Raw genomic sequence first — 228192 nt, 5'->3', positions numbered from 1 at the left:
GCCTCATCCCAGCTCACCGGCTCGAACTCGCCTTCCTTGGCGTAGACGCCGTTCTGCTTGCGCAGCAGCGGCGTCTTCAACCGGTCCTGGCCGTACATGATCTTCGAAAGGAAGTAGCCCTTGATACAGTTCAGGCCCCGGTTCACTTCGGCCTGCATGTCGCCGTGCGTGGCGACGACCTGGCCCTGCTTGACCCCGACCATGACGCCACAGCCGGTCCCGCAAAACCTGCAGGGCGCTTTCGACCACTTTATCTCGAGCGCATCGATGCCGCCGGGCACCTGCTGCGCGGCGGCCGGAAGCGTTATGCCCGCGGTCGCCGCGGCTATCGCTGCCGCGTGCGCCTTCAGGATGTCACGACGGGTCAATTCACCGGCCATCTACGCCCCCTCCGTTTCGACATGCTCGAAAACCATATTCGCGGAGATCACCCCATCGAACAGCGATATGCGCGACAGGCATTCGCCCATCATGCCTGTGCTTGTCCCTTCGATGACGATGACAATCTTGCCGCCGCCATGACCGTGGACTTCAACGTTTCCCATCATCGCCAGTCGGCCGAGAACGTTCAGCGTTGCGGTCGGCAGCGTCGCGATGACCGCGCTCGATATGTGATAGAGCGATGGTGTTTCAGGCATTGCCACCCTCCAGTCCGTTTGTCCGGGTCGCGATTGCGCCGACCGGACAGACCGGAAGGCAGGCGTCGCATCCGGTGCAGAGCGTCTCGTCGATCTCCGGGAGAAACGGCCCGCCGATCCGCGGCCGGAATCGGATTGCATTCTCGGGACAGCTTTCGTCGCACGACCGGCAGGCAACGCCCCGCCTGGACAGGCAGGCTTCCGTCACCATGGCCGTGTGAGGCAAGGATGTTGAAGCGTCCGGCTCGGATGCCGGGTCGGGACGCCCGAGGAGCAGTTGTCGGCGAGACAGCGCTTTTGTCTGCATGGCGCGCCTCAATGACCGGGAGGACCGGGAGGTCCGAAGACGATTTGCCACATCCAGACGGCGAAGCCGTAGCTGCCGACGACGCCGACGGCGATCACCGGCCAGATGCCGAAGGCAAGGACGAAGAAGGTGACAAGCTCGATCTTCCGCCTGTTCGGCCTCTGCGGGCCCGCGGAGCCGCCTTGGACCGGCTGTAGCATCTCACTTCCTCCCCGCATGTCATCGCCGGCATTTGATGCTGGTCCTGGCGTGCCGAGGATTGCATACCGCCCTGCCTTTGGGCACGTATGTTACGGTAACTAACGGAGCGGATTGCCGATGTGCGGGAGGTTGGGAACCGGGGTTCCGATGGGCAGAGAGTGCGAGCTTGCGACCTGACCGCCGGGAGGCCGACGGATTGTTATGACGCTCTCGAAGGCGGCTGTATCGCTGTCTTCACGGACTCATCGGGCCCAGGCAGAGGGGCCCATGTCTCGGCAAGTTCGGATCACACCCGCCGGGTGCGTCGCGGATTCCTCCACCCCTACTCGCTCTGCCGCAAATTCCTGATCCGGTCGAACAGCACCGCCAGCACGATCGCCCCGCCGATAAACGTTCCCTGCCAGAAGGCATTGATGCCGAGCAGCCCGAGGCTGTTGCGGATCACTTCGATCAGCGCCGCGCCGACCAGGGCGCCGAAGGCGGTGCCGATGCCGCCGGCGAGGTTGGCGCCGCCGATGACGGCGGCGGCGATGACCTGCAGTTCCATGCCGGCGCCGATATTGGTGGTGACGGCGCCGAGCCAGCCGGTCTGGACGATGCCGGCAATGCCGGCCGAGAGCGCCGAGATCATATAGACGGCGACCTTGATGCTGCGCACGGGAACGCCGGTCAGCGTCGCGGCATGTTCATTGCCGCCGATCGCGAAAATATAGCGGCCGAAGCGCGTCCAGCGCAGCACGAAGCCGGTGATGAGCGCCAGGATGACCATGTAGAGAACGGGGTTGGCGATGCCGAAAAACCAGGCGCCGCCGCCGAGCGCGAGCAGCTTGTCATGGTCGGGGCCGAATTGGAAAACGACGGTGTTGTTCGAGGCGACCATCGCTAAGCTTCGCGCAATCGACAGCATGCCGAGCGTCACCACGAAGGGCGGGAAATTGAGATAGGCAATCAGCACGCCGTTGAAGGCGCCGATCACCAGCGCCGTGACGATCGCCGCCGTTATGCCGACTTCGATCGAGTAACCGGCGTTCATGGTCACCGCCAGCACCATGCTGCAGAGGCAGAGCACCGAGCCGACCGAGAGATCGATGCCGCCGGTGATGATAACGAGCGTCATGCCGAGCGCGATGATGGCGACGAAGGTGACGTTGCGGGTGATGTTGTAGAGGTTCTTCGTCGTCGCAAAGGAATCGGTGGCGAAGGACAGGAAGAGGCAGGCGAGAAGCACGGCGATCAGCACCCAGAATGTCTGGCCGCCGACAAACTCCGCAAGCCGGCTACGCTGCTTCTGTGCAATCGTCTGGTCCAGTGTCACTGCCATTTCGACCTCTCACTCCAGATAGGGCATTTCTCCCTCGGGGATATTGACCCCCAGGAAACAAGCAGCGCCGCTCAAACCTGTTCGATGGCGCCTGTTATCAGACCCGTCACTTCTTCAGGCGAACTCGCGGCAATCGCCTTGTCGGCGACTTTCCGGCCGCGGCGCATGACGATCACCCGGTCGGCGACGGTGAAAACATCGGGCATACGATGGCTGATCAGTACGACCGCGATGCCGCGGTCGCGCAGCTCGCGGATCAGATTAAGGACTTCGGCCACCTGGCGGACCGAAATGGCCGCCGTCGGCTCGTCCATCAGCACGATCTTGGCCTCCGACAGCATGGTGCGCCCGATCGCCACCGCCTGCCGCTGGCCGCCCGACATCTGCTTGACAAGATCGCGCGGCCGGGTTTCGGATTTCAATTCCTTGAAAATCTCGCCGGCGCGCCGGTACATCGTCTTGTAATCGAGAACCTTCAGGGGGCCGATGCCGCGCCGGAGCTCGCGGCCGAGGAAGACATTGGCGGCCGCCGTCAGATTGTTGCAGAGCGCCAGATCCTGATGGACGATCTCGATGCCGTGCTGGCGCGCCTCGACCGGGCGATGCATGACGATCTCTTTGCCCTCCAGCCGCATCGTGCCCTCGCTCGGCCGGAAGTTGCCGGCGATCATCTTCACCAGCGTGCTTTTGCCGGCGCCGTTATCGCCCATCAGGCCGACGACCTGACCGGCTTCGAGCGCGAAGGACACGTCGTTGACCGCCTGGATGGCGCCGAAATGTTTGGAAATATTGGTGAGCTCGAGAACCGCGACCAGCCGACTACCCTCCCCGGAACCTACAGGCCTGCCTTCACCGCCAGTTGCCGAATACCGGCTTCCAGTCAAACGCCTGCGATCTCGCTCGGCCGATCTCCTCCCGGAAAAGCGATTGCGCTCATTAATGCAAAAGCGCCAGGAATCGTCAATCAATAGTCCGCTAAATCAGCCCCTCATCACAAAAATCTATTTTGTACGATAAATACAGATTGACGCCGGAAACGCGGGGATATTAGCTGTTACTGGGGAGAGAAGTATGCTGATCCTTGTCACCGGGGCTACGGGCAAGGTCGGGCGGCGCTTCATTACTGGGCTGCTTGACGAGCCGCAATTTTCCAAAGCACGCATTCGCGCGCTTTGTCATAATCGCGTGCTCGAAGAAACCGACCGCATCAGTGTGGTGAAGGGCTCGATCGCCGACAGCGATGTTGTGGCAACGGCAATGGACGGTGTCACCCATGTCGTGCATCTCGCCACCTGCAAGGAAATCCCGGCCGACGTGATGGATATCACCGTCAAGGGTCTGTTCTGGCTGCTTGAGGCGTTCCGCGCCAGCCCCACGGCAAAGCAGTTCATCCTGATCGGCGGCGATGCCGGCATCGGGCATTTCTTCTATCGCCATGACGGGCCGGTGACCGAAAAGACGCCGCATAAGGCCTATCCCGGCTGCTACGCGCTGTCCAAGGTGCTGGAAGAGGTGATGCTCGAGCAGTTCGCCATTCAGTACGGTATCAATACCTGCTGCCTGCGGGCGCCGTGGATCATGGAGAAGGACGATTTCAAGTACACGCTGTCCTTCGGCGACGATGTCTTCGGCGGGCCGGACTGGAAGACGCTGGTGCCGGCGGCAGATGCCGAACGTTACGCGCATGATGGCACCGTGCCGCTGTTGCGCGATGCCGATGGGCGGCCGCTGAAGCGCAATTTCGTGCATGTCGACGATCTCGTCGCGGCGATCCTTGCGGCAATCGACAATCCGCGCGCCAAGGGCGAGCTTTTCAACATCTCGATGGATCGGCCCGTCGATTACGGCGAGGTCGCAGCACACCTTGCCCGCACCCGCGGGCTCGGCTCGGTCGACATCGAAAGCCAGTTTCACTCGAACTGGATGGACAACAGCAAGGCCAGATATCTGCTGGACTGGAAGCCGGTCTACGATCTGGAAAGGCTGATCAATTCGGCTTGGGATTACCAGCGTTCGAAGGAGGAGCCTCGGGTCGTCTGGTATCCAGGTTGATGACGCGGCGGGTGCAGAAGCGCCCGTCTTTTTCAATGGGAGGAAGCTATGAGGAAGGCATTATTGCTTACAGCTGCAGTCCTGGCGCTGACGGCCGGACAGGCGCTCGCCGCCAAGAAGCAGCTGGTCATCGTCGTCAAAGGCCTCGACAACCCGTTCTTCGAGGCGATCAACCAGGGTTGCCAGAAGTGGAACAAGGAAAACGCATCCGCCGAATATGAATGCTTCTACACCGGCCCGGCATCGACCTCCGATGAGGCCGGCGAGGCGCAGATCGTCCAGGATATGCTGGGGAAAGCCGATACTGCGGCCATCGCCATCTCGCCGTCGAACGCCAAGCTGATCGCCCAGACGCTGAAGACGGCCAATCCGAGCGTTCCCGTGATGACGCTCGATGCCGATCTTGCGGCCGATGACGCGGCGCTGCGCAAGACCTATCTCGGCACCGACAACTATCTGATGGGCGCCAAGATCGGCGAATATATCAAGAAGGCCAAGCCGAAGGGCGGCAAGATCTGCACCATCGAAGGCAATCCCGGCGCCGACAACATCCTGCGCCGCGCCCAGGGCATGCGCGATACGTTGAGCGGAAAGAAGGGACTTGCGGCGCTGAAAGGTGAAGGCGGCTGGACTGAAGTGGCCGGCTGCCCTGTGTTCACCAATGACGACGGCGCCAAGGGCGTGCAGGCGATGACCGACATCCTCGCCGCCAACACCGACCTCGATGCCTTCGGCATCATGGGCGGCTGGCCGCTGTTCGGCGCACCGCAGCCCTACCGCGACCTGTTCAAGCCGATGGCGGACAAGATCGGCAAGAACGAATTCGTCATCGGCGCCGCCGACACGATCGGCGACGAAGTGGCGATCGCCAAGGAAGGCCTGGTCACCGCGCTCGTCGGCCAGCGGCCGTTCGAAATGGGGTATAAGGCGCCAACCGTGATGATGGACCTGATCGCTGGGAAGAAGGTCGAGGATCCGGTATTCACCGGGCTGGACGAATGCACCAAGGATACGGTGGATACCTGCATTCAGAAGTGACCGTGGTTGTCGGGTTCGTGCTTGGCAAGATGCCCCTCACCCTAACCCTCTCCCCGTAAAAACGGGGAGAGGGGACGTGCCCTGCGCGAGTTTGGTGGGGACCGAGAGGTTGGAGCTTGCCCCCTTCGCCCCGCAAGCGGGGAGAAGGTGCCGGCAGGCGGATGAGGGGCAGCTCGCGACCTCTGAGCAGGCGCTCCCGACATCACAGCTGCGCCCCGATCCAGTCCGAAAATGCCTGCATCGCCGTCGTGACCGGCCGCGACTGCAGGCGCGTCAGCCAATAGCTGCCGAGCGATATGGCGGCGGCGAAGGGCTGGACGATCGCGCCGGAGGAAAGATGCCTTGTAAACATCGATGGCGGGGCGAGTGCGACGCCGAGCCCCTGCAGGGCGGCCTCCATCATGCCGACGGAGGAATCAAAGACGATGCCGGCATTGACCTGCGCAGCCGGGGGAACGCCTGCCGCCTGAAACCAGCTGCTCCATTCATCCGTCCGGTAACTGCGCAGCAGCACCGCCCCGGCAAGATCTTCAGGCGACTGCAGACGCTCCGCCAGTTTGGGGATGCAGAGCGGCGAGAGCGGCGCTTCGAACAGGCGCTGCGCCTCCGTTCCGTGCCATGAACCGCTGCCGAAGCGGATGGCGAAATCCAGCCCCTCGGCGGCCGGATCGACCCGATTGTTGTTGGTGGAAATGCGGAGATCGATAAAGGGATGCCGGCGCTGGAAATCCGCAAGCCGCGGCAACAGCCAGCCGACGGCAAATGTGCCGACAACGCCGAGAAACAGCAATTCCCGCACCTGCCCGGCTTCGATCCTGTCCAGCGTCGTCGCCATCTGGTCGAAGGAGGCCGTCACCGTCGGCAGCAAAGCTTCGCCTTCCGCGGTGATTTTCAAACCGCGGGGAAGACGCTGGAACAGCGCCACGCCCAATCGCGTCTCCAGGCCTTTGACCTGCTGGCTGACCGCCGCCTGGGTGACGCAGAGCTCGATCGCCGCACGGGTGAAACTCAGATGCCGTGCCGAGGCTTCGAAGGCGCGCAGGCCGTTCAAGGGGAGAAATTGCCGAACCATTCGAGCCCTAGAAATTCTTGTGGCTGCTGCGAGATATCATCATTTGTGATTGCAAAATAGCGCCGTTAAACGTCGTACCCATGCGCTTTTGCGCTTGTTTTGGCTACTCTGTCGATTGGAGGATGACGGTTATGAAAAGCATTCGGATAAGAATATTATCGGCGGTTTTGCTCTCGGCCGGCGCTGCCACCAGCGCTTTTGCCGCCGACGAGACCAAGTTGAAGGCGATCACGGATGCGGCAATCAAGCCGATCATCGAGAAATATGCCATTCCCGGCGTTGCCGTCGCCATCACCGCTGACGGCCAGGACCACATCTTCAACTATGGTGTCGAATCCAAGGACACCGGCAGGCCGGTGGCGCCGACCACGCTCTTCGAACTCGGATCGATCAGCAAGACCTTTACGGTGACGCTGGCATCCTACGCGGAAGCAAGCGGACAGCTCTCGCTGTCGGACAAGGTCGGCAAATTTCTGCCTGGAATGAAGGGCAAGCCGTTCGGCGATATCGCCCTGATGAACCTGGGCACCCACACGGCAGGCGGATTTCCGCTGCAGCTTCCCGATGAGATCAAAACCGAAAAACAGCTGCTCGGATATTTCGAGACCTGGCAGCCCTCCTATGCCGCTGGGGCGCAGAGAAGTTATGCCAACCCCAGCATCGGCATGCTCGGCTATATCGTGGCGAAAGCCATGCATGCGGATTTTGCGGCTTTGATGCAGGGCAAGCTGTTTGCCGGGCTCGGCTTGAAAAGCACTTATATCACTGTGCCGAAAGCGCGGCTGGCGGATTATGCGCAAGGTTATAAGCGCAGCGGCGAGCCCGCCCGGATGACACCTGCCGTTTTCTCATCCGAAGCCTATGGCGTAAAATCCACCGCAGGCGACATGATCCGCTTCGTCGCCGCCAATATGGGCCTGGTCAAGCTCGACGAAAAACTGCAGCAGGCGATCACCAGCACCCATATCGGATATTTCAAAGCAGGGGCGATGACCCAGGATCTCATCTGGGAGCAATATGCCTATCCCGCCGCGTTGAACGACTTGCTGGCGGGCAATTCCCCCGCAATGCTGAAGACCATGCCGGTCTCGGAACTGCGGCCGCCGATGAAGCCGCGCGACGATGTGTGGATCAACAAGACCGGCTCGACCAACGGCTTCGGCGCCTATGTCGCCTTCATCCCCAAACAGCGGCTCGGCATCGTCATCCTCGCCAACAAGAACTATCCCAACGATGATCGCGTCGCCGCAGCCTATCAGATATTGACCGCGCTCTCGGCCGACTGATCGGAAAACAGGCCATCGCCTCCACGGCTAGCGCACGGCATCAATTGAATTTTGTATCGCGCTTCCGAAAATCGAGTCAGACTTTAGCCCGATGCCGAGCCAGCGCCCTCGTGATACAGAAACTCTTGCGATCGACGGGCGCGCCTCGCCCGCAGTCGTTTCGTTGCCGAATGTGGCGGTACTACTTTAAGTAAAACATATGAATAATTAAGATTAATAAGGGAGTATTTTCTAGAATACTTCTAATGAATTGCCACGCCTTAAAGGTGATGCTAATAAACGCTTACCTACTCAACGTCATAAGGCGCAATGCAATGAAAAGCGTATTGATTTCTGGCGGGGCTGGATTTATCGGCTCGCATTTGTGCGACAGGCTTTTACTTAGAACCGACGTCGAAAAGCTGGTTGTTGTTGACAATCTCTGGACGGGACTTTTCGACAATATCGCCCACATCCGGGATCCCCGCTTCCACTTCGTGAAGTCGGACGTCGAGACGCTGCGCAGTTCTGAAAAATTCGATGAAATCTATCATCTTGCCTCACCGGCATCGCCGCCATGGTACATGAAGGAGCCGAAGAGGACGATTTCCGCCAATCTTCTCGGGGCATTCCGGCTGCTGGAGCTTTTGAAGAAGGGTGGACGTTTCGGCTTTACCTCGACCTCCGAAGTCTATGGCGACCCGCTGGTATCGCCGCAGCCGGAATCCTATAAGGGCCAGGTGGACTGCACCGGACCGCGCTCATCCTACGACGAGAGCAAGCGCTGCACGGAATCGCTGCTGTTCGAAATGCAGCGCACCCAGGGGCTCGACCTCAAGGTCGTCCGTCCCTTTAACATTTACGGTCCCCGCACCCGGTCCGATGACGGCCGCGCCGTCTCCAACTTCATCACCCAGGCGCTGGCGGGCCGGCCGATCACCGTGTTCGGCGACGGCAAGCAGTCGCGCAGCTGGGGTTATGTCGATGACGTCGTCGACGGTTTCGCCCGCTATTTCTGGATCAATGAAACCGACTACAAGGGACCTCTGAACGTCGGCAATGATCGCGAGATTTCGGTGCTCGAAGTCGCACAATATGTGTCCAAACTAGTCGGCGGCGTGCCGATTGTCTTCGAGCCGTCACCGCCTCAGGACCCGACCAACAGGCGGCCGGACCTCACCAACGCCAATTACGTCATGCCAGAGTGGTCGTGCAAGATCAGCTACGAGCAGGGCGTGGCCATGACGCTTGACTGGTTCAGGGACCAAATGAAGGCGCACGCTGCAGAATAAACGAGCATATGCTGGTGGTTTTTGGCTCGGCGCATCGCGCATAGGCCCGGTAGGGCGTCTGAACCTGGCGGTCGGCTGCAGCAGCGTCGGCCGCTACGATTTACTCGTATTGTCATAGAGTGCTGAACGCAGTTTCGCCTGCACCCACTGGATGTGCTGTTCGATCATATGCACGTGGAAACTCGGGTTATTGAGAGTATTCAATGTAAAGTCGGACAAATTCGGAGAGGCGCTGATCGGCTGACCCTGCCATTCGGCAAGCGCCACAGGAAGATATCTATGTATTGCCTGGCGGTTTAGCCACGGACGGAAATGCCGTGCGTCCCACGGTTCGGCGCCGATCCGATGACCCATGTCGCCGACGTGTACCGTCCCATTCATGATACGAGCAGCGAGGGGCCGGCGTTCCGCCAGCATAGCTTCGGCTGCCTCAAGGCCTTGGTCCAGGTCGATCTCGAGCACGTCGATTTCGTCATTTGAAGCTGGATCCGTCGGAAGCCGCCAATCCTCGCCCAACACTTCCGCGGCGCCGCGAAGATAATGATATCCACTGCACTGTCGCTCCACCTTCTCATAGAGCCTGCGAAGGCCAGCCTTTTCCAACATTTGCAGGACGCGGGGGCCAGCCTTGACGAGGGGGTCAAGGACAGAACCGGCGCGGGTAGCGATGGTCCTTTGCAGACGCCTCTTCCAGCCTTTTCTTCCGGCGAACCGATGGATCGCGAGCAGCCGTTGTATGTCGGGGTGCTTACGAGCCATCAAGGCATCGGAGCGCCCCTCTTGATGCCTGCGCACCATCTTCCCGGAGAGTGTCGTCGTTTGATGTTCGAGATGATAGCCCAATGCGTCAGGAGCAAAACGAATTGGAACTCCTTTTTTGATCAGGCGCAGACCAAATTCGAAGTCTTCTCGTGCACGGGCGAATTGAGGATCGAGCCCCCCCATTGCGTGAAATAGTTCCGCATCCAGCGAAAGGTTTCCTGTCAGCACATCGGTAAAGGCGAACTGATGTCCAGGGCGGGACACGCGCTCGAAGTGCCTCGTCCACCACGCGCGCGCGCTGAGGCGGAAGCGATCCTTTGCAATGTGCGGAAGTGGCGGGTAGGGGCCCATCACGACGCCCCCAGGGTGGCGCTGATGTTCAACGGCGTGCGCCCGAACGAAGGTTTCCCCAGGCTCAATGTCGTCATCAAGGAAGATCAATAAACGGCCGCTCGCGACCTGCGACCCCGCATTGCGGGCGAGTGCCGGACCGACGCCCGGCAACGTGAGGGTACGAAGCGGAACGCGGGTACGAAGCGACAAGAGCATTGTCGACGTGTCATCCTCACACCCGTCCGCCACAACCAGGACCTCGAACGCTGGGGTCCCCTCTCGCTGAGCATCGAGCTTGCTTAAAAGCGATCTCAGCATGGCAGCACGATTATGCGTTGGTATGATAACGCTGATGTCAACCACGCTTATGCCCTGCCTCCCCTGCTCGCGCCCTCACCCGCGCCCTCAGATATCGAACCGGGCCGCTCACAGCACCTCTGACCTGCGTTAAGGCGTCGTTGTAAGGCAGGCTGAATTGGTGTGTCCGTCGAGGCTGAAACAATCGCCGAAGAAGCCTGCTGTACGAACGAAACATGCGAGGGATCGCACGCGGGTTTCCCTCGAACAGGAGGGCCTTCGTCAAGATGGCGAACGATGCAACCTCGTAGCCATACATCTGCTGCTGCAGTTCCTTGCTTGAGCGACGATGGCGGTGCCAGTTCAGAGCCTCGGGATCGTAGATGATCCGATATCCGGCTTCGAGCACACGCCGGAACATGTCTGTGTCGCCACCAGCCAGACTGAGCGTTCCAGCGTCGAGAGCCTCGTCGAACCACCCCACAGCGTCGACGATCGTTCGGCGCAATGCCATGTTGACACCGGCACCCGCATGCCATCCGGTGAATGGGTCCAGGTTATAGGCATCATAGGCCTGGCGCCTGAAACCACGGCAAAAACCGCCAAAATGCTGAAAGGCGATCTGCGAGTCCGTTTCCAGCTCTGCCGCCATGGTAAGGCCGGTTACAGCCAGCACGAGGGGGTCTTCGAAATTGCGAAGCAAGGTTCTAAGCCATAACGGGTCGGGAACCGCGTCGTCGTCGATGAAGGCGACGACGTCTGCTTCTGTGTTGCGAAGGGCAGTATTGCGCGCGACGTCAAGACCAGGCCGCGGTTCGCGCAGATATCTCACAGTGTCGAAGCGCCCGACCAAATCTCGCGTGGCCTCGTTCGATGGGGCATTGTCGACGACTAGAATATCGGCCTTATCGGGCATAGCCAAAAGCCCGGTGAGGCAGCGTTCCAGATCTTCGGTACGATCGCGCGTGCAGATCACCACGGACGCTTTCGGCAGCTGACTTGGAGCAGGCGACGGATCAGGGAGGGCCAGCCGATGCCTCAGCCAGGCTTCGAAGACCGACGAACTGGCCGCAGACAGAATCCGGTCCTTGATTGGTATCTTGCCGCCATCGGTGTCGAAGGCGATCACAGCCTGGCCGCACGGACGACCGGCGACCCGGATCAGCACAAGTGCACCCTGATAGTCATCGGTCGGTTCAAAATCTGGCGGAAGGTCAAGAATGTCGATGTCTCGAACCGCAAGGCGCATCAGGAGTTCCGATCCGAGCTGTGCTGACCCAATGAGCCGTGGCCCGGCGAGGTCGCGGTGGGGCGCGACTGCACCTGCTGCCACTGTGTCGGAGGATTCAGCATACCCTTTCTTGGGCCGGGGCCGGTCACGGCGAGAGGATAGACTTCGGCATGGTAATCGTAAACCTGCTGCCAGTCCGCCGAAAAAAGGCCCACCGTAACGCGATAGTCACCCGGCGCCAGGTCGACACGATTGAGTGTTGTTTCGACGCGCACCGTGTCCGTGTCTACGACGGGGGCGAATTCGGCCAACTTGCTGTCGGTCTCGAAGCAGCACGTATCGTCCGCAGCGTAGATGCCGATGACGATAACGGCGTTGCGATCTCTGGTGGCGCCAACATAGGTCAGTGAAATCGACAGCCGGTCGCCCGCAACGATGGTACTTGTCGGCGTGCTTTGCTCGTTCAGCAACGCTAGGGCTGTGATCTGGAGTTCGCCGTTGCCGAACCGGCTGACCTGCGGCACAAGTTCGACGGGCAGTTTCGTAACGGCGAACGGTTCGTGCTGGACGCTGGCGACCTTCGCCTCGACAGCCGAGGTATAAAGCGGGAGCATTTCGTCGATTGGTCCGTAGCCCACGACGCGACCGCCTCTCAGGAACAGCACGTGATCGCAGATTTCTCTTACCTGCGAGACGTCGTGTGACACGAAGAAGATAGTGGCGCCGCCGTTCAGTATCTCCTTCACTCTTGCAATGCACTTCTGCTGGAAGGCTTGGTCGCCTACGGCGAGGGCCTCATCGATAAGCAAGATGTCCGGGCGCACATGGACTGCCACGGCGAATGCCAGGCGCATGCGCATCCCGGTGCTATAACTGCGAACCGGGTTCTCAACGGCCGCCTCCAGCTCTGCGAAGGTTACAATCTCGTCAAACCGCTCGGCAACCTCGGTCCGCCGCATTCCTGCGATAACACCCAGCAGGAAGATGTTCTCGCGCCCCGTCAAATCGTCGGTCAGGCCCGCCCCGATGTCGAGCAAGGCGCCAATTCGCCCCCTCACCTTGATCTGCCCTTCGTCGGGACGACCAACGCCGCCGATCAGACGCAGCAAAGTGGACTTCCCGGCCCCGTTTAGCCCGACCACGCCGACAGCTTGCCCAGGCGCAACCGCAAAGCTGATGTGGCGCAGGCCCCAAAAGCTTTTCGACTTTACCACGGACCGTCCGGACAAAAGGTAACCCTTCAAGGTGGTGGAACGTGCACCCCCTTGCGGACGGTAGCGCTTGCCGACGTCATGGACGGTAATGGCGCCTTGTCTCATAGTTCGTCCACGAGGCGTGCGCTGCCACGCTCGACCAGACAGATGCCGGCAATGAGCATCGGCAAAGAAACCAGCGCAGTCTTCCAATAGATATCAACGGGAGGCCACGCGTGTTCGACGAAAATGGCGCGGTAGCCCTCGAGAATCCAGGCCATCGGGTTCCAGGTGTGAATTAACGCCATCGGCTCGCTTGCCTTAAGTGGACTGTAGAACACGGGTGTCAGGTAAAAACCCAGCATCAAAATTACGCCTACCAAATGTTGAGTATCCCGGAAGTGGACATGCGCAACCGCAACAAGATAGGACAGGCCCATCATGAACAGCGCCTGCGCAAGGAAGACGAGTGGAAGTGCGAGGACGCTTAAAGTCGGGCCGCCGGTCTCGATAAACGAGATGACGAAGAGGAGTGGCAGAGCGAGCAGAAGGTGCACTGCCTGTGTGATGACCGCGACAACAGGAAGTATCCCGATCGGAAAGCCCGGCCGGCGCACCAGTTCGCTGCTGCCGGTTATGGAAGTCGTCGCTGCGGGTACCGCAGTGCTGAGCCAACCCCAGGCCAACACGCCGGAAAAGACGAAAGTGGTGTAGTGGGGAATATCTAGGGGCAGGACGTGACGAAAGATCAGCGAAAAAACCAGCAGCTGGCTCAATGGCCGCATTAAGGACCAGCCGAGGCCAATCGCGGACCGTTGATATCTCATCTTCAGATCGCGTGTCAGAAGTTCTAACAGCAAATCGTTCCATTGCAGACAGACGTGGATCAAGGGCTTCCACTGATCACGACGCCAGTATTGGTCCCGTCGTTTCGCGCGATCCAGCGCATCATCCTTGAGATGTTCAGGCATTTAGGCTCACTCTTGCCACCGGTTAAATACACCTTGCCTCAAAGTAGTAAAGATCATCATACTCGCGAACTGACACGGTACACTAGCGTGATCGTTATCGTAGGAAGCAACAATTATGCCGATGGTTTCCATCATTACACCGGCGCATGAAGCGGAAACAACGATTTCTTCGACCTTGGAGAGCCTGATAGCGCAAAGTCATGCCGACTGGGAATGTGTCATCATTGATGATGGTTCAACCGATCGGACTGCTGAGATCGCGGACCGTTTTGCGGCCCGGGATACGCGCTTCCGTGTGCTGCGGCAGGAGCAGAGCGGCGTTTCAGCTGCTCGCAATGCGGGACTGGCACAGGCGAAAGGCGACTGGGTCGTCTTTCTCGACTCTGACGACGCGCTGGCACCCTTTCACCTCGAAACCATGTTGAATCACACACGAGCTTTGCCGCAGGCCGACATTCTGCATTGCGGTTGGCGCCGCCTGAAAGATGGTGCTCCCTGGTGGCAGTCTCACCCCGCGGTGAAAATGGACAATCCGTTTGCCGAAACAGCGCGCTATTGCCCCTTCGCGATCCACGCCGCCTTGCTTCGCCGGTCCCGGCTTGCAGAAATCGGCGGCTTCGATCCAGAGATGACAATGTGCGAGGACTGGGACCTGTGGCAGCGCCTCGCTCGAGCTGGCGCCGAGTTTGCGCCGGTTGAAGGCCTGATGGCTGACGTTAGCGTAGAGGCCGGTTCGCTGTCGTCAAACAGGGTTAAGCATCTCGATTTTGGTCTTAAGGTGATCCGGCGCGGCCACCATTCCGATCCGCGCATTGCCTATCCAGTGCCGGCCCTCGCCCAGGGAATAACACAAGCCGCGTTGGGAACAGCGTGCTGGTATCTCGCGACCTGGCTCGTCGGCGCCACAATAGGTCAGGGCGACAATCCTGGCGAACTGCTTGACCGGGTGGCAGAGCCTATCCCACCTGACGCCGACGCCTACGCGCTCAGCGCAATCATGATGGACGGGATTGTGGTCGGCGCCTTCCCGGGCGAGCCGATTTGGCCCGGACTCTGGTCGAAGATCCAGGACAAGCTTCCCGACCTGGAGGCTTGGTTTAATCGGCATAGTCCCCAAGAAGCTTTTGGTTCGCTGCTGGTTCGTGCACTGGAACGAAAGATCGCCGACCAACTGCCGACCGACGTGCCCGCCACGATCGGAACAACGAGGATACAGCCAATCGATTTGGATCGACCTATCGTCGACCTTATCTTGCCCGGCATTGAGCGGCTGCGCTGTTGCATCTGGCGAGGCCCGACGCTGCTAGGGCAACTGGAGTTTGTTGTCTTCGGAGCAATCGAAGCCGATGCCATACGAAATCGACTTAGGATGATGTTCGGCCTGGAGTTCGACGATCCGACGGACCCAACGGCGGTGGCAGAGGACGGCTTCGTCAATCTTCCTGATCAGGATGACGGGCGCGTCGCCGCCGCCAGCATGGCAGCGCCCAGCCACCGGGGGGTAGCTCAACGGGTGCTGAAGCTCATGGCGAAAATATCATATTGGGCAGAAGCTAAGACAGTCGCGGGTTGGGGCAGCAAGGAGGAGCCGGCACCAACACCTGTCGACTCAATATTGGGCGTCGCGCATGCCGGGCGCGCCGAATTCGATCGAATCGTTGAAGAGGAAAGTCAGCGGGCAGTTGCAGCCTCGGCGCAGATGTTAAAGGAGACGCCGTCGAAAAAAACCGGCCCGGCGGGCGATGAGGTGCCGAGGTACGATACGGAGGCGTACTGGGAGGAACTGTTTTCCCAGGTCGATCCTTGGGACTACCGAAACAACTATGAGACTGTGAAATACCTTCAAACACTCTCGGTGTTGGACGATCGGCGCTTTTCAAACGGCCTTGAGCTGGCCTGCGCGGAAGGAACCTTTACACGGATGTTGGCCTCCCGCGTCGACAACCTGCTGGCGACCGACATTTCGGCGTCGGCAGTCGCTCGAGCGGCCTCGCTCCAGGACGATGATTCTGCGGTAGCCTATCGGCAGTTGGATCTTTTGCGCGACGAGCTGGAAGGGCCTTACGATCTCATCGTCTGCAGTGAAGTTCTGTACTATTTCGAGAACAGAGAAAAACTTCGGCAGATTGTCGATAAGATTGCAGGCAGCCTTCGCCCTGGTGGTTGGTTCGTGACCGCCCACGCCAACCTCCTGGTTGATATGCCGAATGAGACGGGATTTGGGTGGCCGCATGAATTCGGTGCGGTCGGCATAGGTGAGATGTTTGACCAGCATCCGGATTTAACTCTCTCGGTTGAAGCCAGGAGTCCGCTCTATAGAATCCAAAGGTTCGAGAAGGTGGAGCACGGGGGCTTCCTTGAGCCGACACGCGTGGAAGTAAACACAGCGCAGCCTTTGCCTCTTCAGGTCGCCAGCCAGGTACGCTGGAGAGGGGGGCAAGTTGTGGAAGCCGCCGCCGACTGGAACGATGTCCCGATCCTGATGTACCATCAGGTTTCGGACGACGGTGCTGAACAGCTGGCTCGATACCGCCAGTCTCCGGAGGCTTTCGAAGCTCAACTGGCCTTCCTGCGCGACGCCGGATGGCGCGGCATGACTTTGGATCGGCTGCTTGCTTGTTTCGATGAAGGTGCCAAACCGCCCGAAAAGACATTGGTTCTGACCTTCGACGACGCTACACGCGATTTCATGACGCATGCCCTCCCACTGCTACATCGATACGGCTTCCCATCCTCACTCTTCGTCCCAACCGGCAGGGTCGGCGGCTCTGCAATATGGGATTCGGCCTATGGATCGCCAGCTCCACTGCTGACGTGGGAGGAACTTGCGGCAGTCGCGAAAAGCGACGTGACGCTCGGCGCCCACGGTGTCCGGCACGTGCGTCTATCTGCCCTGGCACCGGAGAGCCTGTTGCGAGAGCTTGCCGGCTCCAAAGCCATGCTTGAAAAATGCCTGGGTCGGGAAGTGCTGGCGATCGCATATCCGTACGGCGACTTCGACCCCGCTATCCGGGACATAGCCGAACAGTGTGGTTACCGGATCGGGTTAAGCTGCGTCGGCGGCGCAGTGCGGGCGGATGCAGATAAGCTCGCATTGAAAAGACAGGAGGTTTTTCGCGGGATCACCCAGTCAGAGTTCGCAAATCTGCTAGTTAGCTGAGACAAGAATGGGGTGGTCCACCGTCCAACCCGCATCGTACTTTGTTCCTAGAGCAAAGCGATGATTGGGATTTGGAGAGAAATTGGGTTCCTGCCTCAGCCATGATCGAGCCTTTTTTTTGAGGTTCGCCATTGCCTTTGCTCTCGCGTCGACCACAAGCATCTCCGCGGCAATGGGCTTGTCATATCCCGACATGGTAGCCACAAGTCCGATGAGCGCGCGGTATTGGCCTTGTTCAACCGCCCTCTGGGCGAGCCACCGGCCACAGCGGCTTAGGCCTGCCCGGATTGCAAGAACCTTTTCCGGGTGCCTCTTTAGCATTTCATCCGCGACCAGAATCCAGGACCGAAGCATTCGCGCCAAATTGGCTGACATGTTGTCGGGGGTTTGGCGATAGCCGACTAGATGATCCGGCACTACTGCAAAATGCGAGAGTTCAGCGGCTAGGCAGTAGAAGAGATAATCTTCACATCCCTGCGCCTTGCGCTGCTGGAGCGAGGAGTCAAATCCTCCCGTCGCTTCGAGGACAGTCCGCCGTACAAGTGGCGAGCTTCCATTTCCAATGAAGTTTTGAGCAAGTACGTCGTCGAGCACATCTCCCTCGACGGAAACCTCATTGCTCCGGTAAATGACGTAATTGTTGTGGTCGATCATCGCATACCAAGTGTAGACCAGCCCGACTTGTGGCCCCCCTGACTCCAATGCCACCAACTGTCGCTCAATTTTATCGGGTGACCAGAGGTCATCAGCATCTAGGAACGCCACCAGGTCGGCAGAGGTAGAGCGCCAACCCGCATTTCGAGCAGCAGCGACCCCTGAATTTCTTTGCTTCAATACTCGCACGCGCGGATCGATTTCAACGATTTCTTGCGCAATCGCCAGGGTATCGTCCTTAGAACCGTCGTCCACAACGACGATATCGAGCGCGCGATGCGTTTGATTGCGAACGCTGCTGATTGTTTCAGCCAGAGTTCCTTCCGCGTTGTAGGCTGGGATTACAACAGCAACAGTGACTTCACTTCCTGCCGATTTCTTCAAGCTCTCAACTCCGAAATCCACGCCATCGCAAAGATGGTTACGCCAGATGGACGTTTGAGTTTCCATAAACGGAGTAATGGTTATACGACAAAGATATTTCTAGCCAGCAGCTGTTGGTAGTCGATAGATTGCCGCTACAAAAGCGACGCGGCCGCCAAAAAGACGGTTACCATCTACCTGTGAGGAAGCTGACCTGTATCCATCCCGCCTCGCCGAGACCCCGACGAGGGCAACTCCGTTCCGCATCGCTCAGGCCTCGCATTGGGGTGGACCAAACGGTATGCTCAGTCGCGCGATCGGCGTTCTCACCGGCTGAGGCCGCCCGAAATGCGATCCACAGAACTCTCGTCATCATCAAGTTGATACAGGAGGTTCGTTGCGGATCCGGTCTTGCGTGGCCTACCGCGTGCACAAAGGCAAAGTCGCCGCCTGCTCTTGGAAATGATGGTTGGTTGAGAATGCTCGTCGGAGTGAGCTCTCCATTTGGCAGCCATTGAAGGATACTATTCCCGGAGAAACACAATTAAAGTAATTGTATAATTACCCCAATAAAAATCTTAGACAAGATCGAATTTAGCTGCAATCATACCGACGCACTGTGCAAGCATTTCTACCGGAGGACCCGCCACCCACCCCGGCGGGTTCTCTGCTTTGCTTCCCGGACGCTTGCCGCAAATGCGATTGCTCTTGCCTTTGTATCGGCATACAAAAATATTGCTTTGAATAATGATATCACCTGGCAGAGATCTGCCTGATGAGACAAACTCACATTTTTCCAACTGAAAACTGGAGGCCCGCCGCCCGCGCGGGCGATATCGGAAGCTATATTTCAATGGCGAGCCCGACACCTACCTACGCATCGATGTAATTTTACCAACAACCGATGTCACACAGCCGATATCGGAACATGTTAATCACTAATAAAACCACAAAAACCGCAATACAATACATCGCGTCATTATATACGCATAAAATTTACGTCATCTTTTAATTGATATTTAAATACAACCTCCATCTGAAACTTATTATTTAACCTTTTGATAAAAATTTTCTTGAGCACTCCGATTACTGGTCGCAAGTTATTCTGTCTTTAATTACCACCGACCCCGGTTCCAGTTATTATCAGGAGGGCAAAAAGTCAGCTGAAGCCGCTTCCCACCTCGGGTTTCAGCCGCGCCGCTAACTTCGCGGGTACACCGGATGGGGATCACACCCGATAGCTCGGCAGTCGTGGAGATGACCGCGCGCCGGAGCGTAGCCGGTGCGACTTAGGAGCGTCCCGTGACGGCAGTAGAGATATACGATGGTGCAACATGTCGCTAAATCAGATGGTTAGACCGCAGACACAGCGCAGTTCCGCCGGCAGCAGCGGGTCGGTCCGTCTCAACCGCGGCGCATGGGTTCCGGCATGTCCGGCCGAGATACCGGCGCCAAGCCGCGACGTCAGCCTCGTTCGCGATCTTCCGACACGAAACGACCGGCCTTCTTCGAGCCCGTCCCGTTCAACACGCCGAAGGCGTCTTATGGTGCGCCACACCTGTGTCGAAATGGTCGCACCTCGACAGGGAATTAACCCTTCATAAAGCATTTGCTTGCTCAACTTATAATTTGTGTCATGGTCACTGTAAGTAGTGAGGGAGCCGACCTGATGAGTGATATAGCATCGCATATTCCGGAATTTGGTTACGATGAACGCGTGATGATCTGCCGGAAGCAGATCGAGAAGGCGGTTTATCAATTCATTGCAAATACGAAGGTCGAAGGGTGCGATCCGGCGGAAGTCGCAATGGCCATCGCAGACATTGCCGACGATTACATTTTACTCCTGGCCCAGAAGCGCAATTTGACCCACTGAGATGAGGGATCGGCCGTCGATCGGCCGATCGCGCACAAGCCATGTGAACGCGAAATCGCGCCGCTTCCCTTCCCGGAAGCAACGTCGAAGAGACCGTAACTCTTCGCTTGTAGCCGTCCAGCGGATCGTTTCCGGCAGATCCTGAACAACGCGTCGACCATCCGCAGCCCCCAACAGGCCGAACCTCTCCAAACAGCCGTTGAGATGGATTTGCCCAGGCGTGAGCTTGAGCCCGTTATCTCCCCCCGCGAAGGGATCGAATGATTCCGCGAGCGCACCTCCATAACAGCACAAACATAACCGCGAAGATCGGTGTTGATTTTCGCGGTTATGCGTAAGTTTGAAGGCGTGACGCATCGCGCCGAGCGTTATGTCCTTTGTCCAATGCATATCACCCGGAACGCTGGACACCTCCGGGCGACAGGCATTAGAGCGGTTCAACCGTTATGGAAGCGCAGAACCGCTCCAGTCGTTTGTTTTAGTGACAGCTCACACTCACTTGCGGAACCGGCGAGCTCAATTCGGCCAGTTCCCTGGTGAAGCCTTCCCCCACTTCCTGCTTCACCGCCTCGAGCGCCAGATCGAGGCAATTCGTCGCGAATTGCAGCTTGACATCGTCAGCGACCTGTCGCGCGTAGGCAATCATCCGCGCCAGCGCGATGAGTTCGTTCAGACCATCTTCCGCCCCTTGGTCTGCATTTGCCTTGGCAATCGATGTCACGCCCATGAGCATTTCTCCAACGAATTGAAGCAATGATACGCGCGCAGAGGTGTTTGAGCCCGTGAAAAAAGCGTGACACAACCCCCGGTGAGAATTTCCGCTTTCGATTTACAATGCAGAACGCGTACGGAACGCGGTTGAATGCAGCTTCCAGGGCAGACCGGCGTTCGATCTTATGTCGCGGGCGTCCTGCACGGCTTTCAGCAATTCCAGGGCATCGATGCGTTTTTGATCGATAGAATTCGAAAGAAGCGTCGCCAGCAGCTGCGGACGGTCCGGCTCGGCTATACCGGCGCATTGCTCGACGATCGCCCGCCACGTCCGCCTCTTGAAAAAGATCGCGTTTGCCGCATCTTCGAGCCGCTCGCGCAGTCCAGCTGCCAGCAGTCCGCTATCGTCCATCGCATCGAGCGTGGCGCTGACATTGACGAGGGGTATCGTCAGCGGCTTGCTGCCGAGCGCGCTCGGCGCGTGCATGAGTGCGACGGCGGCATCGTCCACCAGCCGACCGGTGCGATAGTCCTCGAAAATGCGGCCGATCCCGATCATCCCGAACGGATGGCATTCCGCAGCCCGCAAGGCGCCCATGCTTGCTGCCCCGAGAACGGCCACGCCAAGCGAGAGAGCATGGAGAATTTCCTTGTGCCAGACCGGTGCGGCATATTCGAAGCCGCCGTCGATCAGGCCGATGACGTTGGCGCCCTGTTCCACCTGAGCCAGGACATCGCCTTGCATGGCAGGCGGCAGGACGCGGACCGCCGCGCCGGCAAGCGATGCCGCATCGGGAAGGCTGGGACCTGCGAAAATGATCTTCAAAACCCGATCGCCTTGGCCAGAGCCCTTGTTCCAAATCGCCGGGCGCGCTCCCCCTCGGGATTTTCGAGCTCAGGGATAACGATCTTGACGACGCTGAAGGGAAGCGTGTCGTCGCTGAGGCGGACTCGGATGACTGAAGCGATCCCTCGGTTGCGCAGAGCCTCAAGCACTTGTTGCAGCAGCTCCGTCAGATTCCGTGCCCGATAGCCTGCCGCGCCGTCATGGCGGAGGGCGGCAGGCGGTGCGGCAACCGCGTCGAAGGCCCGCCGCATCAGCGGCGGGAGGGGCCTTAAGAAAGTGGCAGGAGAAATATCGTCCCTGGCGCCGCTGATATAGGTCAGCCGGGATTGCACGGCTTCCGTCACCGCCCGAATGGCCGCCCGCACGGGAGACGGGTGCGCCCCGGTGCCGCCGGTCACCTCGACGAGGCGAATGTCCCTGTCAGCGTAAATATGCCTGGAGCCTGGAATGAACTCCCCAGGACCCAGCATGGCGGTGAAACAGGGGATCGCGATGTCGCTGGTGATATCGAACAGCCTGAGCGCCAATCCCGATGCTTCGATCTTGTCGACCAGCCCGTTCAGGGCACCATCCTCAAAGCCGCGAGGATCGACGCAGCCGGCATAGAGATCGGCCTCCCCGCCCACCTGCCACAACACCTGAGCGTCACGCTCGATGCGCTCCAGGACGCCATGAAAAATTGCCTCCTCGACACTGTTTCCCGAAGCCAGGCCATCCGACGACATCCAGTATCGCGCGTCCCGCGTCCGGTCGAGCACCGCCGCTTCGAAGGGGATGTGGATCTCGTCGCCGCTGAGGATATCGATGCCGGCAACCCATTCGGTTTCGTCATCCGGCCCGAGATCGGGTTTATGGACGGCGGTCAGGCAGCTCAACCTGTCGACTTGGTAGCCCATCGCCTGCAGGCGGGAACAGGAACCGTGGACGCGCTTGACGAAGGGTTCGCCGGCAACGGCCCGTTCGAGGGCCTCCATGACAGTGGATACCTTGGCGTCCAGATCCGTCAGGCCCTTTCCCTGAGCAATCACGATCGACCGCGAATTCGGGGCATAGGCGCACCAGACGGGAATTCCGATATCATCCAACCCGGTATGTCGCGCAACCCTGGTAATGCCGAACCTGGCCAAAAAAGGTTCGACGCGGGAAAGAGTCTCCCCTGGCGATATAATCCTGTCGGAATAGTGGGCCGGATGTAGGGCTGAATTCATAGCGCACCGGCATAGATATGGGCCGTCATCAACAGCCCCTTGATCGGACGGCGGAGCAATCACCATTCGTCTCGATCAACCGCAGATCGCCGACTGTCTGCAGGTGATGCACCATCCGTCCTCAGCCGTTTACAACCGGATCCTGCAAATCACCGTCGATCTCCGACAAGCCGGCAACGGCCAGACTCTTGGCCAATGCCACCAGTTTTTGCCTGATATTCGGATCCTCGATGGCGATGAACGCCTTGTTGAGCGCCAGCCCCTCCTTCGAGGACAAGAACTTGTTCAATTCGCTCGTCTCGCCTTCGATCGGTCCGGAGCCACCGTTCTCGAAGAAAAAGCCGATAGGCACGCGAAGAATCTCGGATATGCGCTGAAGGCGGCTGGCGCCTATCCGGTTCGTTCCTTTTTCGTATTTCTGGATCTGCTGGAAGGTAATGCCCAGAAGTTCGGCCAGACCATGCTGGGTCATCCCGAGCGTCTTTCGCCGCACCCTGACGCGGTTGCCAACATAGACGTCGATCGAATTCGGGGATTTAGCCTTCATGTGAATAAGTCTCCCACTTTATCAGCATGCCAGCCGTATAATGGAGAGTTTAAGCAAAAATGCAACTAAAAGTAAATATTTCGTAAGGATTTTTTTCGGCGCTGCTCACAGTATAAACAACCTGCGCTCGCGCACTGCTGTTCGAAATGACGGCCGCTTGGACACCGCCTCTAAAGAGGCTTTCGAGCCACGGCGATCATCGACTTGGCCAAAACAGGAATTCTTCCGACATAACGAAAACGGACCTTATCGAAGCCGGCATCCAGCAGCAGCATGCTCAGTGTGTTTTTCGACCAGAACTTGATATGCCCATGATCCTTCAGCGGCATGAAGTGATCATCCATTTTCCCCATCGCCGCGAGTGCAAGGTTCTTCAGATAACCGTGATAGGGCGTCGACATCACGGCGACGCCGCCCGGCTTGACAAGATCGTACATCGTCGAGGCGAATGCCCTCGGATCGTAGACATGCTCGACAACCTCCAGGCTGATGACGGCGTTGAACGTGCCGTACTCCCGGGAAAGATCGTCATAGGCCGAGCCGACATTCAGCGGCAGTTCGGGATAATTGATATTGGCCTTGGCAATACCATCGCTGGAAGGATCAACGCCAACGACATAATAACCCTTCTCCGCAAGAGCAGCGGCCGCTCCACCCGTACCACATCCCAAATCAAAGACGTCGTTTTTCGCAGAACCGGCGAAATGGCTCTCAAGCGCGTCAAGCACGGCAGGTAAGATGTAGAAATGCGCGGTTGTCGGCTTGGCATGAACATAGGTAGTTGCGTCTAATTCGACGGACATGTCCCCCTCCGCGATTGCGCGGCAGACACTATCGAAGAATGCGTCCAAAATTTGATGAAATCCGCCAAACAGCAAGGATAGAAAAAGATATAATCTGGAGTTTTATTATTAAAAACAAAAGCTATGCGCGAAATACCAAAAATTCGAACACAGAATGCACAAGCTGATGGAGCATCGTAGAAAATACTTTAAATAATTCAATGGATTCATTGAATTCAGAATATGAGTGAAAGCAATATCTCAAAGTTACGAAACACCAGACCAGCAGCGACCGCCTTCATGGAGCTAGCAGTGACATTGCCCGTAGCCGCATGAGCGGTTCCTGATTGAATGGTGCTGCATCTTCACCGAATCTGCCGCGCCCATCCTGGTGGTGAGGCATAAAGGCGCCCAATTGCCGACACGAAGCCAAAGATATTTAACGGATAAATGTATACTGCTGGATTTAGACAGCCCGATCGAAATCCTTCTCGGACCGGAGAAGACAAGCTTGCCCGATAATTCGCCGTCCGCAAATGCGAAACAGCCATTGGGAAAACCGACGATTCCCGTGGTCTTCTGGTTGCTGCTGACGATCTCACTGTCACTGGTCATGGGGACGGTGCTTCTTTCCAACGACATGAAACACTTGAAGACGGTGGGCCATTATTTTGGCTTCGATCTCTTTCCCCCTGACGTTACGCCGCCTCCCCCCAAAGCCCTTCCGCGCCCGGCGCCGCCCGCCACTTTTACGCTTCCCTTGCATCTGATCGACCCGCCGGTGGCGCAGACCGTGTCGACCTTTCTACGCACATGGCGAATATCCGGGCCTGCAATGTGTGCAGCTCTGCGCGATGCCGGTATCGAAACCAGCGATTGGGCGGCGGCGAGCTTCAACGCCGATACGTTCGAATGCTTTTTCGAACATGGCGCCAAGCGGGAAAAGGATCAGCTTCCGAGTTCCATCTTCGTCATCGTTCGCGGCGACGCCGCCGGCGTGATCAGCAATATGCGGGTGAAAATCATCAATCCCGAGACGGATCAAAACGGCCAGCTCGATCCCGCTATCCTGCGAATTTTCGAAACCATGTTGCGGCAACCGCAATGGCTGGATTTTCACGAGACGTTGAACGCAATCAAGAATCTGAAGGACGTCAAGGAAGACGGTTTCGGAGCCAGCATCAACTTCGCCCGTGAGGTGCTCAATCCCGACCGCTATAACTTCACGCTGTCGCTGGATGCGACCTCCGGGCCCCAGAAAAGAACAAGAAGCTATTTTTCCGACAGAACATGGCTTCCATCGCCCGAACCAACGGTCGAGACAGACGTGCCGTCGGCACAGCTATCCACGCCTGCCGATGCCGAGGCACCGGCAAGAAATGCGGACCATCCGCGCTAGTTTTGCGGCAACGACATGCGTAAAAGCAAAGAGCTAAAGTGCAAGGAGCGAATCTGAAAGATCGCGACGCACTTTAGGACCTGCCGAGATTATCCGTCGGTTTGTCACGCCATGTAACTTGCATCGTCGTGATGCCTGGCCAGGATCCTGTAAAGCTCTTTCAAACTTTCCGCGCTCGGCCGTTCGGTGCCGTCTCCGCCCGCCAGGCGCCAGAGACGCTCGACATTGAGGTCCTGCGTGACCTGGGCAAGATCATCGCTCAGAGAGCGAAGGGCGACCGCCGATCGACGCAACCGCAAGGATGTTCTGATCAACGCTGCAAACAGGATGACAATGACGCCGACGACGCCGAAGACAAGGGCTGCGAACTGCCGGCCGTCGAGAAGGAATAGATCGTTTCGGACGGTCGCCATAAAAAAAGCGGCATTTTGAAATGCCATATGAAAACAGCTCATCAGATAGCTAAACCAATATTCCATCGCGAGCGCCCTCCAGAACGGTTTATATCTTGGAGCAAGCTGGAAAGTCTAGCAGATACCGACAATATCCCCTAGTTCGACAGTATATTTGAGGTTGCATTACTCTACTGAATTGAAACACAGACCCCGAGATGGATCGTTGCCGGCGAGCTCGGCCCGTTAAATTCCGCCGCGGACATGAAAAAAGCCAACAGTGAGAGATAGAATGAATAGAAGACGTTTCCTCGCCTCGATTCCGCTTGCTCTGTTGTATGCCAATGCGGGCGACGTCCTCGCACAGGTGCCTCCGGCGAGAGGGTTGCGCGCCGTTGCCGACAGCAAGGCATTCCGATTCGGATCGGCAATCGACCTGCAGAACATCAACGACCCAATCGCCTCCAGGATCTACACCGACAACGTCAATTCGATAACGCCGCGAAACGAGCTGAAATGGAATGCGACAGAAAAGAGACCGGGTGTATTCAGCTTCAAGAATGCCGACCTTATGGTTGCATTCGCACGCAAAAACAACATGAGGGTTTATGGCCATACTTTGATCTGGTATCGCGTCCCGGAGTGGGTGTCTGAGATCACCGACGCCAAGACGATTCAGGCGACGATGAACCGTCATATAAAACAGGTTGTCACTCGCTATAAGAACTCGATCGACGCTTGGGATGTGGTGAACGAGCCGTTGGAATATGATGCGCCGGATCTGCGGGATTGTGTTTTCCGACGCCTCCTTGGCGACGACTATATCCGTATGAGCTTCGACATGGCACATCAGGCCAATCCCGGTGCGACGCTGGTGCTCAACGAAACGCATCTGGAGAAAAAATCCGACGTGTTCGAACAGAAGCGCGCCCGCATACTGAAAATCGTCGAGGACCTCGTCGCCCGGAAAACGCCGATCGGCGCGGTCGGGCTGCAGGCGCATTTCCGGCCCGGCCTCGACCGAATCGATCCGGAAGGAATGGGGCGCTTTTGCGCGGCGCTGAAGGACATGGGGGTCGGCGTTTTCATCACCGAACTCGATGCGTCCTGCCACTTCCTCAACCGCGACAAAGGCTTCACGCCGGCGTCATACGGCGATATTTTCAGTGACGTGATCACCGTGGCGGCCGAGCGTGGCGACTTGAAAGGCGTGACGGTATGGGGCATGTCGGAAAAATACGCCGAGCCCGACGAGAAGGCGGCCGGTCCCGACGCGGCTTGCACGAAGCGCGTTAATCTTTACGACGAAAACAACACGCCGAGAAGTGCGGTTGATGGCATCCGACGGGCAATAGAGGCGATGTGATGCGTAAGAAAACAACGGAGACGTCGACAGATTCATGAGAAAAGCCGTTATTTACGTGGAAAAATTTCTGCCTGCCAGCCAGGCATTTGTTCTCAATCAGGCGGTGGCATTTCGTTCCTTCGAAGCTGAAATTCTTGCCGGTTCGCGAATTTCTTCCGCCCATACCAAAAAATCCACGGTTCCGGTTCATGACATCCGTCGGTCTCCCGTTGCGCGGGCCGGTGAACTGCTTCTGAAAATCCCCCAGATCGGCCTTCCCTTTCTCTTTCCCGCGATCGGCAATGCCGATGTTATCCACGCCCATTTCGGCAAGAACGGTTATGTCATCGGGCCCCTGGCGCGCGCCGCCGGCAAGCCGCTGGTCACGACATTCCACGGCTTCGACGCCACCTATGGCGGCGATCCAAAAAAGCCGGGCGGCTTCAACCAGGTGCGCTTCTTTGCCAAGGGACGCCGGGAGATGGCCGGCTGGAACAGCTGGAATATCGCCGTTTCCGATTTCATCCGCGACCGGCTGCTGGCGCTCGGCTTTCGCGCCGATCGGGTCTTTCGCCACCATATCGGCATCGATCTCGACCTCTTCAAAATGGAACCGCGTCCGCGAAAAAAAGGACTGGTGGTTTCCATTGCCCGTTTCGTCGACTATAAGGGCCACCGCTTCATGATCGACGCGCTGTCGCGCGTGGCGGCGACCGGCACCCCGGTCGAATTCGTCATGGTGGGTCAGGGACCGCTGAAAGAGGAAATCGAGGCGCTGGCGCGTCGTTCCTTGCCAAGCGTCACGATCCATGAAAATCTGTCGCAGACTGAGATAAGGGATCTGCTCGCCAGTGCGGAGCTTTATCTTCATGGCAGCGTGACCCTCGACAATGGTCACGCCGAAGCGTTCGGCCTCGCCAATCTAGAGGCGGAAGCCGTCGGAACTCCGGTCGTCGCATTTCGCTCGGGAGGCGTGGGCGAAGCGATCGAAGAGGGGAAAACTGGTTATCTCGTGGAGGAGCGGGATGTCGCAGGAATGGCCGAAGCCGTCGGAAGGCTGCTCAACGACCAGTCCCTGTGGACAGCCTTCAGCGCGCGGGCACCGCTTCTGGTGGCCGAGCGCTTCGACTTACGTCGTCAGACGGGAATGCTCGAGGACTATTACAGTTCCGTGCTAGACGAATTTTCCAGCCGGGGTCGGACTTGATGGTGCAGACAGGAAAGAAGCCGAAGTGGGGACTGAACGTATTTCGGCCGCTGCGGAACAGCATAGTGACGGCCAAGTGGCTCTATTATACGAAATTCTGGGGTATGGACATCGATCCGACGGCGAGCTTTTCCCTAAGCGTCCGGTTCGACAAGACCAATCCGAAAGGCCTTCATATCGGCGCGGAAACCTATGTCGCCTTTGAGGCGGCGATCCTGACCCATGACCTCACGCGCGGGCTCTACCTTCACACGCGAATCGGCAAACGCTGCTTCATCGGCGCCCGCAGCATCATTCTGCCCGGCGTTGAAATCGGCGACGAATGCGTCATCGGCTCCGGCTCGGTGGTGACCAGAAGCGTGCCGCCGCGCTCGCTCGTGGCGGGCAATCCGGCAAAGATCATCCGCAGCGACATCAAGATCATTTCGCGTTACGGACGCATGGCACGCGAAGACGAAGCGGTCTCGCAGATCGTCACGCACTTGCCGACTGGAGAAGCACGATGAAGATGTTTGCCTATCGCGGGAAACACGAGAATTTTGGCGACGAGCTCAACCATTGGCTCTGGGAGCGGCTGCTGCCCGACTTCTTCGATGATGACGAAGGTCAGCTCTTTCTCGGCATCGGTTCGATCCTCTACGACAATTTCGACCCGAACATGCAGAAGATCGTCTTCGGCTCAGGTTATGGCGGCTACACCAACCCGCCGAAAGTCGACGGCAACTGGACCTTCTATTTCGTGCGTGGAAAGAAGACCGCCGAAGTCCTCGGCATCGATCCGAGCTACGCCATCGGCGATTCGGGCATCCTGACGCGCAGCTGCTGGGATGCAAAAAGCATCGAGAAGCGCTACCCCGTCTCCTTCATGCCGCACTACGAAAGCGCCATGTACGGCAGCTGGGACAAGGTCTGCGATCTCGCCGGCATTCACTATATCGATCCGCGCTGGTCGGTGGAAAAGGTTCTGACCGAAATCAGCGCATCACATAAGGTCGTATCGGAAGCCATGCATGGCTGCATTATTTCGGATGCGCTGCGCGTTCCGTGGCGGGCGATCCGGCCGATCGCGCCGGGGAACAGAGCCAAGTGGTATGACTGGGCGAGTGCGCTCGATCTGGAGATCGATTTCGACCCGATCGGCCCGTCGAACCTCGTCGAGGTCGGAGCGTCGCTCGTGCGGAAAAATACCACCCTGTTGAAGAACATAACGTTCCGTCACCGCCGCATCCGCCAGTTGACTGGAAATTACGTGTTCGGTTCGACAGTCAAGACGTTGCAGCGGGTGGCGGAGAAGCCAGGCCAGCTCAGCACCGACGAGTCGATCGTCAGAGCGCATGAGAGAATGCTGGTCGAGCTGAACCGGCTGAAGCAAGATTTTTCCAAGAAAACGGCAAGCGCCCTTTAAGATCGCAACCGGTTTCGTGACGAGGCAATAAAGCATGATGCTTTTCGACTCCTTCAATACCCTCTGCGCCCGCAAGGGTGAGACGCACCTTGAATGTGCATGTGGTCCGCTCAAATGGTCGATGTGCTCGACCTCGGGAGCCGTTCGCCCATGAGCAGTGTGACCGACCGACTGATTCAAGGCAGCATGTGGCTGAGCCTGTCCCGCGCCATCGTCAACGGGCTTTCGGCACTCAGCACCTTTGTCCTCGCCTGGTATCTCGTACCGGCGGATTTTGGTCTCGTCGCCATTGCAACGACGATCCAGGTCATCTTGAGTTCGGTCACCGAGCTTTCGCTCAATCAGGCGCTCATCCGCCACGAGTCTCCGAGCGAAACGCACTTCAGCGCGGTTTGGACATTGAGCGTGACGAGAAGTGCCATATTGGCGCTGCTGTTTGCCGCCGCGTCCTATCCGATCGCCGAGTTTTACAATGAACCTCGTTTGACGAGCGTGATGCTTGCTCTGAGTTTCAGCCTGCTCCTGAGCGGTCTCGCCAATCCGCGCCGCGTCATGCTCCAGCGCGATCTGATCTTCTGGCAGGAATTCGTCCTGAACGTCTCGCAAAAGCTCGTCGGCTTCATCGTGACGGTGGCAATTGCCGCGATCTACCAGAGCTATTGGGCGCTCGTGATCGGCACGCTTGCCTATCAGGTGACCAATATCATCGTCTCCTACACCGTCTTGCCGTTCTGGCCGCGCATCACCTTCCGCCATGCCCGGGAACTGTTTTCCTTCTCGGTGTGGCTGACGGCCGGACAGATCGTCAATACGCTGAACTGGCGGATCGAGTATCTGCTGATCGGCAAGATGCTCGGCGCCACGCAGCTTGGTCATTATACCGTCGGCAATACGCTTTCGACGCTGCCGACGCGCGAGGCGACGGCGCCGTTGAACCAGACGATTTATCCGGGCTTTTCCAAGGTCCGCAACGATCCGGTCCGGCTTATCGCAGCCTATCAGCGCGCGCAGGCGCTTCTGGCTGCGGTGGCGCTTCCGGCAGGTATCGGCATGGCTGTTGTGGCTGATCCGATGATGCGGCTGGCCTTGGGAGAGAAGTGGGCTCCCGCCATCTTCATCGTCCAGGCACTCGCATCGGTCTTCGCCCTGCAGACGCTCGGTTCGCTCGTCCAGCCGCTCGGCATGGCGAAGGGCCATACCAAGATGCTGTTCATCCGCGACACGCAGATGCTGGTGGTTCGCATTCCCATCATCATCGCCGGCCTGATGATGGCCGGGCTTCCGGGCGTCGTTTATGCGCGTGTGTTCACGGGTCTGATTTCGACCGTGGTCAACATGCTTCTCGTCAAGCGGCTGATCAATCTGCCGTTCTTCCAGCAGCTCGCGGCGAATTTCCGCGCCCTTGCGAGCGTCGCCCTGATGGCCGCCGGCGTCTGGGGATTGTCGCATATCCTGAACACCCCCACCGACAAGCCGGCGCTGGCCCTGCACCTTGCCATCCTCGTCGTCACCGGCGGTATTCTCTATATCGGTTCCAGCTTTGTCCTTTGGCTCGCCATGAAGAAGCCGAATGGACCGGAAACCGAAGTTCAGCGTATCGTCGTCAAGTTCCTGTCAAAAGCCAAGCGTATTGCCGTTCCCAAGTCGGCTTAAAGCTAAAACGAACATTAAAAAGTGAGGCAGAATGACCAGCCTATCCAGATCTGAGCTGATCGCAAAACTCAATGGCATGATCCATGATTGCCTGAAGGACTATGTCTCGCGCGACGAGCCGCTCGCGATCCTAGACTTCCCCGACATCCGCAATTGCGGCGATTCGGCCATCTGGCTGGGTGAGATGGCCTATCTCAACGATCGTTTCGGCAAGCGCCCGGACTATGTTTCCAGGCTATACGACTTCTCCGCTGAAGAGCTGAAACGGCGCGTTCCCACAGGCCCGATCTTCATTCACGGTGGCGGCAACTTCGGCGACATCTGGGTTGCCCATCAGGATTTCCGTGAAGCGATCATGGAACGTTTCCCCGATCGGCAGATCATCCAGTTCCCGCAGTCGATCCACTACAGTTCGGCTGAGCGCATTGAGCAGTCCAAACGGGCAATCGGGCGCCACAAGAATTTCGTGCTGCTCGTGCGCGACGAAGAATCGAAGGAATTTTCCGAGAAACATTTCGACTGCACCGTGCGCCTATGCCCCGATATGGCTTTCGCCATCGGCGCGCTTCCGGAACGGGCGACGCAAATTCCCGTGCTCGCCATGCTGCGGGAGGATGCGGAGCGCGTTGGCGGCACCGATCGCAATATCCCTTCCGACATTCCTGTGGAAGACTGGATCACCGAGTCAAAACGGAAGGTGAATATCGCCAAGAAGCTTGGAGTAGCTTCGGCCTATCTCGCTTTGAAGCCAAGCGAAGTTGCCTTGCGCAGGCTGGACGCGGCTGCGCACAACCGCTTCGAACGCGGCATCAGCCAGATCTCGCGTGCCCGCGCAATCGTCACCGACCGCCTGCACGTCCATATCTGCTCGGTGCTGCTCGGCCGTCCGCATGCCGTGCTGGACAACAGCTACGGAAAGATCCGCCGCTTCATGAATGCATTCTCCGGCGGAACGGATCTTTCCTACAAGGCAACTTCGCTCGAAGACGGGATCGAGTGGGCGCGTCACCAGGCAGCCAATCGGCGTATCGATAACAAAGAAGCTGTGAGCTTGCGGGCTTAAGGGGGTTATTCGATGCCACTTGTCACCTTCATTATCCCGGTCCGACATCAGGACAATGCCCGCGACTGGAGCAAGCTGAAGGCAAACCTCAGCCAGACCGTCGCCTCCATTTCCAACCAGACCAATGGAGACTGGCGCGGGATCATCGTGGCCAACGAAGGCGCCGACCTGCCTGATCTGCCGGAGAAGTTTTCCGCCGTGCGCGTGACTTTTCCGCCGAACGACCTGCATGAACTCGGAAAGGGCAGCAAGGAAGACTTCCTTGACGCCTTCCGCGCTGACAAGGGCCGGCGTGTCCTGAGCGGCATGTTGACTGCCGCCGATAGCCGCTTTTTCATGATCGTCGACGACGATGATTTCGTCAGCTCCCGGATCGTGCAGCACGCATCCGAAAATCGGGATGCCAACGGCTGGACGATCGACCATGGTTATATCTGGGACGACGGCGGCAATTTCCTGTTCGGCCATGATGATTTCAGCCATCTCTGCGGCACGTCGCTGATCATTCGTGCCGATCTCTACGAACTCCCCGGCCGCTTCGAGGATGCTTCGCTCGACTGGATCAAGTCGATGCTGGGCAGCCATGTCCGCATTGCGAACATCCTGTCCCAACGTGGAGCGCCGCTGACGAAACTTCCCTTTCGCGGAGCGGTCTATCGGGTTGCCCACGGCGGATCGCACAGCCAGGCGCCGAGCCTGCTGCGGCAGTATTTCCTGAACCGCGGCGTGCTCACCAAACCGCGGCGCTGGTTGCGCAATCTTCGCAAGCTGAGGGTACTCGGTGAAAGTCACAGGCGCGAGTTTTTCGGCAAAATACGGTCGAACCCCGCGTAAGGCGCCGATCCCGTTCAAACATGGCACAGGCAGTCAAAATATGAGACTTTTCGCTTTCGACTTCACCAAGAGGGTTGGTCACTGATGTCGGATCTATTCGTCAGCGTGCTCTTTGCATCTTATAATGGCGCCAGCCGACGGGTGCGCCATATGTTGGATTCCTTGGTGCGCCAGGAACTTCCCCATGATCGATGGGAACTGATTGCTGTCGACAACAACAGCAATGACGACACGTTCGATCTTTTGAAGTCCTACAGCGACAAGCTTCCGATCACCATCCTGCAGCAGCGCACGCCGGGAAAGTCCGGTGCGTTGAACATGGGCTTGGATCGGGTAAAGGGAGATCTCGTTGTCCTGACCGACGACGACATTCGCGCCGAACCGAATTGGCTGACGGCAATCGTCGACTGCGCCGCTGCCCATCCCAGCTATGGCGTCTTCGGCGGCAGAATCGTCCCCGATTGGGAAAAGGAGCCGAAGGATCGCTTTATCGACTGGATTCCTATGGGATCGACATTTGCGATCGTTGACGAGACACAAAGCGGACCATGCGACCCGACAAAGGTTTGGGGCCCGAACACGATTGTTCGGCGTGAGTTGCTGGGGGCGAGCGTCCGCTATCGGGAAGACATCGGTCCTCTTCCGGGACCGATGTTCGCAATGGGCGAGGATGCTGAAATCATCATCCGCCTCGCAGCCAGCGGCGCCAAATCCTATCGATGCGCCGAAGCCGTGGTTCATCACTGGATTCCTGCATCGAGCGTCACCGAGGACTGGGTGCAGAAACGCGGCGAGCGTCTTGGCTATGGCATGCCGGCGCTGTTTCCCGACGAGGTGCCCGGAGGAGTGAGGTTAAGCGGCGTGCCGCTTCCGACCTGGATCGAAAGCGCGCAATGGGCATTCCGGGCAGGCACGCTTTATCTCCTGCCGCAATCCAAGAAGCGTTTCTGGGCTATCTGGAAATATTACTACATGCGGGGGTATCGCGCGGGAATTCGCCGATATGCGCCTCAGACGCTGGCGCGGTGATCGATGGCCTTAGCAATTCGAAATATTACAGCGTCCTTTGCGCGTCTGAAAAGACGCGCGGCGCTGTAGGAGGCGGTAATTTGAAGCTCTCGGTGCTCATCAATAATTTCAATTATGGTCGCTTTCTCGGCCCATGCATCGATAGCGTGCTGTCGCAGACCTACCCGGACTTCGAAGTGGTGGTGGTCGACGACGGATCGACGGATGATTCCCGCGAAATTCTTGCCTCCTACGGGGATCGGATTCTGCCTGTATTGAAGGAAAACGGTGGTCAGGCCTCGAGCTTCAATGCAGGTTTTGCGGCCGCAAGCGGCGATATCCTCTTTCTCCTTGACGCCGACGATACGTTTTTGGCCGGCAAACTCGCGCGGATCGCCGAGATCTACGATCGCAACGAGATCGACTGGTGTTTCGACCGAGTGACGACCGAGGAAAGCGACCAGCCGTCTGCAGAACTGCAAGTGACGCTGTTCGACAAGCGGGACACGCTTCGCAAGGGCGGCTTTCCCTCGCTTCCGGTTCCGACATCGGGCCTGAGCTTCCGCCGCAGCCTGCTCGCCCAGATATTGCCGATGACCGTCGCGGCAGACGTTGTCCTCAGCGACAATTATATCAAGTTTGCCGCAGCCTATCTCGGTCGTGGCGCCATCGTCGAAACACCGCTGACCTTCCAGCGCATTCATGCGTCGAACCGCTATACCGGCACAAGCCGGGCAAAGACGCTGCGCCCGCGGATCATGATCGCGACAGGCCTGGAACTGGCACGCCGATACGATGGGCTGCAGGCACTCGGCAAGAGCCTGGTGGCCGGCGGCATTGCCGAGACGACATCGCTGCTGAAGCTTAGGAGCGAAGCGCGCAACACGGTGACCGGCGGTCCGTTCGGCGATACTGCCGCAACCGAGGTGGCCCTGATGGCGGCGCGCAAGCGTTTGGCAAATATGCTGCGGAAAGGACAGGCATGAACCAGCAGGAAACCTTCCCGCACTCATCCGTCGGCACCGATCAGGCAGGTGCACCGTTGAAGATCGCCGTCGGGGTACTGACCTATCGGCGTCTGGACGGTATCGCCAAGCTGCTTGACGTCATGACGCGCCAGATCAGGCACCCGGCCCGCCCCTATCATCTCACCATGGTGATCGTGGACAATGATGCGGCCGGCAGCGCCAAGGCAACGGTGGAGGGCTTTGGCCAGACGGGCGCCTACGACCTGATCTACGTCGTCGAGCAAAACCAGGGCATCCCTTTTGCGCGCAACCGCGCGCTGGATTCGGCACCGCCCGGCACCGACCTCTTCTGCTTTCTCGACGATGACGAATGGCCGGTCAACGGCTGGCTGGACGCCATGCTGGAGACCCGTGAGAAAAACCGCGCCGATTGCGTCTACGGCCCCGTCCAGCCGGTCTATCCGGAAAACCCGCCGGAATATTTCATCAAGGCCAGAGTATTCGAGCGCAAGAAGAACATCGACGGCCAGCGCATCGGTTATGCGGCCTCGAACAACGTCATGTTCGACTATCCGCTGATCCGCTCATGGAATCTTCGTTTTGAGGAAAAGATGCGGTTCACCGGCGGCACGGACTATCTTTTCTTCAATCAGGCCATCCGCCGCGGCATGCAGATTTTCTGGGCTGACAAGGCCCTGGTCTATGACATCGTTCCCGCCAACCGGATGACCTGGAAATGGGTGTTGCAAAGACAGTACCGACTGGGCAATACCTTCGCCGTCAGCGAGGTTCTGCATGGCAACCTCAAGCGCCGGATCTATCGCGCCGCCTATGGCGCCACGAGGGTCGTGCTCGGGCTGGTCATGCTGCCGGCGATCCTGATTTCACCCTACTGGGGCATGCGCGCGCTCACCCATGTTCTGCGCGGCGCCGGCATGGTTAACGGGATCCTCGGACATGCCTATCAGGAATACAAGCCCAATGCCGCCCACTGATATTATTTGCAGAAGCGCTCTTGGAGACGTTCTGGCTCTTACTATGTTTCAGCCAAAAGCATCATGTCTAATAACATCGATGAACTTGATGGCTTCAACCAACCGGGCGAAGAATGGTACACTTCTGCTGAACCATCGTGACACAACCGCTGTTCGAACAGAACGGTTTTTCGCTCTTACCGTCGGTCAAACATAGGAGATGCCTGTCTATGACTGAGAAAAAATTGAAGGTCCTCGCTGCCTCGTCAGGCGGCGGTCATTGGGAACAGCTGATGGCCATGCGCGGCGCGTTCGAGGGCTGCGATATCGTCTTTGCTACGACCATTCCCGGGTTGCTTGCCAAATATGATATTCGCGACGGGCTGGTCCTTCCCGATTGCAGCCGCGACTCGATTACCATGTCGATCCGGTGCTTTTTCAGCGCCTTCGCCATCGTTATCAAGCAGAGGCCCGATGTCGTCATTTCCACAGGTGCCGCGCCCGGGCTGTTTTGTCTGCTTGCCGGCAAATTGACGGGCAAGCGGACGATCTGGATCGACAGCGTCGCCAATGTCGAGAAGCTGTCGCTGTCGGGGAAATTGGCCGGCCGTATCGCGACGCTGTGGCTGACGCAATGGCAACATTTGTCGCGGCCTGATGGCCCCCACTACGCAGGAGCTGTGCTTTGATCCTTGTCACCGTCGGAACGCAGCTGCCGTTCGATCGCCTCGTCAAGGCTGTCGACACTTTCGCAAAGGACCTGTCCAGACCGGTTCTGGCGCAGATCGGCAAGGGCACCTACACGCCACAGAATATGAAATGGATCAAGAATATCGAGCCGGCGGACTTCGACCGGGTCTTCTTCGATGCAAGCGTCATCGTCTCTCATGCGGGAATCGGCACGGTGCTGACCGCGAAACGTTTTGGAAAACCGATCATTCTCGTGCCCCGGCAGGCATCCCTCGGCGAGCACCGCAACGATCACCAGCTTGCCACGGTAGGCCAGCTCGCGGGCCGGCCAGGCATCTATGTCGCGCATAGCGACGATGATCTGAAGAACTATCTTCTCGACGATCTGGACAGCCCCTCTCACGAGGATCCGTCCGAGCTTGGACGGGCTTCGCTGGTCAACTACCTTAAAGGCTATCTCGCGACAGTCTGACCCGGCAACGCGTTAGCCGTTGTCCCGGAGCATTCGCCACCTTGCGGGCGGCGCTATCCGCAAGCAGAGATCTTTCATTCCCTGCAATTGCCGCCGGCAATATGTTTGACAAGTTCCGGCACGATGATTTCGGATGCAATGTCAGGCAGGGGATGGGCGCCATCAGGAATTGCCGCGGCCAGATCCCCCGGCGTCAGACGCTGCCAGTTCGGCCGGTGGTCGACAAACTCGAGACCGCGTTTCTCTGCTTCCGCCCGATGGGCCGAGATGTAGCTGCCGACAAAGGGACGGATCAGTCCACGCAGTCCCGAAAACGGATTCATCGCCATGACGATGATCCGCGTTTGCGGCAGGCGCTGCCGAAGCTGATCGAGGATGTCGCCGATATCCTTTCGGCTTTGCGCAAGCGACACGTACCGCTGCAATGCTGCGTCGTTAGCGTAAAGCTCAATCAGAACGATATCCGGCTGCTCGGCAACGACGCGATCAATCTGGGTCAGAGCCCAGAGCGACGTCTCCCCACTCTTTGCAACGCTCTCGATTTTCACCGGTCTCTTCAGGCAGGCTGCAAGCCTTGTCTCGAGAGCGGGCTGCCATCCTCCTCGGGCTGTCAACGATGTTCCGAAAGCGACTATTTTCAACGGCGGGGAATTTTCGGCATAACCGCTTTTCGGGGCCGAGAGCATCACCAGACACGCCAAAAGCAGAAGCCATCCATAAGTCGGTCGTCTCTCGATTGGCAGCGTTCGCCAAAGCCGCAAACTTGTCATGGAGGAATCATATCTCAGCGGAACCGGTAGGTCACGCGTCAGAAATCCGGCTGGAAGGGCAGCCATGCCCTTCTTCAACCAAGCTGCAGCAGCCTTGAGACAATGTCATGACGATGACCGCTCACGCCGCTTGTGACGCGGCACGGCCGCGCCATCATTCCTCACGAAATACGTGCTGCATCTGATCGGTCAGCGGCTTCGTCAGATAGGAGATAACGTTTCTGTCGGCGATCTTGATGAAGACTTCGGCCGGCATGCCGGGATAGAGCTTTATCGACTTCAGCTTGGCGATGCTTTCAGCCTCCGGCTTGACGCGAAGGGGATAATAGCTGATGCCCGTCCGCTCATCCTTGACGACATCGGGTGCAATCGAAGTGATCTCACCGCGCACGTCAGGCGTTGTGCGCTGATCAAAGGCGCTGAACCGAACATCGACGGACTGGCCGACGTGAAGCTGATCGATATCGCGCGTGGCGACTCTCGCCTGAACCGTGAGATCTTCATTTTCGGGAACGACGAGCATCAGGGTCTCACCCGGATTGACGACGCCATTGACCGTGTGAATGGAAAGCTCGTGAATGCGCCCGCTGAGCGGCGCGACAATGTCGAGACGGCGGAGCTGATCGAGCGCGGTTCCGCGGCGCTCTTCATTTTCGGCGATCTTCGCCTCGACGTCGGTCAGTTCCTTGGCGATCTCCGAACGGCGATCCTCGTCCAGCTGGAGCGACTGGCGATCGATCTCGATTGCCTTGCCTTCGGCCTCTGCCTTTGCAGCGATTTCCTGGCCGCTATTGCCTTGAAGGTCGGCGCGGGCGCGTTTGAGTGCATTCAAACGCTGCAGCGTGACCAGCCCCTTCTTGTAGAGCGTATCGACGCCTTCGAGCTCTTGTTCGATCAGGCTGAGTGAATCATTGGTAGCGTTGATCTGAACGACCAATCCCTTGATCTGCTCGGCCAGCTGATCCTTGCGCGACGCCAACTGGCTCTTCATTCCCACGAGCGCCGACCTGCGGCTGTCGAACAATTTCGTCTCGCCGTCGAGCAGATCCCGCGCCGCCGTGCTGGATGTCAGATCGCTGATGTTTTCCTCGACATCGAATGACTCGGCGTCGATCCGTTCGGCCTTCAGACGGGCACGACGCGCATAAAGCTGAGCGAGTGTGCTTTCGACGATCGAAAGCTGTGCTTTTGTCGTCGTGCCATCGAGCTGTATCAGGATCTGTCCGGCCGTCACATGGTCATTTTCGGAGACCAGCAGTTTCGATACGATACCGCCTGTCAGGTGCTGGACCTTCTTGACATCGCCGTTGACGACGACAACGCCTTCGCCGATGACGGCGCTCGACAGCTCAGTCGTTGCTGCCCAACCACCGATGCCGCAAACGAGAGCTATCGACAATACGCCGACAATGGCGACATGGCGATTGAGGGAGCGTTTGGATTCACTGATGACTTTTCTCACAATCTTCCTTCCGGCCTATTCAGCCGCATTCATGCCGTCGACCACGACCTTGAGCTGAGCCACGCGATCGGCAATCGGCGTACGCGCCGCCGGTTCCGGCCGGCTGACCCGTGCCAGAACTTCTTCCTTCGGACCGAATGCGATCATCCGGCCGTCCTGCATCATCAGCACGAAGTCGCAGACCGCCAGAACCCCGGACCGATGCGCGATGACGACGACGATGCCGCCGCGTGCCCGCACGCTCATGATCGCGGCGCTCAGCGCCCGCTCGCCTTCCTCATCGAGGTTGGAGTTCGGTTCGTCGAGCACGACGAGGAAGGGCTCGCCGTAAAGCGCTCTTGCAAGCGCGATACGCTGTCTCTGGCCGGCCGAAAGTGCCGCACCCCCTTCACCGATTTCGGTTTCGTAACCGTTCGGCAGACGAAGAATGAGATCGTGAACACGTGCCGCCCGCGCCGCAGCGACCACCGCCTCAGGCGACATCTCCTTGGCGAAACGGCAGATATTCTGCGCGACGGTTCCTGAGAACAGTTCCACGTCCTGCGGGAGATAACCGATATGCCGGCCAAGGGCATCGCCATCCCACTGGTCGAGTGCTGCGCCATCGAGGCGAATGGATCCCCTGACGGTCGGCCAGATGCCCATCATCGCCCGCGCCAGCGACGACTTGCCCGAAGCGCTGTAACCGATGACCCCGAGGGCGCTTCCTGCTCTCAGCCCGAAGCTGACATCGGAAATAACCAGGCGCTGGCCCGCCGGCGGCCCGCTTGCCAGCCCCTCGACCGTAACCTGCTTGGAAGGCGCCGCGAGCGCGAGCGGTGCCGGGATTTCTGGAATGGTTTTCAGCAGGTTCGCAAGCCGCGCCCAGCTTTGCTGGGCGGAAACGAATCCGCGCCAATTCCCGATCGCCGCTTCCACAGGCGCCAGAGCGCGAGACGTCAGAATAGAGCCCGCGATGATGATGCCTGAAGAGGCCTGGCCTTGAATGACCAGGATCGCACCGGTCGCAAGCGTTCCCGATTGCAGGGCAATACGGAAAATCTTCGACAGGGTCGCATATCCGTTGCCGACATCCGACGCCTGCCGGGTGATGAGCCGGTATTCTTCGTTCTTGCGGTCCCAGATCTCGGCCATGGTGCCCGCCATGCCCATTGCGTGAATGACCTCGGAGTTGCGGATCGAGGTCTGCGCAAAGGCATTGCGCATATTGGCGGCGTCGGATTGCTGTTTTGACAGCGTCCGCGTTCCCTGGTTGGTCAAGAACGTCAGGATGGCAAGAACCAGCGATCCACCGATCGCGATATATCCGATCGCCGGATGAAACAGGAAGCAGATCACGATGTAGAAGGGAAGCCACGGCAGATCGAACATCGCCGTCGGGCCCATGCCGGACAGGAAGGTTCTTATCTGGTCGAAGTCGCGCAACGGCTGAAGCCCGTCCCCGCCGATTTTGACTTTCAGCGGCGCCTTGATGAGCGCCCGGAACACGCGTCCGTTCACCATCTCGTCAAGCGCACCGGCAACGCGCACGAGCATCCTGCTCCGGAGAACCTCGAACGCGCCCTGAAACGCGTAAAGAGCCAATGCAAGTATCGCCAAGGCAGCCAGCGTCGGTATGCTTTTGCTCGGAATGACGCGATCATACACCTCAAGCATGAAGAATGAGCTGGTAAGATAGAGAATATTGATAAGCGCGCTTGCTATGCCGATAAAGACAAGTCCCCCCTTGCACTTCCGCAAGGCTTTGGACGGCTCACTGGCATCGGTCGCTGAACTCTGAAACACGAATTAAATCCCTCTCTACCGCATCGCATACAGACAAATAAGCCTGCGTATATCGCAGCTACAGGCCTATCAAGGCCAGACAATGACATAGCTACTTCGGACGTTCGGCACTGGTGCCGAAACCCGCTGACAAGTCCAAAGCTTATTACATGAACCCCACTGAAAAATGACCGAAAATCCCCATTTATAGCGAATGATTTCAGAGGCCCTAGCTTAACGCTACGCTAAATATATCGGCCTAAGCAAGGGAAAACCGCAAATCGCCCAATAACGGTTCAAAGAGATGAACAGGACGCGCCCATAGACGCGAGATTTACTGGGGGATTAACTATAAATTCAGTCTATAGTTTGTTCTGATTATGACCCGTGGACATATTTTGCCATCGCCATCTCGCGCTTTCGACAGCCTTGCAGCAAGCATCGGCATTGAAGCCGGGAAACGTCAACCGGGCGAACACGACCGATTGACGCTGTCTCAGCGTTGGTGGGCTTCAGACCAACAAGTGCGAGGCTTGGCTGGAATGAAATGCATCGACATTGATGTAAATACCCAGCGAGTCCGTGTCGATGTGCGAAGCACCGTCGGAAATTTTGTACTGGAAGGATTCGCTGACGTTCCCGTGAAGGCCGACGAGTTTCGCTGCGTCCACGGTGTAGGTGTAATCGCCATCACTCTCAATATGGATCACACCGTATTTGCCCGTTACCGTCAGCCCATGTTTATCCACGGCACTGTCGCCAAAGCGACGCAGCAGCACACTGCCATTGGCGGCACTGTCGTTTTCAAGAAGGTTTCCATGATATGCGCTGCCGGTGTCGGCCGAAATCTTCAAGTTGTCGTGGACAGCGACAATTTTTGGGGCGGCGACTGAGGGCGTGGTCGCGACCGGCGTTTCGGTCGCAGCCACTGGAGCGCTTACCTGGGGCTGCGCCGGTATTTCCGCGGGATGCTCGACGACCGGTGCAACAGGCGTCTGCTCGTGGCTCGTTGACGTATCACCATTCGTGCCGCCGGCGGCGCTGTCGAGTTCGGCCTGCGCTTGCTCGAATGTTTTGTTGTCGCCGACAAAGAACGTGTTTTGCGCAGCGATTGTGGCAGGCATCGTCAGCGTCGATACATCGCTGTCGATGATATTGTCATAGAAGGAGCCCGATGCTGGCCGGTCGACCTTAAGCGCCGAGGAGGACAGATCGTCAAAGACGTTGTCATGAACATCGATATTCTCGCGGATATAGACGGGATTGCCGGCGGCGCTGACCAGAACCCCATACACGCCGTCATGGATATAATTCCCGCTAATATCGTAGTTCTTCGCATCGCCCTGATCGCCAAGGCCGATGCCGTAGGACCAGCTGTAGCCGCCATATCCCGAGATGTTGTTGTCGTGAATGGCGATGTTGGTGCCCGCCTGCGCGCTCAACCCGAAGCCGCCGCCAACGAGCGTATTGCCCTCGACCAAAGCATCTTGAGCTCGGACCAGTACCAAGACACCTTTGGCGCTGTTGGTTTGCGTTTGCTCCAGATGATTGTCCTTGACGAGAATATTGCTGCTGTCGTTGAGCTGAATGGCGTCTGCGGCACTTCCCTGGCTGTTGGTGACGGTGTTGTTGATCAGGGTGACGCCCTTGACCTTTTCCATCCAGATCCCGTCGGAATGGACACCGGTCAGTGTGCTGTTTTCGATGGTGATGTTCTGGCTGCTTTGGAAGCTGACGGATCCGGGCTTTCCGGCAAGGCCGGTATTGCTCACCTCGACATTCCGTACGACCCAGTTCGACACGTTTCCTGCATATATCGCGTTCGCCCCAGTATCGGCGATCTTGATATTCTCGATCACGATATTCGAGGCCTTGGAACCATGGATGCCGTCATTGCTGCTGTGAATGACCGGGGCGTCGCCAAGACCGTAGCTGCCAATGGTGATCGGAGCCGCAACGCTGCCGGAGTATTTCAAATCGAATTGTTCATTGAACACGCTTCCGGCAGCAAGCAGCACACTGTCGCCAGGGTTCAGCCTCAGGGATTCGACGGCGGATAATGTCGCGAAAGCCGAATTCTCCGCGGTTCCACTGTTATGATCGGACCCTGTCGCTGAATTCACGTAATAGACGGTCATGCTTCGATCTCCCCAAGGTAATGGAAATCTTCTAAGCGTGGACCTCTCTCCGCCGGCTAAAATGAAACACTAAAATTCTTTCTATCTGCCGATATTCTTCATCGTCAGGCGAGTTTTCTTCGTCTCTGATGTATTTTCCATGGCGTTAAAGTTGCAACGCATGACAAGAATGTATTTTTACTAGAAAGCAGTTCGATGGCAGTCCTTTTTCCGTAACCGGCGGATTGCTGTGATCATGTTGCTACAACTAAGAAGTTTGTTCCTCAGCGTATCCAACAATAGAAATGACAGTGACGACCTTAATAGGATGTAAGAGAGGCTATCGAGATAACACGACAAAATCACCAAAAGAGATTGCTAGCCCAATGTGATTATTTGACAATTTCATCTGCACGGAAGTGACTTCCTGTATTCCTATTGATTGCTTCCGAATAAAACTTCTTACCTTGTGAAGAAATATGTTCAATCGTCCGATATGCCGCGTATTCACTTATTATTAATGCGCCAATCCGCCGGTGTTTCGTCCAATTACTCCGATTGTATGTGTGCCATTATTGCACATCGGCACTCTAATGTTAATATCATGTTAATCTCAGCCTTGACTCTCTGTATTAATATATCCTTAATCGCACCCGTCGCTAAGGTTAAAATTGGCCAGCGAAGATCAATTCAGGAGAGACAACAATGGCTATTCACGCAACCGACGATTCTGCCACATTTCTAGAAACCGACGTCATCTCGGGAAATCTGCTCAGCAACGATTCATCCGACAACGGCCACCTATTCCTTCGCGCATTCGACCAGCAGAGCGTTGGCGCCAAGCAAGGCAACAGCCAGGTTACTGAAATCCAGGGCGACTATGGCACCTTCTTCGTCAAACCGGACGGCAGCTACACCTATGTTCTGAGCGATGCTGCCAAGGTTAACTTCACCAATGGTGAATTGCTCCAGGAAAAGGTCTCATACAAGATCTCCGACGGCAGCGGTCATACCGATGTCGGCCTGTTCACCCTGAACATCCAGGGCGTCACCCAAGTCAAGCCGATCGCTGTCGACGACCACTACAGCTTCAACGAAGGCAGCCCGATCAGCGGTAATGCGCTCGACAACGACATTGCCGGCGACAATGGACATCTCTTCCTCCGTCAGTTCGCTGGCACGAATGTCAACGGCAATCCGAGCGCAACGACCGACGTCGCCGGGACCTATGGCACGTTCCATGTCAAGTCGGACGGTTCATTCACCTACGATCTGGCATCGGATATCGCTCCTGGCGATCACGTCACGGAAACCATCCAATATTATAAGATTTCCGACGGCCAAGGTCACACGGATGCCGGCGTTCTGACGCTCAATATCACGGGCACGGATTTTGTCTCGGGCGCCAGCGTCTAATCGTTCATCAGATAATCAATAGACGACGCCCGCCGCGCAAGCGGCGGGCGCTATTGCCCCTAAAACCCTGGTTGACGGGGGTTCTGACTCTGCAGCTGTTCTCCCTAATGCATGTCGCCCGGAAGTGTGCAGCGGTTCCGGGATAGCGACATGCATCAAAACAAAGAGCTAAAGCGCGTCGCATGAATCAAGTTTGATGCGACGCGCTTTAGAACCGCCGACGATTACTTGCTGCAGCGCTGCCGGAATCGCGCTGTCGCTCCATCCCCAAGCCCTGCCCAGGTTCGATCGAAGATTGGGCGGAGTTGTGGACTGATCTCTTTAATGGTGGCGTTGCCCCTGCAACGGTCGCCAAGTTTCAGCATCGTCACGAGATCGCTATCGAGCGCAGCCTTTGCCGTTGAAAGCGTCGCAGTCGTAAAATCATTCCAGAAGTAAAACCGCGTCAGAATCATCGACTCGTCGTGGGGCGCAAGAGCGACGGACCGCTTCATCATTTCCGCAACCGAAAGCGGATCTTCCGCAATGACGGATTGGACGGCGGCGAGACGAAGCCAAAAATTGCTGTTCGTCGGCATGCACGAAAGCGCATGTTGCATGTAGTGTCGGGCGCTCGATGCCGCGGCAGCCCAGGCATCGTAATTGACGTTGACGTTCTGCCGATCGAGTTGCGCCAGGACAAGTGTCACACCGGCGGCGACAATGTCCGACCGACAATAATGTCCATCGACAATGTCGATGGTCCGCGCCGCATATTTGGCTGCAACATCATCGGTGACGGTCTCGCCGTGCTCGAGCCTTTCAGCGACGATAGAGATACTGGCGGTTCTTATCGAAGCGTACAGCTCTCTGCCGGCCAGCACCGCAAAGACTGCGGTGACGACAAGGAAAACAATCCGTGTGACCGAAACGAACGGACCGCGAGGCATCAGCTTTCAGTGTAGTATCGCGAGTAACGCTTATAATAATACTCACTGGAGCCGAATGTCCGGTAAAGCTTCATCTGCGACGGATCGACCTTGGTCAATATAGCGCCGACGCATTTCGCATAGAGCTCCGGCTCGGAGAGCAGCGTCGACTGCACGACCTTGCGCGATGTCTTTCCCCACTCGATAACGAAAACCACTGCATCGAGCTTCGAGTTTATAGCGCGCGCATCGACGACGGGCGCCAAGGGCGGCAGGTCGACGATAATGTAATCGAAGCTTTGACGCGCAATTTCAAGAAGCTGGTCCATGCCGCGTGACGCGAGCAGCTCCGACGAATGCGGGACACGATACCTTGCAACCGTCGGCAGAAATGCAAGCTTTGTCTTGGGATCGAGAAGGATCAGATCCTTGAGCGGACGGCCATCGACGATCGCCTCGAGCAAGCCGGCCTCGGCATGACGACCGATTGCTCGGGTCGCACCGGGATTGCGCATATCGCCGTCGATCAGCAGGCAGCGGGCGCCTTGCATTGCCAGAAGCTTGGCAAAATTGATGGATGTCGTCGACTTCCCTTCGCCGGGCAAGCTCGACACCACGCCGATGACCTTGCAGCGCTGGTCGGCTGCACTGAGGTCGATCGCAATCTTGGCGCTTCGAAGCGTCTCGGCAAACGCCGAGAGCGGGTGCTCCTCGACATAGGTCGTGGTCTTGCTACCCCTGGCGATGCTTCGCGGGTTGCTGGGATCGACGAGTGTCGGATCATCGATGTTATCGTCAACCAGCGGCATGACGCCAAGAGATTCGACATCGAGCACTTCCTTGACGTCGTCACCGGTACGGAAGAACCGATCCCGGAATTCTCGGAAGGCACCTATGCCGCTTCCGACCGCACATCCGAGGAACATCGCAAAAGCGACGACAAGGGCTCTCTTCGGAGCACTCGGCTTCGTCGGTGTCTCTGCCATGGTGATGATGCGCGCAGCAGTAATCGGGAAGCTCTGCTGCTGGATGGCTTCCTGGTAGCGCGTCAGGAAACTCTGATAAAGATTCTTGTAGGTGTCGCGCGTGCGCTCGAGTTCGCGAACCTGCACCTGCGTTTCACCGGCCGTCGCGGCAACGCCAGTCGCCTTTGTGACACTGTCACGCAGAGAATTCTCCCGTGACTGCGCGACCTGCAGCTCGCTTTGGTAGCTCTCGGCGATGCGGTTCAACTCATCGAACATGAGTCTCTTATATTCTTCCATCTCCGCACGAAGCCGAACCGCCTGGACGTGATCAGGACCGAGCCGCGCCTCGATTTCCGTCTCGAGCTTGGAAGCCTCAAGATATTTTTTGCGCAGGTCGTTGGAAATGGAGCTGTCGAGCACGTCGGTGACGATCGCGTCGGTTTGCTTGGCGTCGATGATCGATTTGACGCGCGCATATTTTGCCTCGGCCTTCGCCGTCTCAGCCTGAGCATTGATCAACTGCGTGTTGATCTCGGAAAGCTGCTGCTCGCTGATCAGCGTACCGGATCCGGCCTCGACGAGCCCGTGCTCGCTGCGGAATTTCTGAACAGCAAGGTCGGTGTCCAGTGCCTGCTGCCGAAGCTCTTCGATACGCTCCTGCAGCCATTCGCCGGCCCGGCGTGTCGCCTCGTATTTCGAATTGAGTTTATCGACCAGATAGACGTCGGCAATGGCCGCGGCGATCTGACGCGCCATATCGGGTGACTGCGAGGTATAACTGACATCGAGAACGTAGGATTTGCCGACACGTTCGACATCGATATTGCCGGCCACAGTTTCCGCAGCGTACCGCCGTTGCATTTCCGGATCGGGCGCTACTGCCGCATCGTCCGCAAACCATGATTTGAAGCTGAACAGAGACTTCAGCGTTGCAACTGAAAACAGCGAATTCCGCTGCGCGTTGAACACCGGATCGTCGACCAGTTTCAACTTATCGACGACGGCATAGGCAATCGTGTCGGACTTCAACAGCTCGACCTGGCTAAGGACAGTTCCTTCGTCATCGTCCATCTGGCCGAAAGCCGCCAGCTGGTTGATGACCTGATTGTCGCTGCGGTCGATCAGCACGCTCGTGTCGGCGGTGTAGACAGGCACCGACGTCAGGACATACACAATCCCGAGAATGGCGAAGGCGAACGCGCACGCCGCAACCATCCGCCACTGTCGGCGGGCAATCGCGATGAGCTTGTCGAAATCGATGAAATCAGCTTCGTTTCCCGTATCGCGGGAGGGGTCGATACGCGGCGTAAGTTTATCTGGCGATAGCAATTTCGATCTCCAACAAATCAAGCGCTAAGATCTAAGGGCAATTCCAGCTATTGTATGACCGCGACGCTCGGGCTCGTCGATTGCGTCGTGTCGGAGGAGGATTGACCGCCTCCACTTGTGCTGACGATCGTCGTGGTCGTCGACGACGAGTCGTCGCTGGCATTCGACACCTTCAGCGTCCCCGCAGTCGTCGCGGCGCCGTCATAAGGCGTGCCATCGTCCGATCCAGGACCTGTCTGCCCAATCGATCCCGTGTTGCCGATACCGGATGCTGCTGCGGCAGCGCCACCCGGGCCGAGCGCTGCGGTCCCACCTTCTGCGAGGACCTTTGCAAAGGCTGCGAGCAGCGGCGCAAGGTTGGGATCGGCACTTGCCGCATCGGCAACGGCCTTTTCGATCGCCAGCTTGAACTGCTGATCCGACACCTGGCAGCTGTTTGCGGCCCGCCCAAGACCAGAGCCGATTGCCGCCATCTGCGCGGCAGTGGCCGCCTTGGCCTGTTCGATCACCGGCGACAGCGCGTCATTGCTGGTCCCGACCAGGGCGCGAACACGCGACGACAAAATCAATGGATCGGACATGTCGAGCAGAACGGCGGGGTTGGCCGTAAAACCGCTGACATCAACGGAAGTGAGATTTGCCGGGCCCAGGCAAGCAGCCGCAAAAGCGTTTGAATTCATGCCGGCAAACATCGCCACGGCAATTCCGCTATATGCAAGCTTACGATAAACACCAATTCTTGCCATAACATAGTCCTTCATCAAATCCGCTATATAGGCCGCCGACATCGATCACTCGCGATCGATGTCGGCTTGCCTATTTCAATCAATTTCCGAGATCCTGGACCGCGTTGCGAGTATCACGCGCGTCGTCGGTCACGCCGGAAACAGTGGACGATACCGAGTTTACGATGTCAAGGAACTTGACCAGTTCAACCGAGTCCGAATTGGAAATATAGATAATATCCTTGTCTTCCATCTTGAATTGCTGAACGGCAAACAAGGTCGCCGGATCGCGCAGATTCGCGCGGACGATCACCGGAACCGTCTCACCCGCAAATCTCGTCGTGTCGACGTTCATCGACTGAACCGTTTTCTTCGGGACCAAGCGATAGAGCAAGACCTGGGCCGGATCGGCGCGGTCATCGCGCAGACCGCCCGCCTTGGCGATTGCTTCTCCGAGAGTCAGGTCGGATTCTTCGAAATCGAAGCGGCCGCTGACGCCAGCGGCGCCGAGCGTGAGATAGGTGCGGCGCTCATGATCGATCGAGACCGTATCATTCGGCGCAACATAGATATTCTCCGCCGGATTCTTCAACAGCGTGTTGTAGGCGACGGTTGCCGTCTTGCCGCGACGCTGCAGCGTAACATTGGTTTCGATATTGTTGGTGGTCAAACCGCCGGCGGCGGAAATGACATCGAGAACACGCTCACCGGCCGGGCTGATCGTGATGCGCTGAGGATTGTTGACGTCACCGAGCACGGCCACCTGGCTGGAGCGGTTGGTTGTCGTCGTGATGACCACCTGCGGTTCGATCGCGCGGCTCGCGAGCCGATCCTCGACATCCTGCTCCACAGTCTCCTTCAGGCGACCGGCGGCCGGAACGCGACCGGCATAAGGGATAGTAATCGTCCCGTTTCTATCGATGGTCTGCTCTGGCAGGGAAATGTAATTGCCCGGTCGGCTGCCGGCATCGGACGGAATGAAGAGACCGCCGGACTGAGCTTCGAAGATGGCAACCTGGACGACGTCGCCATAACCAAGCGGAATTTCAGGCGCCCCGCCGCGACCACCGCCAAATCCCTTGAAGGACGTCGGCTGGGGAGAGGTAAAATAGGGCAGAACGTTCTTGCTGAGATCGATCAGGGCGTAGTCGATGCCGACGCGACGCTCCTTCGTTGTCACTTTCACTGCAGCATCTCGATCAACATCTTTGTGATCGGGACCGGATCTTGGCAACGATGTGCAGCTTGCCAATATAGTGGTTAGCGCTACAACAATGGCGACGCGTGTACTACCGATACGAGAACAACCCATAGAATAACCTGTGTTGACGCCCCTGAAGCTACTGCCCCGCAATCTGACAAAATACAAGACAAACCCCGATCAATAACACTGAAAGCCGATTAACATTCCCCTAACTGTGGCAGGCTGGCAACGCCAAGCCCCTGAGGAAGCGAATAACGACCCAGTTTAACTTTTCTGGCGCCGTAAAAACCCGAGGGCTAGACCCGCTATAAAATTTCTTGCGTTTCAGAGTCAACAGTTCGCACCTGCACAATCGCTATTTTTCAAAAACCTTCATAAACCATCTGTTTAAATTTTAGCGGCTGAGCGGCCGCTCATATGCCACATCCGCTTCTCCGTTGCTGCGCCCAAGGCTTATCGCGACGACCGCACTGAGGAAGGCGGAATAAAACACGGCAAAACCCGGTATTTGCAGCGAAAAATCGACGGCCGCATGAAGAGCGACCAAAACCGTTGCCGCCAGGCCAAGCAGCACAAAATGCCTGAGACGCCGCCTTTGGGCAAACCCCTGCCGGAACACCTTGGCAAGGACCGCGAAGGCAAGGATTGCCGTGACCGGGAACAAGATCCCGAGGCCCAGGAATCCTTCGAGATAGAAATTATGCGCTCGGTCGAAGATCCCGAAAATTCCGCAGGCAGAATCGCGGTAGGCCGGAAATACGGCCCGGAAGGTTCCAAGGCCGGTCCCGGTCAACCAATGATCCGAAATGGCACGCCATATGCCCGGCAGGATGCAGAACCGATCATCATCCTCGAGCCGACGCTCTTGCGCGCGCAAAATCGCCTGGCCTGCAAACACCGACAGCAGCGCGACGATGAAAACCATCGCTGAGAGAAGTTTCAGCATCGAACGCCATTGCGGCGCCGGTTTCAGAGAACGCCGCGAGCCGTTCCAATTCATGGCCAGCCACGGAAAATAAATGAGGGCGGCAATAAAGGTCGCGAATATGCCGGCGCGCGAGCGGCTCAGCATCAGTGCGGTGAAACATGCGCACAAGAGCAGCATGTAGATCCACGATTTCAACAGAAGCGTGTTTCGGCCCGGCTCGCCGGGCGGATGGTTTGAATAGGAACGAGCGATGTCTCTGACCAGGGTCAGCATCAGCAGCGTTCCAAGCCCGAGGAAGGTCGCCGCCGTATTGCGGTTGACGAAGACCGCGGTCAGGCTGTCGAGGTAGGCCTGTTTCTCCACGACGATCAGGATGTTTGGGAACAGTGAAAACTGGATCAGCCCGAACACAGCGATGATACCAGCTGAAAGCCCGAGGACGGTCAGCACTTTTCTTGCGCGCCGATCAGTATCGCATAAGAGAAGCCCCGTCAGGAAGGTGACGAAAGGCAGCGCCACCGCGAGGATCGACGCTAGCGTGTCGGCCGGAGCGACCGAGATTGCCGCGTACTCGACACCTGCCAGATCACGAGCAGCACGCCAGGCCGGGTTTGCCAGCCAGTTGGAAGGCAGCTCGATGGTCTGGATGAACGTCCAGCCCGTCACCACGACGAGCACCAACAAAGCGCTGCTGAAGACCCATCTACTCTGTCTCGGCTCTCCGAACAGCAGTGCCGAAATGGCGCCAAGGGCAAACATGCCGATCGCCGCAAAGGCGAAGGGAAAGGGCGTAACGCTCCCGAACGGAATGAGCGTCAGTATAACGAGGCCGATAAACGCAAGGAGAAGAGCCTCTCGCAAGACCTGCCGATTGATGAGGTTAGATAACATTCGATTTCTTCACCAGCGGGCAGCAATAACGGAATTGCAACCCAAGCGGTCAATATGCACGTACTAACATAAGTTGCATATCAATGGCTTGCGTGTTAAAGTGCAACAGAATTTCACATCGTTTAAAATTGTCGCGAAAGACTTAAGCCAATCGAGACAAGCCCCGGCTATGCTCCGTCAAGCAGCAGGAACGGGACAGACGTTCTGCGGCCAATACTTGGCAGATCACTAAATCGCCATGCCATTGACTGGGACAAAAGGCAAGCCTGATCTCAACCGGTTGCCCTGAACGGGGATTTAACAGATGAAGAAAACATTCGTTACACTTCTGGCACTGGCCTTTACAGCAGGAAATGCCTGCTCGGCATTTGCCGCCGGTCCCGCAGGTTTTGCCCGCGGCCTTAACGGCAATTCTGCGGTCAGTTATATCTCTGAAAAAGGCAAGATCATTCCGCCCTTCGCCCAGGTATTGTTCTGCGCCCAGAACCCGGCCGAATGCCGTGACAACAACGGTGTCTCCATCATCGCGCTCACCGATGAGCAGATGCTGCAGCTGAAAACCGTGAACGGCGCCGTCAATCGTACGATGATCGGCAGGAACGATTCCCGCAGCGAATTGAACGGCGACGTCTGGAAGGTGAATGTCCGCAGCGGCGACTGCGAAGATTTCGCCCTCACCAAGCGCAGCCGGCTGATTGCGATGGGCTGGTCGTCGCGCGCTTTGCGGATTGCGACCGCCTATACGCCCTCCGGTGAAGGACATGCCGTCCTGGTGGTCAGGACTGATAAGGGCGACCTCGTGCTCGACAACAGGCAAAGCAGCATCAAGAACTGGCGGGACACCGATCTGCGCTGGGACAAGATTCAATCGGGAACAGACCCCTATGTCTGGTACCGGCTGTAACAGTGGGCGCAGCAAAATAAACTGAACGCACCTCCTCGAGATCGAAGTCGAGCCGCTCTGATGGGCGGCTCGACTTGTCATATCGCCCACATAAACCTATGCTTTTTGCTATCGGCAGGGCCACCGACACAGAGCTGCGGCGCCCCGAGTTCGATTTCCGGTGTGGGTATCAAGCGATCTTCGATATTGTCTTTTCGCCCAGATTAAGTATGACGGACGCCCATGCTGCGACGCAGCATGATGTCCTACTCTAATGATTTGAGGGAATTATGCGCATCACGATGATTGGATCAGGCTATGTCGGCCTCGTTTCAGGCGTTTGCTTTGCGGATTTCGGCCACGACGTCATCTGCGTAGACAAGGATCTGAGTAAGATCGAAGCCCTTCGCGAAGGCCGCATTCCGATCTACGAGCCGGGTCTGGAACAATTGGTCGCCGAAAATACCAGCACCGGCCGGCTGTCGTTTTCGACGGATGTCGGTGAAAGCGTCCGTAGCGCCGATGTCGTCTTCATCGCGGTCGGCACGCCATCCCGGCGCGGCGACGGCCACGCGGACCTTTCCTATGTCTACGCCGCTGCGCGCGAGATTGCCACTTATGTGGAAGGCTTCACCGTTATCGTCACCAAGTCGACGGTGCCGGTCGGCACCGGCGACGAAGTCGAGCGCATCATGCGCGAAACCAATCCTGCGGCGGATGTCGCCGTCGTTTCCAATCCGGAATTCCTGCGCGAAGGTGCGGCGATCGAAGATTTCAAGCGTCCTGACCGTATCGTTGTCGGGCTGAATGACGACCGGGCGCGCGAAACCATGACCGAGGTCTATCGTCCGCTTTACCTCAACCAGGCGCCGCTGGTCTTCACCACCCGCCGCACCTCGGAACTGATCAAATATGCAGCCAATGCCTTCCTCGCGATGAAGATCACCTTCATCAACGAGATCGCCGATCTCTGCGAACGGGTCGACGCAAACGTCCAGGACGTCTCGCGCGGCATCGGTCTCGACGGCCGTATCGGCGCCAAGTTCCTGCATGCCGGCCCGGGTTACGGCGGCTCGTGCTTCCCCAAGGATACGCTTGCTCTTGCCAAGACGGCGCAGGATTACGACGCGCCGATCCGTCTCATCGAGACGACGATCTCGATCAACGACAACCGCAAGCGGGCCATGGGACGCAAAGTCATCTCGGCCGTCGGCGGAGACATTCGCGGCAAGAAGATCGCCATTCTCGGCCTGACTTTTAAGCCGAACACCGACGACATGCGCGACAGCCCGGCGATTGCCGTCATCCAGACCCTGCAGGACGCCGGCGCCAAGGTGGTCGGCTACGATCCCGAGGGCATGGAGAACGCCCGCAAGGTGATCGAGAACATCGAATATGCGAGCGGTCCCTATGAAGCGGCCGCCGATGCGGATGCGCTTGTCATCGTCACCGAATGGAACCAGTTCCGCGCGCTCGATTTCAATCGCCTGAAGCAGTCGATGCGCGCTCCGGTCCTGGTCGACCTGCGCAATATCTACCGCAGCGACGAGGTCCGCAAATACGGCTTTACCTATACCGGCATCGGCACCAATCTCTATCAGGAATCAAACGCCTGACAGGTTCTGGTGAACCGGTAATCGTCCTGACGCCGCGGAGCAAATCCCGCGGCGTTTTGGTTTTCAATGCATGTCGCCCGGAAGTGTGCAGCGGTTCCGGGATAACGACATGCATCAAAACAAGAGCTAGAGCGGGATGATTTTAGGTGGAATCGCAATTGGGATTCCCTTTTGGACGCAAATCAGATTCATCCTTCTGGCCGGTAAGGAGGCCGGTTTGGATGGCGAGACCTTTTTCGAATGATCTGCGAGAGCGTGTTGTCGGGGCGGTGACGCAGGAGGGGCTGTCGTGCCGGGCTGCGGCCAAACGCTTCGGTATTGGCATCAGCACCGCGATCGATTGGGTACGGCGGTTCCACGCAACGGGCAGTGCAGCACCCGGCCAGATGGGCGGCCACAAGCCGCGGGCGATCTGCGGTGGCCACCGGGAATGGCTTGTCGAACGCTGCGCGCGAGTGCGTTCACGCTGCGCGGGCTGGTCGCGGAATTGGCGGAGCGGGGTCTGGACGTGGATTACCGGTCCGTCTGGGCCTTCGTCCGGGATGAAGGGCTGAGTTATAAAAAAAGACGCTGGTCGCCAGCGAACGGGAGCGACCCGACGTCGCCGCCAGGCGGGCGCGCTGGCTGAAGCATCGCCATCGCATCGATCCGGCCCGTCTTCTCTTCATCGACGAAACCTGGACGAAGACGAACATGGCGCCGCTCAGAGGCTGGGCGCCGCGTGGCGAACGGCTCTTGGGCAAAGCTCCTTTCGGCCATTGGAATACGATGACGTTCATCGCCGCGCTTCGAACCGACCGCGTCAGCGCACCATGGATCATCGATGGCCCCATCAACGCCGAGCGCTTCCTCATCTATGTCGAAAAGGTGCTGGTGCCAGAGCTCAAACCTGGCGACATCGTCGTGATGGACAATCTCGGCTCGCATAAAGCCAAGGCGATCCGGGTCGCCATCCGCAGGGCCGGCGCCCGACTATTCTTTCTGCCGCAATACTCCCCAGATCTCAATCCGATCGAGAAGCTCTTCGCCAAGATCAAACACGGGCTGCGACAGGCACAGGCCAGAACCCGCAACGCCATCGACGACGCACTGGCAGCCATCCTCCAAACCGTCTCGCCAAAAGAGTGCCTAAACTACTTCAAGGAAGCCGGATATGAACGGACGTAAAATCATCCCGCTCTAAAGCGCGTCACATGAATCAAGTTTGATGCGACGCGCTTTAGCGCACTGCGCCAAAAGGCCTGAACGCGCTTTAGTTGAGGAGCCCGACCCGCGTTCCTTTTATCGTCAGCACGGTCAGCCGACCCGTCGCCGAGACCGCGGTGTCGATGCCGATCCGTTGCGGACCGAATGTCGGGGTTCGCGCCGGGGTATGCCCGTGGATCACCAGGACGGGAAGCTGCGGCCCGTCATCCAGGAAGGGTTGGCGGATCCACATCAGGTCGCTGTCCTTCTGCTTTTTAAGGTCGATGCCCGGTTTGACGCCGGCATGGACAAAGACCACCCTGCCCATCCGCAGCATGATCGGCAGCGATTCCAGAAACTGAATATGCCGCTCGGGGATCATGTTGCGAATGACCCGGGCAATCATTTCGTTTCCAGCCGCCGACTGTAGCAGATGCTCGATATCGATGCCGTATGAGTGCAGTGTCTCGGTCCCGGCAAAGCCGAGCCATTCAAGAATGTGCGCCGGTTTACGATAGAGCTTGACCAGTTCCGCGTCGTGATTGCCGCATAGCGCGAAACGCTGAAATCCCGGCGGCGGGCTCTTGCTCAGGAACTCCAGCACCGCGCTCGAATCAGGCCCGCGGTCGACATAATCGCCGAGCATCACGATAAGTTTCGGCCCCGGAATGCGCGCTGCGTCCTCCTCGATGCGGCGATGCGCCTCGACGAGCTCCTTATAACATCCGTGAACATCGCTCATCGCATAGACCGCAGCGAATTCGCCTTCGGCAAACGTCAGCCGAGCGCGTCCTTTGCGGTTGCCGGCCAGTATCCGTATCTGTTGTCGCCACGGCCCGAGATAGTTAAACATGTAACCCATATATGAGGTCCGACAGCCCTCGAGGGTGTCGGAAAAGCTCGATTTCCTGCCCATCCTTGCATGGGTATAAGGCCCAGTGCTCAAAAAGAAATGGGCCCGATCACGGCCTCATCGAAATTGTAACCGGAACCCCGCGTGAAGAGGCTATGGGGCCGTCGCCCGTGAACCGACAGCACTTTTCCCGCGTCGTCGATCGCTGCCGGAACGGTCTCCTCCCCACCGGACACTCAGCCTCGCGTCGAATCACCCAATCCTCACTTGATCCCTTCCGGCTTTCATGCGGATCGGCTTTCGCAGTCACATCGTGCTGCCCTTACGCAACGTCCCCGCGACAGCGAAATTATGATTGCGAGAAACGCAATTTGTATTCGGCCGTTTTAGAAGGACATCACGGTCAATATCGCGCTGTATTTTGGTAGATGAGGGTTAATTCAGCGTTAAGCCATATTATTCGTTCCAGCAGCGGCTGTGTCCGCCGCTAGTTCTCCAAACCAAAGAACTTCCGCCAACCGGATTTCCACAGGCGACACCTCCAAAAAAGCTGCATAAATCAACTATAGCGAGAGCCTGTAGAAAAAAATGAACGCTTAAGCTTATCACGCTTGACGCTACTGCACCGGCGCATGATGATGGCGCATTGCGAGCGTGAATGACATTCTTTACCGGGATTCTCAGATCCAAAACTGCGGGGTGCAAAGTGGAAACTGCGGTTGATTCGAAACTTATCGAGGCGATCAGCTACGACGAAGACAGCCGGCATCTACGGGTCTATCTGACAAACGGTCAGAGGCGGGAATATGAAGGCGTCCCCAAGGGAGTCGTCGTCGGCTTGACGATGGCGGAATCCCCGGGAAATTTTTATATGACGGCAATCAGAGGCAAATATCCTCCCCGCCCCTAATGTGATCTTTAATTTCAGCTAAAATGCGGGACCGGCATCACCGGGCCCGCAAATCAGTGCCACCGACCAGCGGCATATTCCATCAATAGCCGCTGAAGAAATCGCGAACTGCATTGATCTCGAGCGGCGCAATCTCATGGCCGCCGGGATGCCAGACCGTTCTGACATCAGCGCCGCGATCCTTCAGATGCTCAGACAGCGCCTCGGTCACCGGGACGGGAGCGATCGGATCGCGCTGCCCGGCCGTCACCAGCACCTTTCTCCCCGCAAGAGTTGCCTGGGCTTCGGGCTGAAACGGAATGAGCGGGTGCATCAAAACGGCAGCATCGAAGATGCCCTTCTCGATCAGCACATTGGCAAGAATGTTTGCGCCATTCGAAAAACCCAGACCGAGAATTTGGGAAGCCTGATACTTGTCAGCCAATGCCTTGACATAGGCGGCCATCTTCTCCGTCGCCCGTGAAAGATCTGCCATGTCGTAGACCCCCTCCCCGGTGCGCCGGAAGAACCGCGCCGCGCCATGTTCGGAAACGTCGCCGCGCGGCGAGAGGACCGTCGCTTCGGGCAGCAGGCGCCGGCCGAAATCGAAGAACTGGTTCTCGTCGCCACCGGTGCCATGCAGCACCAGCAGAATGGGTCTATCAGGTGCACCGGCATGCAGCCGGTGCACATATCCAGCTTCGGTCATAGCGCTCTCCTTACCCTTCAAGCGGCTGCAGGTGCTGCTCGAGCAGTGCGCGAAGATGAGCGTGCTGCTGGGGCAGCTTCAAGGCTTCGCCGAGATGGGCCGTATCCTCGTCGCGGTCGAAGCCCGGCTCATTGGTCGCAACCTCGAACAGCACACCGCCCGGCGTGCGGAAATAGATCGCCCAGAAATAATCGCGGTCGATCACCGGCGTCACCTGATAGCCGGTATCCATCAGCGCCTTGCGCACTTCGAGCTGCTTTTCGCGGTTTTCGACGGCGAAGGCGACGTGGTGAACGGAGCCGGCGCCTGGAAGCGCGCGGGCAATGTTCGGCATGGTTTCGAGATCGATGAGATGCGCGCCGTTGCCGTCAGGCTTGATCAGCCGCTTGACGCCGTCCCGTTCTTCGGCGACCTCGTAGCCCATGAACCTCAGGAGTTCGGCGGTGGCGCCTTCATCCCTGAGCCGCATCGCCACGGAATGGAAGCCGCGGATGGCGTGGTCTTCGCTGATGCCGCCGTGTGTCCAGGGCCGGCGGGCATCGTCCTTGACCTCGACGAGCGCAAAGCCGTCACCGTCGGGACCGGAAAAATTCAGGCGCTTTTCGCCGAAACTTTCCTCGCCCTTCAGCCCGCCGATATTCAACGCGCTGAAACGATCGCTCCAGAAGCCGAGCGAGCCTTGCGGAACGGAGAAAACCGTCGTGCCGACCTCCCCGGTGCCGGGACGGCCCTGCGCCATCTTCGGGAACGGGAAATAGGTCATGACAGTGCCGGGCGCACCGGTCTCGTCGCCATAATAGAGGTGATAGACATCGGGCGCGTCGAAGTTCACCGTCTTCTTGACGCGGCGCAGCCCAAGCGCATTGGTGAAGAATTGATTGTTGGTCCGGGCGTCCTCCGCCATCGACGTGACGTGGTGCAGACCCTTGATCTGATCGAGCATGTGAGACCCCTTTCTTGCCCGCAATTCGCAGGCTTTCGATGGGGCTAAGATGCGCGCTGAAACTCCGTGGGAACAGACCCCTAGACCAAAACGCATTGTCTTCTTTTAGTGAACGAACACCGGTTTGCGTTCACACCTCGATATCTTTGGGATCGGTCGGCAACTGCCAATCGATCGGGGACCGACCGCGCGACTGTAGGAAATCGTTCGCCTTCGAGAAATGCCCGCAGCCGAAAAATCCGTTATGGGCCGAAAGCGGCGAGGGATGCGGCGCCCTGAGCACCAGATGCCGTGTTGCATCAACAAAGGCGGCCTTGCGCTGGGCATAGGAGCCCCAGAGCATGAAGACGACGGATTCGCACTCGTCGTTGACTTTGCGGATGACGGCGTCGGTAAAGCGCTCCCACCCCTTGCCCTGATGGGCCGCCGCCTGCCCTTCCTCGACAGTCAGCACGCTGTTCAGCAGCAGCACGCCCTGCCTTGCCCAATGTTCGAGAAAACCGTGACGCGCCGGCGCTATGCCAAGATCGGTCTGCATCTCCTTATAGATATTGACGAGCGAGGGCGGAATGCGCACGCCCGGCCGCACGCTGAAACACAGCCCATGGGCCTGCCCCAGCCCGTGATAGGGGTCCTGCCCGAGAATGACGACCTTGACGCTGGAGATCGGTGTCAGGTCGAGGGCGCGGAAATATTCACTGCCCCGGGGGAAAATGCGCTTACCGCCCTGCTTCTGCGCGACAAGAAAGGATTTGAGCTGCTGCATATAGGGGCTTGAGAACTCCCCCGCCAAGGCGGCTTTCCAGCTCTCTTCGAGACTGACTGATGTATCGCTCATCCAGCAAACCCTTCGCATATCACGAAACAACGGACACACGGTTCTAACAAAATCGATCTACGCTGCAATGCCTGTCGGCTCGGCAATGGGTCCAGGGAGATAGAATCGGCGAGAGAAGATTGCGAGGGCTGTCCGAGGCACGGCCGTCCGTGTTTAACTATATGACGGCTTTGGTATTTACGCCGGCTGGCAGCCTGAGTAGAACCTTATGATAAACCGGAGACATGTCTTCAAATGAAATTCGGCACGAGCGGCCTTCGCGGACTTTCAGTGGATCTCAAGGGACGCGCCTCTGCGCTTTATGCGACGGCGTTCGGCAGATATCTGCTGCAGACCGGCAAGGCGCAGCTCGGCGACGCCATTCTGATCGGCCGCGATTTTCGCGATTCGAGCCCCGATATTTCGGGAAATTGTGCCGGCGCACTCGCCGCACTCGGCTTCCGGGTATTGGACTGCGGCAATGTCCCGACACCCGCCCTTGCCCTCTATGGCCTCGAGAGCACCGCTGCATGCCTGATGGTGACGGGCTCGCATATTCCGGCAGACCGCAACGGCATCAAGTTCTATCGCCCGGACGGCGAGATCGACAAATCGGACGAGGCTCATATCACCGCATCGGCGGCCGAGATCGAGCGAACCGGCGAGACCGTTGCAGAGGGCCCGGCTGAGACCGAAGATCATGAGGCGATCTGCCGTCAGCTGTTTTTCCAACGCAACGCCGACCTGCTGCCGCAAGGCGCGCTAGCTGGCCTGAAGATCGGCGTCTACCAGCACAGCACCGTCGCGCGTGATATGCTGGTTGACGTTCTCGCCCATTATGGCGCCGAGATCATTGCTCTTGGACGTTCGGAGAGTTTCATTCCCGTCGACACCGAAGCCGTTTCCGAAGAGACGGTCACGCTGATGAAGCGCTGGGTGTCCGAGCACAAGTTCGATGCGATCGTCTCGACCGATGGCGACGGCGACCGCCCGCTGGTCGCGGACGAAACCGGCATGCCGCTGCGCGGCGACCTTCTCGGCCTTGTCGCAGCCAATTTTCTCGGTGCCGGCACGGTTGTGACACCGGTGACCTCCAATTCCGGCATCGAGGCCGCGGGCGCTTTCGCTGTCAGGCGCACTCGCGTCGGCTCGCCCTTCGTCATCGCAGGCATGGAAGAGGCAGTAGCCGCCGGCCAAGATCATGTCATGGGCTTTGAGGCCAATGGCGGGCTGCTGACCGCAACCCCTTTCGATATCAACGGCAGATCCGTCAGCGCCTTGCCGACGCGCGACTGTTTTCTCCCGATGCTTGCCATCCTGTCGCTCGCCGCCGTTCGCAGGCAGCCGCTTTCGGCCGTTGCCGCCTCTTATCATCTGCCCTTTGCCGCCGCCGATCGCCTGGAGAATTTTCCGTTGGAGACGAGTGCGGCGCTGATGGAGCATCTGCGCGCCTCCGGTGAAAACCTTGCCGCTTTCCTGCAGCCGATCGGCGAGGTGGCGGCGAAATCCGACATCGACGGACTTCGCGTAACGCTGAAAGACGGCAGAATCATTCATTTCCGCCCCTCCGGCAATGCGCCCGAAATGCGCTGCTACGTCGAAGCCGGGAGCGAAACCGCAGCCCTGGATCTGCTGAAGACAGGGCTCACCCGAATAACGGACTGGGCAAACGCCCGCTAAACATGCCACGAACAAGCTTTTTTCAAGGAACCCGCCTATGACGCAGAAAATCGTTCCCGTGATCATGGCCGGCGGCAAAGGCACGCGGCTCTGGCCGCTTTCCCGTGCCACCGCACCGAAGCAGTTCATCCAGTTCGTCGGCAACAAGACGCTGTTTCAGGAGACGCTCGAACGCGTTTCCAACCCGGAGCTCTATGAAGCCCCGATCATCGTCACCAATGAGGAATTTCGCTTCCTGGTCGCTGAGCAGGCCCGCACGCTGGGCGTCCCGCTCGCCGCGGTGCTGCTTGAGCCGGTCGCCCGCAACACCGCCGCCGCGGTGGCCGCCGCCGCTACCCTTGCCGCCGAGCTTTTCGGCAAGAACACCATCATCCAGATGCTCGCCTCGGATCACGAAATCCTCGCCGACAAGAGCTATTTCGATTGCATCCGCATCGCCCGGAATGCTGCAGCCGACGGCAAGCTCGTTACCTTCGGCATCAGCCCAACCGAGCCGGCAACCGGCTACGGCTATATCGAAATCGGCGATGCGCTTGAAAACGGCGCCCACAAGGTCAGCCGTTTTGTGGAAAAACCAGCATTGGAAAAGGCCGAGCAGATGCTTGCCGACGGCGGCTTCTATTGGAACTCCGGTATCTTCATGTTCCCGGTGGAGGAACTCATCGCCGAGCTGCAGGAATATGCGCCCGACGTGCTGAAGGCGGCGAGCAAAGCCGTTTCCAAGGCAAGCCGCGACCTCGACTTTACCCGTCTCGACGCCGACCATTTCGCCAAGAGCCCCGATATCTCGATCGACTACGCGATTATGGAAAAGACCTCCAAGGCCGCCGTCGTCCCCTCCCCGTTCAAATGGTCTGATATGGGAAGCTGGGATGCCGTTTGGAAATCCGGCGTGCGTGACGACAACGGCAATGTCGCCGCCGCAAACACCACCGTCGTCAACACGCGCAACTCGCTGGTCATGACCCACGGCGTGCATCTTGCCGTCCAAGGCATGGAGGATGTGGCCGTCATCGCCAGCGAGGACGCCGTCTATGTCGGACCGCTCAAAGACAGCCAGAATGTCGGGCAATTGGTCAAGATGCTGGCCTCCTCGTCTGCGACGGCGAAATTCACCGAAACCCATCCGACATCCTATCGCCCCTGGGGCGGCTATACCTCGATCTTCAACGGCGATCGCTTCCAGGTGAAGCGTATCTTCGTGACGCCGGGCAAGAAGCTTTCGCTGCAGAAACACCACCATCGCTCCGAACACTGGGTCGTCGTCAAGGGAACGGCCGAGGTGACGGTCGGCGAGACCGTGCGGATGCTGCGCGAAAACGAGAGCGTCTATATTCCGCTCGGCGAAGTCCATCGTCTCGCCAACCCCGGCAAGATCCTCCTCGAACTGATCGAGGTGCAGACGGGCTCCTATCTCGGCGAGGACGACATCATCCGTATCGTCGATGAGTTCGGAAGAACGTGACGTCGCAGCCGAACCGCCGGCTAGAACAGGATGATTTTAGGCCCGCTTGGCCTAAAATCTGAATCCTGTTCTAAATTTAAGAGTTAAAGCATGATGTCATGAGAAAACCGCTTAAACTTTTCAGCATCATGCTTTAGGCCCAAACAATGCCGCCTTTTCCGGCGCGACCGCCATCGCTGTTGAATTCGCTATCGGACTTCTCGTAGAATGGACGCACCGAGAGACATGACCGGAGATATCCCCTGATGCGCATCCTGCCCGCCCTCGCCGGATTTCTTTTAATCATGGCCCCGGCAATGGCGTTTGCCGAAACCGGAAAGATGCGAACCGCAAGCGAAGCGGAAATCCGCGAGCACCTGCCGGGCACGTCGGAGCTGAAAGAAGGCAGCAACGGTTACGAATATCGCCAGGGCAACAGCAATGGCTACAAGATAACCAATGGCCAGGTGTGCGTCCGGTTTGCCAACAAGTCGACCGACTGCGTCAGTGTGAAGACCGACGGCGAGAAATTTCAGATGATCGACAAGAAGGGCGGCAGGACGAAATTTTGACTTTGACCGGCAGCTTATTTTGCCGGTGAAGTCTCACCGCCCCTGTCGAGAACGAATTCGGCGATCAGACCGGAATGGTTCGAGCCAAGATTGTCATCGAGACGTTTCAGCGATGTCAGATAAAGCGGCGCGCGCGCAAATATGTGATCGATGGCGATCCCCAATGAGCCGGCAGCAATCGGCCATGTCGCCGGTTCGGGCACGATCGTCTTCAGTCCCTGTTCGCGCAGGAAAGCCTGGATGCTCGGGGCGATCGACGAAGAATTGAAATCGCCTGACAGCACCACAGGGCCGTCGATCGAGCCAAGCGCTTTGGCGAGATCATCCAATTCAGCCATCTGGAAATCGTCGAAATATGGCTTGGTCAGATGCGCCGATACCAGATTGATGGTTTCGCCGCCGAAGTCGACGCTCGATATAACCAGCCTATTTTTTCGCAGACTGCCCATGCTAACGACCTGCTGATTGACGAACGGGCGTTTGGACAGCACCAGCGTATCGCACGTATCCTTCCCGGTGTCGCAACCGATATGATAGGGATAGGTCTTGAACAATTGCTGCAGATGGAACGTCAGCGGCTTGGCTTCGAGCAAATTGACGACGTCGGCATTCGACGCGATCACCATGTCGGTGATGGCAGTCGAGTTTTTCCAGTTGTCGATCGCGATGTTGAACGACATCAGACGAAAAAGCGGCGGCCTGTCCGTGCCTCTGCCGTCCTCCGAAAACTCCCGCAGCATGATGACGCCGTGAGCGATGAGAAGAAGCGAGACAAACAGAAGAACGAAGCCGTAAATCTGTCGCCTGACAGCCAGAATGACAAGGCTGGCGGCCACAAAGACGACGCCGAAGTGAACCTGAAAGCTGTAGAGAAAGGACAGCAGCCAGAAGTTCGTGACATAGCGTAAGGACACGATCGCGATGGCAACGGTCAGAAACGCGCAGAGAATCCAATAAATTATCTCTCTCATCGATCCTGACCTGCTTGCAGACGACCCGCCGGCCATAACATGCAGGCCGAAATGTTGCAACGCAGCATAATGACCGATGGCGGCGGCCCGCCTTCGGGCGATATCGGCGGCTCTCCGTCATCCGGCAGCGCAGCGCGCAAATATGTCGGCAACCGCAGCAAAGGCGGCGGACACCTTCTCTTTCAAAGATCTATCGACTCGGCCTCTTCTTATCTTGTAAGTGGGGTCACGCGATACGGAATCGGCTTTTGCCGTCGGCAGCGAGCCGAGAGAAGGTTGGAATGCGCTACTTCATTACCGGGACGGCCGGCTTTATCGGTTTTCATCTGGCCAGGCGCCTGCTGCAGGAAGGCCACGAGGTCACCGGCTTCGACGGCCTTACTCCCTATTACAACGTCAAGCTCAAGGAGATGCGCCATGCAGCACTCTCCCAGTTCCCGGCCTTCAAACCGGTCATCGCTATGCTCGAGGATCGCGAAGCGCTTGAGGCGGCGGTTGTCGCGGCCAAGCCGGACATATTGATCCACCTCGCCGCCCAGGCCGGCGTGCGATACAGCCTGGAAAATCCCGAGGCCTATCTTCGATCGAATGTCGAAGGCTCGTGGAACATCATGGAAATCGCCCGGCGCGTCGAAATCCGTCACCTGATGCTGGCCTCGACGTCATCGATCTACGGCGCCAATGCGACCGTTCCCTTTCACGAGACCGATCGCGCCGACGAGCCGCTGACCATCTATGCCGCAACGAAGAAATCGATGGAGCTGATGGCGCATAGTTATGCCCATCTACATAAGATCCCGACGACGGCCTTTCGCTTCTTCACCGTTTACGGCCCTTGGGGCCGGCCCGACATGGCGCTGTTCAAATTCACCAAGAACATGCTTGAGGGACAGCCGATCGAGATCTACGGCGAAGGCAATATGAGCCGTGACTTCACCTATATCGACGATCTCATTGAGGGGATCGTCAGGCTGTCGGCAATCGCCCCTGGTGAGGATAACCGCCTGGACAACGTGGCTGTCGAAACGCTTTCGCGCCAGGCGCCCTTTCGGGTCGTCAATATTGGCGGCGGCCAGCCGGTCAGCCTGATGGATTTCGTCGAAACGGTGGAAAAGGCGCTTGGCCGTCCGGCCATCCGCAAGATGCTGGCGATGCAGAAGGGCGACGTCCCGCGCACCTTCGCAGCACCCGATCTGCTCGTTGCGCTGACGGGTTACAAGCCGGATACGACTTTGGATGTCGGCGTCAAGGCCTTCGTCGACTGGTATCTCGACGTCCGCGGCGAACTCGACGCCTAATTGGGTTATCCCCGGCGCCGACCCGAATTGTCTTTCCTATGACCAGGAATATCAGCGCAGAAACGCCGCCGCTTCAACCGCGTCGACCGCCTTCGAAAACACATAGTCGACGACAACCGTCAGTGTCTGCGAATAGGCCTTGAGCTGATCAGCCTTGCCCTCGATTTCAGCAGGGCCGCGCAGGACGAAAGGAACGCCCGGGCGCACGAAACCGGCGCGTGTCGTCAACGGAATTTCCGGCGAATGGCCGATGGCGGAGGTGTACATCAGGTCGCGGCCGAGGCTGGCGGGACCGATGGCGAACGCCGGCCCGGCGGCGGCCGTGATGGTCAGAGTCAAAGCGATGGCGGCAAGAATTTTGTGCATGTCGAAGTCCCCGTTTGCGGATCGGCGGGCTTCGCTTTGCCCGTCTCCAAACGATCGACGCGTCTGTCCACGCTTCGGTCGCTTTCATGAGGCCACTCTACACATCAGTATTTGCAGGGCTTTTAAGGGGATCAGTCAAATTTTATGAAATTCGGTTTTCTGTCCCGATAGGGCACACGGGAAAACGCTTTCTCCGCCCTGAGGTCACCAGGGCAAGATCGGCGGAATGACGAAGGATGCTGACCGCAATCTAAAACATGTCGCGCAAAAGTGTGCAGCGGTTTTGCGGCAACGACATGCGCAAACACAAAGAGCTAAAGCGCGACGAGCAAATCTGAAAGATCGCGACGCGCTTTAGAGAACGCGATCCAGCTTCTTGTTGATATGCAGGTTGGGCATCAATCCCGCACTTTGCGCGGCATGATAGGATTCGCGCGCCGCGTCGAACGAGATCGACCACATGATGGCGCTCAGGAGCAGCGCAATAATATAAATTTGGATACGCATCTCATCGGCGATACGGAAAGAGCAAGGCAGTTTTGTGTCAAAAAATGACCGCGGAAATAGAAAAAATCGGCGGGGTTTTCCCCGTGCGTTTGGGATCAAACATATCAGTATCGCGTGAATTAGCGATGGTCCGTAGCCACCTTTTGGCAGCCAACCCCGAGCCACCTTGAGAACCCTCAGAGGTCCGTTTGCCACGGGCCTCTTTGCTTTTTCCCCGACACTTGCCGAAGGCGGCCGATATCCCTCGACATATAGAGCTTGACGGAAAATATATCAATCGATTGACTTATTTCATAAGCGGCGTTATAAAACTGTCATGAACCAGGAACATGACACCCAAACCCCGCCAGCATCCGCCCGCGCCGAGGCCGCGCGCCAGAAGATGTTGGCCGCCGCCCTCGACGTCTTCGGCCGCTACGGTTTTGACGGCGCCTCGACACGGCAGCTGACCGAAGCCGCCGGCGTCAACCTGCAGGCGATCCCCTATTATTTCGGCAGCAAGGAAGGCCTCTATATCGCCACCGCCGAGTATCTGATGGCCCGCATCGATACGCATGTCGGCGACATGAGAGCGCACATCGGCACGCGTCTCATGGCGCTCGACGCCGCCGGTGAAACACTCGGCGAAACGCAAGCCCGCCTGTTCCTCACAGAAATTCTCCAGACGATGGTGACGCTTTTCGTCGGCAAGGAATCCGAATCCTGGGCCCGCTTCCTGATCCGCGAGCAGATGGAGCCGACCGAAGCCTTCGCACGGGTTTATCAGGGCATCATGCGGCCGATGATCGAGATGGGCCGGCGGCTGATCGGCGCCATCCTGCGGGAAGATCCCGCCTCGGAACACGTGCGCCTGCGCACCTTCAACCTTATCGGCAGCATCCTTGTGTTTCGCGTCACCCACGCGGCCGTGCTTGCCCAGATGGAATGGGACGCCGTCGGCCCGAAACAGGTGGAAACCTTGCGCGGCCTCGCCGCCGAACTGGTCGATATGCTCGGCCCGTCGACGAAGGGAGGCGCGGCATGAAACGCCTCGTCCCCCTCACCTTCCTTCTCCTCGTTGCGGCAGGCGCCGCCGCCTGGTGGTACGGCCTGCCTGAAAAGCTCGGCTGGTTGCCCGAGACCCGCCGCGAATTCGTCCTTTACGGCAATGTCGATATCCGCCAGGTCTCGCTCGGTTTCCGCGTCAGCGGTCGCCTCTCCGAACTCCGCGTCGACGAAGGCGACGTGGTCAAGAGCGGAACGGTTCTGGCCAAACTCGACGCCGCGCCCTATGAATTCGCCGTCCGCTCGGGCGAGGCCAACGCCGCGGCCCTTCGGGCAACGCTCGACAAGCTGAAGGCTGGCCCCCGCCCGACCGAGATCGCCCAGGCGCGCGCCGCCTATGACGAAAGCCTCGCCGATCTCGAAAATGCCAACCTCGCCTATGACCGAGCCCGCCAGCTTCGTCCGCAGGGCACGATTTCCGAAGCGACGCTCGACCAGGCGACCGCTGCAAGAGCGATGGCCGCCGCCCGCTCCGAGTCCGCCAACGAGGCGCTGAAGCTGCTGCAGGAGGGTTCGCGCATCGAGGATATCGCCGCCGCCGATGCGCAGGTGAAGGCAGCGGAGGCAACGCTCGCCTCGGCCCGCACCTCGCTTGCCGATACCGAGCTGCGCGCACCGAACGACGGCGTCATCCTCTCGCGTGTGCGGGAGAACGGCGCCATCGTCTCGCCGGCCGATACCGTCTTCGTGCTCTCCCTGACCGAGCCCGTCTGGGTGCGCAGCTATGTCGCCGAGCCCGATCTCGGCCGCATCCACCCCGGCATGAAGGTGTCCGTCGCCTCCGATACGGCACCCAACAAGCCCTATGAAGGCACGATCGGTTTCATCTCGCCGGTCGCCGAATTCACCCCGAAATCGGTGGAGACGCCGGAACTGAGGACCGATCTCGTCTATCGCCTGAGGATCGTCATCGACAAACCCGGCGCGGATCTGCGCCAGGGCATGCCGGTCACCGTGCGCCTTCCCCATCCTCAGGCAGACGGACGATGACCGCCGCCGAGACCGCCCCCCAGGCAGAGCGGGACGATAGGCCGCTCGTCCGCATCGACGGCGTCACCAAACGTTTCGGCGATGCGCCTGCAGCCCTCGACGCCGTCTCCGGCATCATCGGCGGCGGTGCCATCACCGGCCTCGTTGGCCCCGACGGCGCCGGCAAAACGACGCTGATCCGCCTGATGACCGGCCTGATGCTGCCGGATGCGGGGACAGTGGAGGTTCTCGGCTTCGACACCAGGAAGAACGCCGCCGGGATCCAGGCGGCAATCGGCTACATGCCGCAGCGTTTCGGCCTCTATGAGGACCTCTCGGTGCAGGAAAATCTCGATCTCTATGCGGATCTGCGCGGCTTGCCGAAGAGCGAGCGCGCGAGCGCCTTCGATGAGCTGCTCACCTTCACCGACCTCAAGCGCTTCACCGGCAGGCTCGCCGGCAAACTCTCCGGCGGCATGAAGCAGAAGCTCGGGCTTGCCTGCGCGCTTCTGAAGAAACCACGCCTGCTGCTGCTCGACGAGCCCGGCGTCGGCGTCGACCCGATCTCGCGCCGCGACCTCTGGAAGATGGTCGAGAACCTGACTATGGAAGGCATCGGCGTGCTCTGGTCGACCGCCTATCTGGACGAGGCGGAAGCCTGCGACCATGTGCTGCTGCTCAACCAGGGAAAGCTGCTCTTCTCCGGAAAACCCGCGGAGATGACCGAGCGCGTCAACGATCGGGTCTTCAGGGTGTCCGATGTCACCGGGCGCCGCCGGCAGGTGCTTGCCGAGCTCTTGCAGGCCGATGGCGTCATCGACGGCGTGATCCAGGGCGAGGCGATCCGCCTGGTGGCGGCCAAGGACAAAAAGCCCGATATCGGCAAGGCCGGCGACGGAGCGACGCTCGCCCCGGCCCCGCCCCGCTTCGAGGATGCCTTTGTCGACATGCTGGGCGGCGGCCCCGGCGGCCGCTCCAGGCTTGCCGAGGCGCAAGAGCCGCTGAAAGCCGAAGGCGACCGGCCGGTGATCGAGGCCAAGGGCCTGACGAAACGCTTCGGCGATTTCACCGCCGCCGAGGATATCAGCTTCGATATCCGCCGCGGCGAGATCTTCGGCCTGCTCGGCCCGAACGGCGCCGGCAAATCCACCACCTTCAAGATGCTTTGCGGCCTGTTGAAACCGACCGGCGGCGAAGGCCGCGTCGCCGGCTTCGACCTTCGCCGCGATGCCGCCGAAGCCCGCAACCAGCTCGGCTACATGGCGCAGAAATTTTCGCTCTATGGCGATCTCACCGTCATGCAGAATCTCGAATTCTTCGCCGGCGTCTATGGCCTGCGTGGGCAGCGCAAGCGCGAACGCATCGCGCTGATGACCGGCATTTTCGATTTCGACCGCCACGCCCATGAGCCCGCCAAGGACCTGCCGCTTGGCCTGAAGCAGCGTCTGGCGCTTGCCTGCGCCGTCATGCACGAACCGCGCGCCCTCTTCCTCGATGAACCGACATCGGGCGTCGATCCGATCACCCGGCGCGAGTTCTGGACGCATATCAACGCGCTTGTGGAAAAAGGCGTCACCGTGCTCGTCACCACGCATTTCATGGACGAGGCGGAATATTGCGACCGCATCTCGCTGATCTACCGCGGCCGCTCGATCGCGCTCGGCTCGCCCGATGAATTGAAGGCCCGGGTGGCAACGAAAGAGCAGCCGGACCCGACGATGGAGGATGCCTTCATCGCCCTGGTGCAGCAATCGGAAGCGGAGGATGCCGCATGAGCGCCTCTTCCGGCCGGCGCCGGCGTCTTTTTGCCCTCGTGCGCAAGGAGAGCTTCCAGGCGATCCGCGATCCGAGCAGTATCCTCATTGCCTTCGTGCTGCCGCTGATCCTGCTCTTTCTCTTCGGCTACGGCGTCTCGCTCGATACCACCCGCACCCGCATCGGCCTCGTCACCGAGGAACTGACGCCGCTGACACAGGACCTGTCGGCCAGCTTCCAGGCCTCACGCTATTTCGATGTCGCAATGAGCCGCGACCGGCGACTGTTCGAAGAAGACCTCGTGCTCGGCAAGGTGCGCGGCATCGTCGTCATCCCGGCCGATTTCACCACGCGTTACACCGCAGGCAACCGTCCCGCCATCCAGGTAATCGTCGATGGTTCCGACCCGAACACCGCCAATTTCGTCCAGAATTACGCCCAGGGCGCCATCGCCAACTGGGAACAGCAGCGGCAGGCCGACGTCGCCTCCCGCAGTCCCGCCATCGCGGTCGAGCAGCGCTTCTGGTTCAATCCGGAACTCACGAGCCGCAATTTTCTCGTGCCCGGCTCGATCGCCATCGTCATGACGCTCGTCGGCACGCTGCTGACCTCGCTCGTCGTCGCCCGCGAATGGGAACGCGGCACCATGGAAGCGATGATGGCGACGCCGGTGACGGCGGTCGAACTGCTCACCGGCAAGATCCTGCCCTATTTCCTGCTCGGCCTCACCTCGATGACGCTCTGCGTACTGCTTGCGGTCTTCCTGTTCGGCGTGCCGTTCCGCGGCTCGGTCGCCGCCCTTTACGCGCTTTCGGCCGCCTTCCTGATCCCGGCGTTGGGGCAAGGCCTGTTGATCTCGACGGCAACGAAAAACCAGTTCCTTGCCTCGCAGCTGGCACTGATCTCCGCCTTTCTGCCGGCCTTCCTGCTCTCGGGCTTCCTGTTCGAGATCAATTCGATGCCCAGGATTATCCAGTGGATCACCTTCATTGTGCCGGCGCGTTACCTGATCCCCAGCCTGCAGACGGTGTTTCTCGCCGGCGACATCTGGCCGATGTTCGGCCGGGCGATCTTCGTCATGCTGGCGATCGGCGCCATCATGTTCGTGCTTGCGGCCCGCAGCACCCGGAAGAGGATCGGCTGAGATGTGGACAAGGCTTTACGCCCTCATCGTCAAGGAACTGCTCGCCGTGCTGCGCGACCCCAAGGGCCGCGCCATCCTGATTGGCCCGCCGATCGTCCAGCTTCTCGTCTTCTCTTACGCCGCGACATTGGAAGTCCGCAATGTCGACGTGATGATCCTCAACCGCGACAGCGGTCACTGGGGCCAGGAGCTGATCGAGCGTATCGACGGCTCGCCGACCTTCCGCCGGATCGAGATGGCGGGAAGCCAGGCAGATATCAGGGTGGCGATCGATAATCAGACGGCCATCGCGGCGATCGAAATCGGCCCGGACTTTTCGCGCAATATCGAGGCGGGAACGCCTGTTGATCTGCAGGTGGTGCTCGACGGCCGCCGCTCCAACGCCTCGCAGATCGTCGCCGGCTACCTCTCGCAGATCGGCGGCGCCCTTGCCGCCGAAACACCGGCCGGCAGACGCGCCGGCGCCGGCATCGTCTCATCGGTGCCGCGCAACTGGTTCAACCCGAACCTCACCTACCAATGGTTCATGGTGCCGAACCTGATCGCCAGCATCGCGCTTTTGATCGGCCTGATCGTCACGGCCTTATCGATCGCCCGCGAGCGCGAGCTCGGCACTTTCGACCAGCTGATGGTCTCGCCGCTGCGCCTGCACGAAATCCTGATCGGCAAGCTGATCCCGCCGATGATGATCGGCCTCTTCCACATCACCGTCTATATTCTGGCCGCCGTCTTCCTGTTCGAGGTGCCGCTGCGCGGCTCGCTCTTCCTGCTTTACGGCAGCGCGGTCTTCTATCTCGGCTCGGTCGCCGGCCTCGGCCTCTTCATCTCGGCGCTGTCGATGACGCAGCAGCAGGCGATCCTCGGCGCCTTCCTGTTCATGGTCCCGGCCATGCTGCTCTCGGGCTTCGCGACGCCGATCGAAAACATGCCGGCATGGCTGCAGCCGGTGACGCTGATCAATCCGCTGCGTTATTTCCTGGTTATCGTCAAAGGTGTTTTCCTCAAGGATATCCCCTTGAGCGAGGTGGTGAACCAGGCAATCCCGCTGGCGCTGATTGCCGCCGTCACACTCAGCGCCGCCGCCTGGCTCTTCCGCCGGCGCCTGGAATAATCCAATACCGCCGCATGCTTCGGTCGCCTCACAGAATGTGAACCGGCCTGCCAAAGCGTGACTCTCTCCTGCCGGAACCTCGGATTGGCGTGGTCGTTACCCAAACGCAACCCCAGCAAAGGAGAAGCAAAATGTACAAGATCCTACTTGTCTCCAGCGCCCTTGCGCTGTCGTCTTTTGCCACCAATGCGTTCGCTGATGGCGCCGTGACCGGTGCAGCCGGCGGCGCCATCACCGGCGCAATCGTCGGTGGTCCCGTGGGTGCTGCCATTGGCGGCGTGGCCGGCGGTGTCGCCGGTGCCGTTGTCGATCCGCCGCCGCGCGAGGTCGTCACCTATGTTGAGCAGCAGCCGGCCCCGACCGCCTCGGTGGTGGTCCAGGAGCCGATCGTCGTCGGCAAGCCGCTTCCGGCTGATGTCGTCGTGACGCCGGTGCCCGACAATCCGAAATATGCCTACACCGTCATCAACGATCGCCACGTGATCGTCGAGCCGCGCACCCACCGCGTGGTGCAGGTGATTGAATAAGCAAGCAACCGAAGCCGCCTGCTGCGGCTCGGCAACTTCCGGCCCCGCCTCGGCGGGGCCTTTTTTCGTGGACTTGCGAAAACGCATTATGCTCGTCGCCGGTTCATGCCTTGTAAGCGATGAGCACGGCACCGCCGGCGATCATGATAACGCCGAGCCAGTTCGGAAGCGTCAGGCGTTCACCCAGGAAGAGCACCGCAAAGACGGCCACGAAGACGACGGAGAGCTTGTCGATCGGGGCAACCCGGGCAGCATCCCCGAGCTTCAGAGCCCGGAAATAGCAAATCCAGGATGCGCCGGTGGCAAGTCCGGAAAGCACCAGGAAGAGCCAGCTCCGGCTCGAAACCGAAGACGGCTCCTGCCAGCTGCCCGTGATATAGACCATCATTGCCGCCGCCAGCAGGATGACGATCGTGCGAATGAAGGTCGCGAAGTCGGAATTGACGTTCTCGACGCCGACCTTGGCGAAAATCGCCGTGAGCGCTGCAAAGCCGGCGGAAAGAAGCGCCCAAAGCGGCCAGCTTGTCAGTAGGCTTTTCATGCCGCTTGTCCTTGCCCCGTTGCGCCTCAATCCCCAGGAAGATCAGACTTTCAGCTCGCGCCGCTCGCGCTCGGTCACCATGGCGAGATCCAGCACCTTCTGCAGGTTGGCGGCGTGGCGGAAGTTCGGGTCCGGCTGGACGCCGGTCGCCACCGCCTCGGCAAAACGCTCGTAGTTGGTCGCCACCGGTTCAACCTCGATCTGCGTCCAGGTGGCGGTTTCGACACCTTCGCCGAGGCAGCCATGCAGCTCGGAACCGTTGGGACGATGGATGACCTCAAGGCTGCCTTTTTCGCCGTAGATGCGCAGCTTCAGCTCGTTCAGATGGCCCGTGGCCCAGCGGCTGGCGTGGATAACGCCGAGCGCGCCGTTGGCGAAATCGACCGACATGGTGAAGCTGTCATTGGCATCCAGCATATATTCGCCGATCTGGCCGCCCGGCGCCTTGTTGAAGGTCTTCAGCCGCGCAAAGACGTGGTCGATGTCGGTCGCTGCGCCATAGGCGGCGAAATCGAGGATATGGATGCCGACGTCGCCAAGCACACCGTTCGAGCCGTGGCCAGTGGAAAGCCGCCACAGCCAGGTCGATTCCGTGCGCCAATCGCCCCAGGCGCGCGACACGAGCCAACTCTGCAGATAGGAGGCTTCCACATGTCTGATCGTGCCAAGCTCGCCTGATAGTACCATCTCGCGGGCCCGCTGCAACGGCGCGACATTGCGGTAGGTCAGGTTCACCATGTTGATGACACCGGCCTTTTCCGCCGCCTCCGTCATCTCCAGCGCCTTCGCATAGTTCTCCGCCAGCGGCTTTTCGCAGAACACATGTTTTCCGGCGGCAATCAGCGCCATGGTCGTCGGGTGATGGATGCGATCGGGCGTGACATTCGTCGCCGCATCGAATTCACCCCAGGCGATCGCCTCTTCCAGGGACAGAAACCGCTTTTCGATGTTGAACTTGTCGGCGAAGGCGGAAAGCCGTTCGGGATCGGTGTCGACGGCGCCGACCACCGTCACGCCATCGATGAGGGAAAAGCGGGCGAGCTGGTTTTTCGCCATCACGCCCGTGCCAAGAACGAGTAGTCGCATGGATGCTCCTCAGCGGTAACCGGCTTCGCCGGCCTGGTGCAGTCTCGGGCCGCGTTCGACGATCGGCTCCAGTGCCTTTTCTACCGGCACATTTGGGGCGTCGGTAATGCCAGTCAACGACCCTTGCGGGTTGTACGCCCATTTGACGCCATTGATCAGCACCTTCTGAACATTGGCGTCGTGATAGGTCGGATAGGTCTCGTGGCCGGGGCGGAAATAGAAGATGTTGCCGGCGCCGCGCCGCCAGGTCAGACCGGAGCGGAACACTTCACCGCCCTGGAACCAGGAGATGAACACCGTTTCGAGCGGCTCCGGCACCGAGAACTGCTCGCCGTACATCTCCTCGTTCTCGAGCTCGAAATGCTCGCCGATGCCGGCGGCGATCGGATGGCGCTGGTTGATCGTCCACAGCCGCTCGCGCTCGCCCGCCTCGCGCCATTTCAGCGCGCAGGGCGTGCCCATCAGCCGCTTGAAGATTTTCGAGAAATGGCCGGAATGCAGCACCAGCAAGCCCATGCCTTCCCAGACGCGCTTGGCGACGCGCTCGACGACGATGTCGGAGACGGCGCCGTGATCCTTATGGCCCCACCAGGTCAACACGTCGGTTTCGGCAAGGCGGGCTTCGCTCAGCCCGTGTTCCGGCTCCTGCAGCGTCGCCGTCGTCGCCGAAATGCCGGGGTCGGTATTCAAAGCATTGGCGATCGTCGTGTGCATGCCCTCGGGGTAGATGCCGCGGACAATCTCATTGGTAGTCTCGTGGATATTCTCTCCCCAGACGACGGTGCGAATGGCCATGATGTGCTCCTGTAGAAACTGGAAGTATCGAGAGGCGGGAAGGCAGAGATTCAAAGCGCTTTGGAAAACAGCGCCGGCTGCGCCTCGTCTCCTCCACGTCTCAGCAACACATAGACCTTTGTCAGGAATTTGACAAAGGGGAAAATTTACCGCCGGGAGATCGAAAATCAGGCAGTAAATATCACAGCAATATCAATGAGAAACCGATTTCGAGAAGAGATTGACGACCACAACGCCTGAAATGATCAGCCCGAGCCCGACGATCGCCGGCAGATCGAGACGCTGCTTGAAGAAGACCAGGCCGACCGAGGAAATCAGGACGATTCCCAAAGCGCTCCAAATTGCATAGGCGATGCCGACAGGGATGCTTTTCAGCGTCAGCGACAGGCAGTAGAAGGCGGCCGCATAACAGGCGACGACGAGCACCGTCGGCCCGATGCGGGTGAACTGCTGCGACAGCTGCAGCGCGGTCGTGCCGATGACCTCGAGCACGATGGCGGCAAACAACAGCCCGTAGACGGCGGCCTGGCTCATGGCGAAATTCCTTCGGATTATTTCCCGGTCAGTTCGACAAGGCGATCGATGAGATCCCGCCTCAGAACGCCGTCGATATCATGGCTTTCCAGCGTATCTGCGAACCACAGCCCGTCGGCGGCAAAACGCACGACCTGTGCGTCGAGGGAGGAATCGGTGCCGACATATTCCTCCGCCCGCGCCTGCACCCATTGGCGCCAGCGAAGACGCAGCCGGGGTTCGGCAAGAAGCGCGATCGTCACCTGCGTCCAGCTCCTGGAATCGTCGGGACGATCCTTGAGACCGGATACGGCCCGCAGATAGGCGCGGGTGAAACGGCCCTGCGGCAGCGGATCGCCGCGCATCAATTCTTCTATATCGGCGTCGAACTTTTGAAGCAGGCTCTCGAACAGGGCATCCAGCAGCGCATTCTTCGTCGGGAAGTGATGCAGCAGCCCGCCCTTGCTGACGCTGGAGGCGGCGGAGACCGCATCGAGCGTGACCGCGGCCATGCCTTCGCTGGCAGCAAGGCGCGCCGCGACATCCAGCAACTGCTGGCGCACGAGGACAGGTTGTTTCTTGCGATGATGAGCGTTCGACATGCAATTAAAAGATACCGTCTGGACGGTTTTGTCAAGGAGAATCGGTCGAAGCCCTTGCTCTACAGGCATTATGCGCAAAATGCCGCGGCAGCTTGATGACAGTTGCGATCATTTTACCCCCGGTGCATGAAGGTGGCAGACGGGGAATGACATCTGGGATGGTTTCGTGACGGAGAAGGTCACCACTCTATATGAAGCGATCGGCGGCGATCCTGCCGTGCGGGCGCTGACGCAGCGTTTCTACGAACTGATGGACAAGCTGCCGGAGGCAAGCAACGTGCGCGCCGTGCATCCGCCGAGCCTTCACGGCAGCGAAGAGAAATTCTACGAATATATGAGCGGCTATCTCGGCGGCCCGCCGCTTTATACCGACAAACGCGGCCATCCGCGCCTGCGCAGCCGCCATTTCGTCGCCGAGATCGGCCCCGTCGAGCGCGACGAGTGGCTGCTCTGCTTCCGCCGCGCCCTCGACGAGACGATATCAAGCCAGGCGCTGCGCGATCTCATCTGGGCGCCGGTGGAGCGGCTCGCACATCATATGCAGAATAAGGAATAACCATGAGCCTGAATGCGCGTCTGGAGCCAGTGCTCTTTCTTTTTGCCGGCCTGTTCGGCGTTGCCGGCGTGGCTCTTGCAGCTCTTGCCGCCCATGGCGGCGGGCAAGCCAACCTGGCGGCATCGGCATCCGCCATGTGCCTCGCGCACGCCCCTGCCCTGCTGGCATTGGCTCTCGGCACCGCCAAGCTCAAAACCGCCTGGCTGGCCGGTTTTCTGATGATTGTCGGAACTCTGCTTTTTGCGGGCGACCTCGTTGCCCTGCGCTTTACCGGTTCCGGTCTCTTCCCCTATGCGGCCCCAACCGGCGGCTGGGCGATGATGCTGGGTTGGCTGGCCGTTGCCGCAGCCGCTATCTTGCGGGTGCGGGCGTAGAGTTTTGACAATCGCCGCCGGTTCCTTGGGCAAACAAGAGTGGCATGAAGGGCGTGCCGTGCAGCCCCCTCATCCGACCCTGCGGGCCACCTTCTCCCCGCTGGGGAGAAGAGGGAGAATGCCACTTCGTCATCGATCTCATTAACCGAAGTGCCGTTGAGCTGGCGGGTTCATTTCGGCAGTTTCGGCGCGCCTTGCTCCCTCTTCTCCCCAGCGGGGGTCCGAAGGACGGGCGAGACCCGCGGCTCGCCCAGGCTGGTGGCCCGAAGGGTCGGATGAGGGGGCTGCTGGCGCCGAGCTAACGTCAGTAGTTATACGCCCTCGACGACGTTGAAGCCTTCGAAAACCGGCGGCCCCTTGTACATGGCCTTGCGGTCGCCCGCGTTTCGGTGCGCCGCGCGAAAATTCTCGGACTTCGTCCAGTTCTGGAAATCCGCTTCGCTCTTCCAGACCGTATGAGAGGAATAGAGCGTATAGCCCTCCTCTTCGCTGGCCTTGCCGCGCAGCAGGCGGAATTCGACGAAACCGGGCACGTCGGCCAGGCTGGAATCGCGATTGCGCCAGACCGTCTCGAAATCACCTTCGTTCCCGGTTGCGACCTTGAAGCGGTTCATTGCGATATACATGCGATCTCCTTACGCCTTCCTCTTGCCGGCCCTTGCCGCATAAGAGGGAAAGGCGACAACATTATTGCCGTTTGCCGCCGCCGGGCCAAGTGGCCTCGTCGTCGCTTCTCCGGGCATACGCGCTTCCCAGGTCGGGAACAGCGCCACATTCTGGTAGATCTCCTGGCGTTCAGTATGCTGCCGGAAAAGTTCGTAGAGCTCGGGCACGAGGCCCTCGCCCGTCTGCGCGGCAAGCTTGTGCAGGCCGATCATGGTGAAGCCGTCGGGACGCTGGTCATTCATCGGGAATTGTCTCGCTCGTTCATCGTCTGCAGCGCACGCTCCAGGCTGGACTTGCTGCCGTTGCGCAGCGGGATGAAGGCCTTGCCGAACTTTTTGCAGCCGGTCTTCACGCGCAGGCAGGCATCGTGGCTGATACAGTCGATCGGGCAGAAGACGCAGTCGACCGACGGCAGCACGGTATCGATGCGGGATACCGCTTCGCGCAGCCCGCCGTCATGATGCAGGAGTTCGGCGCCGAAATTGCTGGCGATCTGGCGAAGATGCGCCACCTGGCAGTCACGCCCGCCGACATAGAGGAAACTGCGGCCATCCAGTTTGGAACGCCCGGCGGATGCCTGAGCAACGCCCTCGCCCGCGACGTCGCGGACCTCCCGGTTCGATCCCTTCTTGCCCTTGCGAGCCATATACCACCCGTTCACTCGTTGATCGTCACACGATTCCTGCGTGTGCGGGTGGACCTTATTAAACTTGATTTTTAGAGTAAAGTATAAAGTTGATTATTTTTATCATATTTTATCGGGCTGTCACCTGGATTGGAAAAGTGTACGAGCGCGAGGATCCGGCCCAGTCATCCGGCATGGCGGGAAGACTGCAGGAAGCGACCCGGGAAATAACCGCACTATCCACATCAGCCAATCCCGAACCTCGGACAAGGCCCGATGCGGTAATGTTTCCGTTGCGGTTGATCGTGATACGAACATTCAAGGACGCGGATTCGCGACGATATCGCGATTCAATCCGGTCGACGCAACGGAATAGTCGCGAGACGAGCTTGCCTTGGTAGTTGGCTTCGGAGGCACCCCCGGTCCCAATCCTTCCGCCCGACGTGCGTGAATTGTTGTCGGAGTTGGCGTCAGCCCGCCCGTCGGCGGCGCCCCTGCGCGCCTCCTGGTTGGCATCCCCCTCGGAGCCCTGCGCCTTCTTTGGAGGCTGTTTTTTTTCCACCGGCTTCTTTTCAGCCGGTTTTTCCAACTTTGGTTTTGGCATCGGCATGACGATCTCTGCTGGCGGCTCAGGCTCAGGAGAAATTGCGGCCGTCTCAACAGGTTTAATCTCTTCCGGCTCTGACTGTATCGCGGCCGCGACGGGAGGCTGCGCGGATGTTATCGGCAGCTCCGGCGATTGCTCAGGCACTATTGTTGACATCGGCTGTGCGACTGAGGTTTCCGCAGGGCTTTCCGATACGAGGACTTCCGGTTCTGCGGCCGTCACCGTCTCCGCGGACTGACGCGTAACCTCCTGCGTGGGCTGAACAGCTTCAACAGGCTCCGCGTCAGTCGGCTGAACAGTTTCCGGTTGAACGGCTTCCGGCTGTACTTCTGCGGTCTCGACTGGCTTGATAGTGTCAGGTTCAACCGCTTCTGGAACGACTTCTTCCTGTATAGTCACCTCGGTCTCGCCGGCTGCGCTCTGATCGGCGTCGGAACTCCCGAGCATGACGACGCTGATCGCTTCGCCTGCCTCCATCAGCATCTCATCCGAGGGCTTAGGCATAACCGCAAGCAAGGTGACGGCCAACGCAGCATGAAAAAAGAACGAACCGACACAAGTCAGCGCCAGCCGTCGCCGCACCGGCTTCTTCTCGTCATCCTGCTTTTCCACCGCCGCATCCATCGGCGGCGCGGTGAGCGGAGCGGCCGGTGCGGTTTCTGGATGGTCGGGAAAGGAGGATATCTGCGCAAAACGTGTGTAGTGGATCACCGTTTCGCCGGCCGGCTGCCGCTGCGCGTTGCGCAATTCGGAAAGCTCGTGGCCGGGATGCACGCCCGGAACATTGTCGTTCAGGCTACCATCGGCGTCCGCCTCCCCGATGAGCACCTGTCTCGATCTGGACTTCGCTGAAATCGCCATTGTGTACGCCTTCGACAGCCTGAAACATGTCCGCCGGGGATCATCCCCGGCGTTATCTTAGCCCTCGAAGGGAACCGAAATCTGCGAGCGGGTGACGAGACCCTTCATGCATTCGCCCGCTGCCGGCCCGTCGCAGACCGGGGTGTCGTTGATGAGGATGCGGGTCACGCTCTCGCATTTGACGTTCGGCATATCGAACTGGCGCACGCGCTTCTTGCCCTGCGGCAGATCGCGGAAATCGAGCACGGTGATGCGGTCGACGGCATTCTTGTCGTTGAAGAAGGCGAGCTCGAAGGAGACCTTGTTGATGGCGGCAGGCAGTTGGTTCAGCGCCACGAAGGTCATCATGCAGCCCTTCTGCGAGGGCACCAGCGCATTGAGTTCGACATCGAGGGAAGCTGCCGGTGCCGCCTCCTGCGCCTGACATACGCTTGAGAACGCCAACGCCATGCCGGCCGCAACAGCCGCAAACCTACCTGTCATAAAACCTTCTCCGTCATCGTCGCGAGCCGCCGGCAGGCAGCGCGTATCAGCAATTTCGAAAACTTGAGCGTAATAGTCTCCTATTGCGTCTTTAAAAAACTATGAGTAAGAAAGTCAAGATAAATGTCATCACAACCGGGGACCTGATCCCCGGCCTCACGGAATTGCCAACCGAAATGATGGTTGAAAAGCCAGATAACTTTAAGCACGTGCCGCTGCCGAGCGAGCCCGCGGCGCAGCACAGGATCGTCGAAAGCGCAGATCTTTTCCGCGGCGCGAACGAGATCATGATCAGACACGAGGGCGTGACCTATCGCCTGAAGATCACCCGTCAGGGCAAGCTCATTCTCAATAAGTAGAGCCAACAGTAGGTAACACATGACTGAACAGACAAGACCGGCGCCAGCCGAAATCCGGGCATTTCGCGCCGAAAATCCGAAGTTGCGCGAGCGCGATATCGCCGCCCAGTTGAAGATTTCCGAGGCAGCCCTCTTCGCCGCCGGAACCGGCATCAGCGTCACCCGCATCGATGGCAGCGCGCTGAAGCTTCTCGAACGCGTGGCGAGCCTCGGCGAAGTGATGGCGCTGTCGCGCAACGAAAGTGCCGTGCACGAAAAGATCGGCGTCTTCGAAAACATCAAAAGCGGCGTGCAGGCCGCAATCGTTCTCGGTGAGAATATCGACCTGCGCATCTTCCCGAGCCGCTGGGAACATGGCTTCGCCGTATCCAAGAAGGATGGCGACCAGCTGCGCCTCAGCCTGCAATATTTCGACAAGGCGGGCAACGCCGTGCACAAGGTGCACCTGCGCCCGAATTCGAATGTCGAGGCCTATCACGCGCTGGTTGCCGAGTTGAAGCTGGAAGACCAGTCGCAGGACTTCGTCGAGGCCGAGACCGCAGATACCGTCGATGAAACCGCCGACGTCAGCCGCGACGAGCTGCGCGACAACTGGAGCAGGCTCACCGATACCCACGAGTTCTTCGGCATGCTCAAGCGCCTGAAGATCGGCCGCCAGGCGGCCGTGCGCCGCGTCGGCGACGACTATGCCTGGAAGCTCGACAGCAGCGCCACGGCGGAGATGATGCATGCCTCGGTGAAATCCGGCCTGCCGATCATGTGCTTCGTCGCCAATGACGGCATCGTCCAGATCCATTCCGGTCCGATCTTCAACGTCCAGGCGATGGGCCCATGGATCAATATCATGGACCCGACCTTCCATCTGCATCTGCGCCAGGATCATATCGCCGAGACCTGGGCGGTGCGCAAGCCGACTAAAGACGGCCACGTCACCTCGCTGGAGGCTTACAATGCGCAAGGCGAGATGATCATCCAGTTCTTCGGCAAGCGGAAGGAAGGGTCCGACGAACGCGTGGAGTGGCGCGAGATCATGGAAAACCTGCCGCGGGCAGCAAGTGTCGCCGCATAAGGATGGCAACGATGACGATGCGTAACAATCTGCGCCGGATTCGCCCCTGGCAACTGGCACTCACGGCGGCCGTCATGGCACTGCCGCTGATCCCGCCGGCACCGGCGCTCAAGGGCCTCACCTTCGTGCGCGCCGCCCACGCCGAGGACAAGAAGCTCGACACCTCGCGCCTGGTTTCGGTCGGCGGCGACATCACTGAGATCGTCTATGCGCTTGGCGAGGAAAGCCGGCTGATCGCCCGCGACACGACGAGCATCTATCCTGAGGCGGCGCTGAAGCTGCCCAACGTCGGTTACATGCGGGCGCTCTCGCCGGAAGGCATCCTTGCCATGAACCCGACGGCGATCATCGCCGTCGAGGGGTCGGGCCCGAAGGAGGCGCTGGCTGTGCTCAAGAATGCCAGCGTGCCCTTCGAGACCGTGCCGAGCCCCTTTACCCGCGATGGCATCATCGCCAAGATCGATCGCGTCGGCGCGCTGCTTAACGTGCCCGAAAAGGCGAGGACGCTTGAAGACAAGGTGGCGGCCGATCTCGATGCGGCGATTGCCGACGCCGAAAAGCGCCCGGAGGCCGAACGCAAGCGCGTTCTCTTCATCCTCAGCGCTCAGAACGGCCGGATCATGGCATCGGGCACCGGCACGGCGGCCGATGGCATCGTCAAGCTCGCCGGCGCCATCAACGCCGTCGGCGTATTCCCGGGTTACAAGCCGCTGACCGACGAGGCGATCATCGAAGCCAAGCCGGACGTCATCCTGATGATGAACCGCGGCGATGGCGCCGGCACCAAGAACGAGGACCTGCTGGCCCAGCCGGCGATCGCGCTGACGCCGGCTGGCGAGAAGAAGGCGATCATCCGGATGGACGGCATCTACCTGCTCGGCTTCGGCCCCCGCACCGCAGCTGCCGCGCGTGAGCTCAACGCGGCGATCTACGGGGGCTGATCATGGCCCTGCCGCAAGCCATGGAACGAAGGCGACCATTCTCGATGGTGGAGATCAGCGTAAACCGGCAGGCGGGCGACAGAACGCGGCTCGCCTTGCTGGTCATCGCGCTGCTCGTCATCAGCTCGGTTTTCTCGATGCTGTTTTCGGTGACGACGGGCGCCTCGGATGCCTCGATCCTCGACGTTGTCGGCAACATGGCCGGTTCCGAGGCGGCGCTGAGCACGCGCGACCGGATCATCATCTTCGACATCCGCCTGCCGAGAGCGATCCTCGGCTTTCTGATCGGCGCCTCGCTGGCCGTTTCCGGCACGGTGATGCAGGGACTGTTCCGCAACCCGCTGGCCGATCCCGGCCTCGTCGGCGTCTCCTCCGGTGCAAGTCTCGGTGCGGTTATCATGATCGTGCTCGGCGGCAGCCTTGCAGCGCCGCTTCAGGCGCTTCTCGGCATCTATGCCCTGCCGGCGGCCGCCTTTGGCGGCGGTCTCGTCACGACGCTGCTGCTCTACAGGATCGCCACCCGTCACGGCCAGACTTCGGTGGCGACGATGCTGCTTGCCGGCATCGCGCTCGGCGCGCTCACGCTCGCCCTGACCGGCCTGCTGATCTACATGGCCAACGACCGGCAGCTGCGCGACCTGACATTCTGGAGCATGGGCTCGCTGGCCGGCGCCACATGGACGAAGATTGCCGCCGCCGCCCCGATCATCCTCCTATCCTTCACCGCCCTGCCCTTCATGGCGCGCGGCCTCAATGCCATCACCCTCGGCGAGGCCGCCGCCTTTCATATGGGCGTGCCGGTGCAGCGGCTGAAGAATGTCGCTGTCGTCGGCGTCGCCGCGGCGACCGGTGCGTCCGTCGCCGCCAGCGGCGGCATCGGTTTCGTCGGCATCGTCGTGCCTCATATCCTGCGTATGGCGATCGGCCCTGACCATCGTTACCTGCTGCCGGCCGCAGCTCTTCTCGGCGGCTCTCTGCTGATTTTCGCCGATGTCCTGGCACGCACCCTGGTCGCCCCGGCCGAACTGCCGATCGGCATCATCACCGCGGCGGTCGGCGGACCGTTCTTCCTGTGGATTCTGCTGAGGCAGCGTTCGCGCCTTGCCCTGTGAGTGCTGTCGTGAGTGACGAGATGATCGAAGTGTCCGGCCTTTCCGTGCGCCTTTCCGGCAAATCAATCATCAGCGATGTCGCCTTCACGGCCAAGGCCGGCGAGCTGACGGCGATTGCCGGGCCGAACGGCTCCGGCAAGACGACGACGATGAAAGCCATCTCCGGCGAGCTTGTCTATGGCGGCTCCGTGCGCATCGGCGGCGGCGAGGTGAAAGAGCTGAAACCTTGGCAGCTTGCCGCCCTTCGCGGCGTGCTGCCGCAGGCAAGCACCATCTCCTTTCCCTTCACCGTCCGCGAGATCGTCCGCATGGGCCTGACATCGGGCATCAACCTCAATCCCGACAAGGCCGAGCAGACGGCGGCCGCCGCACTTGCATCGGTCGACCTGACCGGCTTCGAAGCCCGTTTCTATCAGGAACTCTCCGGCGGCGAGCAGCAGCGCGTTCAGCTTGCCCGCGTGCTCTGCCAGATCGCCGAGCCTGTCGTCGATGGCAAACCCTGCTGGCTGCTGCTCGACGAGCCGGTCTCAAGTCTCGACATCAGCCACCAGCTGACGATCATGACGCTTGCCCGCAATTTCTGCGAACGCGGCGGCGGCGTCATCGCCGTCATGCATGATCTCAACCTGACGGCGCTCTTTGCTGACCGCCTCGTGCTGATGAAATCTGGCCGCCTCGCCGTTGCCGGCGGCATCGGTGACGTATTGACGGACGAGACCATGCTTTCGGTATTCGGCTGCGCGCTGCGGATCAACCAGGTACCGGCCGACGGCACGCCCTTCGTGCTCGCCCATAGCGCCGTTTCCCAGCGCTGACCACCCGCGCGGCGGAACTTTTGACCGCCCGGGGCGTTTTCGGCAGTGATTTGGGTCAATGCCGCGCGATATCTTTCACGCAACGGACGGTGGTGACCCCAGTGCGAAATAGGCGGGCTTGCGCGCGCCCCAGCCAATGGAGACAGCCATGAGCTATTCTATCTTCCAGTCCGGCCGCAGCCGCCGCAACGGCACCTTCCACAATCTGGAATCCGGCATCGAGGAGCAGGTCGAAGCGCTGCGCGACGAACTCGCGGAACTGACGCGCCTCGTCGGCAAGAATTCGCGTCACCAGAGCGAGAAAATCCGCAGCCACGCCGGCGCCGGTTATGAGGAACTGCTCAGCCGCAGCGAGGATCTCTTACGCGAATTGCAGCACGGCTATGAGCGCGGCACGACCGAAATGCGCGACACCGTGCGCAAACATCCGCTTGCAACCCTCGGCGCGGCTGCCGCTTTCGGCCTCGCCATCGCCTTCCTCGCCCGCCGCTGAGGAAGCGCGATGCTGTCGATCCTCAGTCTCGTGACGGGCGCAAGCGTGCACCGAACCGTTGCACGCGCCAAGCGCAATAGCATCTTTATCGCGCTCGCCGCGCTTTTTCTCCTCACCGCCTACGCGCTGGCCGTCACCGCCGGCGCTATCTGGCTCGCCGGCATTTACGGCGCGTTCGGCGCCGTTCTCTTCCTCGCCGCCTGCGCGCTGCTGATCGCCATCATCGCACTGGTGGTGATGGCGGTTATCAATGCCCGAGAAAAACGTCGCGCCCGCGAGCGCCGCGCGGCACTGGAATCCATGGCAGCAGTGGGGATCGGCCTGATCCGCTCTCAACCGCTGCTGACCGCCGGCATACTGGCGGCCATCGTCGCGGCCAATCTGGTGGGGTCGAAGCGGGAGGATTGATGGCTTGGACAAGGCGCCCCACCCTGACCTTTCACCAAAACCAGGGAGAAGACCACTCAATTGGTATGGGATGGATGCTTTAACGGTTCATCCCATCTCTCCAGCCTTCAGTTCCTGATGTCCGGAGCGGCGCGCGAAGTCCACTCATGCTTCGGCCGTTGAGCATCAAGCCGGAGGAGTCTGGGGCAGGCCAGAGCCGGATAGCTGCTCTCGAGACCGATTGCCAGCCCCTCGGGAGAGTTTTATCTCGAGTGGGTATAGGCATGCCACGTTGTCTGCGGTTTAACAGTTAGTGGACAACCGCTCATGAACGCCGTTACTGGCAGCGAGCATCGCAACCTCCTCCTCTTGCGCCAGTGAAAAAATTAGGCAAGGACGGTCGCCCATCCTCCCTCATTCCTGTGCCTGTCACAGGAATCCAGCCACGGCGCGTCCGCGCCGTGAATGAACCGAACCAATGGAAAAGTCTTTCGCGCCCAAGGACTTGGGCACACTGGATTCCTGTGACAGGCACAGGAGTAAGGGTGAAGAGGGGTGCCCTAATGGCGTCGGCCAAGCAGATGCTCGTTCTGCTCGACCAACCGACAACACCAAAAAAGCCAGCGCCCCAACAGGCAACCGGCTTCTCTATCACTTTCTCAGAAAGCAAACGCCTTCGACGTCAGCGGCGCCGAGGTGGCGTCGGGGCCGAAATCGGCTTCGCCTGATATCTGCAGCAATTCCTGCAGCCGCTGGCGGGCGCGGTTGACGCGGCTCTTGATGGTGCCGACGGCACAGCCGCAGATTTCGGCCGCTTCCTCGTAGGAAAAACCCGAGGCGCCGACGAGGATGATCGCCTCGCGCTGATCCGGCGGCAGCTGGTCCAGCGCCTTCTTGAAGTCCTGCAGATCGAGGGCGCCGTATTGCGAGGGGTGCATCGCCATCGATTCCGTGAACAGCCCGTCGCTGTCCTGGATCTCGCGGCCGCTCTTGCGCATCTGGCTATAGAGTTCGTTACGCAGGATCGTGAAGAGCCAGGCCTTCATATTGGTGCCCATCTCGAAATGATCCTGTTTGGCCCAGGCCTTCATGATGGTGTCCTGGACGAGATCATCGGCACGATCATGCCGCCCAATGAGCGAAATTGCGAAGGCGCGGAGACTTGGGAGGGCCGCCAGCAGTTCCCGCTTGAAGCTGGGTTGCGCTTTATCTTCCATGCGCATGATCCTATTCGGCCATCTTGGCAGAGGCCATCATTTCGGCATGGTCAAGCTTTTCGAGAAGGTCGAGAAAACGATCGGGAATCGCCTCCTCCTGCGCGGAGGCATAGAGCGACCGCAGCCTGACGCCGATCTGATTGTTCGGGTCCAGGATATCGCTTGCCCGCAGCTCCAGCTTGCGCTGATCGGCTGCTTCTTTCTTGCGTGTCGTCATCAATTCGTCTTCTCGCCAGTTATCTGTTGGGGCGTGCACGGGGCTGATTGCGATTTCAACCATCGACACCGAGCCTTCGCTTGTCGATGTCGCTGGCATATTTTGCTGGGTGGGTCAAAACGCTACGCCCTTTCTTCGTCGGCTTGATAATGCGGCGCGACAAAAAAAGTTCCTGCCGTTCCGGAACTTTTTTATCAAGGCGACGTTAACCGCTCATTGGAGCCAATGACCGGCCTGCATACGGGAGCACTTAATGACACTTTCCACTCGAATTGCGCCGCACCTTCCTTATCTGCGCCGCTATTCCCGCGCCCTTACCGGCACTCAGACTTCAGGCGACGCGTATGTCGCCGCCGTTCTCGAAGCTATCATCGCCGATCTCACCATTTTCCCGGATACGGCGAATGACCGGGTGGCACTCTACAAACTGTTTACACAATTGTTTGGTTCCACCGCCGTCCAGATTCCAGAGCCGACCTCGCCCTATGCCTGGGAACAGCGCGCCACCCTGAACCTTTCGAAGGTTTCGCCGGGCGCCAGACAAGCCTTCCTGCTCGCCTCCGTAGAGAATTTCCGCGTCGCCGAGATTGGCGAAATCCTGGAACTCGACGAACAGGATGTCATGCGTCTGCTCGACATGGCGTCGCAGGAGATTTCACGTCAGGTCGCCACCGATATCATGATCATCGAGGACGAACCGCTGATCGCCATGGATATCGAGCAAATGGTCGAAAGCCTCGGCCATCGCGTCACCGGCATTGCCCGCACCCATGCTGAGGCCGTGGCGCTCTACAACAAGACCAAGCCGAGCATGGTGCTGGCCGACATTCAGCTGGCCGACGGCAGCTCCGGCATCGACGCCGTCAACGACATTCTCAAGACCTCGAGCGTGCCGGTGATCTTCATTACCGCCTTCCCGGAAAGGCTTCTGACCGGCGAGCGCCCGGAACCGACTTTCCTTGTTACCAAGCCGTTCAACCCAGACATGGTCAAGGCATTGATCAGCCAAGCTCTTTTCTTCAACGAATCGACCAGAGTGGCTGCCTGAGACGCAATTTTCCGGCCTTCGGAACCAAATCGCCAAAGCAGACGTTCCGGTGCTACCGGGACGCTCCGCTGCTTTAACGGTTTTTGCAGCGCTTTGTTCTAAAGTTGACGGGCGGCGTCCCTATGGGCGCTTCCTTCAGCGACGTTCAAGATGTCACAAGGAAAGGCGGCCGAGTGAATACCACTGAACCATTATCCGGCATGCCTTTTACCTTCGAGGGCAAAGCCGCAATGATGGAACGTGCGCTCGGCAGCGCCGGGATTTCAATCCTCTGCCAGGATGACCGGCTGGCAATCTTCTATGCCGAGAATCTGCCGCCGCATTTCGCAGCACTCTTCACGCCGGGCGAAGGCGATGCCGCCCTGTTCGGCGATGCGCACGGCCGGTATCTGACGGCGCTGAAACACAAGGTGCTGGAAACCGGAATGCCAAATAATGCCGAGGTCGAGATCGACGTCGACGGCGAAATGCGCACCTATGAACTGAAGATCCAGCGCACCGGCAAACGCGGCACCCATGGACTTCTCTCGGTCATGGCGGAAGTCACCGAAAGCCGGCATCGTGAAAAAGTGCTGAAATCGCTGTTGCGCGAACTTTCGCACCGCTCCAAGAACCTTCTCGCCATCATCCAGGGCATCGCCACGCAGACGGCACGCAACACGCTCTCCCTCGACACTTTCCTTCTCAAATTCCGCGGAAGGCTGCAATCCCTGTCCAACTCGCAGGATCTGATCACCGATTCAAGCTGGCGCGGCGCCTATCTCTTCGAATTGGCCGAAAAGCAATTCGCTCCCTACTGGCCGGAAACGGCCGGCTCCATGCCGATCTACGGCATCAACGCCCATCTGACGCCGAACGCCGCCGTCCATCTCGGGCTCGCCCTCCACGAACTCATCGTCAACTCCGCCTCCTATGGCGCGATATCCGGTGGCGCCGCCTCGATCACCTTGAATTGCCGCGACGCCATGATCGGCGAGAAGAAGGCGATCGAAGTCACCTGGGCCGAGGTGCTGCAGAACCAGACGGAAGTCCACGAATTCAGCGACAACAGCTTCGGCCGCACCGTGCTCGAGCGTGTTGTACCCTCGTCGGTCAACGGCAAGGCGGAGCTCAACCTCGTTCCCGGCCGTATCGAATATCGGCTGACCATTCCGGAAACCGAATTCGAAATCTTCAAGCGCGTGTGAAAACCTGACACCTGGGAAACGGGACGGCCGAACGGAAAAACAGCCGGTGCGAGGGCGGCGCACCGGCTGTCTTCACTCACCGGGAGGGGACCGTGAGTACGTCCGGATAGTGGGTTGGGGGCGCGCATGTTGGGTCGATGCGATCACCATCCGGATATCGCAATAACGACGACCTCAGACATTGGTTCCCTCCACCCACAAAAAAATTCGACTTTTTTGTATCTTTTTTCGGATGTCCTTCTCCCGCCCCACGCACAACCGTTTCGCCGATGTGCACCTGTATAAATTAAGATGATAAAACAGACACTTGCCTCAACGTGCCGAAGGCAAGTCCGTCAAAATTTTACCGTTTGATAAATTTTTAAACCTGAGTTACGCTTTCCCTTACAGGCCGTTTACCAATAATGAGGGAACTTCAATGGAACGACTGGAAACTGGGATTCATGCCGGCCGGCTTTCGCCCGCCGAGTATGAGGCTAATTTTTCCGATCTTCATCCGCGCCTCGACAATCACGAGGCGCTGGTCGCCGCCGACCGCTGTTATTTCTGTTATGACGCGCCGTGCATGACGGCCTGTCCCACCTCGATCGACATTCCGCTGTTCATCCGCCAGATTTCGACCGGCAATCCGATCGGCTCGGCCAAGACGATCTTCGACCAGAACATCCTCGGCGGCATGTGCGCCCGCGTCTGTCCCACCGAAGAGCTCTGCGAACAGGCCTGCGTGCGCAACACTGCCGAAGAACGCCCTGTCGAGATCGGCCGCCTGCAGCGTTATGCAACCGATACCGCCATGCAGGCCGGCAGGCAGTTCTACGCCAGGGCCGAAGCATCAGGCAAGACGATCGCCGTCGTCGGCGCGGGCCCGGCCGGCCTTGCCGCCGCCCATCGACTGGCCGTGAAGGGCCATTCCGTCGTCATCTATGATGCCAGGGAAAAATCCGGCGGCCTCAACGAATACGGCATCGCCACCTATAAGACGGTCGACGATTTCGCCCAGGCGGAAGTCGACTATGTGCTTTCGATCGGCGGCATCGAGGTTCGCCACGGCACTCTTCTCGGCCGCGATTTTTCGCTTGCCGATCTGCAGGCGCAATATGACGCCGTCTTCATCGGCATCGGCCTTGCCGGCGTCAATGCGCTGCGCATCGACGGCGAGAATCTCGCCGGCGTCGACGACGCCGTCGATTTCATCGCCGCACTGCGCCAGGCCGAAGACAAGAGCCAGATCGCCATCGGCCGCCGTGTCGTCGTCCTCGGCGGCGGCATGACGGCGATCGACGCTGCCGTCCAGGCGAAGCTGCTCGGCGCCGAGGAGGTGACGATCTGTTACCGCCGCGGCAAGGAGCACATGAACGCCTCGGAATATGAGCAGGATCTGGCAAGCTCCAAGGGTGTTATCATCCGCCACTGGCTGGCGCCGAAATCGATCCTGTCGCAGGACGGCAAGGTCGCCGCCATCGAGGTGGAATACACGCGGATCCTCGAAGGCCGCCTGATCGGCACCGGCGAAACCGGCGTAATCGCCGCCGACCAGATCTTCAAGGCGATCGGCCAGAGCTTTGACGCCTCGGGCCTCGGTTCGTTGCGCATGGAATCCGGCCGCATTGCTGTCGATGCCGACGGCCACACCTCGCTCGACGGCGTCTGGGCCGGCGGCGACTGCGTCTTCGGCGGCGACGATCTCACGGTTTCCGCCGTCGCTCACGGCCGCGACGCGGCTGAATCCATCCATCGCACCCTCACCGCAGCCGCCGCTCCGGCTGTCGCGGTTGCTTGAAGGGGAGAATGAATCATGGCTGATCTCCGCAATAATTTCGTCGGCATCAAGTCCCCGAACCCGTTCTGGCTGGCCTCTGCGCCGCCGACCGACAAGGCTTATAACGTCGAGCGCGCCTTCAAGGCCGGCTGGGGCGGCGTAGTCTGGAAGACGCTCGGCGAGGAAGGCCCGCCTGTCGTCAACGTCAACGGTCCGCGCTACGGCGCGATCTTTGGCGCCGACCGCCGCCTGCTCGGCCTCAACAATATCGAGCTCATCACCGACCGCGACCTCTATACCAACCTGCGTGAAATGAAGCAGGTGAAGATGAACTGGCCGGACCGGGCGCTGATCGCCTCGATCATGGTGCCCTGTGAGGAGCAGGCCTGGAAGTCGATCCTGCCGCTCGTCGAAGAGACCGGCGCCGACGGCGTCGAACTCAATTTCGGCTGTCCGCACGGCATGTCGGAGCGAGGGATGGGCTCAGCCGTCGGCCAGGTGCCGGAATATATCGAAATGGTCGTGCGCTGGTGCAAGCAATACACCCGTATGCCCATTATCACCAAGCTGACGCCCAACATCACCGACGTTCGCCGTCCTGCCCGCGCCGCCAAGGCCGGCGGCACCGATGCCGTCTCGCTGATCAACACGATCAACTCGATCGTCTCGGTCGATCTCGACAACTTCGCCCCCAACCCGACGGTCGGCGGCAAGGGCAGCCATGGCGGCTATTGCGGCCCAGCGGTCAAGCCGATCGCCCTCAACATGGTGGCCGAGATCGCCCGCGATCCCGAAACCTACGGCCTGCCGATCTCCGGCATCGGCGGCATCACCACCTGGCGGGACGCCGCCGAATTCCTCGTTCTCGGCGCCGGCAACGTCCAGGTCTGCACAGCGGCGATGACCTACGGCTTCAAGATCGTGCAGGAAATGATTTCCGGCCTTTCTGACTGGATGGACGAAAAAGGCCATCGCAGCCTCGACGATATCACCGGCCGCGCCGTGCCCAACGTCACCGACTGGCAGTATCTGAACCTCAACTACATCGCCAAGGCGAAGATCGACCAGGACGCCTGCATCAAATGCGGCCGCTGCCACATCGCCTGCGAGGACACCTCGCATCAGGCGATCACCAACGTCGTCAACGGCCTGCGCCATTTCGAGGTGATCGAGGAAGAATGCGTCGGCTGCAATCTCTGCGTCAACGTCTGCCCGGTCGAGAACTGCATCACCATGGAGCCGCTTGCCGCCGGCACCCTCGACAAGCGCACCGGCCGCACCGTCGACCCGAACTACGCCAACTGGACGACACACCCGAACAACCCTATGGCCCGCCAGGCGGCGGAGTGATCGGCTTGCCACGCCGCGGAGAAGATCGCTCCGCGGCGTTGCGCTGAGCCGGCAATGGAGTTAGGGGGTTCATGCTGCACGATCGCAGCGTGTAACCGCAGAGGAGGCAGCCATGGCTCGCAAACACCTCACCGACTTCAGCTTTTGAGGTCACGTCGAAACGACGTAAATCCTTCCCGTCCGAAGCCCGGGTCAAGACCGGTTCGCAGATCGTTCATGGCGACGTCGAACTGATCGAAAAACTCGGCCGCAACGATCCCTGCCCCTGCGGTTCCAGGAGGCGGTTTCAAAAACTGCTGCCTGCAATCCGGCCGCTATGACGGCATCGAACGGGATCACTATTTTTAGAGACCGCGATTGAACGTGACGGCGCCCTCCATCGAAGGGCGCCGTCTATTATTGGATCACAGCTTGAAAGCCTTGACCTCATTGCCTCGCTCGATGGTCCGGTTGGCAATGAAGCGTCCGGATTTGACCGCCTCCTGCTTTTCAGCCTCGATTTGATGCAACATCGCTTCGAGACGCCGAAGCGCCAAGGCCTTGTTGCGGTGCTGCGAGCGTTCGTCACGCGCCGTCACCACCAGACCTGTCGGCCGGTGCAGAATACGAACGGCGCTGTCGGTCGTATTCTGATGCTGCCCGCCCGGCCCGCCTGCTCTCAGCGTCTCGAAACGCAGGTCGGCGGGATCGATCGTCACGCCACCGCCCTCCTGGCCGGGCTCGATACGCTGAACCGCAACGTACCAGTTCTGACGTTTGTGACCGGGACGCACCGGGCTCTTGAAGGTGAACCTGATCGAGCCGCAATAGCCGCTGGCAATCCGCTCCGCCTCGAGACCATCGAGGCTGACGATCGCCGACTTCGCACCGTGCCGATCCGGCATCGGACCGAGGCTCTTCTCGAAGCTGCAGCCAAGCCCGACCGCCTCGCGCTCGATGATGTCGAGAAGTGCGAAGAGCGCCATTCGACACTCCACCGGGCCGTTGCCCGACGTCACGAGAAGATCAATAGCGCTCATGGCCGCGTCCTCCTTCCCGGCGATATTCAGGCTTTCGACGACGCTGTTCGACCTCCGCCTCGTCAACCGCCTTCTTGAAGGTGACAAGCGGCCGCAAGCTGGCGAGGCCGACGATGAGCCCCGCCTTTTCGAGATCGTCCACCACCTGTCCGGCATCCTTGTAGGCCGACGCCGCTTCTTCGACGACGAGGGCGCGATCGTCGCAGATGGCGATACCGCCCCATGAATTGCGCAGCAGCTGTTCGCGTTCGGACCGGTTGCGGCCGACCCGCCCATGCATGGTGGCGCGGTCATATTTGCGGCCGGCCCCATGAGAGATGCCGCCGAGCGAATGACCAACGTCGGCACTCGCGACAACCACATGGCTGAGGCTTGCCCGAGATCCCGCAACCGGCGCGAGTTCGCCGGGTGCGACGGCCGCAGAGCCCTTATAATGCACAAACCCGCGATCTGAGCGACGAACGAGGTTGTGCGGTATATCGGTGATGAGGCGCAGATCGGCGCGAAGTGCTGCAGCAGCCCGAGCTGCAATCAGCCGCCGGTTTAGCGATGCCCAGGCAACGCAGCGATCATGGCTCGCAAGCCAGGCAGCGCCTACCTCCGAACCGGGATCGAGGCCGGCGGCAAGTCCCGAATGAGCGGCCAAGGTCTGCGAGAAGACCGTGGCGCCAAGGGCGCGTGAGCCGGAATGAACGAGCAGGTAAAGGCCCTGATCGTCGAGACCGGCAGCCCGCCCGCCCTCGGCAACATTTTCCATCGCCTGCAACTCGCAGAAATGGTTGCCGCCGCCGATCGTGCCCAAGGCATCGGGGGCGAGATCGGCAGGCAGTCCGATTTCGGCGAGCCACTCGCGGCCTTCTCCGATTGCCTGTGTGTCAAGCCGGCGAAGCCGCTCAGCCGCCTTGTCGATCTTCAGCTTGCGCAGCGGCAGATCGAGGCCGAACAGCGACATACCGCAGCCGATATCGTTGCCGATCAGCAGCGGATGCAGCCGAGATGACAGCAGGGCGACGCCGGTCGCACCATATTTGCCGGGATGCAGATCCGGAAAGGCGGCGATCTCCAAAACACCCGGCAGTCGGGACATCTCGTCGAGCTGGTCCAAGGCAGCACCTTCGATCCAGGCAGAACCGGAAAAGAAACGATTGATGACCGCCGGATCCGACGCCGACGTCATCGGGGAGCTTTCGCTCCCGATAGAATTGCCCATGATAATGAACTCTGGATATGAGTGGTCTTTCATCACCGGAAACGGCGATGTTCAACCGGCATACGTCAGCCATTGGCTGAGTTAAGCCGAAACCCTCTCGGGGCGTGCGGAGATAGTCGTCATCGTGGCGCTCCCTTTATCCAGAACAATAGAGAGCGCCCGTTTAGGCGAAGTAAAGCATAAATGCAAGCATAAGATGCCTCAGCCGCCGAACGACTTCCGATAGGCATGCGGGCTCGTTCCCAGCCGCCTGCGGAAATGGTGGCGCATTGTCGCCAGAGTGCCGAAGCCGCTTGATATCGCGATGTCGTCGAGCGATATCGCAAGCTCTTTCTCGAGAAGGTCGCGGGCATGGCGCAGCCGCTCCTTCAGCAGCCATTCGCCGACGCTGAGACCCGTCGTCGCTTCGAAGCGGCGCTGGAAAGTGCGCATGCTCATGCCCGCTCTTTTCGCAAGCAGCCTGATCGGCTGCTCCTGCGAAAGGCTTTCGCGCATCCATTCGATCAATGGGCCGAGACGGATGCCCTCACGCTCTTCCGGAACCGGGGCGCTGATGAACTGCGCCTGCCCTCCTTCGCGGTGCGGCGGCACGACGAGGCGGCGGGCGACGCTGTTTGCGGCCTCCGAGCCGAAATCGCCGCGCACCACATGCAGGCAGAGATCGATGCCGGCGGCACTGCCCGCCGCCGTCAACAGGCTGCCCTCATCGATGTAGAGAACGCCGGCATCGAGCGCGATATCGGGATAACGAGCGGCGATCGAGGCGACATAACGCCAATGCGTCGTCGCCTTGCGGTTGGCAAGCAATCCGGATCCGGCCAGAACCGCAACGCCGGAGCAGAGCGACATGATGCGCGCGCCGCGCTGATGCGCTGCCCGGAGCGCCTCGGCGAGCGGCTCGGGCACCGGTGCGTCGATCGCCCGCCAGCCCGGTACGACGATCAGATCCGCCTCTTCAAGTATTTCTAATCCCTTGTCGACCGCCACCGTCAGCCCGCCGGCGGCGCGAAGCGGCCCCGGCTCGATGCCGCAGACCGAGAAGCGATACCAGCCTTCGCCCATCTCCGGGCGCGGCAGGCCGAAGACCTCGTAGGCGATGCCGAATTCGAAGGTGCAGAGCCCGTCATAGGCAAGGGCTGTGACCAACGGTCCTTTCGTCTGCTGTGGTGATAAGTTTGGCATGATCTTTACGCTGTCGGTCATGATGGCCAATTTCGCAAATCTCTAGCATCGGCGATACCAGGCGGCAACTCCAACATGGAAAGGAAAGACCGATGCCAAGCCCCGTCGCTGAAATCCCTGCAGCCGCGCCTGATCTCGCCGCCGCCCACTATGCCGCCAAGCTCGCCTTCGAAACCGATTGCTCGGATGTCCATGCCGCCTTTGCCGGCGCCAAGGTCGATTTCATCCTCCTCGACGTGCGCACCCCGGCGCTGTTTGCGCAGTCCCACGTGCCCGGCGCGATCAATCTGCCTCACGGCAAGATGACCGCCCACCGCATGTCGGAATGGCCAACGGACACCCTCTTCGTCGTCTATTGCGCCGGTCCCCATTGCAACGGCGCCGACAAGGCCGCTTTCCGCCTCGCCAAGCTCGGCCTCAAGGCCAAGCTGATGATCGGCGGCATGACCGGCTGGGCCGACGAGGGCCTGACCTTCGAAAGTTCGGCCATGGCCGCCGAATAGGAGGTGATGCCCGTTCATCGGGCGGCGAGACAGAAATTGAGGGAAGCCCATGTTTTTCTATGGGTTTCCCTGGAAATACCAGGATGCTGCAATATATCGCTAGTTCATCCTCACAAGAACGGCATCTTATGCCGTATTCCTTAGAACACGGTCCGCATGTCACTTCGCAGCGTGCTTCGCGCACAAACAGCAGATTGCCACGCCGAGGTCGACAAGCTTTTCGGCACGTTCGACCTCTCACATAGACAGCAGTATGGAATTTTTCTGCGCGCCCATGCCCGAGTCGTGCCGGCGACTGAAAATGCCCTTGAGGAAGCCGGCATTGCCCGCCTGCTGCCCGACTGGCCGGAACGACGGCGCACGCAGTTGCTGTTGGCCGATATCCGGAAACTCGGCGATCCATTGCCCCCGCTGCTTCCGCCGCCGGCATTGCACGGCGAGGCAGCGCTCTGGGGCGCCCTCTACGTGCTCGAAGGCTCCAAGCTCGGGGGCGCCCTGCTTGCCAAATCCGTGCCCGATCACCTGCCCGGCAGCTACCTCACACCGCAAGGTCCGAAGGGCGCCACGAGGATCTTCATGGATCGTCTCGATGCCAGCGGTATAGACGATCCCGCCGCCGCCATTTCCGCAGCCCGTGATGTTTTCGGCCTGTTTTTGAAAGCCGGGCAACTCGAACTGGAAGCCGTCCCATGAGCGGCACCTTTGAACCCGTCGATTTGACCAATTGCGACCGCGAGCCGATCCATCAGCTTGGATCGGTTCAACCCTTCGGCTTTCTGCTGGCGATATCCTCGGACTGGATTGTCACACGCGCCTCGGCAAATCTGGCGGAGTTCCTCGCAATTACCCAGGCCGACGCGCTCGGTCGTCCTGTCACCTCGCTGATCACGCCAGAGTCGCTCCACACAATCCGCAACAAGCTGACCACGCTGCGCGGTTCCGACGTCGTCGAACGCATTTTCGGCATTGCCCTGACATCAGCTCAGGACAGGTTCGATATTGCCGTGCACATGAGTGACAGCGGGGTCATCATCGAAGGCGAGCACTGTCAGGAAGACAGGCACGACGCCCCCTCCCTTTCCATGCGCAGCATGATGTCCCGTCTCGACCACACAGAGACGATGGAGGCTTTCTTTCGCGACGGGGCAAGACAGGCGCGCGCCCTGACCGGCTTCGATCGGGTCATGGTCTACCGCTTCGACGACAGCGGCTCCGGCGAAGTCGTGGCCGAAGCGGCCCGGGCCGGCATCGGCTCGTTCCTCGGATTGCACTATCCGGCATCCGACATTCCGGTGCAGGCGCGGGCACTCTATCTGCGCAACCTGTTCCGCATCATTGCCGATGTCGACGCCGCTCCGGTCCCGATCCTCCCGCAGCTCAACGAGAATGGACAGCCGCTCGATCTCTCCATGTCGGTGTTGCGTTCGGTCTCGCCGATCCACATCGAATATTTGAAGAACATGGGCGTCGGCGCCTCGCTCTCCATATCGATCGTCGTCGACGGCAAGCTCTGGGGCCTGTTTGCCTGCCATCATTACGGTCCGCGCCTACCCTCGGCGCAAAGCCGCTCCACCGCCGAACTGTTCGGCCAGATGTTTGCGTCACGCCTTGAAAGCCGCGAACGGCGGCTGGCGCTTGACTATGAGACTAAGGCGCGCCGGATCGCCGACCGGCTTCTCACCTCCGTCGCCGACAATGCCAGCCTGCTCGACGATCCGGCCTGGCTGATCGAAGCGCTCGCCGACGCCATTCCTGCCGACGGCATCGGCGTTTGGATCAACGGCCGGCTGGCGCTTGCCGGCATCGGGCCGAATGAGAGAAGCTTCGCAACCCTTGTCCGCCATCTCAACCGCAATGCCGCCGGCCGCATCTATGCCGTCGACAGGCTCGCCGAGACCTATCCGGATCTCGAACTCGACGAAGCGGTGGCGGGCATGCTCGCCATCCCGATCTCGCGCTCGCCGCGCGACTATGTCGTGCTTTTCCGCCAGGAGCTGGTGCGCACCGTCCGCTGGGGCGGCGACCCGCACAAGCCGGTTGAATACGGCCCCAATGGCCCGCGGCTGACGCCGCGCAAGAGTTTCGACGCCTGGTCGGAACTGGTGCGCGGCCGCTCCCTGCCCTTCACGGAGGCCGAGCGCCGTGTCGCCGAAACGATCCGCATCACGCTGATCGAAGTGGTATTGCGCCTCACCGACGAGGCCAGCATGGCGCGCCAGGCCGCCAACGAGCGCCAGGAACTGCTGATCGCCGAACTGAACCATCGTGTCCGCAACATACTGAGCCTGATTACCGGCATCATTCGGCAATCGCAGGCGACGTCGGTCAGCGTTGGCGACTACATCCGTCAGATCGAGGGCCGCGTTCAGTCGCTGGCCCGCGCGCATGACCAGATCACCCGCGATCATTGGGCGCCGGCGTCGCTGCGGCAATTGCTGCTGGCCGAGACGGCCGCCTATCTCGGCAAAAACGCCCAGCGTATTCAGATGCGCGGAGCGGACGTGTTGCTGGAGCCGCAAGCCTTCTCCACCGCAGCCCTTGTTTTCCATGAGCTGATGACCAACAGCGCCAAATATGGCAGCCTTTCCGGCACCGGCAGCGGCACCGTCCAACTCGGTTGGCACCGCGATGACGAAGGCAATCTGCACATCGACTGGCGCGAAAAGGATGGTCCGCCGGTCGTCGAGCCCAAACGCCACGGCTTCGGTTCGACGATCATCCGCCGCTCGATTCCCTATGACCTCGGCGGCAAGGCGGACGTTCGCTACAACAGAGATGGGGTCGAAGCAGATTTCTCCATTCCGGCCCGATATGTTGTCACAGCGACGAGCGAACGGTCAGATCCGGCTGCGGGTGGCACGGCCGATCATAAGCCGATTGCCGGCGATCATCGGCCGCTCTCCGGCCTGACGGTGCTGCTGGTGGAAAACAACCTGATCATCGCGATGGATGGGGAGGATATTCTGCGCCGCCTCGGCGCCGACGTGGCAACGGCGCCCAGTGTCGCCGAGGCGATGGAAATCCTGGCCGGCCAGTCCTTTGACCTGGCGCTTCTCGACGTCAATCTCGGCGATGAGACGAGTTTCGGAATTGCCGACCGGCTGGCAGCCGAAGGCGTGCCCTTCGCTTTTGCTACAGGCTATGGGGAAGGCATTGCCCAGGCAAACAGCCACTCGGACGCGCCCGTGCTGCAGAAGCCCTATACGATGGACGGTGTGACGGACACCCTCGCTCGCCTGCCCGTTTTGAACAAGCAATAAACGTCAGCTCTCAGAGCGATCCGGGCGCAGCCCGCCGATGAAGAGCTGTTCCAGAAACCGCGCCGCATCCTCGAAGCGCCCCTCGCCGGAATGCTCCTGCCCGAGCACCGCACGCACCTGCACGTCGAAATCCGCGTAATGCTGCGTCGTCGACCAGATGGAGAAGATCAGGTGGTAGGGATCACATTTGGCGATCTTGCCTGATTTCGTCCAGGCGCGGATGACCTCCGCCTTCTCGTCGACCAGTTCCTTCAGCGGCCCCTTCAGCTCGTCCTCGATATGCGGCGCGCCCTGCAGCACCTCATTGGCGAAGAGCCGGCTTTCACGCGGAAAATCGCGGGCCATCTCCAGCTTGCGTCTGATGTAGCTGCGGATTTCCTCTTCCGGATTGCCCTCGGCGTCGAAGGCGCGCAACGGCTCCAGCCAGGTGTAGAGCACCCGGTCGATCAGCGCCCGATGCATCGCTTCCTTGGTGCGGAAATAATAGAGCAGGTTCGGTTTCGACATGCCGGCCACTTCGGCGATCTGGTCGATGGTCGAGCCGCGAAAGCCGCTTGCCGAAAACACGTCGAGCGCCGCCTCCAGGATCTGCTCTTCCTTCTCCTCCTGAATTCGCGTCCGCCTCAGGGTTTTCGCTGCTCTCGGTATGGTCACAGGCTGTCGTTTCCCCTTGAAATTCAACTTCTTCGCTCAAGTTTTGGCAGGAGGCGACCCTGCCGCTTTCTTGAGCAACTGCCCGTATTTTTATCGGCAATTTTCGTGATTTTCGTCTTGAGCCCGGCGGTGGAAGTTGTAATGTTTACCAATCGGTCAAATTATCCGCCAGATGAAAAACAAAGGCAACTGGCGATTTTCCGGCGCTCGACAAAAGCAATAAGAGGCGTTGGAATAGACCACGGGAACAGGCGGGCATGCCACTTCGCATGGCTGCCGCAAACAGGTGAGGGCTTGAAGAATGGTGGCAGCACCAGGCGAAAACATGCGCGTCAATGGCGACCGTCTCTGGGACAGTCTCATGGACATGGCGAAGATCGGCCCCGGCATTGCGGGCGGCAACAATCGCCAGACGCTGACGGATTCGGATGCCGAGGGCCGAAGCCTTTTCAAGACATGGTGCGACGAAGCGGACCTCACCATGGGCATCGACCAGATGGGCACGATGTTCGCCACCCGCCCCGGCACCGATCCCGATGCCCTGCCCGTCTATGTCGGTTCGCATCTCGACACCCAGCCGACCGGCGGCAAATATGACGGCGTGCTCGGCGTGCTGGCGGCCCTCGAAGTCGTGCGCACCATGAACGATCTCGGCATCAAGACCAAACATCCCATTGTCGTCACCAATTGGACGAACGAGGAAGGCGCACGTTTTGCCCCGGCCATGCTGGCCTCAGGCGTCTTCGCCGGCGTGCACAGCCTCGACTTTGCCTATAATCGCAAGGATCCCGAGGGCAATCTCTTCGGTGACGAACTAAAACGCATCGGCTGGCTCGGCGACGAAGAGGTCGGTGCCCGCAAGATGCACGCCTATTTCGAATATCACATCGAGCAGGGCCCGATCCTCGAGGCCGAAGACAAGCAGATCGGCGTCGTCACCCACTGTCAGGGCCTCTGGTGGCTGGAATTCACGCTGACCGGCAAGGAAGCTCATACCGGCTCGACGCCGATGAACATGCGCGTCAATGCCGGCCTTGCCATGGCGCGCATCCTGGAAATGGTTCAAGGTGTCGCGATGGGCGAGCAGCCGGGCGCCGTCGGCGGTGTCGGCCAGGTGTTCTTCTCGCCGAATTCGCGCAACGTGCTGCCCGGCAAAGTCGTCTTCACCGTCGACATCCGCTCGCCCGACAAGGCCAAGCTCGACCGCATGCGGGCAAAGATCGAGGCGGAAGCGCCAAAAATCTGCGATGCGCTGGGTGTCGGCTGTTCCGTCGAGGCAATCGGCCATTTCGCGCCTGTTACCTTCGACGAAAAGCTCGTCACCTCGGTCCGCTCCGCCGCCGAACGCCTCGGCTACAGCCACATGAACCTCATCTCCGGCGCCGGCCACGACGCCTGCTGGGCCGCCAAGGTCGCCCCTGCAACGATGGTCATGTGCCCCTGCTTTGGCGGGTTGTCACACAACGAGGCGGAAGAGATCTCCAAGGAATGGGCGACAGCGGGTGCGGATGTGTTGTTTCATGCGGTGGTGGAGACGGCGGAGATTGTTCCGTGACCATCGATCTGGACGCAGATCTGGACAGGATGAGCCATCCCGACCTGCTATCGGCGGCGCGAGCCATGCGCCACGCAATCCGCAGCCACCGGGACACGTCGGGCCACGAACTCTGTTGGCATCATCCCGATCTGTGGTCGCTCCTGCCGGACACCCCGACGGGCGGACAGATCGTGCCTCATTGGCCTCAATTCATGCGCGGTTGCATCCGCTATCGTCAGTCATTGGATAAACAGCTTGCGCAGGCACCGCGCAGCGACAGGGAGTTCGGAGAATGAGCACGGTCATCAAGAACGGCACCATCGTCACCGCCGACCTGACCTACAAGGCTGACGTCAAGATCGACGGCGGCAAGATTATCGAGATTGGTCCGAACCTCTCGGGCGACGAGACGCTGGACGCCTCCGGCTGTTATGTCATGCCGGGTGGTATCGATCCGCACACCCATCTCGAAATGCCCTTCATGGGCACCTATTCCTCCGACGATTTCGAGAGCGGCACGCGCGCCGCCCTTTCCGGCGGCACCACCATGGTGGTCGATTTTGCCCTCCCTGCCCCCGGCCAGTCGCTGCTCGAAGCGCTGACCATGTGGGATAACAAGTCGACGCGGGCCAATTGCGACTATTCCTTCCACATGGCGGTTACCTGGTGGAGCGAGCAGGTCTTCAAAGAGATGGAGACCATCGTCCGCGACAAGGGCATCAACACCTTCAAGCACTTCATGGCCTATAAGGGTGCGCTGATGGTCGACGACGACGAGATGTTCGCCTCGTTCCAGCGCTGCGCCGAACTCGGCGCGCTGCCGCTGGTGCACGCCGAAAACGGCGATGTCGTCGCCTCGATGTCGGCAAAGCTGCTCGCCGAAGGCAACAACGGTCCCGAGGCGCATGCCTATTCCCGCCCTGCCGAGGTAGAGGGCGAGGCCACCAACCGCGCCATCATGATCGCCGACATGGCCGGCTGCCCGGTCTATATCGTCCATACCTCCTGCGAGCAGGCGCATGAAGCGATCCGCCGGGCCCGTGCCAAGGGCATGCGTGTCTACGGCGAACCGCTGATCCAGCACCTGACGCTCGACGAGAGCGAATATTCCAATCCAGACTGGGACCACGCCGCCCGCCGCGTGATGTCACCGCCGTTCCGCAACAAGCAGCACCAGGACAGTCTCTGGGCCGGGCTTGCCTCCGGCTCGCTGCAGGTGGTCGCTACCGACCATTGCGCCTTCACCACGGCGCAGAAGCGTTTCGGCGTCGGTGATTTCACCAAGATCCCGAACGGCACCGGCGGCCTTGAAGACCGCATGCCGATGCTCTGGACCCGCGGCGTCAACACCGGCCGGCTGACGATGAACGAGTTCGTCGCCGTGACCTCGACCAACATCGCCAAGATCCTCAACATCTATCCGAAGAAAGGCGCGATCCTCGTCGGCGCCGATGCCGATATCGTCGTCTGGGATCCGAAGCGGTCAAAAACCATCTCGTCCAAGAGCCAGCAGTCGGCGATCGACTACAACGTCTTCGAAGGCAAGGAAGTGACCGGCCTGCCGCGCTACACGCTGACGCGCGGCGTCGTCGCTATCGAGGAAAGCACCATCAAGACCCAAGAGGGCCATGGTGAATTCGTCCGGCGCGAACCGGTGACGGCCGTCAGCAGGGCACTCTCCACCTGGAAGGAGATCACCGCCCCGCGCAAGGTGACGCGCAGCGGAATTCCGGCGACCGGCGTGTGACGATGTTCCATGACCAACCGGCCATCAACCGGAGAACGGCGCCTTCATGTCGATGACCTCATGCCGGCACCAGCGCATCCAACTCCGGCAGCAGCACGACGCTTTCCTGCTCGTTGGGATCGGTGCGGGCGATGATCGCCGTGCACGGCGTGCTGCTGAGGTTTGCCGGCATATGCGGCACGCCGGCCGGGATGTAGAAGAGTTCGCCGGCATGGACGACGACGTGCTGCTCGAGCCGGTCTCCGTACCAGGTATGAGCCTCGCCGGAGAGCATGTAGATCGCCGTCTCATGCGCCTCGTGCAGATGCGCCTTGGCGCGCACGCCGGGCGGGATCGTCAGCAGGTGCATGCAGATGCCCTTGGCGCCCACCGTCTCGGCCGCGATCCCTTGAAAATAGCTGAGCCCCTGCTTGCCGTCATAGGCATGGTTGGGCCGAACGATGTGGCAGGTGGGTTTTGATGTCGCGTCCATTCTCTTCCTCCATAAAATGTGCCGCCGGCAGGGCCTGTGGCGATGGTAACATGCAAACCGCCTCCCCGCGGCGAAAACAAGAACGGTCGCATTGATGCAAGCACCCTCCGTCGTATCCGCCAAGGATCTCTGTCTCACCTACCAGGCGAATGACGGCCCGGTGAGGGCTCTGAGCGATGTCAATCTCGATGTCCGCAAGGGCGATTTCGTCTCTTTCATCGGCCCGTCCGGCTGCGGAAAGACCACCTTCCTGCGTGTCATCGCCGATCTCGAAAAGAGCACTTCGGGCGAGATTTCGATCAACGGCATGACGCCGGAAGAAGCCCGCAAGGCCCGCGCCTACGGCTATGTCTTCCAGGCACCGGCGCTCTATCCCTGGCGCACCATCGAAAACAATATTGCCCTGCCGTTGGAGATCATGGGTTATTCCAGCGCCGACCGGACGAGGCGCATCGCCGAGTCGCTCGATCTTGTCAGCCTCACCGGCTTCGAGAAGAAATTTCCCTGGCAGCTCTCCGGCGGCATGCAGCAGCGCGCCTCGATCGCCCGCGCGCTGGCCTTCGATGCCGACCTGCTGCTGATGGATGAGCCCTTCGGCGCGTTGGACGAGATCGTCCGCGACCATCTGAACGAAGAACTGCTGAAACTCTGGGCCCGCACCAACAAGACCATCTGTTTCGTTACCCATTCTATCCCCGAGGCAGTCTACCTCTCGACCAAGATCGTGGTGATGTCGCCGCGCCCCGGCCGCGTCACCGACGTAATCGACTCGCCCCTGCCGGCCGAACGCCCACTCGACATCCGCGACACCCCCGAGTTTCTGGAGATCGCCCACCGAGTCCGCGAGGGGCTGAGGACGGGGCATAGTCATGAGATTTAGGCGGTTGAGTTCGAGGTTTACCCCCCTCTGCCCTGCCGGGCATCTCCCCCACAAGGGGGGAGATCGATATGCCGAACCGGCTTCCCCAAACAACGAAAGATCCCCGATCCAGCATCGGATCAAGTGGGACAGACGCACCATCCTCTTGCCGATCTCCCCCCTTGTGGGGGAGATGCCCGGCAGGGCAGAGGGGGGTAGCTACACACTCAACGCCAATACCTGGGGGCGGTTGCTGTGAAACCCGACACCTTCAAAAACAAGATCGTTCCCGTCACCACCATTCTGCTCGCCCTCATCGCCATCTGGTATGTCGCAGCCGTGCTGATGAACGCGCCGTTCCAGCGCGATATGGACAGCCGCGCCGGCGCCACACCGACGACCATCGAATTCATCGGCAAGACGCTGGCGCAGCCGAAGCCGATCTTGCCGGCGCCGCATCAGGTGGCGCAAAACGTCTATGAGAACACCGTCCTGCGCAGCCTTTCGAGCAATCGCAGCCTAATCTATCACAGCTGGGTGACGCTCTCCTCCACCCTGCTGGGCTTCGGTTTCGGCATGCTGCTCGGCATTCTTCTTGCGGTGCTGATCGTGCATAACCGCGCCATGGACCGCTCGCTGATGCCCTGGCTGGTAGCGAGCCAGACCATCCCGATCCTCGCCATCGCGCCGATGATCGTCATCATCTCCTACAATGTGCTGACCGGCGATAATGCGCTTGCGCATCTGTTAAACCTCGATTCCGACGCCTCCCGCCTCGTCTCCAAGGCGCTGATTTCCACCTACCTTTCCTTCTTTCCCGTCGCCGTCGGCATGGTGAAGGGCTTGCGGTCACCTGAGATCATGCATCTCGACCTGATGCGCACCTATTATGCGAGCCCCATGCAGACCTTCTGGAAGTTGCGGGTTCCGGCCTCGATCCCCTTCCTCTTCACCTCGATGAAGGTCGCAATCGCCGCCAGCCTCGTCGGCGCCATCGTCGGCGAGCTGCCGACTGGTGCGGTTGCCGGTATCGGCTCGAAGCTGCTGGCCGGTTCCTATTACAGCCAGACCATCGATATCTGGGCGGCTCTCGTCGCCGGGTCGCTGCTGGCGGGCATCCTGGTTGCGATCGTCGGCCTTGCGGCGAAGATCGTCGACCGTGCCATGGGCGGGAGGCCGGCATGAGACATCTGACCTTCTCCTGGCAGGGCGTGACCGCCCTCCTCTTCTGCATGGCAGCGCTTGTCACCCTGCCGCTTCTGGCCGAAGGTGCGGCGCAACCCTTCACCGACGGCACGGCAAGCCTCGTCTTCACCATCGTCGTTGCGGCTGCCCTGCTGTCCTTTGCGCCGCAACCGGCGGCCTATCGCGCCACAGTGCTGTTCATCGGCGCGCATGGCGCCGCCTGGATGCTGCTTTCCGCTCTCTCCGGCAATGAGGGCATGGCGACGCGGGCTTATTTCCTGCTGCTGTTTTCCTGCTGGCTGCTTGCCTGGCGATGCGTCACCGAGTTGTCGAAACTGCAGCCCGTCACTGCTTTCGGCAAATCGGCGCTCCAGCTGCTGATCCCGGCGATCTTCGGCGCCTGGATCCTCATCCTCTGGGAAGCCGCGACGCGCGGCGCCGGCATTCCCTTCATCATCCTGCCGCCGCCGAGCGCCATCGGTGCCCGTATCATGGCCTCCCTGCCTATCCTCGGTGCCGATGTCAGGCAGACGATCTTCAAGGCGGTGCTGATCGGTTATATCGTCGGCTGCCTCAGCGGCTTTGCCGTCGCGGTGCTGGCCGACCGCATCACCTTCCTCCGCCGCGGCCTCCTGCCGATCGGCAACATGGTGTCGGCCCTGCCGATCATCGGCGTCGCGCCGGTGATGGTCATGTGGTTCGGCTTCGACTGGCCGTCGAAAGCCGCCGTCGTCATCATCATGACCTTCTTCCCGATGCTGGTGAATACCGTCGCCGGCCTTGCCGCCTCCGGCAGCATGGAGCGCGATCTGATGCGCACCTACGCCTCGAGCGACTGGCAAACACTGCTCAAGCTCAAGCTTCCGGCCGCCATGCCCTTCATTTTCAACGCACTGAAGATCAACTCGACGCTGGCGCTGATTGGTGCCATCGTTGCCGAATTCTTCGGAACGCCGATCGTCGGCATGGGCTTCCGCATCTCCACCGAGATCGGCCGCATGAATGTCGACATGGTTTGGGCGGAAATTGCCATCGCGGCGCTGGCCGGATCGATCTTTTATGGCATCATCGCCCTGACCGAACGGGCGGTGACGTTTTGGCATCCGTCTATCCGTGGTGGCTAGGCGCGCACGGGCTTCGCAAATGGGGTTCGGGCATAACTTCAGAGGGTAAGGATAAGAAAATGAAAAAGTTGATGGTTGCAATGATGGCGAGCGCGATGACGCTTGCCGCTGCCCAGGCGATGGCCGCCGACAAGGTGGTGCTGCAGCTGAAATGGGTCACGCAGAGCCAGTTCGGCGGTTATTACGTCGCCAAGGACAAGGGCTTCTATAAGGAAGAAGGCCTCGACGTCGATATCAAGCCGGGCGGCCCCGATATCGCCCCCGAGCAGGTGATCGCCGGCGGCGGCGCCGATGTCATCGTCGATTGGATGGGCGGTGCCCTGGTTGCCCGCGAAAAGGGCGTTCCGCTCGTCAACATCGCCCAGCCCTACCAGAAATCGGGCCTGGAAATGATTTGCCGCAAGGATGGCCCGGTCAAGACCGAAGCCGACTTCAAGGGCCACACGCTCGGTGTCTGGTTCTTCGGCAACGAATATCCTTTCTTCGCCTGGATGAACAAGCTGGGTCTCTCGACGGAAGGCGGCGCGAACGGCGTCACCGTGCTGAAGCAGAGCTTCGACGTGCAGCCGCTCGTCCAGAAGCAGGCCGACTGTATCTCTGTGATGACCTACAATGAATACTGGCAGGCGATCGATGCCGGTTTCAAGCCGGAGGAACTGACGGTCTTCAACTATACGCAAATGGGCAACGACCTCTTGGAAGACGGCCTCTATGCGATGGAAGACAAGCTGAAGGACCCGGCCTTCAAGGAGAAGATGGTCAAGTTCGTCCGCGCCTCGATGAAGGGCTGGAAATATGCGACCGAAAACCCCGACGAAGCCGCCGAGATCGTGATGGACAACGGTGGCCAGGACGACAACCACCAGAAACGGATGATGGGCGAAGTCGCCAAGCTGGTTGGTGACGGCTCAGGCAAGCTGGACGAAGCGCTCTATGCCCGCACCACAAAGGCGCTGCTCGACCAGAAGATCATCAACAAGGAGCCCTCCGGCGCCTGGACGCACGACATTACTGACGCCGCATCCAAATAATCGTCGCAAACAATGCAAAAACGAAACGCGCGGGAGATCTCCGCGCGTTTCTTTTATCCGCCTGATAAAAAACGCCTTGCAACTGTCGCATTTGTCGGGCGTCAAACGTCATGGGGGAAGAAGCAGGATCAATCATCGTCATGTTCACATAACCCTCCGGTGATTGATTCAGGTTTCGATGGTAATTATTATCGGCTCATGGGGAATTGTTTTCTGCCGGGCTTGCATATCGAGCAAATCGATACCAACTAAAAGCCGATTTGCCGGCGAGGGACGAAGACGGCAATGATGTGCGGATACCCCTGAGAATGCAGGAAAGGCAGTGGCCTGGTCGCGAGCTGAGTGGCAGACGCGCGAGTTCGGCTAAGCTTGTTACAAGATTGGACGAAGACGCATGGCACGCAAGCCGATTGAAATTCTAGGCGCCGCTACCCTTTTTGCAGCAGCTCTCGCTGCATCCACGGCATTTTCGCAGGAAAAGCCGGTCGAAAAACCGCAGCAGAATCTGCCGGCGATCGTCGTCACCAAGGCTGTGAGTCGCACGCTCGTCGACCGTGTCATCGGCACGGGAACGATCAAGCCCGTCGAGGAAGTTTATATTCAGCCGCAGGTCGAAGGCCTGTCGATCCGCACGCTGAAAGCCGATGTCGGCGACAAGGTTCAGGCGGAAAGCACCTTGGCGACGCTCAACGACGACGCGCTGGTGCTGGAGAAGAGCCAGATGATGGCGACGAAAGCCAAGGGTGAGGCAAGCCTCGCCCAGCTGCGCGCCCAGCTCATCGAGGCGCAGGCCAATGCCGAACAGGCAAGGCAGCAGCAGGCCCGCGCCCAGGAAATGGTCAAGAAGGGCACGGTTTCCACCGCCCAGGTCGAGCAGGCCGATGCGACGGCCGCCGCCGCCAATGCCCGCGTCGTCTCCGCCGAACAGGCGATCGAGGTCGCCGAGGCCGATCTCAAAGTCTTCGACAGCCAGATCGCCGATGCGGATCTGAAGCTGGCGCGCACCGATGTGAAGACGCCTGTGGCCGGCACGGTCTCGGCTAAGAACGCCAAGGTCGGCGCCATTGCCGCCGGCAACGGCGATCCGCTGTTCACCCTCATCCGCGATGGTGATGTCGAGCTTGTCGCGGAGGTCGCCGAAAGCGACATCGTCAGGGTCGCGGCCGGCCAGAAGGCGGCGATTTCGCTGTCCGGCAGCCGCGAGAAGCTGTCCGGTGCCGTGCGCCTGGTGTCGCCGACCGTCGATCCCACCACCCGCCTCGGTCTCGTCCACATCTCCATCGACGACGACAGCAAGGCGCGCTCCGGCATGTATGGCAGCGCCGAGATTATCGTTCGCGAGACGGAGGGCGTATCGCTTCCGCTGACCGCCGTGCTCACCGGCAATGAAGGCTCGTCGGCCCGCAAGGTCGAAGATGGCGTGGTGAAATTCGCCAAGGTCGAGACCGGCATCCAGGACGGTGCCTATGTCGAGATCGTCGATGGATTGAAGAGCGGCGACGAGGTCGTGGCCAAGGCGGGCGCTTATGTCCGTGACGGCGACCACATCACGCCGGTGCGTGAACAGCCCCCGGCTTCCAACTAAAGAGACCATCCGATGAATTTTTCAGCCTGGTCCATTCGAAATCCGATCGCGCCGCTGCTGGCCTTCTGCCTGTTGATATTCATCGGCATGCAGTCCTTCAACAAGCTGCCGATCACGCGCTTCCCGAACATCGACGTTCCCCTCGTTTCGATCAGCGTGACGCAGAGCGGCGCGTCGCCGGCCGAACTCGAGATGCAGGTGACAAAGGAGATCGAAGACGCGATCGCATCCATCACCGGCATCGACGAAATCCAGTCGACGGTGACCGACGGCAGCTCGCAGACCAACGTCATGTTCCGCATGGAAGTGCCGACGGAACAGGCCGTGCAGGACGTCAAGGATGCGATCGACCGCATTCGCAGCGACCTGCCGGCGACCGCCGAGGCACCGATCGTCACCAAGGTCGATGTCGAGGGCCAGGCGATCCAGACCTTCGCCGTGTCCTCGCCCGACATGTCACTGGAAGAACTCTCCTGGTTCGTCGACGATACGGTCAAGCGTGCGCTGCAGGGCCAGGCCGGCATCGGCCGCGTCGACCGTTACGGCGGCGCCGAGCGCGAAGTGCGCATCGAACTCACCCCCGGCAAGCTCGATGCCTATGGCATCACCGCAGCCAGCGTGAACGAGCAGCTGCGCGGCACCAACATCGACCTCGGCTCCGGCCGCGGCCAGGTGGCCGGCAGCGAACAGGCGATCCGCGTTCTCGGCGATGCCCGCAACGTCGCCGAGCTCGCCGACACGACGATTGCGCTGCCGAACGGCCGCTTCGTCAAGCTGTCCGATCTCGGTGTCGTCAAGGACACCTATGAAGAGCCGAAATCCTTCTCGCGCTTCAACGATACGCCTGTTGTCACCTTCGGCGTCTTCCGTTCGAAGGGCGCCAGCGAAGTCAGCGTCGCCGAAACCGTCGCACAGAGCCTCGAAAAGGTACGCACCGAAAACCCGAACGTGAAGATCGAACTGATCGACGATTCGGTTTATTTCACCTACGGCAACTACGAAGCCGCCATCCATACGCTGCTCGAAGGCGCGCTGCTCGCCGTCATCGTCGTCCTCCTGTTCCTCAGAAACTGGCGTGCGACTCTGATTTCGGCCATCGCCCTGCCGCTGTCGGCGATCCCGACCTTCTGGGTCATGGACATGATGGGCTTCTCGCTGAACCTCGTCAGCTTCCTCGCTTTGACGCTCGCGACCGGCATCCTGGTGGACGACGCGATCGTCGAAATCGAAAACATCGCCCGCCATATCAAGATGGGCAAGACGCCCTATCGGGCGGCGATCGAGGCGGCGGATGAAATCGGCCTTGCCGTCATCGCCACCACCTTCACCATCATCGCCGTCTTCGTGCCGGTTTCCTTCATGCCGGGCATTCCGGGCCAGTACTTCATCCAGTTCGGCCTGACCGTCGCCTTCTCCGTCTTCTTCTCGCTGATGGTCGCACGCCTCATCACCCCGATGATGGCCGCCTATCTGATGCGTGCAGAAGATGGCGTCGACGACCATCATGACAATGACAGCCTGCTGATGCGTGGATACACCCGACTTATCCGCGGCACGACGGGGCGCTGGTACACGCGTTATGCAACGTTGTTTGTCGCGTTCGGCTTCCTGATTGGCTCGGTTTTGCTGCTGATGCAGGTTCCGGGCAGCTTCCTGCCGCCTGAAGACGCTTCACGCATCGTGCTCTCCGTCGAACTGCCGCCCAATGCGAGGCTCGACGACACCGAGAAGACGACGGATGCGATCTATGACAGGGTCAAGGATATCAACGGCGTCGAAAGCGTCTTCGTCCTCGGCGGCGCATCGCCGAAGGGCGACCTCGAACTGCGCCGTGCGACCATCACGCTGGCGCTCCACAAGCTCGACCAATCGCTGATCAAGAAGATGGTCAACGACGGGCTCGGCCACATCCCCCTCATCGGCCCGATGCTGCCGAAAGTGGAAGTCCACGGCCGCGAGCGTCCGCAATGGAATATTGAAAAGGAAGTCTTCGCCAAACTGCGCGACATTCCCGACGTTCATATCCTGAAGCTTAACGACCGCGGCGAACGCGACCTCTCCTTCAACTTCCTCTCCAAGAACGAGAAGGACCTGAACGACGCCGTCGGCATCCTGGAATCGAAGCTCCGCGCCGATCCGCTGCTTGCCAATGTCAGCGCCGACGGCGCCCTGCCCCGTCCGGAACTGCAGGTCTATCCACGCAAGGACGAAGCCGCACGCCTCGGCATCACGCCGCAGCAGATCTCCGAGACGATCCGTGTCGCCACCATCGGCGATGTCGATGCGGCCCTTGCCAAGATCTCGCTCGACGATCGCCAGATCCCGATCCGGGTCCAGGCGGCAGTCGACATGCGCCGCGATCTCTCGGCCATCCGCGCATTGAAGATCCAGACTGCCAGCGGCGGCACCGTTCCGCTCGCAAGCGTCGCCAATATCGACTACTCGGAAGGCGTAAGCTCGATCAAGCGCAACAACCGCTACCGCGTCGTTGCGATCGGCTCCGACCTGCCTCAGGGCGTGGCGCTCGACACGGCCTCGGCCCGCTTCCGCCAGATCGTCAGCGATGCCAAGATTCCGGCGACGGTGCATCTTGCCGAAAGCGGCGACACCAAGGTGCAGAGCGAGATGCAGCAGAGCTTCGTCAACGCCATGCTGATGGGCTTGCTGCTGGTGCTGACGGTGCTGATCCTGCTCTTCAGGGACGTTATCCAGCCCTTCACCATCCTGCTCTCGCTGCCGCTTGCCATCGGTGGCGTCGCGGCCGCTCTGATCATCACCAGCAATCCGCTGTCGATGCCTGTGATGATCGGCATCCTGATGCTGATGGGTGTCGTCACCAAGAACGCTATCCTGCTCGTCGATTTCGCGATCGAGATGCGCCACCATGGCATGGCCCGCGTCGAGGCCATGGTCGAAGCCGGCCGCAAACGCGCCCGGCCGATCATCATGACCTCGATCGCCATGTCGGCGGGCATGCTGCCCTCCGCGCTCGGCGTCGGCGAAGGCGGCTCGTTCCGCGCGCCGATGGCGATCGCGGTAATCGGCGGCATCATCGTCTCGACGGTGCTCTCGCTCGTCGTCGTGCCTTCCTTCTTCCTGATCATGGACGATCTGTCCCGGCTGCTCGGCTGGATGTTCGGTCGCCTGGTCGGCAGGAAGGACGAGGAGGAACTGCCGCTGTCGCGCGAGGATCTCACCCGCGTCACCCGCGAGAACCGCGACGATATCGACTCGCTGGAGGAGCGGCTGACCGCGATCGAAAAGCCGGAAAGCAAGCGCAAGAACGCCAATGGCAAAGACACCAACGTGCTGCGGCTGCCGCCTTTCGCAGCGGAATGAGCAGAACGCAGAACATGAACGGGCCGGGAGCGATCTCCCGGCCCGTTTCATTTTGCCGTTCTCGCCGCTATCCGCAGCGTCGGTCTGCAGCGGCAAGTCTGCCCGTCAGAGCCCGCCCTGCTCCCTGAGAAAGCTGACAATCGAGCTGACGCCGTCGCCGCGCTTCATGTCGGAGAAGACGAAGGGGCGGCTTGCGCGCATGCGCGTCGCATCCCGGTCCATCACCTCGAGATCGGCGCCCACATAGGGCGCCAGATCCTTCTTGTTGATGACGAGAAGATCCGAGCGGGTGATGCCGGGCCCGCCCTTGCGCGGGATTTCCTCGCCCTGGCAGACCGAGATGACATAGATGGTGATATCGGCAAGATCGGGCGAAAAGGTCGCTGCCAGATTGTCGCCGCCGGACTCGATGAAGACCACGTCGAGATCCGGGATCCGCTGGTTGAGGCCGGCGATCGCCTGAAGATTGATCGTCGCATCCTCGCGAATGGCGGTGTGCGGGCAGCCGCCGGTCTCGACACCGACGATCCGATCCGAAGGCAGTGCCTGCATGCGCACCAGCGCCTCGGCATCCTCGGTCGTGTAGATGTCGTTGGTAACGACGGCGACGGAATAGTCGTCGCGCATCGCCTTGCAGAGCTTTTCGGTCAGTGCCGTCTTGCCCGAGCCGACCGGTCCGCCGATGCCGACCCGCAGAGGTCCGTTTCTTGATTTCATATGCCTTACTCCAATCGAACCCGATGATAGCGACGCCGAGGGCGCACGCCACCGTCAAATGACGCAGATGCTCGGATAATTTACGCCATCACGAACGGAACAGCCGCGTCGCCTGCGTCTCATGGCGCAGGCCGGCAATATCGGCCTGCACCGTAGCCGAGCCGAGATCGTCGAGCGTCGAGGCCGCTGCCCGCCGCGCGACCTCCGTGATGCACTCTTCGAGACCGGCAAGCACGGCAACACCGTCCCTCTGGCCGGTCACGCCGAGGCGGATGCCTGAGGAAACCGCCTGCGAGGCATAGGCATGCAGGAAGACGGCGAGCGCCTTCTCAGGCCCTATGCCGTGCGCGCCGGTGACCGCCCCGACCGCGACGGGATAGGCGGCCTTGTCAGGCAGTCTTTCGAACACGCCATCGGGCCAGGCGCGTGCCGCCGTCAGGAAGGCTTCGCCGAGCAGCATGGTTTCCTGATGGCGCTCGCGCGATCCGGCAAGCGCCTCCGCAAGCGCGGCGATCTCGGCAAGGCGCGCGGGCTCTTCCTGCCACCTGTGGCTTTCGGCCAAAAGCACCGCATCGTTCCAGACCGAACCATGGCCGATCAGCGTGCCGATCCAGGCCGCCAGCGAGGCGGCATCGGTGACCAGCCCGTCCGCCACCGCCCGCTCCAGCCCGCCCGAATAGGCAAAGCTGCCGACCGGAAAGGCCGGCGAGAGCCATGCCGTCAGACGCAGCAATGCCTGCAGCTCACGATCTCCCGTCATCGAGCCTCAGTCGTGTTTATGGTCGTGATGATGTCCGTGGTCATGGTCATGGTCATGGTCGTGATCACATCCCGGCCCATGCACATGGTCGTGGCCGTGATCATGTTTGTGCTCATGCCCATGGTCATGCGCCGCATGACCCTGATCGTGCGAATGCGCGCCATGGGAATGATAGGCGCCGCGCGCCGGCTGGAAGGGTTCGTCGATGTCGAGGACGGTGGCGCCGAGCCCCTGCAGCATGCTGCGAATGACGTGGTCGCGCAGGATGACGATACGGTCTTCCTCGATCTGGGCCGCGAGATGGCGGTTGCCGAGATGCCAGGCCAGCTCGACCAGATGTGTGCGGTCACGGCCGCGAATTTCAAACAGTTTCTCATCGGCCGCGAGAATCTCGATCAGTTCGCCGTCGTCGCGCACCAGCAGGTCGCCATTGGCAAAAAGCACCGGGTCCTTGAGATCGAGCATGACCATCTCGCCATTTTCCAGATGCAGCAGCTTACGGCGCAGATGGCGCAGATCGTGCGGCAGCTTGACCTGGGCGGTCGGATGGGAGGACGGGGTTCCGGCGGGAAGATAAGAGGTAACGCGCTGCATGATATGTCCGTTTTGCTGAGGCGACCATGCAAAATAGCCTTTCCCGATGCAAGCACCAATGGCCTTTGTGCCCGCGTCGGCCTTTTATATTCCGTAAGCCTGCATCACGTTGTCGCTCTCAACGCCCCTGCCCCTGGCCTCGAGGCCATTATCGGCGAGCCCGTGCCAGGCATGATGCAGGCCTTCCCGCTCATGTACGACCCGATTGCGCCCGAGCGCCTTGGCGAGATAGAGCGCCCGGTCTGCCGACGCATAGACCGCCTGCTTGTTACGCCCGGCGGCGAGATCGGCGACACCGCCGGAAACGGTGATGCGGATATCATGCCCCTCGGCTGCGATGGCGCCGCCTGCGATCCGGGCCCGGACACCTTCGATGCGTTCCATCCGCGCCTCCAGCGGCTCGCCGGAGATGATGACGCCGAACTCCTCCCCGCCCAGCCTTGCGACGACGGACATTTCGTCGAAGGCAGATATGAGCATGGCCGAGACCGCGGTGATGACGGCATCGCCGCAGCCATGGCCGAAGCGATCGTTGATCGCCTTGAAGCGGTCGACATCGAAAATAACAAGCGAGGCGTCACCTTCGGTGTTCTCGAGCGCCTCGGTGAAAGCGCGCCGGTTCAACAGTCCCGAAAGCGTGTCCGTTCGGCTGAGCTTTTCGAACTCCGCCCGCGACAGCGTCAGTTCGTGCAGGGCAAAACCGGCGGCCAGCGACAGCATGCCGGAAACCGTGCCGCCGACGAGCCAGGAAAAAATGACGCCGAAGCCGATCGCGTGCGAGAGCGTCACCGGCAGCAGCCCGAGAAAACCGAGCGGCGGTATCGTCACCGCCATGATGACGCCGGAGAGAAGAACCGTCAGAAAGCTCATCTTCAATGCAAAGACATAGACGTTCCCACGATATTGGAAATTGCCGAAATCGGCCTGCAGCGACATCCAGTTTCTCATGAGAATCGACCTTCCTGCCCGGCGTTTCACGGCATTGATAGGAGCCCAATTGCTGCGGGTGTCTTAATCGACTCGCTAAAATTCGAGCGGTTTCGGAGCTTTCGGCGGGCAGATTTTTTCTAGCAGGAGATGCAGCCTTCCAATCCCTAAATCGGACAGCGCGGTGAGACAGTTAGACGATTGATTTAAAACAGCTTTATAAGCCTGGACGGCGGCGCTGTTCCAGAATGGTCTAGCTGAGAAAAATACCGGCTTTTCCACCGATTTTTACAACCGAACGGAGAGCATGATACACAATTCACTTTAACAGCGGATCGCCCAGCGACTGCTTCAATTGTAGACACCGAGAGACAATCGCAATGATTGTGGGAGCGGGTTCCATAAGCCGGTGCGGAGCCCCGCCGAGCGGAGCGCGCCCGCCGTCCAGGTGTTGCAGCCGAAGAGGGCGTTGAAATATCCCTTGGCCTCGAAGAACCGGTCGATCTCGCCGTACCCCGCATCCGGGATCGGCGCCACTTCGCCCGCGTCGCGAATGAAGCTGTCCGAGATGAAATTCCGCAGCCGCGCCATTTGATCGTCGCCGATATCGAACGCCGCAACGGCGGGCTGCGGCTCGGTAATGTGACCGGCAAGGTCGACATGCAGCACCGAACGGTCGATCGTCAGCGCCCCCAGCACGGGCAGTGGCTTCAGCTCCGACCAGCTCGGGGTTTCCAGATAGAAGGCGCGGCCGCCCCAGCCGATGATGAGCCATTCCGCATCCGGATGGCCGAGCGGAAAACCGGTCTCGGCGAGAAAGGAAAAGGCAGCCCGCGTCTCCTCGTCGAGCGGAATAGCAATATCGGTATGGATCGGTCCGGACAGCAGCAGAATCCGATGCGTCGCCGCCGCAGACGACGCCTCGACGGGGGCAATCAGCGGCCGGGGAATGAAGGTTCCGCAGGCGGCCAGAAACACGAGCAGGAATACGGCCCGCAACAGCCAGCGGATGCCTGTTTTCATCAGAGCTGTCCCTCGCATCGAAAACGTGCGCCTAAAACAGGAAATAGCGCTGCGCCATCGGCAGCACCGTCGCCGGCTCGCAGGTCAGCAATTCGCCGTTCGCCCTGACCTCATAGGTCTCCGGATCGACCTCGATCTCCGGTGTCAGGTCGTTGTGGATCATCGAAGCCTTGGAAATGCCGCCGCGGGTATTCTTCACCGCCACCAGCTGCTTGGCGACGCCGAGCCGGCCCTTCAGGCCTGCATCGAGCGAGGCCTGACTGACGAAGGTCACGGAGGAATTGGTGAGGCTCCGGCCGTAGGAGGCGAACATCGGCCGGTAATGCACCGGCTGCGGCGTCGGGATCGAGGCGTTCGGATCGCCCATCGGCGCAGCGGCGATCGAGCCGCCGAGCAGCACCATATCGGGCTTCACCCCGAAGAAGGCCGGGTTCCAGAGCACGAGATCGGCGCGCTTGCCGACTTCGACGGAGCCGATTTCATGGCTGAGGCCATGGGCGATCGCCGGATTGATCGTATATTTGGCGATATAGCGGCGGACGCGGAAATTGTCGTTGTCACCGTTTTCCTGCTTCAGACGACCGCGCTGGCGCTTCATCTTGTCGGCCGTCTGCCAGGTACGGATCGCCACTTCGCCGACGCGGCCCATGGCCTGGCTGTCGGACGAAATGATCGAGAAGGCGCCGATGTCGTGCAATATATCTTCGGCGGCGATCGTCTCCTTGCGGATGCGGCTTTCGGCGAAGGCGATATCCTCGGGGATCGACGGCGACAGGTGATGGCAGACCATCAGCATGTCGAGATGCTCGGCAATGGTATTGACCGTATAGGGCCGGGTCGGATTGGTGGACGACGGTATGACGTTCGGCTGGCCGCAGATCTTGATGATGTCGGGCGCGTGTCCGCCGCCTGCCCCTTCCGTATGAAAGGCATGGATGGTGCGGCCCTTGATGGCGCCGATCGTGTCTTCGACGAAGCCGCTTTCGTTCAGCGTATCGGTGTGGATCATCACCTGCACGTCATATTCGTCGGCGACCGACAGGCAGCAGTCGATGGCGCCAGGCGTCGTGCCCCAATCCTCGTGCAGCTTCAGCGAGGTGGCGCCGGCCAGCACCATTTCGGTCAGTGCCCCCGGCAGCGAGGCATTGCCCTTGCCGGCAAAGGCGAGGTTCATCGGGAAGGCGTCGGCCGCTTCGATCATGCGGGCGAGATGCCAGGGGCCGGGCGTGCAGGTGGTCGCGAGCGTGCCGTGCGCCGGTCCCGTGCCGCCGCCGAGCATGCAGGTCATGCCCGACATCAGCGCTTCCTCGATCTGCTGCGGCGCGATGAAGTGGATATGGCTGTCCATGCCGCCAGCGGTGACGATCTTGCCTTCGGCGGCGATCGCCTCCGTGCCCGGACCGACGATGATATTGACGCCGGGCTGCATATCGGGATTGCCCGCCTTGCCGATCGCAACGATGCGCCCGTCCTTCAGCCCGATATCGGCCTTGTAGATGCCGGAGTGATCGACGATCACCGCATTGGTGATGACGGTATCGACCGCGCCGTCCGCCCGCGTCACCTGGCTCTGGCCCATGCCGTCGCGGATCACCTTGCCGCCGCCGAACTTCACCTCCTCGCCATAGGTGGTGAAATCCTTCTCGATCTCGATGAAGAGCTCCGTATCGGCAAGGCGCACCTTGTCGCCGGTCGTCGGTCCGAACATGCCGGCATAGGCAGCGCGCGAGATCTTATAGGGCATCCGTCAGGCTCCGTGGGAGGAAGAGACTAGTGTGTTTCCGCCAAGCCGCGTGAGGCGGCCGGCGGCAATATAATGATCGACGAGCTGCCGTTCGGCCGCAAACGGGTGCCATTCCCAGCCGACGTGGCCGAAGCCGGCCAGCATTACCTCGGCCCCGGCATATGTGTTCAGCACCTCGGCAATGACGATCAAGCCGCTGCTCGGCACGACATAGGGTGCTGGCGCAAAGGCCGATAGCGCGGCATCGACGGCATCATGGACCGACTTGCCGATGACGATATGTCTCTTGCCGGTCGCCGCGCAGAAGGCAGTGAATTCATCGGTATAATCGTGGCAGAAATCGTCGAGATCAGGATGCGACACGGCAAGCGGCGCCCGCATCGCGGCAAATTTTTCCGGGTCGCGCACGCTCCAGATTTCGCGGGCGGAAACGACGCCGGGATGGGCACGCCATTGCGGCGAACCAAGCATCGCCTTTGCCGGCCGGCCGGTATTGCAGACCGCAACGGCATCCGTCCTGCCGCCGCCGGCCCCATAGGAACGGCAATCGTTGAAGCGGATGACGAAATCAGCGGCATCGATCACGCCAGCTTCCACCTCCGCGACCTCGCCATTGCCGACGATTGCGATTTTCCTGATCACCTTAGTTGCTCATCGTGTCTTCGAGCTCTTTCAGCTCTTTCGTGCGTTTGTCGGTGATGTTGGCGAGACAGCCGGCGACCAGCATCGGCTCCATTGTGCCGCCGCGGGCCTGAAAGCCGAAGGCATCGCACTCGGCGTCGCGATAATCGATCCAGGCGCGCTGCGCCTTGACCAGCGCCTGCTCCGCGCCCTTCATGTCGCCGTCGAGATCCTTGTCGACCGCCGCCAGAGCGGCGCGGGTCTTCTTGTATTGCACATTCAGAGCCTTGTCGGCGGTGTCGTGGCGCGCCGCCTCGCAAGAGGTCATGTCCGATTGTGTCTTGGGGTTCTGGCAATCGACATCCTGAGCGGAAGCGCTACCCGCCGAAAGCAGCATCGCCGCCCCGATGAGGCAGATGTTCAAACGCATGCGTCCCTCCCGTTAAAGCTTGCCCATCACCAGCTGACGGAAGCCGTAGACCTCACGTTTGCCGGAAAGCGGGATCAGCGTCACCGAACGCGTCTGTCCCGGCTCGAAGCGCACCGCCGTTCCTGCCGGAATATCAAGCCGCTTGCCATGCGCCGCCGCGCGGTCGAAGGAGAGCCCGGCATTGGTCTCGGCGAAATGATAGTGGCTGCCGACCTGCACCGGCCGATCACCGGTGTTGGAAACCTCCAGCGTCACGGTCGGCGCGCCGGCATTCAGTTCGATGTCGCCGCTTGCGGCAATGATCTCGCCCGGAATCATCTTATCTCCTTAAGCCGCCTTGGGCGCGCAGCCCTCGGCCTTCAGCACACGTTTCGTCGATGCCGGATTTTTGGCGAGCATCGCCGCCGGCCGGATGGGCCTGGCGACAAGATTGCCGCCGCAATTCGGGCAGACGCCCTTCAGCACTTCGTCGACGCAGTCGGCACAGAAGGTGCATTCATAGGTGCAGATCCGTGCCTCGGTGCTCTCCGGCGGCAGATCCTTGTCGCAGCATTCACAGTTGGGCCTGAGCTCGAGCATATCGGTCTCCCTACCGGATCGGTTCGTGCACGGTGACGAGTTTGGTTCCATCCGGAAACGTCGCCTCGACCTGCACGTCATGGATCATCTCGGCAATCCCCTCCATCACCTGATCGCGGCCGATCACATGGGCGCCGGCCTCCATCAGCTCGGCGACCGGGCGGCCATCTCGGGCGCCTTCGACGACGAAATCGCTGATCAGCGCGATCGCTTCCGGGTAGTTCAGCTTGACGCCGCGCTCCAGCCGTCGCCGGGCCACCATCGCCGCCATGGATATCAGCAGCTTGTCTTTTTCTCTCGGAGTGAGGTTCATCTTCTACCTGCTTATTGAGCTCATAGATTCCAGACTTTCGGCACGGGCGCACCATTGCGCAAGGCGGAAATGACCCGGATCAGGATTTTTCTCAGCGAAAAGCCGTCGGCTGCCGCAAGGCGGACGACGAGCTTGCCGTCCCAGGCGCTCGCCCCCCCCATCGCGCCTTCGACGAGCGGCCGCACCTTTCCGAGATAGGCTTCCGCAAGCGGCCCGGCATAGAGCAGCGTCGCAAAAGCCACCTGCCCGCCGAGCACCGCCTGACGCGCTGCCAACGCCGCCACCCCTTCGGACAGCCTCAGCTCTTCGGCATGGATCAGCCGACCCGAGCGGCGGATGCGCCAGCGGTCGCGGAAAAGCCCGGTCATCACCGTCTCGCCCATGGCCTTGCGGCCGAGCAGTATGGCCTCGACGGCCAGAAATTCGGCGCTCTCGTCGAGATCGACATCCAGGCGGCGAAAAAGTGCGGAACGATCGAACAGGATCGTTTCCTGCGGCAGCCAGTCGACGCGGGCCTGGGCTCCCACCTTGATGCTGGTCGTCACCTCGGCCGTGCCGGCCGATGCCTTATAGATCTTCTCGCAGGCCTGGGTGGTGACGTCGATGCGCGTGCCCGCTCCGGCCTCAACGCTCCAATCCATCCGATCGCCGCCGGTCAGTCCACCCGCGGTGTTGATGATGACGGCTTCCATCGAGGCATCGAACGTATCGGGCAGGCGGATCTTCGCCGCGCCCTCCTGGTAGAGCTCGCGCAGACGCGTACGGCCGTCGAGCAGGTTTGCCGCCAGATGCCCGCGTCCTTCCGCTCTCTGCGGTCGCGTGCCTGCCGCCGCAATCATCATAACGTCCCTTTCGGTCGCGCCACCGGTTCGTTCGATTGCGCGGTTGACGGAAAGCAAGCAATTCCCATGCCGTCCAAGGATACCCGCAACAGACCCGGCAGATTTGAAAGGCGCTGCGCCACCTGCCGAAAAATGCAGCATTTGCCGATCAGACGGTCAGATGGCGGCGGGCCTCCGGCGTATCCAGTGTTTCGGCAAGGCCTTGATGGACGATCTCGCCGCGATCCATGATGTAGACGTAATCGGCAAGCTCCCGGCAGAAGTCGAGATATTGTTCGACGAGCAGGATCGCCATGCCGGTGGAATCGCGTAAGTAACGGATCGCCCGGCCGATATCCTTGATGATCGACGGCTGAATGCCCTCGGTCGGCTCGTCGAGCACGAGAATCCGAGGCCGCGTCACCATGGCGCGACCGATGGCAAGCTGCTGCTGCTGGCCGCCGGAAAGATCGCCGCCGCGGCGCGACAGCATCGACTTCAGCACCGGGAAGAGACTGAAGATGTCGTCGGGGATATTCCGGTCGAGACGGCCGAGTGGGGCAAAGCCGGTTTCGAGATTTTCCTTGACCGTCAGCAGCGGGAAAATTTCCCGCCCCTGCGGCACATAGCCGATGCCCTGCTTGGCGCGGGCAAAGGGCGGCAGGCCGTTCAGCCTGGTATCGTTGAAGGTGACGGTGCCGGCCGACAGCGGATGCTGGCCGGTCACGGCTCGCAGAAGCGAACTCTTACCGACGCCGTTGCGCCCCAGCACGCAGGTGATCTTGCCCATCTCCGCCTTGACGGAGATGCCGCGCAGCGCCTGCGCCGCGCCATAATGCAGATTCGCGTTTTCGACTGTCAGCATCCGTTCACCCATTCCCCATCAGTTCATCAGCGTACGCCTCAGCATCTGCAGGGCGTACTCCTGTTCCTTCGTTTTCTCGCCGCCGGTGACGGCCACGTCCTCGGCAATGCCGATCAATTGCTGACGCTCCTGCATGTCGAGCGCCTTCATCCAGAGGTCCCGGAACCGGCGGATCGGGTCTTCGGGACTCGTGACGTTCTTGGACGCCCAATCGGCGAAAACCAGTACCTCTTCCATATCGCCCGGCCGGATGATGCCCTTCATGCGGCTGCGGACGACATCCTTTGCAGCGTCGAGATACATCGGCTTTTCCTTGGCGAGGCAGAAGAAGAAAGCCACTGCCGCAATCGCCGGATCGGCGATCGAGGCCAGCGGCGCTGCTTCGGCCTGCTTGCGCAACTTTCCGCGCTTATAGGCGCCCCGCATCCGCTCGACGGAATCGATGATCTCGCTTCCCGCCTCACGCACCATCTTAAAACGCCAATACCAGATGACCGCGCCGCTGATCGCCGCGACCAGAATACCGAGAAAAGCCATGATGAAACCCCACAAGAAAACCCGCCCGTTTTAGAGCGTTTTCTTTTGTCAGGTTCAAGCCTCTAAGTTGCATGAATCACCGGCCCAGATAGTTCTCGATCACCTTCGGATCCGAGCTGACGAAATCGATCGATCCCTCGGCCAGCACCGAGCCTTCCGCAAGACACGTCACCTTGACGCCGAGGTCGCGGATGAAGCCCATGTCGTGTTCGACGACGACTACTGACCGGGTCCTTGCGATATCCTTGAGCAGGATCGCGGTCTCAGCCGTTTCGGCATCCGTCATGCCGGCCACCGGTTCATCGACCAGCAGCAGCTTCGGCTCCTGCGCCAGCAGCATGCCGATCTCCAGCCATTGCTTCTGCCCATGCGAGAGGTTGGCGGCGAATTCGTCGCGCCGATGCGTCAGCCGCACCGTTTCGAGGATTTCTTCGATGCGTGCCTTGTCCTCGCCCGAAAGCCGATAGAACAACGTCGAGAACACGCCGCGGCGGCGGTTCAGCGCCAGTTCCAGATTGTCCCACACCGTGTGGCTTTCGAAGACCGTCGGCTTCTGGAATTTGCGGCCGATGCCGAGCTCGGCAATATCGGCCTCGTCCTTCTTGGTGAGATCAACAGTGCCGTTGAAGAACACTTCGCCTTCATCGGGCCGCGTCTTGCCGGTGATGATATCCATCATCGTCGTCTTGCCGGCCCCGTTCGGGCCGATGATGGCCCGAAGTTCGCCCGGCTCGATGACGATCGACAGCGAATTCAGCGCCTTGAAACCATCGAAGGAAACCGAGACGCCGTTGAGATAAAGCACGCTGGTGGGTTTGACGTCGGGAATCACTGTGCTCACTCCGCGGCCTGAATTTTCGGTTCGATGACGTCTTCCTGCGCCACCGGTGGGGCAGCCTTGGAGACGGCTTTCCGCCTGCCGAGATATTGGGCGATCGTGCCGACGACACCTTTCGGCAGAAACAGCGTGACGGCGACGAAGAGACCGCCGAGCGCAAACAGCCAAAACTCCGGGAAGAGGCCGGTGAAGATCGTCTTGCCGCCGTTGACCAGGATCGCACCGATGATCGGCCCGATCAGCGTCGCCCGTCCGCCGACCGCGGTCCAGATGACCACTTCGATCGAGTTTGCAGGAGCGAATTCGCCGGGATTGATGATGCCGACCTGCGGCACATAGAGCGCGCCCGCAATGCCCGCCATCATCGCCGAGACGACGAAGGTGAAGAGCTTGAAGTGCTCGACGCGGTAGCCGAGGAAGCGCGTGCGGCTTTCGGCATCGCGCACGCCGACCAGCACCTTGCCGAACTTCGAGCGCACGATTGCCGAGGCAAGCAGCAGCGACAGCGCCAGCATGACCGCGGTTGCCGCAAAGAGGGCTGCACGCGTGCCGTCAGCCTGGACGTTGAAGCCGATAATATCCTTGAAATCGGTGAGGCCGTTATTGCCGCCGAAGCCCATGTCGTTGCGGAAGAAGGCCAGCAGCAGCGCGTAGGTCATCGCCTGGGTGATGATAGAGAGATAGACGCCGTTGACGCGTGAGCGGAAGGCGAACCAGCCAAAGACAAAGGCGAGCAGACCGGGCACGACGAGCACCATCAGCGCCGCAAACCAGAAGTGGTTGAAGCCGTACCAGAACCACGGCAGATCCTTCCAGTTCAGGAACACCATGAAATCGGGCAGGATTGGGTCGCCGTAGCTGCCGCGGGTGCCGATCTGGCGCATCAGATACATGCCCATCGCATAACCGCCGAGCGCAAAGAAAGCACCGTGGCCGAGCGAGAGAATGCCGCAGAAGCCCCAGACGAGATCGAGCGCCAGCGCCAGCAGCGCATAGGTCAGATACTTGCCGAACAGCGACATGATGTAGGTCGGCACGTGCAGCGGATTGGTCGGCCCGGTCATCAGGTTTAGAACCGGTACGAGAACGGCGACCAGAAGCAGCAGCGCGATGGCAATGACGATCTTGCGATCGAGTGACCGGAGAAGGAAGGCCGTTATCATGCTTCCACCGCCCTTCCTTTGAGTGCGAAGAGCCCGCGCGGACGCTTCTGGATGAAGAGAATGATGAGGACGAGCACCAGGATCTTGCCGAGCACGGCGCCGGCGAAGGGCTCGAGGAACTTGTTGACGACGCCGAGCGAGAGCGCGCCGACCAGCGTTCCCCAGAGATTGCCGACACCGCCGAAGACGACGACCATGAAGCTGTCGATGATGTAGGATTGGCCGAGATTCGGGGAGACGTTGTCGATCTGGCTGAGCGCCACGCCGGCAATACCGGCAATGCCCGAACCGAGCGCGAAGGTGAAGGCATCGACCCAGCCGGTGCGGATGCCCATCGACGACGCCATGCGGCGGTTCTGCGTGACGGCGCGCATCTGCAGGCCGAAGGCTGACCGCTTGAGCAGCAGGAGCAGCGTCACAAAGACGACCATCGAAAAGACGATGATCCACAGTCGGTTCCAGGTGATCGAGAGCCCGCCGAGATCGAAGACGCCGGACATCCAGCTTGGATTGCGGACCTCGCGGTTGGTCGGGCCGAAGATGCTGCGCACCGCCTGCTGCAGGATCAGCGACACGCCCCAGGTGGCGAGCAGCGTTTCCAGCGGCCGGCCGTAGAGATAGCGAATGACGGCGCGCTCGATAACCAGGCCGACGAAGCCGGTAAAGACGAAAGCGGCAGGCACGGCAAAGGCAAGCGAATAATCCGCCACGCCCGGGAAGGCCGAGGTGATGTATTCCTGCACTACATAGGTGGTGTAGGCGCCGATCATCACCATTTCGCCATGCGCCATGTTGATGACGCCCATGACGCCGAAGGTGATGGCAAGGCCGATCGCGGCAAGCAGCAGCACCGAGCCGAGCGACAAGCCGTACCAGACGTTCTGGGCGACATCCCAAAGCGCCAGGCTGCGATTGATGGTGCTGATATCGGCCTGGATCGCCGGCTTCAGATCGTCGGGCGCGGTTTCGAGCGTGGTCGTGAGAATGGTCAGCGCATCGCGATTGCCGCGAGCCGCGATCGTATCGATCGCAGCCTTCTTGTCTTCGACGCTCGCATCGGTCTTCAGCAGCAGCACGGCGCGCGCCGCTTCCATCGTATTCTTGATCTCGGCGTCCTTTTCGGGCGCAAGCGCCGCGTTCAGCAGGTCGAGATTGGCGGGATCGGCGTCTTTCAGCAGACCCTGTGCCGCGGCGAGCCGCGCCGAGCGGTCCGGGCTCATCAGCGTCAGCTGGCTGGTGGCGGCGCTGATCACGCCGCGAAGCGCGTTGTTGATCTTGACCTTGGTCATCATGTCGGGGTCGACATCGGCGGCGGCTTCGCCGGTGATTGGATCGGAATAGGTCGGTTCGTCATCGGTGCCGCCCTGGAGGAGCACCGGGCCGCCGTCGGAATTGACGTAGAGCAGGCCGTCGCTCAACTGCTGCAGGATCTGGCTGACATGCGGGTCCTTGGAGGCGACCAGCGCGTTGATGGCCGCTTCGCGCTCCGGGAAGTCGCCAATGCCGAGCGCATCGATGAGCACGTGGATATCGTCCTCGGCCCGAACTTCGCTCGATGCTGCCAGGCCCGGAAATGCGAGGCCGGAAAGTGTCGGGCCCGAGAATGTCAGGCAGACCGTGATGAGGAAAATCTTTATGGCGCGATACATCGGCTTTCTCGCCCTTGATAGTGTTGGCCTGACGGCGCAATCGCTGGGACGGAGCTTCCGCCCGATGTTGAACCGGACGGAAGTCTTCAGGCAATCATCTGATCGGAGTCGTACTCAGGAGCCCTTGCCGCCGCACTTGCCGGTGGCAACGTTGAAGTTGCCGCAGGACATCGGCTTGCGCCAATCGGAGATCAGGTCCTTGGAGTCGGGCAGATAATCCGACCATTCGTCGCCGACGACGGCGGGCGTCTGCTGGACGATTTCGAACTGGCCGTCCGCCTGGATTTCACCGATCAGCACCGGCTTGGTGATGTGGTGGTTCGGCATGACGGTCGCATAACCGCCGGAGAGGTTCGGAACGCTGACGCCGATGATGGAGTCGAGAACCTTGTCGGTATCGGTCGTGCCGGCAGCCTGGACAGCCTTAACCCATGCGTTGAAGCCGATATAGGCAGCTTCCATCGGGTCGTTCGTCACGCGCTTGTCGTTCTTGGTATAAGCGTGCCAGTCCTTGATGAACTTCTTGTTGGCCGGGCTTTCCACAGACTCGAAATAGTTCCAGGCAGCGAGATGGCCGACAAGCGGCTTGGTGTCGAGGCCGGCAAGTTCTTCTTCGCCGACCGAGAAGGCGACGACGGGAATGTCGGTTGCCTTGATGCCCTTGTTGCCCAGTTCCTTGTAGAACGGAACGTTGGCGTCGCCGTTGATCGTCGAGACGACGGCGGTCTTCTTGCCGGCCGAGCCGAATTCCTTGATCTTGGAAACTTCGGTCTGCCAGTCGGAGAAGCCGAACGGCGTGTAGTTGGTCATGATGTCTTCTTTCGGAATACCCTTCGAAATCAGGTACGCCTCGAGAATCTTGTTGGTCGTGCGCGGATAGACGTAGTCGGTCCCTTCAAGAACGAAGCGCTTGACGCCTTCTTTTTCCATCAGGTAGTCGACGGCCGGAATGGCCTGCTGGTTCGGAGCAGCACCGGTGTAGAAGATGTTGCGCGAGGATTCTTCGCCTTCATACTGCACGGGGTAGAAGAGCAGCGAATTCAGCTCTTCGAATACCGGCAGAACGGACTTGCGCGACGAGGACGTCCAGCAACCGAAGACGGCGGCAACCTTGTCCTTCTGGATCAGCTCGCGGGCCTTTTCGGCAAACAGCGGCCAGTCGGAAGCCGGATCGACGACGACGGCCTCGAGCTTCTTGCCGAGAAGGCCGCCCTTCTTGTTCTGCTCGTCGATGAGCATCAACATCGCGTCTTTCAGCGTGGTTTCGGAAATCGCCATGGTGCCGGAAAGCGAATGCAATACGCCGACCTTGATCGTGTCGTCGGCGGCAAGCGCGCCCTGGAAGGCGGCAGATGCCGCCATGACGGCGCCGAGCGCAGCGCCGGTGATCGTGGATCTGAGATTCATTTGGTTGAGCCCCTCTTCTTGTTCCGCAACAGGCCGGAAACGGAATTTAACTGTTGCCGAGGGGACTATCGGGTGCTGCATCGCAAAAACACATACGCAAAATGACGTAGGTGCAGGGGGCAAACGAACAGGCCGGAAAGCCAAGGGCATCCCCGCAATTGGGAATGCCCGCTTGGTTCGAAATGAAATTTATCCTTCGATCGTCAGGATGACGGAGGTCGGGCCGTAAGAGAGGCTGGCCTTGTGGCCGGAGATGGTGAGCTTGCCGAAGGTGCCGGAAAGGGTGCCTGCCTTCAGGATCTCGATCTTCGTTCCGGCCGCCGGGACAAAACCATCGGCCAGCGTCACGTCGAGATCGCCGGCCAGCGCTGCTTTGCCCTCGACCGCCAGCGTGCCAGCGCCGTTTGCACCGAGCGCCAGCTTCGCCGTCGCATTGGCAGACTGCTGATAGTCCCCGCTTACGGCCAACGGCTTGTCGGCCGCCACAACGAGCGAACCGCCATCGACCGTCAGTCCGCCGGTGCCGAAAGCCAAGGACGATCCGGCCACCAGCGCGCCCTCTTCGAGCACCGTGCCGCCGGCATAGCTGTTGGCGCCGGATAGTCCGAGGATGCCGCTGCCGCGCTTCACCAGCTTGCCCTTGCCGCCGATGTCGTTGCGCCAGCTGTCGATCGCATCGAAGCCGCCTTTTGCCGCATCCATCGTCACGGTCACGTCCTGGTCGAAAGCGCCGTAACCGTCGGCGGCGGCAAACAGGTTGAGGCGGCCATAACCTTCCGCGTCGTCGATGAGCGGATAGCCGGAGGCGATCTCGGTCGTCTTCAGCACCTCACGGCGCTGCCCGCCGTCGAGATAGGGCAGACGCGTTTCGAGAAGCGCTTCGGCGCCCTGCGGCACGCGGGCCGGCTGATCGGTAGGATGGATCGTCGGCAGGCCGTAGCTCAGGCGCTGCAGCACATAGTCGCGATTGGCGTCATGATCGGCAAAACGGTCCGCGGCAATCGGCGCCGCATGCGCAGCGACTTCGAGCGCGCCCGCATCGGCAACGCCGGATTTGGCGATGAGCCAGGACTGCGCCTGGGCATAAGCATCGCTCTTCAGCCCGGCATTGTCGGCCTTGTTCAGATTGTAGACGACCGTCGCGGTGCCGAGCATGCGGCCGCCCATCACGTCGAGAGGAGAATGCATGCCGGCAAGGATGCGATCCTCACCCAGTTCGCTGGCCCGCGTGATCATTTCCTGGAAGCGCTGCGGCACGAGATAGGCCATGGCAAGCGCATCCCGCCAGGCTTCCGCGGTATGTCCGCTCGGGAAGCCGCCGTCCTCGACCGGCTTGCCGCTCTTGGCAGGCTCGAGCGTCGGGACGACCGAAACATCCTGGCTCCAGCGGTAGGGCCGGCCATACTTGAAATAGCGCTTGGCGGGCTCCGTCGAGCCGTCACCGCTGGCGGCGTTGATGAAGTCGATTGCAAGGCCCATGTCCGGATTGGCATCGGTCTTGTTTTCGGTGTCGGGCTTGCTGCCGGCGCCGCGATTGTTGCCCTTGTCGTCATATTTGACCGTCGTCGCATCGGCGGCCACCTCGGTGATCGTGGTGGTCTGCTTGGAGCCGGCTTTCCAGGCAGCCGTCAGCGGGCCAAGGCCGTCGACGATGCTGGCATTCTTGCCGCGCCGGTCGTCGAGATAGGCGGCCACGGCCTGATCGGCCGTCCGCGCCTTGGTCACCTTGACCGCGTAGGCGATGTTCGCATCATGGACGGCCTGGTTGACGATATGGCCGTCGGTCTTGCTGGCGGGAATGCCATCCCAATCCGTCTTGGCGACCGCCGGGCAATTGTCCTTGGCCGGGGCTTCGACACCCGCATCGACGAAAGGCGTGCGCGGCGTCCAGACTTCGAGGAAACCGGAGAGCAGGTGAACGGCGGCATTGGTGTCCACCGTCGAGAAGCAGGCGTCACCGCGCTTGTTGGTATTTCCGGTCTCGGCATAAGGCGCTTTCGCCGCCGTGGCCTGCTCGGCGACGGCAAGCGACGGCACGATCGAAACGAGGCAGACGAGGGCGGTGTTCAGGCGGAAAAAGCTTGAAACAGACATAGGTGATACCTGAAATGGTTGAAGGAACGGCGGGAGAGTTAGAGGCCTAGTGTGACAGACCGGCTTCAAAAATATGGCGGTTCCGTGAATCTGCCAGTGCTCCGCCCTTGCCTTTCTCACCCATCCCGCCAAAACTGTTTCGAGACGATAGGCCAACCGGAATGCCGGAAGGAAGACATGGCAGCGCGCCAACGCATCATTCCGGTAAGACGCGAATATAATCGCTGGGTCGCCAACCAGACGCTGGAAGATTACGCGCTGCGCTTCACCGCAAAAAGCGCCCGCCATTTCTCTTCCCAGCGCATCGCCCAGACGGCGATCGGCGCGATCTCCTTCCTGGCGCTGGAAGCGATCGGCGGCGCCATCACCCTCTCCTACGGCACCACCAACGCCTTCTATGCCATTATCGTCGCTTCGATCGCCATGCTGGCGATCGGCCTGCCGATCAGTCGCTACGCCATCCACCACGGCGTCGACATCGATCTTCTGACCCGCGGCGCCGGCTTCGGCTATATCGGCTCGACCATCACCTCGCTGATCTATGCGAGCTTCACCTTCATGCTGTTTGCGATCGAGGCCTCGATCATGTCCGGGGCGCTGGAACTCACCCTCGGCATCCCGCTCTGGATCGGCTACATCCTCAGCGCCGTCATGGTGATCCCGCTGGTGACGCACGGCGTGCGGCTGATCAGCAAGTTCCAGCTAATGACACAGCCCTTCTGGATCGTGCTGAACATCCTGCCCTTCATCTTCATCGCCTTCATGGACTGGGAGAAATTCGATCTCTGGCGCGCCTTTGCCGGCATCCATCATGCCTCAGGGCCACCCGGCACCGTCGCCGATTTCGATCTGGTGGAGTTCGGCGCCGCCTCCGCCGTCATCCTGGCGCTGATGTCGCAGATCGGCGAACAGGCCGACTTCCTGCGCTTCCTGCCGCCAGAGCCGCGGCGCAAGTGGCGCCATCGCCTCGCTGTCTTTCTCGCCGGCCCCGGCTGGGTCGTCATCGGCGCGCCGAAGCTGCTTGCGGGATCGTTCCTGGTCGTGTTGACCCTGGCCTCGGGCGTGCCGGTCGATCGCGCCGCCGACCCGGCGCAGATGTATCTGACCGCTTTCGGTTACATGGTCCCCTGGCAGAATGCCGCGCTGTTGCTGATGGCAGCCTTCGTCGTCGTCTCGCAGCTGAAGATCAACGTGATGAATGCCTATGCCGGCTCACTCGCCTGGTCGAACTTTTTCTCGCGGCTGACCCACAGCCATCCCGGCCGCGTCATCTGGCTGGTCTTCAACGTCGCCATCGCCCTGCTTCTGATGGAACTTGGCATCTACCGACTGCTGGAGGAGACGCTCGGCATCTTCTCGATCATTGCCATGGCCTGGCTTTGCACAATCTCCGCGGATCTTTTCATCAACAAGCCGCTTGGCCTTGCGCCGCCCGGCATCGAGTTCAAACGCGCCCATCTCTACGACATCAACCCGGTCGGGCTCGGTGCCATGACGCTGTCGGCGACGGTATCGCTGTTTGCCCATTTCGGCGCCTTCGGCGCGACGGCCGCTTCGCTCGCCCCCTATGTCACCCTCGTCATCGCACTCATCGCCTCGCCCGCGCTCGCCTGGGCGACGAAAGGCAAGTTCTACCTGGCCCGCAAGCCGCGCCACAGCTGGAAGAACCTGACGAGCATCACCTGCTCCGTCTGCGAGCATCCCTTCGAGCCGGAGGACATGGCATGGTGCCCGGCCTATGCCGCGCCGATCTGTTCACTCTGCTGCTCGCTCGACAGCCGCTGCCACGACATGTGCAAGCCGGCCGCTCGTCTCAACGCCCAGGTCGGCACCGTCGCCAAGGCGCTGCTGCCGGAAACCGTGCTTGGCAAGCTGACGACGCGCCTCGGCCGCTACGGCATCGCCGTCGTGCTGGCCTTGACCGCCATCGGCGCGATCCTGGCGATGATCGCCCATCAGGTCGCCGCCGCCTCGCCCGAGACGGCCGGGGTCGTCAACCGCACCATCCTGATCGTCTTCTTCGTCTTCTCGGTGATTTCAGGCGTCGTCTGCTGGTTCTATGTGCTCGCCCATGACAGCCGCGTCGTCGCCGAGGAGGAATCGTCGCGCCAAAACACGCTGCTGCTCAAGGAGATCGCCGCCCACAAGAAGACCGACACGGCCCTGCAGAATGCCAAGGAAACGGCCGAGGCTGCCAACCGTGCCAAGAGCCGCTATGTCGTGGGCTTGAGCCACGAGCTGCGCACGCCGTTGAACGCCGTGCTCGGTTATGCCCAGATCCTCGAACGCGACGAAACCATCCCGGCGCCGCGCCAGTCCTCGATCAAGGTCATCCGCCGCAGTGCCGAGCATCTCTCGGGCTTGATCGACGGCCTGCTCGATATTTCCAAGATCGAGGCCGGCCGCCTGCAGGTCTATTCCAATGAGATCAACATCCAGGATTTCCTCGACCAGATCGTCGACATGTTCCGCCCGCAGGCACAGGCAAAAGGGCTTGCCTTCATCCATGAGCGCGCGCCGGCCTTGCCGCAATTTGTCCGCACCGATGAAAAGCGGCTGCGGCAGATCCTCGTCAACCTGCTCTCCAATGCCATCAAATTCACCGACGAGGGCAGCGTCACCTTCGATGTCGCCTATCGCAGCCAGGTTGCGACCTTCACCGTTACCGATACCGGCCGCGGCATCACTGAAAAGGATCTGACGCGCATCTACGAACCCTTCCAGCGCGGCGAGGCCGAAAGCGTGCGGCCGATGCCGGGCCTCGGCCTCGGCCTCACCATCACCCGGCTTCTGACCAACACGCTCGGCGGCGAGATTGCGGTTTCAAGCGTCAAGGACGAGGGTTCGACGTTCCGCGTCCGCCTCATGCTGTCGGCGGTCATGCGCGCCGTGGCCGCCGCGCCCCAGGAAAAACGCATCGCCGGATATGACGGCCCGCGCCGCACGGTGGTTGTCGTCGACGATAACGAGGATCATCGCGAGATGATGCGCGAAATCCTGGCGCCTCTCGATTTCATCGTTCTGACGGCGGCAGGCGGCGCCGAATGCCTGACGCTGATCGAAGGCATCATGCCTGATCTTTTCCTCGTCGATATACTGATGCCCGGCATGAACGGCTGGCAGCTCGTCTCGCGTCTGCGCGAGGCCGGCCAGACGGCGCCGATGCTGATGCTTTCGGCCAATATCGGCGATGCCGCCGTGCTCAGCGACAGCGACGACAGCCACAATGATGCGATCGGCAAGCCGGTCGACATCCGCCAGCTGCGCGACAAGCTGGCTTTGCATCTTGGCCTGAAATGGATCTACGCCGCCGCAGCAGCAGCCGTTCCTGTGAAGACCGAAGCGCCGATGCTGAGCCCGGGTGCCGCCCATGTGCAGGAATTGCTGCGGCTCGGCGAGATCGGCTATATCAGAGGCATCGAGGCCAAGCTTTCGGACCTTGCCAAGGTGGAAGCAAATCAGCCATTCACCGAGAAACTCCACGCCTATGTCGCCGTCTTCGATCTCGCCGGCTTCATGACTTTCCTGCACGACTTCGACGAAAAGGTGGAATCCATTGGCTGAGCCGGCCCTGCCCCGCGACATCGTTCTGCTCGTCGACGACTCGCCCGAAGCGCTCGGCTTCCTGACCGACGCGCTCGAACAATCCGGCTTCTCCGTGCTGATCGCCACATCGGGCGCGGCAGCCCTTGGCATCGTCGAGCGCATCACGCCCGATCTCATCCTGCTCGACGCCGTCATGCCCGCCATGGATGGCTTCGAGACCTGCCGCAGGCTGAAGGCGAATGCGGCGGTGGCGCAGGTGCCCGTCATCTTCATGACCGGCCTGACCGAGACCGAGCATGTCGTGCACGCGCTGGAATCCGGTGGCGTCGACTATCTCGCCAAGCCGATCAATATCGACGAGCTGCGCGCCCGCATCCGTGTCCATCTGCGCAATGCCCGCTCGGCGCAAAGCGCCCGCGTCGCGCTCGACGCCGCCGGCCGCCATCTGCTGGCGGTCAAGGGCGACGGCGCAATCCATTGGTCGACGCCGCAGGCAACACGGCTGGTCAATGCCGCCATGGGCAGCGACGAGGGCATGGAAATTGTCGTCCGCCATATCGCTACCTGGATGCGCGACCGCGCAGCCGCTGTGCGCGACGGCATCATCTCGATCGCCCATGCCGGCCAGGCGGCGCTGCAGCTTGCTTTTCTCGGCGCGATTGGCCCGGACGAATATCTTTTCCGCCTGACCGCCGCCAATCAGCGCAGCGACGACGAGATGCTGCGCCAGCGCTTCTCGCTCACCCAGCGCGAATCCGAAGTGCTGCTCTGGATCGCCAAGGGCAAGGCCAACCGCGACATCGGCGAAATATTGGGACTGTCGGCGCGCACGGTGAACAAGCACCTCGAACAGATCTACGTGAAGCTCGGCGTCGAGAACCGGGCATCGGCCGCCGTCAAGGCCACGCATGTACTGCACGAGATGTGAGGGATATTGGGCGGCATCGCCACCGGGATTGCCGAGGACCTTCGTGAGGGCCGGCAATTGACGGAAATCGTCGGCGCCAGATAAGCGGCACGGAGACGGACGGAAATTCAGTTCCCCACAGAACGAAAGAAGCCCGGCCAAAACCGGGCTTCCATCAGATCATGGTACCAATAAGCAAGCTAAGCTTACTTAGTCTCCTGCGGCACGTAGGTGTACTTGCCGTCTGCGCCCTTCTTCCATTCGTACATGATGTAACCAGGAATCTTCGGGTCACCCTTTTCGTCGAACGAAATGTCGCCGAGAACCGTCGTGAACGGACCCTTTTCCTTCATGGCCGTGGCAACGGCTTCAGGATCGACCGAACCGGCAGCCTTGGCGGCACCGGCGATCGCCTGCATCGCAGCGTAGGAATAGAGCGTGTAGGCTTCCGGGTTGAAACCGGCGGCCTTGAACTTTTCGACGAGTTCCTTGTTGGCCGGGTTCAGCGTCGGATCAGGACCGAAGGTGTTCAGGGTTCCGGCGACGGCGTCGCCAGCGATCGAGGCCAGTTCGTTCGAAACGATACCATCGCCCGAAACCAGCGTTGCCTTCAGGCCCTGATCGGCGGCCTGACGGATGATGAGACCGGCTTCGGTGTGCAGACCGCCCCAATAGATGATCGAGACGCCGGCTTCCTTCATCTTGGCGATGAGGGCCGAGAAGTCCTTGTCGCCGACGTTGATGCCTTCGTACATGACTTCCGTCAGGCCGGCAGCATTCATCGCCTTCTTGGTTTCGTCGGCAAGACCCTGACCGTAAGGTGTCTTGTCGTGAACGACCGCGATCTTGGCGTCCTTGAAGTGATCGGCAAGATACTTGCCGGCGATGGCGCCCTGCTGGTCGTCACGGCCGCAGGTACGGAAGGTGTTCCAGAGACCGCGTTCCGTAAACTTCGGGTTGGTAGCGGCCGGGGTGATTTCGAGGATGCCGTTTTCGGCATAGACTTCCGAAGCCGGGATCGAAACGCCCGAGTTGAAGTGGCCGATGACGAACTTGACGCCGTCGGCAACGAATTTATTGGCGACCGAAATGCCCTGCTTCGGGTCGGAGACGTCGTCGCCGAGCTCGAGCTTGATCTGCTCGCCATTGATGCCGCCAGCGGCGTTGATGTCTGCGGCCGCCTGCTCGGCGCCCTTCTGGAGCTGAGCGCCGAACGCAGCGTTCGGGCCAGTCAGCGGACCAGCGACAGCGATGAGAACGTCGGCCCATGCGTTGCCGCTGAAGGCGACCATCGCCGTCAGAGCCACTGCCGACAGAAGAGACTTCTTCATATTGTTACTCCCAATTTTTGGGCGGGTTCCGGTCCAAGGCCCAGCGCACTACCCACCATTGACTGCGCCAGGAAAGCTGTTCCACTCTGAAGGCAATTCATGCCTAGTTTCAACGGACTGTCAATGTTTGTCCTTCCACGAAAACGCGGAAGTTTTTTCGTACAGCCAGTAATAGTTGTTGACCATCTGATTGGTGCGGCGAAAGCGGAAGCCGGCGGTCGAGAAGACCAGCAGCGTCACGAAATCGATGCCGTAGAAGAGAGCGCTGAGCATCGGCCCATCGAACAGGGCGTGATGCAGGAACTGCATGGCCCAGGCGAGCAGGAAAGTGTAGACAACTGTCAGCGGATAGTCGCTCCAGCCTTCGGCAACCGCCTTGCCGGCGCGCCAGGCCGTCCAGAAGCCGATCAGCACGACGATCGCCCGGATGATCAAGCGGGCACCGGTATCGCTTTCGAAGAAAAGTCCCTGCATGTTAAACTCTCCCTTCGAGCTAGTGTCTTCCGCCTTCGAGATAGGCGGCGCGGACCTCAGGATTGGCGAGCAGTTCCTTGCCGGAGCCGCTCATCGTCACCTTGCCGTTCACCATCACGTAAGCGCGGTGCGAAAGCCTCAGCGCAGCGAACGCGTTCTGCTCGACGAGGAAAACGGTGAGGCCTTCCTGTTCGTTGAGCTTGCGGATCGCCTCGAAGATGCCCTTGACGATCAGGGGCGCAAGGCCGAGCGAGGGTTCGTCGAGCAACAATAGCTTCGGCCGCGCCATCAGCGCACGGCCGATCGACAGCATCTGTTGTTCGCCGCCCGAAAGCGTGCCGCCGCGCTGGGCGTGACGTTCCTTGAGGCGCGGGAAGAGCGTGAAGATCTTCTCGACGTCCTCGGCGAAGTATCTGAGATTGTCGAGGCCGGCACCCATCTGGAGATTTTCCAGAACCGTCATACGCGGGAAGATGCGGCGTCCCTCAGGCGACTGCGCTATGCGCAGGCGGGCGATTTCGTGGGTCGGCATGCGGGTGATGTCGCGGCCCTCGAAGACGACCGAGCCGGTCCGGGCCTGCGGGCTGCCGCAGATCGTCATCATCAGCGTCGACTTGCCGGCGCCGTTGGCGCCGATCAGGCTGACGATCTCGCCCTTGTTGACGTGGACATCGATGCCGGCCAGCGCACGAATATTGCCGTAATAGGTTTCGACGCCATTCACCTGAAGGAGCGCTTGACCCGTCATTACTTCATCGCCCATCAGTTTGCGCCTCCTTCGAGCTGCTCGACGGTTGCGATCACCTCTTCCACTTCTTCATCTTCGACACCGAGATAGGCCGCGATGACCTTCGGATCGTTCTTCACGTGATCCGGCGTGCCATCAGAAATCTTCTGGCCGTATTCGAGCACGACGACATGGTCGGAGATTTCCATGACCACCGACATGTCATGCTCGATGAGCAGGATAGATGTTCCGGTTTCGGCACGAATGCTCTGCAGCAGCGCATTGAGCGTTGCCGATTCCCGCGGGTTCAGGCCGGCGGCCGGTTCGTCCAGGCAAAGCAGCTCGGGGCCGGTGCACATGGCACGGGCGATCTCGAGACGCCGCTGGGCGCCGTAGGGCAGATCGCCTGCCGGATCGTCGGCGCGGTCGATCAGATCGGCTTTCTCCAGCCAATGGCGCGCCAGCTCGATCGATGCGGCCGCCTCCCGTTTGTAGGGACCGACGCCGATGAGGCCGAGGATCGTATAACCTGAGGCTTTCATCAGCTTGTTGTGCTGGGCGACGAGCAGGTTTTCGAGAACCGTCAGGCCGGAGAACAGCCGGATGTTCTGGAAGGTGCGCGCCACCTTGGCTTCTTTGGTGATGCGAAAGTCCGGCAGACGCTCAAGCAGGTACTGCTTGCCGCTCTTCTGGTTAAGCGTGATCATGCCCATCGTCGGCTTGTAGAAGCCGGTGATGCAGTTGAAGACGGTGGTCTTGCCGGCGCCGTTCGGCCCGATCAGCGCGGTGATATCGCCGCGCTTGGCTTCGAAGGAGAAGTCGTTGATGGCCATGAGGCCGCCGAACTTCATCGACAGGTGTTCGACCTTGAGAAGCGTATCGCTCGACATGGTGTTGGTGACGGGGCTCATCAACCATGGCCCTCCTTGATGAAGCTTCCGGAAATTGCCTTGCGCGCCTTGAGGAAGGCGGTCGGTTCACGCGAACCGACGAAACCGCGCGGCTTGAACAGCATGACCACGACCATGGCGAGGCCGAAGATCAGCATGCGGTACAATTCTGGCGTAAAAGTCGGCCCGAAAATCACTTTCAGGAAGTCCATTTCGCGCAGCAGCTCGGTGCCGCCGACCATGACGATTGCGGCGATCGCAATCCCGGTCAGAGAACCCATGCCGCCGAGGACGACGATGGCGAGGATCACAGCCGATTCCAAGAAGACGAAAGATTCCGGCGAAACGAAACCCTGACGGGCAGCAAAAAAGGAGCCGGCGAAACCGGCAAACATCGCTCCCGTCGCAAAGGCCGTGAGCTTGGTCGTCACCGTATTGATGCCGAGCGAGCGACAGGCGATCTCGTCTTCGCGCAGCGCTTCCCAGGCGCGCCCGATCGGCATGCGGCGCAGCTGGATGGTCACGTAGGCGGTCAGCATGCAGAGCGCCAGGATGAGGTAAAAAAGGAAGATCTTGTAGTAAGCCGAGGACATCGACAGGTGAAAGAGCTTGGCGAAGCCACCGGCCGTCGCGTCGAAGGGAATGCCGAACAGCGTCACCTTGGGAATGCTCGAGATACCGAAAGTCCCCTTGGTGACATCCGTCCAGTTGATGATGACGAGGCGGATGATTTCGCCGAATGCGAGCGTGACGATGGCGAGGTAATCGCCACGCAGGCGCAGCACCGGGAAGCCGAGGATGACGCCCCAGAGTGCGGCGAAGATGCCGGAAAGCGGCAGCAGCACCCAGAAGGACAGGCCGAAATAGCTCGAAAGCAGCGCGTAGGAATAGGCGCCGACCGCGTAGAAGGCGACATAACCGAGATCGAGAAGACCGGCGAGGCCGACGACGATGTTCAGCCCCCAGGCAAGCATCACATAGATCAGGATCTGGATGCCGAAATTGTCGACATATGTCAGCGACCCCTGCGGGCCTTTGATCGCCACCACCACCATGGGATAAAGCAGCAGTGCGATCAGCGCGATCTTCAGGAAATGCCGGTGGAAGAAGCTCTTCTCGGTTGAGATGGCGAGTTCGCCTTGTCTTGCCTTTGCCAGCTTGCGGCTGTCGAGATGCGGCCGCAGGAAAACCACCGTGGCGAAGCGGCCGAGCGCGGCGACAGCGACGAAGATCGCAAGCAGCCCCCAGCGCTGAACGATGATCAGCTCGTTGTTGATGTTCTGGTCGGTCTTGAGGCCGACATAGAGAACGAACATGCCGAACGACAGGATGGCGGCGAAGAGGGCTTCGGTAAGGCCTTTGCGGACAAGTCCGGCATCGGGCTTGCCTGCAGAATTTTCAATGTTTGCCATGACGTTATACCTTCTCGACTTCCGGCCGTCCGAGGATACCCGTCGGCTTGAAGATCAGCACGAAAGCGAGGATGGCGAAGGTCGCGACATCCTTGTACGCGATGGTGAAATAGGCCGACCACAGCGATTCGATCAGACCGATCATCAATCCACCAAGAACGGCGCCCGGCAATGAGCCGATGCCGCCGAGAACGGCTGCGGTAAATGCCTTGACACCCGGCGTGAAGCCGTCGGCGAACGAAGCGACGCCATAATACATCAGATACATCGTGCCGGCGACGGCAGCCAGTGCCGCACCCATGACGAAGGTGATGGAAATCGTCTGGTCGACATTGACGCCGAGCAGCGCCGCCATCTTGCGGTCCTGCTCCGTGGCGCGCTGGGCGCGGCCAAGTGCTGTACGATTGACGATATACCAAAAGACGGCGAGCAGCACGACCGTAATCAGGATGATGACGATCTGTTTCAGCGACACCGAGATGTTGCCGAACTGATAGACTGAGCTGATCATCGGCGGGATCGGCTTGTTGCGCGGACCCTGCGTCACTTGGATGAAATTGGACAGCACGATCGACATGCCGATCGCCGTGATCAGCGGCGCCAGGCGGAAAGAACCGCGCAATGGGCGGTATGCGATGCGCTCGATCGTCCAATTCCACAGACTCGTCATCAGCATCGCTACGACAAGCATCGCCAGCAGCAGAACTGCCACGGGGAGACCTGCGAAGATGGATGTGAGGACAAGAAAGACGATAAGAGCGGCGAAACCACCGAGCATGAAGATATCGCCATGGGCGAAATTGATCATGCCGATAATGCCGTAAACCATCGTATAGCCAATAGCCACAAGGCCATAGATGGATCCGAGCGTCAGCCCATTGAAGAGCTGCTGGACGAAATACTCCATATGTCGTTTTCCCCTGGATGCGAACCGCGCGGGCTGCATCTCTTTTTGGTTCTTTGGTTCCCCGTTTCAGAGAACCTCATAGGCCGAATGCATACCGGTTTCGGTGGAAATGTGAAGACAAAAAGGATTTACTCCGACAAATTCTTGTCGGAACAGGCCTAGGTGGCGCATTTTGAACCAAAATCCACAGAAAATCGGCAAAGAAAGGCCTATTTTTGATCAGAAACTGCCACTGAGTTAACGATTCGGAGATTTGGTCGGCGATTTCCCTTGCCCGCCTGGCGCGTAAGCTATTCCATAGAATTGGAAGATGGCGCAAATTCACACCCTAACCCCACCAATTTTGCGAATACCATTTCAGATCAGGATGCCCCTTCTTCGTCTGACAAGGCTAAAAACTTATGGTAGCTTCATGACACTGCGATAGGGGATGCAGAGCGCGATGGGAAACACCATATCGAGGATCTGGTGACAGGGATGGTTTGCGGACGAGCGACAGTGGGGTGCTCGGCCCGCGTGGCGAACGGCAAAAGGACAATGCTGAGGACATTTGAAAGGGCGGCGCTCGAAGCCGGCAAGGCCATTATCACGGTCCTGCGCGAAGGCTTCCCCGTCGCCATGAAAGCGGATGCAAGTCCCGTCACGGTCGCCGACGAGGAGGCCGAACGCATCATCCTCGCGCATCTCGCCAGAGATTATCCCGAAATACCGGTCGTGGCGGAAGAATCGGTTGCCGCCGGAAAAGTGCCCGACATCGCCGGCCGCGGCTTCTTTCTGGTCGATCCTCTCGACGGCACACGCGAATTCGTCGACGGACGACAGGAATTCACCGTCAACATCGCTTATATAGAGAACGGCGCCCCGCTGGCCGGCATCGTCTACGCCCCGGCACTCGGACTTGCCTTCTTGGGCGAACGCGGCCACGCCGAAAGGCTCGTGGTCACCGACGATTTCACCGTCGGCGCACGCAGCGCAATTACCGTGCGCGAACAGCCGGACGACAGGCTGGCGCTTGCCAGCCTCCGTCACAACAGTCCCGAGACCGGAAGCTTCCTCGCTCACCACGCTATCTCCAAATGCACCAATATCGGCTCCTCGCTGAAATTCTGCCTATTGGCCGAAGGCAAGGCCGACGTCTATCCACGCTTCACCCGCACGATGGAATGGGACACGGCGGCCGGTGATGCGGTGCTGCGCGCCGCCGGCGGTTCGACGGTGACGCTCGACGGAGCGCCGCTGACCTACGGCAAGACGGGCGCCGCTGCCGATTTCGACTTCGCCAATCCGAACTTCATCTCCTGGGGCGGCACGAAACGCGCCCTCGAACCGGCGTAGCCATCCGCTGCCTCACCGAACTCGCCGCTATCCACGCGACCGGGCCTTGGCGGCCGGTCTAAGAGTGATTCGCAAACGGCCGGTGATTCTTGGTTTGAACCCCGTTTTTCCATTTTGCCGCGCCGGATCGTTACCCATATCGCCTTGATTTTGTCATATTGTGACACAGTTTGGGAACGATCGAGCATCCCGGCCAGAAAAATTTCGTGCCGGAACTCGTTAACAATACCGCCGGACGATGGTCGGTCGCGTGCCGAAACAACACGTCCGACCACCCCCGGAAGCCCTCGCCAAAGGCCTAAAAACCTTGACGAAATTCCAATTATTAACGAAATATCATGAGGTTGCCTCAACTTAACGCAGATGCGAAAGATTTATTGCGATGCGATATTTCTCTGGACACCATTACACAATTGTCGCATTTTTCCGTTTTAGTAGGGTTACCAAGACCTGAGTGCAGCCCTGGTGACAGGGTAAACCATTGATCGCCTATTGCCGCCGCACCCCTCGAAGACAACAGAGTACGATCCTTGAGCATCACGGAACTAAACAACAGCATTTCGACTGAGTCCTTTAGGCCGAGCCGCCGCCAGCAGCCGAGCCTGAAGATCCAGACCCCCGTTATCCATAGCGATGCGTCCCAGGCGTCGTGGGTGGATCTTGCCCTGAAGCGGGCGTTCGACATCGTTTCGTCGTTGAGCGCCCTCCTCGTCCTTGCGCCTTTCCTTCTGTTCGTTGCATTGCTGATCAAGCTCGACAGCCCGGGACCAGTGCTCTTCAAGCAGACCCGCTGGGGCAAGAACTGCAAGACCATCAAGGTCTACAAGTTCCGCTCGATGCGCACGGATCTCTGCGATGTCTCGGGTGTTGCCCAGACGGTGAAGAACGACCCGCGCATCACCCGCGTCGGTGCCATCCTGCGCCGCACGAATGTCGATGAGCTGCCGCAGCTGCTGAACGTGCTGATGGGCCACATGTCCGTCGTCGGCCCGCGCTGCCATGCGATCGGCATGCGCGCCGGCGGCATGCTGTACGAAGAGCTTGTCCCGGAATACCATCAGCGCCACGCCATGCGCCCCGGCATGACGGGCCTTGCCCAGATGCGCGGCCTGCGCGGCCCGACCGATCGTCCGGCCAAGGCACGTGCCCGCATTGTGAGCGATCTCTACTACGTCGGAAATTTTTCGATCGGGATGGATATTCGCATCATTGCCGGCACCGTCGTGTCCGAGCTGACCCGCGGAAAAGGCTTCTAAGCTTTTTGAGAAAGGGGCCGGCAGCTTAAGAGCAGCCGGCACCCGACCGCTCCGGTGACCGCCTCCGGTGGCTGACCGAATCGAGCTTGCGCATCGCGCACTTCAAATTACCCAACCCCATATGCGACGAAAATTCGAGAATAATTGCAATCTCGTTGCTGCTTTGCCGGCGACCAGCGCAGGCATCCGATTTCGCGCCAGGCGCACCATCGCCTGCGCCCGTGAAACATCCGTCCGAAAGCGACGATGTATTGTTTCAGGTCAGCGTCGTGCGGGCGCGAAGGCGAAGATATTCTTCGGGGCGTACATCTGAAAAAACGGGTTGAAGGTGCTTTTTTGGCACCGCCACCCGCCTCGCTGAAGATCGGCCTCGATCGTCTGCCTTCTTGCGCCCACATCTACTCAAGACAAGAAAATCGCCGGCCCGGTAAAAAACCGATTGGGCTTCCCGGCCAGGCAGCCGGTTTTCCGTGAAAAGCCATGCGACAGCCTGTTGGGAAAGCTGAGAGCAAATAAAATCGAAGCCCGCAAACCCCGCGATCTTGCCGAGCCGCTCCTTGCCGCCGTTCGGCGAGATCGCACCGCGACCTGACTGCGAAGGCAAAAAACCGAGCATGCTCAATGCAATCACCGCGCGCAGGCTCATCTCTTTTTCATCTCCATACCACGTAGGGCTCGCTTCAGTCGGGCCTCGTTGTCGGTAGTAAGAAGGCCCTGTGCCGGGGCATCGGCAGACACGGCTTGTGCCCCCCGCATCCCGAGCTCACCAGGCATCAAAAACGCGCGCTGGGTTGAACCAGCGGGACGATGTCTCACGCTCATCCCTATGCCCGGTACGGCAAAACTTATCGCGGGAAATCAATCATATTTATTCGACAAGCCTCCATTCAGGCCGCCCCAAGTTGACGGGGCGGCAGATGGCCATCCCATATCGCCAGGGGCCTCGGGGCATCTAAATTTGTTATCAAAGTCTTACGATGAGCTTAGGCAATTTTTAAATGTGGCAGGCTAGAGTGGCGTCCGTGGTCTTGCGTTGTGTAGAGAGTCCAATGACCGAAATGATACGTCCCCGAGTAAAATATGTCATCGGCCCCGATGGCAGCCCCCTGACGATCGCGGATCTTCCGCCGCCCAATACGCGGCGCTGGGTGATCCGTCGGAAGGCAGAGGTTGTCGCGGCTGTTCGCGGTGGCCTGTTGAGCTTGGAAGAGGCTTGCGAGCGTTATACGCTCACCGTCGAAGAGTTCCTCTCCTGGCAATCGTCGATCAACAGCCACGGTCTCGCCGGCCTGCGCACCACGCGCATCCAGCAATACCGCCACTGATCGCACGCCATCATCGAGATTTATTTCGGGCCGGACGCATCTCCCATCAGGGAATGAAGAAGGCCCGAAATCATTGACGAGGCCGCGTAGCACCAGAGGCCCGGCTGCGTGGAGGCATCGGCCAACCCCGTTGTCTTCGCCGCCGCAATGACGATCGCGACCAGCAGCACGTCCATCATTGACCACTTGGACAGATGCGGCACGACGCGACGATAAAACAGGCTGCCGGCCCCGCCGCCGGCACCTGCCGCTTCCGCGGAGATCCCGATCATCTTCAAAAGCGGAAGCACGATCGAGACCAATGCGACGATCGCCGCCAGCAGCCTATCCCCGCCCTGCCAGAGCGAGACGACGATTTCGATGAGCGACGGGGTCCGATCGAAGAAATACAGCGTCTCGAAACGGACCAGCGGCAGGATGAGGCCGAGCGCCAGGAGGAATGGCGCGGCGACGAGCAGGACGGGGCGGATCATCGAAAGCGCCCTCATAGGCCCGAACCTCGCGCCGACCCGACATTTTTCATGAACACTCCGTCTCCTCCAGCAATCGCCTTGCCGGCTTGGCATGATCGCGTCGCCGTGTCACCGTCGCCGGCGACAATATCCCCATCCCTCAGCGAGGAAAGATAATGGACATTCGAAACGAGGAATGCGCCTCCGGCGGCCGTTATGCGACCGAGGTCGAAGGGCACGAAGCCGAGATGACCTATTCGCGCACATCGGCGAAACTCGTCATCGTCGATCACACCGCCGTTCCCGATGCGCTGCGCGGCAAGGGCGTCGGCCAGGCATTGGCGCTGCACGCAGTGGAGGCGGCCCGGACCGGCGGCTGGAAGATCATCCCGCTCTGCCCCTTCTTCAAGGCACAGGCGCAACGCCATCCGGAATGGCACGATGTCGTGAACTGATCTTTGCTGCCCAAACGGCTGCGATTTCCGAGTGGGTGATGGAGTGTAAAACGGCGAAACACCAAAAGCCATGTATGACGGACAGCGCGCCCGTCATACATGGCTTCTCAGTGGCGATCCCAGGGCGCCGAAGCCGGCGCCCGCCGTTTTTTACGCCCTTGCGCGGGCGCTGGTGTCACGTTCTTCCAGCGCCGTCGCCCTTGCATATTCCGCCTGCATCTCCTCGAGCGCCATTTCCAGCGACTCTTCCTGCATCTTCAGTTCCTTGATCGAAACCTGCAGGTTGTCGGCCCGCTGACGCGCGGCCTTGGCGAAGGTCGGATACGCAAAGTGATTCGGATCTGAGATTCCGGACTTCTTTTCCTCGACGACGATCTGGCTCTCCAGATCCTTCGTCATCCGTTCGAATTCGGACATCATCATCTGCAACTGCTGCAATTGACGTCGTTTTTCGTTCACCTGAAACTCTTTCAGGCGAACGAGACTCTCTCGCGACTTCATACGCATTACTCCCGTGATGCGAGACCCCGGCTCAACTTGAAACCGCCCTGCGCGCCGCTTTGACACGGTTTGCTAAAAAATTTCCTGCGATATTAACAAATGCCTACCGCTGGTAACCTTTCGTTTACGGGCATCGTTAATGATAGGCCCGATGATTTAAGGGTCGGTAAATGCCGCGGCATTAAGTTCGAACCTTTTCATTGGCGAGTCGGATGAATCACTTAGCGCATTTTCCTAATGTTGAAGATGAAGAGCGCCATTTGAGATTCCTATTGGAAAACAGAGAAATGGAAAAAATATTTAATAAATTCGATACTCCTTGCCAGAGTGAATTAGAATTTGTTAACCATTTCGTGGCAGCTTCCAAATCACGTAGCGTGTTCGGTATCGTGTAGGGGGCCAGACCACCTTTCGGCGGCGGTAAAGGGGATAATTATGCGGGTACTACTCATCGAGGATGATAGCGCGACGGCGCAGAGCATCGAGTTGATGCTGAAATCAGAAAGTTTTAATGTTTATACCACCGATCTCGGTGAAGAAGGCGTCGATCTGGGCAAGCTGTATGATTATGATATCATCCTGCTCGATCTAAACCTGCCCGACATGTCCGGATATGAAGTGCTTCGCACGCTCCGGCTGTCCAAGGTCAAGACACCGATCCTCATTCTGTCGGGCATGGCCGGCATCGAAGACAAGGTTCGCGGCCTCGGCTTCGGCGCCGACGACTACATGACCAAGCCGTTCCACAAGGACGAGCTCGTCGCCCGTATCCACGCCATCGTCCGCCGCTCCAAGGGCCACGCCCAGTCGGTCATCATGACTGGCGAACTGATCGTCAACCTCGACGCCAAGACGGTCGAAGTCGGTGGCCAGCGCGTCCACCTGACGGGCAAGGAATACCAGATGCTGGAGCTGCTTTCGCTCCGCAAGGGCACCACCCTCACCAAGGAAATGTTCCTGAACCACCTTTACGGCGGCATGGACGAGCCGGAACTGAAGATCATCGACGTCTTCATCTGCAAGCTCCGCAAGAAGCTCGCCAACGCTGCCGGCGGCGCCAACTACATCGAGACCGTCTGGGGCCGCGGCTACGTTCTGCGCGAGCCGGATGGCGCCGAATACGCCGAAACCGCCTGATATTTCCGATTCCCCTTGTCGGATAACGAAGATCCCGCCCTTCCGGCGGGATTTTTCGTTTCTGCCTGGCAGTGAGAAGACGCGTTAATAAAAGGATCTGGTTGGACAAGCGGTCGAACCTTCTCCGTTTCAATCAAGAAAACGGAGTACCCGGCGGCCGAACGTGCTTGCGCGTTCGGCGAGGCTGCATGGGAGGGAGGCCTGCTGTCAGGCAGCGATCGCGCGGTTTCCGAAGACGGCGGTCAGGATCTTGCGGTCGAACGGCTTCAGCAGGAAGTCGGTGGCGCCGGCCCGTTTGCCCGCCATCAGCTTCTTCAGATCCGCCTCGACGACGCAGTAATAGATCTTGACCTCTTTGCCACCATCCATGGCGCGGATAGCGGCGATGAGATCGAGGGCCCCTTCCATGCCGGAATCGACGATCAGATATTCCGGCAGCTCCGTCTGGCAGCGCTGCAGCGCCTCGCCGGCGTTGGAGGCCTCGCTGACGAGAAAATCGAGTTCGGAGAGAATGCGCTTGCCGACCTTGCGGACGATATCCGAATTATCGGTGATCATGAACCTTTGCATGGGCGCTCCTTTGCCCCTCGCATTCGTCGCAGCAAGAGGCCTCTTACAACCCTGGAGGATAGGTCCATCAGGCTAACGAATCGTTACCGGACGGGCTAAGACACCCGTCCAATCTCGAAATCAGGCCGCCGCCGCGGCCACTGCCGTGAACACCAGTTCTTCGGCGCTAGCGCTGTGATCAAGCGTCATTCCGCACTCCTGCGCCAGAAGCACAGTGTAATAGGGCTGGATCGAATGCGCGTCGATCGCTTCCTCGATCGTGCCGGTCGAGATCTCGACGAATTTCGGCGGCAGGCGCATCAGCTTGCCTTTGGCCGTGAGCTTGAACCTGGCATCGAACTCGGGATTCTCAAGCGTTACCTCGAGCACGCCGCCGCGCGGAATTGCCGAATAGGCAACGAGAAACAGGTTGAGCAGCAGCTTGACGCGATTCTTGGCGACGATAGCGCGCGGCCCGTTCCAGATCACCTCGGTCTTTTTCTCGGCGACGGCGAAATCCTTGGCTGCACGCTCGGCCTCGCCGGTATCGATCGAAGCACCGACAGACCCCGATGCCCCGAAGGCGAGGCGTGCGAATTTCAGGCGGACCGAAGCGTTGAGCGCGCTGGTGCGGATCAGGTCCATCGCATCGGCGTCGGCACCACCCTCATCCAGGAGTTCCAGCCCATTATTGATCGCACCCACCGGTGAGATGACATCGTGGCAAACGCGGCTGCAAAGAAGCGCGGCCAGATCCGGGCCGGCCAAGGTGAGATTAAGGTTCTTGGACATCATCGTCTCCTGAGGGGCGGCAATTTTATCGCGCCCGCGAATATGCTTCATCAAAATTGCGCGAAGTTTGCGATCGTATTCGGTGCCATAATGACACCATATTTGGTAAACCGATTGTTAAGATCATCGGCGCAAAATGCACCAATCGCCGCGAGCGGTTGCCCGCTCCAGCCAAACGACGAACGGATGACACCATGCGCCCTCGATTTCCGCACCGATTGATCGGCTTCTGCAGGTTGCTTTCGGCCCTCGTCTTTTCCTCGCTGATGGTCGCCGCACCTGCCTCCGCCCAGGATAACGGCCAGTACACGATGCAGGAAATCGTCGATGCCGGCCACTCCTTCTTCGGCTCCGCCAGCGGCGGGCTTGCCAAAGTCGTCGAGAGTGCCTTCCAGAAATACGGCCTGCCGAATGGCTACATTCTCGGACAGGAAGGCGGCGGCGCCTTCATCGCCGGCCTTACCTACGGCGAAGGCCAGCTGAACACCAAGAACGCCGGCGAACATAATCTCTACTGGCAGGGTCCCTCGCTCGGCCTCGATTACGGTGGCCAAGGCTCACGCGTGATGATGCTGGTCTACGACCTGCCCTCGGTCAACGGCATCTATGCCCGCTTCGGCGGCGTCAGCGGCTCGGCCTATGTGATCGCCGGCTTCGGCATGACCCTGCTCAAGAACAACGACGTGCTGGTCGTGCCGATCCGCACCGGCGTCGGCGCCCGCCTTGGTGTCAATGTCGGCTATCTCAAGATCACCCAGGCGCCGACCTGGAACCCCTTCTGAGGCCGCAAAGCCGCCGGAAAGCGCCGCCGTCCGCATCGGCGGCCTTGCCCATATGCGTCATGCGTGCTTAATCATCGCGGCTGACCTCTTATCAACCTTCGAATCGATGGCCGCGCCGTGATCGAATACGCTCTCTTGTTCGGATTGGGCTTCCTGACCGCGGCCTTCCTCGTCTTTCTGGTCTCGCCCGCCGTTCACCGCCGTATCGTCTGGTATACCGAGAACCGCCTGAAGGCGACCATGCCGCTCAGCCCGCAGGAGGTTCGCGCCCAGAAGGATATGGTGCGCGCGCTCTATGCCGCCGAAAACGCCCGGACCACCCAGGACCTGCTGCGTGAGCGCGAGAAATCCCTGTCGCTCCAGCTTCGCCACGACGCGCTCGCCGTCGATGCCGGCAGGCTTGCCGCCGAGATCGGCGAATTGCAGGCCCAGATCGGCGAGATGCATGTCGAGGCCGCGGAGCAGCGCTCGCGTCTGCGCAAGGATGAGAATTATATCAGCCAGCTGAAGACCAATCTGCATATTGCCGAACAGTCCGCGGCCAACAAGGAGAGCGAACTGGCGACGATGCGGACGCGGCTGAGCAAGCTCGGTGAACAGACCGATGGGCTGAGGATCGATCTGGCCGCACGCGAAACCGAGGCGGAGAGCCTGAAATTCCGCGCCAACGCGCTGCGCGACGAACGAGACACGTTGCGCCAGGACGTCAACCTGCTGCAGAAGCGCGCCAAGGATGCCGAACAGAAACTGACGCAGCAGCAGCACATGGTGATCCGCCTGGAGGACAAGGCCGCGCGCGACAGCGCTTCCGCCACCGAAAAGGAAGCCCTGGTCGCTCGCCGCCAGCAGGAGGTCGCCAAGGTGAAGGAGCAGTTGAAGGCCGCCAATGCCGAGATCCGCAAGGTCAACCGCGTGCTGCGCGAGGCCGGCCTTGCCGGGATGGCCGCGGAACTGCCGGCGGAATTGACGGCCGAAGACCCGACAACATCCACGCCCGACACCGCCGTCGTCACGGCTGAGATGGGCGAGGATGTCCGCAAGCGCAGCGCCGCCCTTGCTGAGCGCCTGCAGAAGGCAAAGACTGTGACCGGACGCGATGGGGAGATCCGTGAGGAGATCGCCTCGATCGCCGCCAACATGGTGGCGCTGACCGCACTCAACGAGGGGCCCTCCTCGCCAATCCGCACTCTTTTGCCGAATGCGACAGAAAAGACCCCGAGTGATCGCGTCAGTCTTGCCGACCGGGCGGCCGCCATCATCGCCGATCCCCAGCGCTAATAAATGCCGCTAGGAAGTGCGCCGCGGTTCCAATCAAGTTCGATGCGACGCGCTTTAAAATCGTAATTCAGATCCGGCCCATCGCCGACGCCATCGAAAACAGCGCGATGCCCGTTGCCGTTGCGGCGTTGAGGCTGTCGAGATCCTCCGACTGCGGGATGCGGGCGCTGTGGAAGCGTGCCAGCAGCGCCTCCGGCAACCCCTCCCCCTCGGTGCCGATGACGAGCGCCATGCGTGCCGAGGCGGGAATGGCGCGGATATCGGTCTTGCCGTGCGGCGAAAGCGTCCAGATGGCAAAGCCGCGTTCGGCAAGCGAAAGCAGCACATCCATCGCCTTGCCGCCGCGCCGGTGCGGAACGCTCAGCACCGAACCGACCGAGACACGCAGCGCCTTGCGGTAGAGCGGATCACAGCAGGTTTCGTCGAGCAGCAAAGCGTCCGCCCGGAAGGCGGCCGCATTGCGGAACATCGAACCGGCATTGTCATGATTGGAAATGCCGCAACCGACGAGCACCAGCGCCCGTTCCGGTAGCGCCTCGAGAAGAGCCGCCTCTCCGCGATCCTCCCGCCGGCCGAGCGCCAGAACGCCGCGATGCAGATGGAACCCGACGACGCCGTCAAGCACGTCGGCCTCGGCGACATAGACCGGCACATCGGCCGGCAGCCGCTCAAGGATCGGCATAACGCCGTCGACGCGATTGCGCAGCAGCAGGATCTTCTCGGCGAAAAAGCCGCGGTCTTGCGCATGCGCCTCGGCGAGCATGCGCAGCACGACGGTGCCTTCGGCGATGAAACGGTTTTCCCGGCCCGTCAGATCGCGCTCGCGGATATTGCGGAACTCGGCGATACGCGGATCGTCGGCACTGTCGATGGCGATCGGGACGGCGGCCATGCCGGCCTCAATTGCCCGCGACGCTGACGTCGGCGACGGTGCGGCCGGTCCTGAGGTCGAAGACCAGCGCCTTGCTCTTGCCTTCAGCCGTTTCGCCGTAAAACAGGATCTGCCCCGCCGAAAACGAAGTGGACTGCACCTTGAAGCCGAGCGGCAGGGAAACCGTCGCCGCAAGCGGCGCATCCGAGGGCACGCCGGCGGCGGAAACGGTCGCCGCCGTCTCCTTGGCTTCGCTGTGCATCGTCTTATAGACAACCGCGCCGAAGACCGCCATAAGGCTCACGAACATGATGGCGCCGGAAACGATCTGCAGGCGGACCATCTTGCGCCGGACACTTTCCATCGCCGGATCAAGGGGCTTCTCTTCCTGGTCGTCTGGCTCGATTGCTGTCATCTGTGCGTCCCGTTCTAAAAAAATACGTCGGAGAAGAAGCGTCTTGAGCGACCCCTTTAAACAAGCAGCCGGCAATAGAAAAGTCCTGACCGCCGATGAAACTGCCGAAGGCCGGCTCGACGCCTGGCTGACGGCACAGGTCGGGGAGGAATTTTCGCGCAGCCGCATCAAGGCGCTGATCAAGGACGGCCAGGTTTCTCTGCGCGGCGAACCCGTCACCGATCCGCAGCGCAAGGTGCGCAACGGCGATAGTTTCGAGATCACCCTGCCCGAGCCGGAAGACCCGACGCCGCAGGGCGAGGATATCCCGCTCGATATTCTCCATGAGGATGAAGACCTCATCGTCATCTCCAAGCCTTCCGGTCTCGTCGTCCATCCCGGCTCCGGCAACTGGACGGGGACGCTGGTCAACGCGCTGATCCATCACTGCGGCGATACGCTCTCCGGCATCGGGGGCGTGCGTCGTCCGGGCATCGTCCACCGGCTCGACAAGGACACGACAGGGGTCATGGTCGTCGCCAAGAACGACATTGCCCATCGCCACCTCTCGCTCCAGTTTGCCGATCATGGCCGCACCATGCCGCTGGAGCGGGCCTACCAGGCAGTCGTCTGGGGCCGCCCCCGCTCGCTGACAGGCACGGTCGACGCGCCGCTCGGCCGCGCCACCGGCGATCGCACGCGCCGCGCCGTCAAGCGGCCCGACAGTCATGACGCCGACGAGGCGATCACGCATTACGAGGTGATCGAGCGCTTCCAGGAGAACCCGGACGCGACCGCACTTGCTTCACTGGTCGAGTGCCACCTCGAAACCGGTCGTACCCACCAGATCCGTGTGCATATGGCCCATATCGGCCATCCGCTGCTCGGCGACACGGTTTACGGCGCCGGCTTCAAGACCAAGGCCAACCGCCTGCCCGAGGAAGTCCGCAAGGTCGTCAACGGTTTCAACCGCCAGGCGCTGCATGCTTTCATGCTGCAATTCGAGCATCCCCGCACCGGCGAAATCATGCATTTCGAAGTGCCGTTGCCGGATGATATGGTGGAGCTGGTCGAGGCGTTGCGGGGATAGAGGCGTCGTCTCCGGCCCTCTCACAGCTGCGTGAGCGGCACCTTGAACCGCTGTTTCGCCACACTTATCTGTATATTGACTTAGTGCGGGCTCGCAGCAGAGCCGCACGTCCCGGTTCGCCATTTTTAACGCGAGGACGCGTTTCCAACGGGAACCGGAATTCACTTTAGGAGGGTGCACTATGGCCCGAAATACCTTGCCGTCCATTACCGCCGGCGAAGCCGGTCTCAATCGTTACCTCGACGAAATCCGCAAATTTCCGATGCTCGAGCCGCAGCAGGAATACATGCTCGCCAAGCGTTATGCCGAGCATGGCGATCGCGACGCCGCCCACAAGCTCGTCACCAGCCATCTTCGCCTCGTCGCAAAGATCGCGATGGGTTATCGCGGCTATGGCCTGCCGATCGGCGAAGTCGTTTCCGAGGGCAATGTCGGCCTGATGCAGGCCGTTAAGAAGTTCGATGCCGAGCGCGGCTTCCGCCTTGCCACCTACGCCATGTGGTGGATCAAGGCCTCGATCCAGGAATATATTCTGCGTTCGTGGTCGCTGGTGAAGATGGGCACGACCGCCAACCAGAAGCGCCTGTTCTTCAACCTGCGCCGGCTGAAAGGCCGCATCCAGGCGATCGATGACGGCGACCTGAAGCCGGAGCACGTCTCCGAAATCGCCACCAAGCTGAAAGTCTCGGAGGAGGAGGTCATTTCGATGAACCGCCGCCTGTCCGGCGACGCCTCGCTGAACGCGCCGATCAAGGCGGCCGAAGGCGACAGCGGTCAATGGCAGGATTGGCTGGTGGACGACCATGACAGCCAGGAAGACGTGCTGATCGAACAGGACGAGCTCGACACCCGCCGGCGCATGCTGGCGAAAGCGATGAGCGTGCTGAACGAGCGCGAACGCCGTATCTTCGAGGCTCGCCGCCTCGCCGAGGATCCGGTGACGCTGGAAGACCTGTCGACAGAATTCGACATCAGCCGCGAACGCGTCCGCCAGATCGAGGTCCGCGCTTTCGAAAAGGTGCAGGACGCTGTCCGCAAGGAAGCCCAGGAACGCGCCAAGGCCGTCCGGGTCGTCGAAGCAACAGCATAAACCTGCCTCGTCGGAAAATTGAAAAGGCGGGTCCTTGCGGCCCGCCTTTCTGATTCTTTGCGTTTCGCAACCTCGGCACCCCGTCAAAGGTCGAGAGTGCTGGAATTACGGCCAGTCGTCACTGGCTCGTCGACACGTCCCCGAGCGCGGTCCATTCCTTGATGGCGGTATTGAAGGCATCCGTTCCCGTATTGCCCTTTTCCATCGTCAGCAGCGCGCGGCGGCCGTTGCGGTAGGTGACGGGGATATCGATCCAGCTGCGGGTCGACATCAGGTCGAGATTGGCCTTGCGCGCATCGGGATAGTCGTTGAGCGCGATCATGTGGAAATCGTCGGTGATCTTGGCCGGAACTGCGATCAGGGCGTCGCCGCGGTCCTGCTCGGTGCGCTTCATCGAGATGCGCTGGACGCTGTCAATGCTGCCGCCTTCGAAATTCGGCGGCAGCGAGAAGACGATCTCGACGAGATGGCTTGCCGGCAGCGACGGATCGGAATTGCGTTTGAAGGTGACGAGAGCCGAGAGATTGCGCTCCGGCACGGTGACGTTGCCCTGCACCGTCGCCTCCTGCCGGCCGTCCTGGCCGGCCTCGTGCTGCACGCTCCAGACCACAGATCCTTCGATCGCCGTCGGAGAGCTTTGGCCGATGCGCTCCTCATAGAGGAACATCTTTTGCGACGAGCCGACGAGGGCGGTTTGCTGCGGCGATGCTGCCGGGCCGTTCGGCGTCGGCGTTTCGGCCGGTGCGACATCGCCCTGCGCGGTCGCCGCCGGCGGCGTGTCCGCTGCCGCGACATTCTGCTCGGCGACCGATTTTCCTTCCGCGGTCGGCGTTCCCGGCACCGTTGCCGGTCCGCTGTCGACCTCGGTCCCATCGGTCAGCAGCCGCTGGGTGAATTTCGAATTGGCCGCGGCGCCGTCATTGTTCATTGACGCCACCTGCGGATTCTGGTTCGGCTGAGCCGGCGCCGCCGGCGTATTCTGCGCTCCCGGTGTGGTCGGCTGGGCCGGCGTCGCCGCGTTCGGCTCGGCAGGCGTTGCGGAGCCGGCAGGCGGCGTGGCCGCCTCGTTCCGGGTCGCCTGCGACGGTGCCGAACTGACGAGCCCGTCGACCATCGCCACCAGCGCCTCTCTGTTCATCCAGCCGGCATAGGCGCCGCCACCGATCACAAGAAGTGCGAAGAGGAGGGTGATCACGGTGCCGATGCCGAAGCGGCGACGCTTCGGCTCCATCCGGAAACTCTTGCCCTGCAGCTTGGAAGCGACCATCTGGTCGATATCCATCGCCGGATTGGTGTCATCGTCGTCGGCCGCGACCGAGCCGCGGCGGTCGTAGCCGCGCAGCGCCTTCGCCTCGCGCCAGTCCTCGCTCGCCGCGCCGCCGGCGGCCGCCGGCTTGCCGTTGTGCACTTCCGCGAAGATATCGACATCGTCGAAATGCGAGGCGACCGGCGCCGCCTTCTTGTTGCTCTCTGCCTCGATCGGCGGCAGATCGTCGAAGACTGCGGTCTCCCACGAGAAACTTTCCTTGGCCGCCGGCATGACGGCCGCAGGTGCGACTTTTTCGAGGCTCGATATCACCTCCTCGAAGGCGCGCGCCGAGGTATCCGGGGTGACCGGCGCCGTCTGCGAATACTGCCGCAGCTCCTCTTCCGCCCATTCGGTCTCCGCATCCTTCGGCGCCGGAGCCGGCGTCTCAGCGGCAGGCTCGGTCCAGACGGGATCGAAATGGGCAGCCGCGTCAGCTTGCAGCGGCTCCTCACGGCTGTGCTCGACGAATTCCTGCGGACGAGCGAAATCGGCGACCGGCTCCACCAGCCGGTTGGATGCATGCTCTATGCCACGTGTGATCGGCTCGAGCGGCGCGACGGGTTCGTAAGCCTCCACGGCCTCCGGCTCCGTGCTTTCCACCGCCGCCGGCTCGGGCGCGGTCTCTTCTGCGGGATGCTGCTCGTCAGCATGATATTCGTCGGCTTCTTCATTGCGATGCCCGGCCGGCGTCTCCCAGCGCTCATCATCTGCAGGCCAAGCCTCGGCAGCGACGTCGCGTCGCTCGCCGGAATGCCATTCCTCGGCCGGCCCTTCCTCTTCATGCGACGGATGCCAGTATGTTTCGGCAGGAGCCGGTGTCTCTGCCTGCGCGGGAGCAGCAGCCTCGGCCGCAATGGACGTGGGGAGGCTGGGTGCTTCCTCGGAGAGAGGTTCCTCGTCCGCGAGCTCTTCCTGGGGCTCTTGCGGCGCGGCAGCTTCTACGTAATCCGGCTCACCGTCGGCCTCAACCGCCTGCGGTTCCGCAGAGGCTTCGTAGACCGGCTCTTCGACGATCGTCTCCGGTGTAGGCGCTGGTTCGCCTTCGTCGTGAACCGCTTGTTCTTCGGCGAATTCCGGCGCAACGGCGGCGGCAACCGGCTCATCGAGCGGCAGCGCCTCGGCGTGTTCGCCTTCCACTTCGCGGATGGCGGCCTCGAGCTTTTCGAGCTGGCGTTGCAGCATGGCTTCCGGCGGACGCGGCTTCATGTTCTCGAGCTGCCGCTGCACTGCGCCGCGGGCACGTTCGTAGACCTTCACCCGCATCTCTGGGGTATTTTCAGCCAGGCCGTCGACGGCCCGCCGAATAACTGCAATAAAATCCGCCATCAGTACTTTCTCAAGAAGTCCGGCACCCTACCGAACCATCCTCCACAGTGACCCGTGAGCTTAATCCTCAAACGGATCGGTCACAAGTATCGTGTCATCCCGCTCCGGGCTGGTGGAAAGCAGCGCGACAGGCGCGCCGATCAGCTCTTCGACCTGGCGAACATATTTGATCGCCTGTGCCGGCAGGTCCGCCCAACTGCGGGCGCCGACGGTCGATTCCTTCCACCCTTCCAACGTGATATAGACCGGTTCGACCCTAGCTTGCGCTCCCTGGCTTGCGGGAAGATGATCAATCTGTTCGCCGTCGAGCATGTAACCGACGCAGATCTTCAACTCCTCAAGGCCGTCGAGCACGTCGAGCTTGGTGAGCGCGATGCCCGTGATGCCGTTGGTGGCGATCGACTGGCGCACGAGGGCGGCATCGAACCAGCCGCAACGCCGCTTGCGCCCGGTCACCACGCCGAACTCATGGCCTTTTTCGCCAAGGAACTCACCGATCGCATCCTTCAGCTCCGTCGGGAACGGGCCTTCGCCGACACGCGTCGTATAGGCCTTGGTGATGCCGAGGATATAGCCGAGCGAGCCCGGCCCCATGCCGGAACCGGCCGCGGCCTGGCCGGCCACGGTGTTCGACGAGGTCACGAAAGGATAGGTACCGTGGTCGATGTCGAGCAGGCTGCCCTGCGCGCCTTCGAAGAGGATGCGGGAGCCCTTGCGGCGCTCCTTGTCGAGGAAAAGCCAGACGGTGTCACGGAACGGCAGCACCCGATCGGCGATCGAGGTCAGTTCGTCCATGATCGTCTGGTGGCTGACTTCGGCGACACCGAGGCCGCGGCGAAGCGCATTGTGATGCGTCAGAATACGGTCGACCTTGCCGGCAAGGCTGTCGAGATCGGCAAGATCCATCACCCGGATGGCGCGGCGGCCGACCTTGTCTTCATAGGCCGGGCCGATGCCGCGGCGTGTGGTGCCGATCTTGGTGCCGCTGTTCGACGCCGCATCTTCGCGCATCGCGTCGAGCTCGCGGTGCAGCGACAGAATGAGCGTCGCATTGTCGGCGATACGCAGATTGTCCGGCGTCACCGTCACGCCCTGGGCTTCCAGCCGACCGATCTCGGCGATCAGCGCATGCGGATCGACGACGACGCCGTTGCCGATCACCGCCATTTTGCCCGGACGCACGACGCCGGACGGCAGCAGCGACAGCTTGTAGCTGGTGCCGTCGATGACGAGCGTATGGCCGGCATTATGTCCGCCCTGATAGCGCACAACGATATCCGCGCGCTCCGAAAGCCAGTCGACAATCTTGCCCTTGCCTTCGTCACCCCATTGCGAACCGACCACGACTACGTTCGTCATCCAACTCTTCCTGTTACCGGCGGAAAACCGCGCACCTGCTCAAACCCGCGCATCTATAAAGCTTTGTTTTTGGGAAAGCGACCCTGTTGTCACAGGTGATTGGGCTTTTTACGTGACAAATCAGCAGCCGGCAGGTTATTGCCCGTCACAAAACGCCGCTTGGCGATCGCGGAAAGACGGGAAGAACGCTCTTGCAAGCCACGGCCTACTTCTGCCTCGTTATCGCCACCCTCTGCTGGGGCGGCAACTCCGTCGCCGGCAAGCTCGCAGTCGGGCATATCAGCCCGATGATGCTGACCTTCCTGCGCTGGTTCATCGCCGTGGCGCTGATCGCCCTGATCTCGGTGCCGCAGCTCAAGAGGGACTGGCCGGTGGTGAGGAAGAACCTGCCGCTGTTGTTTTTCTACGGCGTCATCGGCTACACGCTTTTCAACGCCATGCTTTATTCGGCCGTGCAATATACGACGGCGATCAATGTCGCCATCGAGCAGGCCGGCATCCCGATGCTGATCTTCCTGTTGAATTTCATGTTCTTCCGCACCGGCATCTCGCTGGCGCAATGTCTCGGTTTCGGCTTGACGCTGATCGGCGTCGCATTGACCGCCGCTCACGGCGACCTGGCAACATTGCTGCAACTAAGCCTCAACCGCGGCGACGGGCTGATGCTGATCGCCATTGCCGCCTATTCGGTCTACACCATCTTCCTGCGCTGGAAGCCGCCGGTCGACTGGCGCACGCTGATGGCGTTCCCCGCGCTCGGCGCCATGCTGACCTCTGTGCCGCTGCTCCTTTGGGAAGCCGGCCGGGGTGCCGCGTTATGGCCGGATCAGGCCGGCTGGATCATTACTTTCTACACGGCGACCTTTCCGTCGCTGCTGGCGCAGATCCTCTATATCAAGGGTGTCGAGGCGATCGGCGCCAATCGGGCCGGCCTGTTCATCAATCTCGTGCCGGTGTTCGGAACTTTGCTCTCCGTCGCCCTGATCGGCGAGAGGCTGCAGTCCTTTCACATGATCGCGCTGGCACTGACCTTGGGCGGCATCGCGATCGCCGAAAAAGGCCGGCCGAAAGCTTCGGCTCCGACCGTTCCCGCCTCCCCTGTGGATTAGAGCCTTTCCTGGTTAGATTGAAGCATTCTGTTGGCTCAAACGGAGTCGGATGGTCGACCGGCCGGCGCGCGTCGTAAGCCCGGCTCTACGGCTAAGCCGGCCGGTCGATCAGCCGGCCCATTTCAGCCAACCCTCCCGCAGATTTGCCTGGCAAATCTGCAAGACTTAGGAATCGCCGGACGCACTTATCGCTTCGCCGTGGCGAAGCGGTGCGGCCGGTGGGCCGGGCATCTTTCCGCCAGGATCAGAGGCGATCGGCTCGGACGTACCAAGGGGTATGCCCGTCGCCAATCGCCTCTGCCCTGACGAAAACCTGCTCCGGCAGAATGCTTCAATCTAACCAGGAAAGGCCCTAGCCAAGCTCCAGCGTCGTCACGCCGAAGACGTGCTTCAGCGGAGTGACCGGCGCCGATCCGCGATACATGCGCGTCGTTTCGAACACCGGTCGAAGGCCGAGGCCCTCGGCAAGTGCCACCGCCTCGTGGTTCTCCGTGGGGATATCGATGAAAATAGCAGCCCCTTTCGCTTCGGGGATCAATTCGGCAAGCAGTGCTGCGGCGCTGTCGGCATCGTTGGCAAAGAGCGGCCCAATCTTGTAACCCTCGTAGCAGCGGCGGATCGTGCCGTAACCGCGGAGCTTGCCGCTCTTGCGCACCACAGCCGAACGACGGCCCTTGCGACCGGTGCACCAGGCGGCAAGGAAGGCATCCCGCGGCTGCGGAAAGATCGCCGAATCAAAACGCTGCAGGCCTTCGAGACGCGAATCCATGACCGGGTGCGCGGCAAGCGCCGAGACCGGCAAACTGGTGGCGACGCCGCCGTAGCGAATGGTGGAATAGGCGGGTTCGAAGCCAGCCTTGCGGTAGTTGTCCTGCTGTGCGGCGACGCCGTCGAGGCCGATCGTGCGGTCCCCCGCGCTGGCAATGCCCGTCTCCCAGATCGCCTTGCCGTAACCCTTGCCCCGGAAATCGGGATGGACGATGTAGAGGCCCAGGAAGGCGAAACTCTCGCCGTATTTGACGACGGAGATCGAGCCGACGGGAACTTCACCGATGGCGCCGACGAAAAATCCCGAGGGATCAGCCTCGAGGAATGCAAGCGAATCGTCGAGGCCCGGGTTCCAGCCCTCCTGACGCGCCCATTCGAGCACGAGTTCCAGTTCGCCGGGCCGCATTGAACGAACGGCAAATTCCGAATTCATGCGACTTTCCCAGATTGAATGTCCCGCAAGTCCATCCCGGCAACCGCAAAGCAATTGCCAGGTCCCCAGTTCCCCGATTGCAACTGCGAATGATGGAAAGCCGCGCTCATGATCTTGACCACGCGTATAATCATTTTTCGATGCAATGCAGAAAGCTTGGTTTCCGCATTAGCATGAAACAATGCCGATGCAACCTCAAGAAAATTACTTGCGCCAATTATCTCTCCACGACCGCGAAAGCCTGCCGGCGGTCCCCACCGACGGATCACCGGGCCGTTCCGCCGATCGCCGTCTTCTGCTTTTCGATTCCGCTCGCCATAGGTGAGAAAAGACGAGCCGTCTCGGCCGCCGGTGCGGGATAACCAAACGCGTAACCCTGCAGACCATCGCAGCCGAGTTGCGCCAGCACGACGGCATGTGCCTCGGTCTCGATGCCCTCGGCGATCACCTCGACGTCGAGCGCCTTGGCGATTTCCACGATCGAACCCACCACGCGCCGCTGCTCGGCGGAACTGACGACTTCGGCGATGAGTTGCCGGTCGATCTTCAGCCGCTTCGGCCGCAGCTTGACGAGACCGATGAGCGAGGCATGGCCGGATCCGAAATCATCGATCTCGATGTCGATGCCCATTTGTTTGATATCGCCGATATGGTCGAGCAGTTTTTCGTCGCTGTCGTCGAGAAAAATCGTCTCGACCAGTTCGAAGACGATCACGCCGGGCGGAATGTCGAGTTTCCTCAGCTTGCCGAGCAATGTCGGATCGGCAAGCCGCAACGCCGAGATATTGACCGCAATGCGCGGAACCGCAAATCCCTGCAACAGCCAGAACAGCCGGTCTTCAAGAACGTTTTTGAGGATCGCCGCATCGATCTCCGCCGCAAGCCCATGCTCGTCGGCAATCTTCAGGAAGATCCCCGGAGCGAGCACGCCCTTCTCCGGATGTTTCCAGCGGGCCAGAGCCTCGAAGCCGATGACTTCCCGTGTCCGGGCATCGAGCTGCACCTGATAATAGGGAACGATCTCGCCACGCTCCAACCCGAGCTTCAGCTCTTCGGCAAGGCGACGTTTGGCGCGCAGATCCTCCTGCAGTTGCCGCGTGAAGAATTCGACGCGGTTGCGCCCGAGTTTCTTGGCCTGGTAGAGCGCCAGATCGGATTCGGCAAGCAGGTTGCGCGCCCGCCGATCGCCGCTCCAGGAAACACCGATCGAGGCGCCGGATTGCAGCATCTCCTGGCCGAAGCGGATCTTCTTCCGCAGCCGGCGCTGAAGGTCGTCGGTGATCAGTTTCAATTCCGCCAGATCGCTGAAATTGACCAGCACGATGACGAATTCGTCGCCGCCGACGCGGGCGACCATGCCATTTGCGGGAATGGCGGCGGTGATGCGAAGGGCTGCGGCCCTCAGAACCGCGTCGCCTGCGGCATGACCGTGACTGTCATTGATCTGCTTGAACTGATCGAGATCGAGATGCAGGACGCCAAGCGTGGTGATGCTCCTGTCGGCCGGCAGCTCGGCGAGCCGCTTGTCAAGAAGACGCCGGTTCGGCAGGCCGGTGAGATAGTCGTGATCGGCGACATGCTCGATGCGCGCATTGCTTTCCTCGAGCGCCAGCGCCCTCGCCTCGGCCACCATCTTCTGGCCGGCGAGTTCAGCGTTGAGCAGGACGTCGGCGGTGACATCCCATTCGGCGCCGATGAAGGAGGGCAGCCCCTCGGCATCCACGTAGAAATGTGCGCGTGACCGCAGATGGCGGATTTCGCCGCTCGGCAGCACGATCCGAAATTGCGAATTATAGGCGCCCCGCGTGGCGATCGCCTGGTCGAAGTCGTATTCGGCTTGCTCGCGGTCGTCGGGATGGATCGAATTCGACCATAACCATGCCGGCACTTCCCGGCATGTCTCGCCGGTCTCGTAGAGACGGTGCATTTGCGCATCCCACAAAATCCCGCTCGTTGCGATGCTGTGCTCCCAGACACCGATCCGGGATGCATCGAGAGCGAGTTCGAGCCGGCGCAGAAGATCCTGAAACTCTTGTTCGGATCGTGTGGGTCTATTTTCTGGCAACGCGGTCTCAGCCTTAGAAGCTTCCATAATTGCAATATGGTCTCAGGCCGGCATTAATGAAGCCTTGTTCCGATGATCGAACTAGTCACTAGGTGAACTGTCCGTTACGACTTTCCCCTTTTGGATCAAAGGACTTGCAGTCCGCAACACAGTTGAGATCAGTGGTTGTGCCGTGGCGGGTTTTTGGCAATCCGGCGGAATTCCGCCGCCCCTTCCAGAACCGCGCCGTCCGACAGTTGCGTGACCGAGCGGCGGTAGATCTGCTGCCACGGCGTCGCATCCGGCGGCACCGGCGGAATACCGTCACCCTTGCGCCGTTCGATCTCGGTCTCGTCGACCAGCATGTCGCAACGCCCATGGTTGAAGTCGATGCGGATGATATCGCCGCTGCGAAGCCAGGCGAGGCCGCCGCCGGCCGCACTCTCCGGCGAGGCGTTGAGGATCGACGGGCTGTCGGCCGTGCCCGACTGGCGGCCGTCACCGATCGTCGGCAGGCTGCTGATGCCGCGCTTCAGAAGATGGTCGGGCGGCTGCATGTTGACGACCTCTGCCGAACCCGGCCAGCCAAGCGGCCCGGCGCCGCGGATGACCAGAATGGTATTCTCGTCGATGCCGAGGTCGGGATCGTTGATGCGCTTGTGATAATCTTCCGACCCGTCGAAGACGACCGCCTTGCCTTCGAAGACGCCCTCCCGCCCGGGCTCCTGAAGGTAACGCCGGCGAAAATCTTCCGAGACCACGCTCATCTTCATGATGGCGAAATCGAAGAGATTGCCCTTGAGAACGAGGAAGCCTGCCCGCTCCTTCAGCGGCTCACCGAACGGACGGATAACCTCGCGGTCGCTGGCTTCCTTACCCTGCAGGTTCTCGGCCATCGTCCTGCCCGTCACCGTATGACAGCCGCCGTCGAGCTTTCCGGCCTGCAGCAGTTCCCACATGATCGCCGGCGTACCGCCGGCGCGGTGGAAACGCTCGCCGAGATAGGTCCCGGCCGGCTGGACATTGGCGAGCAGCGGGATGTCGAAGCCATGCACCTGCCAGTCGTCGGGATGAAGCTCGACGCCGGCATGCTTGGCCATCGCCGCCAGATGCGGTTGCGCATTGGTCGAGCCGCCGATCGCCGAATTGGTGCGGATGGCATTGAGGAAGGCCGCGCGCGTCAGGATATCCGACGGCTTCAGATCCTCGAAGACGATCTCGACGGCACGCCGCCCGGTGCGGTAGGCCATCTGCCCGCGTTCGCGGTAAGCGGCCGGAATGGCGCCGCATCCAGTCAGCGACAGACCGAGCGCCTCGGCAAGGGCGTTCATCGTCGAGGCCGTGCCCATCGTATTGCAGTGGCCGACGGAGGGCGCTGAGTCGAGCGCTGCCTGCAGGAATTCCTCCCGGTCGATCTCGCCTGCGGCATATTTCCGCCGCATCCGCCAGATCACCGTGCCGGAACCCGCCAGCTCTCCCTCGTGCCAGCCGTCGAGCATCGGGCCGCCGGAGAGCACGATCGCCGGAATATCGACCGTCGACGCCGCCATGATCGCCGACGGCGTGGTCTTGTCGCAGCCGGTCGTCAGCACGACACCGTCGAGCGGATAGCCATAGAGGATTTCAACGAGGCCGAGATAGGCAAGATTGCGGTCGAGTGCCGCCGTCGGGCGCTTGCAGTTCTCGAAGATCGGATGTGTCGGAAATTCGATCGGAATACCGCCGGCATCGCGAATGCCGTCGCGCACGCGCTTGGCAAGCTCGACATGCACCCTGTTGCAAGGCGTAAGATCGCTGCCGCTCTGGGCAATCCCGATGATCGGCTTGCCGGAGCGCATCTCTTCCGGCGTGATGCCGTAATTCATGAAACGCTCGAGATAGAGCGCTGCCATGTCGATATGGTCGGGATTGTCGAACCAATCCTGCGACCGCAGGCGCCGCTTCGGAGGATGGCTGTCGGTCACTTCTTGCCTCCGGGCAGAGCATTCTTCTCTTCGAGATGCAGGAGCAGGCCGCTATGATCCTTTTCACCATTGCCGTTTGCAACGAATTCGGTGAATTCGGCGTGTACCGTCGCAGTCAGGGGCAGCGTCAGCGACAGGGCGTTGGCGGTTTCCATGGCGGCGTTCAGATCCTTCAGCTGGTTGCTGGACGAACCGCCTGGGGTAAACTGCCGCTCGACCATGCGTTTGCCGTGGAGGTCAAGGATACGGCTCTCGGCAAAGCCGCCGCGAATGGCGTCGCGGAAGGCTGCCGGCGAGCCGCCGCCGGCTGAAATCAGCATCATCGCTTCGGCGACGGCGCCGATCGTCACCGCGACGATCTGCTGGTTGGCAAGCTTGGCCAGCTGGCCCGCCCCGCTTGGGCCGACGCGGGTCACGCGCCCCATCGGCGCAAAGACATCTGCCAGTGCGTCGATCACATCCTCTTCGCCGCCCGCCATGATGGCGAGCGTACCGGCATCAGCCCCGACGACGCCGCCGGAAACCGGCGCATCGACATGAGCGATGCCGCGTTCGGCAAGCCTGGCGGCATGGTCGCGGGCAAAATGCGGGGCGATCGAACTCATATCGACAGCGGTGGCCGCTGATGTCATCGCATCGGCCGCTCCGCGGTCGAACAGCACGTCCTTCACCGCCTCGGCATTGGTCAGCATGGTGATGACGACGTCAGCGCCCGAAACGGCATCCGCGGGTGTCTCCGCACAGATCGCACCGTCCTGCACCAGCGCCTCGGCTTTGCTGCGGTCGCGATTCCAGACGGTAACGGCAAAACCCGCGCCAAGCAGCCGGCGCGCCATCGGTGCCCCCATCAGCCCGGTGCCGAGAAAGGCGATCCGCCTGCCGTCATGACCTCTGCTCGAACCTGTCATTCAGTCCTCCCAACTGTTGTTCGTCTTTGATAACCCCCTCACCCATCGTTGCAACCGTTTTGATGACGCATCGGCCCGAAAACGGTACGGGCGAGAACCGAAGTTCCCGCCCGATTTACTCGACAAAGGAAGGTTGAATTCCGTTATTCCGCCGCGAGCCGGATGACCTCCGCCTCTTCCTCCTTGTGTTCGTCCGGCTTGTGCTGGACGAGCGGACGGTTGCCCGTCAGCCGCCGCAGCAGCACGTAGAAGACAGGCGTCATGAAGATACCGAAGAAGGTCACGCCGATCATGCCCGAGAACACCGCGACACCCATGGCCGCGCGCATCTCCGCGCCGGCGCCTGTGGAGACGACGAGCGGTACGACACCCATGATGAAGGCAAGGGAGGTCATCAGGATCGGGCGAAGACGAAGGCGGCTGGCCTCGATCGCGGCCTCCCGCGGCGTCCTGCCCTCGAACTCCAGTTCGCGGGCGAATTCCACGATCAGGATCGCGTTCTTCGCCGATAGTCCGACAAGCACCACAAGACTGATCTGGGTGAAGATATTGTTATCTCCACCGGTGAGCCAGACGCCTGTCAGCGCGGCCAGCACACCCATCGGCACGATCATGATGATCGCAAGCGGCAGCGTCAGGCTTTCATACTGGGCGGCCAGCACCAGGAAGACGAGCAACAGTGCCAGCGGGAAGACGACGATGCTCGAATTACCGGCAAGGATCTGCTGATAGGTCAGATCCGTCCATTCGAAGTCGATGCCTGCCGGCAGGGTCTCGTGGAGGATCTTTTCGATAGCCGCCTGTGCCTGGCCGGACGAGAAACCCGGTGCCGGACCGCCATTGATATCGGCAGCGAGGAAGCCGTTGTAGCGGTTCGCACGCTCCGGACCGGTGCTCGGCTCCACTTTCAGCAGGGCCGAAAGCGGGATCATCTGACCCGATGCCGAACGGACTTTCAGCTGGCCGATATCTTCCGGCTGGGCGCGGAATTTCGCATCGGCCTGCACCCGGACGCTGTAGGTGCGGCCGAAGGCGTTGAAGTCATTCACATAGAGCGAACCGAGATAGATCTGCAGCGTCTGGAAGACGTCGGTGACGGAGACTCCGAGCTGCTCGGCCTTGGCGCGGTCGAGATCGGCATAGAGCTGCGGCACGTTGATCTGGAAGCTGGAGAACAGCCCGGCAAGCTCAGGCGTCTGATAGGCCTTGGCAAGCACCGCCTTGGTCGCATCGTCCAGCGCCTGATTGCCCAGGCCGGCGCGATCCTCGATCTGCAGCTTGAAACCACCCGTCGTGCCGAGACCGTTGACCGGCGGCGGCGGGAACATGGCGATGAAGGCATCCTGGATGGCGCCGAACTTCTGGTTCAGCGCCATGGCGATGGCCCCGCCCGAAAGATCCGGCGTCTTGCGCTCCTCGAAGTCCTTCAGCGTCACGAAGACGATGCCGGCATTGGACGAGTTGGTGAAGCCGTTGATCGACAGGCCAGGGAAGGCGATCGCATTGGCGACGCCCGGCTGGGCGAGCGCAATGTCGGTCATCCGCTTGATCACATCTTCCGTGCGGTCGAGGCTTGCGGCATCCGGCAGCTGGGCGAAGCCGATCAGATACTGCTTGTCCTGAGACGGCACGAAGCCGCCGGGGACCGTGCTGAACAGGCTATAGGTGGCACCGACCAACGCCAGATAGATCACCATGACGATGCTCTTGCGCGACAGCAATCCGCCGACGCCCTTGCCGTAGGCATTCGAACCGGCGCCGAAGACCCGGTTGAAGCCGCGGAAGAACCAGCCGAAGATGGCGTCCATGAACCGCGTCAGCCAGTCTTTCGGCTGATGATGGCCCTTCAGCAGAAGGGCTGCCAGCGCCGGAGACAGGGTGAGCGAGTTGAAGGCCGAGATGACGGTCGAGATGGCGATCGTCAGTGCGAACTGGCGATAGAACTGACCGGACAGGCCGGAGATGAAGGCCAGCGGCACGAAGACCGCGACGAGAACCAACGCGATCGCGATGATCGGACCGGAGACTTCCTTCATCGCCTTGTAGGTGGCGGCCCGCGGCGACAGCCCCTGTTCGATATTGCGCTCGACGTTTTCGACCACCACGATTGCGTCGTCGACGACGATACCGATCGCCAGCACCAGCCCGAACAGGCTGAGCGCGTTGATCGAAAAGCCGAAGACATACATCACCGCGAAGGTGCCGATGATCGATACCGGAACTGCGATCAGCGGAATGATCGAGGCGCGCCACGTCTGCAGGAACAGGATGACGACGAGAACAACAAGCGCGATGGCTTCGAGCAGCGTGTCGATGACCTTCTCGATCGAGGCGCGCACGAATTTCGTCGTATCGTAGACGATCTCGTATTTGACGCCCTCGGGCATGGCGAGCTGCAGCTGATCCATGGTGGCGTGCACATTGTCGGCGATTTCGATCGCATTCGAACCGGGCGCCTGAAGCACGGCGACTGCGACGGCCGGCTTGCCGTCGAGCAGCGAGCGCAGCGTATAGTCTGCGGCGCCGAGCTCGATGCGGGCAACGTCGCGAAGGCGGGTGATCTCGCCACTGGCGCCCGTCTTGACGATGATGTTGCCGAACTCCTCAGGCGTGCGCAGGCGGCCCTGGGCGTTGACGTTGAGCTGCAGATCTACACCCGGCTGGCTCGGCGATGCGCCGATGATGCCGGCAGCGGCCTGGACGTTCTGGGAGCTGATGGCGTTGCTGATGTCGCTGGCGGCGAGATCATGCTCGGCGGCCTTCTGGGGGTCGATCCAGACACGCATCGAATAGTCGCCGGCGCCAAAGACCTGCACCTGACCGACGCCGGCGATGCGGGCAAGCCGATCCTTGATATTCAGCGTCGCATAGTTGCGGAGATAGGTAATGTCGTGATTGTCGCCGTCGGAGACGAGGTTGACGACCATGATGAAGTTGGGCGAACTCTTGACCGTCGTGATCCCGAGCGAGCGGACTTCCGCCGGCAGCCTTGGTTCGGCCTGCGAAACGCGGTTCTGCACCAGCTGCTGCGCCTTGTCGGGGTCGGTGCCGAGCTTGAAGGTAACGGTCACGTTGAGCACGCCGTCCGACGTCGCCTGGCTGGACATGTAGAGCATGCCCTCGACGCCGTTGATCTGCTCTTCGAGCGGTGTGGCCACCGTTTCGGCGATGACCGACGGGTTGGCACCGGGATAGGTGGCGCGCACGACGATCGACGGCGGCACGACCTCCGGATATTCGGAAATCGGCAGCGCCCTGAGGCCGATCAGGCCGGCAACCACGATGAGGACCGAAAGAACGCCGGCAAAGACCGGCCGGTCGACAAAGAATCTGGAGATGTTCATATCAAAGCCCTCTCCGGGGTGAACATGGATGCAACGTCCCTCTCCGGCGGTTGGAGCCGCCGGCGGGTCATATCATTTCGGGTATTGGCCCTCCCCCCCGGGGGAGAGCGAAGACTTACTGAGCGGTCGCGACCTTCTCTTCCATCTGCGGTATGACGACCGCGCCCGGACGAATGCGCTGCAGGCCGTTGACGACGATCTTTTCGCCGGCGTTCAGGCCGCTTTCGACCACCCGCTGGCCGTCGGACAGCGTACCGAGCTGGACCTGCCGGTAGGCAACCTTGTTTTCGGCATCGACGACGAAGACGAACTTCTTGTCCTGGTCGGTGCCGACGGCGCGGTCGCTGATGACGATCTTGTTCTCGGCCTTCGGCTGGCCCATGCGCACCCGCACAAACTGGGCGGGGATAAGGCGACCGCCCGGATTGTCGAAGACGGCGCGCACGCCGATCGTGCCGCTTGCTGCATCGACCTCATTGTCGATCAGCTGCAGCTTGCCTTTGATCGGCGTGCCGCTGTCGGCAAGCGTGCCGACCTCGACCGGGATCTGCTCGACCGGCGGCAGGGCGCTGTCGGTCTGCGGAAGCTCGGCAAGGGCGCGTGTCACCATTTCTTCGCTGGCGTTGAAGCTCGCATAGATCGGATCGACCGACACGAGCGTCGTCAGCGCTGGCGAGGCCGAGCCGGCCGCAACCAGGTTACCTGCGGTCACCTCGATCTTGCCGATGCGGCCGGAAACCGGCGCCCGCACCTCGGTATAGTCGAGATCGAGCTGGGCCGACTGCAATGCGGCCTGCGCCGAACGCAGCCCCGCCTGCGCCTCGGCCAGCGTGCTGTGGCGCTGATCGAGATCGCTCTGGGAGATGGTGCGGTTATCGGAAAGCCTGCGGCCGCGATCGAGCTCGGTCTGCGCCAGGCTGACTTTGGCTTCGGCCGAAGCGACCTGGCCCTCAGCCTGCGCCACGTTTGCCTGATAGGGAGCCGGGTCGATGGTGAAGAGCAGGTCGCCCTGCTTGACCAGCGCCCCTTCGCGGAAGGCCACCGACAGGATGGCGCCGGCGACGCGGGAACGAACCTGGACACGGTCGACCGCTTCGAGACGGCCGGAGAAACTCTCCCAGGCCGTCACGTCGCGCGCCGCGACGACGGCAACCGTCACCGGCACGGCAGGCGGCTGCGCCGGAGCGGAAGCAGCCGTGGCGGTTGTGCTCATCGGCAATTCGAAAAACAATGCGGCGCCTGAAACGGACGCAACAAGGCCCATGCCGGCGCCCAACAGGGCCCAGCGCTTACTTCTGGACGTCATCAGTACTCTCCTTGCGGCCCAAAGCCGCTGAAATATCAGATCATCTTCAATGCAATTGCGGTTGGACGCTCACGTCCTGAAGGAAGCTTCCGAAATGACGGCTGACGTGTTCCTGCCAGTCGGGCACTCCTTCGGATTTCCCACCATAAAGCGAGGGCCAGCCCGTCCCGGCGGGAAGGACATGCTGGCGCACACCGACGCCGGCCGTTTTCAGGCGGGCACCGTAACCAAGTGTTTCGTCGTGCAGAGGATCGTCCTCCGCGGTAAAGAGCAGTGCCGGCGCGACGCCGGAAAGACGCGAACAGAGGCAAGGCGCCGCATAAGGGTGGCAGCCGCCACCGCTCAAATAATGGCTCCAGCCTTCAGTCCAGCGCTGACGCATGCCGATCGCCTCGGCCTTGCGGATCGAGGATGTGCCCATGAAGGGATCGAGCAGCGGCGAAATCAGCACCTGGCCGTCGAGCGCATCCGGCATCTGGTCGCGGGCCTTCAGCGCCACGCCGGCGGCGACATTGCCGCCCGCCTCTTCGCCGGCGACGAAGAGCAGTGACTTACGGTCGCCGAGACCGGCGGCGCGCTTGTTGGCGAGATAGCTGAGAACGGAGAAGGAGACTTCCAGCGCCTTCGGGAACAGATTGCCGGACAGACTGCTGTAATCGACGGCAGCGACGATGGCGCCGGCCTTGGCGAGGCTGATTGCCACCGGCCGGTCGACATTCGTCTCGCTGTCGAGAAAAGCGCCGCCATGCAGGTAAAGCACGATGGGCGGACCCTTGCCGTAATCGGCGCCCTGGTAGATGCGTGCGGAAACGGGGCCGATGGCCACCTTATCCAGCATCATATCTTTCCATGCCACCGTCATGCTTCCGGTCTCTTTTGCATCGGCCACAAGCAGACAACACCTGCCGCTTGCATTTTGTACAAAAAAGATATTGTTATTCCATTCAGGGAATAAGAAGCGATATCGCGATTACACTGTTCCAGATCTCGAACAATGGTGCAACGCAAACTGCGGATTTCAAACCGATGGATCAGCTCTCGGCAATGCGCGTCTTCATCCGCGTGGTGGAGACGGGCAATTTCACCCGCGCCGCCGACATGCTCGCCATGCCCAAGGCGACGGTCACCAATCTCATCCAGGGCCTGGAGGCGCATTTGCGCACCAAGCTTTTGAATCGCACGACGCGCCGGGTGATGGTGACCACGGACGGCGCGCTTTATTACGAACGCGCCGCCCAGATCATTTCTGAATTGGAGGAACTCGACGGCAGCCTCTCCAATTCGCAGAGCCTGCCGAGCGGGCGGCTGCGCGTCGAAATGGCCGGTGCTTTCGCCGATTGGATCGTCGTTCCCGCACTCTGCGATTTTTATCAGCGTTACCCCGATATCCGCATCGACCTCGGCGTCGGCGACCGCACGGTCGATTATCTTGCGGAAAATGTCGACTGCGCGCTGCGGGCCGGCACGCCGGCCGACCAGTCGCTGATCGCCCGACGTGTCTCCGAAGTCGAGATGATCACCTGTGCTTCGCCGAACTACATCCAGAAGTTCGGCATGCCCGAGCGGCCGGAGGATCTGGAGGCCGATCACTACTCGGTCAACTATTTCCGCGCGCAGAACAACCGAACACTGCCTTTTGAATTTCGCCGGCACAACGAGGTGATCGAGACCAGTCCGCGCTACATCGCCTCGGTCAACGATAGCCGTACCTATCTGACAGCGGCACTGACGGGTCTCGGCATCGCGCAGGTGCCGATCTTCATGGCGCGTGAGCCGATGACAAAGGGTGAGCTCGTCCGCGTGCTCCCGGACTGGCGCCGCGATCCGCTGCCGCTCTATGTCGTCTACCCCCCGAACCGCCACCTCAGCAACAAGGTCCGCGTCTTTGTCGACTGGCTGGTGAAGCTTCTGGTGGAGGCGAGACTGAACGACTTCTGAGCGGCACAAGAAATACGGCCCGGCCAAAAGAATACGGCCCGGAAGGAGGAAACCTTCAACGGGCCGCAATGTGCAACTTTGAACATCAAGCCTGTCAACCGCAGGAAGGGCGCGGCAGGCTCTGGAGGTTCGGAAAGAGCGGCAGGGAATTCCACTCTCTCGCGATAAATTAGATATACGCACTCCCCGCACGATTGTAAGGGGAAACGCCGCAAGCGCCGTTCACATAATTGCGATTACGGCGCCTCCTTCAGATCATCCCGCCATTGGCGCGCAGCGTCTGACCACTGATCCAGCCGCCGTCCGGACCGGCGAGGAAGGCCACGGCGGCGGCGATATCCTCAGGTGTGCCGAGACGCTCCAGCGGGTTCATCTTCGCCATGCGGGCGACCAGTTCCTCCGACTTGCCATTGAGGAAAAGATCGGTGGCGACGGGACCGGGCGCGATGGCGTTGACGGTGATGTTGCGGCCGCGCATCTCCTTGGCCATGATCGCCGTCAAGGTTTCGACGGCAGCCTTGGTCGCGGCATAGACGCCGTAGGTTTCGAGCTTCAACCCGACGACCGAGGTGGAGAAGTTGATGATCCGGCCGCCGTCGCGTAAGCGCTTGGCCGCTTCGCGGAGTATATTGAAGGTGCCCTTGAGGTTGACGGCGATCTGCCGGTCGAAATTGGCATCATCGGCCTCGGCGAGCAACGAGAGCATCATGATGCCGGCATTGTTGACCAGCACGTCGATGCCACCAAAGGCGATTTCCGCGGCATCGAACATGCGGCGGACGGCTTGCGCATCGCTGACATCGGCTTTCTCGGTCAGCGCCTTGCCACCGGCCTGCTCGATCTCCCGGGCGAGTTCCTCGGCCGGGGCGGCGTTGCCGGAATAATTGATGACGACGGTAAAACCGTCCCTGGCGAGGCGTTGAGCGACGGCCGCGCCGATGCCGCGGGAAGCGCCGGTGATCAGTGCGACCTTGCCGTTTTCGTTGGAAGCCATTGTCCTTTTCCTTCATCGCGTTTCGATGAGGAGAAGCTATGCCTTTTCCCTTCGCGGATAATCAGGCATTATTCGCCATCACTATCCGGAGATAGCGAACAAAGAGATGGACAGATTCGATGCCATGCGGGTGTTTTGCCGCGTCGTGGAACGCCGCAGTTTCACGCTTGCCGCCGAAGACACCGGCCTGCCGCGCTCGACCGTCACCGATGCGGTGAAGCAGCTCGAGGCTCGCCTCGGTGTGCGCCTGCTCCAGCGCACGACACGCCATGTCAGCCCGACGCTCGACGGCGAAGCCTATTACCAGCGCTGCCTGTCGATCCTTGCCGATATCGAGGATGCCGAAGGTGCCTTTGCCGGCGCCAGGCCGAAGGGTCTGCTGCGCGTCGATGTGCATGGCACGCTCGCCCGCCATTTCCTGCTGCCGAGCCTGCCGTCTTTTCTCCAGACCTATCCCGAGATCGAGTTCTACATGAGCGAAGGCGACCGGCTTGTCGATCTGGTGCGCGAAGGCATCGACTGCGTGCTGCGCGCCGGCACGACCGGGGATAGCGACATGATCACCAGACGCGTTGCCATGCTGGATGAGATCACGCTCGCCTCGCCTGACTATGTCGCCGCCCATGGGCTGCCGCAGCATCCGGACCGGCTTGCCGGCCACCGCATGATCGGCTTCCGCTCCAGCGGCACCGGAAGCCAGTTGCCGCTCGAATTCACCGTCGACGGCGTGGTTCGTGAGATCAGCATTCCCGCCACCGTCGCCGTCAACGCCGCCGAAAGCTATATTTCAGCAGCGAGGATGGGCCTCGGCATCATCCAGATCCCGCGCTATCACGCCGAAAAAGATCTTGCCGAGGGAACGCTGATCCATGTGCTCAAGGATTTTCCGCCGACCCCGACACCGGTCTCCGTGCTCTACCCTCGCAATCGCCAGCTTTCGCCGCGGGTGCGCGTCTTCATCGACTGGCTGGTGACGGTCTTCGCTCGACAAAAGTCGGAAAACGCGCTTTGCTAATATGAGCGCTTGGGGGAACGACGATGGCACTCAACGATACCACCGTCTACCAGACGGAAGACGGCTTCGTCGTCGAGTTCGGCGGAGAAGGCGAAGACCGCATTGCCGTGACGCTGCGAAGCACGCCTGAACTGACCGCGGAAAACGCGGTCTTGCGGGCCAAAACCCTGCTTGCAGCAGCGCTCGAACCGACCCATGGCGACGGCGCGCGCGGCAAGGACCCCGATTTGCTCGAGGAAGAGCTGGAGGAAGGCCTGGAAGATTCCTTCCCGGCAAGCGACCCGGTCTCGGTCACCGTCTCCTCGATCCCGATGCGGGATCCGAATGCCGGCCGTTAATTCATAGCCCAAAGCATGAAGCGGTTTCGGGATGACGGCGAGTGCACTGGATGTTATCTGCATCGGCCATGATCGATGGTGGAATGATATCGGGCGCGATCGGCGCCGGCGCGCTCACCGACGAAAGCCTCAGTGCGTTTTTCGAGCGAGACGCGATCGCCGTTGCCCGGGATCTGCTCGGCTGCCATCTCACAGTCGATGGCGCCGGCGGCCGGATCACCGAGACGGAGGCCTATTTCCCCGATGACGAGGCCTCGCACAGCTTCCGCGGCCCGACCAAGCGCAACGGCGCCATGTACGGCCGGCCCGGCAATGTCTACATTTACCGCATCTATGGCATGTATTGGTGCCTGAATTTCGTCTGCCATCCGGGCTCGGCCGTGCTCATCCGGGCGCTCGAGCCGGAAACGGGAATCCCCTTGATGATGGAGCGGCGCGGCACCGACAGGCTGACCGCGCTCTGCAGCGGCCCCGGCAAATTGTGCCAGGCGCTCGGCATCGACATCGAAATCAACGACCGGCTGCTCGACCGCCCGCCCTATGCGCTGACGCCGTCCGTGCCGGTGCCTGTCGTCTCGGGAAAACGCATCGGCATCACCAAAAATGCCGAAGTGCCATGGCGCTTCGGCATTCAGGGATCGCGTTATCTCAGCAAGCCGTTTCGCTGATTATTCCATCACCGCACTGTGGTCGACGGCGGGCGCCGCCTTCGGCTTACGCAGCAGCAGCGCCAGCGGAATGACCGCGAGCGACATCAGCATCAGGAGCTTGAAATCGTCCATATAGGCGATGATCGTCGATTGCAGCGTAATGAGCTCGTTGAGCGAAGCGCGCCCGGCCGCTGTCATCGGACTGAGCCCCTGCGCCGCCACGGCGTTGAAGGTATGATTGAACGGCGTCACATAGGCCGCGATCGATTCATGATTGCTCTGGGTATTCTCGACGATCAGGGCCGAGACGATCGAGATGCCGACCGCCGAGCCGATGTTGCGCGACAGATTGTAGAGGCCGGTGCCGTCGCCGCGCATATGGGCGGGCAGCGTCGCGAAAGCGATCGTCGTCAGCGGCACGAAGAGAAAGCCCAGGCCGGCGCCCTGGATGAAGCCGACCGAGATGATCGTCCATTGCGAAACATCCGGCGTCCAGCCGGTCATGTCGTACATCGCCCAGGCAGTCAGGCCGAGACCGAGCACCAGTAGCACGCGCGTATCGACCTTGCCGATCAGCCGCCCGACGATGAACATGCAGAGCATGGTGCCGAGCCCGCGCGGCCCCATGACGATGCCGGCGGTGATCACGGGATAGCCCATCAACGTCTGCAGATAGGGCGTCATCAGCGCCAGCGAGGCGAGATAGGTGACGCCGACCACGAAGATGAAGATCATGCTGATCGAAAAATTCTGGTCGAGGAACAGCTTCGGATTGACGAAGGATTTCTCAGCCGTCAGCGTGTGCACCAGAAGCAGATAGAAGGCCGCCGCACAGATGATCGCTTCGAGCATGATCTCGCCGGAGGAGAACCAGTCGAGCTGCTCGCCGCGGTCGAGGAAGAGCTGCAGCGAGGCGATGAACAGGCTCATCATCCCGAAACCGAACCAGTCCAACTTGGCGAGCACATCCCTCTTGGTCTCAGTGACGAAGACGACGATACCGGCAAAGGCGAGCGCGCCGATCGGCACGTTGATGTAGAAGACCCAGCGCCAGCTGATATTGTCGGTCAGCCAGCCGCCGATGACCGGCCCGAGCACTGGTCCGACCATGACCGAGACGCCGAAAAGCGCCATGGCCGAGCCGCGCTCCTCGACCGTATAAATATCGAGGAGGATGCCCTGGGAAAGCGGCACCAGCGATGCGCCGAACAGGCCCTGCAGCAGGCGGAAGGCGACGATCTGGTTTAGCGATTGCGCCAGGCCGCAGAGAACGGAGGCCGCCACGAAGCCGGCGATGGCGACGAGCAGCACGCGCTTGCGGCCGAACTTGGCGGCAAGGAAGCCCGATGGCGGCGTCATGATCGCCGCTGCGACGATGTAGGAGGTCAGGACCCAGTTGATCTGGTCGGCAGAAGCCGACACGCTGCCCTGGATATAGGGCAGCGCCACGTTGGCGATCGTCGTGTCCAGCGCCTGCATGATGACGGCGAGGATGACGCAGGCCGTGATCGCACCGCGATTGGCTACCGGGCTCGCCGGGGAAGCGGAAGCGTTACTCATGACCCTTGTCCTGGGGTCTGCCCAGAAGTTTATTGACGAAATCGGGCAGGCCGCGGGCATGGCCGGTTTCGACATCGACGACCGTGCTCATGCCGACACGAAGCGGCGGCTTGCCTTGCACATCCTCAATGCTGACGCGCATCGGAATGCGCTGGACGACCTTCACCCAGTTGCCGGTGGTATTCTGCGCCGGCAGCAGCGAGAAGCTGGAGCCAGAGGCCGGGCTGATGCTCTCGACCTTGCCCTTCCACATCACGCCGGGATAGGCGTCGACATAGATTTCCGCCGTCTGGCCTGATTTGACATAGGTCAGCTCGGTTTCCTTCGGGCTGGCGGCGATCCACAGGTGATCGGTGGCGACAAGCGAGAAGGCCTGCTGCGAAGCCTGCAGGTAGGAGCCGACCTGCAGCGCGTTGACATTGGTAACGATGCCGTCGAACGGCGCCTTGACGACGCTGTGGTCGAGTTCGCGCTGGGCGTTGTCGACATTCGACTTGGCCTGCAGGTAGAGCGGGTTCTCCTCGATCGGCTGGTCGGCCGAGCCGCCAAGCTGGGCAAGCGTGGTTGCAGCTTCCGCCTTGGCGACGGTCACCTTCTGCTGCGCAGCCTCGAGATTGTGCTTGGCCTCGTCATAGGCCGATTGCGTCGCGCTGCCATTGTTGACAAGGTTCTGCTGCCGGTCGAACTGATCCTGGTAATAGGGCAGATCGGCTTGCGCCTGGGTGATCTCGGCCAGCGACTGCTGATAGCTGGCCTTGAGGTTCATGATCTGGTTGCGCTGCACGCCGAGCTGCGCCTTGGCGCCATCGAGCGCGATCTTGAAGGAGTCGGCCCTGAGGCTGAAGAGCACCTGCCCTGCCTTGACCGCCTCGTTCTCATGCACGTCGATCTTTTCGACGATGCCCGAGACATCGGTGGTGAGCCCGACCATATCGGCCTGGAGATAGGCATTGTCGGTCGACATCACCTGACCGCCATTGACGTAATAATAGCCGCCGACAACGAGCGCCACCGGCAGCAAGGCAAACAGGATCGGACGCGTGAGACTGCGCCGGCGGCGGACCTTGTTGCCGCCAGGCGCAGCCACGGCGGCAGCCGGCGCTGAATTGGATGGAGGCGCTTCGGCTACCGTTTCCTGCTGTTTGGCTTGGTCTTCTTCGACAGGTGTCTTGGCATTGGCGTCGGCAACGACGCGGAGGGGGGATTGTTCAGCCATCGTTCGTCTCATTCTCGTCGACCGGGCTCCGGCATGCCTGAACCAGGTTCGTCTTCATTACGGATAGGATGTGGAAAAGCTGCTCGCGCTGCTCGGCCGTAATGCTTTGCAACGCTTCCGCGCGGGTGGTGTCACCAAGCTCGCGCATTTCGGCGAGCAGCGGGTGCGCCTCGTCGCGCATGTAAAGCAGCCAGATCCGCCGATCGGTCGGGTGCTGGCGGCGCTCGATCAGCCCCCGTTCGGCGAGCTTGTCGAGGATGCGCACCAGTGTGATCGGCTCGACCTCGAGGATTTCGGCAAGGCCGCCTTGATGGATGCCCTCATTGTTCGAGAGATAGGCCAGCGTCTGCCACTGCGACCGGGTCAGCCCAAGGCATTTCGCGCGTTGCTCGAACCGCTTGCGCAGCAGCCGTGCGACGTCGTGGAGAAGGAAGCCGAGGGTCGGAGTAGCGCTCATGAACACCTGCGATCATTAATTTATAAGCATACTTATAATATCGGTAGATATATTGAGCATGCCGAGCGCGCAAGAGCACGGTCGCAGGATTTCGCAGGTGCAGCCAAAATGCCGCAGCGGCGACCGGGAGGCGCGCAATCCGCCTCTCTTGCGGGAGCAAGACTTCCGTCCAGTGGCCGCAACCCGGCTTCGGCCCTAGTTTCGGGCAGAGATCGCCTCCGCCGGAGGTGCGCAGGAGGGCTCGATGGCGTTCTTCGAAAGCATGCTGACGCTGCTGCTGGTGGCGATCGTCTTCCTGCAATTCTCCAGGAAATTCCGCATCCCGTATCCGACCATGCTGGCGATCGCCGGCATCATCGTCGCCGCCGTGCCCTGGGCGCCCGAGGTCGCGATCGATCCTCAGCTGGCACTGGCACTGCTGATTGCGCCGGTGCTTTTCGACGCCGCCTATGATCTGCCGCCGCGGACATTGCGACGCAACTGGCTGCCGCTCTTCTCGCTCGCCGCAATCGCCGTGGTCCTGACAACAGCAGCCGTTGCCACCGTCGGCGTGACCATGGCCGGCCTGCCGCTCGCTGCAGCCGTGGCACTCGGTGCCATTGTCGCGCCGCCGGATGCTGCGGCGGCGACCGCCATGCTCGACCGCTTCGACCTGCCGCGCCAGACCTATGTGATCCTGAAAGGCGAGAGCCTTCTCAACGATGCCGTGGCGCTGCTGATCTTCAGCGCCGCGGTGGCGGCCGCCGCAAGCCCCGCCTTCTTTACCGGCGCCCTGGCGGAGCTGGCGCTGGCGGTGCCGGGCGGCCTCATCCTCGGTTATCTCCTCGGCCGTCTCTACATGGTGGTAGGGTTGAAGCTCGCCGGCACGCTCGGCGGCACCCTGCTCGAATTCGTCGCCACCTTCGGCACCTGGATCATCGCCGAGCGGCTGCACCTTTCGGCGATCCTCGCCATCGTCGTCTATGCGATGGTGATCGCCCGCTACATGCCCGAGCGGCAGACGGCCCGCCACCGCATTCATTCCTATTCGGTCTGGGAAGCCGCGGTCTTTCTGCTCAACGTGCTCGCCTTCCTGCTGATGGGCCTGCAAGTCCGCCAGATCGTCCTCGACCTCGATCCCGGCCGGCTGAATTACGCAATCACCCTGGCCGCCGCGGTCTTCGTCACTGTCATCGGCGTGCGCCTGGCCTGGGTGCTCCTCTATAACCGCGTGATCACCTTCCTCGCCGGGCGCGGCTACACCAGACAGGCCGTTCCCACCTTCGCGACCAGCCTGCTTGCCGGCTGGTGCGGCATGCGCGGCCTCGTGACGCTGGCGACCGCGCTGGCGCTGCCGATCGACTTCCCCGATCGCGACATCATTCTCCTCAGTGCACTTGCCGTCGTTCTCGGCACTCTCATCGTCCAGGGCCTGACGCTCGGACCGCTGATCCGCGCCCTGAAATTCGAGCCGGACACCTCGCTCGACCGCGACCTCACCAGAGCCCGCGTCGCGTTGATCGATGCGGCGCTGGCCGAACTTGCCGACGGCGAGGATAAATCCACCCGCATCCTGCGCGACGTCTACACCTCAGAGCGCGAGATCACCGCCGACGGGAAACATCCACGCGAAGTCAGCAGCCTCGATAAGCAGCGCCGTAGCGTCATTGCCGCCAAACGCCGCAAACTGGCAGCGATGCGCCGCGCCGACGAGATCGACGACGATGTCTTCCATATGCTGGAACAGGAGCTCGACTGGGCCGAACTCGCCGTCTTGCCGCCCGGCCGCGACGAGATCGTCGAGAGCTGACGCCATCCATGAAGTTTTGATGGATTTCGCAAACCCAGCCAATTGGCATTTGCTATTTTTCGCCGCTGCCGTTTATATCCGGTTCTACAAGTTACGATTTTTCCGATGTGCATTGCGTGCCGGCCTTCCCTCCTATGGATTGAACGCCGGGGGAAATCGCGGGGGCCACGCCTTCGTTCAAAGCAGCAAAACATGAAATAGCATCACCTTATCTTAGGTTCGGCGGCAGTCTATCGGCCGTCGCGATTGGAGGGACCGGTATGACTTACGTGCTTCGACGGATATTGATGCTCTGCTGCATCACCACGTTCATGCCCCTGGCCGCCATGGCGCAGGGCGCACCGTCCGCCCCTCCTCCCGTCACCGTCGCCAAGCCGGTCGTTCGCGATGTCGTCGACAGCGACGAGTTCATCGGCCGCTTTGAGCCGGTCGACGAAGTCTCCGTTCGCTCGCGCGTCGGTGGGTACCTGCAGGAAATCCATTTCCAGGACGGCGCATTGGTCAAGCAGGGCGACCTGCTGTTCGTCATCGACCAGAGGCCGTTCATAACCGCGCTCAGCCAGGCAAAGGCGACGCTCGAAGCGTCGCAATCCGCTCTGGTCTTTGCCGATGCGCAGTTCAAGCGCGCACAATCGCTCACCGCGAGCGGCAGCCAGGCGGCGCAGACGCTGGACGATCGCCGCCGCGAATTCGATTCGGCCGAGGCCAATGTCCGCGGTGCGCAGGCAGCCGCCGATCGCGCTTCTCTCGACATGGAATATACCGAGATCAAAGCGCCGCTCAGCGGCCGCATCGACCGCCGGCTGATCTCGGCCGGCAACCTGGTGCAGACCGACCAGACCGTGCTGACCACCATCGTCTCGCTCGACCCGATCGATTTCTATTTCGACGTCGATGAGCGCCGCCTGCTGAATTTCGCCGACACGGCGCGCAAAATGGGCAAGGAACTCCAGCAGGGCGGCGGCGGATTGGATGTATCCGTCACCATCTCGGATCCTTCTGCCAAGCCATTCAAGGGAAAACTCGACTTCGCTGAGAACCGGGTCGACAATGAAAGCGGCACCATTCGTCTGCGCGCCCGCTTCCCCAACCCCGATCTCGTCCTTCAGCCCGGGCTCTTCGGCCGCATTCAGGTCGAAGCTTCCAACACCTACCAGGCCATTCTCGTCCCGGACGAAGCAATCGGCTCGGACCAGAATGAACGTGTCGTCTATGTGGTTGACGCGCAAGGAAAGGTTTCGACCAAGCCCGTGAGACCCGGCCCGCGGCTCTACGGCTATCGTGTGATCCGCGAGGGCCTCGACGGCACCGAGACGATCATCGTCAATGGCCTGATGCGCGCCCGCCCGGGATCGACGATCACGCCGCAGATGACCGAACTGCCGCGGGAACGCCAGGACACCCCGCCCGAAGCCGCCAATGCGGAGAGCGGACAATGAGATTCGCGCACTTCTTTGTCGACCGGCCGATCTTTGCGGCCGTCATCTCGATTCTCTTTCTCGTCGTCGGCGGCATCGCCTATACACAGTTGCCGGTCTCCCAATATCCGGAGATCGCGCCGCCGACCATCGTCGTGCGCACCTCCTATCCCGGCGCCGATCCGCAGACGATCGCCGACACCGTTTCGACCCCGCTCGAACAGCAGATCAACGGCGTCGAAGACATGCTTTACATGTCGTCCTATTCCAGCGCCGACGGCGCCATGTCGCTGACGATCACCTTCAAGCTCGGCACCGATCTCGACAAGGTGCAGGTGCTTGTCCAGAACCGTGTTTCGATCGCGCTGCCTCGCCTTCCGGAAGAGGTGCAGCGGCTCGGCGTTACCACCGACAAGAGTTCGCCCGACCTGATGATGGTGGTGCACTTGCTGTCGCCGTCGCACCGCTATGACCAGCTTTACGTCTCGAACTACGCCCGCAACCGCATCCGCGACGTTCTCGTCCGCCTTGACGGCGTCGGCGATGTGCAGATCTTCGGCGAGCGCCAGTATTCGATGCGCATCTGGCTCGATCCGGAAAAGCTCTCCGCCTACGGCATGACCTCGGACGATGTCGTCTCCGCCTTGCGGGACCAGAACGTCCAGGTCTCCGGCGGCAAGATCGGCGCGCCGCCGGTCACCGGCAAGAACGCCTTCGAATATACGGTGCGAACGGACGGACGCTTCTCCGACGTGCGCGAGTTCCGCTACGTCATCGTCAAATCGACGGGCGCCGGCCGGCTCGTGCAGTTGCAGGATGTCGCCCGTATCGAACTCGGCGCCCAGGACTACGTCACCAACAGCTACCTCAACAACGACCCGGCGGTCGCCCTTGGCATTTTCGCCCGGCCGGGAACCAATGCACTGGATACGGCCCATCAGGTCCAGACATTGATGAAGGATATCTCCCAGAATTTCCCCGAGGGCCTGGAATATCGCATCGTCTACGACACGACCGAATTCATCTCGGATTCGATCAGCGAGGTCTATAGAACCATCGCCGAGGCCGCCATCCTGGTGGCGATCGTCGTTCTCGTCTTTCTGCAATCCTGGCGAACCGCGATCATACCGATCGTCGCCATTCCGGTCTCGCTGATCGGCACCTTCGCCGTCCTGCTGGCGTTCGGCTTCTCGCTCAACATGCTCACTCTGTTCGGTCTGGTTCTCGCCATCGGCATCGTCGTCGACGATGCGATCGTGGTGGTCGAAAACGTCGAGCGCAATCTGGCGCGCGGCATGACGCCGAAGCAAGCTTCCCATGTGACGATGGACGAAGTCGGAACCGCCGTCATCGCCATCTCGCTGGTGCTGATCGCGGTGTTCGTGCCGACAGCCTTCATCCCCGGCATATCGGGCCAGTTCTACAGGCAGTTCGCCGTGACGATCTCGGTCACCACCGCGATATCGGCGTTGAATTCGCTGACACTCTCGCCCGCCCTCGCCGGCATATTGCTGAAACCCCATGACCACGAAACCAGGCGCGCAAATATCGCCACACGGTTTGGCAGAGGTCTCGCGGACGGTTTCAATCGCGGCTTCGACAGGATGAGCTCCGGCTATTCATGGATCGTCCGGCATCTGGTCCGCAGCTGGGTCGGATTGACGGCCGCGATGATCGCCTTCGTCTGCCTGCTCGGAGCAACCTGGTACATGGGCACGCGCGTTCCCGCGGGCTTCATCCCGACCATGGATCAGGGTTACGCGATCGTCGTCATACAGCTTCCCGACGGCGCCTCGCTGGCGCGTACCGACGCCGTCGTCAAACAGGTGGGCGATATCGCCCGGACCGTGCCGGGTGTCGGCAACGCCGTGCAATTTGCCGGCTTCAGCGGGGCGACGTTCACCAATGCCTCGAATGCGGGCGTCGTCTTCGTGCCGTTCAAATCCTTTGCCGAACGTGAGGAAGGCGGAGAGACCGCCAACAAGATCATCGGCGAGCTTTACGGCAAGTTGCAAAGCATCCAGGAAGCCTTCATCATCGCCATCCCGCCGCCATCCGTGCGTGGCGTCGGCAATTCCGGCGGCTTCAAGATGCAGATTTCCGATCTTGAAAACGCCGACATGACGCGCGTGCTCGGCCTCGCCCGCCAGATGATGGGTGCGGCGGCTACCACCGAAGGGCTGACCGGCGTCTTTACGACATTCTCCGATGCAAGCCCGCAATACTTCCTGGCGATCGACCGTGACAAGGCACGCTTCCTGAATGTGCCGATCCCCAATATCTTCAACGCGCTGTCCATCAATCTGGGCGTCGCCTACGTCAATGATTTCAATGCGTTCGGCCGCGTCTACCAGGTTCGCGCGCAAGCCGACCGGCAATATCGCATGGACAGGGAAGACATCCTCGCCCTGAAGGTTCGATCGGCGACCGGCGCGCTGGTTCCGCTTGGAACGTTGATGGATATCCAGGATGCCAGCGGCCCAGCACTTGTCCAACGCTATAATATGTACGTCTCGGTGCCGCTTCAGGGCAATCCGACACCGGGCACATCGACCGGCGATGCCATCGCGAAGATGGAAGCGCTGGCGGCGAAGATCCTGCCGCAGGGGACAACCTTCGAATGGACTGAACTCGCCTATCAGGAAACCCATACTGGCAACACCGCCGTCTACATCTTCGCCCTCTCCGTCGTCTTCGTCTTCCTGGCGCTGGCGGCACAATATGAAAGCTGGGTTCTGCCGCTCGCGATCATCCTCATCGTGCCGCTTGCGGTGCTCGCGGCACTGATCGGGGTCTCGCTGAGGGGAATGGACAATAACGTCCTGACGCAGATCGGCCTGATCGTGCTGATCGGTCTTGCGGCCAAGAACGCCATTCTGATCGTCGAGTTTGCCAGGCAGGCGGAAGACGAGGGCAAGTCGCCGGTGGAAGCGGCCATCGAGGCCAGCCATCTTCGTCTGCGCCCGATCCTGATGACGGCATTCGCCTTCATCTTCGGCGTTCTGCCGCTTGCCATCGCCACCGGCCCCGGCGCCGAAATGCGTCAGTCGCTCGGCACCGCCGTCTTCTCGGGCATGCTTGGCGTGACGATCTTCGGCCTGTTCCTGACGCCGGTCTTCTACGTCGTGCTGCGCGGCTGGCGCCGCAAGCAGCCGGCGGAAAAGACGGTGGAGGCCGTCCCGGTTGAAAGCGAAACGGTCTGATCCGCTCCGGCGGGCGGCCGAGAAGGCGGAAGTCAGGTGGAAAACAGATGCACCTGACCCTGCCACAGGCGGGCGACGGTCAGCTTGCCGCTGCGATAGGCGCGCGTATCGAGATTGAGCCGTCTCGGCCGTATGTCGGGCTCGTCGTTCGGCGTGTGACCGTGAACGACGAGCTTCGGCAACGGTACCCGGCTTTCGAGAAACCGCTGTCGGATCATGACCAGATCCTCGTCCGTCTGCTCGTCGAGCGGCAGCTTCGGATTGATGCCGGCATGCACGAAAATCACGTTTGGAGTCTCCAGCATCACAGGCATCGCCCGCATGAAATCGATATGCGTGCGCGGCAGCGACTGGCGCAGGAACGAATCGAGCTTTGCGCCTGAAGGAAAGACCAGCGGCAGATGCTCCGGATCGAGGCCATAGGATTTCAGCGACTCCGCCGAACCCATCCGCATCCACTCGTCATAGGAAATCCAGCCGTCGATATAGTCGAGCATGGCGATTTCATGATTGCCGGCAAGGCAGATACGGTCGAAATCGTCCGGCGGCGGCGCCATGAGATGGGTGATGACCTGAGCCGATGCCGGTCCACGGTCGATATAGTCGCCAAGCGTCACAATCAGTTTACGCCCCGGCAGCCGCGCGGCATCGCGCAGGATCGCCGCCTCGGCTTTCGCAAGCAGATCGAACCGCCCATGAATGTCGCCGATCGCATAGGTTGGGATCGCGGCAATATCCAGCGTCAGACGTGGTCTCGACTGGCGTGCCATTTTCGAAACCTCGCCGTTGCGAGCAAGAGTATCGCTCATCATGTTTCTCAATCAAGGAAGCCCCACTTGCCGGTAAGTAGAGGCGAAAACAAGGCAATCAAGCTGGTAAGAAAATTCAAAGCCCTGGAGTTTTGTAGAAAAACCGGCCTTATCATTCGAGGGCCGATCCCTCACTCCTGTATCCCTGCCATCGACCCGACGATTGGAGCGATTTTCGGAAGGCACGAGGCGCCGAGTCAACCTGTTGCAGCGTTCTTCGCCCATCCGAAAAGACGCAGAGCGCCGTAGGAAAGAGTGACCGATGGGAACGGTATCGCAGTTTCAGGATAGAAAAAGACCTCCCGCGCATCGCATCGAAAGTGAAGAGGAGGCGATATCCACCGCCCGCGGCCTTGCCGCCGCATTCCGGCACCAGGCGAGCGAACGCGACATCAACCGCGTGCTGCCCTTTGCCGAACTCGACGCGCTGTCGGCATCGGGACTGACGGCGATCACTGTTCCACCCGACCATCAAGGGCTCGACGTGTCGAACGCGCTGCTCGCCGAAATCGTCGCAATCATTGCCGAGGGCGATGCCTCGATCGGCGAGGCGCTGGAAAACCATTTCTTTGTGCTGGAAACGCTGCGCACCGAGGCGACCGAGGATCTGCAGGCATCGCTGTTTGCCCGCGTGTTGCTCGGGGACCGTTTTGCAGGCGCCACCTTCATGGAAGGAACCGAGCTTACAGCCGAAGGCCCCGGTTACCGCCTGAGCGGGCGAACGCGACAGGCGTCCGGTATTTTATTCGCCGACTGGATCGCCGCTGTCGCCGCCGCTTCCCCCAGCCGTCCACTAACCCTCTACCTGGCAGGCGACGACGAAGGCCTGCAGGTGGTCGACGATTGGGACGGCTTCGGCCAGCGCACCAACGGCTCGGCGACGGCGATCGTCGGCACGCTTCACGTCAATGCCGATGCAATTGCGCCGGTCCCCTCCTCCGACGTTTCGACCGGTATCTCGCTCGGCCTGCTGCTCAAGGCAAGCGTCAGCCTCGGCATCGCCCGGGCCGCCTGGAGCGACCTGATGACGGCAATTGGCGATCCCGGCACGACGGTCCTTCCCCGCATCGGCGAACGCGCCATCCGCATCGAAGCGACAGCGGCGGCCTTGGAACGGGCTGGCCGTAAACTCGACATTGCACAGGTCAATCCCGTTGAGGCCGCGATGGCGGACGCGCATTTCTCCGCCTCGGCGGCCGCGATCCTCGCTGGGGAAACGGCACTCGACACCGCAAACGCGCTGTTCGAACTGGCAGGGGAAACATCGGCCGGCATCGGGCTCAATCTCGACCGGCATTGGCGCAATGCCCGCATTCACGCTCTATCGCTGCCACGGGACAGGCTGGTGCGTGCGGCAGGCGAATATCGGTCGAAGCCCGGCGGCGCCGAAAGCTCTTTGTTTTGATGCAGGTCGTTATCCCGGAACCGCTGCACACTTCCGGGCGACATGCATTCAATTCAGCTGGCGGCGGAGATCGGCAATTCTTCCTTTGGGCCGTCGATGCGGCCGCCGGCGGCGACGAATTGCTCGAGGCTCATATTGTCGAGAATGGCGGCGATCGCGTCACGAACATCGGTCATCGAGCGCCGCACCTGACAGGTTTCCGGATCCGCGCAGTCGTCGCAGGCCTCGTAAGCCGTACGGCTGGCACAGCGGATCGGCGCCAGCGGCCCGTCGAGCGTGCGGATGACATGGCCGATACGGATTTCGGAGGCCGGCCGCGACAGCGAATACCCGCCGCCCGGCCCCTTTTTCGAGCGCAGGATGCCGACATTGCGCAGTTCGAGCAGGATCGTATCGAGAAACTTCTTCGGGATATTGTTGCGGGCGGCGATGTCATTGATGAAGGCAGTCTCGCCGGGCGCCAGCCGCGCCAGATCAACCAGCGCCTTCAGCCCATATTTTCCCTTTTTCGTCAGCATCGTCGTTGCCCTGTAGAAAACGCAGTATCTATCCTGCCAATAGCAGGCAAATAGCGTCAAAAGCGTGAACATACAACAAAATAGCTATTATTTATAGCTTATATCGGCAACGTCCACAGGGTGCCCGGCAGTCTTGGAAGCGACTTGCCGAGCAATGCCGCCACCACTGTGTTACGGCGCTGCGCGTCTGAGACCCGACCCGCAGCGCTGTGGTTTCGCTCAGATCGTCTTCAGCATGCCGCCATCGACAAAATAGGTCGAGCCGATGCAATAGCTCGCCCGCTCCGAACTCAGAAAGACGAAGACGTTTGCCAGTTCCTCCGGCGTGCCGAAGCGTTTGGAGGCGGCGTGCTCATTGGCGACGCTCTGCAGGTAGCCTTCCCAGTTCCCGCCGGTTTCGGCGGTCAACTGCTTGGCGGTCTTGATCCAGTCGGGGGTGAGGATCAGGCCGGCATTGACGCAGTTGACGCGGATATTGTCCGGGATGAGTTCGGTCGAAAGCGTCTTCGAAAACATCATCAGCGCCGACTTGCTGACATTGTAGATCGGCTCGTACCAGAGCGGCTGGACGGCGCAGATCGAGGCATTGTGCAGGATCACGCCGCCGCCGCGCCTCTTCATCTGAGGGGCGATGCCGCGCGCAAGCCGCACCGCGGCCATCACATGCAGATCCCAATAGCTCTGCCACTTCTCATCGGGCGCCTCCATCACCGTCTCGTTCGATCCGGTGCCGGCATTGTTGATGAGGATATCGGCGCCGCCTTTTTCGGCCGCCGCCGCAATGATCGACTCCGTTCCGTCAACCGTCGCCACATCGGCGGCAACAGCAACCGCGCTGACGCCGTACTTCTCGGCGATACGGGCGGCCTCCGCCTCGAGCCGTTCGCCGCCGCGGGCCGCCAGCACGAGATTGGCCCCCTCAGCCGCCAGCCCCTCGGCGATCGCCAAGCCGATCCCGACAGACGCGCCTGTTATGACGGCGGTCTTTCCCTTCAGTCCCAGATCCATATTTTCCTCCGCGCAAGCGGCCGGCGGTTCCGGCCTGATGTGCCGAATGTTCCGCCAATGAAACCGCGCGTCAAGCACTGAGATGCCTCTTGCGGCGGGCACCGATCTGTCGCAGCCTGCATCCCCACATGCGAGGAGTTTTCATGCGACGTTATTCAGCCTGCATAGAGTGGCTGTTTGCCGAAGAAGGCGACAGCTTTCCCGATCGCATCCGCCGCGCCCATGCCGACGGCCTGACGGCGATCGAATTCTGGCGCTGGACCAACAAGGATCTGGACGCGATCGAGGCGGCGCTTGATGAAACCGGCCTTGCCGTCACCAGCATCGTCGCCGAGCCGATGATCGCGCTGACCGACGCCGGCAACCGGCAGGCATGGCTGAAAGGCTTGGCCCAATCCGTCGCCGCCGCAAAGCGTCTCGGCGCGCCCGTGCTGATTGCCCAGGCCGGCAACGATCTTCCGGGCGTGACCCGCGAGCAGCAGCGCCGGGCGCTCACCGAAACGCTAAAGGCGGGCGCCGATATTCTTCGCGGCAGCGGTGTGCGCCTCGGCGTCGAGCCGCTCAACATCCGCATCGACCATATCGGCTATTTCCTCGATTCAACCAGCGAAGGTCTCGACATCATCGATGACATCGCCCGCCCCGAGATCGGCATCGTCTACGACATTTACCATTCCGCCGTGATGGACGAGCGCACGGAAGAGGTGCTGGACGGCCGTCTCGACCGTGTTTTCCACGTCCATGTCGCCGATCATCCCGGCCGCAACGAACCGGGCTCCGGCGGCATCGACCTGGCCCACCGCCTCGGCTGGATCTTCGCCAACGGCTATGATGGCGCCGTCGGCCTGGAATACCGGCCGACCAGACCCGGCGCAGACGCAGTCAGGTCCGCGATCGCCTCGCTTGGCGGTTAGGTCGGGTTTGCGCCTTCCGCAAAGGCTTCAAGCTCGGCGTCGAAATCGACCTCGACGACATTGTTGAAGACGGCAGTGGCCAGCATGATGCCGGCAAACGCGACGAGATCGACCAGCACCTTGGTCTCGTAGCGCTGTTTCAGCTTCGCCCAGAGTTCAGTCGAAACGGCATTGGAATCGGCGACGATCGCCTTGCCAAAAGCGTCGAGCAAAACTTCCTCCTCGGACAGCTCCAGCGCGTCGGGATTGAAACCCTTGTTGATCAGCGCCCGGCGAAAGAAGGTAATGGCGATCTTCGATTTCGCCGCCTTCGAAATCGCATGCGAAAAGATCCAGATCGCCCGGTCGCTGATGACGGGGTCGAGCTCGGTCCGCAGCGTGAACCATTCGGCATAGACGCGATGGGCGGCCGGCGAATGCAGCAGCGTCCGCTTCATATTGGTCATGCGCCCACGCAGCCTGACTTCCTCGTCATGCGCCGCCCGAACCTCTTGTGAAGCGGTGTCGTAGTCGATCTGCGGGAGGTGGCTCATTGGGTCCCTCTTTCTGACGCACGAAGATAAATCCGCTTGGCCGCCGTGCGGCGCCTACCTAGATTGTTTACACCGAAGATGGAGGCAGCGCATGAGCGACGACCACGAGCATTCTCACATCGATTGGCGGGAACATGGCGTCAAGGTCATTCCCGGCAATTCGCTCGATCCGAACACCGCGCAGACGCCGGGCATGAACCGCGCGACCGCGATCAACAACGCCCGCGCCGGGGCCGAGAAAATCTGGGCCGGCACGGTGACGATCCATGCCAATGCCAAGACCGGCGCTCATCATCACGGCGATCTCGAAAGCATCATTTACGTGGTCAAGGGCAAGGCCCGCATGCGCTGGGGCGAGCACCTGGAATATACCGCCGAAGCCGGCCCCGGCGACTTCATCTACGTCCCGCCCTATGTGCCGCACCAGGAGATCAACGCCAGCCGCGACGAGACGCTGGAATGCGTGCTCGTCCGCTCGGGCCAGGAACCTGTTGTCGTCAATCTAGACATCGAGCCGGTGGAAAAGCCGGAAGACGTGCCGTGGATCGACCCGATCCATCGCTGATGCATGCCGACATCGTTCAGGCGTGGACCGCATCCGCCCCACTCATGGCCGAGTTTTCGATGATCCGGCCGGTATCGGCGGCATAAAGGTGGATCGCGTTGTGATCGATCGCGATGCCGATCGGATCGCCCGACTTCACGGTCACGGCCTCGGTCAGCGCCACGGCGAAGGGCAGCCCGTCGAAATCGGCGTGAACGACGCGGCTCGCACCGAGCTCCTCGATGAAGTCGGCCGTCGCCACCAGGGCGCCGGGCGCATCCGGCGCCACCAGACGGGCGGCCTCGGCGCGCATGCCGAGCACGACGCGTTTGCCCTTCAGCGGTGCGGCGCGTTCGCGCGGCAAAGCGATCTTGCGGCTCTGGTCGTAAACGAACACGCCCTCGTCATTGATCATGCCTTCGAGCAGGTTCATCGCCGGCGTGCCGACGAAGCCGGCGACGAAACGCGAGACCGGGTGGTGATAGACCTCCTCAGGCGTGCCGACCTGCTCCACCCTGCCGCCATTCATCACCACCAGCCGGTCAGCCAGTGTCATCGCCTCGGTCTGGTCATGTGTGACGAAGATCGAGGTGGCGCCGAGGCGGCGGTGCAGGCGCCGAATTTCAGCGCGCATGGCGATACGCAGCTTGGCGTCGAGGTTCGACAGCGGCTCGTCGAAGAGGAACACCTTCGGTTCGCGGATCATCGCGCGCCCCATGGCGACGCGCTGGCGCTGGCCGCCGGAAAGCGCGGCCGGCCGGCGGTCGAGGAAGGGTTCGAGGCTGAGCGCCTTGGCAACCTCGGCGACGCGGCGGCTGCGCTCGGCCTTCGCCACACCGGCCACCTTCAAGGCATAACCAATATTCTCGGCGACGGTCATATGCGGATAGAGCGCATAGTTCTGGAACACCATGGCGCAGCCGCGCTCGCGCGGCTCCAGCTGGTTGACGACGCGGCCGTCGATGGCGATTTCACCGCCGCTGATTTCCTCAAGGCCGGCGATCATGCGCAGCAGCGTGGACTTGCCGCAGCCGGACGGGCCGAGGATGACGATGAATTCGCCGGACTGGATCTCCAGGTCGACGCCGTGAACGACGGGAGTCTTGCCATAGCTCTTCTTCACATCACGGATTGAGATCGGTGCCACAGGACTGCTCCTTCATTTCTCGGTAGAGATAAGGCCGCGCACGAACCAACGCTGCATCAGGATGACGAGCACCAGTGGCGGCGACATGATGATAAGTGTACCTGCCATGGCGACGTTCCAGTCTGGCAGGCCGAATTCGGATGGGATGAGGGTCTTGAGCTGCGTCACCGCAATGCCGAAACTCGGATCGGTGGTAATCAACAACGGCCAGAGATACTGGTTCCAAGCCCAGACGAACATGATGGTGAACAGAGCGATCATGTTTGGTCGGGACAGCGGCAGCAGAATGTCCCAGAAAAACCGGGCCGGACCCGATCCGTCCATCTTCGAGGCCTCGGCAAGCTCATCCGGAACGGTCAGATAGAACTGCCGGTAAAGGAAGGTGCCGGTCGCGGTGGCGACGAGCGGTGCCACCAGGCCGGTATAGGAATTCAGCAGACCCCATTCGAGTTTGATCTGGATGCCGGACAGCCAGGCGACCAACGCGGTAATTCCGGTGATGTCGAGGATCGTCTGGAAAGGCTGCAGCGCGTTTGCCGCAATTGAATAGGTCGGCACGATGCGGACTTCCAGTGGCAGCATCAGGGTGATGAAGATGATCCAGAAGATCAGATGCCGGCCGCGGAAGCGGAAGTAGACGATCGAGAAGGCTGCCATGGCGGAAAGGATGACCTTGCCGGCACCGACCGCAGTCGCGAAGATGATGCTGTGGATCAGCTTGTTGCCGAGATCGGCGCGGATCCAGGCGGCCTGAGCATTTTCCCAGAAATGCGTGCTCGGGGTCAGCGGCAACGGCACCCGGTTGACTGTCTCCAGATCGAGCGTCGATGCGATGATGACGATGACGAAAGGCAGAAGCGCGATCACCATGCCGAGCGCCAGAAGCGTATAGCAGATGAAGTTGAATATCGGCGTGCGTTCGATCATGTCCGCGACCTCACTTGTAATGCACGCGCCGCTCGATGAAGCGGAACTGGAAGATGGTGAGAAGGACGACGAGCGCCATCAGGATGATCGACTGGGCGGCGGCACCGGAATAATCGAGCCCCCTGAAACCGTCGAAATAGATCTTGTAGACCATGAGTTCGGTCGCGCGCGCCGGCCCGCCCTGCGTCATGACGTCGACGATACCGAAGGAATCCTGGAAGCTTTCGGTGATGTTGATGACGAGCAGAAAAAACAATGTCGGCGTCAGCAGCGGCAGCTGGAGATCCCACATCCGGCGCAGCGGCCCGGAGCCGTCCATGGCGGCTGCCTCGATCAGCGAGCGGGGAATGCCCTGAAGCGCCGAAAGGAAGAAGATGAAATTATAGCCGATATATTTCCAGGAAAAGGCGATGATGACGGCGATCATCGCATCCTTGCCGTCGAGTGCCGGGTTCCAGAGACCGGGCCAGACATGATTGATGACCGACAGGAGACCGGCCTCCGGCGCCAGGATGAAGCGGAAGGCGAGACCAAGGGCGGGAGCGGCAATCGCATAAGGCCAGATGAAGACCGACCGGTAGATTTTGTGGCCGCGCAGCTCACGATCCGTCAACAGCGCCAGGATGAGCGCCATCCCCATGGCAATCGCCGTCGAGCTGAAGCCGAAGATCATGCTGCGGGTGATCGACTCCCAATAGATCGGGTCGCTGAGCAATTGCTTGAAATTGTCGAATCCGACCCAGGCGTTGCCGCCGCCCCATGGCTGCTCGAGCGTGAACGCCCAATAGAGCGCCTGCGCACTCGGCCAATAGAAGAAGACGAAGATCAGCAGCAGCATCGGAAATGCGAAGAGCAGTCCGATCGTCGTCGAGGAGAAAGTGACGCGCTTTTCCATGAGTGGTCGTTTTCGCCATGGTTTGGTTAGGCGCGGGCGACACTTCGCATCCGCGACCGATTAAGAGAGCTTACAAAGACGCACCCGGCGCGCGCAGGGCGCGCCGGGTGCGGCTGATATCAGCCGATCAAGGAAGCTGAACGTTCTTGTAGGTCTGCTGGAAGCGGCGCAGCAGCTGGTTGCCGCGTTCGGCAGCGCCGTCGAGCGAAGCCTGGACGTCGGCATTGTTGACGAAGATCGCCTGCAGGCCGTTGGCGATTTCGGTGCGGACCTGCAACAGGCCGCCGAGGCGGATGCCGTGCGGCGCCGTGTCGTCGGCAGGCGATGTCGTCAGGCTCTGAATGGCGAGTTCACGGCCGGCATAAGGAGCCTTGTCGTAGAAGCCCTGCTTCTTGAGATATTCGAAGCCGGAGTTACGAACCGGGATGTAGCCGGTGACCGTCGACCAGGTCAGGGCTTCTTCCGGCTTTGCGATGAAGTTGAAAAAGGCAGCGGCAGCCTTGTATTCGGCGTCGGTGTGACCCTTCAGAACCCAGAGCGAAGCGCCGCCGACATAGGAGCTGTGGCGGGTTGCAGTGCCGTAGGTCGGGAGCATGGCAACGCCCCAGTTCATGCCCTGCTTGGCGGTGCGGCCGATATTGCCGTGGTCGCCGACCGAGGTGAGGATAACCTGGCAATCGCCGGCGGCGAAGGCTTCGACGAAGGTCTGGCCGACGGCCTTGTTCTTGATGAAAGCCAGCTTGTTGTCGTACCAGGACTTGAGGTCCTTGATGTAGCTGACGAGCAGCGGGTTCTTGTTGTAGGTCAGCTCGGCGTCGAGGCCTTCAAAGCCGTTCTTCTTCGTCGCGATCGCTTCGCCGTTAACGGCTTCGAACTGCTCGACATATTGCCAGACTTCGTTGTTGGAGATGTCGAAGGCGAGCGGGCAAGCATAACCTGCATCCTTCAGAGCCTTGAAATCTTCGCCGGCTTCCTGCCAGGTGGCCGGAGCATGGTCCTTGCCGATCTTGGCGAAGGCATCCTTGTTCCAGTAGAGCAATGCGGTCGAGGAGTTGAAGGGGAAGGAATACATCTCGCCCTTGGACGTCGCATAATAGTTGGCGATGCCGGAGAAATAATCTTTCCAGTCGACCGTGTAGCCCATGTCGGTCATCAGCTGATTGGCCGGGTAGTAGGCGCCGGAAAGCATGATGTCGAGCGTGCCGGCGTCGGAGACCTGAGCAATGGTCGGCTGCTTGCCGGCGCGGAAGGCGGCAATTGTGTTCTGCAGGGACGCGTCGTAGCTGCCCTGGCTGGTGCAGACGACTTCGTAATCGGCCTGCGACTGGTTGAAGCGATCGCACTGTTCCTGGACACGCTTTGCGATGTCACCGGAATTGCCGAACCAGAAGTCAATCTTGGTCTTATCGGCGGCGGCAGCGGGACCGGCAAGAAACGCTGTAGCGAGAAGGGCGCCAACGGCGCCGAGAAGCTTGGCTTGCATGAGAACCTCGAACGTAAAAAGGGACGCGCACTTTCGGCGCACGCCCTATTAGCTGGTTCAAATTGCCGCGGCCAATGAATATTACATGACATGAAACGATCGAAATCGTTCCGTCACAAAACCTTCATGCGGATATTATTTGCCACGGTCGAGGCTATATTTAGAGAAGCCTCGCCAGCCTCCCCAGCGCACTGCCGAACAATCATATTTGTATTCGAATATTTATGAATATCAAGGGTTTTCAATATTTGCCTATATTGCAACGCAGCATCCTTATTCGAAGATGCCGCCGCATGAAAACTTGCAAAACCGCCTATCTCCCCGCCATTGCACTGCTGTGCAACGCCTGGTTTTAGCCCCAGATTCAAAGGAAATCCTTCAAAATTGCAGCGAACCGGGGATCGAATGCACGGCCGATCGGTCCGGCGGCAGCACCGATCGCCACCGACCAGGGATCGGCCATGCCGGGCTGCAGCCGAGGCAGCATGCGTCCCGGTCGGTCGGCGATCGAGGGCAGCAGCGGGCCGATGGCGGCAATCAACCTTTTCACCAGCGCTTCCGGGGCACTGCCGCACAGTATCACGGTCTGCGGATCGAAGACCGTTTCGATGAGATGGATGCTCCAGCGCAGGTCCACTGCCGCCGCTTCGATCCAGGTCTTAATGTTTGGATCGCCCCTGGAGGCAAGATCGTTGATGCGTGCATGGAGGTCGGGATCGGCAGGATCGGCCGAGAGATGCTGATAGAGCGAGGCGAGCGAAGCGCGATGTTCGAGCGGCGTCGATTTGCCGTCGGCAAACAGCAGCGCCATGCCGATCTCGCCGGCATTTCCGTTGGCGCCACGGTAGAGCTCGCCGTTCAGAATGAGGCCGGCGCCGATGCCGTAGCCGACGAAGAGGCAGACCGCATGGTCGACACCATGGGCGGCTCCCACCATGCGCTCGGCGGTCGCTGCCGCCGCAGCATCGTTCTGCAGGCCGACGTCGAGCCCGGTGCCGGCCGCTAGCCTTTCCAGCAGCGGAAACTTTTGCCAGGCCTCCATCATCCACGGATCGTCGCCGCTGCCGGCGACCCCGAAGGGCCCGGGCATGGCGACACCGAGGCCGACCATTCGCTTTTCCGACTGCTGGACGATCCCGGCAAGCCTGGAACGTACATCGGCGACCAGATCGAGGATGACCTTTGCGCCCGTCGAGGGACCTCCTGTGGGAAGGCCGGCTTCTGCGCGCACCAGCACACTGCCGATGAGATCGACGGCGACCGCCCGCGTCACATGCCGATCGATCTGCAGTCCGATCGCGAAGGCGCCTTCGGGCACGAGCCCGTAGGGCGTCGAGGGCTGCCCCCTGCCCTTGCGCACCGGCTCCTGCGAACGCACGAGACCATCGCGCTCGAGCTCCTCAATGATATTCGACACCGTCTGCTTGGTCAGCCATGTCGCCCGCGCCAGATCGGCGCGTGAAAGCTCACCATTGATCCTCAAGGCATCGATCATCACGCGCCGGTTATGCGCGCTGGTGCCTTCATGGTTGGTGCCGCTCTTTGCCCGGATCGGCCGGCTGTCATTCATGTGCAATTGCCTCTTGACTCCAGTAGAATGTTGAAGAAGTAATAAGTCAAGACAATTGACTTAATAAGGGACCGGAGAGTTCCAGGGAACGCAGGACGCCGATAAGGGCTCCGACGACGCTCCGAGACGACTTCTCGATCACCGATGGCGGAGGGCCGCCCTCGGCAATGCGTAAATGTCACAAACTGGAGGCTGCAATGCTGAAATCCTTTACCAAGACGCTTCTGGGTACGGCCTTGATCGGCGCATCTCTTGCGCCGCATGCTTTCGCCGAAACGACACTGAACGCGCTTTTCATGGCGCAGGCCGCTTATAGCGAGGCCGATGTGCGCGCGATGACCGACGCCTTCGCCAAGGCGAACCCCGATATCAAGGTCAATCTCGAATTCGTTCCCTATGAGGGCCTGCACGACAAGACGGTGCTGGCGCAAGGTTCCGGCGGCGGTTACGACGTCGTGCTCTTCGACGTCATCTGGCCGGCCGAATACGCCACCAACAAGGTGCTGGTCGACGTCTCCTCCCGCATCACCGACGACATGAAGAAGGGCGTGCTGCCGGGCGCCTGGACCACCGTGCAATATGACGGCAAATATTACGGCATGCCGTGGATCCTCGACACCAAATACCTGTTCTACAACAAGGAAATCCTCGAAAAAGCCGGCATCAAGGCGCCGCCGAAGACCTGGGACGAGCTGACTGAGCAGGCGAAGGCGATCAAGGACAAGGGCTTGCTCGCCACCCCGATCGCCTGGAGCTGGTCGCAGGCCGAAGCCGCGATCTGCGACTACACCACGCTCGTCAGCGCCTATGGCGGTGATTTCCTCAAGGACGGCAAGCCGGCCTTCCAGCGCGGCGGCGGCCTCGATGCGCTGAGATACATGGTGGCGAGCTATTCGTCCGGCCTGACCAACCCGAACTCCAAGGAATTTCTGGAAGAGGATGTCCGCAAGGTCTTCGAAAACGGCGATGCCGCTTTCGCTTTGAATTGGACCTACATGTACAACATGGCCAACGACCCGAAGGACAGCAAGGTGGCGGGCAAGGTCGGCGTCGTGCCAGCACCGGGTGTTGCCGGTAAAAGCCAGGCGTCTGCGGTCAACGGCTCGATGGGCCTCGGCATCACTTCCGCCAGCCAGCATCCCGATGAGGCCTGGAAATACATCACCTTCATGACCTCGCAGGCGACACAGAACGCCTATGCCAAGCTCAGCCTGCCGATCTGGGCCTCCTCCTACGAGGACCCTGCCGTCACCAAGGGTCAGGAAGAGCTGATCTCGGCCGCCAAGGTCGGTCTTGCCGCCATGTATCCGCGCCCGACGACGCCGAAGTATCAGGAGCTTTCGACCGCGCTGCAGCAGGCGATCCAGGAATCCCTGCTCGGCCAGTCCTCTCCGGAGGATGCGCTGAAATCGGCGGCCGACAATAGCGGCCTCTGATCAAGCTTAGAAACCCGGGCGCCGCCTGCCGTCGCCCGGCCTCCAAAACTGAAGAATGAAGAAGGGTCGCCGATGTCGGGCACTTGGCTGACAACCCGCGCGTGGCTGTTGATGCTGCCGCTTCTCGTGGTCATGATATCGGTTATCGGCTGGCCTTTGATCGATACGGTCGGCCTCTCTTTCACCGATGCCAAGCTCGTCGGCACCGAGGGCAGCTTTGTCGGCCTCGACAATTACGCCAGGATGATCTCAGGCTCGAATTTCCAGCGCACGCTGATCACCACTGCATGGTTTGCGATCGTCTCGGTCGCCGCCGAAATGGTGCTCGGCGTCCTTGCCGCCCTGCTGCTGAACCAGCAATTCCGCGGCCGTACTGCTCTCCGCGCCCTGATGATCCTGCCCTGGGCGCTGCCGACCGTCGTCAACGCCACGCTCTGGCGGCTGATCTACAATCCGGAGTATGGCGCGCTGAACGCCGCGCTGACGCAGCTCGGTCTGCTTGACGCCTATCGCTCCTGGCTTGGCGAACCCGGCACGGCGCTCGCCGCTCTCATCGTCGCCGACTGCTGGAAGAACTTCCCGCTGGTGGCGCTGATCGCGCTGGCCGCACTCCAGGCCGTGCCGCGAGACATTACCGCCGCCTCGCTCGTCGACGGCGCCGGCGCTTTCGCCCGCTTCCGCTTCGTCATCCTGCCCTATCTCGCCGGCCCGCTGATGGTGGCGCTGGTGTTGCGCACGATCGAAGCCTTCAAGGTGTTCGACATTATCTGGGTGATGACCCGCGGCGGTCCGGCCAACAGCACGCGCACGCTGTCGATCCTCGTCTATCAGGAAGCCTTCTCCTTCCAGCGGGCGGGCTCGGGCGCATCGCTCGCCTTGATCGTCACCCTGCTGGTGACCTTGCTGGCCGCCGGCTATGCCGCCCTGGTGCGCAAGACGGCCGGGAGTGCGGTCTGATGGAACGCCAAAGCCTGCTCTTCTCAGCCTTCATTCATCTCTGCGCGCTGCTGCTTGCCGCCGTCATCCTGGCGCCGATCCTCTGGCTCTTCATCATGAGCATCTCGCCGGCCGCTGATCTTGCGGCGAAGCCGCTGCGCTGGTGGCCGCAGACGGCGGATTTCTCTCGCTACGCCGTGCTGCTTTCGACGCTCGAAAACAGCGCCGGCGCCGCCTTTACCGCGTCGCTGCGCAACAGCATCGAGGTGGCGGGCATGGCGACGATCGCCGCCATCGCGCTTGCCATTCCGGCCGGCTGGGCGGTGTCGCGCACGCCTTCTGTCGGATGGTCGCTGTCGATGGTGATCGCCACCTATATGCTGCCGCCGGTGGCCCTCGCCGTCCCGCTCTATATGGGTCTCTCCCATCTCGGCATGCTGAACAACGTCTTCGGCCTTGCCTTGGTCTATCTGACCATCCTGGCACCCTTCACCACCTGGCTGATGAAATCGGGCTTCGATTCCATCCCGCGCGAGATCGAATCCGCCGCAATGATCGACGGCGCCGGCCTGTTCCAGACGCTGAGGATCATCACGCTGCCGCTCGCCGCCCCCGTGGTCGCGACGTCGAGCCTCTTTGCATTCCTGCTGGCCTGGGATGAATTCTTCTATGCGCTGCTCTTCACCTCCGACCAGCGCGCCAAGACGCTGACCGTCGCCATTGCCGATCTCGCCGGCGGCCGCGTTTCCGATTACGGACTGATCGCCACGGCAGGCGTGCTCGCCGCCCTGCCCCCGGTGCTGATCGGTCTCGTCATGCAACGCGCCCTGATTTCAGGGCTCACCAGCGGCGGCGTCAAGGGATGAACATGACAACAGAAAGAACCCGGCCGGCCGGACTTGCCGCGATCGACCGCGAGATGGCGCGTCAGCACGCCGATGCGCTCGCCTCCTATGAAGCCGTAACGCCGATGGCGGAAAAAGCCGCCGCCTCGCTTGAGAAGACCGGCCGGCTGCTCTTGCTCGGCATGGGCGGCTCGCATGCCGTCAACCGCGCCGTCGAACCGCTCTACCGGGCCCTCGGCATCGATGCGGTCGCCTTGCCGCTCTCCGAGCAGCTCGGCCAACCGCTGCCCATTGACGGCAGGACGATCTTCGTCACCTCGCAATCCGGCGAGAGCGCCGAGGTTCTGCGCTGGTTCGAAGAGACCGGCGGCACGCAGGAGACCTTCGGCCTGACGCTCGAAGCCACTTCCTTCCTCGCCAGCACCGCCCCGTCGCTGGTCGGCAGCGGCGGCACCGAGCTTGCCTTTGCCGCGACCCGCAGCCTGACAGTGACTTTCGCCCTGCATCTGGCAATCCTTGCCGCACTCGGCGAAGACCCCGCGGCCGCACTTGCCGTCCTCAGGGCGCCCGAAGACCATGACATTACCGCCGCCCTCGCTGCCATCGAAAACGTCGCGACCGTCGTCACCTCGGGCCGCCGTCTGCAGGGTGTTGCCGAGGCCCTGGCGCTCGGGTTGACCGAATTGTCGCGCCGTCCCTGTTTTTCGCTCGAAGGCGGCCAGCTGCGCCATGGGCCGATGGAGATGCTGGGGCCTGAGATCGGTCTCGTGCTGTTCCGCGGCCTGGATGAGACGGCCGGCCTGGTAACAGCGATGGCAGTCTCCGCCGTCGAGACCGGCGCACCGGTCATCCTGTTCGACGCATCCGGCCAAGCCCCGGTCGCCGGCGCGGTGACGATCCGCTTTGCCCCTGCGACGGGCCTTGCGGCAATCTTCGCCATGCTGCCGATCGCCCAGCGGCTGATGATCGCCTTTGCCGACGTCCGCGTGGAAAATGCCGGAACGCCGGTCCGTTCCACCAAGATTACCCGGAGTGAATGAATGCGGCCGCTTGCAGTCATCGGCAACGTCAATGTCGACCTCATCCTCGGACCGGCGGCCCCCTGGCCGAAAGCCGGAACGGAAATCATCGTCGATCATGACGAGCTCAGGGTCGGCGGATCGGCCGGCAACAGCGCGCTCGCCTGGCAGGCGCTCGGCATCGAATTCGACATCGCCGCCAATATCGGCAGCGATCAGTTCGGCCGCTGGCTCGCCGAAGCCTTCGGTCAGCGTTCTGAGAACTGGCCGGTCCGTCCTGAGAAGACGACGCTCTCCGTCGGCATCACCCATCCGGACGGCGAGCGCACCTTCTTCACGACGACGGGCCATCTGCCGCGCTTCAGCCTCGCCGATGTGTTCGCCGTCATCGACGGCTTAAGGCTCCGGGGCGGTTACGCGCTTCTCTGCGGCGCTTTCCTGACCGACGATCTGACGAGAGAATACGACGCCCTCTTCGACTGGGCCGATAGCCATGACATCACCGTCGCGCTCGACACCGGCTGGCCGCTCGACGGCTGGACGGAAGAGAACTGCGCGGCGACACGCGCCTGGCTCTCCCGCTCCGGCATCGCGCTGCTGAACGAGGTCGAGACGACGACACTTGCGGGCATTGCCGATCCGATCGAGGCTGCCCACGAAATCAGGTCGCACATGCCGGAAGGCGCGATCATCGTTGTCAAACGCGGCCCGGATGGCGCCATCGCCATCGGGCCGGACGGCCTGCTGGTTTCGGTGGGGGCACCTCTCGTCACGGTCGTCGACACGATCGGTGCCGGCGACGTCTTCAACGCCGCCTTCCTCGCCGCGCTCGCAAAGGATGCACCGCTGGCGTCCTGCCTGACGGCAGGCACCGAGGTCGCCTCGCGTGCCATTTCCACCCTGCCCCGCAGCTACGGTGGCCCGACATCCGTAGAGGAGGCCGTGTCATGAGCGCGCTCGACATCCAGAACATCCGCAAGACCTATGGCGAGGTCGAGACGCTGAAAGGCATCGACATCTCGCTGGAAAGCGGCGAGTTCCTCGTGCTGCTCGGCTCCTCGGGCTGCGGCAAGTCCACGCTCCTGAACATCATTGCCGGACTTGCCGAGGCAACGAGCGGCGATGTCAGGATCGGTGGACGCTCGGTGCTCGGTGTGCATCCGAAGGACCGCGACATCGCCATGGTCTTTCAATCCTATGCGCTCTACCCCAATCTGACGGTGCACAGGAACATCGGCTTCGGCCTGGAAATGCGCAAGGTGCCGGCGCCCGAGCGCGACAGAGCAGTGCGCGATGCTGCAAAACTGCTGCAGATCGAAAACCTCCTCGAGCGCAAGCCGAGCCAGCTTTCCGGCGGCCAGCGCCAGCGCGTCGCGATCGGCCGCGCGCTGGTGCGCAAGCCTGAGGTGTTCCTCTTCGACGAGCCGCTCTCCAATCTCGACGCCAAGCTGCGCATGGAGATGCGCACCGAGATCAAGCGGCTCCATCAGATGCTGAAGACGACGGTCGTCTACGTCACCCATGACCAGATCGAAGCGATGACGCTGGCAAGCCGTATCGCCGTCATGCGCGACGGCCGCATCGAGCAGCTCGGTACGCCTGAGGAAATCTACAATCATCCGGCAACGCTCTATGTCGCCACCTTCGTCGGCGCGCCGCCGATGAACCTGCTGAAGGCTGCGGTGCTTGACGGCCGTTTGGCGCTTTCAGGCTCCGATGCTACCCTGCCCCTGCCCGCCCGTTTCCGCGATGCAGCCGGCAATGGCCGCGACCTCATCCTCGGCATCCGTCCAGAGGCGCTTCGCACCGACGGCGGCGGCCTCTCCATCGAGGCAACCGCGGAGGTTTCGGAACTGACCGGCCCGGAGCTCGTCGTCACCGCGCTTACGGGAAATCAGCGGCTGATGGCCTGCCTGCCGCCGCGCACGCCGATCCGCGACAACGAAAAACTGACCCTCTTCTTCGACGAGGAGGCAATGCATCTCTTCGACCTGGAAACCGGTCTCAGCTGCCTCGGCGAGCAATAGGCAGGCGACCTAAGCTCCTCGTTCAATTCGCCGCGTCGGCGGGCTTTCGCTTGTAAACATGGATATAGTCGACGAGCAGAATGGAGGGGTTCGGCGTTTCGTCGATCGGCCATCCCGAGCCGAGCGCCAGATTGACCAGCGGATAGAACGGCATGTGGAACTCCTTTGGTGTGTCGAAGCTCCAGAGGTATTGCCGATCCAGATAAAAGGTCGTCTTGTCAGCCTGAATATCGACGCCGTAGGTATGATACTCGCTGTTTAAAATTCCATCCTCGACCGTTTTCCAATAGCCGCCGGTCGAGTTCTGCCCGCCTTGGCTCTGACGCCAGATATGAAAACCCATGCTGAATTCGTAAGGCGCGCGGCCGTAATATTCCAGCACGTCGATCTCGGCTGTGTATTTCGACCGGTCGACCCCGATGAGCCAGAAGGCCGGCCAGACACCCTTGCCCGGCGGCAGCTTCATCCGTGCTTCGAAATAGCCGAACTGCTGCGAGAAACCTTCGCCCTTCGGGTTCACCGACGACAGCAAGCCTGAACGCCAGGTGCCGTCGGCCTCCTTGCGCGCTTCGATCTTCACAATTCCCTGATCGGTGGTAAACGGAAAGCCGGGAGCCGGATCGCTGAAACGGGCATCACCGAAATCGCCGTTCCAGGGCGTATGGGCGATCCAGCGGGAGCTCTTCTCTCCCCAGGCCGAAACGTCGAGGCTGTCGAAACTCTCATCGAATGTCAGCTGGTATGCATCGATATTGAGCGGTTCCTGGGCCACGCTGGGCTGGCCGGGCAACGCGCCCAGGCCGAGAACGACGAGCAGACCGAGCCACTTGGCAGATATCCCGTAACGCATTGTTACTCCTTTGAAAACGCTTGAACAAAATCGTCGGGGAATTTGCCCCGATCATGAGGTGAGAACCTCGTTTCGTTGCGGCATGAGCCTTTGAACGACAATGGTCTCGATGCCGTCGGGCCTTCCGACCATCTGCCACAGCAGCAAGGCGCCAGCCCAGAAAATGGCCGCTGCCACCCCGCCGCAGAGCGCCACACAGACGACAAGAGTGATGCCGACAGGCATGGCGACGAGCATCGGCCCCACCCACAGCAGGAAGGCGATCATCGGCAGGCTCGCGGCCAGCGGCCGAAAAAAGGAATTCAATTGCGCGGCGAAACTCGCGCCGATCAGCCGCCGTGTGATGACAAGCGATGCGCCATAGGCGACGAGGACTGCCACGATCCGCGCGCCGAGTGCCCCCGCCACCTGAAAATAGGCGATGCCCAGAATGGTGACCGGGACCCTGACGGCGAACTCGACAAACATCCTGAGAGCGACATAACGGGTATTGTTCATGACCATCGCCAATGGCGGCATCATGTTCGTGGGAAGACCAAGCAGGCTGACAATGCACAGCCACTGCAGGATCGGCGCGGCCGATGCCCATTTCTCGCCGACCAAGATGCGCACGGTCGGTTCGGCGAGAAGGGCAAGCGCAATGAGAATGGGTGCTGCGACGAAGGTGATCGCATTCGTCGCCTTCAGATAGGCGGCGATCAGGTTGCGGCGGTCTTCGACCGTGGAGAAGGCCGCCATCAGCGGGCGCAGCAACGGTCCGACAAAGGTTTGATACGGAATACCGGCGATATTGTCGGCGACGCTGAAGGCGCCGAATGTCGACAGGCCGGTAAAACGCGGCAGAAGCAGCCGGTCCAGCTGCCAGTTGATCGAACTCAGCACCTGCGACACGGTATTCCAGCTGATCATGTCCTGAAAATGCTTCCATTCGGAAAGGCTGAATGTCGGTCGCATCGGCGCAAGGACATAGGAGGTGATCATCGCCGCGGTCGGGCCGGCGACCGCTCCGATCGCCAGCCCCCAATAGCTGCCTGTTGCCACAGCGACCCCCACCCCGAACAGTAATGTCGATCCCTTGGCGATGAGATCGAGCGCAAACTCGCGTTTGAAATCGAACCGCTGCATGAAAAGAACCATACGCGGACTGATCACGCTGCGCATGGCAGGCGCGATCGAGAGAACGGCGACAAGGGCGAAAAGCCGAGGATCGTCGTAGACCAGCGCCATTGGCCAGGAGATGATCATCATCAGCAGGCTGATGGCCAGCCCTCTCAGCAGGCTGAGCGTGAAGGCCGTGGCGAACATCTCATCCGAAGGCGACGATTGACGCATCAGCGCCTGCGTCAACGGCAGGTCCAGGATCGCCTCGACGATGACCAGGACCGACGTGGCGATGGCGACCAGGCCGAAATCCGCAGGGCTCAACAGCCTCGCCAGGACAAGGAGACTGACGAAATCGAGCATCCGCGCCAGGAATTTTCCACTGATCGTCCAGATGCTCGCCGTCGCCGTCCTCTGAGATACGCTTGACATGATCTGTTTATCTATTTCTCGTCGAGAGGTTGAGACGGCTCGGTCGGGGCTGCAAGGCGGGCTGCTCCGTGCTTTTCCCCTCAGCCCGGCCGTCTTCTGAAGACGCCGGCAGATCCGTCTGCGTGGCTGGACAGTTGTTGCTCAATGAGACCGGACAGACGATCGCGGAATACGACTGAGGAGAATTTCAGCGAATGCGCGCGGATTGCATGCGGATCGATATCGTCCTCGACCTCTTCGAAGGCTGCCATCGTTTCCAAAAGGGCTTCCGTCGTCTGCTCAGCGAAGCGAAAGCCGACCTGCGGCGCGGATACAGTTTCCCGCGCGCCGCCCGCATCGAAGGCCAAAACCGGCCGCCCTGATGCCATCGCCTCCACCGGCAGGATGCCGAAATCCTCCGTGCCCGGAAACAACAGGGCCCGGCATCGCGACAGGTGGTCGCGCAGCACGTTGAAAGGCTGATGGCCGAGAAACTGAACGGTCGGTCCGGCGATCGACTTCAGATAAGGGAGCTGTTCACCCTCGCCGATCACCACCAGTTTCCGGCCGGCCTCGGTGCAGGCGCGCACGGCGATATCCGGCCGCTTGTAGGTGGTCAGCTGTCCCGCATAGAGGTAGAATTCACCTTTCCCCTTGCCCACGGCAAAATCGTCGGTCGCAACCGGCGGATGGATGACGACGGAGTCCCGGTCGTAAAACCGGCGGATGCGGCTTGCGACATATTCGGAGTTTGCGACGAACACATCGACGCGTGAGGACGTCGTCACGTCCCAGGCGCGCAGCATGGGCGCGGTAATCGACATCAGGGCACGTCCCACCCAGGGCAGGCCATGGCGATAGACATGGAACTGATCCCATATATACCGCATCGGCGAATGGCAGTAGCAGACATGCAGAGCGTCGGCGCGTGTGATGATGCCTTTGGCGGGGCCGGATTCGCTCGACAGCACCAGGTCGTAATCCTGCAGATCGAACTGCTCGAGCGCAAAGGGCATCAGCGGCAGCATCTTGGTGTAGTGCCGCTGCGCGCCGGGGATCTTCTGCAGGAAGGACGTGCGGATGTTGCGCGTCTTCAGAAAATCGCTGATGCGATCCCGGTTGCAGACGAGGGTGAAGATATCCGCCTGCGGAAACATCCGGCACAGCTCTTCCAGAACCTTCTCGCCGCCGCGCATCGAAACGAGCCAGTAATGCACGATGGCAACACGAGGTTGCCCGCTCTCTTTTGAGGTTCCGGCCTCGGTGACGCGTCTTTTCGCCATAACAGGCGCATCGGTCAGAAATGCCCTCGCGTCGGGGAGAGAGGTCGCTGCTTTAAGGGTCAACTGAATACTCCTTGTATCGCCATACCGTCTGCCGGCTCGGAAACTGCATTCGTCGAAATCAGGCTTTGGTATTCGGCAAGAAGCGCATCGCGCCATTCCTCGTGTGTCGAGGCGAGATCCGGCGACAGCCGGAAGGCCCGCTCGCTCATGGCGCGAACCTCTTGCGCGGGCATTTGACTGAATCGCGTCAAAGTCGCGGCAAAGGCGCTTTCATCGGCCGTATCGCAGGCAAGCGCCATGCCGGCTCTTTCCATTTCTTCGGCGAGAAAGGCGCTGCGCGACATGATGACCGGCAGACCGCTCCTGGCCGCTTCGATAGCGACGAGACCGAACGGTTCGGGATAGCGCGAGGGCATCAACAGCGCACGCGCCTTGCGGATGATCGGGCCGATCTCCGCATGCGACTGCCAGCCGACCGCCCTGACGTGATCTCCCGACGCTGCGACCCGCGGCATCAGCGGCCCGTCGCCGATCACGCAGAGCCTGACACCGGCTCGGCGCGTAGCGGCGACGGCGTCCTCAACGCCTTTCTCCTCGTCCAGCCGTCCGATGAACACGAACTCGTCATTGGCTTCCGCTTCGATGCGATTGATGGAGAGGGGAGCGACGGGATTGCGGATCGTCGTCAGCCGTTCGGGCCGATAGCCGGTGCCGACGAGAAAGCTCGCCATCTTCTCATGCAGCAGGATGATCCGGCCGAATTCGGCCTGCCCCTTCAGGAGCCGGAGGATATTCGAGCCTCGGGCGACCCGCCACAATTTGTGCGAATAACTTCTCTTGTCGCAGGCCGTTGCAATGCAGCCTCCGCCAAGCGGGCGTCGCAGGCAGATTTCCTGCGCCTGATAGTCGAAGAAGGCGCCGTTGGGGCAGGCCGTGAAGAAATCATGCGCGTGAACCACGCATCGTCCGGCGACCGGCGCCAGTGCCTTGAAAATCGCGGGAGACAGGATCTGGTGCCAGCCATGCACATGGTAGACGGTGTTCGCGGTATCGTTTTCAGCAACCCAGTTCGCCACCATGCGGACGGCGGCGCCATTGTGAATGCCGGTGACGAATGCCTTCGCACGCTCGGCGCTGAGCAGGTCGCGGCTGTTCAGCCCGACCATCGAGACGCCGAGTGCGGCAAGCTCCGCATTGGCCGCGTCATCCCCGCTAATATAGGTCACGGGGATGTCGAGCCCGCGAAAAAGCTTGGCAGACAATACCGCCAGGCCTGTCGCGCCGCCTCTGGCCACCGAATAGTCGTCAATGACGACCACGCGATCGATCTTTGCCGTGCGGGGGCCGGGAAAGCGGCCAATGCTTGCAGTGGATCGGAGGCCCTCGGAAAGCGACGGGCGCATTACTTCACCAAAACCGCGCCGTTGGCACAGGCTTCTAGCGCCTTGCGGTTGAGAATGCGGATCTTGCCCTGCCCCCCGTCGATGATCTTGCCTTCCCGCAGGCGCCGAAGGCATTGATTGACCTTCTCGCGCGACGCCGGCAGCGTCGCGGCCAGGTCATTTTGGGAGATGATCAGTTCGTCCCCGCTGTTTACAGCGTCTTTTCCATAAACAGCCGAAAGCCGCAGCAGTGTGCTGGCCAGTCTCGACTGCAGGCTCGACGCCGCATTCGAAATGATCCGGAGTTCAAGCTCCGAAATACGCGCCAGCGCCCTGGAAAAGACCTTTTCGCGGAAGGAGGCATCGCTGGCGTACATGTCGCGCAACAGGCGACCTTCGAAGAAATGCAGCTCGCAGTTGGAGCCGGCTCGGTATTCGAGACTCAGCGTCTGCCTGCGCAGAACCTCGAGCTCGCCGATCAGGCCTGATTTCGGAATGATCTCGACAATGAATTCCCTGCCGTCGGGCAGCATCGTGCTTGCGCTGACCACCCCGGAATGCACGCGCGCGAACATATCGATCAGGACGCCGGCCCCCGCAATGACCTCGCCGCGCCGGAATCGCCGGACGCTCGACCGGCAGGAAAGAAATTCATCGTCAAGCACGATGCGGCTGCCGAGATGAATGCCGCCGCTCGCCGATATCGTCGGTTTGCCGATGCCGGCCCTGCGGTCTGATGCGTGCGTCACCCCGTCCATGCGCATAACTCCAATACTCGAATAGCGATAAGAATGCTGCGCTGCATCATTTATATTACCTTAATATCCAAGTCAAATAACATCGCCGAGAGTCAACGTAAATAATGAGATTACAATTAGTTGAAAACACAAAAATACATCATTTGTCGCGTTAATAACCTCGATAAGATCAAATAAAGCCCATCTGATGGAAATTTGCGCTTATTAAAAAGTCTTGCCGATTAAAAAATATCATTAATCCTAATGACGATATCATAAATATAGATGTATCTGCGCGCCTTAACCACGATTTGGTAGTTTATATCCTGATTTAGAATGACAATAATTTGCCGGACGCCGCGATCGGATCTCTCTTCTGCGATTTCGTAGCATAAAGTATTTATTAAGGATTATGACTTTGGTAACAGACAACAAGAGTGCGGCGCAGCAAACTTTGAACGGTTCTTAATCGGAAAGTTTTGGAGACCCCCAATGGCATGGGATGCACATAGTTTCGAGGCATGGTCGCGTGTCGGACGGCCTGCGAAAGACGGCGACCTCCATGCGTCCCGGCCTCGTGCAGCGGGCAGATCGGTCAAGCGCGCGCTCGACCTTCTGTTGGCGATCACCGCCCTGATCCTGCTTTCCCCGCTTCTGCTGCTCGTCGCAATGATCGTGAAATTCTCCGACCGCGGCCCGGTCTTCTATTCCCATACGCGCATCGGCTTCGGCGGAGCGCCGTTCGGATGCCTCAAGTTTCGCACGATGAAGACCGATGCGAGCGCGCAGCTTGCCGAATTGCTGCAAAACAGCGCGGCTGCGCGCAGCGAATGGGAAGCGACGCGCAAACTGAAGGATGATCCGAGGATCACCGCCGTCGGCGACATTCTACGACGGTCGAGCCTCGACGAGCTCCCCCAGTTGTTCAATGTTCTGCGCGGCGAAATGAGCCTGGTCGGCCCGCGGCCGATCACCGCTGAAGAATTGCCGCGCTACGGCGAGCACATCTGGGCCTACATGGCGGTCCGTCCTGGACTGACCGGTCACTGGCAGACCAGCGGGCGCAACGATGTCAGCTATGAACACCGGGTTTCCCTCGACGTGCACTACCTCAATAACTGGTCGCTCGGCCGGGACTTGATCATCATCGCCAAGACTATCCCAGCTCTGTTTTTGCAGCGTGGCTCGTACTGAGCATTAAAGGGGAAAGCTGCCGATCATGTCCGTCGGAAGATACGCTACCCCTTCGTCCTCTCCAGGCTGCCAGTATCTCGTAACTCCGTAATCTCGCCATTTTGGATTAGGACGACATGACCTCAAGCACGATCTTCAGCGGTGTTTCCCCGATATCCCTGCCTGCCGCCGCAGCCGCTGGCGGGAACTCGCCGCTGACCCTGCGGGACATGCTGTTTTTTCTCAGAATGCGCTGGCTATGGATCCTGGCCACGACCTTTGCCTTCCTTGTCATCGCCGGCAGCTACCTTCTCACCGCCGCGCCGACTTATGTTGCCAGCACGCAACTTGTGATCTTCCCTCAGGTGAACAGCTCCGAAGCTCAAAGAGCCTTCGCGGAAGACGCATTCATCGAAGGGCAGCTGGAGATTGCCAGATCAAGCGATGTCGTCGACGGAACGGTAAGAGCGCTCGATCTTGATAGCGATCCCGACTTTGTCGATTGGAAACCTTCGCTTCTGGACAAGTCGAAGGACTGGCTTCTGGGAGTTTCTGCTCAAGTGGATACGGGGCAGGAAGCGGCAGGCATGAGAGCGAGTGATACGCCATCCAGACCGCGGACGGAGCAGGAACAGCTCCACGACCTGGCAATTGCCACGCTGCAGAACATGATGGCCTTACGCCGGATCGGGAATTCCACGATCATCGAGATATCAGCCGCAGCGTCGACCCCTCAGAAGGCGGTCGCCATCGCCGATACCCTTGCCAGGCAATATATCCAGAAGAATATTGCAATGAAGGCCGATTCCTCCCGGCAATACAGCGACTGGCTGGAAAAATTCGTGAGGGAGCAGCAGCGCGGCCTCGCCGATGCCTCCAGCGCTCTGAACACATTCAACAGCAACCCGCGCGATCAGTTCAAGCTTGCGGAGCTGCAGAGCGCGACCGATGCCCGCCGCACCCTTTATGAAAGCACGCTGACCCAGCTTACCGAAGCCAAGCAGCGCATTACCTACCCCGTATCCGACGCCACGATCGTCTCGCGGGCTACGCTGCCTCTTTCGAAAGCGAGGCCGCGCAGCACGCTCATCCTCGCCTTTGCCGGGGCGGTCGGCCTCGGCGTCGGCCTGGCGCTAGCCATGGTAAGGCACGCCGGCGACCGCCGGATCGTCCGTCCTCAGCAGATCGCGGATGCCGGGGGAGTGTCCATCGTCACCTTGCTGGCAAAATCGAAGCAGAACCGCAATGGGCATCCGGCCGGCGTCTTCGCCGCCGACGCGGGCAGCATCGATACGGCCACCTATCCTGTTATTCCCGGCATGGCGGAATTGAGCGCAACCGTCGTCGGTCTTCGGCGCAAACGCCGCGTCGTCATCGGAATCGTCGCCGTCGATCCCGGCAGCGGGACATCGACCATTGCATGCGAACTGGCAGTGCTGTCATCGATTTCAGGGGCGCACACACTGCTCATTGATGCGGCAGCGCAGAATTCCTCGCTCAGCAAATCGATCGCGCCTGATAGTTCCGCGGGTCTCGTCGATGTGCTCGACAATGGCGAACTGATCCGGACGGCGGCGTTGCCCCTCACCCCGACCCTGAAATTCCTTCCGCTCGGCAAGGTGGACGCCGTGACGCCGGCCGTTCGGCTAAGCTCCCGCCGCACGCAGTTGAGCTTCGCCGACCTGAAAAAGGAATTCGACGCCATATTCGTCGATATTTCCGCCTTCTCGACTTCCCCCGACGCCAATGCGATCGCGCCGGAGCTGGATGGCGTCCTCGTCGTCACCTCGCATGGGCGCACCTCCATCGACGATACCGTGCGCGTCATCGAGACCATGCGCAATGTCGGCGGCGAGATCCTCGGCGCGGTCATCAACCATACACCGAAGAGAATAGAGTCATGATCTCACCTTCGGCAGGAACAGCAAGACAGGGCCGTCCATTGCGAATTGCCTTAGGGATCGCCTCCGCGGGTCGCCCTTCGATATTGCGGGAGACGATCGATTATCTCACGCGCCTGCCGGATCAGGCGGAACGGCTCATCGTCTGCGTGCCCGTCATCGAGGATGCGGCCGGGCTTGCCGACCGCCGCGATGTGGACGTCATCGTCGGCAGCCGCGGCCTGACCGCCCAGCGCAACAGGATCATCCAGGCCGCTGCGGCTGATACGGACGTTCTGATCTTCCTCGATGACGACTTCATTCCCGCCGCGACTTTCCTGTCGCGCATGGCGGCCGTCTTTGCAGCAAAGCCGGACGTGGCAATCGCCACCGGCGAGGTGCTGGCCGACGGCGTCCTCGACGGGGGCCTCAGCATGGCGAAGGCCTTGGAGGTTCTCCATACGGCAGGCGAAGGCGCCGAGCATGTTGCGGATGTTTACAACGCCTATGGATGCAACATGGCGGTTCGCCTTGCGCCCGTTGTCGAGCACGCCCTGACCTTCGACGAACAGTTGCCGCTTTACGGCTGGCTCGAAGATGTCGATTTCAGCAGATCAATCGCCCGCCACGGCCGGTCCGTCTATGTCGAAGGCGCCCGCGGCGTGCATCTCGGCGTCAGATCCGGACGCCAGCCCGGCCGAAGGCTTGGCTATTCGCAGGTCGCCAATCCTGTCTACCTGATCCGCAAGGGTACGATGTCGAAAGGCCGCGCAATCGCGCAGATCGGCCGCAACATCCTGGCCAATATGTCGGGCGCCCTGTTGAAGGACCGGCTGATCGACCGGTCGGGACGTTTGAACGGCAATTTTCTGGCGCTATCGGATCTTCTTGTCGGTCGCGCCGCTCCGTCCCGCATTCTCGAATTCGGCACTCAGTCGCCGCGCGAAATGCCTTCACCGTCGATCGCAACGAAGCGGAGATAGACCAATGCAGCCTACATCCTTGTTCGATCGCCTCGTTTCCGCGGCACTCGCCTTGCTGGCATTCACCTGCCTGACCGGCTGGAGCGTCGCCCACGCGCAAACATTCACTCTCGTGCCGGAAGACAAGGTCAGACTGCGGGTCGTCGAATGGCGGTCGTCGGATTCCCGCTATGCCAGCTGGGAGGCCCTCGATGGCGTCTATACCATCGACGATGCCGGCAACCTGTCGATCCCGATCGCTGGCCACCTGCAGGCGAATGGAAAGACGACCGAGCAGCTTGCCGATGCCATTGCCAGCGCGCTGGCCGAAAAATCCGCACTTCCAGGCAAGCCGTATATCGCCCTGGAGATTGCCGAGCATGCACCGATTTTCGTGACTGGAACCGTACAGACCCCCGGCCGCTATCCTTTTGAACCCAACATGACGGTGATGAAGGCCGTCAGCATCGCCGGCGGCTTCCTCAGGGAACGCGAGGACAACACCTATTTCGAGCGCGACCGGATCCAGGCTGCCGGCGCCTACCGGACAGCCGTTATCAACCGGCGCGATCTCCTGATGCGACAGGCGCGGCTGCGCGCCGAGATCGCCGGCCAGCAGAGTTTCGAGATCCCTGACGAACTGGCGGGAACGCCCGACATCGACAAGTTGAAGGCACAGGAATTGAACCTGATGCGGTTGCGGCGCGTCGATATCGACAGCCGGATCGAAGCGGCGAATGACCTGACCCGCCTCTATGGCCAACAGGTCGAATCGCTTACGGCGAAGATCAGTTCGCAAAAACGGCAGATCGACCTTGCCCAGAAGGAACTGGACAATGTCAACAGCCTGGTGAGCAAAGGCCTCGTCAGCAATTCCCGCCAAGTCTCCGTCGATCGCTGGGTGGCGGATGCGCAAGGCACCTTGATCGATCTCGAAGTCGCCCTGACCACGGCTCGCCAGGGCCTCAGCGAAGCGGACCGTTCCAAGATCAACATCGTCAACAGGCAGAACAGCGAAAACCAGGACCTGCTGAACCAGGTCAGTCTCGCGATCGGCAGGGCGGCGATCGATATCCAGGTAGCCCAGCTCCTCGGCGAACAGGCCGGCTACGACGCTCAGCTCGCCCAGATCAACACGGACGCGCCGGGGCTCGGCCGGGCAAAAAAGAACTACAGGATCGTGCGTCGCAACGACGACGGAACCTCCCGCGACATCGTGGCGGACGAGCAAACCGCATTGCTGCCGCATGACCTCGTCGAGGTCGGCCTGGACACGGCCCCTCAGGCGCCACCCTCGTCGCCGCAGACAGCACCGCAGAAACAGAGCTCGAAGGTCCCGTCATCCGATGTGGCCGGAGACAATCGCTCCGCTCCCGGCTGGATATCCCAGACCGGATCGAATTAGGAGGCGATTGTGATCATCGACGACAGCCGGCGGGCTTTCGCCTCGCACATCCCGCCGAAGCTGGATGCCAGTTTTCGGCAAATGCCAGGCCGCTCACCCTTCTGCTCGGGATCTGAAGCATGTCGATAGAGCCGATCGGTTTCGTGGTTCTGCTGCTTGGCGTGCTCAGCATGCTGAACGGCGCGCGTTTTGCCATCACCGCCCTTTGCCTTTCGACGTTGCTCGGTGCCGCAGCGGCTCTGCAGTTGCCGGCGCTCGGCGGCAGCAGCATCCAGCCGAGCCATCTTCTGGTGCTCTTTCTGGTCATGACGGTCCTGCTGCGCCCGGTTCAGATGCAGGCGACGCTCGCCAGCATCGCCTATCCCGGCCCCGGCTTCTGGTTTGCCTGCTACATCCTGTTCTCCGTGGTGTCGTCCTTCTTCCTGCCCCGTATTTTTGCCGGCGCGACCCTCGTTTATTCCTCCGCCAGAGACCCCTCGGGGATGATGTCGACGGTAGCGGCTCCACTGGCTCCGGGTTCATCCAATATCAGCCAGTCCGTTTATCTTCTCGGCGACCTCGCCTGCTTCGCCGTCGTCGCCGGACTTGCCCGGCTGGGATATGGACGTTTCATCGCGCAGCAGCTGATCGTCGCGTCGATAGCGTGTTTTGCCTTCGCGCTGATCGACCTCATATCGTTCCAGATCGGCCAGGCCCAACTGCTCGATATCATCAGAAATGCGAATTATACGATGCACACGGCCGAGACCATCCACGGCTTCAAGCGCATCGTCGGCCCCTTTCCCGAAGCAAGCGCCTATGGCGCAGTCGCATTGGCTTATTTCGCCTTCACGCTCATGCTGTGGCTGGAGCGCGTCCAAAGCCGGATGGCTGGGTTGGCAACGCTTCTTATCGGCCCGACCATCGTGCTCTGCACCTCGACAACCGCCTATGTCGCGGGCGTCTTCCTTGTCTGCATGTTCGTGTTGTTCTGCCTGAAACGACTGATCGGCGGTTCCGCCACGACCCCGCACATGACTTTCCTTGCGATCACGCTGTTCTTCATCCCTTGCGCCATCACCGCGCTCAGCCTTGTCCCCGATGCGTGGAATTCCATCGCCGGTCTCCTGACCACCACCGTATCGGACAAGCTGCAATCGCAGTCCGGCGAAGAGCGCACCGCCTGGAACACCCTGGCATTGATCGCATTCGTCGATACCGCCACTTTCGGCGCCGGATTGGGCACGGTTCGAGCTTCCAGTTTCATCGCCGCATTGCTGTCCAATGTCGGATTGACCGGCACCGCTCTGTTCGCCGTCTTCGTGTACAGCCTGGTGAGGGCAGCCGGTCGGTACAAATCCGGCGACCGGGAAACCCATGCGATCGGAACCGCCGCCGTGATGGCATCCATCGCACAGATCGGCTCCGCAGCGATATCGGGAAGCGGCACGGATCTCGGTTTGCTGTTCAGCACTTCGGCGGGGCTGGCCGCGGGCTGCTTGGCCGGAGCCTATGTGCCGCAGCATCGGGCGGCCTCATCGCCTGCGAACCGGCGTCCGCTGGAGGCATCGGCATCTCCTTTGAGAGCGCCGATGTATTCAGCGCCATGACGCCCGCTCGGGACTTTCGAGATGGCGCTAAATGGCAACCTGGCGCAGCCGGACACGGGCGAACACGGGTTCGCGGCCGCTCGGCCGCGCCGCATCCTCCAGGGATTGCCGGTGAAATCAGGCCGCTGGTCGCAAACGATCCCAGACCGCGATCCAGGGAAGGATCGGCTTCAGCTTCCGTCTCAATGTCAGCTCTGCTGACGCTCGCTGGCGGCAGAGACACTGTCTGGGGAATTGCTCTGCCGCAGTCTGGCATTGCGCCGCAGGATACCCGACAGGAAGACGCCCGTGAGATAGCCGATCTCCATCAGCACGAGGATCGCGATACCGGATCCGATCGCCGGTACGGTGGAGGACCCGTCCACGAAGGCTACGCCGCCGAAGCCGATTGCCACAAGCATTGCGAAGATTGCGAAAGCCCAGGCGCGGATGCAAGCACCGGCAGCTATCGAAATCACGGCGGCAATCAGCGCGGTGATCAGCATTCAAATACCTCTTCTCGCTGCAGCCCGACATGCGCCCCGGCCCCCATCGTCGTGGCAGGGGAGAAGATATCGAAACGCAGCGTCATCGCAGGCAGGGCATTCTTCATGGTGAATATCTCAACAATGAAACACACGAAAATCGCCGGCAGCCGGACACCGATCAGCCAACGACCGAGACTGCATCTCGGCAATATATACCGGACCGGGCTTTCATACGACAGGCCCTTCGGCTCAATCAACAACTGTTCCCTCGACTTGGAAGGCGACAGCGATTTTGCGCTGTTAAGGACGATCGGAAAGGTGAAGACATGAACAATCAGTGCGTCGTCTACGTTACAGATGTCGAATATTCATTTCCGACTATTCTCTCGGCGCTGCAGGCTCGCAAATTCGCAAGCCCCGCGACCGATGTCTGTGTCCTCATGTCGGAGCATCTCGATAATTTCTACGAACTGAGATCCCTGCTGGCAACGAGCGGGGTCGACTTGATCGATGCGACCGAAGCGCTGCAGGACTCGCTCGGCAAGCTCGATGGATCGCATTTCCAGGGACGTATCAGCGTCAGCACCATGGCCAAGCTGGTCCTTTGCGAGATCCTGCCTGCCAACTATACCCAGATCATCTACCTCGATGGGGACACGCAGATCGTCAGCGATCTCGGCGGGCTCGAAAATGCGGTTGTGCCCGAGGGCAGGTTTTTCGCGGCGCGCGATTACACGGCGATCCATGACTTTCTCGACACCGGAAAGAACAGCCACTATTTCAACGCGGGGGTCTTGAAATTCCACCGCAACGGCTGGATCGGACAGGAGGCGCTTGAGCTTTTTGCTAGAAATCCAGAGGCCTGCGAGGGCAAGCACGATCAGGGCGCGTTGAATTATGTCTGCGGTTCATCGCTCATCCTCGTATCGAACCGCTGGAACTTTCCCAAACAGTTCCTTCATCTGGTCAACATGTCCGCCCTGTCGATCGTCCATTATATGGCGCATCCGAAGCCGTGGCATGGCACCTTCTTTCCCTGGACCGATCGGGAAAGCCAAGTCTATGTCGACCTGCGCAAAGCGCATCCGATTTATAACTCGCTGTATCGCGGAATAAGCTTCGATCGTAAGGCCCTGTATAAATACCGGTCGATGCGGGCACGCATCAAACACGCAATCGAGGCGAACGGACCCAATCCGCGGGTCCAGAGCCTGCTGGTTGGCGATTACGCCGTGTAATGCATTGTCGTCAACCTGGGGTGAATAGCCGCGTGACTGATATCGGCATCGCGGTCGACGCTTGGATTGCAGGCGGATGCGCAACTATTCATCTCTTAATTGCAGGATGGATAATGGTCAGGACAGAATATGAGTTATAGGGCTTCCGCCGCCAGTATCTCGCATTACGCAAAAGCCCGCCTGCGCCGCTCACTCAAGGCTCGGCAGGTTCGCTACGACCTACTGCGCGACGGGCTCAAGCAGGCGCGTCACGTTGTCATCTGCGTCATCCGCGACGAGGGCCACCGGCTGGCATTTTTCCTCCAGTATTATCGCGATCTCGGCTTCGAGCACTTCATCTGCATCGACAACGGCTCGACAGATGGCACGGTCGAATTGCTGGCCGGCTTCGACGATGTCTCCCTTCTTTCTGCCCACGGATCCTACAAGGCGGCGAGATTTGGAAACGACTGGATCAACGAAGTCATCAACCGGCATTGCCAGGAGAAATGGGTTCTCTATGTCGACGCCGACGAGTTCCTGGTCTATCCGCATTGCGACACACGGCCGATCGATCAACTGACCGCCTATATCGATTCCACCGGCGGCCATTCGCTGCGCTCGGTGATGATCGACATGTACAGCCCGCATCCCGTTCTCGAAAACATATGCGAACCCGGCCGCAATCCGCTTGAGGTCTGCAATCTCTTCGACCGGTCCGGCTATGTCGCGCATTTCGACGAACGCAACTGGACGATCTGGATCAAGGGAGGTGTTCGTGGCCGGGTGTATTTTCACGACCGGCTCTGGGACGGTCCCGCGCTCAACAAGATCCCCCTCGTCTATATCGAAGGTGAACGTCTTTTTCTCAAATCATCGCACCAGGTCTGGCCGCTCTCCCTGAATTTGGGCGATATGCGCGGAGCCCTCGGCGTCTCTGGCGCCCTTCTGCATTTCAAGTTCCTGTCGACCTTCGCTCACAAGGTTGCCGATGCGGCGCACCGGTCCCAGCACACGGAGGAATATGCGGTATACTCCTCGAGCAGGGACAAGGATGATTTCGTCTACGACGATACGGGCACCTACCGCAGCTGGAAGGATCTCTCCGATCACGGGCTCATTCAGGGTGAAGGCTGGAAATACTGGAAGAATGCCTCCGAAAGCGAAGTCTAAAGCGCGTCGCGATCTTTCGGATTCGCTCCTTGCGCTTTAGGTCTTTGCTTTTACGCATGTCGTTATCGTAAAACCGCTGCACACTTTTACGCGACATGCTTTAACCCATATTATCGGGAAGCCGCTTCAGCCGCCGTCAAACACAAGCCCCGCCGAGGCGGGTTTTGTCGAGGCTTTCGCGGCCGCATTCTTTCGTCGAGGCGCCCTCAAGCGATGGCCACACCATCGGCGTAGGCTTCCAGCGCCTTCCGATTGAGAATGCGGATTTTGCCCTGCGTGCCGTCGACCACTTTGCTTTCGCGCAAACGCCGCAGGCATTGATTGACCTTTTCGCGCGACGCCGGCAGCGTTGCCGCCAGGTCATGTTGGGAGATGATCAGCTCATCGCCGCTATGTTGCGCATCCACTTTGTACACGGCAGAAAGGCGCAGCAGCGTCCGGGCCAATCTCTGCCTCAGGTTCGATCCGGCGTTGGAAATGATCCGCAGTTCGAGTTCGGAAACACGCGCCAGCGCCTTCGACAGGATCTTCACCTGAAATTGCGGATCGTTCGCACACAAGTCCCGCAGCAAACGACCATCGAAGTAATGCAGTTCGCAGTCCGATAAGGCGCGATATTCCAGGCTGAGGGATTGCTTGCGCAACACCTCCAATTCGCCGATCAAGCCGCCTTTTGGAATCATCTCCACGATGAACTCCCGTCCATCGGCAAGCGGCGTACTTGCGCTCACCATTCCGCGCTGGACGCGGGCGAACATGTCGATGGCGTCCCCGGCGCCGGCGATCACCTCACCCCGGCGAAACTTTCGAACACTCGAACGGCAAAACGGGAACTCGTGATCCAGATCACCACGGCCGCCGTATATGACATCTGCAGGCCCTGAAGTAACCGCTTCACCTACTCGCGCCGCGCCTGCGCCAGTCTTGTTATCTCTGATGTTAATCGCTCCGTCCATAGACGCAACTCCACGCAGACTAATTTAGCTATTACTATTCGGCGACATTCGTAATTCATTAATTTATAAAGTCAAATGATAATAATATAAAATCATCATCTGGATTTATACACAAATAGTGAATGATATTCACATTAATATATAACAAAATCCATATTGAATTTTAACTTATCGAGCGATCATAAGCCATGGCTGGATTTTTATACGTTTTATGACAATCTCCAAAATGAAGCTTATATCCACAAAATAGAAGAACAATATCGTCTCCTTCTCATTAATATTAATAACATTTTGTTTATGCATCCCCAAACGCAAACAGTATCTTAAAATTTCGAAAGAAGATCTTTGGGAAATAAAGAATTTATTCACCATTATGACCTCGGTCACAGACATTAAACCTATAATGAAGCAAGCTTCGGGTGGTATTTCTGGGATTCGCCCAACGGAGACGCGGATGGCGGGAAAAAATCAGGGCATCAACCCAGCTGACCCCTGGCGGCGTGGCACCGGGGTGCGAAAGGAAGGGCGTCCCTTCAATTCGTCAAAATCCCATACAATCAGCAGAATTCTGAAGCGCGCGTTAGACCTTGTCATTGCGGCATCTCTTTTATTTCTTCTGTCGCCGCTCCTTCTGTCGGTAGCAGTCATTATAATGCTCAGCGATCGGGGCGCCGTTTTCAATTCCCATCGGCTTATCGGCTATAAGGGAAAAGAGTTCGGTTGCCTCAAGTTTCGGACGACACGATCCGACGCAGCGGCCAGCCTGCATGCGACGATCGTCGGCGACATCCTGACGCGATCGAGCCTCGACAAGCTTCCGCAACTGATCAACGTGCTGCTTGGGCAGATGAGCCTCGTCGGGCCTCGCGCCATTGCCAAGGAAGAACTGCCCCGTTACGGCGAACACGCCTATGCCTACGTCGCAGTCCGTCCCGGCCTGACCGGTCATTGGCAGATCAGCGAACAGGTCAGTTATCAGAATAGAGTTTTCCTCGACGTCGAGTATCTGCGCAATTGGACACTCACGTTGGATTTCATGATCATGGCAAAGACTATGGCGGCCCTGCTTTCCAGGCACGCTTTACTGCCCAAAACGGACCTGTAGGGTCGTTCGGTTTTCCCTCATACCTCGTAGCATTATCCGTGGGGGCGTTTGCCGGTCATAGGAGCGCGCTCGGCAACAGAGTTCCTTTTCCGGCGCTTTTGCATATGCTCCCACAACGAGTAGGCGAATAGACCCGCCAGATAGCTCACTTCCATCAATACAAGCGCTTGGAGGCAGTAGGCGATCGCATCCGAAAAGGAGGAGCCTTTCAGCAGGATCACAGCACCCAAGGCAACGACCAGCAGAAATGCAAAGGTTGCAAAGGCCCAGGCGCGAATGGTCGCTCCAGCAGCGATGGAGATGGCAACCACGACAAGCGCGCTCTTCAGCATTAATCCGCTCCTCTCTTCACACCTCCTTTAAGCCGCCGGCTGCCTCGATGACATGGCAAAAGCTCAAAGTCGAAACGAAGTTCGATTAAAGTATTTTATCTATTATTGTTAAAATATTCCTAAGGCCAGCTCAGTAAGCCGACCGAACCAAGTGCAGAATATTCGACTATTCATCCGACAGGGCCGTTCTATCGTCCGGAATCGAGAGATGCTTGCGGCATGCAGCAAGATGAATGCACGTCATCAGCAACTGTGCAGCAAGTCTCCTCCTTACCACGACAGGTGATGGTCCTCCCCCGACAATCGACCACGGTTCAACGAAACAGGGCTCGCCGGTGAATGGCGAGCCCTGCTGATGTCCGGCATCGATAAGGCTATTTCGAGACTGCGGCGGCCAATTGCCGTCTTGCGCCGCGTTGGAGGCTGAAGTTTTCAAGCCAAGTAACTTGTTTCCTCAATTTTAACGCCGGCTTTTCGATGAATCTCCACGAGAAGGCGGCAAAGCAAGTCGCAACGATGCTGCAGACAATGCCATTCAACCACCAGTTATGCGCCCAAGGTCCGAGCGCTACGAACGCCTGTTGAATGGGATAGCCGTAGAGGAAGACGCCATAGGAATAGTCGGCCCCACTGAGAATGCCAAGCTTGCGGGGCGAGGTCAGGCCGAGGAAGACCGTGACATATCCGATTGCCGGAATGGCAATGAAATCCCCGAAGGAAGTGAACCAGTAGGCCCATAATATGATTGCCGCCGAAGCAAGGAAAATCCTCACATCCCAGAGAATCTTGTCCTTGTAGAGATAGAAGGTCACCCCCACCAGAAACGCGCAGATCAGCAGATTGCCCGACGCGGTCGTGGGCATGGTTGCCCAATCGCTCTCATGTTTCCAATACCTTGCGATGCCAAAGCTGATGATCAAAGCCGGCGTTGCGATCAGGGCGATCACCCGCCGCCTGACCACGCCGAGCAGAAACAGGGCGGCGATCGCGGCATAGCACTCAAGCTCGAAGGGCACCGTCCAGAGCTGCCCGTTGACCATTGCGGCGTCGGGATTATCCAGGAATACGCCGGGGAGATTGAAGTGGATGTGGCCGGTGACATTCAGCAGATAAGTAAAGAACTGAGGATCTGTGAAATAGTCACTGAGGTCATACTCTGTATAGATCGCTCCGAGTATAAAGGCCGCCAGCAATACCTCCACCGCAAGCGCAGGGTAGATCCGGATAAATCGGTTGCCGAGAAAGGAGATCAATGTCTTCGACCGTTCAAGACTGCCAGCCACCAGGAATCCGCTCAAGACGAAGAACATCGGCAGCACTGATTTGATGACAGGACGGAAAGGTGACTCCCAGAGAAACAGGTCATCGCCGTATGTGACGCGGGCCGTATGTATCCAAAGTACTGAAAAGGCTAACAGTAATCGCATATAATCGAATCCTGTCGGTCGCCCTTTCGCTAGATCAAGCTTTTCGCCGAGAAACATCTGTGGCCCTTTCAGAAGTATTGACTCGATTTGGATTGGCAAGCTGTCGCCGCAGAGCAGCGGCGGCATGATTGCCGGGTCAGGACCGCGTGTCAGTGACCAGAGCGACATTAGGAAAAATTGAACGAGAGAGCGCCCCTCTCCCGAAGACGAGGCAACTGACCACAACCCAATCGCCCTGCGCTTTCCGCGGCGCCTGCGACGGTTGGAGTTGGACCAGGCGATCGGGCGGCGAATTCAAATGAGGAAACCATGAAATTTCTGGCCAGCCTGTTTTTTATTGTTCTCGCCTTTATCGGATTGGGCCTGATAGGAGGCGGCGCCTTGCTGCTCAGCCTCGGCGGCTCGCCCTATTACGCGATCGCCGGGCTTGCCTATCTGGCTGCCGCGCTTCTGCTGTGGCGCCGGCAGATGTCAGGTGCGCTCATTGTCCTGCTTGTCGCCGTTCTCACCCTTCCCTGGGCACTATGGGAGTCGGGTTTCAATTTTTGGGCGCTCTTTGCGCGTTTGATGTCCCCCATCGCGCTGGCAGGCTTTTCACTTCTCTTTGCGCCGTCGCTGTCGCCAACCGCCAACCGGAAACTCTTCTATGGCGGCACCCTGCTTGCGGCCATCTTGTTCGCGGCGGGTTTCAGTCTTGCTTTCACGCCGCATGGGCTGATCCGCCCTTCCGCCGATATCCCCGCCTACAAGACCGCCAAGGGCGACAACTCACCCTCCGACTGGACATCCTATGGCCGCAGCACGGCCGGAGATCGCTACTCCCCATTCGATCAGATCAACCGCGGCAATGTTGCCAAGCTCGATCTTGCCTGGACATACCGCACCGGGAAAAGCGATGGCGCCGATCAAAACACGCCGCTGCAGATCGGCGACACGATCTACACCTGCACGCCGACGGACGTGATCGCAGCACTTGACGCAGATACGGGCAAGCCACGCTGGACCTTCGATCCCAAGGCAGCGGCGCCGTACTGGCAACGCTGCCGCGGCCTCGGTTACTACAGGATGCCATCGGAGGCCCAATCGGCCGACGGCCTTTGCAATGAGCGTCTGGTGCAGACGACGATCGATGCCCGCCTGCTGGAGATCGACAGCAAGACCGGCGCGCCCTGCAAGGGCTTCGGGGACAATGGCACCGTGCAGCTCTCCCAGGGCATGGGTGAAGTCAAGTCAGGTTACTATTTCCAGACATCGGCACCGCTGATTGCCCGCAATCTGATTGTCATCGGAGGCTGGGTCATCGACAATCAGGAGGTAGGAGAACCCTCGGGCGTCATCCGCGCCTTCAATGTCGTTACCGGCGAGCTCGAATGGGCATGGGATCTCGGCAATCCCGAGATCACCAAACTCCCGCCTGAGGGCCAGACCTATACAAGGGCCACACCCAACATGTGGACGACGGCGGCATTCGACGACAAGCTCGGCCTCATCTATGCACCGCTCGGCAATACCACCCCGGATTATTACGGCGTCAATCGCCCGGCCTTCGCCGATCAATACAATGCCACCTTGGTAGCGCTCGATGTCACGACGGGACGGGAGAGATGGAAGTTCCAGACCGTGCATCACGATATCTGGGACTATGACCTGCCGGCCCAGCCGGTTCTGCTCGACCTGCCCGATGGCAATGGCGCCACCGTGCCGGCTCTCCTGCAGACCACCAAACGCGGGCAGCTTTTCCTGCTCAACCGTCAGACCGGTGCACCGCTTGCCGAGGTTCAGGAGAGGCCGGTGCCGCAGGAAGGCGGCGCGCCGGGGGAGAAATTGTCTCCGACGCAGCCCTATTCCGTCGGCATGCCGACGATCGGTGCGGAACGGGTGACGGAGCAGACGGCCTGGGGACTGACGATGTTCGATCAGCTGGCATGCCGCATCGCCTTTCGAAAGATGCGCTACGACGGCGATTTCACCCCGATCGGCCCGCAATATGCGATCCAGCAGCCGGGAAATCTTGGCGGTCTCAATTGGGGGAGCGTGTCGGTCGACCTGCCCAACAATCGGGTCTTCCTGAACGATATCCGCGTGCCCAGCCTCTTCGCACTCATTCCACGCGGGGAGTATGTCGATTTTGCCCTCACCACGACTGCGCACGGCCCCTCCGCCCCGCAGCGCGGCACGCCCTACGGCATGGCCACCGAAATGTGGACCTCGAGGCTCCGCGTTCCCTGCACGCAGCCGCCCTTCGGAACCGTCACCGCAGTGGATCTGAACACGCGCAAGATCGCATGGCAGGTCCCGGCCGGGACCGCCGAACAGCTCGGGCCGTTTAAGATCAAAACCAATCTGCCGATGCCGATGGGCCTGCCGAGTTATGCCGGTACGTCTGCCACCGCCGGCGGCGTCGTCTTCTTCGCCGGTTTCCAGGACTATTACATCCGCGCTTACGACGCAGAGAACGGCGATGAGCTCTGGAAATATCCCCTGCCCGTCGGCTCGAGCGCCACACCCATGACCTACATCTCACCGAAAACCGGCAAGCAATATGTGGTGATCTCGGTTGGCGGAGCGCCATATTCCAGGGACAACAGCGACTACGTGTTCGCCTTTTCTCTGAAAGACGAAGATTAGCGCCGCTGCCGGTCACACTGTGCTATTTTGGTCCGATGAGGAACTGAGGCTACGAGCGTGACGCGAAAACTGGCGGCGATCCTGGTCGCGGATGTGGTCGGCTACAGCCGTCTCGCCGGTGCGGATGAGGATCGCATTCTGGCGCGGCTGAGAACGTTGCGCAGCGATCTGGTCGATCCGACCATCGCCGTGCACAATGGCCGTATCGTCAAACGCACCGGCGATGGAAGCCTCATCGAGTTTCGCAGCGTCGTCGACGCCGTGCGCTGCGCGATCGAGGTGCAGACGGCGATGGTCGAGCGCAATATCGGCGTGTCTCCCGATCATCGCATCGAGTTCCGGGTAGGCATCCACCTAGGCGACGTGGTCGAGGAGGACGACGGCGACTTGATGGGCGACGGCGTCAACATCGCCGCGCGGTTGGAGGGAGTTGCTGAGCCTGGCGCCATCTGCCTCTCCGAGGATGCCTACCGCCAGGTCAGAGCGCGACTTGAATGTGCCGTGACCGATCTCGGCAAAGTTCCCCTCAAAAATATCGCGGAGCCGATGCGGGTCTATTTGCTTCAGGTCGGAACCGCCTCGCAGCCGGTGTCGGCACGGCAACCGGGAGAGCAGCCGGCGCCGAAACGGCCTTCGGCTGCAGCCGTTCCCGACAAGCCCTCCATCGCCGTACTGGCCTTCAACAATATGAGCGGCGACGCCGAACAGGAATATTTCTCCGACGGGATCAGCGAGGACATCATCACCGATCTCTCGAAGCTGTCCGAATTGCACGTGATCGCCCGTAACTCATCCTTCGTCTACAAGAATGTAACAGCCTCGGTGCCCGAGATGGCCAAGGCGCTCGGCGTCCGTTACGTCCTCGAAGGCAGCGTGCGCAAGGCCGGCAACCGCGTGCGTGTGACGGCCCAATTGATCGACGCCAGCAATGGCGGACATATCTGGGCCAGCCGCTACGATCGCGATCTCACCGACATTTTTGCGGTTCAGGATGAACTGACCCAGGAGATCGTCACAGCGCTGAAGCTCAATCTCACCCATGGCGACCAGGACCGCTTGGCCCAGGGGCGCGCCGCGGATGTCAGCGCTTACGAGCTGTTGTTGCGTGGCCGTGAGCAGGCGTCAGCTCATAACCGAACCGGAAATAGAGCCGCCCGCAGCCTGGCGGCAGACGCTCTCGCCGTCGACCCGGACTATGCGGCGGCCCGGGCCCTCATTTCGTTCACGCATGTGCTCGACTACGTCAACGCCTGGAGCGACGATCCGGAGGGTTCGCTGCGGACCGGGCTGGATCTCGCGCAGCAGGCAGTTGATATGGCCGAGGAACAGCCCAATAGCCACTTCGCACTGGGCATGGCCTGCATGTGGAACCACGAACTCGACCGGGCGCGGGCAGAAGTGCTGCGTGGCCTGGCGCTGTCGCCCAACTCGGCCGAACTCCTGACACTGATGGCGCATATCCAGATCTTCGCCGGCGATCCCACAGGCGCCTTGGAAACGCTCGATGCATCGATGCGGCTTGACCCGCACCATCCGGAACTTCTGTTCCAGTTTCTCGCCGATGCGCGCTTTTCTCTCGGTGAATATGAACAAGCCATCGCCGCGATCGGGCAACGGCTCCAACAAAACGCGCAATCGGAAACGGCTTACGCCCTGCTGGCATCATGTTATGGCCATCTCGGCCGCGCGGAGGATGCCCGACAGGCGTGGGAGAAGGCGCTCCAGATCAACCCGGACTTCTCCATCGAACGCCGCCGCCGCGTCCTGCCATTCCGAAACCCCGAGGACTTTAACCGCCGCGTCGAAGGACTCCGCAAGGCTGGACTGCTGGTTCCGGATCTCCGTCAAGGCTAACAGAAACTGCGGCTCAGACCGAAGTCGCATCGCCGCCTGTCGGTGGCTGCAGCGTTCATTTTTTCCCGTTTGCCAGCGCCTCTTTCCGCCGGCGACGCGGCAGGAGTGATTTGAGGGACCGCCACATCGGCGAAATGATGTAGCCTGCAACCGGAATTGTGATCAAGCCAGCGACAATACCGACGATGCCGGCACCTGCCGCCTCGACGGTCCAGCGCAGCACCGACGCCAGGACGGGAACGGCGTGGACGGCCACCTCCCCGGCATCATGGATAAGATGCGCCAGGCCGGCCACTCCATAGGCTTCGAGGCCGTGAACGATGATGCCGCCACCGACCCAGATCATCGCAGCCGTTCCAACAATGCCGAGCGCTTTCAGAAAATAAGGCATGCCGGTGACCAGCCCTCGTCCGATCACGCGCAGCAACGGCCCCGTCGGAGGCGCCGTCTGTGCACGCGCCATGATCAGGCCCAGATCATCGGCCTTCACGATCAGCGCTACGCCGCCATAGACCAAGACCGTTATGCCCAATCCAACGACGGCAAGGATGAAGGCCTGCGCGAAGATGCTGCCTGATGGAACCGCGGCGAGCGTAATCGCCATGATTTCCGCCGACAGGATGAAATCAGTCTTGATCGCACCGGCGACCTTCTGGTCTTCGAGCGATTGCGCATCGAGGCTTGTCGCCTCGAGCGCCGATTCATGGGCGTGGGCTGCATGCGGCAGCACCAGTCCGTAGACTTTTTCCACGCCCTCATAGCAGAGAAAAAGCCCGCCGATCATAAGCAGCGGTGTGATCGCCTGCGGTGCGACGAGGCTCAGGATAAGCGCCGCCGGAAGCAGGATCAGAAGCTTGTTCTTCAGCGAGCCCACCGCAATCTTGCCGATGATCGGCAATTCGCGTGCTGCCGAAAATCCGGTGACATAGCGGGGCGTGACCGCCGCATCATCGATGACGACGCCTGCCGCTTTCGCGCCCGCCTTGGCTGCCTGGCCGGCAATATCGTCAAGCGAGGCCGCAGCCACCTTGGCCAATGCGGCGATATCATCAAGAAGGGCGATCAAGCCAACGCTCATCCAAGACTCCCTTGAGAAGACACTCAGCAAAAAAACGGAAAACCCGTCATCATCTCGAAGCGACACGTGGCATCCACCGCCGGGAAGATGCCACGCACAGATCGTGACGGCAATGCCGTGCGCTGAGTGCTTTTCGACATCCGCAGTAACGCAAAAACCCGCCGAGAGGCGGGTTTTTGGTTCGGAATAAGATCGGGAGATTTGGTTGCGGGGGCAGGATTTGAACCTGCGGCCTTCAGGTTATGAGCCTGACGAGCTACCGGGCTGCTCCACCCCGCGCCAGCGCAAGTCTTTAGGACTTGCTGAAGTATTGTAACACGAAAGGCCGCTTTGTGAGCGGCCTTTTGACGGCGTTTGCCGTTAGATTGTTCTGAGAAGATTTAAAGTTGCGCTTTGCAGACCTGGCAGCGACCTACTCTCCCGCGTCTTAAGACGAAGTACCATGGGCGCAGGGGCGTTTCACGGC

214 protein-coding genes, 1 tRNA gene and 1 pseudogene (1 of these 216 only partly in view) are annotated in these 228192 nt (G+C 60.5%); 98 read left to right on the top strand and 118 right to left on the bottom strand.

The window, feature by feature from the left end:
* The 6 genes from napA to FHX14_RS21900 all read right to left on the bottom strand — a co-directional run.
* Positions 1-380 carry the start of a periplasmic nitrate reductase subunit alpha gene (gene napA / locus FHX14_RS21925; RefSeq protein WP_184378631.1) on the bottom strand. Its footprint begins 2128 nt before the window's first position, so only the first 380 of its 2508 coding nucleotides appear in the window; it begins with the start codon at positions 378-380; the stop codon falls past the left edge of the window.
* Complete coding sequence (locus FHX14_RS21920; protein ID WP_003590775.1) at positions 381-638, bottom strand: chaperone NapD; 258 nt, start codon at positions 636-638, stop codon at positions 381-383.
* Positions 631-849: a 4Fe-4S dicluster domain-containing protein gene (locus FHX14_RS21915; RefSeq protein ID WP_245279831.1), complete on the bottom strand. Its 219-nt coding sequence runs from the start codon at positions 847-849 to the stop codon at positions 631-633. The genes FHX14_RS21920 and FHX14_RS21915 overlap by 8 nt, the downstream gene beginning before the upstream one ends.
* A 104-nt stretch (positions 850-953) precedes the next feature.
* Positions 954-1145: a periplasmic nitrate reductase, NapE protein gene (napE, locus tag FHX14_RS21910; protein WP_003590772.1), complete on the bottom strand. Its 192-nt coding sequence runs from the start codon at positions 1143-1145 to the stop codon at positions 954-956.
* Positions 1146-1468: 323 nt separating this feature from the next.
* Positions 1469-2467: an ABC transporter permease gene (locus tag FHX14_RS21905; RefSeq protein WP_003590769.1), complete on the bottom strand. Its 999-nt coding sequence runs from the start codon at positions 2465-2467 to the stop codon at positions 1469-1471.
* 71 nt (positions 2468-2538) lie between these two features.
* On the bottom strand, positions 2539-3351 hold the full coding sequence (locus tag FHX14_RS21900; RefSeq protein ID WP_003590768.1) for an ATP-binding cassette domain-containing protein: 813 nt from the start codon (positions 3349-3351) through the stop codon (positions 2539-2541).
* A 187-nt stretch (positions 3352-3538) separates the two neighbouring features.
* Between FHX14_RS21900 and FHX14_RS21895 the strand changes: the two genes are divergently transcribed.
* Positions 3539-4519: an NAD(P)-dependent oxidoreductase gene (locus tag FHX14_RS21895; RefSeq protein WP_184378629.1), complete on the top strand. Its 981-nt coding sequence runs from the start codon at positions 3539-3541 to the stop codon at positions 4517-4519.
* Positions 4520-4567: 48 nt separating this feature from the next.
* Positions 4568-5557: a substrate-binding domain-containing protein gene (locus FHX14_RS21890; protein ID WP_003590765.1), complete on the top strand. Its 990-nt coding sequence runs from the start codon at positions 4568-4570 to the stop codon at positions 5555-5557.
* 202 nt (positions 5558-5759) lie between these two features.
* Here FHX14_RS21890 and FHX14_RS21885 read toward each other — a convergent pair whose 3' ends face one another.
* The gene (locus tag FHX14_RS21885; protein ID WP_003590764.1) at positions 5760-6629 is read right to left on the bottom strand and encodes a LysR family transcriptional regulator; all 870 of its coding nucleotides are present in this window, start codon (positions 6627-6629) and stop codon (positions 5760-5762) included.
* Positions 6630-6760: 131 nt separating this feature from the next.
* Between FHX14_RS21885 and ampC the strand changes: the two genes are divergently transcribed.
* Together ampC and FHX14_RS21875 are read left to right on the top strand one after the other, a co-directional pair.
* Positions 6761-7915 (top strand): class C beta-lactamase, encoded by a 1155-nt coding sequence (ampC, locus tag FHX14_RS21880; protein WP_003590763.1) that lies wholly within the window; start codon positions 6761-6763, stop codon positions 7913-7915.
* A gap of 314 nt (positions 7916-8229) precedes the next feature.
* Positions 8230-9186, top strand: a complete 957-nt coding sequence (locus FHX14_RS21875; RefSeq protein WP_003590761.1) for an NAD-dependent epimerase/dehydratase family protein — start codon at positions 8230-8232, stop codon at positions 9184-9186.
* A gap of 93 nt (positions 9187-9279) precedes the next feature.
* Here the strand turns inward: FHX14_RS21875 and FHX14_RS21870 are convergent, their stop codons facing one another.
* The 4 genes from FHX14_RS21870 to FHX14_RS21855 are packed head-to-tail and all read right to left on the bottom strand — an operon-like array spanning position 9280 to position 13973.
* Entirely contained in the window at positions 9280-10644 is a 1365-nt protein-coding gene (locus FHX14_RS21870; protein WP_003590760.1) for a glycosyltransferase, read from the bottom strand.
* Positions 10637-11827 (bottom strand): glycosyltransferase, encoded by a 1191-nt coding sequence (locus FHX14_RS21865; RefSeq protein ID WP_184378627.1) that lies wholly within the window; start codon positions 11825-11827, stop codon positions 10637-10639. The genes FHX14_RS21870 and FHX14_RS21865 overlap by 8 nt, the downstream gene beginning before the upstream one ends.
* Positions 11827-13128 (bottom strand): ABC transporter ATP-binding protein, encoded by a 1302-nt coding sequence (locus FHX14_RS21860; protein ID WP_003590757.1) that lies wholly within the window; start codon positions 13126-13128, stop codon positions 11827-11829. The genes FHX14_RS21865 and FHX14_RS21860 overlap by 1 nt, the downstream gene beginning before the upstream one ends.
* The gene (locus FHX14_RS21855; protein ID WP_003590755.1) at positions 13125-13973 is read right to left on the bottom strand and encodes an ABC transporter permease; all 849 of its coding nucleotides are present in this window, start codon (positions 13971-13973) and stop codon (positions 13125-13127) included. Before FHX14_RS21855 ends, FHX14_RS21860 begins: the two co-directional genes overlap by 4 nt.
* A gap of 115 nt (positions 13974-14088) precedes the next feature.
* Here FHX14_RS21855 and FHX14_RS21850 point away from each other — a divergent pair, with 115 nt between their 5' ends.
* The gene (locus FHX14_RS21850; protein WP_003590753.1) at positions 14089-17133 is read left to right on the top strand and encodes a trifunctional glycosyltransferase/class I SAM-dependent methyltransferase/polysaccharide deacetylase; all 3045 of its coding nucleotides are present in this window, start codon (positions 14089-14091) and stop codon (positions 17131-17133) included.
* On the opposite strand, the gene FHX14_RS21845 is transcribed toward FHX14_RS21850, so the two are convergent.
* Entirely contained in the window at positions 17122-18171 is a 1050-nt protein-coding gene (locus FHX14_RS21845) for a glycosyltransferase family A protein (protein WP_003590751.1), read from the bottom strand. The genes FHX14_RS21850 and FHX14_RS21845 overlap by 12 nt on opposite strands.
* Positions 18172-19819: 1648 nt before the next feature.
* Here FHX14_RS21845 and FHX14_RS21840 point away from each other — a divergent pair.
* On the top strand, positions 19820-20026 hold the full coding sequence (locus tag FHX14_RS21840; RefSeq protein ID WP_012558648.1) for a hypothetical protein: 207 nt from the start codon (positions 19820-19822) through the stop codon (positions 20024-20026).
* Between the two features lie 478 nt (positions 20027-20504).
* Here FHX14_RS21840 and FHX14_RS21835 read toward each other — a convergent pair whose 3' ends face one another.
* From FHX14_RS21835 to FHX14_RS21815, 5 genes are all read right to left on the bottom strand, one after another.
* A complete protein-coding gene (locus tag FHX14_RS21835; protein ID WP_003590747.1) occupies positions 20505-20753 on the bottom strand; it encodes a hypothetical protein in 249 nt (82 codons plus the stop codon).
* A gap of 102 nt (positions 20754-20855) precedes the next feature.
* The gene (locus tag FHX14_RS21830; RefSeq protein ID WP_003590745.1) at positions 20856-21563 is read right to left on the bottom strand and encodes a TfuA-like protein; all 708 of its coding nucleotides are present in this window, start codon (positions 21561-21563) and stop codon (positions 20856-20858) included.
* The gene (locus FHX14_RS21825; protein WP_037074042.1) at positions 21560-22750 is read right to left on the bottom strand and encodes a YcaO-like family protein; all 1191 of its coding nucleotides are present in this window, start codon (positions 22748-22750) and stop codon (positions 21560-21562) included. Before FHX14_RS21825 ends, FHX14_RS21830 begins: the two co-directional genes overlap by 4 nt.
* Before the next feature lie 163 nt (positions 22751-22913).
* Positions 22914-23339, bottom strand: coding sequence for a helix-turn-helix transcriptional regulator (locus tag FHX14_RS21820; protein WP_003590742.1), 426 nt, complete (start codon positions 23337-23339; stop codon positions 22914-22916).
* Positions 23340-23509: 170 nt separating this feature from the next.
* Complete coding sequence (locus tag FHX14_RS21815) at positions 23510-24142, bottom strand: class I SAM-dependent methyltransferase (protein ID WP_003590741.1); 633 nt, start codon at positions 24140-24142, stop codon at positions 23510-23512.
* A gap of 490 nt (positions 24143-24632) precedes the next feature.
* Here FHX14_RS21815 and FHX14_RS21810 point away from each other — a divergent pair, with 490 nt between their 5' ends.
* Complete coding sequence (locus tag FHX14_RS21810) at positions 24633-25520, top strand: DUF6030 family protein (protein WP_003590739.1); 888 nt, start codon at positions 24633-24635, stop codon at positions 25518-25520.
* Between the two features lie 104 nt (positions 25521-25624).
* Here FHX14_RS21810 and FHX14_RS21805 read toward each other — a convergent pair whose 3' ends face one another.
* A complete protein-coding gene (locus FHX14_RS21805; protein WP_245279779.1) occupies positions 25625-25960 on the bottom strand; it encodes a hypothetical protein in 336 nt (111 codons plus the stop codon).
* Positions 25961-26204: 244 nt separating this feature from the next.
* Between FHX14_RS21805 and FHX14_RS21800 the strand changes: the two genes are divergently transcribed.
* From FHX14_RS21800 to FHX14_RS21745, 12 genes are all read left to right on the top strand, one after another.
* Positions 26205-27278, top strand: a complete 1074-nt coding sequence (locus FHX14_RS21800; protein WP_003590735.1) for an endo-1,4-beta-xylanase — start codon at positions 26205-26207, stop codon at positions 27276-27278.
* A gap of 34 nt (positions 27279-27312) precedes the next feature.
* Positions 27313-28464: a glycosyltransferase gene (locus FHX14_RS21795; protein WP_003590733.1), complete on the top strand. Its 1152-nt coding sequence runs from the start codon at positions 27313-27315 to the stop codon at positions 28462-28464.
* Positions 28464-28970, top strand: a complete 507-nt coding sequence (locus FHX14_RS21790) for an acyltransferase (RefSeq protein WP_003590730.1) — start codon at positions 28464-28466, stop codon at positions 28968-28970. The genes FHX14_RS21795 and FHX14_RS21790 overlap by 1 nt, the downstream gene beginning before the upstream one ends.
* A complete protein-coding gene (gene pssM, locus FHX14_RS21785) occupies positions 28967-29869 on the top strand; it encodes an exopolysaccharide glucosyl ketal-pyruvate-transferase (RefSeq protein ID WP_003590729.1) in 903 nt (300 codons plus the stop codon). Before FHX14_RS21790 ends, pssM begins: the two co-directional genes overlap by 4 nt.
* A gap of 150 nt (positions 29870-30019) precedes the next feature.
* Complete coding sequence (locus FHX14_RS21780; protein WP_003590726.1) at positions 30020-31522, top strand: lipopolysaccharide biosynthesis protein; 1503 nt, start codon at positions 30020-30022, stop codon at positions 31520-31522.
* A gap of 31 nt (positions 31523-31553) precedes the next feature.
* Positions 31554-32585 (top strand): polysaccharide pyruvyl transferase family protein, encoded by a 1032-nt coding sequence (locus FHX14_RS21775; protein WP_003590725.1) that lies wholly within the window; start codon positions 31554-31556, stop codon positions 32583-32585.
* Positions 32586-32597: 12 nt separating this feature from the next.
* On the top strand, positions 32598-33419 hold the full coding sequence (locus FHX14_RS21770) for a hypothetical protein (protein WP_003590723.1): 822 nt from the start codon (positions 32598-32600) through the stop codon (positions 33417-33419).
* Positions 33420-33503: 84 nt separating this feature from the next.
* Positions 33504-34448: a glycosyltransferase gene (locus FHX14_RS21765; RefSeq protein WP_003590721.1), complete on the top strand. Its 945-nt coding sequence runs from the start codon at positions 33504-33506 to the stop codon at positions 34446-34448.
* 80 nt (positions 34449-34528) lie between these two features.
* On the top strand, positions 34529-35413 hold the full coding sequence (locus tag FHX14_RS21760; protein WP_003590719.1) for a glycosyltransferase: 885 nt from the start codon (positions 34529-34531) through the stop codon (positions 35411-35413).
* Positions 35410-36390 (top strand): glycosyltransferase family 2 protein, encoded by a 981-nt coding sequence (locus FHX14_RS21755; protein WP_003590717.1) that lies wholly within the window; start codon positions 35410-35412, stop codon positions 36388-36390. Before FHX14_RS21760 ends, FHX14_RS21755 begins: the two co-directional genes overlap by 4 nt.
* A 209-nt stretch (positions 36391-36599) precedes the next feature.
* Positions 36600-37058, top strand: coding sequence for a glucuronosyltransferase (locus FHX14_RS21750; protein ID WP_003565826.1), 459 nt, complete (start codon positions 36600-36602; stop codon positions 37056-37058).
* On the top strand, positions 37055-37531 hold the full coding sequence (locus FHX14_RS21745; RefSeq protein ID WP_003590715.1) for a glycosyltransferase: 477 nt from the start codon (positions 37055-37057) through the stop codon (positions 37529-37531). Before FHX14_RS21750 ends, FHX14_RS21745 begins: the two co-directional genes overlap by 4 nt.
* Before the next feature lie 74 nt (positions 37532-37605).
* Here the strand turns inward: FHX14_RS21745 and FHX14_RS21740 are convergent, their stop codons facing one another.
* The 4 genes from FHX14_RS21740 to FHX14_RS21725 all read right to left on the bottom strand — a co-directional run bounded on the left by FHX14_RS21740 (position 37606) and on the right by FHX14_RS21725 (position 43665).
* Positions 37606-38301 (bottom strand): SGNH/GDSL hydrolase family protein, encoded by a 696-nt coding sequence (locus FHX14_RS21740; protein ID WP_003590713.1) that lies wholly within the window; start codon positions 38299-38301, stop codon positions 37606-37608.
* 154 nt (positions 38302-38455) lie between these two features.
* Positions 38456-39763, bottom strand: a complete 1308-nt coding sequence (locus FHX14_RS21735) for an HlyD family type I secretion periplasmic adaptor subunit (protein ID WP_183695855.1) — start codon at positions 39761-39763, stop codon at positions 38456-38458.
* 15 nt (positions 39764-39778) lie between these two features.
* Positions 39779-41548 carry a type I secretion system permease/ATPase gene (locus tag FHX14_RS21730; RefSeq protein WP_003590709.1) on the bottom strand — a complete coding sequence of 590 codons (1770 nt, stop codon included), beginning with the start codon at positions 41546-41548 and terminating at the stop codon, positions 39779-39781.
* A 491-nt stretch (positions 41549-42039) separates the two neighbouring features.
* Positions 42040-43665, bottom strand: a complete 1626-nt coding sequence (locus FHX14_RS21725) for a right-handed parallel beta-helix repeat-containing protein (RefSeq protein WP_054182849.1) — start codon at positions 43663-43665, stop codon at positions 42040-42042.
* 684 nt (positions 43666-44349) lie between these two features.
* Between FHX14_RS21725 and FHX14_RS21720 the strand changes: the two genes are divergently transcribed.
* Positions 44350-45060: an Ig-like domain-containing protein gene (locus tag FHX14_RS21720; RefSeq protein ID WP_003590706.1), complete on the top strand. Its 711-nt coding sequence runs from the start codon at positions 44350-44352 to the stop codon at positions 45058-45060.
* Between the two features lie 224 nt (positions 45061-45284).
* Here the strand turns inward: FHX14_RS21720 and FHX14_RS21715 are convergent, their stop codons facing one another.
* From FHX14_RS21715 to FHX14_RS21695, 5 genes are all read right to left on the bottom strand, one after another.
* Positions 45285-45989, bottom strand: a complete 705-nt coding sequence (locus tag FHX14_RS21715) for a hypothetical protein (RefSeq protein WP_184378625.1) — start codon at positions 45987-45989, stop codon at positions 45285-45287.
* Complete coding sequence (locus tag FHX14_RS21710; protein WP_003590699.1) at positions 45989-48265, bottom strand: polysaccharide biosynthesis tyrosine autokinase; 2277 nt, start codon at positions 48263-48265, stop codon at positions 45989-45991. Before FHX14_RS21710 ends, FHX14_RS21715 begins: the two co-directional genes overlap by 1 nt.
* Before the next feature lie 47 nt (positions 48266-48312).
* Positions 48313-49011, bottom strand: coding sequence for a sugar transporter (locus tag FHX14_RS21705; RefSeq protein ID WP_184378623.1), 699 nt, complete (start codon positions 49009-49011; stop codon positions 48313-48315).
* 79 nt (positions 49012-49090) lie between these two features.
* Positions 49091-50302 carry a polysaccharide biosynthesis/export family protein gene (locus FHX14_RS21700; protein WP_003590696.1) on the bottom strand — a complete coding sequence of 404 codons (1212 nt, stop codon included), beginning with the start codon at positions 50300-50302 and terminating at the stop codon, positions 49091-49093.
* A 286-nt stretch (positions 50303-50588) separates the two neighbouring features.
* The gene (locus FHX14_RS21695) at positions 50589-52013 is read right to left on the bottom strand and encodes an O-antigen ligase family protein (protein ID WP_183695864.1); all 1425 of its coding nucleotides are present in this window, start codon (positions 52011-52013) and stop codon (positions 50589-50591) included.
* A 304-nt stretch (positions 52014-52317) separates the two neighbouring features.
* Here FHX14_RS21695 and FHX14_RS21690 point away from each other — a divergent pair, with 304 nt between their 5' ends.
* The 3 genes and pseudogenes from FHX14_RS21690 (at position 52318) to FHX14_RS21680 (ending at position 55679) form a co-directional block, all read left to right on the top strand.
* Positions 52318-52917: a transglutaminase-like cysteine peptidase gene (locus FHX14_RS21690; protein ID WP_003590691.1), complete on the top strand. Its 600-nt coding sequence runs from the start codon at positions 52318-52320 to the stop codon at positions 52915-52917.
* 269 nt (positions 52918-53186) lie between these two features.
* Positions 53187-54512: a UDP-glucose/GDP-mannose dehydrogenase family protein gene (locus FHX14_RS21685; protein WP_003590689.1), complete on the top strand. Its 1326-nt coding sequence runs from the start codon at positions 53187-53189 to the stop codon at positions 54510-54512.
* A gap of 221 nt (positions 54513-54733) precedes the next feature.
* Positions 54734-55679, top strand: a pseudogene (locus tag FHX14_RS21680) (IS630 family transposase).
* 85 nt (positions 55680-55764) lie between these two features.
* Here FHX14_RS21680 and FHX14_RS21675 read toward each other — a convergent pair.
* Entirely contained in the window at positions 55765-56559 is a 795-nt protein-coding gene (locus FHX14_RS21675; protein ID WP_183696284.1) for a metallophosphoesterase, read from the bottom strand.
* Between the two features lie 649 nt (positions 56560-57208).
* Between FHX14_RS21675 and FHX14_RS21670 the strand changes: the two genes are divergently transcribed.
* Positions 57209-57460: a KTSC domain-containing protein gene (locus FHX14_RS21670; protein ID WP_003590684.1), complete on the top strand. Its 252-nt coding sequence runs from the start codon at positions 57209-57211 to the stop codon at positions 57458-57460.
* 82 nt (positions 57461-57542) lie between these two features.
* On the opposite strand, the gene FHX14_RS21665 is transcribed toward FHX14_RS21670, so the two are convergent.
* The 3 genes from FHX14_RS21665 to ung form a co-directional block, all read right to left on the bottom strand.
* Entirely contained in the window at positions 57543-58148 is a 606-nt protein-coding gene (locus FHX14_RS21665) for an alpha/beta hydrolase (RefSeq protein WP_183696287.1), read from the bottom strand.
* A gap of 10 nt (positions 58149-58158) precedes the next feature.
* The gene (locus tag FHX14_RS21660) at positions 58159-59091 is read right to left on the bottom strand and encodes a VOC family protein (RefSeq protein ID WP_184378621.1); all 933 of its coding nucleotides are present in this window, start codon (positions 59089-59091) and stop codon (positions 58159-58161) included.
* A gap of 130 nt (positions 59092-59221) precedes the next feature.
* Positions 59222-59929, bottom strand: coding sequence for a uracil-DNA glycosylase (gene ung, locus FHX14_RS21655; RefSeq protein WP_184378619.1), 708 nt, complete (start codon positions 59927-59929; stop codon positions 59222-59224).
* Positions 59930-60163: 234 nt separating this feature from the next.
* Here ung and FHX14_RS21650 point away from each other — a divergent pair, with 234 nt between their 5' ends.
* The 3 genes from FHX14_RS21650 to FHX14_RS21640 all read left to right on the top strand — a co-directional run bounded on the left by FHX14_RS21650 (position 60164) and on the right by FHX14_RS21640 (position 63604).
* Positions 60164-61588: a phosphomannomutase gene (locus FHX14_RS21650; RefSeq protein ID WP_184378617.1), complete on the top strand. Its 1425-nt coding sequence runs from the start codon at positions 60164-60166 to the stop codon at positions 61586-61588.
* A gap of 37 nt (positions 61589-61625) precedes the next feature.
* Positions 61626-63053, top strand: a complete 1428-nt coding sequence (locus FHX14_RS21645; protein WP_183696296.1) for a mannose-1-phosphate guanylyltransferase/mannose-6-phosphate isomerase — start codon at positions 61626-61628, stop codon at positions 63051-63053.
* Between the two features lie 245 nt (positions 63054-63298).
* Positions 63299-63604 (top strand): hypothetical protein, encoded by a 306-nt coding sequence (locus FHX14_RS21640; protein WP_184378615.1) that lies wholly within the window; start codon positions 63299-63301, stop codon positions 63602-63604.
* A 14-nt stretch (positions 63605-63618) separates the two neighbouring features.
* Here the strand turns inward: FHX14_RS21640 and FHX14_RS21635 are convergent, their stop codons facing one another.
* The gene (locus FHX14_RS21635; protein ID WP_184378613.1) at positions 63619-64575 is read right to left on the bottom strand and encodes an endonuclease/exonuclease/phosphatase family protein; all 957 of its coding nucleotides are present in this window, start codon (positions 64573-64575) and stop codon (positions 63619-63621) included.
* Between the two features lie 281 nt (positions 64576-64856).
* On the opposite strand from FHX14_RS21635, the gene FHX14_RS21630 reads away from it, so the two are divergent.
* A complete protein-coding gene (locus FHX14_RS21630; RefSeq protein WP_184378611.1) occupies positions 64857-65873 on the top strand; it encodes an NAD-dependent epimerase/dehydratase family protein in 1017 nt (338 codons plus the stop codon).
* A gap of 51 nt (positions 65874-65924) precedes the next feature.
* Here the strand turns inward: FHX14_RS21630 and FHX14_RS21625 are convergent, their stop codons facing one another.
* Positions 65925-66239, bottom strand: coding sequence for a hypothetical protein (locus FHX14_RS21625; protein WP_184378609.1), 315 nt, complete (start codon positions 66237-66239; stop codon positions 65925-65927).
* Positions 66240-66593: 354 nt separating this feature from the next.
* Positions 66594-66746, bottom strand: coding sequence for a hypothetical protein (locus tag FHX14_RS21620; protein WP_003581757.1), 153 nt, complete (start codon positions 66744-66746; stop codon positions 66594-66596).
* 316 nt (positions 66747-67062) lie between these two features.
* On the opposite strand from FHX14_RS21620, the gene FHX14_RS21615 reads away from it, so the two are divergent.
* From FHX14_RS21615 to FHX14_RS21590, 6 genes are all read left to right on the top strand, one after another.
* The gene (locus FHX14_RS21615; protein ID WP_184378607.1) at positions 67063-67770 is read left to right on the top strand and encodes a CerR family C-terminal domain-containing protein; all 708 of its coding nucleotides are present in this window, start codon (positions 67063-67065) and stop codon (positions 67768-67770) included.
* A complete protein-coding gene (gene hlyD / locus FHX14_RS21610; protein WP_184378605.1) occupies positions 67767-68780 on the top strand; it encodes a secretion protein HlyD in 1014 nt (337 codons plus the stop codon). Before FHX14_RS21615 ends, hlyD begins: the two co-directional genes overlap by 4 nt.
* A complete protein-coding gene (locus tag FHX14_RS21605) occupies positions 68777-70534 on the top strand; it encodes an ATP-binding cassette domain-containing protein (RefSeq protein ID WP_184378603.1) in 1758 nt (585 codons plus the stop codon). Before hlyD ends, FHX14_RS21605 begins: the two co-directional genes overlap by 4 nt.
* Positions 70531-71658, top strand: coding sequence for an ABC transporter permease (locus FHX14_RS21600; protein ID WP_184378601.1), 1128 nt, complete (start codon positions 70531-70533; stop codon positions 71656-71658). Before FHX14_RS21605 ends, FHX14_RS21600 begins: the two co-directional genes overlap by 4 nt.
* 1 nt (position 71659) lies before the next feature.
* Positions 71660-72769 carry an ABC transporter permease gene (locus FHX14_RS21595; RefSeq protein ID WP_184378599.1) on the top strand — a complete coding sequence of 370 codons (1110 nt, stop codon included), beginning with the start codon at positions 71660-71662 and terminating at the stop codon, positions 72767-72769.
* A gap of 131 nt (positions 72770-72900) precedes the next feature.
* On the top strand, positions 72901-73296 hold the full coding sequence (locus FHX14_RS21590) for a DUF1236 domain-containing protein (RefSeq protein WP_003590658.1): 396 nt from the start codon (positions 72901-72903) through the stop codon (positions 73294-73296).
* 103 nt (positions 73297-73399) lie between these two features.
* On the opposite strand, the gene FHX14_RS21585 is transcribed toward FHX14_RS21590, so the two are convergent.
* The 5 genes from FHX14_RS21585 to FHX14_RS21565 form a co-directional block, all read right to left on the bottom strand.
* Complete coding sequence (locus FHX14_RS21585) at positions 73400-73837, bottom strand: EamA family transporter (RefSeq protein ID WP_184378597.1); 438 nt, start codon at positions 73835-73837, stop codon at positions 73400-73402.
* Positions 73838-73879: 42 nt separating this feature from the next.
* Positions 73880-74923 carry a Gfo/Idh/MocA family oxidoreductase gene (locus FHX14_RS21580; protein WP_003590656.1) on the bottom strand — a complete coding sequence of 348 codons (1044 nt, stop codon included), beginning with the start codon at positions 74921-74923 and terminating at the stop codon, positions 73880-73882.
* Between the two features lie 9 nt (positions 74924-74932).
* Entirely contained in the window at positions 74933-75718 is a 786-nt protein-coding gene (locus FHX14_RS21575) for a ThuA domain-containing protein (protein ID WP_184378595.1), read from the bottom strand.
* Between the two features lie 192 nt (positions 75719-75910).
* Positions 75911-76252, bottom strand: a complete 342-nt coding sequence (locus FHX14_RS21570) for an SMR family transporter (RefSeq protein ID WP_003590653.1) — start codon at positions 76250-76252, stop codon at positions 75911-75913.
* A 17-nt stretch (positions 76253-76269) separates the two neighbouring features.
* Complete coding sequence (locus tag FHX14_RS21565; RefSeq protein ID WP_179611834.1) at positions 76270-76833, bottom strand: TetR/AcrR family transcriptional regulator; 564 nt, start codon at positions 76831-76833, stop codon at positions 76270-76272.
* Positions 76834-76999: 166 nt separating this feature from the next.
* On the opposite strand from FHX14_RS21565, the gene FHX14_RS21560 reads away from it, so the two are divergent.
* Entirely contained in the window at positions 77000-77389 is a 390-nt protein-coding gene (locus FHX14_RS21560) for a group II truncated hemoglobin (RefSeq protein WP_184378593.1), read from the top strand.
* Between the two features lie 2 nt (positions 77390-77391).
* Positions 77392-77763, top strand: a complete 372-nt coding sequence (locus FHX14_RS21555) for a DUF423 domain-containing protein (protein ID WP_184378591.1) — start codon at positions 77392-77394, stop codon at positions 77761-77763.
* Positions 77764-78074: 311 nt separating this feature from the next.
* On the opposite strand, the gene FHX14_RS21550 is transcribed toward FHX14_RS21555, so the two are convergent.
* The 5 genes from FHX14_RS21550 to FHX14_RS21530 form a co-directional block, all read right to left on the bottom strand.
* On the bottom strand, positions 78075-78389 hold the full coding sequence (locus tag FHX14_RS21550; protein WP_184378589.1) for an antibiotic biosynthesis monooxygenase: 315 nt from the start codon (positions 78387-78389) through the stop codon (positions 78075-78077).
* Between the two features lie 9 nt (positions 78390-78398).
* Positions 78399-78671, bottom strand: a complete 273-nt coding sequence (locus FHX14_RS21545) for a hypothetical protein (protein ID WP_184378587.1) — start codon at positions 78669-78671, stop codon at positions 78399-78401.
* Positions 78668-79075, bottom strand: coding sequence for a DUF2325 domain-containing protein (locus tag FHX14_RS21540; protein ID WP_003590644.1), 408 nt, complete (start codon positions 79073-79075; stop codon positions 78668-78670). Before FHX14_RS21540 ends, FHX14_RS21545 begins: the two co-directional genes overlap by 4 nt.
* A gap of 109 nt (positions 79076-79184) precedes the next feature.
* A complete protein-coding gene (locus FHX14_RS21535; protein ID WP_184378585.1) occupies positions 79185-80522 on the bottom strand; it encodes a TonB family protein in 1338 nt (445 codons plus the stop codon).
* Positions 80523-80579: 57 nt separating this feature from the next.
* Positions 80580-81005 (bottom strand): hypothetical protein, encoded by a 426-nt coding sequence (locus FHX14_RS21530; RefSeq protein ID WP_003590640.1) that lies wholly within the window; start codon positions 81003-81005, stop codon positions 80580-80582.
* A gap of 176 nt (positions 81006-81181) precedes the next feature.
* Between FHX14_RS21530 and FHX14_RS21525 the strand changes: the two genes are divergently transcribed.
* The 7 genes from FHX14_RS21525 to FHX14_RS21495 all read left to right on the top strand — a co-directional run bounded on the left by FHX14_RS21525 (position 81182) and on the right by FHX14_RS21495 (position 86202).
* A complete protein-coding gene (locus FHX14_RS21525) occupies positions 81182-81364 on the top strand; it encodes a hemin uptake protein HemP (RefSeq protein WP_037074038.1) in 183 nt (60 codons plus the stop codon).
* A gap of 19 nt (positions 81365-81383) precedes the next feature.
* Positions 81384-82433, top strand: coding sequence for a ChuX/HutX family heme-like substrate-binding protein (locus tag FHX14_RS21520; RefSeq protein WP_184378583.1), 1050 nt, complete (start codon positions 81384-81386; stop codon positions 82431-82433).
* Positions 82434-82444: 11 nt separating this feature from the next.
* Positions 82445-83374, top strand: a complete 930-nt coding sequence (locus FHX14_RS21515; RefSeq protein WP_184378581.1) for an ABC transporter substrate-binding protein — start codon at positions 82445-82447, stop codon at positions 83372-83374.
* A 2-nt stretch (positions 83375-83376) separates the two neighbouring features.
* Positions 83377-84486 (top strand): iron ABC transporter permease, encoded by a 1110-nt coding sequence (locus tag FHX14_RS21510; RefSeq protein ID WP_184378579.1) that lies wholly within the window; start codon positions 83377-83379, stop codon positions 84484-84486.
* 20 nt (positions 84487-84506) lie between these two features.
* Positions 84507-85301 carry a heme ABC transporter ATP-binding protein gene (locus tag FHX14_RS21505; RefSeq protein WP_184378725.1) on the top strand — a complete coding sequence of 265 codons (795 nt, stop codon included), beginning with the start codon at positions 84507-84509 and terminating at the stop codon, positions 85299-85301.
* Positions 85302-85449: 148 nt separating this feature from the next.
* Complete coding sequence (locus tag FHX14_RS21500; RefSeq protein WP_184378577.1) at positions 85450-85794, top strand: DUF883 family protein; 345 nt, start codon at positions 85450-85452, stop codon at positions 85792-85794.
* Positions 85795-85803: 9 nt separating this feature from the next.
* Positions 85804-86202: a hypothetical protein gene (locus FHX14_RS21495; RefSeq protein WP_184378575.1), complete on the top strand. Its 399-nt coding sequence runs from the start codon at positions 85804-85806 to the stop codon at positions 86200-86202.
* 638 nt (positions 86203-86840) lie between these two features.
* Here FHX14_RS21495 and FHX14_RS21490 read toward each other — a convergent pair.
* Together FHX14_RS21490 and FHX14_RS21485 are read right to left on the bottom strand one after the other, a co-directional pair.
* A complete protein-coding gene (locus tag FHX14_RS21490) occupies positions 86841-87398 on the bottom strand; it encodes an RNA polymerase sigma factor (protein WP_003565924.1) in 558 nt (185 codons plus the stop codon).
* 10 nt (positions 87399-87408) lie between these two features.
* Positions 87409-87615 carry a NepR family anti-sigma factor gene (locus tag FHX14_RS21485; RefSeq protein WP_007630755.1) on the bottom strand — a complete coding sequence of 69 codons (207 nt, stop codon included), beginning with the start codon at positions 87613-87615 and terminating at the stop codon, positions 87409-87411.
* A 253-nt stretch (positions 87616-87868) separates the two neighbouring features.
* Between FHX14_RS21485 and FHX14_RS21480 the strand changes: the two genes are divergently transcribed.
* From FHX14_RS21480 to FHX14_RS33400, 5 genes are all read left to right on the top strand, one after another.
* Positions 87869-88663 (top strand): response regulator, encoded by a 795-nt coding sequence (locus tag FHX14_RS21480; RefSeq protein ID WP_003581798.1) that lies wholly within the window; start codon positions 87869-87871, stop codon positions 88661-88663.
* 200 nt (positions 88664-88863) lie between these two features.
* A complete protein-coding gene (locus FHX14_RS21475; RefSeq protein WP_037073482.1) occupies positions 88864-89850 on the top strand; it encodes a sensor histidine kinase in 987 nt (328 codons plus the stop codon).
* 418 nt (positions 89851-90268) lie between these two features.
* Positions 90269-91630, top strand: coding sequence for an NAD(P)-dependent oxidoreductase (locus FHX14_RS21470; RefSeq protein WP_003590618.1), 1362 nt, complete (start codon positions 90269-90271; stop codon positions 91628-91630).
* A gap of 15 nt (positions 91631-91645) precedes the next feature.
* Positions 91646-92959: an NAD-dependent dihydropyrimidine dehydrogenase subunit PreA gene (gene preA, locus FHX14_RS21465; RefSeq protein WP_003590617.1), complete on the top strand. Its 1314-nt coding sequence runs from the start codon at positions 91646-91648 to the stop codon at positions 92957-92959.
* Positions 92960-93168: 209 nt separating this feature from the next.
* Positions 93169-93279 (top strand): SEC-C metal-binding domain-containing protein, encoded by a 111-nt coding sequence (locus tag FHX14_RS33400; RefSeq protein ID WP_348646609.1) that lies wholly within the window; start codon positions 93169-93171, stop codon positions 93277-93279.
* An 84-nt stretch (positions 93280-93363) separates the two neighbouring features.
* Here the strand turns inward: FHX14_RS33400 and prfH are convergent, their stop codons facing one another.
* The 3 genes from prfH to ftrA all read right to left on the bottom strand — a co-directional run bounded on the left by prfH (position 93364) and on the right by ftrA (position 96391).
* Complete coding sequence (gene prfH, locus FHX14_RS21455; RefSeq protein WP_183696350.1) at positions 93364-93978, bottom strand: peptide chain release factor H; 615 nt, start codon at positions 93976-93978, stop codon at positions 93364-93366.
* Entirely contained in the window at positions 93965-95155 is a 1191-nt protein-coding gene (locus tag FHX14_RS21450; RefSeq protein WP_246713425.1) for an RNA ligase RtcB family protein, read from the bottom strand. Before FHX14_RS21450 ends, prfH begins: the two co-directional genes overlap by 14 nt.
* A 234-nt stretch (positions 95156-95389) precedes the next feature.
* On the bottom strand, positions 95390-96391 hold the full coding sequence (gene ftrA / locus FHX14_RS21445) for a transcriptional regulator FtrA (protein ID WP_184378571.1): 1002 nt from the start codon (positions 96389-96391) through the stop codon (positions 95390-95392).
* Positions 96392-96462: 71 nt separating this feature from the next.
* On the opposite strand from ftrA, the gene FHX14_RS21440 reads away from it, so the two are divergent.
* The 3 genes from FHX14_RS21440 (at position 96463) to FHX14_RS21430 (ending at position 100133) form a co-directional block, all read left to right on the top strand.
* The gene (locus FHX14_RS21440; protein ID WP_184378569.1) at positions 96463-96873 is read left to right on the top strand and encodes a rhodanese-like domain-containing protein; all 411 of its coding nucleotides are present in this window, start codon (positions 96463-96465) and stop codon (positions 96871-96873) included.
* Between the two features lie 156 nt (positions 96874-97029).
* Positions 97030-97566: a biliverdin-producing heme oxygenase gene (locus FHX14_RS21435; protein ID WP_184378567.1), complete on the top strand. Its 537-nt coding sequence runs from the start codon at positions 97030-97032 to the stop codon at positions 97564-97566.
* Entirely contained in the window at positions 97563-100133 is a 2571-nt protein-coding gene (locus FHX14_RS21430) for an HWE histidine kinase domain-containing protein (RefSeq protein ID WP_184378565.1), read from the top strand. Before FHX14_RS21435 ends, FHX14_RS21430 begins: the two co-directional genes overlap by 4 nt.
* A gap of 3 nt (positions 100134-100136) precedes the next feature.
* Here FHX14_RS21430 and FHX14_RS21425 read toward each other — a convergent pair whose 3' ends face one another.
* Positions 100137-100814, bottom strand: coding sequence for a TetR family transcriptional regulator C-terminal domain-containing protein (locus tag FHX14_RS21425; protein ID WP_003590606.1), 678 nt, complete (start codon positions 100812-100814; stop codon positions 100137-100139).
* Between the two features lie 274 nt (positions 100815-101088).
* Here FHX14_RS21425 and FHX14_RS21420 point away from each other — a divergent pair, with 274 nt between their 5' ends.
* From FHX14_RS21420 to hydA, 3 genes are read left to right on the top strand one after another with little or no spacing between them, the layout of a single operon-like run.
* The gene (locus FHX14_RS21420) at positions 101089-102342 is read left to right on the top strand and encodes a Zn-dependent hydrolase (protein ID WP_184378563.1); all 1254 of its coding nucleotides are present in this window, start codon (positions 101089-101091) and stop codon (positions 102340-102342) included.
* A complete protein-coding gene (locus FHX14_RS21415; RefSeq protein ID WP_184378561.1) occupies positions 102339-102620 on the top strand; it encodes a hypothetical protein in 282 nt (93 codons plus the stop codon). Before FHX14_RS21420 ends, FHX14_RS21415 begins: the two co-directional genes overlap by 4 nt.
* On the top strand, positions 102617-104071 hold the full coding sequence (hydA, locus tag FHX14_RS21410) for a dihydropyrimidinase (RefSeq protein ID WP_184378559.1): 1455 nt from the start codon (positions 102617-102619) through the stop codon (positions 104069-104071). Before FHX14_RS21415 ends, hydA begins: the two co-directional genes overlap by 4 nt.
* A 58-nt stretch (positions 104072-104129) precedes the next feature.
* Here hydA and FHX14_RS21405 read toward each other — a convergent pair whose 3' ends face one another.
* Positions 104130-104543 (bottom strand): cupin domain-containing protein, encoded by a 414-nt coding sequence (locus FHX14_RS21405; RefSeq protein ID WP_003590597.1) that lies wholly within the window; start codon positions 104541-104543, stop codon positions 104130-104132.
* 94 nt (positions 104544-104637) lie between these two features.
* On the opposite strand from FHX14_RS21405, the gene FHX14_RS21400 reads away from it, so the two are divergent.
* From FHX14_RS21400 to FHX14_RS21375, 6 genes are all read left to right on the top strand, one after another.
* Positions 104638-105423, top strand: coding sequence for an ABC transporter ATP-binding protein (locus FHX14_RS21400; protein WP_003590595.1), 786 nt, complete (start codon positions 104638-104640; stop codon positions 105421-105423).
* A 234-nt stretch (positions 105424-105657) separates the two neighbouring features.
* A complete protein-coding gene (locus FHX14_RS21395; protein WP_184378557.1) occupies positions 105658-106587 on the top strand; it encodes an ABC transporter permease in 930 nt (309 codons plus the stop codon).
* Positions 106584-107711, top strand: a complete 1128-nt coding sequence (locus FHX14_RS21390) for an ABC transporter permease (RefSeq protein WP_003590589.1) — start codon at positions 106584-106586, stop codon at positions 107709-107711. The genes FHX14_RS21395 and FHX14_RS21390 overlap by 4 nt, the downstream gene beginning before the upstream one ends.
* A 59-nt stretch (positions 107712-107770) precedes the next feature.
* Entirely contained in the window at positions 107771-108742 is a 972-nt protein-coding gene (locus tag FHX14_RS21385) for an ABC transporter substrate-binding protein (RefSeq protein ID WP_184378556.1), read from the top strand.
* Between the two features lie 394 nt (positions 108743-109136).
* Entirely contained in the window at positions 109137-110327 is a 1191-nt protein-coding gene (locus FHX14_RS21380; protein WP_184378554.1) for an efflux RND transporter periplasmic adaptor subunit, read from the top strand.
* A gap of 12 nt (positions 110328-110339) precedes the next feature.
* Positions 110340-113666 carry an efflux RND transporter permease subunit gene (locus FHX14_RS21375; RefSeq protein WP_003590583.1) on the top strand — a complete coding sequence of 1109 codons (3327 nt, stop codon included), beginning with the start codon at positions 110340-110342 and terminating at the stop codon, positions 113664-113666.
* A 105-nt stretch (positions 113667-113771) separates the two neighbouring features.
* Here FHX14_RS21375 and ureG read toward each other — a convergent pair whose 3' ends face one another.
* From ureG to FHX14_RS21280, 19 genes are all read right to left on the bottom strand, one after another.
* The gene (gene ureG, locus FHX14_RS21370) at positions 113772-114383 is read right to left on the bottom strand and encodes an urease accessory protein UreG (protein WP_003590582.1); all 612 of its coding nucleotides are present in this window, start codon (positions 114381-114383) and stop codon (positions 113772-113774) included.
* Positions 114384-114471: 88 nt separating this feature from the next.
* Positions 114472-115143, bottom strand: a complete 672-nt coding sequence (locus FHX14_RS21365) for an urease accessory protein UreF (protein WP_184378552.1) — start codon at positions 115141-115143, stop codon at positions 114472-114474.
* A 6-nt stretch (positions 115144-115149) separates the two neighbouring features.
* Positions 115150-115737 (bottom strand): urease accessory protein UreE, encoded by a 588-nt coding sequence (locus tag FHX14_RS21360; protein ID WP_003590579.1) that lies wholly within the window; start codon positions 115735-115737, stop codon positions 115150-115152.
* Positions 115738-115821: 84 nt separating this feature from the next.
* Positions 115822-116685, bottom strand: coding sequence for a GGDEF domain-containing protein (locus FHX14_RS21355; RefSeq protein ID WP_003590577.1), 864 nt, complete (start codon positions 116683-116685; stop codon positions 115822-115824).
* Between the two features lie 330 nt (positions 116686-117015).
* Positions 117016-117687: a TIGR02117 family protein gene (locus tag FHX14_RS21350; RefSeq protein ID WP_003590576.1), complete on the bottom strand. Its 672-nt coding sequence runs from the start codon at positions 117685-117687 to the stop codon at positions 117016-117018.
* A 31-nt stretch (positions 117688-117718) separates the two neighbouring features.
* Positions 117719-119431: an urease subunit alpha gene (ureC, locus tag FHX14_RS21345; protein ID WP_003590575.1), complete on the bottom strand. Its 1713-nt coding sequence runs from the start codon at positions 119429-119431 to the stop codon at positions 117719-117721.
* 3 nt (positions 119432-119434) lie between these two features.
* Positions 119435-120073: a hypothetical protein gene (locus tag FHX14_RS21340; protein ID WP_003590572.1), complete on the bottom strand. Its 639-nt coding sequence runs from the start codon at positions 120071-120073 to the stop codon at positions 119435-119437.
* A gap of 1 nt (position 120074) precedes the next feature.
* Positions 120075-120482: a lysozyme inhibitor LprI family protein gene (locus FHX14_RS21335; RefSeq protein ID WP_003590571.1), complete on the bottom strand. Its 408-nt coding sequence runs from the start codon at positions 120480-120482 to the stop codon at positions 120075-120077.
* A gap of 12 nt (positions 120483-120494) precedes the next feature.
* Positions 120495-120800 carry an urease subunit beta gene (locus tag FHX14_RS21330; protein WP_003542314.1) on the bottom strand — a complete coding sequence of 102 codons (306 nt, stop codon included), beginning with the start codon at positions 120798-120800 and terminating at the stop codon, positions 120495-120497.
* Positions 120801-120809: 9 nt separating this feature from the next.
* Positions 120810-121061, bottom strand: coding sequence for a DUF1272 domain-containing protein (locus FHX14_RS21325; RefSeq protein WP_003590569.1), 252 nt, complete (start codon positions 121059-121061; stop codon positions 120810-120812).
* Between the two features lie 10 nt (positions 121062-121071).
* Positions 121072-121374, bottom strand: coding sequence for an urease subunit gamma (locus tag FHX14_RS21320; RefSeq protein ID WP_003561955.1), 303 nt, complete (start codon positions 121372-121374; stop codon positions 121072-121074).
* Between the two features lie 20 nt (positions 121375-121394).
* Positions 121395-122216 (bottom strand): urease accessory protein UreD, encoded by an 822-nt coding sequence (locus tag FHX14_RS21315; protein ID WP_003590567.1) that lies wholly within the window; start codon positions 122214-122216, stop codon positions 121395-121397.
* Between the two features lie 148 nt (positions 122217-122364).
* On the bottom strand, positions 122365-123060 hold the full coding sequence (gene urtE, locus FHX14_RS21310) for an urea ABC transporter ATP-binding subunit UrtE (protein WP_184378550.1): 696 nt from the start codon (positions 123058-123060) through the stop codon (positions 122365-122367).
* 18 nt (positions 123061-123078) lie between these two features.
* Positions 123079-123597, bottom strand: a complete 519-nt coding sequence (locus FHX14_RS21305) for a hypothetical protein (protein WP_003590563.1) — start codon at positions 123595-123597, stop codon at positions 123079-123081.
* A gap of 76 nt (positions 123598-123673) precedes the next feature.
* Complete coding sequence (urtD, locus tag FHX14_RS21300) at positions 123674-124429, bottom strand: urea ABC transporter ATP-binding protein UrtD (protein WP_003590561.1); 756 nt, start codon at positions 124427-124429, stop codon at positions 123674-123676.
* 5 nt (positions 124430-124434) lie between these two features.
* Entirely contained in the window at positions 124435-125598 is a 1164-nt protein-coding gene (gene urtC / locus FHX14_RS21295) for an urea ABC transporter permease subunit UrtC (protein WP_003590559.1), read from the bottom strand.
* Positions 125595-127247 (bottom strand): urea ABC transporter permease subunit UrtB, encoded by a 1653-nt coding sequence (gene urtB / locus FHX14_RS21290; protein ID WP_003590557.1) that lies wholly within the window; start codon positions 127245-127247, stop codon positions 125595-125597. The genes urtC and urtB overlap by 4 nt, the downstream gene beginning before the upstream one ends.
* Before the next feature lie 114 nt (positions 127248-127361).
* Positions 127362-128654, bottom strand: a complete 1293-nt coding sequence (gene urtA / locus FHX14_RS21285) for an urea ABC transporter substrate-binding protein (protein WP_003590555.1) — start codon at positions 128652-128654, stop codon at positions 127362-127364.
* Between the two features lie 189 nt (positions 128655-128843).
* Positions 128844-130748, bottom strand: coding sequence for a phosphatase PAP2 family protein (locus FHX14_RS21280; protein WP_003590553.1), 1905 nt, complete (start codon positions 130746-130748; stop codon positions 128844-128846).
* Between the two features lie 177 nt (positions 130749-130925).
* On the opposite strand from FHX14_RS21280, the gene FHX14_RS21275 reads away from it, so the two are divergent.
* Positions 130926-134312, top strand: a complete 3387-nt coding sequence (locus FHX14_RS21275; protein ID WP_003590552.1) for an ATP-binding protein — start codon at positions 130926-130928, stop codon at positions 134310-134312.
* Entirely contained in the window at positions 134305-135222 is a 918-nt protein-coding gene (locus FHX14_RS21270; RefSeq protein WP_003590550.1) for a DNA-binding response regulator, read from the top strand. Before FHX14_RS21275 ends, FHX14_RS21270 begins: the two co-directional genes overlap by 8 nt.
* A 185-nt stretch (positions 135223-135407) precedes the next feature.
* On the opposite strand, the gene FHX14_RS21265 is transcribed toward FHX14_RS21270, so the two are convergent.
* The 6 genes from FHX14_RS21265 to FHX14_RS21240 form a co-directional block, all read right to left on the bottom strand.
* Entirely contained in the window at positions 135408-136532 is a 1125-nt protein-coding gene (locus FHX14_RS21265; protein WP_003590548.1) for a branched-chain amino acid ABC transporter substrate-binding protein, read from the bottom strand.
* Between the two features lie 120 nt (positions 136533-136652).
* On the bottom strand, positions 136653-137006 hold the full coding sequence (locus tag FHX14_RS21260; RefSeq protein WP_003590546.1) for a DUF6867 family protein: 354 nt from the start codon (positions 137004-137006) through the stop codon (positions 136653-136655).
* 19 nt (positions 137007-137025) lie between these two features.
* Entirely contained in the window at positions 137026-137769 is a 744-nt protein-coding gene (locus FHX14_RS21255; RefSeq protein WP_003590544.1) for an ABC transporter ATP-binding protein, read from the bottom strand.
* A complete protein-coding gene (locus FHX14_RS21250) occupies positions 137769-138644 on the bottom strand; it encodes an ABC transporter ATP-binding protein (protein WP_003590543.1) in 876 nt (291 codons plus the stop codon). Before FHX14_RS21250 ends, FHX14_RS21255 begins: the two co-directional genes overlap by 1 nt.
* Positions 138644-140035, bottom strand: coding sequence for a high-affinity branched-chain amino acid ABC transporter permease LivM (gene livM / locus FHX14_RS21245; protein ID WP_003590540.1), 1392 nt, complete (start codon positions 140033-140035; stop codon positions 138644-138646). Before livM ends, FHX14_RS21250 begins: the two co-directional genes overlap by 1 nt.
* A gap of 4 nt (positions 140036-140039) precedes the next feature.
* Complete coding sequence (locus FHX14_RS21240; protein ID WP_003590537.1) at positions 140040-140942, bottom strand: branched-chain amino acid ABC transporter permease; 903 nt, start codon at positions 140940-140942, stop codon at positions 140040-140042.
* A gap of 537 nt (positions 140943-141479) precedes the next feature.
* Between FHX14_RS21240 and cysQ the strand changes: the two genes are divergently transcribed.
* Both cysQ and FHX14_RS21230 read left to right on the top strand, forming a co-directional pair.
* Positions 141480-142277, top strand: a complete 798-nt coding sequence (gene cysQ, locus FHX14_RS21235) for a 3'(2'),5'-bisphosphate nucleotidase CysQ (RefSeq protein ID WP_037073475.1) — start codon at positions 141480-141482, stop codon at positions 142275-142277.
* A 530-nt stretch (positions 142278-142807) separates the two neighbouring features.
* On the top strand, positions 142808-143533 hold the full coding sequence (locus FHX14_RS21230; protein ID WP_003590533.1) for a sugar transferase: 726 nt from the start codon (positions 142808-142810) through the stop codon (positions 143531-143533).
* Between the two features lie 256 nt (positions 143534-143789).
* Here the strand turns inward: FHX14_RS21230 and FHX14_RS33095 are convergent, their stop codons facing one another.
* On the bottom strand, positions 143790-144179 hold the full coding sequence (locus tag FHX14_RS33095; protein WP_052636269.1) for a hypothetical protein: 390 nt from the start codon (positions 144177-144179) through the stop codon (positions 143790-143792).
* 403 nt (positions 144180-144582) lie between these two features.
* Between FHX14_RS33095 and FHX14_RS21220 the strand changes: the two genes are divergently transcribed.
* Positions 144583-144858 carry a DUF1153 domain-containing protein gene (locus FHX14_RS21220; protein WP_007533628.1) on the top strand — a complete coding sequence of 92 codons (276 nt, stop codon included), beginning with the start codon at positions 144583-144585 and terminating at the stop codon, positions 144856-144858.
* Between the two features lie 20 nt (positions 144859-144878).
* Here FHX14_RS21220 and FHX14_RS21215 read toward each other — a convergent pair whose 3' ends face one another.
* Positions 144879-145424 (bottom strand): paraquat-inducible protein A, encoded by a 546-nt coding sequence (locus FHX14_RS21215; RefSeq protein ID WP_184378548.1) that lies wholly within the window; start codon positions 145422-145424, stop codon positions 144879-144881.
* Positions 145425-145486: 62 nt separating this feature from the next.
* Between FHX14_RS21215 and FHX14_RS21210 the strand changes: the two genes are divergently transcribed.
* Positions 145487-145765: a GNAT family N-acetyltransferase gene (locus tag FHX14_RS21210; RefSeq protein ID WP_184378547.1), complete on the top strand. Its 279-nt coding sequence runs from the start codon at positions 145487-145489 to the stop codon at positions 145763-145765.
* Positions 145766-145915: 150 nt separating this feature from the next.
* On the opposite strand, the gene FHX14_RS21205 is transcribed toward FHX14_RS21210, so the two are convergent.
* On the bottom strand, positions 145916-146266 hold the full coding sequence (locus tag FHX14_RS21205) for a hypothetical protein (RefSeq protein ID WP_003566024.1): 351 nt from the start codon (positions 146264-146266) through the stop codon (positions 145916-145918).
* Positions 146267-146701: 435 nt separating this feature from the next.
* On the opposite strand from FHX14_RS21205, the gene ctrA reads away from it, so the two are divergent.
* On the top strand, positions 146702-147403 hold the full coding sequence (ctrA, locus tag FHX14_RS21200) for a cell cycle two-component system response regulator CtrA (RefSeq protein WP_003542362.1): 702 nt from the start codon (positions 146702-146704) through the stop codon (positions 147401-147403).
* Positions 147404-147610: 207 nt separating this feature from the next.
* On the opposite strand, the gene FHX14_RS21195 is transcribed toward ctrA, so the two are convergent.
* Both FHX14_RS21195 and FHX14_RS21190 read right to left on the bottom strand, forming a co-directional pair.
* Positions 147611-147973, bottom strand: a complete 363-nt coding sequence (locus tag FHX14_RS21195; protein WP_003566026.1) for a response regulator — start codon at positions 147971-147973, stop codon at positions 147611-147613.
* A 120-nt stretch (positions 147974-148093) separates the two neighbouring features.
* Positions 148094-148744: a histidine phosphotransferase family protein gene (locus tag FHX14_RS21190; RefSeq protein WP_003590527.1), complete on the bottom strand. Its 651-nt coding sequence runs from the start codon at positions 148742-148744 to the stop codon at positions 148094-148096.
* Positions 148745-148938: 194 nt separating this feature from the next.
* On the opposite strand from FHX14_RS21190, the gene FHX14_RS21185 reads away from it, so the two are divergent.
* Both FHX14_RS21185 and FHX14_RS21180 read left to right on the top strand, forming a co-directional pair.
* Complete coding sequence (locus tag FHX14_RS21185) at positions 148939-149526, top strand: EipA family protein (protein ID WP_003590525.1); 588 nt, start codon at positions 148939-148941, stop codon at positions 149524-149526.
* Between the two features lie 117 nt (positions 149527-149643).
* A complete protein-coding gene (locus FHX14_RS21180; RefSeq protein WP_184378545.1) occupies positions 149644-150804 on the top strand; it encodes a hypothetical protein in 1161 nt (386 codons plus the stop codon).
* 67 nt (positions 150805-150871) lie between these two features.
* Here FHX14_RS21180 and FHX14_RS21175 read toward each other — a convergent pair whose 3' ends face one another.
* Positions 150872-151696 (bottom strand): RNA methyltransferase, encoded by an 825-nt coding sequence (locus FHX14_RS21175; RefSeq protein ID WP_184378543.1) that lies wholly within the window; start codon positions 151694-151696, stop codon positions 150872-150874.
* Positions 151697-151703: 7 nt separating this feature from the next.
* Positions 151704-152090 (bottom strand): hypothetical protein, encoded by a 387-nt coding sequence (locus FHX14_RS21170; RefSeq protein ID WP_054182916.1) that lies wholly within the window; start codon positions 152088-152090, stop codon positions 151704-151706.
* 43 nt (positions 152091-152133) lie between these two features.
* Between FHX14_RS21170 and FHX14_RS21165 the strand changes: the two genes are divergently transcribed.
* Positions 152134-153159, top strand: coding sequence for an RluA family pseudouridine synthase (locus FHX14_RS21165; protein ID WP_184378541.1), 1026 nt, complete (start codon positions 152134-152136; stop codon positions 153157-153159).
* Between the two features lie 181 nt (positions 153160-153340).
* The gene (gene rpoH, locus FHX14_RS21160) at positions 153341-154249 is read left to right on the top strand and encodes an RNA polymerase sigma factor RpoH (RefSeq protein WP_003566040.1); all 909 of its coding nucleotides are present in this window, start codon (positions 153341-153343) and stop codon (positions 154247-154249) included.
* 118 nt (positions 154250-154367) lie between these two features.
* Here the strand turns inward: rpoH and FHX14_RS21155 are convergent, their stop codons facing one another.
* Positions 154368-156884 carry a hypothetical protein gene (locus FHX14_RS21155; RefSeq protein WP_184378539.1) on the bottom strand — a complete coding sequence of 839 codons (2517 nt, stop codon included), beginning with the start codon at positions 156882-156884 and terminating at the stop codon, positions 154368-154370.
* Between the two features lie 60 nt (positions 156885-156944).
* Positions 156945-158243, bottom strand: coding sequence for an adenylosuccinate synthase (locus FHX14_RS21150; RefSeq protein WP_003590514.1), 1299 nt, complete (start codon positions 158241-158243; stop codon positions 156945-156947).
* Positions 158244-158434: 191 nt separating this feature from the next.
* On the opposite strand from FHX14_RS21150, the gene FHX14_RS21145 reads away from it, so the two are divergent.
* On the top strand, positions 158435-159352 hold the full coding sequence (locus tag FHX14_RS21145) for a DMT family transporter (protein WP_179611855.1): 918 nt from the start codon (positions 158435-158437) through the stop codon (positions 159350-159352).
* 352 nt (positions 159353-159704) lie between these two features.
* On the opposite strand, the gene FHX14_RS21140 is transcribed toward FHX14_RS21145, so the two are convergent.
* From FHX14_RS21140 to FHX14_RS21110, 7 genes are all read right to left on the bottom strand, one after another.
* Complete coding sequence (locus FHX14_RS21140) at positions 159705-160553, bottom strand: GNAT family N-acetyltransferase (RefSeq protein WP_184378537.1); 849 nt, start codon at positions 160551-160553, stop codon at positions 159705-159707.
* Positions 160554-160818: 265 nt separating this feature from the next.
* Positions 160819-162645, bottom strand: a complete 1827-nt coding sequence (locus tag FHX14_RS21135) for a GGDEF domain-containing phosphodiesterase (protein ID WP_184378535.1) — start codon at positions 162643-162645, stop codon at positions 160819-160821.
* A 131-nt stretch (positions 162646-162776) separates the two neighbouring features.
* The gene (locus FHX14_RS21130; RefSeq protein ID WP_184378533.1) at positions 162777-164561 is read right to left on the bottom strand and encodes an IlvD/Edd family dehydratase; all 1785 of its coding nucleotides are present in this window, start codon (positions 164559-164561) and stop codon (positions 162777-162779) included.
* Complete coding sequence (locus FHX14_RS21125) at positions 164558-165469, bottom strand: NAD(P)-dependent oxidoreductase (RefSeq protein ID WP_184378531.1); 912 nt, start codon at positions 165467-165469, stop codon at positions 164558-164560. Before FHX14_RS21125 ends, FHX14_RS21130 begins: the two co-directional genes overlap by 4 nt.
* Before the next feature lie 143 nt (positions 165470-165612).
* Complete coding sequence (locus FHX14_RS21120) at positions 165613-168813, bottom strand: efflux RND transporter permease subunit (protein ID WP_184378529.1); 3201 nt, start codon at positions 168811-168813, stop codon at positions 165613-165615.
* Positions 168814-168928: 115 nt separating this feature from the next.
* A complete protein-coding gene (locus tag FHX14_RS21115; protein WP_184378527.1) occupies positions 168929-170119 on the bottom strand; it encodes an efflux RND transporter periplasmic adaptor subunit in 1191 nt (396 codons plus the stop codon).
* 46 nt (positions 170120-170165) lie between these two features.
* Entirely contained in the window at positions 170166-170981 is an 816-nt protein-coding gene (locus FHX14_RS21110; protein WP_003590503.1) for an alpha/beta hydrolase fold domain-containing protein, read from the bottom strand.
* A 164-nt stretch (positions 170982-171145) separates the two neighbouring features.
* Here FHX14_RS21110 and FHX14_RS21105 point away from each other — a divergent pair, with 164 nt between their 5' ends.
* Positions 171146-172057, top strand: a complete 912-nt coding sequence (locus FHX14_RS21105) for a LysR family transcriptional regulator (RefSeq protein WP_003590502.1) — start codon at positions 171146-171148, stop codon at positions 172055-172057.
* 250 nt (positions 172058-172307) lie between these two features.
* Here FHX14_RS21105 and FHX14_RS21100 read toward each other — a convergent pair whose 3' ends face one another.
* On the bottom strand, positions 172308-173051 hold the full coding sequence (locus FHX14_RS21100) for an SDR family oxidoreductase (protein WP_184378524.1): 744 nt from the start codon (positions 173049-173051) through the stop codon (positions 172308-172310).
* A gap of 106 nt (positions 173052-173157) precedes the next feature.
* On the opposite strand from FHX14_RS21100, the gene FHX14_RS21095 reads away from it, so the two are divergent.
* Genes FHX14_RS21095 through FHX14_RS21085 form a run of 3 tightly spaced genes read left to right on the top strand, consistent with a single transcriptional unit; the run spans position 173158 to position 175072 of the window.
* Positions 173158-174066, top strand: coding sequence for a LysR family transcriptional regulator (locus tag FHX14_RS21095; RefSeq protein ID WP_184378522.1), 909 nt, complete (start codon positions 173158-173160; stop codon positions 174064-174066).
* A 23-nt stretch (positions 174067-174089) separates the two neighbouring features.
* Positions 174090-174404 carry a hypothetical protein gene (locus FHX14_RS21090; protein ID WP_003590499.1) on the top strand — a complete coding sequence of 105 codons (315 nt, stop codon included), beginning with the start codon at positions 174090-174092 and terminating at the stop codon, positions 174402-174404.
* Positions 174405-174454: 50 nt separating this feature from the next.
* Positions 174455-175072, top strand: a complete 618-nt coding sequence (locus FHX14_RS21085; RefSeq protein ID WP_003590498.1) for a DNA-3-methyladenine glycosylase — start codon at positions 174455-174457, stop codon at positions 175070-175072.
* Here FHX14_RS21085 and FHX14_RS21080 read toward each other — a convergent pair whose 3' ends face one another.
* From FHX14_RS21080 to FHX14_RS21070, 3 genes are read right to left on the bottom strand one after another with little or no spacing between them, the layout of a single operon-like run.
* On the bottom strand, positions 175073-176614 hold the full coding sequence (locus tag FHX14_RS21080; protein WP_003590497.1) for a DHA2 family efflux MFS transporter permease subunit: 1542 nt from the start codon (positions 176612-176614) through the stop codon (positions 175073-175075).
* Positions 176607-177830, bottom strand: a complete 1224-nt coding sequence (locus FHX14_RS21075; protein ID WP_184378520.1) for an HlyD family secretion protein — start codon at positions 177828-177830, stop codon at positions 176607-176609. The genes FHX14_RS21080 and FHX14_RS21075 overlap by 8 nt, the downstream gene beginning before the upstream one ends.
* Entirely contained in the window at positions 177823-178287 is a 465-nt protein-coding gene (locus tag FHX14_RS21070) for a MarR family transcriptional regulator (RefSeq protein WP_003590495.1), read from the bottom strand. Before FHX14_RS21070 ends, FHX14_RS21075 begins: the two co-directional genes overlap by 8 nt.
* Before the next feature lie 244 nt (positions 178288-178531).
* Between FHX14_RS21070 and FHX14_RS21065 the strand changes: the two genes are divergently transcribed.
* The 3 genes from FHX14_RS21065 to FHX14_RS21055 all read left to right on the top strand — a co-directional run bounded on the left by FHX14_RS21065 (position 178532) and on the right by FHX14_RS21055 (position 184697).
* Positions 178532-180076, top strand: coding sequence for a cation:proton antiporter (locus FHX14_RS21065; RefSeq protein WP_003590494.1), 1545 nt, complete (start codon positions 178532-178534; stop codon positions 180074-180076).
* A 260-nt stretch (positions 180077-180336) separates the two neighbouring features.
* The gene (locus tag FHX14_RS21060; RefSeq protein ID WP_003590493.1) at positions 180337-181515 is read left to right on the top strand and encodes a MexE family multidrug efflux RND transporter periplasmic adaptor subunit; all 1179 of its coding nucleotides are present in this window, start codon (positions 180337-180339) and stop codon (positions 181513-181515) included.
* The gene (locus tag FHX14_RS21055; protein ID WP_003590492.1) at positions 181512-184697 is read left to right on the top strand and encodes a multidrug efflux RND transporter permease subunit; all 3186 of its coding nucleotides are present in this window, start codon (positions 181512-181514) and stop codon (positions 184695-184697) included. Before FHX14_RS21060 ends, FHX14_RS21055 begins: the two co-directional genes overlap by 4 nt.
* A gap of 32 nt (positions 184698-184729) precedes the next feature.
* On the opposite strand, the gene FHX14_RS21050 is transcribed toward FHX14_RS21055, so the two are convergent.
* A complete protein-coding gene (locus tag FHX14_RS21050; RefSeq protein WP_172643269.1) occupies positions 184730-185506 on the bottom strand; it encodes a metallophosphoesterase family protein in 777 nt (258 codons plus the stop codon).
* 262 nt (positions 185507-185768) lie between these two features.
* Between FHX14_RS21050 and FHX14_RS21045 the strand changes: the two genes are divergently transcribed.
* A complete protein-coding gene (locus FHX14_RS21045) occupies positions 185769-186911 on the top strand; it encodes a monooxygenase (RefSeq protein WP_003590488.1) in 1143 nt (380 codons plus the stop codon).
* A 53-nt stretch (positions 186912-186964) separates the two neighbouring features.
* Here FHX14_RS21045 and FHX14_RS21040 read toward each other — a convergent pair whose 3' ends face one another.
* Both FHX14_RS21040 and FHX14_RS21035 read right to left on the bottom strand, forming a co-directional pair.
* Positions 186965-187429, bottom strand: a complete 465-nt coding sequence (locus FHX14_RS21040; protein ID WP_003590486.1) for an Rrf2 family transcriptional regulator — start codon at positions 187427-187429, stop codon at positions 186965-186967.
* Between the two features lie 219 nt (positions 187430-187648).
* On the bottom strand, positions 187649-188437 hold the full coding sequence (locus FHX14_RS21035) for an SDR family oxidoreductase (RefSeq protein ID WP_003590485.1): 789 nt from the start codon (positions 188435-188437) through the stop codon (positions 187649-187651).
* 143 nt (positions 188438-188580) lie between these two features.
* Here FHX14_RS21035 and FHX14_RS21030 point away from each other — a divergent pair, with 143 nt between their 5' ends.
* Complete coding sequence (locus tag FHX14_RS21030; RefSeq protein WP_184378518.1) at positions 188581-189351, top strand: TIM barrel protein; 771 nt, start codon at positions 188581-188583, stop codon at positions 189349-189351.
* Here the strand turns inward: FHX14_RS21030 and FHX14_RS21025 are convergent.
* Complete coding sequence (locus FHX14_RS21025; RefSeq protein WP_184378515.1) at positions 189348-189884, bottom strand: hypothetical protein; 537 nt, start codon at positions 189882-189884, stop codon at positions 189348-189350. The genes FHX14_RS21030 and FHX14_RS21025 overlap by 4 nt on opposite strands.
* A 91-nt stretch (positions 189885-189975) precedes the next feature.
* On the opposite strand from FHX14_RS21025, the gene FHX14_RS21020 reads away from it, so the two are divergent.
* Positions 189976-190449: a cupin domain-containing protein gene (locus tag FHX14_RS21020; protein ID WP_003590480.1), complete on the top strand. Its 474-nt coding sequence runs from the start codon at positions 189976-189978 to the stop codon at positions 190447-190449.
* A 16-nt stretch (positions 190450-190465) separates the two neighbouring features.
* On the opposite strand, the gene FHX14_RS21015 is transcribed toward FHX14_RS21020, so the two are convergent.
* The 6 genes from FHX14_RS21015 to FHX14_RS20990 all read right to left on the bottom strand — a co-directional run bounded on the left by FHX14_RS21015 (position 190466) and on the right by FHX14_RS20990 (position 196450).
* Entirely contained in the window at positions 190466-191575 is a 1110-nt protein-coding gene (locus tag FHX14_RS21015) for a sn-glycerol-3-phosphate import ATP-binding protein UgpC (RefSeq protein WP_184378513.1), read from the bottom strand.
* Positions 191576-191587: 12 nt separating this feature from the next.
* Positions 191588-192502: an ABC transporter permease subunit gene (locus FHX14_RS21010; protein WP_184378511.1), complete on the bottom strand. Its 915-nt coding sequence runs from the start codon at positions 192500-192502 to the stop codon at positions 191588-191590.
* A gap of 10 nt (positions 192503-192512) precedes the next feature.
* Complete coding sequence (locus FHX14_RS21005) at positions 192513-193397, bottom strand: sugar ABC transporter permease (protein ID WP_012485023.1); 885 nt, start codon at positions 193395-193397, stop codon at positions 192513-192515.
* A gap of 127 nt (positions 193398-193524) precedes the next feature.
* Complete coding sequence (locus FHX14_RS21000; protein WP_184378509.1) at positions 193525-194880, bottom strand: extracellular solute-binding protein; 1356 nt, start codon at positions 194878-194880, stop codon at positions 193525-193527.
* A 113-nt stretch (positions 194881-194993) separates the two neighbouring features.
* The gene (locus tag FHX14_RS20995) at positions 194994-195248 is read right to left on the bottom strand and encodes a hypothetical protein (RefSeq protein WP_184378507.1); all 255 of its coding nucleotides are present in this window, start codon (positions 195246-195248) and stop codon (positions 194994-194996) included.
* Positions 195245-196450 carry an ROK family transcriptional regulator gene (locus FHX14_RS20990; protein WP_184378505.1) on the bottom strand — a complete coding sequence of 402 codons (1206 nt, stop codon included), beginning with the start codon at positions 196448-196450 and terminating at the stop codon, positions 195245-195247. The genes FHX14_RS20995 and FHX14_RS20990 overlap by 4 nt, the downstream gene beginning before the upstream one ends.
* Before the next feature lie 197 nt (positions 196451-196647).
* Between FHX14_RS20990 and FHX14_RS20985 the strand changes: the two genes are divergently transcribed.
* From FHX14_RS20985 to ugpC, 6 genes are all read left to right on the top strand, one after another.
* Positions 196648-197886 carry an extracellular solute-binding protein gene (locus FHX14_RS20985; protein WP_184378503.1) on the top strand — a complete coding sequence of 413 codons (1239 nt, stop codon included), beginning with the start codon at positions 196648-196650 and terminating at the stop codon, positions 197884-197886.
* 72 nt (positions 197887-197958) lie between these two features.
* On the top strand, positions 197959-198843 hold the full coding sequence (locus FHX14_RS20980; protein WP_184378501.1) for a sugar ABC transporter permease: 885 nt from the start codon (positions 197959-197961) through the stop codon (positions 198841-198843).
* Entirely contained in the window at positions 198843-199688 is an 846-nt protein-coding gene (locus FHX14_RS20975) for a carbohydrate ABC transporter permease (protein ID WP_184378499.1), read from the top strand. The genes FHX14_RS20980 and FHX14_RS20975 overlap by 1 nt, the downstream gene beginning before the upstream one ends.
* Positions 199685-200707: an SIS domain-containing protein gene (locus FHX14_RS20970; protein ID WP_184378497.1), complete on the top strand. Its 1023-nt coding sequence runs from the start codon at positions 199685-199687 to the stop codon at positions 200705-200707. The genes FHX14_RS20975 and FHX14_RS20970 overlap by 4 nt, the downstream gene beginning before the upstream one ends.
* The gene (locus FHX14_RS20965) at positions 200708-201637 is read left to right on the top strand and encodes a PfkB family carbohydrate kinase (protein WP_184378495.1); all 930 of its coding nucleotides are present in this window, start codon (positions 200708-200710) and stop codon (positions 201635-201637) included.
* Positions 201634-202713, top strand: coding sequence for a sn-glycerol-3-phosphate ABC transporter ATP-binding protein UgpC (gene ugpC / locus FHX14_RS20960; protein WP_184378493.1), 1080 nt, complete (start codon positions 201634-201636; stop codon positions 202711-202713). The genes FHX14_RS20965 and ugpC overlap by 4 nt, the downstream gene beginning before the upstream one ends.
* 22 nt (positions 202714-202735) lie before the next feature.
* On the opposite strand, the gene FHX14_RS20955 is transcribed toward ugpC, so the two are convergent.
* The 5 genes from FHX14_RS20955 to FHX14_RS20935 form a co-directional block, all read right to left on the bottom strand.
* Positions 202736-203563 (bottom strand): glycoside hydrolase family 16 protein, encoded by an 828-nt coding sequence (locus FHX14_RS20955; RefSeq protein WP_184378491.1) that lies wholly within the window; start codon positions 203561-203563, stop codon positions 202736-202738.
* A gap of 51 nt (positions 203564-203614) precedes the next feature.
* Complete coding sequence (locus tag FHX14_RS20950) at positions 203615-205096, bottom strand: lipopolysaccharide biosynthesis protein (RefSeq protein ID WP_184378489.1); 1482 nt, start codon at positions 205094-205096, stop codon at positions 203615-203617.
* An 80-nt stretch (positions 205097-205176) separates the two neighbouring features.
* Positions 205177-206421, bottom strand: a complete 1245-nt coding sequence (locus FHX14_RS20945) for a glycosyltransferase family 4 protein (RefSeq protein ID WP_184378487.1) — start codon at positions 206419-206421, stop codon at positions 205177-205179.
* Positions 206418-207764 carry a glycosyltransferase family 4 protein gene (locus FHX14_RS20940; protein ID WP_184378485.1) on the bottom strand — a complete coding sequence of 449 codons (1347 nt, stop codon included), beginning with the start codon at positions 207762-207764 and terminating at the stop codon, positions 206418-206420. The genes FHX14_RS20945 and FHX14_RS20940 overlap by 4 nt, the downstream gene beginning before the upstream one ends.
* A complete protein-coding gene (locus tag FHX14_RS20935; RefSeq protein ID WP_054182947.1) occupies positions 207764-208501 on the bottom strand; it encodes a Crp/Fnr family transcriptional regulator in 738 nt (245 codons plus the stop codon). The genes FHX14_RS20940 and FHX14_RS20935 overlap by 1 nt, the downstream gene beginning before the upstream one ends.
* A 471-nt stretch (positions 208502-208972) precedes the next feature.
* On the opposite strand from FHX14_RS20935, the gene FHX14_RS20930 reads away from it, so the two are divergent.
* From FHX14_RS20930 to FHX14_RS20910, 5 genes are all read left to right on the top strand, one after another.
* Positions 208973-209674 carry a sugar transferase gene (locus tag FHX14_RS20930; RefSeq protein ID WP_184378483.1) on the top strand — a complete coding sequence of 234 codons (702 nt, stop codon included), beginning with the start codon at positions 208973-208975 and terminating at the stop codon, positions 209672-209674.
* Between the two features lie 116 nt (positions 209675-209790).
* A complete protein-coding gene (locus tag FHX14_RS20925) occupies positions 209791-211557 on the top strand; it encodes a Wzz/FepE/Etk N-terminal domain-containing protein (RefSeq protein WP_184378481.1) in 1767 nt (588 codons plus the stop codon).
* Positions 211554-212516, top strand: coding sequence for a glycosyltransferase (locus tag FHX14_RS20920; protein ID WP_184378479.1), 963 nt, complete (start codon positions 211554-211556; stop codon positions 212514-212516). Before FHX14_RS20925 ends, FHX14_RS20920 begins: the two co-directional genes overlap by 4 nt.
* A gap of 4 nt (positions 212517-212520) precedes the next feature.
* A complete protein-coding gene (locus tag FHX14_RS20915) occupies positions 212521-213900 on the top strand; it encodes a polysaccharide biosynthesis/export family protein (protein ID WP_184378477.1) in 1380 nt (459 codons plus the stop codon).
* Between the two features lie 119 nt (positions 213901-214019).
* The gene (locus FHX14_RS20910) at positions 214020-215489 is read left to right on the top strand and encodes a hypothetical protein (RefSeq protein ID WP_184378475.1); all 1470 of its coding nucleotides are present in this window, start codon (positions 214020-214022) and stop codon (positions 215487-215489) included.
* A gap of 188 nt (positions 215490-215677) precedes the next feature.
* Here the strand turns inward: FHX14_RS20910 and FHX14_RS20905 are convergent, their stop codons facing one another.
* Together FHX14_RS20905 and FHX14_RS20900 are read right to left on the bottom strand one after the other, a co-directional pair.
* Positions 215678-215974: a hypothetical protein gene (locus tag FHX14_RS20905; protein ID WP_179611874.1), complete on the bottom strand. Its 297-nt coding sequence runs from the start codon at positions 215972-215974 to the stop codon at positions 215678-215680.
* Positions 215968-216213, bottom strand: coding sequence for a hypothetical protein (locus tag FHX14_RS20900; RefSeq protein WP_156339781.1), 246 nt, complete (start codon positions 216211-216213; stop codon positions 215968-215970). The genes FHX14_RS20905 and FHX14_RS20900 overlap by 7 nt, the downstream gene beginning before the upstream one ends.
* 69 nt (positions 216214-216282) lie before the next feature.
* Here FHX14_RS20900 and FHX14_RS20895 point away from each other — a divergent pair, with 69 nt between their 5' ends.
* Together FHX14_RS20895 and FHX14_RS20890 are read left to right on the top strand one after the other, a co-directional pair.
* Positions 216283-217194 carry a glycosyltransferase gene (locus tag FHX14_RS20895; protein WP_003590442.1) on the top strand — a complete coding sequence of 304 codons (912 nt, stop codon included), beginning with the start codon at positions 216283-216285 and terminating at the stop codon, positions 217192-217194.
* A gap of 129 nt (positions 217195-217323) precedes the next feature.
* Positions 217324-218346: a glycosyltransferase family 2 protein gene (locus FHX14_RS20890; protein ID WP_184378473.1), complete on the top strand. Its 1023-nt coding sequence runs from the start codon at positions 217324-217326 to the stop codon at positions 218344-218346.
* 206 nt (positions 218347-218552) lie between these two features.
* Here the strand turns inward: FHX14_RS20890 and FHX14_RS20885 are convergent, their stop codons facing one another.
* Positions 218553-219302: a Crp/Fnr family transcriptional regulator gene (locus FHX14_RS20885; protein WP_012558788.1), complete on the bottom strand. Its 750-nt coding sequence runs from the start codon at positions 219300-219302 to the stop codon at positions 218553-218555.
* Positions 219303-219756: 454 nt separating this feature from the next.
* Here FHX14_RS20885 and FHX14_RS20880 point away from each other — a divergent pair, with 454 nt between their 5' ends.
* Positions 219757-220407: a sugar transferase gene (locus tag FHX14_RS20880; protein WP_184378471.1), complete on the top strand. Its 651-nt coding sequence runs from the start codon at positions 219757-219759 to the stop codon at positions 220405-220407.
* A gap of 32 nt (positions 220408-220439) precedes the next feature.
* Here the strand turns inward: FHX14_RS20880 and FHX14_RS20875 are convergent, their stop codons facing one another.
* Together FHX14_RS20875 and FHX14_RS20870 are read right to left on the bottom strand one after the other, a co-directional pair.
* Positions 220440-220739: a hypothetical protein gene (locus tag FHX14_RS20875; RefSeq protein WP_003590434.1), complete on the bottom strand. Its 300-nt coding sequence runs from the start codon at positions 220737-220739 to the stop codon at positions 220440-220442.
* Positions 220740-221113: 374 nt separating this feature from the next.
* Positions 221114-222223 (bottom strand): acyltransferase, encoded by a 1110-nt coding sequence (locus tag FHX14_RS20870; protein ID WP_003590432.1) that lies wholly within the window; start codon positions 222221-222223, stop codon positions 221114-221116.
* 252 nt (positions 222224-222475) lie between these two features.
* Here FHX14_RS20870 and FHX14_RS20865 point away from each other — a divergent pair, with 252 nt between their 5' ends.
* The gene (locus tag FHX14_RS20865) at positions 222476-224794 is read left to right on the top strand and encodes a membrane-bound PQQ-dependent dehydrogenase, glucose/quinate/shikimate family (protein WP_184378469.1); all 2319 of its coding nucleotides are present in this window, start codon (positions 222476-222478) and stop codon (positions 224792-224794) included.
* A 57-nt stretch (positions 224795-224851) separates the two neighbouring features.
* On the top strand, positions 224852-226648 hold the full coding sequence (locus FHX14_RS20860) for an adenylate/guanylate cyclase domain-containing protein (protein WP_184378467.1): 1797 nt from the start codon (positions 224852-224854) through the stop codon (positions 226646-226648).
* A gap of 55 nt (positions 226649-226703) precedes the next feature.
* Here FHX14_RS20860 and FHX14_RS20855 read toward each other — a convergent pair whose 3' ends face one another.
* Both FHX14_RS20855 and FHX14_RS20850 read right to left on the bottom strand, forming a co-directional pair.
* A complete protein-coding gene (locus FHX14_RS20855; RefSeq protein WP_184378465.1) occupies positions 226704-227726 on the bottom strand; it encodes a DUF808 domain-containing protein in 1023 nt (340 codons plus the stop codon).
* A gap of 202 nt (positions 227727-227928) precedes the next feature.
* Positions 227929-228005, bottom strand: a tRNA-Met gene (locus FHX14_RS20850).
* Positions 228006-228192: the final 187 nt, after the last annotated feature.

It is taken from the genome of Rhizobium sp. BK619 (assembly GCF_014195245.1).
Taxonomy (GTDB): Bacteria; Pseudomonadota; Alphaproteobacteria; order Rhizobiales; family Rhizobiaceae; genus Rhizobium; species Rhizobium acidisoli.
This window is presented reverse-complemented; position numbering and strand designations above follow the sequence as displayed.

What these genes read in the sequence shown, in the direction of transcription:
- FHX14_RS21920 (WP_003590775.1), bottom strand. Translation starts at nt 638, where the DNA reads ATGCCTGAAACACCATCGCTCTATCACATATCGAGCGCGGTCATCGCG.
- FHX14_RS21915 (WP_245279831.1), bottom strand. Translation starts at nt 849, where the DNA reads ATGGTGACGGAAGCCTGCCTGTCCAGGCGGGGCGTTGCCTGCCGGTCG.
- napE (WP_003590772.1), bottom strand. Translation starts at nt 1,145, where the DNA reads ATGCTACAGCCGGTCCAAGGCGGCTCCGCGGGCCCGCAGAGGCCGAAC.
- FHX14_RS21905 (WP_003590769.1), bottom strand. Translation starts at nt 2,467, where the DNA reads ATGGCAGTGACACTGGACCAGACGATTGCACAGAAGCAGCGTAGCCGG.
- FHX14_RS21895 (WP_184378629.1), top strand. Translation starts at nt 3,539, where the DNA reads ATGCTGATCCTTGTCACCGGGGCTACGGGCAAGGTCGGGCGGCGCTTC.
- FHX14_RS21890 (WP_003590765.1), top strand. Translation starts at nt 4,568, where the DNA reads ATGAGGAAGGCATTATTGCTTACAGCTGCAGTCCTGGCGCTGACGGCC.
- FHX14_RS21885 (WP_003590764.1), bottom strand. Translation starts at nt 6,629, where the DNA reads ATGGTTCGGCAATTTCTCCCCTTGAACGGCCTGCGCGCCTTCGAAGCC.
- ampC (WP_003590763.1), top strand. Translation starts at nt 6,761, where the DNA reads ATGAAAAGCATTCGGATAAGAATATTATCGGCGGTTTTGCTCTCGGCC.
- FHX14_RS21875 (WP_003590761.1), top strand. Translation starts at nt 8,230, where the DNA reads ATGAAAAGCGTATTGATTTCTGGCGGGGCTGGATTTATCGGCTCGCAT.
- FHX14_RS21865 (WP_184378627.1), bottom strand. Translation starts at nt 11,827, where the DNA reads ATGCGCCTTGCGGTTCGAGACATCGACATTCTTGACCTTCCGCCAGAT.
- FHX14_RS21860 (WP_003590757.1), bottom strand. Translation starts at nt 13,128, where the DNA reads ATGAGACAAGGCGCCATTACCGTCCATGACGTCGGCAAGCGCTACCGT.
- FHX14_RS21855 (WP_003590755.1), bottom strand. Translation starts at nt 13,973, where the DNA reads ATGCCTGAACATCTCAAGGATGATGCGCTGGATCGCGCGAAACGACGG.
- FHX14_RS21850 (WP_003590753.1), top strand. Translation starts at nt 14,089, where the DNA reads ATGCCGATGGTTTCCATCATTACACCGGCGCATGAAGCGGAAACAACG.
- FHX14_RS21840 (WP_012558648.1), top strand. Translation starts at nt 19,820, where the DNA reads ATGAGTGATATAGCATCGCATATTCCGGAATTTGGTTACGATGAACGC.
- FHX14_RS21835 (WP_003590747.1), bottom strand. Translation starts at nt 20,753, where the DNA reads ATGGGCGTGACATCGATTGCCAAGGCAAATGCAGACCAAGGGGCGGAA.
- FHX14_RS21820 (WP_003590742.1), bottom strand. Translation starts at nt 23,339, where the DNA reads ATGAAGGCTAAATCCCCGAATTCGATCGACGTCTATGTTGGCAACCGC.
- FHX14_RS21815 (WP_003590741.1), bottom strand. Translation starts at nt 24,142, where the DNA reads ATGTCCGTCGAATTAGACGCAACTACCTATGTTCATGCCAAGCCGACA.
- FHX14_RS21805 (WP_245279779.1), bottom strand. Translation starts at nt 25,960, where the DNA reads ATGGCATTTCAAAATGCCGCTTTTTTTATGGCGACCGTCCGAAACGAT.
- FHX14_RS21800 (WP_003590735.1), top strand. Translation starts at nt 26,205, where the DNA reads ATGAATAGAAGACGTTTCCTCGCCTCGATTCCGCTTGCTCTGTTGTAT.
- FHX14_RS21795 (WP_003590733.1), top strand. Translation starts at nt 27,313, where the DNA reads ATGAGAAAAGCCGTTATTTACGTGGAAAAATTTCTGCCTGCCAGCCAG.
- FHX14_RS21790 (WP_003590730.1), top strand. Translation starts at nt 28,464, where the DNA reads ATGGTGCAGACAGGAAAGAAGCCGAAGTGGGGACTGAACGTATTTCGG.
- pssM (WP_003590729.1), top strand. Translation starts at nt 28,967, where the DNA reads ATGAAGATGTTTGCCTATCGCGGGAAACACGAGAATTTTGGCGACGAG.
- FHX14_RS21780 (WP_003590726.1), top strand. Translation starts at nt 30,020, where the DNA reads ATGAGCAGTGTGACCGACCGACTGATTCAAGGCAGCATGTGGCTGAGC.
- FHX14_RS21775 (WP_003590725.1), top strand. Translation starts at nt 31,554, where the DNA reads ATGACCAGCCTATCCAGATCTGAGCTGATCGCAAAACTCAATGGCATG.
- FHX14_RS21770 (WP_003590723.1), top strand. Translation starts at nt 32,598, where the DNA reads ATGCCACTTGTCACCTTCATTATCCCGGTCCGACATCAGGACAATGCC.
- FHX14_RS21765 (WP_003590721.1), top strand. Translation starts at nt 33,504, where the DNA reads ATGTCGGATCTATTCGTCAGCGTGCTCTTTGCATCTTATAATGGCGCC.
- FHX14_RS21755 (WP_003590717.1), top strand. Translation starts at nt 35,410, where the DNA reads ATGAACCAGCAGGAAACCTTCCCGCACTCATCCGTCGGCACCGATCAG.
- FHX14_RS21750 (WP_003565826.1), top strand. Translation starts at nt 36,600, where the DNA reads ATGACTGAGAAAAAATTGAAGGTCCTCGCTGCCTCGTCAGGCGGCGGT.
- FHX14_RS21740 (WP_003590713.1), bottom strand. Translation starts at nt 38,301, where the DNA reads ATGACAAGTTTGCGGCTTTGGCGAACGCTGCCAATCGAGAGACGACCG.
- FHX14_RS21725 (WP_054182849.1), bottom strand. Translation starts at nt 43,665, where the DNA reads ATGACCGTCTATTACGTGAATTCAGCGACAGGGTCCGATCATAACAGT.
- FHX14_RS21720 (WP_003590706.1), top strand. Translation starts at nt 44,350, where the DNA reads ATGGCTATTCACGCAACCGACGATTCTGCCACATTTCTAGAAACCGAC.
- FHX14_RS21715 (WP_184378625.1), bottom strand. Translation starts at nt 45,989, where the DNA reads ATGCCTCGCGGTCCGTTCGTTTCGGTCACACGGATTGTTTTCCTTGTC.
- FHX14_RS21705 (WP_184378623.1), bottom strand. Translation starts at nt 49,011, where the DNA reads ATGGCAAGAATTGGTGTTTATCGTAAGCTTGCATATAGCGGAATTGCC.
- FHX14_RS21700 (WP_003590696.1), bottom strand. Translation starts at nt 50,302, where the DNA reads ATGGGTTGTTCTCGTATCGGTAGTACACGCGTCGCCATTGTTGTAGCG.
- FHX14_RS21695 (WP_183695864.1), bottom strand. Translation starts at nt 52,013, where the DNA reads ATGTTATCTAACCTCATCAATCGGCAGGTCTTGCGAGAGGCTCTTCTC.
- FHX14_RS21690 (WP_003590691.1), top strand. Translation starts at nt 52,318, where the DNA reads ATGAAGAAAACATTCGTTACACTTCTGGCACTGGCCTTTACAGCAGGA.
- FHX14_RS21685 (WP_003590689.1), top strand. Translation starts at nt 53,187, where the DNA reads ATGCGCATCACGATGATTGGATCAGGCTATGTCGGCCTCGTTTCAGGC.
- FHX14_RS21675 (WP_183696284.1), bottom strand. Translation starts at nt 56,559, where the DNA reads ATGGGTTACATGTTTAACTATCTCGGGCCGTGGCGACAACAGATACGG.
- FHX14_RS21670 (WP_003590684.1), top strand. Translation starts at nt 57,209, where the DNA reads ATGACATTCTTTACCGGGATTCTCAGATCCAAAACTGCGGGGTGCAAA.
- FHX14_RS21665 (WP_183696287.1), bottom strand. Translation starts at nt 58,148, where the DNA reads ATGACCGAAGCTGGATATGTGCACCGGCTGCATGCCGGTGCACCTGAT.
- FHX14_RS21660 (WP_184378621.1), bottom strand. Translation starts at nt 59,091, where the DNA reads ATGCTCGATCAGATCAAGGGTCTGCACCACGTCACGTCGATGGCGGAG.
- ung (WP_184378619.1), bottom strand. Translation starts at nt 59,929, where the DNA reads ATGAGCGATACATCAGTCAGTCTCGAAGAGAGCTGGAAAGCCGCCTTG.
- FHX14_RS21650 (WP_184378617.1), top strand. Translation starts at nt 60,164, where the DNA reads ATGAAATTCGGCACGAGCGGCCTTCGCGGACTTTCAGTGGATCTCAAG.
- FHX14_RS21645 (WP_183696296.1), top strand. Translation starts at nt 61,626, where the DNA reads ATGACGCAGAAAATCGTTCCCGTGATCATGGCCGGCGGCAAAGGCACG.
- FHX14_RS21640 (WP_184378615.1), top strand. Translation starts at nt 63,299, where the DNA reads ATGCGCATCCTGCCCGCCCTCGCCGGATTTCTTTTAATCATGGCCCCG.
- FHX14_RS21635 (WP_184378613.1), bottom strand. Translation starts at nt 64,575, where the DNA reads ATGAGAGAGATAATTTATTGGATTCTCTGCGCGTTTCTGACCGTTGCC.
- FHX14_RS21630 (WP_184378611.1), top strand. Translation starts at nt 64,857, where the DNA reads ATGCGCTACTTCATTACCGGGACGGCCGGCTTTATCGGTTTTCATCTG.
- FHX14_RS21625 (WP_184378609.1), bottom strand. Translation starts at nt 66,239, where the DNA reads ATGCACAAAATTCTTGCCGCCATCGCTTTGACTCTGACCATCACGGCC.
- FHX14_RS21620 (WP_003581757.1), bottom strand. Translation starts at nt 66,746, where the DNA reads ATGCGTATCCAAATTTATATTATTGCGCTGCTCCTGAGCGCCATCATG.
- FHX14_RS21615 (WP_184378607.1), top strand. Translation starts at nt 67,063, where the DNA reads ATGAACCAGGAACATGACACCCAAACCCCGCCAGCATCCGCCCGCGCC.
- hlyD (WP_184378605.1), top strand. Translation starts at nt 67,767, where the DNA reads ATGAAACGCCTCGTCCCCCTCACCTTCCTTCTCCTCGTTGCGGCAGGC.
- FHX14_RS21605 (WP_184378603.1), top strand. Translation starts at nt 68,777, where the DNA reads ATGACCGCCGCCGAGACCGCCCCCCAGGCAGAGCGGGACGATAGGCCG.
- FHX14_RS21600 (WP_184378601.1), top strand. Translation starts at nt 70,531, where the DNA reads ATGAGCGCCTCTTCCGGCCGGCGCCGGCGTCTTTTTGCCCTCGTGCGC.
- FHX14_RS21595 (WP_184378599.1), top strand. Translation starts at nt 71,660, where the DNA reads ATGTGGACAAGGCTTTACGCCCTCATCGTCAAGGAACTGCTCGCCGTG.
- FHX14_RS21590 (WP_003590658.1), top strand. Translation starts at nt 72,901, where the DNA reads ATGTACAAGATCCTACTTGTCTCCAGCGCCCTTGCGCTGTCGTCTTTT.
- FHX14_RS21585 (WP_184378597.1), bottom strand. Translation starts at nt 73,837, where the DNA reads ATGAAAAGCCTACTGACAAGCTGGCCGCTTTGGGCGCTTCTTTCCGCC.
- FHX14_RS21580 (WP_003590656.1), bottom strand. Translation starts at nt 74,923, where the DNA reads ATGCGACTACTCGTTCTTGGCACGGGCGTGATGGCGAAAAACCAGCTC.
- FHX14_RS21575 (WP_184378595.1), bottom strand. Translation starts at nt 75,718, where the DNA reads ATGGCCATTCGCACCGTCGTCTGGGGAGAGAATATCCACGAGACTACC.
- FHX14_RS21570 (WP_003590653.1), bottom strand. Translation starts at nt 76,252, where the DNA reads ATGAGCCAGGCCGCCGTCTACGGGCTGTTGTTTGCCGCCATCGTGCTC.
- FHX14_RS21565 (WP_179611834.1), bottom strand. Translation starts at nt 76,833, where the DNA reads ATGTCGAACGCTCATCATCGCAAGAAACAACCTGTCCTCGTGCGCCAG.
- FHX14_RS21555 (WP_184378591.1), top strand. Translation starts at nt 77,392, where the DNA reads ATGAGCCTGAATGCGCGTCTGGAGCCAGTGCTCTTTCTTTTTGCCGGC.
- FHX14_RS21550 (WP_184378589.1), bottom strand. Translation starts at nt 78,389, where the DNA reads ATGTATATCGCAATGAACCGCTTCAAGGTCGCAACCGGGAACGAAGGT.
- FHX14_RS21545 (WP_184378587.1), bottom strand. Translation starts at nt 78,671, where the DNA reads ATGAATGACCAGCGTCCCGACGGCTTCACCATGATCGGCCTGCACAAG.
- FHX14_RS21540 (WP_003590644.1), bottom strand. Translation starts at nt 79,075, where the DNA reads ATGGCTCGCAAGGGCAAGAAGGGATCGAACCGGGAGGTCCGCGACGTC.
- FHX14_RS21535 (WP_184378585.1), bottom strand. Translation starts at nt 80,522, where the DNA reads ATGGCGATTTCAGCGAAGTCCAGATCGAGACAGGTGCTCATCGGGGAG.
- FHX14_RS21530 (WP_003590640.1), bottom strand. Translation starts at nt 81,005, where the DNA reads ATGACAGGTAGGTTTGCGGCTGTTGCGGCCGGCATGGCGTTGGCGTTC.
- FHX14_RS21525 (WP_037074038.1), top strand. Translation starts at nt 81,182, where the DNA reads ATGATGGTTGAAAAGCCAGATAACTTTAAGCACGTGCCGCTGCCGAGC.
- FHX14_RS21520 (WP_184378583.1), top strand. Translation starts at nt 81,384, where the DNA reads ATGACTGAACAGACAAGACCGGCGCCAGCCGAAATCCGGGCATTTCGC.
- FHX14_RS21515 (WP_184378581.1), top strand. Translation starts at nt 82,445, where the DNA reads ATGACGATGCGTAACAATCTGCGCCGGATTCGCCCCTGGCAACTGGCA.
- FHX14_RS21510 (WP_184378579.1), top strand. Translation starts at nt 83,377, where the DNA reads ATGGCCCTGCCGCAAGCCATGGAACGAAGGCGACCATTCTCGATGGTG.
- FHX14_RS21505 (WP_184378725.1), top strand. Translation starts at nt 84,507, where the DNA reads ATGATCGAAGTGTCCGGCCTTTCCGTGCGCCTTTCCGGCAAATCAATC.
- FHX14_RS21500 (WP_184378577.1), top strand. Translation starts at nt 85,450, where the DNA reads ATGAGCTATTCTATCTTCCAGTCCGGCCGCAGCCGCCGCAACGGCACC.
- FHX14_RS21495 (WP_184378575.1), top strand. Translation starts at nt 85,804, where the DNA reads ATGCTGTCGATCCTCAGTCTCGTGACGGGCGCAAGCGTGCACCGAACC.
- FHX14_RS21490 (WP_003565924.1), bottom strand. Translation starts at nt 87,398, where the DNA reads ATGGAAGATAAAGCGCAACCCAGCTTCAAGCGGGAACTGCTGGCGGCC.
- FHX14_RS21485 (WP_007630755.1), bottom strand. Translation starts at nt 87,615, where the DNA reads ATGACGACACGCAAGAAAGAAGCAGCCGATCAGCGCAAGCTGGAGCTG.
- FHX14_RS21480 (WP_003581798.1), top strand. Translation starts at nt 87,869, where the DNA reads ATGACACTTTCCACTCGAATTGCGCCGCACCTTCCTTATCTGCGCCGC.
- FHX14_RS21475 (WP_037073482.1), top strand. Translation starts at nt 88,864, where the DNA reads ATGCCTTTTACCTTCGAGGGCAAAGCCGCAATGATGGAACGTGCGCTC.
- FHX14_RS21470 (WP_003590618.1), top strand. Translation starts at nt 90,269, where the DNA reads ATGGAACGACTGGAAACTGGGATTCATGCCGGCCGGCTTTCGCCCGCC.
- preA (WP_003590617.1), top strand. Translation starts at nt 91,646, where the DNA reads ATGGCTGATCTCCGCAATAATTTCGTCGGCATCAAGTCCCCGAACCCG.
- prfH (WP_183696350.1), bottom strand. Translation starts at nt 93,978, where the DNA reads ATGAGCGCTATTGATCTTCTCGTGACGTCGGGCAACGGCCCGGTGGAG.
- FHX14_RS21450 (WP_246713425.1), bottom strand. Translation starts at nt 95,155, where the DNA reads ATGACGTCGGCGTCGGATCCGGCGGTCATCAATCGTTTCTTTTCCGGT.
- ftrA (WP_184378571.1), bottom strand. Translation starts at nt 96,391, where the DNA reads ATGACCGACAGCGTAAAGATCATGCCAAACTTATCACCACAGCAGACG.
- FHX14_RS21440 (WP_184378569.1), top strand. Translation starts at nt 96,463, where the DNA reads ATGCCAAGCCCCGTCGCTGAAATCCCTGCAGCCGCGCCTGATCTCGCC.
- FHX14_RS21435 (WP_184378567.1), top strand. Translation starts at nt 97,030, where the DNA reads ATGTCACTTCGCAGCGTGCTTCGCGCACAAACAGCAGATTGCCACGCC.
- FHX14_RS21430 (WP_184378565.1), top strand. Translation starts at nt 97,563, where the DNA reads ATGAGCGGCACCTTTGAACCCGTCGATTTGACCAATTGCGACCGCGAG.
- FHX14_RS21420 (WP_184378563.1), top strand. Translation starts at nt 101,089, where the DNA reads ATGGTGGCAGCACCAGGCGAAAACATGCGCGTCAATGGCGACCGTCTC.
- hydA (WP_184378559.1), top strand. Translation starts at nt 102,617, where the DNA reads ATGAGCACGGTCATCAAGAACGGCACCATCGTCACCGCCGACCTGACC.
- FHX14_RS21405 (WP_003590597.1), bottom strand. Translation starts at nt 104,543, where the DNA reads ATGGACGCGACATCAAAACCCACCTGCCACATCGTTCGGCCCAACCAT.
- FHX14_RS21400 (WP_003590595.1), top strand. Translation starts at nt 104,638, where the DNA reads ATGCAAGCACCCTCCGTCGTATCCGCCAAGGATCTCTGTCTCACCTAC.
- FHX14_RS21390 (WP_003590589.1), top strand. Translation starts at nt 106,584, where the DNA reads ATGAGACATCTGACCTTCTCCTGGCAGGGCGTGACCGCCCTCCTCTTC.
- FHX14_RS21385 (WP_184378556.1), top strand. Translation starts at nt 107,771, where the DNA reads ATGAAAAAGTTGATGGTTGCAATGATGGCGAGCGCGATGACGCTTGCC.
- FHX14_RS21380 (WP_184378554.1), top strand. Translation starts at nt 109,137, where the DNA reads ATGGCACGCAAGCCGATTGAAATTCTAGGCGCCGCTACCCTTTTTGCA.
- FHX14_RS21375 (WP_003590583.1), top strand. Translation starts at nt 110,340, where the DNA reads ATGAATTTTTCAGCCTGGTCCATTCGAAATCCGATCGCGCCGCTGCTG.
- ureG (WP_003590582.1), bottom strand. Translation starts at nt 114,383, where the DNA reads ATGAAATCAAGAAACGGACCTCTGCGGGTCGGCATCGGCGGACCGGTC.
- FHX14_RS21365 (WP_184378552.1), bottom strand. Translation starts at nt 115,143, where the DNA reads ATGACGGGAGATCGTGAGCTGCAGGCATTGCTGCGTCTGACGGCATGG.
- FHX14_RS21360 (WP_003590579.1), bottom strand. Translation starts at nt 115,737, where the DNA reads ATGCAGCGCGTTACCTCTTATCTTCCCGCCGGAACCCCGTCCTCCCAT.
- FHX14_RS21355 (WP_003590577.1), bottom strand. Translation starts at nt 116,685, where the DNA reads ATGAGAAACTGGATGTCGCTGCAGGCCGATTTCGGCAATTTCCAATAT.
- FHX14_RS21350 (WP_003590576.1), bottom strand. Translation starts at nt 117,687, where the DNA reads ATGAAAACAGGCATCCGCTGGCTGTTGCGGGCCGTATTCCTGCTCGTG.
- ureC (WP_003590575.1), bottom strand. Translation starts at nt 119,431, where the DNA reads ATGCCCTATAAGATCTCGCGCGCTGCCTATGCCGGCATGTTCGGACCG.
- FHX14_RS21335 (WP_003590571.1), bottom strand. Translation starts at nt 120,482, where the DNA reads ATGCGTTTGAACATCTGCCTCATCGGGGCGGCGATGCTGCTTTCGGCG.
- FHX14_RS21330 (WP_003542314.1), bottom strand. Translation starts at nt 120,800, where the DNA reads ATGATTCCGGGCGAGATCATTGCCGCAAGCGGCGACATCGAACTGAAT.
- FHX14_RS21325 (WP_003590569.1), bottom strand. Translation starts at nt 121,061, where the DNA reads ATGCTCGAGCTCAGGCCCAACTGTGAATGCTGCGACAAGGATCTGCCG.
- FHX14_RS21320 (WP_003561955.1), bottom strand. Translation starts at nt 121,374, where the DNA reads ATGAACCTCACTCCGAGAGAAAAAGACAAGCTGCTGATATCCATGGCG.
- FHX14_RS21315 (WP_003590567.1), bottom strand. Translation starts at nt 122,216, where the DNA reads ATGATGATTGCGGCGGCAGGCACGCGACCGCAGAGAGCGGAAGGACGC.
- urtE (WP_184378550.1), bottom strand. Translation starts at nt 123,060, where the DNA reads ATGCTGACAGTCGAAAACGCGAATCTGCATTATGGCGCGGCGCAGGCG.
- FHX14_RS21305 (WP_003590563.1), bottom strand. Translation starts at nt 123,597, where the DNA reads ATGGCTTTTCTCGGTATTCTGGTCGCGGCGATCAGCGGCGCGGTCATC.
- urtC (WP_003590559.1), bottom strand. Translation starts at nt 125,598, where the DNA reads ATGATAACGGCCTTCCTTCTCCGGTCACTCGATCGCAAGATCGTCATT.
- urtB (WP_003590557.1), bottom strand. Translation starts at nt 127,247, where the DNA reads ATGTATCGCGCCATAAAGATTTTCCTCATCACGGTCTGCCTGACATTC.
- urtA (WP_003590555.1), bottom strand. Translation starts at nt 128,654, where the DNA reads ATGAATCTCAGATCCACGATCACCGGCGCTGCGCTCGGCGCCGTCATG.
- FHX14_RS21280 (WP_003590553.1), bottom strand. Translation starts at nt 130,748, where the DNA reads ATGTCTGTTTCAAGCTTTTTCCGCCTGAACACCGCCCTCGTCTGCCTC.
- FHX14_RS21275 (WP_003590552.1), top strand. Translation starts at nt 130,926, where the DNA reads ATGGCAGCGCGCCAACGCATCATTCCGGTAAGACGCGAATATAATCGC.
- FHX14_RS21265 (WP_003590548.1), bottom strand. Translation starts at nt 136,532, where the DNA reads ATGAAGAAGTCTCTTCTGTCGGCAGTGGCTCTGACGGCGATGGTCGCC.
- FHX14_RS21260 (WP_003590546.1), bottom strand. Translation starts at nt 137,006, where the DNA reads ATGCAGGGACTTTTCTTCGAAAGCGATACCGGTGCCCGCTTGATCATC.
- FHX14_RS21255 (WP_003590544.1), bottom strand. Translation starts at nt 137,769, where the DNA reads ATGGGCGATGAAGTAATGACGGGTCAAGCGCTCCTTCAGGTGAATGGC.
- FHX14_RS21250 (WP_003590543.1), bottom strand. Translation starts at nt 138,644, where the DNA reads ATGAGCCCCGTCACCAACACCATGTCGAGCGATACGCTTCTCAAGGTC.
- livM (WP_003590540.1), bottom strand. Translation starts at nt 140,035, where the DNA reads ATGGCAAACATTGAAAATTCTGCAGGCAAGCCCGATGCCGGACTTGTC.
- FHX14_RS21240 (WP_003590537.1), bottom strand. Translation starts at nt 140,942, where the DNA reads ATGGAGTATTTCGTCCAGCAGCTCTTCAATGGGCTGACGCTCGGATCC.
- cysQ (WP_037073475.1), top strand. Translation starts at nt 141,480, where the DNA reads ATGCTGAGGACATTTGAAAGGGCGGCGCTCGAAGCCGGCAAGGCCATT.
- FHX14_RS33095 (WP_052636269.1), bottom strand. Translation starts at nt 144,179, where the DNA reads ATGAGCCTGCGCGCGGTGATTGCATTGAGCATGCTCGGTTTTTTGCCT.
- FHX14_RS21220 (WP_007533628.1), top strand. Translation starts at nt 144,583, where the DNA reads ATGACCGAAATGATACGTCCCCGAGTAAAATATGTCATCGGCCCCGAT.
- FHX14_RS21215 (WP_184378548.1), bottom strand. Translation starts at nt 145,424, where the DNA reads ATGCCAAGCCGGCAAGGCGATTGCTGGAGGAGACGGAGTGTTCATGAA.
- FHX14_RS21210 (WP_184378547.1), top strand. Translation starts at nt 145,487, where the DNA reads ATGGACATTCGAAACGAGGAATGCGCCTCCGGCGGCCGTTATGCGACC.
- FHX14_RS21205 (WP_003566024.1), bottom strand. Translation starts at nt 146,266, where the DNA reads ATGAAGTCGCGAGAGAGTCTCGTTCGCCTGAAAGAGTTTCAGGTGAAC.
- ctrA (WP_003542362.1), top strand. Translation starts at nt 146,702, where the DNA reads ATGCGGGTACTACTCATCGAGGATGATAGCGCGACGGCGCAGAGCATC.
- FHX14_RS21195 (WP_003566026.1), bottom strand. Translation starts at nt 147,973, where the DNA reads ATGCAAAGGTTCATGATCACCGATAATTCGGATATCGTCCGCAAGGTC.
- FHX14_RS21190 (WP_003590527.1), bottom strand. Translation starts at nt 148,744, where the DNA reads ATGTCCAAGAACCTTAATCTCACCTTGGCCGGCCCGGATCTGGCCGCG.
- FHX14_RS21185 (WP_003590525.1), top strand. Translation starts at nt 148,939, where the DNA reads ATGCGCCCTCGATTTCCGCACCGATTGATCGGCTTCTGCAGGTTGCTT.
- FHX14_RS21175 (WP_184378543.1), bottom strand. Translation starts at nt 151,696, where the DNA reads ATGGCCGCCGTCCCGATCGCCATCGACAGTGCCGACGATCCGCGTATC.
- FHX14_RS21170 (WP_054182916.1), bottom strand. Translation starts at nt 152,090, where the DNA reads ATGACAGCAATCGAGCCAGACGACCAGGAAGAGAAGCCCCTTGATCCG.
- rpoH (WP_003566040.1), top strand. Translation starts at nt 153,341, where the DNA reads ATGGCCCGAAATACCTTGCCGTCCATTACCGCCGGCGAAGCCGGTCTC.
- FHX14_RS21155 (WP_184378539.1), bottom strand. Translation starts at nt 156,884, where the DNA reads ATGGCGGATTTTATTGCAGTTATTCGGCGGGCCGTCGACGGCCTGGCT.
- FHX14_RS21150 (WP_003590514.1), bottom strand. Translation starts at nt 158,243, where the DNA reads ATGACGAACGTAGTCGTGGTCGGTTCGCAATGGGGTGACGAAGGCAAG.
- FHX14_RS21140 (WP_184378537.1), bottom strand. Translation starts at nt 160,553, where the DNA reads ATGAATTCGGAATTTGCCGTTCGTTCAATGCGGCCCGGCGAACTGGAA.
- FHX14_RS21135 (WP_184378535.1), bottom strand. Translation starts at nt 162,645, where the DNA reads ATGGAAGCTTCTAAGGCTGAGACCGCGTTGCCAGAAAATAGACCCACA.
- FHX14_RS21125 (WP_184378531.1), bottom strand. Translation starts at nt 165,469, where the DNA reads ATGACAGGTTCGAGCAGAGGTCATGACGGCAGGCGGATCGCCTTTCTC.
- FHX14_RS21120 (WP_184378529.1), bottom strand. Translation starts at nt 168,813, where the DNA reads ATGAACATCTCCAGATTCTTTGTCGACCGGCCGGTCTTTGCCGGCGTT.
- FHX14_RS21115 (WP_184378527.1), bottom strand. Translation starts at nt 170,119, where the DNA reads ATGACGTCCAGAAGTAAGCGCTGGGCCCTGTTGGGCGCCGGCATGGGC.
- FHX14_RS21110 (WP_003590503.1), bottom strand. Translation starts at nt 170,981, where the DNA reads ATGACGGTGGCATGGAAAGATATGATGCTGGATAAGGTGGCCATCGGC.
- FHX14_RS21105 (WP_003590502.1), top strand. Translation starts at nt 171,146, where the DNA reads ATGGATCAGCTCTCGGCAATGCGCGTCTTCATCCGCGTGGTGGAGACG.
- FHX14_RS21100 (WP_184378524.1), bottom strand. Translation starts at nt 173,051, where the DNA reads ATGGCTTCCAACGAAAACGGCAAGGTCGCACTGATCACCGGCGCTTCC.
- FHX14_RS21095 (WP_184378522.1), top strand. Translation starts at nt 173,158, where the DNA reads ATGGACAGATTCGATGCCATGCGGGTGTTTTGCCGCGTCGTGGAACGC.
- FHX14_RS21090 (WP_003590499.1), top strand. Translation starts at nt 174,090, where the DNA reads ATGGCACTCAACGATACCACCGTCTACCAGACGGAAGACGGCTTCGTC.
- FHX14_RS21085 (WP_003590498.1), top strand. Translation starts at nt 174,455, where the DNA reads ATGTTATCTGCATCGGCCATGATCGATGGTGGAATGATATCGGGCGCG.
- FHX14_RS21080 (WP_003590497.1), bottom strand. Translation starts at nt 176,614, where the DNA reads ATGAGTAACGCTTCCGCTTCCCCGGCGAGCCCGGTAGCCAATCGCGGT.
- FHX14_RS21075 (WP_184378520.1), bottom strand. Translation starts at nt 177,830, where the DNA reads ATGGCTGAACAATCCCCCCTCCGCGTCGTTGCCGACGCCAATGCCAAG.
- FHX14_RS21070 (WP_003590495.1), bottom strand. Translation starts at nt 178,287, where the DNA reads ATGAGCGCTACTCCGACCCTCGGCTTCCTTCTCCACGACGTCGCACGG.
- FHX14_RS21065 (WP_003590494.1), top strand. Translation starts at nt 178,532, where the DNA reads ATGGCGTTCTTCGAAAGCATGCTGACGCTGCTGCTGGTGGCGATCGTC.
- FHX14_RS21060 (WP_003590493.1), top strand. Translation starts at nt 180,337, where the DNA reads ATGACTTACGTGCTTCGACGGATATTGATGCTCTGCTGCATCACCACG.
- FHX14_RS21055 (WP_003590492.1), top strand. Translation starts at nt 181,512, where the DNA reads ATGAGATTCGCGCACTTCTTTGTCGACCGGCCGATCTTTGCGGCCGTC.
- FHX14_RS21050 (WP_172643269.1), bottom strand. Translation starts at nt 185,506, where the DNA reads ATGAGCGATACTCTTGCTCGCAACGGCGAGGTTTCGAAAATGGCACGC.
- FHX14_RS21045 (WP_003590488.1), top strand. Translation starts at nt 185,769, where the DNA reads ATGGGAACGGTATCGCAGTTTCAGGATAGAAAAAGACCTCCCGCGCAT.
- FHX14_RS21040 (WP_003590486.1), bottom strand. Translation starts at nt 187,429, where the DNA reads ATGCTGACGAAAAAGGGAAAATATGGGCTGAAGGCGCTGGTTGATCTG.
- FHX14_RS21035 (WP_003590485.1), bottom strand. Translation starts at nt 188,437, where the DNA reads ATGGATCTGGGACTGAAGGGAAAGACCGCCGTCATAACAGGCGCGTCT.
- FHX14_RS21030 (WP_184378518.1), top strand. Translation starts at nt 188,581, where the DNA reads ATGCGACGTTATTCAGCCTGCATAGAGTGGCTGTTTGCCGAAGAAGGC.
- FHX14_RS21025 (WP_184378515.1), bottom strand. Translation starts at nt 189,884, where the DNA reads ATGAGCCACCTCCCGCAGATCGACTACGACACCGCTTCACAAGAGGTT.
- FHX14_RS21020 (WP_003590480.1), top strand. Translation starts at nt 189,976, where the DNA reads ATGAGCGACGACCACGAGCATTCTCACATCGATTGGCGGGAACATGGC.
- FHX14_RS21010 (WP_184378511.1), bottom strand. Translation starts at nt 192,502, where the DNA reads ATGATCGAACGCACGCCGATATTCAACTTCATCTGCTATACGCTTCTG.
- FHX14_RS21005 (WP_012485023.1), bottom strand. Translation starts at nt 193,397, where the DNA reads ATGGAAAAGCGCGTCACTTTCTCCTCGACGACGATCGGACTGCTCTTC.
- FHX14_RS21000 (WP_184378509.1), bottom strand. Translation starts at nt 194,880, where the DNA reads ATGCAAGCCAAGCTTCTCGGCGCCGTTGGCGCCCTTCTCGCTACAGCG.
- FHX14_RS20990 (WP_184378505.1), bottom strand. Translation starts at nt 196,450, where the DNA reads ATGAATGACAGCCGGCCGATCCGGGCAAAGAGCGGCACCAACCATGAA.
- FHX14_RS20985 (WP_184378503.1), top strand. Translation starts at nt 196,648, where the DNA reads ATGCTGAAATCCTTTACCAAGACGCTTCTGGGTACGGCCTTGATCGGC.
- FHX14_RS20980 (WP_184378501.1), top strand. Translation starts at nt 197,959, where the DNA reads ATGTCGGGCACTTGGCTGACAACCCGCGCGTGGCTGTTGATGCTGCCG.
- FHX14_RS20975 (WP_184378499.1), top strand. Translation starts at nt 198,843, where the DNA reads ATGGAACGCCAAAGCCTGCTCTTCTCAGCCTTCATTCATCTCTGCGCG.
- FHX14_RS20970 (WP_184378497.1), top strand. Translation starts at nt 199,685, where the DNA reads ATGAACATGACAACAGAAAGAACCCGGCCGGCCGGACTTGCCGCGATC.
- FHX14_RS20965 (WP_184378495.1), top strand. Translation starts at nt 200,708, where the DNA reads ATGCGGCCGCTTGCAGTCATCGGCAACGTCAATGTCGACCTCATCCTC.
- ugpC (WP_184378493.1), top strand. Translation starts at nt 201,634, where the DNA reads ATGAGCGCGCTCGACATCCAGAACATCCGCAAGACCTATGGCGAGGTC.
- FHX14_RS20955 (WP_184378491.1), bottom strand. Translation starts at nt 203,563, where the DNA reads ATGCGTTACGGGATATCTGCCAAGTGGCTCGGTCTGCTCGTCGTTCTC.
- FHX14_RS20950 (WP_184378489.1), bottom strand. Translation starts at nt 205,096, where the DNA reads ATGTCAAGCGTATCTCAGAGGACGGCGACGGCGAGCATCTGGACGATC.
- FHX14_RS20940 (WP_184378485.1), bottom strand. Translation starts at nt 207,764, where the DNA reads ATGCGCCCGTCGCTTTCCGAGGGCCTCCGATCCACTGCAAGCATTGGC.
- FHX14_RS20935 (WP_054182947.1), bottom strand. Translation starts at nt 208,501, where the DNA reads ATGGACGGGGTGACGCACGCATCAGACCGCAGGGCCGGCATCGGCAAA.
- FHX14_RS20930 (WP_184378483.1), top strand. Translation starts at nt 208,973, where the DNA reads ATGGCATGGGATGCACATAGTTTCGAGGCATGGTCGCGTGTCGGACGG.
- FHX14_RS20925 (WP_184378481.1), top strand. Translation starts at nt 209,791, where the DNA reads ATGACCTCAAGCACGATCTTCAGCGGTGTTTCCCCGATATCCCTGCCT.
- FHX14_RS20920 (WP_184378479.1), top strand. Translation starts at nt 211,554, where the DNA reads ATGATCTCACCTTCGGCAGGAACAGCAAGACAGGGCCGTCCATTGCGA.
- FHX14_RS20915 (WP_184378477.1), top strand. Translation starts at nt 212,521, where the DNA reads ATGCAGCCTACATCCTTGTTCGATCGCCTCGTTTCCGCGGCACTCGCC.
- FHX14_RS20910 (WP_184378475.1), top strand. Translation starts at nt 214,020, where the DNA reads ATGTCGATAGAGCCGATCGGTTTCGTGGTTCTGCTGCTTGGCGTGCTC.
- FHX14_RS20905 (WP_179611874.1), bottom strand. Translation starts at nt 215,974, where the DNA reads ATGCTGATCACCGCGCTGATTGCCGCCGTGATTTCGATAGCTGCCGGT.
- FHX14_RS20895 (WP_003590442.1), top strand. Translation starts at nt 216,283, where the DNA reads ATGAACAATCAGTGCGTCGTCTACGTTACAGATGTCGAATATTCATTT.
- FHX14_RS20890 (WP_184378473.1), top strand. Translation starts at nt 217,324, where the DNA reads ATGAGTTATAGGGCTTCCGCCGCCAGTATCTCGCATTACGCAAAAGCC.
- FHX14_RS20885 (WP_012558788.1), bottom strand. Translation starts at nt 219,302, where the DNA reads ATGGACGGAGCGATTAACATCAGAGATAACAAGACTGGCGCAGGCGCG.
- FHX14_RS20880 (WP_184378471.1), top strand. Translation starts at nt 219,757, where the DNA reads ATGGCGGGAAAAAATCAGGGCATCAACCCAGCTGACCCCTGGCGGCGT.
- FHX14_RS20875 (WP_003590434.1), bottom strand. Translation starts at nt 220,739, where the DNA reads ATGCTGAAGAGCGCGCTTGTCGTGGTTGCCATCTCCATCGCTGCTGGA.
- FHX14_RS20870 (WP_003590432.1), bottom strand. Translation starts at nt 222,223, where the DNA reads ATGTTTCTCGGCGAAAAGCTTGATCTAGCGAAAGGGCGACCGACAGGA.
- FHX14_RS20865 (WP_184378469.1), top strand. Translation starts at nt 222,476, where the DNA reads ATGAAATTTCTGGCCAGCCTGTTTTTTATTGTTCTCGCCTTTATCGGA.
- FHX14_RS20855 (WP_184378465.1), bottom strand. Translation starts at nt 227,726, where the DNA reads ATGAGCGTTGGCTTGATCGCCCTTCTTGATGATATCGCCGCATTGGCC.